The following is a 230686-nucleotide window of genomic DNA, read 5'->3' on the forward strand; positions in this document are numbered from 1 at the left end:
TCGTCATGTAAATTCATGCTATAGCATGTAGTATATGCAAATTCCAAATCGTTACTCAAAACTAGAAATTGCTGGCTAAAAAAGATACAATAGAGGTAATGAAGAGAATAGGAAGGTGAAACTTTTGCCTCAAGAATCAAAACCAGTAGCTTACGGCGGCCAAGCAGTCATAGAAGGCGTAATGTTTGGCGGAAAGCATGTAAATGTTACAGCAGTAAGACGAAAAAACCAGGAGATCGCTTTTTTAGAAGTCCCGAAACAAGATAAATCCTGGGTTAAAAAACTACGTAAAATCCCTTTTTTACGCGGGATTGTTAGTCTAATTGACTCGAGTGCCAAAGGAACCAAACATTTAAACTTTTCTGCTGATGCTTATGCAGACGATGAACTGACAGAAGAAGAACGACAAGAACAGAAGGATAGTGAAAATTCCGGTTGGAGCCTATCCATGGTAATCGGAGTAGCTGCTGTCGGTGTATTGTCCTTTGTATTTGGTAAGGTCGTTCTCACCGCTGTGCCCGTATTTATCGAAGATTTTTTATTTGGTAACACGGGGTTGAGTAAATTTAGTCACACCTTTATTGAAGGTATTATTAAAATAATGCTAGTATTTTTATACTTGTACGTCATATCGCTTACCCCGACGATTAAGAGACTGTTCCAATATCATGGAGCAGAGCATAAAGTAATCAGTGCTTATGAAGCAGGAGTAGAGCTTACACCAACAAATGTACAAAAGTTCAGCCGCCTCCACTATCGCTGCGGCAGCAGTTTTCTTGTTCTGAGTGTCATCGTTGGGGTGCTGGTCTATTCTTTATTCTCCATCCCTTTCCCATATGATAATGTGTGGGAACGTGTAGGTCAGCGTCTGATGCTCTTACCGGTCGTGTTAGGGCTATCTTTCGAAGTTTTGAAGTTTACGAATGCAGTGCGTGATGTTCCTGTCCTCCGTTATCTTGGATACCCTGGTCTGTGGCTTCAGCTGCTAACTACAAAAGAACCGACAGATGATCAGGTAGAAGTGTCTATCGCTTCCTTCAATCGGATGCGTGAACTCGATGCAGAACTTGAGAATGCTACGGTAAACGTATCTTATGCAAGCGGAAATCTGGATCCTGTGAAAGGATGAGATGGAAGATGTTGAAACATGGTGTTATTTTCTTTACGGTCATGGCTTTGGCAGTTTATCAGTTGATTATATATGCAATAAGCGGTGCTTGGAATCAACTCATACTTCCTATCATTCTAGTTGGGTTGATGTTGTGGTTTTATCTGAAGCCACCAGCCGGTTACGCTAACACCAAGAAGAAATACCCGAAAGTCAAACCGTCAGCTGCAACAATGGCAAAGCTTAGTCAATCCAAAAATGGAGCAAAATCAACAACAACCAAAAAAAGAAAAGAGTACCCATTCCACGTAATCGAAGGAAATAAGAGAGATAAAGATGATCCAGATGTTCCTAAATATCATTAAAGATCACAAAAGAACCCCGCAGACCTTAGGTCTGCGGGGTTCTTTTGTATATTGTTTAATTGATATCCTCAGTTATAAAGTCTGATCCCATTCGATTTTTTTATTTCGTATAGTATGAGGTTAGCGCTTGAATTAATCCAAGCGGGTTTTTAGTAAGATACTGACTGCTGAAGAATATGGAACCTGTGATATCATCATACTGCTCATTGTATTTCAGTTGATTGATGATCTCTTGTGATGTCTGCCAGCCAACTTCTGCAGTTCCCAGCTTATAAGGAGCATGACCGATAATAAGATCAACGTCTGTTCCCTTTACTTCGTTAGCCCACCAATCTACCAGCACATCGTATCTGGCAGCGGTAAACGACATACTCCAATAGATCTGCGGAGCCACATAATCGATCCATCCTTCTTTTATCCATGTTCTAACATCAGCATACATATCGTCATACGCCGCACTTGCTTTGGTATTTGACCCTGTAGGATCTTTCGTTATATTTCTCCATACACCGAAAGGACTGATACCGTACTCGACTGACGCTTTAGACTGCTTAATAGTTTGTCCCAGACTCTGAACAAAAAGATTAATATTGTCTCTTCTCCAGTCACCTATATTCTTGAACTTGCCCGCATTATATTGCTTATAAGCAGCGTTGTCATTAAACGTGGTGTTTGATGGATAGAAGTAATCGTCAAGATGAACCCCATCAATGTCGTAGTTATTCACTACTTCCATAATCGCATCAATAATATGTTGTCTTGCCTCAGGAATACCTGGGTTAATATACATTTGGTTTTTAGCCGTTACGATCCATTCTGGGTGCTGCTTTATGACATGGTTTGCTGCAAGCGTACTTGTATTCGTTGTGGTATTTGCACGAAACGGATTAAACCAAGCATGGAACTCCATTCCCCGTTTATGTACTTCCTCAACCATAAATGCAACGGGATCATATCCAGGATTCAGCCCCTGCGACCCGGTTAGGACTCTGTTCCATGGAACGAGAGTCGATGGATAGATAGCATCGGATGCACCGCGAAGCTGCACATATACGCTATTAATCCCCATAGACTCAAGAGCATCTAATTCTTTTATAAAATCTTGCTTTTGTTTGGCGATATTTTTAGTAGAACCTAATTTAGGCCAGTCTCCATTAATTGTAGAGATCCAGGCCCCTCTTATTTCCGAACTAGGTTCACCTGGCACACTTGGAATCTCAGGGTCTGCTGGCCATAAATTTGTTGTAGTCAGTTGAATCGTTTTAGCTGATTGATTCCATGTCACTTGTAAGCCTAGATGCTCACTTACAAACCGAAGAGGAACCATAACTCGGCCTCTAATAATTTCTACTGAAGTTGTTAAATTTACAGTTTTCCCGTCTACCATTCCGGTTGTCTTCCCATTCGTTAATGAAATTGAAGTGTACAGCCCTTGAATGTTTACAGTTTTCGTAGCCTGATTCCATTTAGTTGAAGCGCCGATTCCCTCACTAATTACCCGAAGTGGAACCATCGTTACATTATCTTTCGGTTTCAAATAAGGGGCTACATCGGTGTTAAGCTGACTTCCATCTAAATAAATCGTAATTTCACTCGAACTTGCTACCGAGATAGTCGGTGCTCCCTGCAGTACAAGTAATACAACCAATAACAAAGCAAGGCACTCTTTAACTTTCCTCATAAAACATTGTCCTCCAAGCATATAAATTTAGAAAAATAACCCATTTGTTATAGTTATAGACGTCTTTATATGCTGAAAGTTGCGACTGAATAGAAAAACACCATCCTATGGAACTAGGATGGTGTTTTGATAGTTTTTCAAGATTCGTTTGTTAGTTCCTTATGAACGTTTCGAAGATCCTGCAACCTTGCATCATCACGGCGGAAGTACTGCACGAGAGTCTCAATACAAGTAATGGAATCCCAACTGAGGTGATGCTCAATCCCTTCCACGTCTCTGTATATATTTTCGTCCTGTACTCCGATAATGGTCAAAAACTCTTCAAGCAGCTCATGGCGGTCCATCAGTCTTTTACCAATTTTTTTACCTTTTGGGGTAAGGATCAGGCCTCGATACTTCTCATAGATTAAATACTCGTCTTTATCCAGCTTCTGTATCATTTTCGTTACTGAGGATGGATGTACTTCGAGTCCTTCCGCAATATCGGATACACGCGCATACCCTTTTTCATCGATTAACTTATAAATTCGCTCCAAATAATCTTCCATACTGGGCGTTGGCATGTGCCTAACCTCATTTCATTAATGAACTAGCGTCCTTGCGGCCGAGTAAGTTTGCTCTTGTTATGATACATGTTATTCATTATGATTTGCAAGTCCCGAAGGGCACAGCACCCCGTTTTATACGTAATGTTTCCATGCTTAAGAAGACGGTTGTCAAGGCAAAATACTTAGTGAATTACAATGTGAGAGGAGCTTTTTCATGCCGACTCAAGTCTTAGAAAGACCTGAACGCAAAGTTAGGCCCACTAAAGCTTTTGTCCCTGATCTTGTTTATTTTGAACCCAGTTCGCTCGACTATCCAAAAGGACAACGTATTCTGGAATGGGTAAAAGAAAAAAACATCGAATATCATATGACTACTTCCCACAACCGAATCACGAATTTGCCTGGAGAAACGGATCTGGAGAAATACCGGATCGCTAAGCGAACACTCGTAGTCGGCATCCGCAGAACATTAAAATTTGATCAATCTAAGCCATCTGCAGAATACGCAATCCCCATCTCTACTGGCTGTATGGGCCATTGTCATTATTGTTACTTACAAACCACACTCGGGGCAAAACCCTATGTCCGTGTGTATGTGAATACCGGTGATATTCTCCAAGCAGCTAAGGACTATATTGAAGAACGCAAGCCAGAGATAACTCGGTTTGAAGCTGCCTGTACCTCAGACCCTGTAGGTCTAGAGCATATTACAGGGAACCTAGCCGACCTGATTACGTTTATGGCAGATGAAGAATTCGGCAGATTACGATTTGTAACCAAATACCATCATGTAGAACCTCTGCTTAACTTGAAGCACAATGGTAATACGCGCATTCGATTCAGCGTTAACGCAGACTATGTCATTAAAAACTTTGAGCCTGCGACCTCCCGTTTCGAGGAAAGAATCGAAGCAGCTGGAAAAATTGCACATGGGGGATATCCATTAGGGTTTATTATTGCCCCCATTATATGGCATGAGGGCTGGGAAGAAGGATACGGCGATCTTTTAAAACGATTAGCGAAGACTCTTCCTAAAGATGCTACCGAAGATTTAACTTTTGAAATGATTCAGCATCGTTTCACAAAAACAGCTAAAAATTTAATCGAACAACGTTATCCAAAATCCAAGCTGGAGATGGATATTGCCAAACGGGAAACCAAATGGGGAAAATACGGGCAATACAAATATGTGTATCCAAAAGATCAACAACAAGCGTTACGCGAATTTATTACGGAACGGATTTTCGAATATTTCCCGGAATCTAAAATCGAGTACTTCACGTAAAAACTGATTTCTTTTTTCACACAATAAAAGAGGCGCTTTCCTATACTCCGTCAATAGCTGACGGTTATAGAGAAGCACCTTTTTACATTCAAACGAAAACATTTTTAAATGATCATCCAATCGGGAGTAATCCGCTGCAGCCAAATCGTAATCTGGGTCATTCGATCGGTAAAGAGTAAAATCCCCATCAAGATCATGATACTGCCTCCGACTTTCATTAAAATACCAGAGTACTTCGTAATCCATCTTGTCGTACCTACAAAGAAAGCAAGAATGAAAAATGGAACTGCAAATCCTGCCGTATAACCTGTAATCAAACCGATCCAAGCTCCTGGCTCCGTTGCTGCCATAGCGATAATAGCGGTAAGTATAGGCCCGATACAAGGAGACCAACCGGCAGAGAACCCTATTCCAAAAATAAAAGATCCGAGATAACCCGCCGGTTTCCACTTCATCTCCATCTTCCGTTCCTTCATTAGAAACTGAGGCTGAAAAAGCCCAATTAACATGAGTCCCATGACGATAATGAGTACAGCTGATAACATTCGAATCAAATCTTTATACTCATGAAAGAACTCTCCAAACACTCCTGCCCCAAACCCCAAAGTATAGAACACAACGGAAAAACCAAGGATAAAAGCAAGCGTATGACTTAAGGTTCGTAAACGTATTTCTTTCTTATTTTGCTCATTCTTCAGTTGCTGTACAGACAAACCGGTTATGTAAGACAAATACGAAGGATACAGCGGCAAGCTGCAAGGGGACAGAAACGAAGCTATACCTGCCCCGAAAGCAAGCCACACGTTTACATCAGGCATTAAGGAACGCCTCCTCATGAGTTAGGGATTCGACTAGACAAATCTTAAGTTCGAATCCCTTTTTTCCCGAGCATAATGACCACCAGCAATCCAATCAGCAATAATACAATGGTTGCTCCTGGTGCCAGATTCCATATCCCTGCGATGACAAGCCCTGCAATGACGGCGATCTCCGAAATGATAACCGATAAAATGATCGAAGTCCGAAAACTCTTTGCTATGAGCAAACTAATCGCTACTGGAATCGTTAATAAAGCAGATACGAGTAGCGCCCCAACAATTTTAATGGCGGTACTGATGACTAGTGCCGTCATAATCGTAAGCAGCATATTTAGAATTTTCACAGGAAGGCCGGTAACGGCTGCTGCGTCCTCTTCAAAGCTGAGCAAGAAAAATTCTTTGTGAAATAAACTGACCACCAAAATGACAATCGCAGTAACCACACCCACAACCATAAGATCCGTGCGATCAAGAGTGTAAATACTGCCAAATAAATAACTCATCACATCCGCGTTATAACCCTTACCTAGGGTGAAGAACAAGGAAGCTAGTGCTACCCCGCCTGACATAATAATCGCAATAGATAATTCTGCATAACTCTTATAAGCTTTACGCAATTTTTCAATACCAAATGATGCAATTACTGCAAAAACAAGCCCTGCCGCAATCGGATAGACCCCAATCAGGAAACCAAAAGCCACACCTGCAATCGTTACGTGTGACAAAGTATCCCCTATCATAGAGAGTCTACGCAGTACTAAGAACAAACCAATCAGCGGTGCGGTGATACCAATAAATATCCCCCCGACTAATGCCCGCTGAAAAAAATCACTCGTTAAAATTTCCAATCTTCACGACTCCTTTGACCCTATAACACCGAATGTTGCAAATCTGTCTGAACACAGTTCTCCAGATCATGGGAATGACGAACATAGAAATTAATTTTACCGTTCACCTGCTGAGGTTCGTTTCCAAGATATCCTTTGATCATTTCAATATCATGCGATACCATCAGGAATGTCATATGATGATGTTTATGCATGTGAGTAATCATCTCAAAGAAACTTGCTTGTGTCTCAGCATCAATACCTACCGTAGGTTCATCTAAAATCAGCAGGTCAGGATGATTGATCAGCGCCCGGGCCAAGAATGCACGTTGCTGTTGACCTCCGGATAGCTGTCCTATTCTTTTATCCGCCAAATCTTGGATCCGCATTACTTCAAGAGCATCATCACATTGCTGCTTATGCTTTTTCGTCATTTTACGGAAAATATGCTTGTTATTATAAAGCCCGGAAAGAACAACTTCCCGAACGGTTGCTGGAAATAGCGGATTAAAAGCGTTCTTTTGCGGTACATATCCGATCCGTTCCCAGTCCTTAAATTTAGCGATGGGTTGACCGAACAAACGGATCTCTCCATCGCCTGGAGGTAACAATCCGACCAGCATGCGCATGAGCGTCGTTTTTCCCGCTCCGTTTGATCCAATGACGCCAACAAAATCTCTTTCCTTCACCGTAAGGTTCAGATTCTCGATGACCTGCTGCTCACCGTATGAAAAACAGAGATTCTTAATTTCAAGAACCGGATCATGACATAAATTAATAGCTTTTTGCATGGTCTTCCTTCCTTCTTCTTAAGCTAACCTTGATAAAGTATCAAGTATGATCACATTCTATTGTAAAGCTGTTACGAGATTTTGCAAATTTTTCTCCATCAGGGTGAAATAATTATCTCCATTCGCCAATTGTTCTTGTGTTAGTCCCTCTACCGGGTTAAGAACCATTGTTTCTACGCCCGCCTCAGATGCAAGGGTCTTGGCTAGTTTATCAGAGACTAACTCTTCAAAGAAAATGTAACGAATTCCTTCTTCTTTCACCAGATTAGCAAGTTTCACAATATCTTGTCCTGTTGGTTCTGCATCAGGGGAAAGTCCCATAATTGAATGTTGTGTGAGTCCATAGTCACGTGCTAAATATCCAAATGCCTGGTGAGAAACAACAATTTCTTTTTGAGATACGTTAGAAAGTTGTTCTGTAAACTTCGCATCGAGATCTACCAGTTGCTGTTTAAGTTCATCATAACGCTCTTCATAGCCCGTCTTATGGTCTGGGTCCGCTTCTACAAGACTGTTCTTGATATTCTCTGCCATGACAAGTGCCGACTTCGGACTTACCCAAGTATGAGGATCAATGGAACCATGATTATGTCCATCATCTTCTTGAACTTCACCTTCATGGGCATGATCGTGTTCTTCTCCTTCATGAGCATGATCATCGTGGGCTTCACCATCATGGGTATGGTCTTCCTCTTCCGAATCGATAAGATTAATGCCTGCACTTACTTCCACTGCTTTAACATTGGAATCTTTATCTAACCCTTTTAGGAAATTAGGAACCCATGCTTCAAGGCCCGCACCATTATATAAGAACAAACCAGCTTTGGATGTATTTACGATATCTTGACTTCGCGGTGTCCAGTCATGGGGTTCAACACCCGTTGGCAACAGATTAATAACATTAACATCATCTCCGCCAATTGCCTTCGTAAACTCATAAATCGGATAAAAACTAGTGACTACATTAAATTTATCCTCTGATATTTGCCCTTCTGAAGAATTGTTTCCACATGCGGATATAATCAGCATCATGATACTGCATAAGGCAACTGTCATAAAAACTCGAGACCTTCTTGCTGAATTCGTAAGTCTGTTTTTCATTTTATCCACTCCATATTTACATTGTTTTATTTCACATTTAATCGTAATCGTAACGATTACTGCTAAATAGTAGTATAGGTATCCGCCTTTTGGATGTCAATACTTTTTCAAATGGAAAAAAGCGCCCCCGAAAGGACGCCTCATCGGCATATCGTATTCTGAATTGACATAAGTCCTTCCTTCTACGAGTATGCACTTATTCATTTGTTTATAAGCCTATATAAAATCTTACTTCACAATAGCCCCGTTCGGCATATTTTCTGGAACGGTAGCAAGAGTCAGCTGATCCCCATGAGACGCAGCCAAAATCATCCCTTGGGATAATTCACCCCGAAGTTTAACTGGTTTCAGGTTCGTTACACATATGACTTTACGGCCTACCATTTCCTCAGGAGTATAGAATTTAGCAATACCAGATACAACTTGGCGCTGTTCGTAACCAAGGTCAAGCTGTAGTTTCAGCAGTTTATCTGCTTTTTTCACCGGCTCACAAGCAATAACCTGTGCTACGCGAAGTTCCACTTTAGCAAAATCCTCAATTCCAATCTCAGGTAAGCCTTCCGGTGCTGGAACTTCCTTGGCTTCGTTTTCTTTCACAGCTTCTGGTTTTGATCCACCTGACATTGCATTCGCGATATACGCTACTTCCTGCTCCACATCTAGTCTAGGGAAGATCGGCTCTCCTTTACGAAGCTCATTGCCTTCAGGGATAATTCCTGCTTGTTTTGTGCTATCCCAAGCAGTTAGCTCACCCTCCTGAATATTAAGTTGCTCCCAGATTTTACGCGGTGCTTGCGTTAAGAATGGTTGCAGTAAAATGGACGCTACACGAAGGGATTCCACAAGATGAGCCATAACGGAAGCCAGTTCCTCTTTTTTCGCTTCATCTTTCGCAAGAACCCAAGGCTGAGTCTCATCAATATATTTATTGCAACGGCTAATAAATTGTCCAATAGAAGTAAGCGCTACGGAGAATTCCAAATTTTCCATCGCTTCTTCTACTTTTTGTACCGTCGTAAGTGCCAATTCTTCCAATGTCGCATCAAATGGTGTCACTCCTGAGCGGTATGCCGGCGTTTTTCCATCGAAATATTTATGAACCATCGCTACAGTTCGATTCAATAGGTTACCTAGATCATTCGCCAAATCAGAATTCACACGTTCTACAAAACTTTCAGGCGTAAAGGTACCATCTGAACCAAATGGAACTTCGCGAAGCAGATAGTAACGCAAGGAATCCAGACCATAACGATCGATCAAAGTAACAGGATCCACTACATTTCCTTTGGATTTGGACATTTTACCATCTTTCATAAGCAGCCAGCCATGAGCAAAGACTTTTTTCGGCAGTGGAAGATCCAGAGCCATCAGCATAATTGGCCAATAAATCGTATGGAAACGGACAATTTCCTTACTCATAAGATGAACATCAGCCGGCCAGAATTTATTATAGAGTGTTGTATCATCTGTACCATAACCGAGTGCAGTAATATAGTTGAGCAGTGCATCAATCCACACATAAACAACGTGTTTCGGATCACTTTTCACTTTTACTCCCCAATCGTAACTTGTACGAGATACAGCCAAATCTTCAAGACCTGGTTTGATAAAGTTGTTTATCATCTCATTTTTACGAGACTTCGGCTGAATAAATTCCGGATTTTGTTCGTAAAACGCTAAAAGACGATCTGCATATTTGCTCATTTTGAAGAAATAACATTCTTCTTTTACAAGTTCTACAGGATGTCCACTATCTGGGCTTTTTCCCCCAATGATATTACCTTGGTCATCTTTCACTGCATCCACAAGTTGGGTTTCTGTATAGTACGTTTCATCAGGAATACTGTACCATCCTTCATATTCCCCTTTATAAATATCACCTTGTGCTACCAAACGTTCAAATACATCTTGAACAACCTTCGTATGTCTTTTTTCGCTTGTACGAATAAAGTCATCGTTAGAGATATCGAGTTTCTTCCATAGATCCTGGATACCTGCAACAATTTCGTCTACGAATTCAATCGGTGTTTTACCTGCTGCTTGCGCTTTTTGTTCGATTTTTTGTCCATGTTCGTCCGTACCTGTTAAATAACGAACGTCGTACCCTCTAAGTCTTTTGTACCTTGAAATCGCATCCCCTGCTACCGTTGTGTAAGCATGCCCAATATGAAGTTTGTCACTTGGATAGTAGATTGGTGTTGTAATGTAAAATGTTTTTTTCTCCGTCATTATTATACCTCCAGTAAAATAATTGTTGCCCTGTCATTCTGCGAAAATACCAGAAGACAATACAAAAAGACCCTCATCCCCTATGGGACGAGAGTCTGTTATTCTCACGTGGTACCACCCAAATTCCCTGTATCCTCACGGATCGCAGGCTCAACCGGTTATGTTGTGTTCATCAACCGGACCCATTAACGCTGGAACACGCCACTCCCTTACCTCTTCCTATGTATATAGAAGACAGCTCGAAAGTGGTTCCTCCAGGACCATTTTCCAGTGTTCCACAGACCGGTTTGCAGCTTCCCCGGCTCTCTGTACTGCAGATGTTAACTGTACTTATCCCTTCATAAGAAACATATGAATTTATCAAAATAATACTAAACGAGCGTAATCCATGTCAAGGTTATCACATGCCTTTACGCCTACGATGTAGAAGAATTTTGGCTACCTTTTTTAGGCGGAACCAAATCCACGCCCCCTGGATGTAATGGATGGCATTTCATAATTCGTTTAGCGGAGAGCAATGAACCTTTTACCGCACCATGAACTTCGATCGCTTCTAGTGCATAAGCCGAACAAGTCGGATAAAAACGACAGCTCGGAGGTTTCAGTGGTGATATAAATTTCCGATAAAACGTAACGGGTGCTTTTGCAATCGTACGAGTAACCTTCATCTTTACTGACCCTTTGAAGAAGCTTGTTTCTGATCTGCCTTAGGCGATAGTTTTCCAGATGCTTGACAGTCTTTACAATAACCAAAGATTTCAAACTTATGCTCCACCACTTGAAATTGATCTGGTGTATCCGTAAGCTGCATTGGACAAAACTCAATAGGAAGTGTCTTTTGACACTGAAGGCATATCAGATGGTGATGATGATGTCCCGAGCTGCAAGTAGCCTTGAATTTGACTCCATCCTCAAAGATGACCTGTTCAAGTACACCTAGTTCCTGCATGACTCTAAGATTTCGATAAACCGTATCAAAACTGAGCCCGCTGTACGTCCGGCCCATATATTCGTATACATCCTTTGGTGACAAATAACCTTCTGTTTCAGCAAAAAGTCTAGCAAGCGTCTTACGTTGATCCGTAATACGAAGTCCTTGGCTAGACATGGCTTCGATAATCTGATTCGTTGACAGCATGACTTTTACCCTCCCGTCATACCAAATCTGTCTATATATCTATAATGCCTGAAATGGAGTACCACGTCAACGAACATAGAACTACCTTTTATAGCTATGTAAAAAAGAACTCTTTATGAATTAAAGAGTCCTTTTCCACCTGCTATTCTATTCATCCCTAATTTTTGCTTGGTAAAGGTGCAATCAGCAAATTAACGGGAAGGCTGCTTGCTGGTGCTGCTGTCAATAAAATTACTACTTTACGTTCATATTCTCCCGTACGGTATAATACGGCCTGTTCATTAGGAGCTCTCACTGCGCCATCTGAATAAAGAGGAGTTATCTCTCCATTGACCATAGCGTACCCCGTATACGTGCCTCCTCTTGGATTAAAGGAGATGAGCGTATTAGGTGCAACGCGCTCTAGCGTTATTTTATAAAGCACTCCAAAGTTACCAGAGTTAGAAGCTTCCACACCGATCATCGGGTCCATTCCCGTTAGATTCGGGTCATCCTTATTATCCCCTATCACGAGTCGTTCTGGCTTTTCTCCAAGTCGGTCACTGTAAGTAATCTCCCGAGTGGCATTTGGGTAGGTACCCCGATTATGAACTCCATCCCGATCAAGAATAGGAAGTCTATAAAGTACCTTTAACGGACTTAGATTTTCGTCAATAATAATCACGTTATATTCAATCGGATAATCGCTATACACATCAGATAATAAAGAAACGATCTCATGTTGCTTCATGCTTGTTTTGCTCATATCCGTCAGGATCAGCTTGCTTTCCCCTGACTTTAATGAAGTAGATGTACGTTTTGAATCATCCTGAATCGTTGTAAAATAACGCTCGACCGCTTTTTTGCCTGCTGCCTGTGCAATGGTGGTAGGTCCAGCAAATCCCAAGTTCTCTGTACGAAGGGTTGCTGTTGCCGAGTTTTTATTTGTTGCTACAACGTACATTTTCACTCTTTTACCCGTATTATTCATATGGTGGATTAAGAAACGAGTGTTACCTACCGCGGTATCTTTGTATACGATACCTTCCTTATACACGGTTTCCGGGCTGTTACTGCGAAGTAACGTGCTTGGTTTATCCGTATAGGAATAATTCACTTTTGCCCACGTAGGCACAACAGATCCGTCGAAAGAAAATTTTTCTCCGATGGGCGTAAATAACTGATTAAACTCGGTTACTGAATAGAGTGTTTCATTCGTAATGATAATTGTTTTTTGATAAGTATTTGTTAAACCTTTATTATCCCTCACGGTCAGACTGATTGTTTTTGGACCTGGCGTAAAAAAGGCAAGTGCATTATTGTTCCATTCTGTTTTGGCAATGGCTTCATCATCCGAACTTTGGTCTGTGTACGTAATGAGTTCGCCCATTTTATATTCTTCTTTATCTGTCACAAACAAAGCTACCGGCGGCTGATTAGGACGCAGGACATGGACCGTAAGTGAATAAGGATCACTCCAAGAACCACTAGCGTCTTGTACATAGTATTTGATCGTATATTTACCCGGAGCATCAAATACGTCCTTTTTCCCTTCCCAACGTTCATTTATGATGGACAGACCCTTTGGAGAAAACCCATCTGCCTTGTATGTAACAGCTTGTCCCGCATAGACTTCCTTAGGTGATATGCTGAAGTTAGCAATTGGTTTGGTAGATAAATTCATAACAATGCTTTTATTAACTACGCTATACTTGATCCCAAGTGCTCCCGTGATCGCTGTTAGAGGCACCATAAAGGTATTCTGAGTCTGATAGGAGGTCCCCTTCATTGTTTTAGAAACTCCGTTAACCTTATATTTGTTACTGTTCGTTTTGAACTTCAGTTCATTATTACCTTGAATGATACTCGTTTCCTTTGTAGTGTTATTATATGAAACTCTGTAGCCGACTCGATCAACCAAGGCGCGAATGGGTACATAAGATACACCGCTTTTCACTTGCATCGGTTGTGGTGCATAATAAGTCACACCGTCTTGGACCATTTTTTTACTATTATAATAGAGGATCAGCTGACTGTTGCTGAGTGGCTGCTTCTCCGGAACTTCGGGAACTTCTGGGGTTTCTGGAACCACTGGATCTTCTTCTGTTAGAATGGCATCCTCTGGATTCGCTGTAACTTCTTCCGCAGTACCTGTAACCGTTCCATCTGTGTTAACAGTAGATTCTTCATTGGTGGATTGTGGAGTTCCATTATTGCTATCTTCTTTTTGTTCTGTTATACCGGACATATCCGTTTTCTCTTCTACTTTCACTTCTTGGTTAGCCGTTTCCTCAAGCTGTGAAACTTCCTGAACAATCGTACTTGAAACGGGGTCATTCTCTACCGGTTCTGCGCTTGCTGTGTATGCTGGTACCACTTGTGAGAATAGAGCTAATATGGTGAGCAGCGTTAATTTCTTAAAATTCATTTCCCGACTCCCTCTGTATCTATTTTGTATATATTCCTTATCATGTCATAGTATTAGACGCACCTAGTCCTGAAAAGTTGCTCTGGACCTTACGGGAAACAACAAAAAACAGCATACTTTGACAGTTAACCGGGCATCAAAGAAATGCTGTTTATATGCTTTTCAGAGAATATTTTTTTGTCAGTATGGAAACTAACTAGCAGAAATTCGGGGAAGTAGCAGGTAGTCTCACCCCTTTGTTATGGAAGAAATCTACTAAAGATGAGGATAGAAGTGGACGGATAAAATCTTCGAATAACAAAAAAAGAGATCTCCCTACGCTAATTCGTAGGGGAGATCTCTCTTATAACATATCTTACGATTCTTACGATTATTAGTAAGAAAATTGAAGGTTCTGTGATTCTGTACGGCCTTCTTCGATGAGGCGGTATGCACGATCCACTTCTTCCTGTGTAGGAGAAGGTACTCCTTCTAGCGGGTACTCCTTGCCTAGAAGTTTCCATTTATAAATACCCATTTGGTGATAAGGCAAAATCTCGAACTTCTCGACGCCTTTCAGTGTCCCGATAAATCGACCCAAGTTACGCAAATCTTCTTCATCATCATGAATACCCGGTACATATACATGTCTAATCCACATTTTCTTACCATGATCCGATAACCAGCGAGCTGTCTCCAGCATCCGTTCATTGGATTTTCCAGTTAATACTTTATGTTTTTCATCATTGATATGCTTTAAATCAAGAAGAACTAGATCCGTTGCCTCAATTAGTTCTTCTATACGGTTCATATCATTGAATCCATTGCTATCCAGTGTGGTATGAAGATCCCAACGTTTTTTCACTTCTTGAAAAAGTCTTGCTACAAACCCTGCTTGAAGCGTTGGTTCTCCACCAGAGACTGTCAAACCGCCACCAGAATTTTTGTAGTAATTCAAGTAAGGCTCAATTTCACTTAGAACTTCTTCCAGTGTCATTGTCTTCCCGCCGTCAAGTGCCCAAGTATCTGGGTTATGACAATACTGGCATTTGAGATGGCAGCCTTGCATAAAGAGCACAAAGCGGATGCCTGGCCCATCGACAGTGCCGAAAGTTTCCAATGAATGAATATGTCCGTTTATCATCATTTCATCATCCTTCCACGCACCCGCTTGTGCGTACTTTTTTTGGGGTTACTTACATGCTGCCGTGGAACGTACGGTTAATCACATCAAGTTGTTGTTCTTTCGTCAATTTGATGAAGTTAACCGCATAACCGGATACACGAACAGTAAGCTGCGGATAATCTTCTGGGTGTTCCATTGCGTCAATCAATTGTTCGCGATTAAATACGTTAACGTTCAAGTGATGCGCGCCACTTCCAAAATAACCGTCCATCATCGAAGTCAGGTTTGTTTTTTGGTTGTCTTCTTCTTTACCCAGCGCTTTTGGAACAATAGAGAACGTATTAGAGATTCCATCTAAGCTATGCTCATATGGCAGTTTTGCTACTGAGCTAAGACTTGCTAGTGCACCTTTTTTATCACGTCCATGCATCGGGTTCGCACCTGGTGCAAACGGTTCGCCTGCTTTACGTCCATCTGGCGTAGTTCCTGTTTTCTTACCATATACAACGTTAGAAGTAATAGTAAGAATGGATTGTGTAGGTACTGCATTGCGATAAGCTTTGTGTTTACGAATCATTGTCATGAAGGATTCAACAAGTTCAACAGCGATTTGGTCTACACGATCATCGTTGTTACCGTAGCAAGGGAAGTCGCCTTCAATTTCAAAATCAACAGCAATACCGCGCTCGTCACGGATTGGACGAACCTTAGCGTATTTAATTGCGCTCAGGGAGTCAGCGGCAACCGAAAGTCCAGCGATACCGCAAGCCATCGTGCGCAGAACGTCGCGATCATGCAGTGCCATTTCAATACGCTCATAGCTGTATTTATCATGCATATAGTGAATCACATTCAGTGTGTTCATATAGAGTTTAGCCAGCCATTCCATCATTGGTTTGAAGCGTTTCATAACTTCGTCATAGTTCAATACTTCAGATGTAATTGCAGGATACTCAGGGCCAATTTGCATACCCAGTTTTTCATCAACACCACCGTTGATTGCGTACAGAAGTGCTTTAGCTAAGTTTGCACGTGCGCCGAAGAATTGCATTTGTTTACCAATACGCATTGCGGATACGCAGCATGCAATACCATAGTCATCACCGTAGATCGGACGCATCAGATCGTCATTCTCATATTGAATGGAGCTAGTTTCAATGGAAACTTTCGCACAATATTTTTTGAACCCTTCTGGCAGTTGTTCAGACCAAAGTACGGTTAAGTTTGGCTCTGGAGCTGCACCAAGGTTATACAACGTATGAAGGAAGCGGAAGCTGTTTTTCGTTACACGAGTTCTTCCGTCCATGCCCATACCACCGATGGATTCAGTAACCCATGTTGGATCTCCACTAAACAGCTCGTTATAGTCTGGTGTGCGCAAGAATTTAACAATTCTCAGTTTCATTACAAAATGGTCTACAAGCTCTTGAGCTTCTTGCTCAGTCAGTGTTCCTTCTTCCAGATCACGTTCAATGTAGATATCAAGGAAGGAAGATACACGACCAAGAGACATTGCTGCACCGTTTTGTTCTTTAATTGCTGCAAGGTAAGCGAAGTATACCCATTGGAAAGCTTCTTTCGCATTACGTGCTGGGCCAGAGATATCGAAACCGTGCATTTCACCCAGTTGTTTCAGTTCTTGCAGAGCACGAATTTGTTCTGAAAGTTCTTCGCGAAGACGGATGATATCTTCATCAATCACATCAACTTCGAGTTCATCGAGTTCTCTCTTTTTATCTTTAATTAGGAAGTCTACACCGTAAAGTGCTGCTCTGCGATAATCACCAATAATACGACCGCGACCATAAGCATCTGGCAAACCTGTGATAATCCCTGCTTTACGAGCATTTCTCATATCTTGCGTATAAGCATCAAATACCCCTTGGTTATGCGTTTTACGGATGGTAGTAAACATATCAATAATTTCTTGCGGAAGTTCAAATCCGTATGCTTTACAAGCGTCTACCATCATGCGAATACCACCGAAAGGCTGGATAGAACGTTTGAATGGAGCATCTGTTTGTACCCCTACAATTTGCTCTTTCTCTTTATCAAGATAACCTGGTTTGTGAGAAACGATCGTAGAAGGTGTATTTACATCTACATCGAGAACTCCACCATTTTCTCTTTCTTTTTTGGTAAGATCCATTACGATCTCCCAAAGTGCTTTTGTATTTTCAGTTGCCCCTGCCAGGAAACTTTCATTTCCTTGATAAGGTTTCAAGTTTTTTTGTAGAAAGTCGTTTACATTTACTTCTTTTGTCCATTTGCCTTTTTGAAAGCTTCTCCAACCGGATTGTACACTTTGCACTTCTTTTTCGGTTACCGCCATGGTAATCCCTCCAATAATTTATGGTTTGATCTGGACTCATTGAGAGGACAAGGCGTGAAGGAAGGGCCTGGTCCGAACAAAATCCATGAAAAGCTGTACTCCTACTAACTGTAAAACTGTTACTACAGCTGCCACACTATGTGACTGTTTTCACTTCCAAGCTTGTTATAACCCCTTCTCTTCACTTTTCAAGGGAAGCGACTGTTTCATGGAACTGCTTTACAACTCAAATTATAGAACATATCTCACACCTACTCTGTGATATAAATCACAAAGTTTAAACTGTTATTCTATTTTTACTTTTCTGTTATAGTCGGTCGGTAGACCTGTATGTGACACCAACAATATCTTTTTCCTGATTCTTAAAAAAGAGCCGAGCTAACCGGGAATACCCCCTCTCAGCTCGGCTCTTTTTTTACCATTTCTTATTTATCAAAATTACCATAGAATGCATTACGGTACACATCCGCGAGTTCTGTTACCAAAGGTAACTTCGGATTAGCTGTTGTACACTGATCTTCGAATGCGCGATCCGCCAAATAATCTACACGCGATTCAAAATCTTTAGCTTCAAAACCAAGTGCTTGGAACGATTCAGGGATACCGAGTTTTCTATTCAGATCTCGAATAGCTTGGATCAAGCTGTTTACCCCTTCTTCTGTTGTGCTTGCTGGTAATCCCAGAATTCTTGCAATTTCAGCATAACGTTGATCAGCTATAAAGTGCGAATATTTAGGGAAAGATGCAAATTTCGTTGGTTTCTTCGCATTATAACGAATAACATGTGGTAACAAGATTGCATTCGTACGTCCATGAGCAGTGTGGTATTGTCCTCCCCATTTATGAGCAAGGGAATGGTTGATTCCAAGGAATGCATTCGCAAACGCCATACCTGCAATGGTCGATGCATTATGCATTTTTTCTCTAGCCAGTTTATCCCCAGTGAGTGCCGATGCTTCGAGATATTCAAATACAAGCTGAATTGCCTTAATGGCAAGCCCATCTGTATAGTCATTCGCCATTACTGATACATATGCTTCAATCGCATGAGTTAGTACATCCATTCCTGTATCAGCAACTGCTGTTCTAGGCAAACTATATACGAACTCCGGATCTACAATCGCTACATCAGGCGTCAGCTCATAATCAGCCAGCGGATATTTCGTGTTGCCATTGTTCTTATCTGTGATAACTGCAAACGAAGTTACTTCAGAACCCGTACCCGAAGTGGTTGGGATGGCAACAAATTGTGCTTTTTGTCCTAGACGCGGATATTTGTAAATCCGTTTACGAATATCCATGAATTTTTGTTTTAAGTTGTGGAAACTTGTATCCGGGTACTCGTAGAACAGCCACATTGCTTTAGCAGCATCCATTGGCGAACCTCCACCAAGAGCAATAATGCAGTCAGGCTGGAATTGCTTCATAAGTTCCGTACCGCGTTCTACCGTTGTTGTCGATGGATCTGGCTCTACATCAGAGAACACTTCAATGGCAACAGGCACACGACGCTGACGAAGGTAATGTTCCACTTTTTCCACATAGCCCAGTTTTACCATCATTGGATCAGTTACGATGAGAACACGGGAAATATCCGGCATTTTGGCAAGATACTGAGTAGCACCTTTTTCGAAGTATACTTTGTTCGGAACTTTAAACCATTGCATATTCACTGTTCTACGCGCCACCCTTTTAACGTTAATTAGATTGACTGCTGTCACATTAGAAGAAGTCGAGTTACGACCATACGATCCACAGCCAAGTGTAAGGGAAGGAATATTAGAATTATAAATATCACCGATTGCACCATGTGTTGAAGGCGAATTTACCAAAATGCGGCATGTTGGCAAACGGTCTGCAAAACGATTAATCACATCATCATTATTGGAATGAATAACCGAAGAGTGTCCCATTCCGCCAAAAGCAACAATCTCCGCTGCACGCTCAATCCCTTGATCAGCTGTTTTCACTTTGTAACAAGCAAGTACTGGGCTGAGTTTTTCTGCAGAAAGCGGGAATTTCGGTCCAACACCGTCAATCTCTGCGATTAGGATTTTTGTTCCTTCTGGAACATGAATTCCGCACATTTGAGCAATTTTCACTGCAGATTGACCTACTATTTTTGGATTAACAGCGCATTTCTCAGCGATAATTGTACCTGCTGTAAGTTTTGCTATTTCATCTTTCGTTACAAAGTAACATCCATTGTCTATTAGCATTTTTTTAACTTCATTGTAGATGGGTTCTTCGATAATAACGGCTTGCTCAGATGCACAGATCATTCCATGATCAAAAGATTTAGATAGGATTAGATCATTCACCGCTTGTTTCAAGTCAGCTGTTTTTTCGATGAAGCAAGGAACGTTACCAGGTCCTACGCCAAGAGCGGGTTTACCGCAGCTATACGCAGCTTTTACCATAGCCCCTCCACCAGTAGCAAGGATCAGCGCAATGTCAGGATGATTCATGAGTTCATTTGTTTTCTCCATGGAAGGTTCATCAATCCATTGGATACAATCTGCTGGTGCGCCTTCTTTAATAGCAGCATCTCTTAGAATACGTGCTGCCTCACGGCTCGAATTTTGTGCGGATGGATGGAAACCAAAAACGATGGGGTTACGAGTCTTAATAGCAATCAGTGCTTTAAACATGGTCGTTGAGGTTGGGTTCGTTACAGGTGTAATCCCCATTATCACGCCAACAGGTTCAGCTATTTTTTGGCAGTTTTCAAATTCGTTGTCCTCAATGACACCAACTGTCTTGTCATATTTGATTCCGTTATAGACATATTCTGTAGCGAAAATATTTTTAATGATTTTATCTTCATAAACACCGCGACCTGTTTCTTCTACAGCCATTTTAGCTAAAGGCATGTGTTGATCCAGCCCAGCAAGTGCCATAGCTTGAACAATTCGGTCAATTGCAGCTTGATCAAGTTTCATAAAAGATTCGAGAGCTTTTTTTCCTTTTAGTACGATTTCATTAATGTAATCCTTGGCAGTTGCTTCCTTTGTTACTTCTTCTTTATTAACAGCCATGTGATTCATCCTCCTACCAAAATGTCTATATATTTTGTTTCTCTCTTTTCTACGAGATCATCGTATCATAATAAAAATTTAAAGTTTGTGATTATTTTCACATAATATGTGAATGTGTTCACAAAGTTTCAAGGGTTCCTTTCCAAGTAGTGAAATGAATCACAAAGTTTAAAATATCGTCACAGTTTCCCTCTATTCAAAGCCCAAAAATCAAATTCATAAGTATATACTTGAGTTATTCAAAGACTTAAATCACATTAATAAACGACTTGTTTTCAGGTTAACGAACTTATTTACGATAAAAGCTAGGGGGAATTAACATGACTCATATTAATGTATTAGAAAAGACTGAAGGAAATACCAGCTGTTTTTCTAAGGAAAATTTGAACCGCCTTTTTGACTCCATGAAAGATCGAACTTTCCCCCAAGGGTCTCATCTTTTCTGGGAAGGAGATACAGCAGATAAACTCTTCTATATAAAGAAGGGTCGGATCAAAGTTACTAAATCAACAGATGAAGGAAAAGAACTCATCATGTACATCCATCAAGATGGAGATATGACAGGTCATGCAGACCCCTTCTTTTCAAGTCGACACAGCTTCTCTGCAGAAGTGCTTGAGGAAAGTGAAGTTGGTATTATAGAAACGGCTGATCTTGAACTATTAATTGGTTTATATGGTGACTTCGCAATTGACTTTATGAAATGGATGGGAATTTATCACCGTATAACACAGACTAAATTCCGTGATCTTATGATGTATGGTAAACAAGGAGCTCTATGTTCTACGCTGATTCGCCTGGGCAATACTTACGGTGAACAACAATCCGATGGAAGTATTCGCATTAATAGGAAATTGACACACACTGATCTCTCTAACATGATTGGAGCTACCAGAGAAAGCGTAAACCGAATGCTCGGGGAACTTCGAAAAAAAGGTTCTCTTGCTTATGAAGGTGGCTACATTATCATTAAAGAACTCAGTTCTCTCCGTGAAATTTGCAGATGTGAACAATGCCCCATCGAAATCTGCCGTATTTAGAATAGAAAAAAACCGATTTCCTTTGGGAGGAGATCGGTTTTTTTAATCTCTACATGATTCTGTGTTTTGCTAGATTTTCTCTACGATTTCCACTCGCACTTCATCGCCTGGATCTAAAACCATATCAAGTCCATGTTCAGCAAGTTCTTTGTTATTCACCTTCATCATCCATCTCTCTGAAATCCGTGGAGTATAACCATCTATAGATTGAAGATACTTTTTATTATCGGACAATTGCACATATGCTGTACTCATTAGTAGATCTCTAACCGTGAGCGTGGGATCATACAACCTAGCCATTGTTAATCGTAATTCTGGATTATTCGATCCCCCACTTAACTCGAGAGTAACACCCGAACCACCCGTTTGGCTCATATCAATAGGTGTAGCAGGTACTACAGACAGTTTCAATGAATCTTTGTCTTTTATGGATTGTCCCCACATATCAGCACTGATTTCTTTGTTGTTTTTCTCTACCTTCCACTGTAACGTATCATCAAGTACAGTAGATCCGACCGAAATAATCTGATTGGACTCCTTCGATAGACTCGCTACACGATCAAGCGCTTCGTAAACCGTCATACCTTCATCATAACGTAAATGCAAGGATTGATTCATAGACGGTATAAAAGATCCACCTTCCACAATCATATTCACCTCACCTGGTGTTCCTTCCTCGGCTCCACCTACGTCTTCATTCCATGTACTGCAACCCGAAATCAACATAACGAGCATGAGTAGAATGATAGATGGGATTGTAATTGGATTTCGCACTTTCATGCTAACACCACCTTACTTTTTTTGGCCTCAGTCTATGAGCAATTGTGTGGTTCATTTAATGATTGCTAAAATTTGACAATATCCGCCAATCACATAACTCTAGCATACTATTATCTATACCATGATATCAACTAATGACAAAAAAAGCCCTGTGAAGGGCTTCACATTTTAAACAAAACTATTCCACTGCGGCTTGCATAAAGATCCTCGTTCCAGACCTATTCTTTATGTAGGGTCCGAGCCCTTTAAACTGCCGATCCGATATATATACTCCTGTTGTTAAGCGCTCCTCTATCATTTCAGATTCACCAGAATAAACAAGCGAAGAAGTTCGTAAATTCTCCTGATAAATGGGAATGGACAGATTTCGTTTACGATACGGTTTACCACAAGTACGTAAAGGTCTCTCTGAAAAATAAGTAGGCACAAAATAGGCTGCTATAATATCAAGTTCCTCTTCTGAATAAAAGCTTTCTTCCCCGAGAAAAGGATGCAGCAGCCGAATTTCTTCATATTGTGACCAGATCAGTGCTTGTAAACATAGACTCATAAGCGGAGTAATGGTAGAGTCATTCTCTGTGCTTTCTGGCGTATACTCACTCCCAATAAACTTCCATCCCTTTATTGTGTATATCCATTTTTGAAAATAAGTACGTGACACCTGTTGTAAAGCGTTGGGGTAACTGAGGTCTAATGAGAGATAATAGTGTTTAGCCATCGTGGCTGCTCTGTCATAGATCGACTGAACTTGTAGGGATGCACGTTCAAGCACATCAACTTCGTATTTTGGGTAACCCACTTTGCGGGACACGAACATTTTATTCATGTGATCAGCCTCCCTACGCCATAATTGGCTTCTTCGGAATTATACTCAAAAATTCGCCTAGAGGTGCATGGACTACTTCTATTTGAAAAAAACTCCTTATTTTCGGTTTAGGAAAATAAAGAGTCTTTAAAAGCAAAACTAACCGTACTGTGCTTTGTTTTTACTTCAAATCATTTTTTGTACTAATCAATCCATTCTTCAGCCCAAGTTTGAATCTGGGACATAACTGGATTTAACGCCTTTCCCTTCTCTGTAAGTTCATATTCAATACGAACTGGAGTCTCAGGATAAACATGACGTGTTAGTATACCTTCCGCTTCTAAATCTTTCATTCGCTCAGATAGCATTTTGTCACTCATCTGTGGAATTAAATTAGAAATATCTTTAAACCGTTTAGGCCCGTCCAACAATGTTTTAATAATTAGTCCGTTCCATCTTTTACCTAAAAAAGAAAAAGCGGTTTCGAACCTTGGACACATCTTAAGATGTGGATTTTCCATTATTTTCACCTCTTCAGAAATTCCATGAAAAACAACTTACTATAAGTTAGTATATTTCATATTAACATATTTTAACCCGAAAGAAAACGAAATATTAAAAATAGGTAGAAAAGATCCTATTACAAATATTACCCAATATGGAACAGGATGACTCTATTCTGTGTATTCATTAAAAAGGACCGTCCTAAGACGGCCCTTTCCTTTACCCGTGGCGCTATAAAGCTTATGATCGTATCCCGCGCCTCCAAGTAGTTTCTATTAAACAAGAATATCTCCTAGCGGTCTGACGGGTTCACTGTAACCATACACTGGTTTGGTGTGCGGAGTAGGATAAGCCCATCTGATGGAGTTGCTGATAACCTTCATCACTTGTGGATTGTAATAGGTAGGATATGTCTCGTGCCCGGGACGGAAATAAAAGATTTTACCTTCGCCTCGTTTAAAAGTACATCCACTTCTAAATACTTCTCCACCAGCAAAGTTACTCAGGAAAATAAGTTCATCTGGCGTAGGAATATCAAAAAACTCACCATACATTTCTTCATGTTCCAGCACGATATGACTTTCGATTCCTTCCGCAATAGGGTGATTAGGATTCACACACCATATTATTTCTTGTTCTTTTGCTTCCCGCCACTTGAGATCGCAAGAAGTACCCATCAAGGCTTTAAAAGGCTTAGAGAAATGACCCGAATGAAGTACGATAAATCCCATGCCGTCTAATACCCGTTTCACTACCTTACTTACGATCTGATCATTTACTCGATCATGTGCCATGTGCCCCCACCAGATAAGTACATCTGTCGTATTTAGGACATCATCGGATAATCCATGATCAGGTTGATCAAGCGTAGCCGTGCGAATAGCGTAACCTTCCCCCGCTAGACCATCAGCAAGCACTTTATGAATTCCTTCCGGATAAACTTCTTTCGCCTCATCATGAATTTTCTCATGGACAAATTCATTCCAAATCGTGACGTTAACCATGTTATTTCCCCCTAAAAAATTTACACCCACCACATATCGCCAATAGGTTCTTCAATCAAAACCTGTTTGAGATTGTGGACGGCTTTTGAAAAACCTTCCTCGATCGACATTAAGCCATCTTCATGCTCAATGCTGACAACATAATCGTATCCTACAAGTCTTAGGGCACTTATGATATCTGCCCACGTTTTTATATCATGACCGTATCCAACCGTACGGAACTGCCAAGCACGAGTCTGCATATTCGTATAAGACTGCATATCAGTCAGACCATACATATTTACGTTAACCGGATCTATTGTTGTATCTTTCGCATGGAAATGGTGAATGGCGCCTTCGCGCCCAAGAATTTTAATAGCCTCTACAGGATCAATTCCTTGCCACCACATATGAGATGGATCAAGGTTGGCTCCGATAGCTTCTCCAGCAGCTTCACGCAAGCGCAGTAAAGTAGCTGGTGTGTGTACGGAAAAACCTCCATGAAGTTCTAAACCGACTTTAACATGATGATCGGATGCGAATTTTCCCCATTCCGTCCAGTAAGGTATCAGTTTGTTCTCCCACTGCCATTTCAATACTTCTTGAAAATCATTTGGCCAAGGAGCTACAGGCCAGTTCGGATATTTAGCATCTTCATGATCACCCGGTAATCCAGAGAAGGTGTTAACGACCGGTACTTCAAGTTTTTCAGCAAGTTTTACTGTATTCACATAATCATCATGGAATTTCTTGGCGATATTTTTTTGAGGATGAAGCGGATTTCCATGACAACTTAGTGCACTGATAATTAAACCGCGAGATTCAACTGCCTTTTTGAATTCTTTCAATTTCGTCTCGTTCTCTAGAAGTTCTGCTGGTTTACAATGTGCATCCCCTGGATTTCCACCTGTGCCGATTTCAATTGCACCGAGTCCCTGGGAAGCGATATAGTCGAGTGCTTCTTCCAATGTTCTGTCACCAAACAAAACAGCGAATACGCCTAATTTCATAATAAATTCCCTCCTAGTTCTATGTTAAGTAGGTTGTAAGCCGGGTAAAGAAAACCCGAAGTGAGCTTGTAACTAGATTCTTACCTGCTTACTTCGGGCTCTACTTCCTATTACCCAATAATTGATTGCTTCTATGATCATTTATATTAGTCGAAATACACTGCTTTACCTGTACGAGCAGATTCGTAAATAGCTTCAAGTATTTGAGTAACAACCAGTGCCTGCTCTGGTTTTACCAGCGGTTCTTTATCCTGAATAACCGATTCAATCCACATTCTTGCTTCCCGATCCGACTCTGTTTCACTTGAACCTTCGAAGAAAGCAACTCCACCTGCGTTAAGGTTAATATTTTGATCATATAATCTACTTAATTTCTCTCCATTCAAACGAAGGCCATCTTTCATATCCGCTCCGCCTTCTGTACCAGCTAGAAGGGTTTGAGCTTCACCTGTTTCTACGATATTTAGTGCCCAGCTTGCTTCCACCTGAATTGTTGCTCCGTTCTCCATAGTTACAAAGCCAAAGGCAGAATCTTCTACTTTAAACTCTTCTGGATCCCAAGGACCAAAATCATTCGCCGCATTTTCGCGGTCACTTAGTTTATGGAACACAGATCCCATTACACTTTTCGGCTTATAGTTATCCATCAACCACAAAGTTAAGTCGAGTGCATGTGTACCAATATCAATCAACGGCCCGCCACCTTGTTTCTCTTCATCCAAGAATACTCCCCAAGTAGGAACACCACGGCGGCGAAGAGCGATCGCTTTACCATAGTAAATATCCCCTAGATCTCCTTCTTCTATGAGTTGTTTCAGATACAAACTATCATTACGGAAACGGTTTTGATATGCGATAGACAGCTTTTTGCCGGTACGTTTTGCAGCATCAATCATTTCTTGTGCTTGTTCTGTCGTTTTTGCCATTGGCTTTTCACACATGACGTGTTTATCCGCTTCCAGTGCTGCAACGGTAATAACCGAGTGAGAATCGTTAGGTGTACAAACATGAACCACATCAATAGATTGATCTTTTAATAGCTCATTATAATCTGTGTAAACTTTTGCACCTTCTACACCAAACTTTTCAGCTGCTTCCTCTGCTCGAGACTTTTCAATGTCACAGAATGCAATCATTTCTGCATTTTTCTGTTTGAATAGAGCTGGCATGTGTTTACCGTTTGCAATACCTCCGCAACCGATAATGGCTACTTTTACTGTTTTAGACATTTACTTTTCCTCCGTTATTAACATATTGTTTGATCCAATTGATGCTAGTTTCAATGCTTTGTAAGGGGGGATTCGTACAAATGTCCTGTTCGACAACAATCCACTCTACCCCTGCTTTATCAGCTGCATCACCAACTGCTGCTACATCTACTTCACCTTGACCAAGCTCCACCGTCAGCGGACTACCATCTGGATTACGTTTTAGATCTTTCCAGTGAACAATCGGCAGTCTTCCTTCGTATGCAGCGATATATTCGACCGGATCATAACCAGCATAGTGGATCCAGCAGGTATCAAGCTCAGCTAACACCTCTTCAGGAAGTGTAGAAAATAACGTATCCAGCGCTGTTTTTTCATTGATTTTTTCCGTGAGTTCAAATTCATGATTGTGATACAAAAGTACCATATCGTGTTGTTTCAATTTATTACTAATCTCCTTGAGATTCGCGAAGATCAAGTTCCAGTCGCTGCGCTGTTCTTCCGATAAATGAGGTACAATAATGTTACGATTACCGATCGCTTTGTGATAAGAAACCACTTGATCAAAATCGTTTACCAAACTGTCGTACTGTACATGAGTACCAACAATTTCGAGACCAAGCTCATTAAGCAATGACTTAACTTTTTCCGCTGAGTATCCATAAAAATGATGGAACTCCACTCCTTGATATCCTAGTTCTGCAACCTTAGCCAAAGTACCTTTGAAATCTTGTTCCAATAAATCACGTAGTGTGTACAATTGAAGCCCGAGTTTTAACATTAGGAGCCACCTCTGCTGATTGGATTAGTTATTACGTAGACTAGGAAACGATCTCATTTACAAAACTTAATTCCATGATTTGTTGATCCACTTTAGATTCTGGCAAAGTACTTTCTAGTAGAACATGTCTTCCTTCTAAAGAAGAACGCTCAAAAGCATGCATTGCTTCAAGAACATGATAACCAAGTTGCCCGCTTGCTTCAGCAGGTGTCTGACTATGAATGGCTTCAACCATTTGATTCAGTCCTGCTCCGCGCTCATTCTGTTCACTCACAAACACAGGCTCGAGCGTCTCCCATTCCGCTGATCCATATTTTCTTAGCTTCACTTCTCCATTAAAAAAGTTGGGGTCTGGAACTTGCAGTGTGCCTTCCGTACCATGAATTTCAATCAACGGCACATTGGACCCTGCAGGAATATCGAAGCTCGCAATCATGGTTCCAATGACTCCATTCATGAAATCAAGGGTTCCTGCTAAATGCGTTGGCGTTTGTACCTGCAGCTTCTGCCCTTGTTTTGGCCCAGAACCAACAACACGATTTGGAATCTGGATTCCTGTTGAAGCACTTATTCTTCTAATTGGCCCAAGCAATTTGACAAGTGCCGTTAAATAATACGGTCCCATATCAAGCATCGGTCCTCCGCCGTAAGCGTAGAAAAATTCCGGATCCGGATGCCAAGATTCAGGTCCGCCTCCCATAAAAAATGCAGTAGCAGATACGGGGGTGCCAATCAGGCCGTTTTGAATAGCATGAATCGAAGTCTGAATACCTGAACCCATAAACGTATCCGGAGCACATCCTACATAGAGCCCCTTTTCTTCCGCAAGTTCTATTACCTTACGACCATCTTCAAGTGAAATCGCAAAAGGCTTTTCGCCATAAACATGCTTTCCTGCTTGCAGCGCCGCAATATTGGTTAAGGCATGACTGCCGGGTACCGTCAAATTTAAAATCAGTTCAATTTCGTTATTATTTAGCATTTCGTCCACCGTGTAAACGTTTTCTACACTGAATTCAGCTGCCCGCGCCTCGGCGCGTTCCAGGATCAGATCCGCTAACGCCACGACTTCAACGACAGGACTTTTCTTCAGGTTGGTAAGGTAGATACTGCTGATATTACCACACCCGATGATGCCTGCTTTCATTTTTTTTATTTCCACGAGTTGTGTCACTCCTCTGACGTAAATAGCCTTTGGAAAATATAACTCTTAAATCATGGTTCTATAGTATTCGATTTCGTTTTAAATTAAAATGAAGTATATGATAAAAACATGAACAATCTGGTCATAATTTTCATTCAAGGAGATCTCTTATATGTCAGTCGATCAAATCTGCCAGGTTCTTACAGCCGGCTTCTCTTTTCATCGTAAACCTTACTATGTATCACAGCCAGACGGAGTTAAGAATTACTTATTACGTTTGCAAACGGATGGTCGTTGCCGCGCCATCGTAAATGGTAAATTAACGTACATCGAATTAGGAGATCTTCTTTTATATCATCCTACCGAGCCGTACGAATTAAAAATCGACAATGAAGAGAATAAATTAGGAGAGGTCCTCGTAGAAAGTGGGGATTATCATATTTTTTTTAGCGGGCAGTGGGTTGATGAATGGTGGAATAAAAAAAGGCGTCCGACACTGATTAAGGTTGAATTAACGGAGAACTTACTTACTTTATTCCGTCAAATCGTACTTGAACAGCGGCGGATCGCCAATCCTTACCCGGAGATCCCAAGTTACTATATGCGAATCTTGTGTTTGGAAATTGATCGACTTCTCTCTGAACAGCCTACATCCACACAAAACGGCTATCTTGCCTTTCAGATAAAAAATTATATTGTGGAAAACGCCTCTACTCTCTTCAAACTAGAAGATGTAGCATCAAGTGTGGGGATTAGCGTGTCTAGAGCTGTTCACTTATTTAAAGAAGTTTTTGATACCAGCATTATGCAGTACACTATGGATGTTCGACTGAATATGGCCCGGGAACGCATTATTTTTAGTCCGATGCCGCTTGAACATATTGCTGAATCTTGCGGATTCAACAGCTATACTTATTTCCACCGAGTATTTCGCTCAAAATATGGCATGGCACCTAGAGAGTTCCGCACCATACACCGGGAACAACTGCTTTAATTGTTCTGTTTATTCACCTGGTTTGCAATAACCTCAGATACGACCATCGCAAGATCTTCATTGCCATATAAAGATAAGACACCGAGGAGTGTATCATTAGAAATTTCTCCTGCTTCTTCTTTAGGAACAACAAGACTCAGCACATGCTGGAGTCTCTCGTTATGTTTTTGATCAGGGTACGCTTGTTGATACAACTCCTCGGGATTTAATCCGTGGTTTACACACCACTGTGCAAATACCAGAATCATCATATCCTCATCTTGTCTGTAGCTTTCAATGATTTGTTCTTCTCTTGTTTTATGATCCATATAAAAATTCCTCCTGTATTTACTTCCATAATATAAAATTACGCTTTGCTTAGAATTTGTTCTGCCAGTTCATGACTTGCCAGTACATGTGCAGCATGCAGTTCGCACTGTTCTGGCTCTTTATCTATATGATCCAGAAAATGCTGTACTGCAAAAGTGAACCCTCTCCGATCAAGAATAGAATCCCAGCTTCCAAACGTACGAATGCTTTCACTGGAATTCGGTTCCCATCTTCTCGTAGCTTCCATCTGTTCGACCACGATCGAACGATTACGACCGTGTAGTTCCACTCTCTCAAGATCTGTTCCTGCCAAGCGGTGAGTAGATATCGATCCGAAATTATCTTTTTTCTCACCAAAACGGATATGACCATAACCTTGCAGCAGACGACCGCTTGAACTGATATGAAGACCATGCGATATCCATTCAACATCTTCACCACTAAGCCACAATAAAGTATCGATCATATGAATAAAATCATCATATACGGTTATCCGAGCAGAATCCGTACTTGGTTTACTACGGTGTTTGCTTAGAGACATATTTTCGATGCTTCCCTTTTCAGCGATCCAATCTCTCGCATCTCGATAGAGGGGCGCAAATCTACGGTTAAAACCAACAGCTAAGAGAACATTCATCGATTCCGCAAAAGCAACCATTTCTATTGACTCTTTCAAATGATAGGATAAAGGCTTGTCTACGTAAACAGCAATCCCTTGTTCAATGCAAGCCATAACAATCTCAAAATGCGATTCAGTAGAACTATGTATAAACACAGCATCCAGTTCCCAACTAAGCAGTTCTTTTATTGAAGACGTCCCTTTCGGAATCCGGTACAGATGCATTACTTCTTGAACTTTGGTAAAGGATCGATTCATCACACCTACCATTTCAACACTCGGATGAACTGATAATATAGGCAAATATACTTTCCTTGCAATATCACCTAGTCCAATGATGGCAACCTTGATTCGTTTCGAAGTACTCATCCCGTATCCCTCACTTCATCTTTATTCTTCAACTAGTGTATCAAGCAAGCAAAAAACAAGCAAAACGCATCGCAATTCAAATGAGATTATCCATTCACTCTTCGTTAGACTATAATGGAGATCATACTACCTGTAAGGAATGATTTGGTTTGAAAAAATGGCTTCTTTTTTGTTTATTGTATATTCCTTTACTCGGGGTATTGTTTATTTATCGAAATGAGATCATGGATTGGTCACAAAATAACGCTTCATATACAAATCTCACGATCCTTACCACCGTTTTTGCGATATTCCCCGTCCTGCCGTTTAAGCTCATTATCGCTTTATTAGGTTATGCATTCGGTCCTGTTATGGGAGGCATTGTAAGCTGGCTGGGTACCATGATTTCGTCCCTTATTACGTACGGCGTGTTCCGCTGGCTGCTCAGAAATACGGGCGACAGTTACTTAAAACAGATTCCGGGAGTAAAAGGACTGACGACCATGATGCAGCAACAAACCTTCAGCGCTGTGCTTCTGGCAAGAATGATTCCGATTATTCCCCAAATGGCAGTAAATGTTTATGCGGGTACGGCGGCTCTCCCTTTCTGGAGTTATATGATTGCTTCGGGACTCGGAAGATTGCCGAGCATTGCGCTATATGCATACGCGGGTAAAAATGCTGCAGAGCATCCGCTTGCTACGCTTACGATTTTTATCATTTATCTCCTGCTTCTGGTACTTGCGTTTGTATCGTACCGAATAAGGTTAAAGCAGATACAAGAGGACGCTTCATAACCAAAGATTGGTTTACAGCTCAGGTTTGGGATATAATACATCTACGCAAAACCTTTAAGTTCGATTATCTCATCAAGATTGGAGTGAATTATATTATGGAACCATTATATACAGAAAAAGCAACATTCGCTGGAGGATGTTTTTGGTGCATGGTGTCACCTTTTGAAGAACTTCCAGGCATCCTGCAAGTAAAATCAGGTTACACAGGCGGTCACACAGAAAACCCAACCTACGAGGAAGTGTGTTCGGATACAACGGGTCATGTAGAAGCTGTACAAATCACTTTTGATCCGAAAGTATTCCCTTACGAGAAATTACTGACCCTGTTCTGGCAACAAATTGATCCTACCGATGCAGGCGGTCAATTCCATGACCGCGGTACTTCTTATCAAACTGCTATTTTCTATCATACAGAAGAACAGAAAGTAAAAGCAGAAGCTTCGAAGCAAGCTCTTGAGGCTAGCGGACGTTTTGATAAACCAATCTTTACGCCCATTCTTCCGGCATCTACATTCTATGAAGCTGAAGAACATCATCAAGATTATCATAAAAAGAATCCTGCTCATTACAAGCGATATCGCAAAGGTTCAGGACGGGAAGACTTCATAGAGCAGCACTGGTCTTCCAAAAAGAAACAAGATAACCTGAGAGAACGCCTGACTCCTATTCAGTACGAAGTAACACAAAATAGTGCAACAGAACCTCCTTTCCAAAACGAGTATTGGGATCACGAGGGTGATGGCATCTACGTTGATATCGTGTCGGGTGAGCCGCTCTTCAGCTCAACAGATAAATATGATGCAGGATGCGGCTGGCCAAGCTTTACTCGTCCCTTACGCAGCTACAGCGTCAAAGAAAAAACGGATCTCAGCCATTTTATGATTCGTACAGAGGTAAGAAGCCGGGAATCAGATTCCCATCTTGGTCATGTATTTGATGATGGTCCTGGTGAGAATGGATTGCGGTACTGTATTAACTCTGCCGCGCTTCGTTTTGTACCTAAAGAAGATATGGAAAAAGAAGGATATGGCGAATATCTTTCTCTTTTTGAAAATTAATATTTAGATCTAAATAAAAGCGCACACTCCTTAAGTATGGAGTGTGCGCTTTTTGATTTATAGAAAACCGACAATCCAGCTGATCCAGAAAGCAAAAGGAATCAAGAGAAATTGGGCTACCATCGTTCCAGCAAGCCGCGAAACCAGCATGGAACCATAAATTTTATTCATATGGGCAACGGGAATTTCACCGCGTAACGTACGGTCACTTAAGAGAGCCAATTTCGGATCAATTAACATGGCAAGAAGGATGGTTGCAATCCCATTGATTAACCCAGTTGATTGCGAAGCCGTTACCGCTTGTTCGGGATTCATATAAGCAGCGTACAAAGTAGCTAGTACACCGCAAGTATAGATCGCAGTTACGATCATATTAAGCAGCATTAGTCTGCGGGGGATTCCTCCTGTCACCAGCTGTCCCAACATGGATAACCGAGGCAGACAAACATAAGACCACGCATTCTTCATTTTCGAAACATGAAATAATGACTTCATCATTGCCGGAATCGAGCCTGCCTTCTCTAAATGAACAACCATTCTAGCTGACCAGCGTACAGTCGTTGGAAAGAAAAAGATGGCGATCATCGTGCCCACCGCAGCAGCCAGAATAATGATATGTAATCCCAGTTGAATCGAACCCCCACCACTTTCTCTAGCGGAATCAATCATAGAACCGAGCAGCGGGCCTTGTGCCATATTAGACATGCGGGATAATAAGAGCAGCATACCAGATAAAGAAATCGCAATTGTTATTCTTCGCGTCCTCATTCCACCGAGCCGCAGTGCATAAGACATACTGTCTGCTGCATGAATAATCATCGTAAATAAAAAGGGTAATGCCAGTTGATAGATCATCTATGTCTACTCCTTTTCCTCACCCACTAGTTCAGAAGTCCAGTTCATTTCTCTTCTGTTTTGTTACCATTGAAAAGGGTAATTCATTACAACGCAATTTTAAGATCTTATTCTATATAAATTCTGATTAGAGGAGGAACCCATATGCCTTGGAATAAAAAAGATTACCCCCCATCCATGAAAAACCTAGAGCCCCGTGTACGCAATAAAGCCATTGAAATTGCCAATGCCCTGCTCGGCGAAGGATATGAAGAAGGACGTTCTATAGCTATTGCTACCGCACAAGCAGAAGAATGGAATGAGAATCACCCTGAGGGAGAAACGAAAAATCAAGACAAAAACGGTAAATCTGATCATTCTTCTCCAAAAAAATCAGACTCATCAGCTCACAGCGGTGAACACCGAAATATCCATGTTGTACCTCGCGAGGAAGGTTGGGCTGTGAAAAAAGAAGGGAAAGAGAAACCCGAACATATCTATGATGTGAAAGATGAGGCTGTAAAAGCGGCGAAGGAAATCGTTTCATCCAAAAACATTCGTCTCATCATCCATGACAAGCAGGGTAAGATTCAAACATCAAAAATTTACAACTAAGCCTCGCTTCTTACAATCGCAAGCTTTGCTGCACCCATGATTCCGGCTCTATTTCCAAGTGCTGCAGGAAGTATAGGCACATCCGGATGATTCGCAAAACCATCCATTGTATACTTTTGAACAAAGGTACGAATGGGTTCGAATAAAATGTCCCCCTGTTCTGTTACAGCACCGCCAATGATCACAGCAGGTGGATTAAAGTGATGGATCAGATTGGATAGGCCGACTGCAATATATTCCGTATATTGCAGTACAAGATCTTGTGCTTTTTTATTACCTGTTCTCGCTTCATCAAATATGAGTCTGGGTTGATCAGCCCAGGCTTTTTCTTGTGCTTCTGCTGTTTGTCTTTTCAAGGCAGTGACTGAAGCATATTGTTCCCAGCATCCTGCTGATCCGCATGTACATGGTATACCTTTCATTTGTATCACTTGGTGTCCATATGCTCCTGCAAATCCGCTCCTTCCTCGGTAAGGAAGTCCGTCCAAAATCAAACATCCCCCAATACCTGTCCCCAAACTTACACATAGAAAGTGATTCAGATCTTTCCCGGCACCTTGCCACAGTTCCCCTAATGCAAGCATATTGACATCATTATCCACAAAAACAGAGATCCCGACTCTCTTTTCTAATTCTGCTCGTAACGGAGTTCCTTTCCAGTCGGGCAAATTGGCTGTAGCACTTCCGATCTCTCCCTGCAAGTTAATAAACCCTGCGGTTCCTATTCCAAGAGCAAGGATATGCAGATTACTATATGACGCCTCTTGCAAACAATTTTTAGCTATCTCCTCTATTTTGTTTAATAAGGCTTCCTTGCCATTCTCCGAGTATGTAGGAATGGTGCGGTCAAGAATGAATTCACCCTTAAGTGTAACTACCCCCGCCTTTATGTTTGTTCCTCCAATATCTATACCGATGACTGCCTTTTGCATGCATGAAACCCTCCTCCAAATGTAGAAAGATCTTTTGCATTACAGTATACCTTTTTATGGCTTTTATGAGTATATTTAAAAGGAAAAGAAAAAAGCCGTTACATATCGCTATGTTACGACTTTTTCGTACTCTGATATGAGCTCATTGCATGATTCAATGTATCCAGCGCTTCTTGATACTGCAATTGATCCTTATCACTTCGCGCCAGTTTCTTGCGCATCGTTAATTCACCTTGGAACTGTGCAACAAGATCAGATATTTGAGCATTAGGCTGAGTTTTAGCAGAATTAGGTAAAGCTCTGCTCCCCGTTTGAACCGTCAATTCGCCTTTACTATCCACTTGCCCTATAAAAACATGCTTAAGGGGTAGATGTAAATCTCTTAGTTGCTTCTGAACGCAACTTTCACTAAGTCCTGTATCCTTCAGAGACTCAGGCAGAATACGTCCATCAATAATGATGGTTTTAGACTCTTTTTCTTTCATTAGTCGATAACCAAGTGCATCTGCGGTAAGGGGCTGAAATTCCTTTTTGAGCATTACATTAATTTCTCCGCTTTGCTCCATAACAGCAAATTCTACATCCGCTACTCGGAAAACATCCTTCTTACGCAGCTGTTCTAGAAATTCGTCGACTGTAAGTTTTTCTTTGCGTAAATTATCAGCAATTAGTGCACCGTTCTCTACAAGGATCGTTGATTTTCCATCAACGATATCTCGGAATTTTTTGCTTTTCATAGTGAAGTACTCGGCTCCGACGGATACCACAATCCATACTGCCAAAGCTACAAACCCCAAGTACCAAGTGCTGTCCAAGTCCAAAGAAATATATCCAACCAAGTTACCGAGTGTAATCCCTGTAATGTACTCAAAAAGAGAAAGTTGGGATATTTGGCGCTTACCCAATATTTTTGTGATTATAAAAAGCGCGGTGACCGCTAAAAGCGTTCGGAGTGCAACTTCAATCCAATTGGGCATATAACTATACCTCCTGTTTATTTCATTCCCTAACGCATCTTGATTTAAATTCCCAAGGCAGGTGAAATATTCTCACCTTAAACTTGTTTTTCAGTAAAAATAAGAAAGTAACGAAAGGTAATATTAGAAGCTACACAGCCTCTAAACCTTTCGTTACTGAGTCCTATTTATTTACCTTAGAATTCTACACTTGTACAATTTTAATTAGATTCGTTGTGCCTGAGATCCCGATAGGTACACCTGCAGAAAGAACCACGGTATCTCCAGATGAGATAAATCCTTTGGTAGCTGCATTCCGGGTAATCGATTCAAACATCTCATCCGTCGAGTTTACTTTTTCCCCAAGGTACGGGAAGACTCCAGAGAAGAGGCATATTTGAGATAGTACTTTTTCATTAGAAGTAATCGCTAAGATCGGAGCTTTGGGACGATATTTTGAAATGACTTTTGCCGTAAACCCACTTCCAGTGGAAGCAATGATCACTTTCGCATTCAATTCAAGGGAAGCACTTACGGCACTTTGACTGATCACTTCTGTAATATTGGTCGCATGTTGTTCCCGCTTTTTGAAGAAATTATCGCGGTAATCAATGAGGTACTCTGCTTTTTGGGCAACAGCTGCCATCGTCTTAACCGACTCCAGCGGGTATTTACCGGCTGCTGATTCACCTGATAACATCACAACGTCAGCACCTTGAAGCACCGCGTTTGATACATCACTTACTTCTGCCCGAGTTGGACGTGGATTTACCTGCATTGAATCCAGCATGTGAGTAGCTACAATCACCGGTTTACCTGCCAGATTACATTTCTTGATAATATCAATCTGCATCATAGGGACATCTTCAATCGGCACTTCCACACCAAGATCGCCCCGGGCAATCATCACTCCATCAGAGGCTTCAATGATTTCTTTAATATTGTCAACGCCTTCTTGGTTTTCAATCTTGGAATAAATCTGAACATGTTCCGCATGGTTCTTTTTCAGTATTGATCGAATTTCCTCCACATCGGCTGCTTTACGTACAAAAGAAGCTGCAATCATCTCAATTTTATTTTCGAGACCAAAAGCGATATGTTTTTTGTCACGCTCGGTAACCCCAGGGAGTGTCGTTTTGATGCCGGGCAGATTTACCCCTTTTCTCGGCTTCAGAACGCCCCCGTTTAGAATTTCGCAGTGTATTTCAGTACCTTCTACTTTTTTCACCTTTAAGGCTACGAGTCCATCATCAATAAGAATCGTATCTCCCGGGTTTACAACCTCGTTCATTTCAGGATAATTCACACCAATTCGGTGAACCTCTCCTAGAATTTCTTCCGTCGTCAAAATCAGTTCTTTTCCCGTTTCCAAAGTAACGAAAGCCTCTTTTAATTTACCAATCCGTATTTCCGGGCCCTTAATATCCAGCATAATGGGTACAAAAGTTCCAAGATCCTTCGCAGCTGTTCTAACCCGCTCCATACGATTCACATGCTCTTCCAGCTCTCCGTGAGCCATGTTTATCCGAGCAACGGTCATTCCTGACTGTATCATCTGTTTCAGTAAGTCGATGGAATCACAAGCGGGTCCCATTGTACATATGATTTTTGTTTTCAACATTTTACTTCTCCTCACAATGTTTTGATTATCATGCAAATTATGATCATAGGCATCCTATTCATACCAAGTATGTGTACTCCTCGAGTAAATCATGTACAATCAAACTTCCTTTTATTGTGTATGCACATAACAAAAAACCGGCAGAAAGGTAAGTAACCTTCCTGCCGGTGTATATTATTCACTACCATGTTTTCACAACAATTTTACGAATGCTTTCGCTTGAAAGATGATATTTCTGAACAAGTTCAGGTACGGTCCATCCCTTGGAATAATGAAGAGTGATTTCTGCGTTACGCTGAGCCAGCTCTTTGCGGGCTCCGCTTTTTTCACCCCATCTTGCTCGTTCTTCCGTAGCTTTAGGTATATAGATCAGATCACCTTGAATATATTTTTGAATCTCTTTTAACAGGCTAGGGGGAAGCGCTTCTCTTCCATTTTTGTACCTCACGATAAAGGTCCTCCTCGAATACGGATATTGTTGATCTCAAACTTTGTTTCCATGCGCCATATAAATTTTGCATGCTTACGCCTCCTTTCGATTAGTTGGTTTTAGAATACACTGCGAACTATGCCGCTTAAAACAAAAAAAACCTTGGATCTGTTCTGCTCCAAAGGTAGTTCATTTCGTATAAACATAGGTGTAGTGCCGCTTTGACTTGACTCAAAAGTTAAAATCCTTTGTTCAAATCGGAGTAACTCAGCTTCATTACAAATAATCATTATCTATGACACCTTGGTTTTTTCATATGAAGTTGTGGTATTTGAACGTACTGGTATGTCATCATGTCGCTTCCTCCTCTCCTTGTTTTTGATATGTAATCCAATCAATTTCCTAACTCATTAAAACGATTAATTGGTAACGAATATAGACAAACGAAACCGTTTCGATCTATATGTCGTCCTGATTAAAGCAACTAAAGGTATTATCAAATGGATTCAATCTACATTTATTATAAATATGGAGGTTCGGATATACAACCCATATTATTTTATAATTCCCTTTTTTTTCAAATCAGATGATTATAAAGAGAGGAGAGACCGTTGTCCTCCCCTCTTATCAATGCTTCTTTCGCCTAAGCGAAAGTCACCTCACGGTTTTTGATCAAATGGATCATCTCCTTTCAGAACGAATTGCGTCGGCCCGACAACCACATTATAACTCCCTTCTGCAGAGAAGAGACAGTGAAAGAAACGTTATAATTAATCTCTACCTAGATGATCTATATTGACTCAGGGTACTTAGGTTTAGCATAACTTCGTGATTTTGGTTATATGTAATTTTATAGGCAATCACACCAGGCAGTAACTTGCTCATTTCTTCTTCCGTCAGCTGACTCGTATCAAGTAGAAATTCTCCCTTTACTTGAAGATTCTCTTTTTTCTTTAAAACACGATCATATATAAGAATTTGTTTCTCTGGGTGGATTAACAGGTTAGATGCCTCGACTGACAAAATCGGTTCTACCGAATGAATCATTAGAGACTGATTGGCATGGTTCTCCACTGTCCCAGAATAAGACAAGGTCACTTCACGCTGGGGTAGACTCTGAATGGATTCTCCCACCCCTCCGACCAGGAGCATCTTATCATTCACATGATCAGCCCCTGTAACTTGTATTGTTTTAGTTAATAAGATCAGAACTCCAACGACGATTAATACTATTCCGCCTAATGTTCTCTTGTTAGATAGCATAGTACCCACAGTCCCCCACCCTTCACATTCCCAATTTCATATTATTGAAGTTACACTATCTTAATAAGCTTCCGCAACGAAAAAACGCCTGGATATCAAATCCAGACGCAATTTTCTTTTCTATTTACTTGTAGCCCTTTAACTAGGAACCTCCTGTACTTGATGGATGTACTTTTACTCCCGTTAAGCTCCGCTGGCTATTCGTAAGAATCGCCTTTGCAGGTTTGGGGGCAGACTGTACAACCTGTACGGTGGATGAAATTTTCACTTTATTTCGTATTGCTTGTTTATATGGTACGGTCGGCACTGCTTCTGTTTTGGGTTGAGACTGAATAGACCCTTGTGTAATCAAAGTAATCAATTTCCCTGATATCCATACAGCGAGTATGGTATATAAGGTCTCTTTCAGCGGCATAAAAGCAAGAGATACTACTAAAACCACTGCGTCCATCAAAAAGAATACAGTACCTATCTTAAACCGACTCCGCTGACTTATGATTACCGCTAGAATATCGTCTCCACCGGTCGCACTGCCGCTTCGAATAACGAGTCCTGCACCAATCCCCGTTAAAATACCGGAGAAAATAGCTGCAGCAAGCAAGCTTCCGTGCAGATCAATGACAAGCGGAGAATATCTCTCGCACCATTCATAAAACAAGGAGAACGATATGGCTCCTAATAATGCTTTGTACATATATTTACGTCCCATCAAATACCAAGCAATCAAAATAATCGGCAGATCGAGTAATAAAGAAGTGAGCGCAGCCGGCCATCCAGCCACATAACTTCCAAGCAAGGCAAGCCCTACGAATCCACCTTCTGATAAATGATTGACATAGTTAATATGATAAAACGCAAATGCCATCAGCATTGTTCCTAACATCATCATACCTGTGCTTTTCAAAAAAGCAGGCAGTGCAGGAACTTTATTACCATACCTCTCAGTTTCTTTCTTTGGTTGTTGCTTTATTGTCCTCATACAGATTCCCTCGCATTATTTGTAGTATGGTCGATAGACCGTACCTATGCGGGAGGTGCACTATTGAGGAATTCATCCTTCGAATTTTCATTAATAACCTCTCCTTACGCATAAGTACCGTCTTCATTCTTGGGTGACTTGTTCTACAATACGTAAGGGAAGCTAAGTATAGGAGGAATCGTTGCGTTTCCAAATCGTCCTTTGGGGCTCTGTCCTTCGGGGACTCATGGTATCCAGATCCTTTCTTGTGTAACCATATATTTTGCTCGCACGAGCAGTTCTTATACATATGATTACCCCTATTATAACATGCTTTAAACATAGAGAAAAAGTAAAAAAGTAGCTCTCCCTTATAATTTATGTGGCACATCTTGTGTTTAGGAACGGCATATTGTCAAAAATGAATGATTTTTCATTATTGTTAAACAAGTTGTCAAATTTCTCTTTCATAAGATCCAAGGTTTCACTCATATATTGATCTATGAAATTTGTAGCATATTCTCTTTATTTTAATGTTGCTTCAGACACAGGGAACTAGTACTAATGACTCGTTCTTTGCCATGTGATGTTTTTGGGTTCGTCAAAAAAGGGTAAATGGTATAATATAGAAAAAGATCTAAATTAAAACTGAATCCCGTTAAGCGAGGCGGAGCGGACTATGATGACTAAGAAGCCTAGAGCGTTCATTGGATGTTCTCTTGAAGCGAAGCCTATAGCCGCAGCGGTGCATGAAAACCTAAGATATGCGGCTGAAGTAACTCCTTGGTATACCGGTGTATTTAATCCGGGGAATTATACCATGGAGGATCTAGAGAAGGAAGTACAAAATAATGACTTCGCCATTTTTATTTTCCATCCAGATGACGTCGCGAAAATTCGTGGCAAAGTGGTAGCAACGGTACGGGACAACACATTATTCGAGATGGGTCTTTTTATGAGCAAGTTGGGTAGAAAACGCATATTCTTTATATTACCAGAGCATGTAAAGGAACTCGAAGATACAGCACAAGTGGAAGGAATGCGAATGCCCTCCGATCTACTTGGGCTCGGGTCATTACATTATGAAATTCGTTCAGATGGCAAATGGGCTCCCGCCGTGGCAGTAGCCTGTAATAAAATTACAGAAGTTATGGAAATGCTAGGCCCATGGACCGACCTTACGGTTCAAAAAGAAATTAACAAGGTCCGCCAAGAAGAAGACAATAAACGAATCCAACTGCTCAAGCTGCTTCGTTTCTTTCGCGAACTGCTGCGCTCCCGTAAGGCAGATGACCAGATGCTTCACCGAATGAGTGATACGCTGAGAACCACATTTGTCTCCCGTCCTCATTTTCTCGTCCGAGGAACTACGGTTCATCGCACGACAGAATCTGGATATCTTCAGCAAGTGGCAGGAAATGTGGGAGAGATTGGACGGAAATATTCACTGGATGTGAACGATGGGAAATCCCCGGATGATCCAAGCCGGATCCTTACCGTAGATGCTTTTAAGGAGAATAAAATCAAGGTCAACCTATATGACGATTATCTTGAGAAAGAGTATATGCTGTGCTATCCTGTAGCAAGTAATTATGTATTCACCGTGCATCTTGTGGGACATCTCGAGGCAGGTGACGAATTATTTCAGCAGATTGACCATGATAATCGCCAATTATTCAGTGCTATTCATGACCTGTTAGGAGGAGAAATGGGATGAAACCGATCAGACAAAGGCTCACAAAGAAAAGAGGAGCCCCCAAGGTGCGTCTGAGCGCTACCCCGGATTCCACCGGACCTGCACACGAAAGTGACAGCGACGACCGTTTCAAAAAACCAGAACAGCCTATAACTACGTTAGGTCCGTCACTGAAGGGCAAAGAGCGTCCGTACAAGGTCATTTTGGAAAAAGAAGCTCTCTACGACAAACCGCAATATATGGCTTAAGTATGAACCCTCTTCATACCATATCTAAACTAGGTTAGGACGGCTCACTCTTTCAATGGGGTGATGCCCGTCCTTTTTTCTTGTGTATCCAAATTAGAAACGTATATTTCAAGATGATGCAGCAATAAGCAATCACCCCCTCCCAAACAACTCCAGCAGTCTCCTAGATTATCCACTTGCCAAAAAGCATAATGAAATCTTATATTGGATAGTATAGAACAGGAACATATGTTCTGTAAATCACAAATAACCAATTATTCTACCCATAGCTAGGAAGTGAAAAGGATGACGGTGCCATCCACCCCTCCCGCTCCCTCTGAGGCGGACCATTTGCTGATCAAAAAGTATCTTATCTACACATTAATGCTAGATGTTCTGGAACAGGATATTGATACGATAAGCCAGGTTTCTCTGCACATGCCCGAGGTCTACATACTGCGTCTTTCCAAGCTTCAATCCGAAGTTACAGTGACCTTAACCAACCTTCGTTCAGACATGCGTACTCGCGGGATCCGAGTATATGAAGAGTCCAAACAAAAAGAGGGCATCGAAGCACTTTATTTATGCAGAGGATATCGGCGGCGCCTTTTTCTTCTATGGACCTTTGCTAAAACAGAGGTAAAAAAAGAAATCAGCTTTTTTCTCGGGGTAAACTTGACTGAAAATTGAAATAGGGAGCTGTTTACATATCATTACACTTTATAGAATTTCATGTCATAATAATAGGAACATGTATAGTAAAGGGGATTAAAGGCATGAATTCTAGGCAGACAACACCCTCGAAACATAGGAATCGGTTAGTTGTTCAACATGTTACAGATCTCATAGGAGATACGCCAGTTGTAAAGTTACAGCGTATTCCAAGTTCTGAACATGCTGAAGTTTATGTAAAGCTTGAGTATTTTAACCCCAGTGGAAGTGTGAAAGACCGCGCTGCCTTCAATCTGATTAGACAAGCAGAGCTTGACGGATTACTTCTGCCTGGTTCTACCATTATTGAACCGACGAGTGGAAATACGGGGATTGGTCTAGCCATGAATGCGGCGGCCAAAGGATATAAAGCCATCCTTGTCATGCCCGATAATATGAGTAAGGAACGCATTCAGATCCTAAAGGCATATGGAGCAGATGTCATACTCACTCCCGCTTCAGAACGGATGCCTGGCGCGATTCGTAAAGCAAATGAGCTAAAAGAAAGCATCCCTCATAGCTTTATCCCGCAACAATTTGAGAACAGTGCAAATCCAGATGCGCACCGGACTACGACTGCACTTGAAATCCTTTCCCAAATGGAAGGCAAACTAGATGCCTTTATTGCCACTTCTGGCACAGGAGGAACGATTACAGGAACAGGTGAGGTACTTCGTGAACACCTTCCGAGTATAAATATCTATGCGGTAGAACCTGCAGGTTCTCCGGTACTATCCGGCGGTAAGCCTGGTCCCCATCAGTTAGTTGGCACAAGTCCCGGTTTTATACCTCCGATTGTGAATACAGACGTTTGGAATGAAATCATCCAGGTGAAGGATGAGGAACCTCTTCATACGATGCGCCAACTCGCCTCACAAGAAGGGTTACTACTGGGGCCTTCTTCAGGAGCATCGGTGTGGGCTGCTTTACAAATTGCAAAACGTCTAGGTCCTGGACATAAAGTGCTTTGTATCGCTCCAGATACGGGCGAAAGATATTTAAGTATGGGCATGTTCTAATGTTTCGTCTGTAGAAGATCATGATGATCACAAAAATAAAAATATAAAAAGACCTGTTATGACCACTTCAAGTCTACTTTATGACTTGTACTGGGTACAAAACAGGTCTTTTCTTTTTTAATGTTTCTTTTACACTTAATTCGAATTACGAACTACAGTGCCTCTACTGAAAGTGTAGCTCCGGGTGGCAAGACGGCTTCCACTCGCTCTCTCACATTTGAATTAAGCAGAATTTCCGCATCTAGAATAGCAGCCATCCCTTGATCTGTTGAAGAACGAATGAGTCTTCCTAATCCTTGGCGCAGACGAAGCAGCATGTATGGAAGGTCTACTTCTTCATATGCTGAATCAGCAGCTTCCCGCTTAGCCATAAATACCGGATCCTCCGGCGGGTAAGGAAGTGACCAAATAATAACGTTGGACAACGAAGGTCCAGGTACATCCAGTCCTTCCCATAGACTAGCCGCACAAAGTACGCTTTCCTCGGTATTTTGGAATTCCGCAATCAGACTGCTGATCTCCCGATCTCCTTCATAAAGCATCTTATAGGATGCAAAGTAAGGATGATGGGAAGCTGCTTGCTTAAACTCACGAAGTTCATTCATGGTTTTAAACAATAATAAAGCTCGTCCTTCCGTACGCTTGATCAGTTTTGCTGCCATCGCCAGTTTCTTCGCTGCAGCAACTTCCATTCGCATATCACCTTCTCCAAGGAGTTCACTTGGAGCGATCAGTTTCATCTGCTTCTCGTAATCGTATGGAGAATTTACAGAGAAGGATAAGTAATCACTGATCCCCAGGCTGCTTGCTACATAATCAAAAGATCCATCGACTGAAAGGGTTGCTGAAGAAAATACGATCGGCATTTGCAGTCCGAATACTCGTTCCTCTAATACTTCTTTGACTGTTTGCGGCATGATAGCAAGCGTCGCTGAGCCATCCTCATTTTCTTCTGCCCAGCAAATATAAGTTTCTGAGTCACGGAACAGGTGAAGTGCCGTTTGAATCATCTCCAGATGTTCTTCAACAATACGCAGCTTATATTCATCTAGTGTATGAAGTCCACTTTCAAATACGAGTTCTTCATCAATCGCTTCAATGGTACTCTTCCAACGATTCAGTTCAGTCCGCAGTTTATCATCTACTCGGACACGTTTTCGGTCGGAACCCGGTATTGCTGTACTTTGCTCTGCAACCAGTGCAAACACAAGCTGGCTCTGATCAATAGAATCCTCAATTCGGAGCGCGAGTGTCTCCCGGATCTCTCCATCCAACAACCGAGTAACAATCTCTTCATAAGCACTATGTTTCAGCTTATAACTAAGGGCATGTTGTGCAGCAGATTCAAGTAGATGTCCTTCGTCGAATACAACCGAACTATGTTCAGGGAGCAAGGGAAGCTGACCCTCTCTTTTTCTTCCTTCATAAGTCCATACATGCTCCATGTAATAATCGTGGGAACAGATAATAATGTCTGTCGCCTTGCGGTAATAATCACGAGACAGTGTCATACCGCAGCGATGTCTTTTATCACATACAAAACAGTCTTGAAAAGAATCCCAGTTAATCTTATTCCACTGTTCATCATTTAGATTCGGGTATTCCTTACGATCTCCATAGGGGTAAAAAGATTGCATTGTGCCCGGTGAATGGACAAAATCAGGAAGCGTTTCATATACGTCTTCAATGACAGCTGCATCTTCATCCTGAAGACGAACACCGTCTATTTTTTTGAGACAGAGGTATTGATCCGGAGATTTTCCAAGCCGCGCATCAATCTGTAAGTCCAAATAACGGGCAAGTTTAGCAATATCTCCTTCTTGTTTAACAAGCTGCTCAATGAGCGACTCATCTGCACAAGCGATGACTGCGGGCTTCCGTGTATACCTTGCATAGTTAACTGCATACAGCAGGTACACAAGTGTTTTTCCTGTGCCTACTCCTGCTTCAGCAAAAATGGTTTTCTTATTGGCATAGGCTCTTTCCAATTGGTAAGCCATAAATATTTGTTCATCACGGATATCAAATCCATGTTCAGGTAACACATCATAAAAAACATCCGCTACCCAATCGCCGACCTGCTTGACGAATGGTTCTGACGGATCATAGGAGAAAGGATATCGCTCCATGGTTACGCCTCCAACACTTATCATATTCTTATTAGGCAAACTCCAATTATCTCATGAACAAAAAAAATTAGCAACTACCCTTTCTTTCATATTCTCCCCTTTTTTCTCCCTCTCTAATGCATAAAAAAACGAGGGTAACGCCATTCTAATTCTAGAAGACTAATAAGAATTCACCTTTAGTAAAAAGAGATGAGGTGTATATCATGACTTCCTGGATCATTCGCTCCGAACTTCCTTCTGATTTCCATGCGATTGCGGAACTGCATGCTCTAGCCTTTGCCTATAACTTTGGTATGGGAGAAACCGCTCTTGTCAGTGCCCTTCGTACACGAAAAGATTTTGATTCTGAACTCTCCCTAATCTGCATAAAGAACGATCAAGTCATCGGTCATATTCTGTTTACCCCACAAGAAGTACAAATAGAAGGAAACAAAGTGAAAAATCTAATCCTGGCTCCTTTATCCGTTCATCCCGATTATCAAAAGCTTGGTATTGGTTCTGCTTTAATTACAGAAGGAATACACCGTGCTCAGCAGAAGGGATTTGAATTATCTACTGTACTGGGCCATCCGCATTTTTATCGACGATTTGGCTTCAGAAGCAACGCATGGATGGACGAAAAAGTGAAAATCCCGCTCGAGACGATCTTTGTAACAGAAGCAGAACCCTTCATTCGAGAGCGGCGTGTAGAATCTAGTGATCTTCCTACCCTATATGACATGTGGGAAACCACGTATGGACCTTCTTCTTTTGCAATCCTTCCGGGACATTCGCTGCTCGACTGGATTAGCCCATCTAACACCATACGCGCATCCTCCATTCTGATCGGTGAAGAACTAGCAGGTTATATACGTTACAGCGAGACAGACCCCAGCCTCATTACCATGTTCATTGCACGTGACAGAGAAGCTTTTGTCTACATTACATCCTATTTAAAAGGGAAGCTAAGCCCGCTTCAGAACACCCACCTGCTTCTTCCTATTTCTTCTTTATCGCCGCTTCTTAGACAGCTAGATTGGGTTTATGATATTACACAAAAAACATATGCCGAATATATGGTCTTCGTACTGAATGGACCGTCACGTCCTCGTTTACTTTCCTATTTTAAAGACATTCATAAAGGGACTAAAACAAGAGGGTATCTGATCTGGCCGACTGAATTTGATCTTTGTTAGAGCAGCATATAGATGAAAGATAATTCTTTTTTGCAGACGAAAAAACCCGGTTATACAGCCAGGTTCTTTTAAAGCTTCTATATAGTACATTTACATTCTCAGCATGATCTTCCCCGTCTCCGAAAGATCATATCCAGAAATCATATTCAGCTCATGACGAAATGCATCCGAACGGAGGATATCAAGCACGGCTTCAATGAGTAAGGTATTCTCCGGTTGATCCAGCAAGACAAGGTCATAACGTTCTTTAATGAGCGGAATAAATTCGACACCAGCTACAACAGATGCTGCTTTCATCGCTCCTACCCCAACATCAACTTCACCGGAGGCAACTTTTGCTGCTACAGCGAAATGACTGGTTTCTTCACTCTCATATCCTTGGATCGACCATTTGTCCAAACCATGGATACGAAGTTGTTCGTCTACAAGAACTCTAGCCCCTGCCCCTTTTTCGCGGTTCACGAACCGAAGCCCCGGCTTCGTAAGATCAGACCATCCCTCTAACATGTGCGGATTGCCTGGTGCTACATATAATCCAGCCCATCGACTCATCAGGTTTACAACAATATAGGAAGAACCAACTAACAGCCTACGAATATAGGGAACATTGTATTCTCCTGTATCTCCATCAAGCAAATGAGTGCTGACAATATCCGACTTCCCTTGATACATGGAGATAAGGCTGTCTAAACTCCCCACATTGGAACGCAGCGGTCTTAGAAACGGTGATTGTTTCTCTAGATGACTCGCCAGAATATCCAGACTCAAGTCTTGCCCCGTAATAACCACCTGTCTTACTCCACTATTCTGGGAGGCAATATGTAATTCTCGTTTCTCCTTATCATGAGCTGGCTTTGCAACAAAATCTTTGGAAGACTGTTTGTAGGCCTCCAGATCCGCATGGTCTATCCGCATTTGTTTGCCGACTTTATAGGCGGGTAACTTTCCTTTTTTTATCAAATCATATACGGTCAGTTTGGATATTTTTAAAAGCTTTGCTATTTCCTCTGTTGTATAAGATATATTATCTTTCACTTGCGATACCCCCATGGCAAATCTATACCCGCATTGTATCATAATCTCTTTTTGCTATTTAGTATTGTCATCTTATCTATTCATAATATAATAATTAATTATATCTAAATATACTCAATTATAACGATAGGATGATATTATGATCAAAGTGAATAAGGTTAGTTATATTTGTTTATGTTTCCTCTTCATAATTTTTCTAGCTGCATGCAGCACTTCTACATCTAACAAACAAGATTCACAGCAATCTGGTTCAGAATCAACCTCTACCCCATCAGAGATCACAGAGCTTACCATTTCAGCAGCAGCCAGCTTAACAGATACTCTAGAAGAAATACGTCCGATCTTCGAAGAGAATCACCCGGAAATCCAGCTCACTTTTAATTTTGGCAGTTCGGGCGCGTTACAACAGCAAATTAATCAAGGCGCTCCCGTTGACCTTTTTCTATCAGCGGCAGACAAGAATATGCAGGTACTGATTGACAACAATCAGATCTTGGAAGGATACTCTGAAACATTACTGACGAATCAGCTGGTGCTTGTGTCCGCAAATGACAGCAAGATTGATATAACCTCTGAGGCCGATCTCACAAAACCCGAAGTAAAAGTAGTGGCCATCGGTATTCCAGAGAGCGTTCCTGCCGGTAGTTATGTCAAAGAAGCACTCGAAAACCTTGGATTATACGACATACTGCTTCCGAAGGTTATACAGGCCAAGGATGTCCGTCAAGTATTACAATACGTTGAAACGGGTAATGCTGATGCAGGTTTCGTATATAAAACAGATGCTCTTCTTTCTAAAGTTAATATTGTACATATGGTTGATCCAGAGCTTTATGCACCTATCCATTACCCAATGGGCATTACGAGGGCAAGTAAACACATAGAGGAGGCCAAAGTATTTTATGAATTCCTTAAATCTGATGAGGCCAAGACTATATTTCAGCAGTACGGGTTTAAAGGTCTTTAGACAGCGATGCCTATGATGGACTGGAATTTATTTTGGGCGCCCGTACGATTGTCAATGATTGTCGCGCTGCTCTCAAGCCTTGTAACGATCATTGTAGGGAGTTTACTCGCTAAATGGATGTCCAGGAAAACATTCCGCGGTAAACTTTTTCTCGAGACTGCTTTCATGCTTCCCATTGTGCTGCCCCCTACTGTCGTTGGATTTTTGTTACTCGTTCTTTTTGGCAGAAACAGCTTTGTTGGTTCACTAATAGAGCGTATTTTTGAAGCTCCACTTCTATTCACATGGTGGGCAGCCGTTATCGCTTCGATTGTTGTCTCATTCCCTCTGGTCTATCAGACGATGAAAGTTGGATTTTCGTCCGTGGACCAAGAGCTTGAAGCAGCTGGACGCTCCATCGGTGCAAATGAATGGCAAGTCTTTCGCTATATTACACTTCCTCTTGTATGGCCTTCTCTTATGACCGCTTATATACTTGGATTTGCCCGTTCGCTGGGAGAGTTTGGGGCTACACTTATGATTGCAGGTAATATACCAGGTAAAACGCAGACTGTACCCACTGCTATATATATCGCTGTAGACAGCGGTAATACAACCATGGCTTGGGTGTGGACGATCTCTATTATTGTCATTTCATTCCTCCTTTTACTAATAACAGGACGTAATAAATCGACATAATTTGATAACATCTTTGTAATGATCACCCCAACAACCCGTTATTTCTAAAATAACGGGTTGTTTTTTTGTTATATTTTTACCAAAGAACTAGAAAATTAAGGGTTTTATATGAAATAATAGATAAATATTTTGTAATAAAAACAGGAAAATTAATAATTTAGGTTACAATATTGTAACCTAAATAGGTGTTTCAACTCTTCGATTTGGTGATAAATTAACCCTTTTAAATGAATTTAACCTCTCTATATAAGTATATAATTAAGATCTTTGCCAAGTTTTAGTGTATGAAAAGCGAAACTATGGTTACAGTTTTGTAACATTCAATGCTTTTTTTATTATATATTAGTTACAGTTGATTAATATTAATAAAGCCGAATCTACTAGATAGTACGGGGGACGATTTACATACTTGGGGTGAATGGATGATGAAGATCCTAGAGTACCTTCTACTCAAACCCGTCAACTAACCTCGGAGGCTAACGGAGGAATAAATAATAATGATGAAATTTGGTAAATGTATGTTGTTAACTACTCTGCTTGGAGCAGGCTTAGTACTCGGAAATTCGCAAGTAGATGCTTCTTCTTCAGGTTCAAATAGTGTAAATGTACAGCTTAATGATAGTCTTGTTAATTTTGAGGATGCTTCTCCTTTTCTAGATAATAACGATAGAACGCAAGTTCCATTACGTAAACTTGCAGAAGAAATGAATTATACCGTAAGTTCTTCTAAATCAGGTTCAACTACAACGGTTACTATTAAAAAAAATGGAACTACAATTAAAATTAAAACAGGTTCCACAACAGCAACAGTCAACGGAAAAAGTGTAAGTCTTGATACACAAGTGTTTATTCGCTCTAGCCGTACATACGTTCCACTTCGTTTTATATCCGAAGCAATGGGTAATGACGTGGTTTGGAAAAAGAGCTATTCCCTTGCCATGGTAAATACAACAGGTAAAACGTATAGCCCGATTCTCGTAGGAAATGATCATGTAAAAGGAACAAGTATTGTCCAAGAAGCCACAAAATATATAGGTACACCTTATGTATATGGCGGTTCTACTCCAAGTGGATTTGACTGCTCTGGTTTTGTGAAATATGTTTTTGAGAAACACAATGTATCTCTTCCGCGTACAGCTGCTTCCATGTATAAAACAGGAACTTCTGTATCAAAAAGTAATTTGAAGCAAGGCGACCTTGTTTTCTTTAATACAACAGGTTCATCTGTCTCTCATGTCGGCATTTACGTTGGAAACAATAGTTTCATTTCTGCCACTACTTCCAGTGGTATTAAAATCGACAGCTTGAGTAACACTTACTGGGGTCCTAAATATGTAGGAGCAAAAAGTGTACTCTAATATTATAGATTAGTATTAAAAGAAGACATTCACTCCGCGTTTTGGAGATGAATGTCTTCTTTTGTCTTAGAAGTTTCTTACTTGACATCGAGTTGTACCGCGCTTTCGTTGCCAGCACATTGATGATGAAGTTATATTGTTCCTTCGGGTGTAAGTAATGTCCTACAGTGCCGCATAAGGGCTCAGAACCGGGGTTTGTTGTTATCTAATCATCCACGAACACTACATCTTATTATAATCCGCTATATACAGCCCAAAAAAAGGTACAGCCCCTCAACTGTTTTTGAGGAGCCGTACCTTTTCTTTATGAGGGGACTTATTCAGTGACCTCTTGTAAGAAATCATCTTATTGATTCTATAATTTAATTCCTAATTTGTGAAAACATGATTCCCTATTGTTTTTATAATAGGGCGTGCCTTACTCCAAGCAGATGTAGCAATCTTCGGATTATAATAATAGAGAGCTCCCTCTGTTGGATCCTCACCATTCAGCGCACGCTTTGCTGCTATATAAGCTGATGAATTAGGAGTAAGGTTATACTGACCGTCATCCACCGCAGTAAACTGTCTAGGATGAAGGATAACCTCTTTTATGGAACTTGGGAACTGATTAGACTGGACCCGGTTAAGGATGACAGCAGCTACCGCTACCTGACCTTCTAATGATTCGCCCCTCGCTTCACCGTTTATTGCTTTAGCTAAAGCGTTCAGTGTAGATCCTGCGGCAGGTGCCTTCGTCTTCAAAGCGGCTATCGTTCGTTTGCCTGCCTTTCCGTCTACGGCCAGTCCACTTCGCTTCTGGAAGGTTTGAACTGCCTTCTCTGTTTGTGATCCATAGTATCCGGTTACTCCAGCAGACAAGTACCCAAGCGTTCTGAGTCTCTCTTGGAGTTCTACAACTTCAGAATGTTGAGTCCCTTTTTGAAGAAGCATTGCACTGGCCGGAGAAGCCATCCCTACCGTACCTATTGCTATCGATCCGCTTAAAAGTAAACCTGCTGTGAATCTTTTCCACTTTTTGTTGTTATTTAATTTGTTCATATAATCTATGACAACCTCCAGATTCGTGATGTAAGTTTAATAGTGGGATCTGGCTTTGCCGATCCTGAAAAAAAAGCCGAGAGAAAGGGAACTGTTCCTGCTTTCTCCCGGCGAAGCGTTTTTCAAGTGCACTTCATTCTTACAAATTCAATATTTATTTTGTGAAAACATGATTACCAAGTCTTTGTGTAACTGGCCTAGAACTCATCCAAGAAGATGAAGTATACTTCGGATTATAGAAGTATAGAGCATTTTTAGAAGGATCATATCCTGTCAAAGCTCTGCGAGCTGCCTCATATGCACCCGCCGTTGGCACACTTAGTTTGCCATCCGCTGCAGGTGAGAATTGCCCTTTTTGAAAAATCACGTTCGTAATGGCGTTCGGAAATGCCCCGTTCTGAACACGATTTAGAATGACAGCTCCTACGGCAACTTGTCCAGTAAATGATTCTCCGCCAGCTTCATCTTGAATAATACCTGCCAGATGTTTTAACACTTTGTTATTAATCGGCGCTTTGGCTTTCAGTTTGGCTTCTGTCTTGGGACCAACCTTTCCATCGACAGCTAAGTTGTTCACCCTCTGGAATTTCTTCACAGCTGCAACCGTTTTGTCTCCATAGTAACCGCTGATGCCAGCCCAGAAATATTTTATTTTATTCAGTCTTTCTTGGACCTCAACTACTTCGGAACTTCTACTACCCTTCTGTAGTGTCGCAGCACTAGCTGTTGATGATGCACCCAATATGGAAAGAGCACAGGCACATGTTAAGATAAGTGTGGGTATTTTTTTCATTAGTCTTACATATCCTCCGTTTCATTCGTGATAAGACGTACTACATAAAAAAATCTCATCACTGAATTTGGCGGCGCTAAAAGTAACACCTAATGTGTACTATAACATAAGTTACAATTTTGTTACATCTGCCGATGGACCTAATCTACAAGTTCCGTCCCTTTTGTTTCCTTACCTAGCACGAGTACCGCTGCTGCACCAACTAATACCGTAACAAAGAACATGGTGAATATTGTACTAAAAGGCACCCCTTTTTGGACCAAAAGACCTACAAGTAGTGGTGCAATCACGCCTCCGATTCGGCCAACGGATGCAGATAATCCTACTCCAGTAGAGCGTGTTCTCAGTGGATACAGCTCCGGTGTATAAGCATACATGCCTCCCCATGCCCCTAGATTGAAGAAAGAAAGTGACATTCCTGCAATAATTAAGGATATCTCCGAGCTGGCATTTCCAAACCAGAGCGCACTGAATCCTGTCATCACTAAATATACGACAAGTACAAATTTTCTCCCGAATTTCTCAATAAAGTAAGCCGCAGTAAAATAACCAGGCAGCTGCGCGAGCGTCATAATAAGCACATACTGAAAACTTTTGACGAGCTCATATCCTTTTGACGTCATGACACTTGGCAGCCATAAAAACATACCATAGTAAGAAAATACAACCGTAAACCATAAGATCCATAACATCAGCGTGGTCTTCCGATGTTCTATGGACCAAACCGATTTGAATTTCTCTCCAAAGGTAACTTTTTTCAGTTCCTTTTTCTTGTTAAAATCAGGTGGATCTTGGATAGCTTTGCGTAAGTACAGCGCGTAAAATGCAGGCAATGCACCGATTAGAAAAGCTACACGCCATCCGTACTCGGGGATGATGAAATAAGAAATAAGAGCCGATATAATCCAGCCTGCAGCCCAAAAACTTTCAAGCAGAACAACGGCTCGTCCCCTTTCCTTAGCAGGTACCGATTCGGATACAAGCGTAGAAGCGACCGGAAGTTCTCCTCCAAGACCTATCCCTGCCACAAAACGAATGAGGCAAAGGAACACATACCCTGTAGCTAAAGCTGAAAATCCACTTGCTACCGAGAAAATAAGCAGTGTCCACATTAAAACAGCTTTTCTTCCATACTTATCAGCCAGCGTGCCTGCGAGAGCAGCTCCCACGACCATACCAATGGAAGTGGAACTTGTGATCAGCCCTACTTCGCCTGGACTGAGGAGCCATTCCTTCGCCAGAGCAGCTACGATAAAGGACATCATACCTACTTCCATGGCATCAAACATCCAGCTTAGTCCAGCACTAAATAGCAGCTTACGTTGTTTCGGATTCTGTAATACTTCGAGTTTACTCATCGTAATACTTTTGCTCCCTTATGTATTGTATTTGAAGTGGAACCCACCATCTTATTTATAATGATTTAAGACAGCCTGTCAACAACAAAAAAAGAGAACAGTCTGCCTATTAAAGTAAGCATACCGTTCTCTCTTTTTACTATCTCTTATTTCCGCAAACAAGATTTAGGATTGACTATTCATTTTCTTTACGGACGAGAGATACATCATCATTCATTTTCTCATACCACACTTCATAATGATGTACCGCAAGTCCGGCAAAGGAATGATGTTTTGTGCCAAGTTCAGCCGCTACTTCCATCTCTGATTCCATATTCGTAACTGCTTTCCGGTAAAAGGTTAGATGTTCGCCTTCCTCGGTATGACCAAGCTCGGCACCGATCCATACCTGCTTGTCCAGCTCATCTGCTTCAGCAAGTTCTTCCTTGGAGAGATCATACATCTGCTGACCGCTGTCTCGATAAGCCATGATGGCAATGGCATCAAATTGATCAATCATCCACCGGCTGAGTGTACCCTCACCATCCGGACTCTCTCGCTTGTCCAGCCAAAAAGGAACCGCTGCGCTCATATAGAGATTGCCTTCAGACCCTGCCTGAATCCATTCCTCTATATTTGCACTCCATTCTGCAATGACTGCTTGTTCCTCTTGTTCCCATCGCCGCAATTGATAAGGCTCGACATCGAACTGTACACCTGCAAACTGCTCCTCTGGTGCTGCTTCCTGGTTAAATTTCTTTACCCATTCAACCCATACCGTGCCTTCTTGTCGCTTTTCTGTATAGGCCCAGTCTGCGTGACCATTGAGTGCATGGACTGAAATGTCGTGAGCTTTTGCTTCCGCATTAAAATGTCGATATGCTTCATCAGACACGCTCTCTTTCGTTTGCAGAAAAACAGTATTCACCTTTTGTTCTGCTAAGAACATCACAATTTCATCCGTACGCTCTTCAATGATCGAAGCATCCCATAGCCATGTCGCTTTGTTTTCATTCACCCCAGGTGATTTCAGCATGAAATATAGGATAAGTAAAAGGACAAAGATAATTACCAAGCTGCCTCCTTTTACCCATGCCGGCCACGTATTCCATGCATATCCTCCTTTATTCGATGGCTTCTGCGCAGCGTTCACCGCATTTTTCTTAAGCAAATACCGCTTCTTCCTGCGATGCTACGGGATGCTGTACAGAATGGCCTATTTTATAGATGTGCGGTAATGGGTATTCCTTGAATGCATTACGAGTATCGAGTATAGGTACGGCCAGCGATGCGATCTCATCATACTCTAGATTCTTATGGTTCGTAATTAACACGATGCAGTCATAACCTTTGAAGTTAGCAGGGTTATACTCCACACTATGAACCGTTTCTCCATGTTTATCGCGGAAAGTATCTGCATACGGATCGAAGTACTCTACATTGGCACCCGCTTCTTTAAAGAGCTCGTAAACTTCAAGAGCTGGAGATTCACGAAGATCCGCAATGTTTGGTTTGTACGCCATACCGAGCAGCAATATGTTCGATTTACGAATTGATTTCGCATATTCATTCAGAATCGTTGCTGTTTTGTTCATTACGTAGTACGGCATATTGTCATTTGTGGATTGAGCAAGTTCAATAAATTGGCTGTAGAATCTAAATCCTTTCGCTTTCCAGGATAAGTACATCGGATCAAGCGGAATGCAGTGTCCACCGATGCCTGGGCCTGGATAGAACGGCATAAAGCCAAATGGTTTTGTCGCAGCTGCGTCAATTACTTCCCAAATATCAATCCCCATACGGTCACACATCATTGCCATTTCATTTACAAACGCAATATTTACACTGCGGAACGTATTTTCGAGTAACTTAGACATTTCCGCAATTTTTGGATTAGATACAGGAACTACCGTTTCTACATACTGGCTATACAGTGCTGCTCCGAGTTTCAAGCATTCTTCCGTAGTACCGCCAATTACTTTTGGTGTATTAAAAGTAGTATATCTGCCGTTTGACGGATCCACACGTTCTGGTGAGAAGCAGAGGAAATAATCTTCTCCTACTTTTTTACCAATAGCCTCAAGTTTTTGCTCAATCAATTCTTCCGTTGTACCAGGATAAGTTGTGCTCTCAAGCGTGATGAGCATACCTTCCTTCATGTGCAATTTGATTTGTTCTACCACTGTTTCAATGTATGATGTATCCGGATCCTGGTTTTCACTGAGTGGTGTTGGTACACAGATACTCAGTGCATCGATCACACGCAGCATGCTGTAATCTGTTGTCGGCTGAAAGCGACCGCTTTGCATTACCGTTTTCAGGTCTTCCGAAGAAATATCATGAATATAGGACTCGCCTTGATAAATACTCTCCACTTTGGACGGGTCTAAATCAATACCGATTACCGTAAATCCTTGCTTTACCATTTCTACTGCGAGCGGCAGGCCAACATATCCTAGTCCTACTACACCCAACACGGCTTTCTTGCTTTCAATTGCGTTCATTAAAGTATGGAATTGCTCTTTCACAGTACTTCACCCTCCAAATGGAATTTTAGGTAAGCAGGCTGTATCATTTAGTTACCATGATACACAGCTCACTTTTTGTTTTATGTGTTAAAACAGGACTACCTTATCAGTTTGAAATCTACTATTTTACAAGCTACGATTACTGTAAGATCTATGATTTCTATTGAAAACAACGACGAATGCGGGCATCGAGTTCCACAGGAGAAAAAGGTTTGGTTACATAATCTTCTACACCTTTTTCAAAACACTGTGTGATGGTCTGCTCTACTCGTTGGTCTGTCAAAACAATTACTTTTGGCTGCTGTTTTAGATCCAGATTCTGAATCTGATGGATAAAGGGAACTCCACTCATACCGTACAAATTAAGTTCGGTCAAAATAAGATCCGGCTCCACTTTTACAGCCATATCGAGGGCACTAAGTCCATCCACCGCTTCATAAATCTCATATCCTTGCAAAGCAAGGCGGATTTGAAGAAATTCTCTTGTTGATTGTTCTTGATCTACAATAAGAATCTTTCCTGGATGTACCGCTGTTTCATTTGGTGTATATAGTTTGATATCTGCATCCGTACTGAGTCTTGCAGATTCAGCCATACTTTTCAGCAAATGTTTGCTTGCTTTCCCCATTTCAGGGAAGCTTGCAATCGTTAGACGCGGATCGACACCGGGCAAGGTTTGCATCAGGCCCTGTTTGATTAACAGTGCCTGATAGTGTGTGCGGTTGAGTGACATAAAGGGAAGGAAGACTGCAATCGTATTTGTCTGCGTATCTTTCCAAACCTGATATTCCGTCTCGCAGGTCCTCGTAAGAATATCCTGCAACTCTGCATCCGGCTGTTGCTCTCGATCTATGCAGTGAACAAACACAACGCCGCTGTTCTCGTTAGCCATTCCTTTTAGTTGCTCATCAAGAATGTCATATACACTGTCCTTCATCTGACGCTCAAGAGTTACTGTATTTGCCATAAGACTCATCTCCACCTTTCAACATTTCACTTTTACCTTCTTAAGCTGCCTCTTCGGCTTTTGGCTCTTCCCAGCTCTGTCTTGTCATCGTTCCCCAAGAGTTATTTTTTTGCATAAACTGGATATGCCCTTGTACTCTCCAAAGGACGCCAAGCTGATGATACCCTACAAACTTAAGCGCAGAAAAAGCTAACATTTTCACAAGATCAGACGGTTTCGGATAACGGCGGAAAGCAATCTCTTCCAGAATCAGAGCTCCTACACTCAGCAGATAACCACTTAAGAAATTAAGGAGACCAAAAATCACTAGAACAGGCCAAGCCGTCATATCCAGCATAACGTAACCTACTAAAGCCAAAAGTCCAGTAATCCGGAAATAAGGATTCAATGCCTCAAAAAAGATGTTGTACGGCATTGTGAGCATTCCCATTGTTTTATACTTGGGTCTGAACATCATATTTCCGTTCTCCAGCATATTTTTCAGGTTTCCCCGACCCCAACGTTTACGTTGGTTCGAAATAATCTGGTACGTATCTGGTGCTTGAGTCCAGCAGACTGCCTCTGGGCAAAATGCAATACGATACTTTTTCTTGTTTTCTAGCATATAGCGATGAAGCTTGATAATGATGTTCATATCTTCTCCGGGATAGCCATCACGGTATCCACCTACTGCAATAACAGCCTCTTTTTTAAATACGCCGAAAGCACCTGAAACGATAATCAGTCCATTTAGTGAACTCCAACCAATTCGTCCACCAAGGAATGCTTTTAAATATTCAATGGATTGAAACATCGGCCAAATTTTACGTGGAAGTGATACATCTTTTACAGCACCATTTTCAATTTTGCAGCCATTTGCAATACGGACATCTCCGCCGATCGCAACGGTCTCTTCTGGGTTCTCCAGATACATACGAGCCATGCGAATAAGTGCATCCTTCTCAAGTAAAGAATCTGCATCAATCGATGAGATCAAAGGAAAATGTGAAAAGTTTATTCCGGCATTCAGTGAATCGGCTTTACCACCATTATTCTTGTCAATGAGGTAAAGAAAAGGATAATCCGGATTATGATATACACCGCGAACCTGCTCACACCGGATGGTTCCACGGAAAATCGGATTTTGAACGGGAACAAGTCCAAATTCTTTAATGAGTACTTGAATCGTCTTATCTGTAGAACCATCATTGACGACTATGACCTCATACGTCGGGTAGTTGAGTGTCATCAGACATTTTACATTTTCTATAATCGTCAATTCTTCGTTATACGCAGGTACCAAAAGCGATATAGGAGGAACGACATCCGATCCCGCTAAGCTTTTAAAACTGGAATACTCTGCTCGGCGGCGAATCGTAAAGATATCTTTGTAGGAAAAACATAAAATTCCGAAATATAAGACAGTAACGAAAATAACGTAATAAATAATAACCATTCCATATCCAAGCAATATATCCTTAAGCAGTGAAATCCCCTCCAATAACCTCTGACATACGGCGAGTTTGTTTTTCTTTCGGTGAAGCTCCAAAATAACGTTGATAGATTAGTTTCTTCTTGTTCAGCGTCATCATTTTTTCAACTTCTTCTTGACCGTCAGCCGTAGCCATTGCACGCTCTGTATACGCAAGAGCTGCTTCTCTAGCCGTACCGCTTGCCGTAGCCGCTGTTTCGCACAGCACTTCAAAACCGCGCACACCGAGTCCTGCAAGACTTTCTGCACTTTGATTACGCACAAGCATATCTACATCGCTCAGTCCTTTTTGTAACAGCTGGATACTGTCTTCTGTATGGATGGATCCAAGAGCGTTTGCCATCGCTGTTCTAACCTCAGGATTTGAATCTCGCATTAATTCTTTCATCGTTTGATCCTTGAGTAGAGGACCTCTGCTTAGATAAAGTTTAATCGCATCTGTACGTATCGTTTCATCCTTGGAACGGAACAACCGAATGACAGACGGCATCACTTCTGGAGATGTATAAGCATACGAAGCGACGAGTCCCACTTTTACATCATTGTAGTGATCGGACTCAAGCAGTTCTTGTAGCAGATTACTCGGTGTAAGACTCGTTTCCATTAAAATATCTGCCGCGAGTTCATAAACTGGTCTTCCTTTATCAAGGAGATATCTGAGCATCTCTTTCAGTTCAGCAGGTCGTTCTGCGCACTTTGCTACCGCTCTGGCGTATATGACTGCGTGAGCTACCTTTTTTTCTTCTTTTAGCACTTGCAATAAAGCTGTCGTCGCTTCGGCACCTCGTATTCCGCCGAGCCTGTAAGCAGCTTCAATTGTTCTGTTGCTGGAAATGCTGTCAAGCTGTTTCATTTGCTTCGCAATAAAACCAGATTCCCTTGCTATGTCGCGAAGTTTCGCAGCATGCTCTCCCTTAATCTGATCATGGATGACGATTAAGCGATCCATAATGACTTCCTCTTCAATTCTTGTTAATTTCCCTGGTGGAAGTTGAAGTTTTTCATTCCCCGTCAAGTTCGCTTGAACATAAACGAAGTAGTCCTTGTGTTTATTTGCATACTCTTCTTTTTTGCGTTCTTTTGCATTGTGGGTCGTTTTCATCGTTATGAGCAGACCAATCCCCACTACAATGAGTCCTGCGCACAAATATAGGAAAATGTACGCTAGGGCCAAATTAGAAAACATGGATAAGTATCCTCCTTTATTTTTCTCGCGATTGTAATTCTGAGTACGTTTCTTTCATGAGATCATAGCTCTTTTTGAAACGTTCACTATAATTCACTGTTTCCCATGGTTCCCATGAATAAGCCTGAACGTCTTGTATATCAAATGTATCCTCTGTGCCGCCAGGCCAAGATACGTCACCGCTGCTAAGATCAGTCAGCCAAGGGATCAGCCTTATGCCTTCTGTTGTTACCGTCTGAAATTCTTTATTTTCTGTTAACGGACTATAATCAATAACCTGCAGTGAACTCGGATCTCCAAAACCAAGCAGCATCCATGGAATACGAACTTCTATTTCCTTCCCTTCGTACTGCCAAAGGGTTAGTGAATCGAAATCAGCAGAATCCGGATTCGTTGTGCCCCGGTTTAATAGGCCTACAACTTCATCCATATAAGGATGGGCATATTTAGTATCAGGCGGGCTCATCATCAGACTGATGGCCAGCTTCCAAGGAACAAATGACGGTGTAGCCTTTGTCTGTTCCTCCAGCATCCAATAGCCTTCTGGCCCATATAACCGCTGGTTAAAGTCATAGCTTTTTGCGATTGCTACTTCCGATTCCTTATCCTTACCTATTGTAATCAGCGTTTCCAGATCCCCGCCTTCCAGTGTTTTACCTGGGAGAGATTCAAGCGGCTGATTGCCGCCAGGAAGCGTATCTGTTCCAAGATTCAATTTCGTCTTGGACGGATCGAAGGGTTCATCGAGCGTAATCCCCATATATAGGTAAGCTTCATCATGAGTTAATTGAATGCTTTCGATGCCTTCTGTATTGCCCTGCCAAAGCTGAATTTGTTCAGCAGGAAGCTTGGACCACTCGTCCAGTTTCCCATCGATAAACAGCTGGTTTTGTTTGCCTGCTTCCATGGCCAGAATTCCAAACATTTTCTCATTCGTGAGTACGTTCAGCCAGTAAGCTTTACGATCTGCAGGAATTTCAAGCGGCATTGTATTCCATGTTTTCTTAAACCACTCATCCTGCCACATGAAGAGGACTGCTCCGGCATATCCTTCATCATATATATCCCTCGTTAGCGACTGGTTAATTTCGCCTTGTTGCTGCTCATTATGACCACCTTGATCTTTTCCACCGAGACCATAATGAGATATACCAAGAGAAGCCGGAACTCCGTATTCTGTAATCATTATAGGTAGATCGGGAAACTCGGATTTAAGCTTACGTAAGTACGCTTTGTACGTGTTGTATTCCCCTTGCTCATCTTTTATCGTTTGCAGCGTTTTGTCTGTACGGAAGAAGTCTGGATAATAAGGATAGACGTGATAGGCTGCAAAATAACCGCCTTGCCAATTCACGGGTTCAATATGTCTTGCATCTACGCTTACCAAATCTTCTTCAAATAGAGGCTCGCCTGGATGTTCAAGCACATCAGTCGTGACCCAGTTGGTAAAAGTTAAAGGGTGTTCCCATCCGTATTTCTGTTCTTCTTTCGCTACTTCATCCAGCAGCTCAGCAAGCCAGTTCTCGAAGGGGCTCGCCTCTTTTGTACCAGAAATGTGTTCTCCCTCGTAACGAGGATGATCCGGATACTTGTTATTTGTGTCATCTACCATCTGCGGGTCCCACTCGGTCCCCAGATGCCATGCCAGCAAGTACTGGCCTACATTTACTTTGTACTTACCACTCGATTCTCCATTCACATGCGGGATATCCGCATCCCCATACACGGCTGATACTGCTTTTTTTATTTCCGCTTTAAATTTTTCTTCAATTCCTTCAGCAAAAGCGTCCCTTTGCTCAATTAACTGTTCTTCTGGTGACCAGATCCCTTGCATAAAGTACAGCGGATGTTCCTTGCCTTTGTTATACTCTGCGAGCGCTGAATAAAATACGGGCTGATGAACCGTGTAGATTCGGATTACATTTGCGCCCATATCTTCAATCTGTTGAAACCATCTAAGATAATCTTCTTTTACAAGCGGAAATTCACCTGGATAATGACCTGGTTTCGTTGAACCCAGGTTAACACCCTTCACAAACAGTTCCTGCCAATTTCCTTCCTGGCTGTATTGTAAGAACTGATTGCCTTCTGTTTTAAATTTCATTTTCGTTCCGTCTTCTGCTGTAAAAGTGTTTTGCGCTGGTTTCATGTACGAGTATAATGCCCATCCTCCGCCGCCAAAAATAAGAATGCCAATTAAGATCCCTACGGCAAATCGTTTTCTCTGTCGTCTGCTCATGGTTCCTGGTTCGCTCCACTTCTAAAAATCATTCTTAGTCATCGTAAGGCAAAAACGATAGTTGCAATGCCTCCCTTAATTTACAGGTCGCCTGCAATGCAGAATCGGATTCTGTCGTTTGGCGAATGTCTGTAACTTCTCTATTAACTATATCGCCAAGCTTTCCCTTTTGTAACTAGGCAAATGGAAGGAAAGATAGATTGGATAATATTGCCCAGTTTCAAAATCATTATCCTGGGTTTAGGGGCCGACCATCCTAAAAATCCACTTTTCTTTTCCTGCTCTGTCTACACCAAAGTAACACCTGAACTTCTTTTCAATAATCAAGGAAAAGCCTTACTCATCAGTAGTTACAGCCCTATTCTCCTTCCCTCCTGTCTATATAATGTAACGCAAGTAATAACCTAAAGTTGCTCTCTGTTTACAATTTTAACCATAGTTATTACAAAATTGATACTATAGTCCGATATCAAAAACGTGAAAAGCCTTGATACAACAGCATTCTTGAAATATTAAACATTTGAAAAGAAGCAGATGGTCCTGTATCTAGGACAAATCTATTTAATATTCCTTTACATTCTGCTTATAATTCCCTAATTCCTGACTCCCTGGTCTCAAATCACTCGCTCTTTGTGTTAAAAACCATGTCCTTTTTCCTAATTTCTAATACTTTCTGAGTATTTCAGAAATTCTCATCTCTTTTCAAAAAAATTCCGGTTGCTGTATGTATATTTCTCCGTTATTCTTATAAAATAAGAACATGTGTTCTAATACGGAACGATTGAAGAGGAGTATGGTCTTATGGAGCGGAAAAAACGTGTGATTATGCTGGCTGACTGTCAATCTTTTTATGCCAGTGTGGAGAAGTCAGCCCATCCAGAGTATACAAATCGCCCACTTGTCGTTGCTGGTGATCCAGCTCGCCGGTCTGGAATTATTCTTGCAGCCTGTCCACTGGCCAAGACCTATGGAATTACAACAGCCGAGCGCCTGTCAGATGCAATCGCTAAATGTCCGGATGTTGTTGTGGTGAAACCTCGAATGGCAGAATATATCCGAGTTTCTCTCCGTATTACAAGTATTTTGCAATCCTATACGGATCTTGTGGAGCCCTACAGCATTGATGAACAATTTCTCGATGTAACGGGCAGTCTAAGACTATTCGGTACACCAGAAGAAATCGCTCGCCAGATCCAGCAGCAAGTTTGGCTTGAAACCGGAGTACGGGTACGGATTGGAATCAGCGATGCCAAGGTCGTGAGCAAGATGGCTTGTGATTTGTTTGCTAAGAAAAATAAAACGGGGATCTATATTCTTCCGAAGGAAGATATAGCTGAGAAACTCTGGTCGATGCCCATTCGAGACATGTTTATGGTCGGCTCAAGAATGGCTCATCATTTCTATAAGATGGGTATTCATACAATTGGAGATTTAGCCCGCACTCCTCTCCCTCGTCTGCGTGACCGTTGGGGTGTCAATGGCGAAGTCTTATGGCGTATCGCGAACGGAATAGATGATTCGCCTGTAAGACCCAGCACTTTTATGCAGCAACAAAAAGGAATTGGTCATCAAATGACCCTTCCGAGAGACTACACTACATGGTCAGAGATTCGTGTGGTCCTATTGGAACTGGCTGAACTTGTCGCAAGAAGGGCCCGGGAGAAAGGACTTATGGGCCATGTTGTATCTGTAGGCTGCCGAGGAATTGATTTTGACAAACCCACCGGTTTTTCCAGACAAATGAAAATAAAGGAACCCACGCAAATTACCGCAGAAGTTTATAAAGCAGCCAGTGAGTTATTCCAGCGCTACTGGGATGGTCAGCCCGTAAGAAGAGTGGGTGTATCTCTTACAGAACTGATCCCCGATACGGAATATCAATTAACCTGGTTCGATAACCGAGAGCAACAACGGGAACTTGATAAAGTAACAGATGCGATCAAACGCAAGTTTGGAGATACTGCTATTATTCGTGCTTCCTCTCTTGAGCATGCAGGTCAGATACATGATCGTTCCCGCAAAATTGGAGGTCACTATCGATGAGTAAAAAATTACAACAAAACGGATTATTTGAATCCTCACGAATGATGCTTCCTGAACATCGCGAAGCTTATGTACAACATCAGCAAAAATTAGCTCCCAGGACCCGTCCGATTCTTGATTCACAAGCATTCGAAGAAATGTCACGTCTACTTGCTGAATCACTGATGTTAAAAGAGCCTGTGACGATCGTCTTGTTCGATGAGTGGGAAGATATCCATCTTACCGGAACCGTTGTCAAATTTGATCAGGCAGGAAGAACGATTCGTATACAGGACCTGGCCGGACTCCATGATGTTAAAATGAGACATATTATTGATGTTCATGCTAACTAACCTGCTGTATCTTCAAGGCAGGTTTTCTAAGGAGTAAGGCGTTATACTGATACAAAAACGGAAGGTGTGCTGGCTTTGTGCGGAAGATTCACCCTTGGGGTCACGATGGAAGAATTATTGCTTCGTTATATGCTTGATGATATTCCAGACGATATAGATTATCGTCCCCGCTATAATATTGCTCCAACCCAGCAGGTTGTTGCGATTATACATGATGGTACTAAACGAAGAGCGGGTACACTCCGTTGGGGACTGATCCCTCACTGGGCAAAAGATATCAGCATCGGCAGTAAATTAATTAATGCCCGCAGCGAGACTCTTCTAGACAAACCTGCCTTTCGCGAGTCCTTTCTTCGTAAACGTTGCCTTATACCAGCCGATGGTTTCTATGAATGGCAAAAGCAGAAGAATGGGAAAAAATCACCCTTTCGAATCACAATGCAAGACAAGGGTATTTTTAGTTTCGCGGGATTATACGACATATGGATAAGCCCGGAAGGGCAAAAAGTAAGCAGCTGTACCATCATTACTACAAGGCCGAATTCTCTTCTGTCTCCCATTCATGATCGTATGCCTGTTGTCATCCCTCCGGAACAGGAAGAACAGTGGCTGAATCGATCGGTTCAGCGCCCAGAAGAGGTATCTCCACTGCTTATCCCCTATCCTGCGAGTCAGATGCAGGCTTATCCGGTGTCCGCTGCCGTGGGTAAGGTAGCGAATGACAGTATCGAGCTGATCTCACCGGTATAACGAACGCAGCCTAGCTTACATTCAAACGATAACTACAAAAAAAGAGGTGCTGAATGAGATCAGCACCTCTTTTTTTGTAGGTTTTTCCGCATAAAATGCAAGACATCATTTCAGATCAATAGTAATCCAGAAAGATCACCTGTACCCTAATCAGCGAAACATTCCCCATAGTTTGATAAGATGCAAGGTATTGTTCGGATCTATCTTTTGGTCAACAACAAATTTAACAAAACGCTCCTCATCCGCCGGCGAAAATTTCTCATTCAATATAGCAGCAGACGATTTTACCAGTCGTCTTACTTTGGCACTATTCTGAAGATCTGTTTTTGTAACTCCATCAACCAGTAATTTGACTCGTTCCTTCGCTGCCGGGTTTTTCATTTTTGTCTTGATGCGCTCCACCAGCTGCGGACTAATGCCATATTTTTGATAGCTCAAAGAACGTTACACCTCCCGCGTATTGTAGTCCCTCACTACTATATGCGAGTGGTGCTCGTCCACTTGACCTCTATTTTATAAACATTCTTTAATCCATGATATCGCCTTGGAAAATTTGTTCCTTCTGCAAGAAACCTCGTAACGCCTCATATCCTGGAGAAGTCCAGAATGATTCACTAGATACGAGTGATGCTGCATCATCACGGGCTACCTCAAGCACTTCAAAATCGCTAACCATATCTGCAATTTTAAAATCAGGCATACCACTTTGCTTCGTTCCAAAGAAATCCCCTGGTCCCCGCAAATCCAAATCCCGCCGTGAAACTTCGAATCCATCTTCCGTTTCTGTCATCACCTTCATTCGCTCTTGGCCAATTTCTGACTTGGGATCTGCAATAAGTATGCAGTACGATGCATGGGAACCCCTTCCCACACGCCCGCGCAGCTGATGAAGCTGGGAGAGTCCGAATCGCTCTGCGTCCATAATAATCATGAGCGTTGCATTAGGTACATCGACCCCCACCTCGACTACGGTAGTGGATACGAGCATCTGAGTCTTATTCTCATAGAACAGCCGCATAGACTCTTCTTTCTCTGACGGCGTCATTCGCCCGTGCAAAAGGCCTACCTGATACTGAGGAAGAGCTTGCTGCATCGCTACATGCAGATCAATCGCATTCTGGACGTCTAGCTTCTCTGATTCCTCAATAAGAGGACAAATCAGGTACGCTTGGCGACCTTGACTCAGTTCTCGAGTAATAAAACCGATGACTCGGTCCATCATATCGTGCTTCACCCAGTACGTAGAGATTGGGATTCTTCCTTTAGGACGCTCAGAAATGGTTGACACATCAATATCTCCAAAGGCTGTAATGGCAAGTGTTCTTGGGATCGGTGTAGCTGTCATCGTAAGAACATCCGGATTGTATCCTTTACGGCGCAGTACACTGCGTTGATTGACCCCAAATCTATGCTGTTCATCTGTAACAACAAGACCAATATCTCGGAAAAACACATCATCTTGAATAAGAGCATGCGTACCTACAATCACGTCGATAAGCCCCATTTGCAGTCCCGCTAAAATCTCTTTTCGTTTACGGCCCGGTGTGCTCCCAGTGAGCAGAGCCACTTGAATATCAAAAGGAGTAAACAGCTTTTCAAGCGAACGCATATGCTGTTCTGCCAATATTTCAGTCGGCACCATTAATGCCCCCTGAAATCCAGAACGTACTGCAGCGAACAAAGCGATGGCAGCAATGACTGTTTTCCCTGAACCAACATCTCCTTGAAGCAACCTGTTCATGCAGTGCGGAGAGCGCATATCATGCAAAATTTCCAGCTCTACTCGTTTCTGAGCATCCGTAAGCTCAAAAGGTAAACTGCGAACAAACTCTCGAATGGTGCTATTGGAAACGGTATGTACGACTCCATCACTTTTCCCTCGATTTATAGCACGAAAAGCCTGCATTTTCAGTTGAAATAAAAAGAGTTCCTCGTATACCATACGTCTACGTGCCTCTTGACCTGACTGCGGATCACCAGGCTGATGAATCAGCGCGATAGCCCGTTTACGAGGCATGAGGTTATATTTATTAAGCAGTTCAGCAGGAAGCAGTTCCGGTACTAGGTCGCCAAATTGCTTAAGGGCTTGGTTAATGGTCTTCCGCAGCCAATTCTGTGTCATCTTCCCGCCTATCGAATAGACAGGCTGAACAGAGCCAGTACGCACTGCACCTTTGTCTGGAAATTCGGACTCCGAGACAGTAAGCTGCATTCGTTTCTGATCCCATTTTCCCGTGAGCGTAATCTCCCGATTAGGCGTTAGCTGATCTTTCAGAAAATGACGATTAAACCATGTTGCTGAAAACATAAAATCTTCTGCCATCATCCGGCAAGTCAGTCTCGACTTGCGACCATACCGCTGCAACACAGGTACACCCATGATTTTCGCCTGAACCGTCACCCGATCCCCATCTTTCACCTCTGTTAAAGAACGCAAACGGTAATCCTCATAACGGAAAGGATAGTACTCAAGCAAATCTTTCACGGTATAAATGCCAAAGGCGTGAAGCTCTTCTTCTTTAAGAGCACTCACGCCGCTAACTTGCTTCACCGATGTTTCTTCTAACAACATAAAGCATCCCTCATTTTATGCCGGCCATACAAAAATAGCGATCGTTCCAAAACCTACGTGGCTGCCAACAACAGCACCAATGTTCGGATAAACCACTTCACCGAGTTCAAACCGCGTTTGGATCAGTGAGATAAAGGCTTCAGCCGAGGCAGGATTGGCTGTATGACCGACAGCAATATTAATTCGTTTTCCCGCAAAATCTTGTTCAAACATTTGAATGATGCGTTCCATTGCTTTTTTTTGACCTCTAATCTTCTCGACAGCATAGATAATTCCTTCATTATCTATCGATAGAACAGGCTTAATATTAAGCAAGGTACCCAACACAGCAGAAGCTTTTCCGATTCGTCCGCCTTTTTGCAAATATTCTAAGGTATCTACTAAGAAATACAGCTTACGTTGCTGATGAAGCCTAAGTACGGCGGTTTCAATCTCTTTTGCATTCTTTCCCGCCTGTGCCAGCTGTGCAGCATGTACAACGAGCAGTCCATATCCATAGCTGGCAGATTTAGAATCCATAACCGTGATCTCTACCGTCTGCTCATCTTCAAGCATCGATTTACCAAGCAGTGCAGATTGATACGTTCCGCTCATACCTGAGGATAAATGGATAGAAACAATCTGACTGCCTGGATGCTCATTCAAAATTTGGCTATACACATTCATAAACTCGACTGGCGAAGGCTGAGAAGTGGAAGGCAGTACTTTAGCATCTCCAAGTTTCTCATAAAACGTAGCCGGGCTCAGTTCGATCCCATCAAGATAAGTTTCCTGATCAAATACGACTCGAAGTGGAACCACATGAATCTGATATTTCGCAACAAGTTCATCAGGAATATCTGCAGTACTATCCGTTACAATGAAAACTTGGCTCATGAAAAAGGACCCCCTTATTTATGATCAAGCTTCAACCGAGAAGAGATAGGCATAGATTGGCTGACCGCCTTCGTGTACTTCAATCTCTGCGTTTGGATATTCAGCAGCAAGCCATGATGCAAGGCGCTCTGTATCTGCCTTATCGGCTTCTTCACCTGACAGTATAGTTATTACTTCATCACCGCTCTCAATCATCTTGCTCAGCAGCTGCTCACAAGTAGGAATGAGACCTTCCTCGGTAGCCACAATTTTGGAATCATGGATACCAATAAAGTGTCCTGCTTTAATCTCAAGATCATCAAATACCGTGTCTCTTACCGCATAGGTGACTTGACCAGAGCGAACATGAGCAATAGCTTCCAGCATGTTCTCTTCATTGGACTCTGCACTTTCATCTTCCTGGAAAGCAAAAGCAGCGGAAATCCCTTGTGGAATCGTCTTGCTTGGAATGACGGTAACAAGACGCTCTCCTTCTAGCAAATCTCTTGCCTGTTTAGCAGCAAGAACAATGTTTGAGTTATTCGGCAGAATAAATACATGTTCTGCGTCAATGGAGTGAATGGCTTTCACAAAATCTTCTGTACTTGGATTCATGGTTTGTCCACCGGATAGAACAATATCTACCCCAAGACTTTTGAATACATCTTCGATCCCTTGACCAGAAGAAACAGCAATAAAGCCAAATGGAGCAAGTTCATCTGCCGGCGGTATTGACAGTTCCGGAGTAAGCTCTTGTTCTGGCGGAATATCCGCAAATAGCCCTGGCTCTGCAGCAGCATCCATACCAGCTGTCAGCAAATCACGGTGCTGTTCTCGCATGTTAAGGATATGAATTTGTGTAATTTCTCCGTATTGAAGCGCTAAGTTAAGTACATCACCTGGTGTTTTGGAGTGAACATGTACTTTAATGACTTCATCATCTGAGATAATGATGATGGAATCTCCATTCACTGATAACGCTTTCCTAAAATAATCCTCATCAAATGGCGTTCCCTGTGCATCACCTAACTGACGATTAATAAAGAATTCCATGTCGTAAAGGAACTCAATATCCTCCGTCTCCAGTCTAGCTTGCGCTGTGTTAGGAAGTTCACGAAGAGCCGAAGGTGCTGTTACCATCGTTTTTGCAGCAGGAGCCGGTGGAGTCATTTCCTTAGCTGGTTGAACTTTCGAATCTGTTTCGGCAGTTCCGCCTAGTAAGTACTCCATAAAACCTTCATAAATATATACAAGCCCTTTTCCGCCGGAATCAACAACGCCTACCTGTTTAAGTACAGGAAGCATTTCCGGTGTTAAGGCAAGAGTTTCATTTGCTTTTTTTAATACTTCACTCATAAGTTCAGTAACGTCATTGGTTCGACGAGCATAATAAGTCGCATGCTTTGCCGCTTCCTTAGCAACCGTGAGGATTGTACCTTCTACTGGTTTTACTACAGCCTTATATGCGGTATCCACACCGCTCTGGAGGGCAGCAGCAAATTGAATCGTATTCAGCTCCTCGTATGGGGCAGCGTAACGACTGAAGCCTCGGAACAACTGCGACAAAATCACACCCGAGTTCCCCCGTGCGCCCATTAGCAGGCCTTTCGATAAAATCCCTGCACAGCTTCCAATGGAACTAGAGCTGTTTCTTTTAAGTTCGGCCACACCAGCGCTCATTGTCAAATTCATATTTGTACCCGTATCTCCGTCTGGAACAGGAAATACATTGAGGGAATTGACGTGTTCAGCATGCTTATGCAATTGATCCGCTCCGGCTAAAACCATCGCGTTGAAATCTGTTCCATTTAAAGAACGTTTACTCAAGTGAGAATTCCCCTTCCTAGCTTGATGCGGGAGCTTGTTCTAAGAAGGCTGGTGCCTTCGAGAAAAGCTCTAACATCCGTTGTTCCGCTGAGTAGTGACTCAAGCGACAGCGGTCTTTCCGCAGTATTATGGACTATACCTCATTGTACTATAATCATGAAGAGAAATAAATAAAGTTTTTGTTTATGTTGACTAAGCTTTTTCTTATATGATATTATATTTAAGTATTGTTTTATGCAGGTGTATTGGATTAAGTATGGCCAAATTTGGTCTGAAGTACAACCATTGACCTTGCGGATAACGGTTACTTTCAGAATAGGAGGTGTAATCTATGTCTCGCAAATGTTATGTGACAGGTAAAAAACCGGGTAGCGGTAACCATGTTTCTCACGCTAACAACCGTAACCGCCGTTCCTGGGGCGTAAACGTTCAAAAAGTTCGCATTCTGGTGGACGGTAAGCCAAAACGCGTTTATGTTAGCACCCGTGCTCTGAAAGCCGGTAAAGTAACTCGCGTATAATCTTAGCACGTCTATAGAATACAAAGACAAAAAGCACCTCGCCTTCTGACTAGGTGCTTTTTTCATGTCTGGATTTCCGGCGACCCTTCCTATGCCAGCTCTTCTCAGCGTAAAATGGACACACTTCAAGCCGATTTTATTTCTGGAACGTGTTTAGGATCGCTTTCACAAAACCTCCTAAAAACTTTGGAAGCTTAAACGTGTAGAATTTCATACTTAACCCTCCCCATCATCCTCATGCGCTCCACCTTTTATCGTACCAGAAGCCTTCCTATTCGCTCAGAATCAAAACCAGGATTATACGAAAAAAGGCTACATGAGAATCGCGCTCATGTAACCATATTTATGCAGAATACTCTCTTGCTATGCCACAAGCTTTGCTTAAACCTGCGGCGGATTCATTTTTATAAAGGTATATGCCGACCATAATAAGATAAATAAAAGGTAATATACCGCGGTAAAAATAACAAAAGTAATGCGAATCCCTTTTCGCTCAAACTTACGAAAAAACCAAATCACAAGAATAACACCAAGAAGCGATACGACTGCATTAATAGGAGAAGGGAGTAATGCAAAGGAACCTAATAAGGTTCCCGTAACAAGACTAATAAGCGAAGTCCACATTGCTTCTTTAAAGGTCATTTTTATCCTCCGAGGCTTTGACGTATCTCAGTAATCGCTGCTGCACGATCTTCTCTTCCAAATACAGCACTGCCAGCAACGAGTACGTCTGCTCCTGCCTCCACTACAAGCGGTGCCGTCTCCTTCGTAATTCCTCCATCTACTTCAATGTGAACATCAGCACGTCCTCTTTCACGTAACGAGCTGCGAATTTCGCGGATTTTACGTATTGTGCCCGGAATAAATGCTTGTCCTCCAAAACCAGGATTCACAGTCATAACCAGCACCATATCTACGTCATCCAGTACTTCCTCTACATGAGCTGCAGGAGTGCCTGGATTGAGCGCTACGCCTGCCATAATGCCATGTTCCTTAATCATATGAATCACACGGTGCAGATGGACACAGGCCTCTGCATGCACCGTAATCATACCCGCTCCTGCTTTTACAAAATCAGCAATATAAAGTTCTGGATTTTCAATCATTAAATGTACATCCAGCAGGAGACTTGTATGTGGTTTGATCGCTTTTACAATCGGTGGTCCCAGCGTAATATTAGGAACAAAATGTCCATCCATAACATCAACATGGATCCAGTCCGCACCAGAAGCTTCCGCTTCTGCTACTTCCGCTCCAAGGCGTGCAAAATCTGAGGATAGGATAGATGGTGCGATTTTAATTGTCATAGTTAGTACCTCCGCTTCTTGTCCTTCATTTCTTCTAAAAATTGAACGTAATGATGATATCTGCTTTCTGCAATCAGACCATCTGTTTTGGCACGAAGCACTTCACAGCCTGGTTCATGCGTGTGTGTACATCCTCTGAATTTACATCCGCCTGAGTATTCACGGAATTCACGGAAACACTCTCCGAGCTCTTCAACACCGATCTCAAGGAAATCTAGTTGACTAAAGCCTGGAGTATCAGCAACGAAACCACCGTTATCGAGTGGGATCAGTTCTACATGACGCGTGGTATGTTTCCCCCGGCCAAGTTTCATACTGATTTCGTTTGTTTCTAGTGTAAGTCCTGGCATCATTGCATTCAGCAGCGATGATTTCCCTACACCCGATTGTCCTGAGAATACACTGATTTCACCAGCAAGATGCTCCTTCAGCTCGTTAAAACCTAAACCTTCCCTAGAGCTTGTACGAATAACTTCGTAGCCGATCGTCTTATAGAGCTCAATAAGATCTTTATATTTTTGTTCGCTTTTTGCATCCACCAAGTCACTTTTGGTTAGACAGATGATAGCATCCAGACCCGCCTGCTCAATATGTACCAAAAATTTATCAAGCAGCTGAACGTTCATTTCTGGTTCTTTTAATGAAAATACAAGTACGGCAAGACGAGCATTTGCCATTGGCGGCCGAATCAATTCTGTCTTTCTGGGCATAACTTCTGTAACCGTTCCTTCTCCATTTTCGGTAAGAACGTACTTTACTCGATCGCCAACCAGTGGAGAGATTCCTCTATTTTTAAAGACCCCACGCCCCCGGCATTGAACGGAGGATTCCGAATCGATCGGAGCTCCACCCTCCCCAAGTGGCTTAACATAATAATATCCGCTTAATGCTTTAATAATAACTCCATCGAGCATGAATCCACCGTCCTTTATACATTTAATATCGCTATGGAATATAAGAACAGGCGCCTAATCGGCGCCTGAAATGAAGAGTGTTTACTCATATTTCGTCTATCACTCATTACCATCCTCATTATCGGATGGATCTTCATCTCCCTGACCGTTATCTTGATCATCGTTCTTATCGTTTCCATTCTCTCCATTATTACCCTGATTGTCATTCTTCTCACTGCTGTTCTCGTTTCCGTTTCCATTACCGTTACCATTATTATCATTAGCTGTGGTATCTTTTTCTGGCTCTTCTGCAGGGGGCTCCGATCCTTCGTCTCCTCCTCCGCCTTCCTCTGGCTGAGAAATCGATTTGATCTCAGGGATCTCTACATTGCCGTTCTTAGCATCAAAGTATCCTACCCTGTAAGTATCCTCTAGTTCCCCATCACGATAAACCGTTACATATCCATCACGGTTAGGAGCAAGCACCAGCGGAACAGAGAATGTCTGTACTTTATTAATCGTTTTGGTGCCCCATTCTTGATTTTCCCCTCGAGCATCCGTGTAGACGATTCGTACTTTACTGTTTTTCCCATCCTCACTAGGTGCAATAAGGAATGCGAACGTGTATTCAATCGTCTCTGGCGAGTACCCGGTACTTACATAGATTGTAATCTCTGTACCTGGCGCAATAGAAGATCCTGCATCAACGGGCCACTGTTGTGTAACTTTGCCTTTTTCCACTTGAAAACTAGATTCCTCTTTGACTTCAGCTAGTTTCAAGTTATTATTCTTGATCAATTTTTCAGCTTCAGAACGAGACTTATTAATCAAATCAGGCATCAATACCAATTCCGGGCCTTTACTGACAGTAAGAATAATCTCAGCTGTATCTGGGTCAAATTCAGTTCCTGGCGCGATCGACTGACTAATGACCGTCCCTACAACCTGATCGCTGAAACTTTCTTCTTTTTTGATCTGATTATCATTTTTTATATTAAGAGCCAGCAGCTTTTGAACAGCGTCTTCGTAATTTTCTCCCGTTACATCCACCATTTGTTCCTGTGGTTTTTCAGCACCAACGGTTAGATCAATTAAGGAACCTTTTTTAACAAGACTGCCTTCGGGTTTACTCTGTTCAAATACAATTCCAGGATCGACTCCCTCTTTGTATTCTACAGAGACTTCATCGACTTCAAGTCCACTTTCCGTAAGAAGCTTTCTCGCCGCATCTTCATCCAAAGAAATAACACTTGGAACAGGTACGTTAGGCACAACCAGTACTTTCTCTACATAAAAGACGACTCCAGCAAGGGCTACAAGGACAATGAGAGTTAATGTTACCCAAAAAGTTGCCCTTTTCTTAGATTTCTTATTTGGCTTCGTTTTCTGATCTGCACGCGCTGGATCCATCCCAGCTGTATCTGTGTTAACAGCAGTATACTGTTCTGGTTTGATAGCAGGAATGACTCGCGTTTGATCGATATCAAACTCATCGTCAAACATCATCTTCGGTTCCTCGAGCCGATCAGGAAACAAACAAGTCTCAAGATCTGTCTGCATTTCAAGAGCCGATTGATATCGCTCATTTGGATCTTTACGCATCGATTTGAGAATAATATTTTCAACACTTTGCGGAATCAGCGGATTCAAAAGCCTCGGTTCCTCAAAATCTTCTTGAAGATGTTTGAGTGCAACGCTGATAGGACTCTCCCCTAAGAAAGGAAGCTGTCCTGTGAGCATTTGATATAGAACAATACCAAGAGAGTATAAATCTGATTTTTCACCAGTCACTACCCCTTTAGCATGTTCAGGTGAAAAATAATGTACCGAACCAACGACCGAACCGGTTTGTGTTATTGTCGTCGAAGTTACAGCCCGAGCGATCCCAAAGTCTGTTACTTTTACCCGGCCGTTTCTGCCAATCAAAATATTATGCGGCTTAATATCGCGATGAATAATCTGGTTATGATGTGCATGATCAAGTGCATCCGCAATCTGACAAGCAATTCTTACCGCTTCCTCAACCTGCAGTGGCGCACGTTCTTTGATAATTTCGTTTAAGTTTTGTCCTTCAATATACTCCATTACGATGTAATGAATTTCGTCTTCTTGACCCACATCGTAAATACTGACAACATTCGGATGGGACAAAGAAGCAGCCGATTGAGCTTCTCTACGAAAACGTCTAATAAATTCTTCATCATGTACAAACTGTTGGCGAAGAACTTTGATTGCGACATTGCGGTTCAGCAAAATATCCTGAGCCTTATATACCAAGGCCATGCCGCCCCCGCCAATGCGTTCTATTACTTCATAACGACCGCCAAGCTGGTGTCCAATCATATGTTACCCCCCTGTTCCTTGCCGGTAGCTACCGCTTCGGGCATCTCAAAAAGGGCAACCGTTATATTATCATCCCCGCCAGCAAGTAGTGCCAGTTGAAGCAGTCTTTCCGCCCGTTCTGACAGTAGGAGATCTGCTTGTCCGACAATCGTAAGGATCTGTTCACTGCTGACCATATTACTTAAGCCGTCACTGCAAAGCATCAGTACATCTCCTGGTTCCATTTGGACGGAGTAGAGATCTACATCTACTTCCTCATCTGTACCAAGTGCTCTCGTGACGACATTTTTAAGTGGATGAACTTGAACTTCTTCTTCACTGATCTGACCGTTTTTAAACAGCTCATTTACAAGGGTATGATCCTCCGTCAGCTGTACTATTTTACGATCTGATATAAGATAAGCTCTGCTATCTCCAATATGGCCTATAACCCCGGTTGAATCACTCATCAGAACAGCAACAACGGTGGTTCCCATATTATGAAACTTTTCATTTTCTGCAGCCTGACGAAAAATCACCTCATTCGCATGCAGAATTGCATCGCTGAGCGCAGCTGACAGTGTCGATAAAGGCAGTTCAGTCTCAAGCCCGGACAGGTCCTGTGAGACGGTTTCTACAGCGAGACGACTCGCTGTATCCCCGGCCAGATGACCTCCCATGCCATCCGCTACAATACCAAGAATATAACCTTGATCTAATTGGCGGACCCAGGCTGAATCTTCATTCACGGAACGAACCCGCCCTACGTGGCTGACATGTACTGTATTCATCACCTTCATCACTCACCTCATGCTTCCATGTGCTTAGCCCGCAGCTGTCCACATGCTGCCGCTATATCGTGTCCTTGCTCCCGACGAATTGTTACATTTATTCCTTGATCAGCAAGGATTTTTTGGAACTGGAATATGTCTTTACGAGCCGTTCTTACGTATTTTCTTTCTGGTACATGGTTAACTGGAATCAGGTTCACGTGACATATCATGTCTTTAATTACACTTGCGAGTTCCTCTGCATGTTCAGGCTGGTCATTAACCCCACCGATTAGTGCGTATTCAAAAGTAATTCGGCGTCCTGTTTTTGCCTGATAATAACGCAAAGATTCCATCACATCATCAAAAGGAAAACGGCGGTTAACCGGCATAAGTTTGGAGCGTAATTTATCATTTGGCGCATGAATGGAAATTGCGAGATTAATCTGCGTGTCTTCATCCGCGAATTGATAAATATTAGGAACAATCCCACTTGTAGAGACAGTAATATGACGCTGTCCGATATTAAGTCCTTTTTCATGGATCATCGTTCTAAGGAATTTCATCGTTTCATCATAGTTCTCAAACGGTTCTCCTGTACCCATAATAACGATGCTGCTTACACGTTCGCCGCGCTCATCTAAAATTTGCTGAGAACGAACTACCTGAGCAATAATTTCACCTGCGGTAAGGTTACGTTTCAGTCCCCCGAGTGTGGATGCACAGAAAGTACAACCTACACGGCATCCAACCTGCGTAGTTACACAAACACTATTTCCATAATTATGTTTCATGATTACTGTTTCAATTGCATGATCATCATGGAGTCCGAATAGGAATTTAACGGTTCCATCTTTGGACTCAAATTTAGTGATTTCACGCAGGGTAACAAACTGGAACTGATCATTAAGTTTTTCACGTAGTGCTTTCGAAAGATTCGTCATCTCAGAGAAGTCATTTACACGTTTAACATAGATCCAATCGTATATTTGCGCAGCACGGAATTTAGGTTCACCATTCTCTCGAGCCCACGTTTCTAGCTCTTCGAGCGTGTAATCATATATAAAAGGCTTAGTCATTAGTTTCAACACCTGTTCTTTCTTAAATAAAGTATCGTAAAGCATAAACATCGTCATCTTATCATTCTACCCATTTTAACATATAATCCCGCATTCATCCATGAAAGCTGATGTTACAGCCTATCATACGTGAATATGATTTGCCGCTTACCAAGCTTCTTAAAAGCAACAAGAAGCCGCCTAAACCTTACGGTTTACAGCGGCAATCATTTGTCTATGGTATTAAAATCTTATAAAGCTTAGCAGACATCAGGCAAGGATACAACATCCTTTTTTCTACACAAGTTATACAAGACGTTTTAATCTCGCAATATAAAAACCATCACTATTAAAGTTCTGAGGAAGAATCTGAATTCCATACCCCTCTTCGGTAACACAGGCTTTAACCTCTTCGTTCATGCTCTCTGCAGGTCCCACCGCTGCATAATCAGGGTGTGAAGAGAGAAATTCACGGACAACCTGGTCATTCTCTTTAGGCTCCGTAGTACAAGTGCTATAGACTAATATACCACCTGGCTTAAGAAGCTTGGACGCCCGGCTGAGAAGTTCACTTTGCAAACTGCTAATCGATTCAACATCCTCCGGTGTCTTCGCCCAGCGAAGATCCGGTTTACGCCGAATGACTCCGAATCCTGTACAAGGAGCATCCAGCAAAATCCGATCAAAAGAAGCCTCTGGATAATACGCATCCAGATCCAAAGCATCGTGACATACCGTTTCAATACTTCCGAGGCCAAGCCGATCTGCTTGGTCCTGTATTAATTTCACCTTATGTGGATGAATGTCGTTCGCAATAATAGAACCTTGGTCCTGCATCTTCTCACCTATATGTGATGTTTTGCCTCCCGGTGCAGCGCAGCAATCCAGCACAGTCATTCCCGACTTCGGTTCTACCGCCTCGGCAACAAGCATTGAACTTTCGTCCTGTACAGACAACATACCATCTTGATACCAAGAGGTAAGTGCCATGTTACCGCCGCTTGATACAATAATTCCGTCTTTGCTAATCATGGACGGCACTGCGATATGACCCGCTTGTTCCATCTCTTGCATTAATTTGTCGCGGGAAATCATGGTCGTATTAACACGAACACTGACTGGCGGCGCTTCATTATTGGCACGGCACATTGCTTCGGCTGTATGCTCTCCGTACTGGGCGACCCATCTTTTCACCAACCATTCTGGGTGAGAGTGCGTCAGGGCAATACGTTTAACTGCTGGTAAATCTTCTGGAACTTTTAACTGATCAAGATTCCGAAGCATGTTACGCAGTACCCCGTTCACCATACCTGAAATACCTTGATGACCTTTACGTTTCGCAATATTTACGGCTTCACTGACTGCTGCGTGATCAGGAATCCGGTCAAGGTATAGAATTTGATACAGACTAAGCCGGAGCAAATTCCGAACCCAAGGGGTTAGTTTTTTTAAACCTTTCGCAACATAGGACTCCAGGAAATAATCCAATGTGTTACGCCGAGCTATGGTTCCATATACGAGTTCAGTTGCTAGGCCTGCATCAGCAGGACTTAGATTTGCGCCTTTTAATACCTGATTCAAGAGCAGATTACTGTATGCTCCCTCTTCTTCCACTGCGGTCAAAATGTTCATAGCAGCTTCACGACTGGTTATGTTCCGTTTCTTAGGTGCAGGAGGAGCCGACTGTTTCTTAATAGCCTTATGCTGCTCAGATGACTTCACTTCAACACCGTCCCTGCTTTGAGAGATCCGCCGCGAGCGAAATCCGATGCTTGCATGACTTTTTTACCTGCAGGCTGTACTTCACGGAGCCATAACGAGCCATCTGAAGTTTTCACTTCGATACCAAGCTTAGATAAGGAAAGTACGGTTCCCGCTTCGGCTTCTTTTTGTCCGCTGGATGCCTGTTTATACTCATCCGGCAACGCCGAAGGATTTACCGCCGACCACACTTTAAATACCTGCTCGTCCCACAGTGTAAAAGCACCTGAATAAGGAACAAGACCGCGAATTTGATCGTAAATCTGTCTTGCAGAACGCGCCCAATCAATTTTCTCATCGTCTCTTGTCAAGTTCTTCGCGTAAGTCGCTTCCTCATCATTTTGCGGAATTGCCGTCACTTTACCGCTAATCAGATTAGGCATTTCGCGAAGAAGCAGATCCGACCCCGCTTCGCTCAGCTTGGCAAACATCGTACCTGACGTATCTTCATCCGTAATCGGAACTTCCACTTTGGAGATCATATCCCCCGTATCGAGACCTTCCGCCATATACATGAGCGTAACACCTGTAACCTTTTCCCCGTTAATAATCGAACGCTGGATTGGAGCTCCACCGCGGTATTTGGGCAATAGGGAACCATGAACATTAACACATCCGTACTTCGGCATGTTGAGAACAGCTTTAGGCAAAATCTGACCGAAAGCAGCCGTCACAATCAGATCCGGCTCCCATTTCGCAAGTTCTGCCACCGATTCTTCATCACGAAGACGGCGAGGCTGAAACACAGGGATTCCATGTTTCAGCGCAGCCTCTTTTACAGGAGTTGGGGTTAATATCTTTTTACGTCCTTGCGGTTTATCAGGCTGAGTTACTACGAGTTTTACGGAATACCCTTCTGCCAGCAGCTTTTCAAGTGCAGGCACTGCAAAATCAGGTGTCCCCATAAAAACAATATTCATATCCTTACCCCCTGTTGCTACGATTCGGCAAATCTGCTCCGATTTCATATATTTTTTCAGCAAGATCTGTGAACAGAACTCCGTTTAGATGATCAATTTCATGTTGGAAAGCACGTGCAAGCAGACCGCTTCCTGTAATCGTAATTTCTTTTCCTTCACGATCCAGTCCTTTTACAGTTACTGTCTCTGCACGGCGTACATCACCGTTATAACCAGGAATACTCAGACAACCTTCGGGACCAAATTGCTCCCCTTCCTTGGATACGATCTCCGGATTAATCATTTTGATCAGACCGTGATCATCCCCAGTGTCAATAACGATAAGGCGTTTCAAAATCCCTACTTGCGGAGCAGCAAGACCTACCCCTTCAGCGTCGTACATTGTATCAGCCATATCATCCAGTAGTTTCTGAACGTTAGGCGTGATTTTGGTAACTTCTTTCGCAACTTTACGTAATACATCATCAGGTTCTTTTACAATTAATCGAATCGACATCTTTATGGACACCATCCTATACGCTTATAAGTTATATTTTATTCTATGATCAAACCGCTTGGCTTACATCAGCATTTGCGGGTCAACATCTATACTAATCAGTAAATCTTTCCCTTGAAAATCTTGTTCCATATGACGAGCGATGTCACGAACAAGTCCGATCGCATCGATATCACCACGCCATTTTACCATACATTGAAATCTGTATCTATTTTTCAATCTCGCCATCGGAGAGGCTACCGGTCCAAGCACATCCAAAGCGTCTGCGCTGAATTTATCTAGACTCCCAAGCAGCCCACGCTTCTGAGCCTGCTCCTTGAGCATTCTAGTGTAGTTCTCGGCAGCTCGCACAAGCAGCGGAAGCTGTTCATGTGAGAAGGTGACGAGGATCAGACGGCAATAGGGAGGATATTGCAAAATCTTGCGATGCTTTAATTCTTCCCTAATAAAATGGTTGAAATCATGTTTGCTTGCATGAATGATAGAATAATGTTCTGGCGTGTAGGACTGAACAAATACTTCCCCAGGCAATTGATGCCTGCCTGCTCGGCCTGCGACTTGAGTCAGCAATTGGAATGTTTTCTCGGCAGCACGAAAATCAGGTAAGTTTAGCGCCGAATCGGCAGTAATAACACCGACGAGCGTTACATCTGGAAAATCAAGCCCCTTGGCTACCATCTGCGTTCCAAGCAAAATATCAGCTTTTTTCTCCCGAAAAGCTTTCAGCAGTTTTTCGTGAGATCCTTTTTCTGTTGTTGTATCTACATCCATACGGATCACTCGAACCCCAGGGAACAACTTCGCTAGTTCTTCTTCTACCCGCTGGGTACCGGTTCCGAAGTAACGAATATGTTCACTCCCGCAGTCTGGACATATCTCTGGGACCACTTCTGCATATCCGCAATAGTGACACCTCATATTATTTGACCGCTGATGATAAGTTAACGAAATATCACATTCAGGACAAGTAGCCACATAACCGCAGCTTCGACACATCACAAAGGTAGAATAACCTCTTCGATTCAATAACAATACCGTCTGTTCGCCCTTTTCAATACGCTCGGCAATCCCTTTGTGTAGAGCCCGGCTGAACATGGAGCGGTTGCCATCTTTGAGTTCTTCTCGCATATCTACAATGTGAACAAAAGGCAGCTCATTACCTAGCGCACGCGTAGGCATTTCGAGCAGAACAGGAGCAAATTCATCATTGCTTTGGGATTTTGCAGCGTAATAACTTTCCATTGAAGGAGTTGCTGATCCTAGAATAACGACAGCTCCATGCTGACGAGCACGTTCAACAGCCACATCTCTTGCGTGATACTTCGGCGTTTCTTCTTGTTTATAAGAAGTCTCGTGTTCTTCATCAATAATAATGAGACCGAGGTGTTCAAAAGGGGCAAATACTGCGGAGCGCGCCCCAACCGCTACTTTTGCCTTACCTTCACGAATTTTACGCCATTCATCGTATCTTTCTCCGCCAGAGAGTCTGCTGTGCATAACAGCGACCTGATCACCAAAACGCCCCTTAAATCGCTCTACCATCTGAGGGGTGAGTGATATTTCGGGGACGAGGACGATCGCCTGGCGATCTTGCTCAATCGCCCGCTGTATTGTCTGTAAATACACTTCTGTTTTTCCGCTTCCGGTTACTCCATGCAAAAGGAATACCCCTTGTTTACGCTCGTCCAATTTCTCCACAATCTTATGATATACGGCCTGTTGCTCCAAAGTTAGGGATAGCGGCTGGGTAGGTGTGAAGTGGCGACCCTTATAAGGATCACGAAACACTTCAACATCTTCAAGTACAACTAGCCCCTTATCCTCTAGACCCTTCACCGTCCCCGCAGATACCTGTAAGCCAGAGAGCACTTCCTTTAATGCCATGGGCAGAAAAGAGCTCATCTCCACCAAATAAGAAAGCACTTCTTTTTGCCTCTTTCCCTTTGCCGGAAAATCGGCAAGAGCAGCTTCTGCTTCCTCTAATGAAACAGCAAGATCAATGGATCGCAGCGTTTTTTTCTGCAGCTTATCCTTAATCGACTGGTTCTCTTGAAGCACACCCGTAAGAAGCAATTGCTTAATAAGGTCAGCGTCTTCAGGATAACGTTTACCTAAATGATCTAATGTTACTTGTTCCTTACTTCGAACATATCGAACGATTTCATTTTTCACTTTGAATTCTTCATCATCTTCGGGCAGATCAAATAATACGCTGTCCGTCTTGTCAATAAGCCTAGGTACAGATGAATCCTTATCCTTATTCGGATCTGCGGCGGATTGTTCCAGCGCCTCACTGTTGACAGAGATATAACGCTTGGCCTTTCCTTTTAGAGCCGTTGGGATCATTGCCTGCAGCGTAAGAATTCGATTGGAAGCATATCGCTTGCTCATCCATCCTGCGAGTTCAATGAGATCCGGTGAAAGCGGAGGCACAAGATCAAGTAATTCTCCAATTGGCTTCAACTTGAAAGTAGAGTTTGTATGATCCGCAATCGAGATTACAAACCCTTGAACCGTTCGATGACCAAAAGGGACTCCCACCCTGCTTCCTACTTCTACCCAGCCTAAGAGGGATTCCGGAATTAAATAATCGAATTCGCGGTCAGTATCCTTGGCTGGTACATCCACGATTACTTTCGCGATCTTCAAGGATTTACTCCCTCCCCTCCATTTGCGAAATTGCAATTTGAAATACTTGTCTTGCCACTTCGTCTTTTGAGATTACAGCTAATTCTTTGACTAAACCATGTTTGTCATAGATTTCAACCGCATTGGTATCCGTTCCAAATCCGGCTCCGGGTTTCGTTACATCATTAGCAACGATAAGATCTGCATTTTTTCGTTCTAGTTTGCCTTTTGCATGAAATTCAACATCATTCGTTTCCGCTGCAAATCCAATCAGGTATTGATGTGTTTTCTCTTTGCCGAGTGATTCTAAGATATCTATCGTTTTGACGAGAGACAACGTGAATGTATCGTCTTTTTTCTTAATTTTTTGTTTCGCAGCTTCCGCAGGTCTATAATCTGCCACGGCCGCAGCTTTGACCATAATATCCGTCTTTGGCCATAGTTTATGGACTGCCTCATACATCTCCTGAGCTGACTGCACTTTCACTACTTCGACATCTGCTGGATAGGGAACTTGCATATTAGCGGCAACAAGTGTAACCTCCGCCCCCATGTCTTTCGCAGCGGCTGCAAAGGCCACACCCATTTTCCCAGACGAGTCATTCGTTATATATCTAACAGGGTCAATCCGCTCGATGGTTCCACCTGCGGTAACGACCACTTTTTTCCCTGCTAAGCACCCTTTTTGAGAACGATGTTCAAAGAATGTTTCTAAAGCAGTTACGATGGTTTCCGGTTCTTCGAGCCTTCCTTTTCCTACATAGCCACAGGCAAGCTGACCTACACCAGGTTCAATAAAATGAACACCTCTGGAATGAAGGGTATTCATATTCGCAATAACCGCAGGATGTTCATACATATGGACATTCATAGCAGGAGCGATAATAACAGGAGCTGTAGTTGCAAGGAGTGTTGTCGTCAGCATATCATCGGCAAGGCCATGTGCCATTTTGGCAATCGTATTCGCTGTAGCCGGTGCAACAAGCACAAGATCCGCTGTATCTGCTAAATTGATATGAGAGACAACCGAAGCATCTCGTTCATCAAATGTATCGGTATAAACCGGATTCCGTGACAATGATTGCAGGGTAAGTTCCGTAATGAACTTTTTAGCAGATTCCGTCATAATTACATGTACCTCTGCACCTTTTTGCACGAGCTTGCTTGTCAGTGCCGCCGCTTTATATGCTGCAATGCCTCCTGTAACTCCAAGCACAATTTTTTTACCTCTCAACATATGCGCTCCCCCTGTTCTTATCATAGATTATGGCAATGACTACGCTTGTGCCTTTCGTTAATAGAGCAAAAAAAGAAGTAGAAAGAAAAAAATAACAACCTTCCGGTTGTCACTTTTATCAGGGTGTTACCTATTTAGTAATTCTGTAAATATAGATGGATAGAATTTGAATTATGCTTCGTTTTCTTCTTTTTCGTCAGTACCTGGCTCTACTTTAATGATGTCGTTATAAATCTCTTCGAGGGCAACGCCCACTTGTTTATGAGATTTAGGACTTCTAAGTTCGGATTTCTCACCTTCACGAAGCTGTCTAGCACGTCTGGATGCAGCAACTACAAGAGAATACTTACTGTCGACTTTGTTCATCATTTCATCAATAGATGGATATAACAATACGAACACCTCATTCGATTCTATTTTTTCGCTACTTTACAATGTTCGGCGATGATGATGGATTCTATTCGCTTGCACGCCAAATCAATTTCATCATTTACCACAGCATAATCATATTTTTCTAAAAGACTGATCTCTTCAGCAGCGACGGTCATCCGGTGATCAATCGTTGCCTGATTCTCCGTACCGCGACCTTGAATACGGTCTTTCAGTTCTTCGAGCGAAGGAGGCAGTAAAAATACAAAAATCCCTTCTGGGAACTTTTCTTTTACTTTAAGTGCTCCTTGAACCTCAATCTCCAGAATAATATCTTTGCCTGATTCAAGCGTCTGTTCTACAAAATCACGCGGTGTACCATAGTAATTACCCACATACTCCGCATGTTCTAGTAGTTCATCTTTTTCAATCATATCAAGAAATTGTTCACGGCTTTTGAAAAAATAATTCACTCCGTTTTCTTCGCCAAGTCTTGGCTGACGTGTCGTTGCCGACACGGAGTACGTCAAATTAGGAACTCGTTTACGCAAAGCAGTACACACGGTTCCTTTTCCTACACCCGATGGGCCAGATAATACAATAAGTAATCCCTTAGACATATTACACTCCATTTTATTCGTCGTTGTCATCGTCTTTAGAAGATAAACGATGGGCAACCGTCTCCGGCTGCACTGCGGACAAGATCACATGATCACTGTCAGTAATAATTACAGCACGTGTTCTGCGTCCATATGTAGCATCAATGAGCATATGGCGATCTCGTGCTTCCTGGATAATTCTTTTGATAGGCGCTGATTCAGGGCTAACAATAGATATGATACGATTCGCTGAAACGATATTACCAAATCCTATGTTAATGAGTTTAATCGCCATATTCAGGTTCGTCCCCCTATAACTTTTGATCCTTCTCGCAAAGCATTGTTGTTATTTGGCAGCAAGCTTACCTTCACCCTAGACTACTCTAGATTTGCAGCCTGTTCCCTAATTTTCTCAAGCTCGGCCTTCATGTCCATCACGAGATTAACCAAGGTCAGATGATGAGCTTTCGTACCGATGGTGTTCACTTCACGATTCATTTCCTGAATCAAGAAATCAAGCTTGCGACCTACAGGGTCAGGACTGGTCAGTAATTGCCTGCACTGCGTAAGATGACTAGAGAGACGAGTCAGTTCCTCATCTATGTTGGATCGGTCCGCAAAAATCGCAATCTCCATACCAAATTTATGTTCATCAAAAGGTCCATCTGAAATTTCAGCCAATCGCTGCCTCAGTTTATTTCGATATTCGATTACTACATGAGGTGCAAGTTGAACCATCTTTTCATGACAGGCTTGTAAACTTGAAATCCGGGTCTCTACATCTTTCGCAAGGTGACTTCCTTCACGAGCTCGCATTTCCACCAGCTCCTCAAGGGCATGAGTTATCCCCTCTTGCAGCGCAGTGTCCCAAGCTTCATCTTCTGTTGCCACTCGGAGAATCGCTTCCTCCGGTTTCAGAAGCACACCAGGAAGCGAAAGTACATCTGATATTTCCATATTCCCTCTCATTCCATAACGAAGCTGGAGTTCTTTTGCTGCTTCTAGGTAAGAAGCCACTACCTGTTCGTTAAGGACTGGGTTCAGATGACTCTCGACTGAAAGTTCCTTCGTTATAAATACGTCAATCCGTCCACGCCTAAGCTCGCGCTGTATGATTTTACGAAGTCCATCTTCGTAGCGTGTCCACTCTCGTGGCATTCGGAATACCACTTCGCAATATCTGTGGTTCACAGACTTCATTTCAAACAATACATTATAGCCGCCATAGCTGAGCGAATATTGACCGTATCCGGTCATGCTGAATGACATCGGCATCACATCCATTACACTATTGTATCGGATTATAGTGGTTGAAACAAGTATGAACATTGTGCTTTATCTCCGTTTAATTCCTACCATCATTGCCTAAAAAAGGGCTTCCTAGTAGAATAAAATAAAACTTCTTCATAATAATGATGCTGAACATTAATAAGGAGACCATCTCATGAAAACAGAACTTCAACTTATTGTTCGTCCAACCGAAATTGATGTGAATGGCCATGTCAATAATGCAAAGTATTTAGAGTATCTCGAATGGGGAAGAGAGGAATGGTACGAAGCCGCAGACCTCCCCTATAATAAACTGCTTCAAGAAGGATTCCAAACCGTTACTGTTAATATTAATATTAACTATCGTAAAGAATGTGTTCAGAGTGAACGGCTCACTGTCATTACCGAACCAGAGAAAGCCGGAAATTCAAGTTATGTACTAAAACAAACCATTATCAATGAGACGGATGATATCTGTGCAGACGCGGCAGTTTCTAGCGTAACGATCGATCCATCTACCCGAAAAAGCAAACCTCTGCCCGTAATGCTGCGAAAACTCTTTCGGGCATTGTAAAAAAGGTGCCTTCGCTGCAGAATCATCTTCGCAGCAAGGCACCTTTTAGGTAAATCCATAATAAAATTTAATTTATAATTGCTGGTGATCCTTTTTTCTCCATGATGTGACTCGACTTTTCCCATACAAACTTCGTCAACTCTTCGCTCATACCATAGAACATAAACGGCGTCATAATATAGATTCCATTGAAATGCTCCATGGCAACTTCTATCAATTCCTTGGCGATCGCAGTTCCTGTCGCTCTGCCTTCTTCCCCTTCAAGCCCTGCCATCCGCTCTCTTACCGCATCCGATAACAGAATGCCTGGAACCTCGTTATGCAGATATTCGGCATTCCGGCCGCTCGCAAGTGGCATGATCCCAATGAAGATCGGAATTTCAAGATGCTTGGTCGCTTCCTTAAGCGCAACAATCAAATCTTTATCGTACACAGGCTGGGTCATAATGTAATCCGCACCTGCCGCTATCTTTTTCTCCAAACGCTGAACAGCCTTTTCTAAATATTTTACATTCGGATTAAAAGCAGCACCCACTACAAAATCCGCTTTTTGTTTCAGCGGCTTACCTGAGAAAGCAATCCCGTCATTCAGCTGTTTGATCATTCGAATAATTTCAAAAGAAGTCATATCATATACCGAGCTTGCGCCGGGTAAATCTCCAAACCTTGCCGGATCGCCGGTTACTGCAAGCACGTGATCAATGCCTAATGCATCAAACCCCATCAGATGGGACTGGGTGCCGATTAAGTTTCGATCTCTGCAAGCAATATGAATTAGCGGCCTCATCCCCGTCTGTTCCTTCACAAGGTATCCTAGTGCCATATTACTCATACGGGTAACAGCCAGTGAATTATCGGCTAGTGTCAGTGCATCAACCCCTGCTGCTTTAAGACATTTAGCACCTTTCAGGAACTTTTCAATATCTAGATCCCTAGGCGGGTCAAGTTCCACAATAACGGTATGGCGTTCTTTTACCAGATCCACGATGGTAGGTTCTGTCCGTATTTTTTCATATTGATCCGTGGATGCAAATGAACCCCTAATTTCATCACGTGTAAATAATGCCTCTTCATCGAGAGGCGGGAGAAGAGCTGGCTTATACGATGCAAGTGCTTCGGCAATCGCCTTAATATGCTCAGGTGTTGTACCGCAGCAGCCGCCAATAATTCGAGCGTTCAGATCAGCAAAACGAACAGCTGTCTGTCCAAAGTATTCAGCAGAAGCACCAAAACGAACTTCACCATCAATATAGTCAGCAATCCCTGCGTTAGGAAATACGGACATAGGAATACCGATATCAGATACCGTTTCCATAGCACGCATGATGGCATTTGGACCTGAGCGGCAGTTGAATCCAATCACATCTGCTCCTTCTCCGTGTAAGATCGAGAAGGCTTGCGGCATGGTATAACCATCGAGTGTTCTTCCAATATCATCAATTGCAAACTGGCAAATGACAGGAAGTTCAGACTGTTTTCTTATACTGCGAAGTGCGATCAAAAGTTCTTCCACATCATAAAAGGTTTCGAGCATGATCCCATCAACGCCCTCATCTATAAGAGCGGTAACTTGCTCTTCAAAATAATACCCGAGCTTATTTTTCGAAATATCAGAACGTTTACCTGCTCTAATCGAACCCGCAGCTCCCACTACATATCCTTTTCCATTCAAAGCTTCCTTGGCGATGCGAACCCCCGCCCGGTTAATGTCCACCACTTTGTCTTCTAGACCGAATTTGGAGAGTTTATCGTAATTAGCCGAATACGTATTGGTCTCGATCAGTTGTGTGCCCGCATCAATATACTGCATATGTACATCATGAATGACATCAGGTGATTCTAGATTCAGTTCCTCATAGGAGATTCCGACAGGAATACCCTTTTGATATAAATAAGTACCTATCGCCCCATCGCCAATCAGGATTTCCTTTTGTAACGCTCCACGTAGATCCACCCTCATTCTCCTCCCGCCACATTTCCTATATTTCACACTAATGTAACATAAAAACATAAAAAGAGGGAACAAGTATGTTCCCTCTTTTTGTCAAAGCTCATTTTCAATTATCTTTCCGGTGAATACGAATGCTGCTGGTCCTGTCATATAAACATGATTATCTTCTTCATTCCATTCTATGAACAGATCCCCGCCCTTCAGACGAACCCAAGCCGACCTTTCAGTAAGCCCGTTCAGTACAGAAGATACAAGCGTTGCACAAGCTCCTGTCCCGCATGCCAGTGTAGGACCCGCCCCACGTTCCCATACTCTCATGTCAATATGCTCTCTGTCTTTTACCGTAGCAAATTCAACATTTACTTTCTTAGGGAAGAAAGGATGTACTTCAAGTTTCGGACCCCAGGTGGTCAGGTCAAAATTCACTGCATCCTCCACATAAATAACGCAGTGCGGATTCCCCATGGATACGGCCGTAAACCGGAAACTGCGATCTCCTGCTTCAATCGGCTGATTCACTACAGGACTCTCATCTATTGTAGTAGGTATCTTGAGACCACCCAGTACAGGCGCGCCCATATCTACCCTAACTTTACTTACCTTCCCATCCTCTACCGTCAGCTTCACAGGTTGTACGCCGGCTCCCATCGTCTGAATCGTAATATTCTCACGATCGATATGACCATGGTCATATACATATTTGGCTACACAGCGGATCGCATTTCCACATTGTTCCGCTTCGGTACCGTCTGAGTTAATAATTCTCATCTGAAAATCAGCTTTCTCTGAAGGTAAAATATATACCAAGCCATCGGCACCGATTCCAAAAAAACGATTGCACCATTTGATTGCTAGTTCTGCGGCTTGAGAAGGCAGCTCTTTCTCACCATATATCACAATAAAATCGTTCCCAAGTCCGTGCATTTTCGTAAATTCCATAATAAGATTCCACTCCTTTGGGCTCTAAATGGCTCCGATGTAATCATCGTCTACAACCTAGTAATCAATACCTGATTGAGCGACTTTTCAGGTTAGCATAGCTTAAGGAGTGGAGGAATTGTATTGATTTTATGCTGAAAATTTTGTACTTTTCGGTGTGTACCCGCTCGTAGCCAGTCTGCGCCGATTTTTTCGGCCTCCCCATACGCTTCCCGCACCAAGCAAGAACGTAGGTATTCCTGCAGCAACGATAACAAGTGCCCATTCTCTCAAATCAAGCGGCGTCGTCTTGAAAATCGGCTGGAGCTGAGGTGTATACATCACGCCTAATAGCAGTACTACAGAGGAAATAACGGCAAGCACCAAGTATTTGTTCTGCAGTGGGTTTCGGTGAAAGATCGATCTTGAACTTCGGCAGTCAAAAACATGAATGAGCTGCGCCATAACCAGTGTTGCAAAAGCCACGGACTGTGCCTTCACCAGATGAGCAGGATTATGCGGATCTATACGAAGCGTAATCCAGAATGCAGCAAGTGTACATAATCCAATCAGTACACCGCGGCTGATGATTTTCCACCCAAGTCTACGGGCAAAAATATTTTCCTTCGCCGAACGCGGCTTATGTTCCATCAAATCCTTCTCCGCCTGATCGACACCGAGCGCCATGGCAGGGAGCCCATCGGTAACCAAGTTCACCCAAAGAATCTGTATTGGAAGAAGCGGAAGCGGAAGACCTGCCATCATCGCAAAAAACATCGTTAAAATCTCACCTACATTTGATGCGAGCAGATAACGTATGAACTTCCGGATATTCTCGTAGATGTTCCGGCCTTCTTCAATCGCTGCAACGATCGTAGAAAAGTTATCATCACTCAAAATGAGTGCCGAAGCTTCCTTCGTAACATCCGTTCCGGTAATCCCCATCGCAATCCCAATATCCGCAGCCTTGATTGCTGGCGCATCATTCACACCATCACCCGTCATCGCGACAACATGCCCTTTTCGCTGCAGTGACTTAACGATACGAAGCTTATGTTCTGGTGATACTCTCGCATATACATAGATTTGATCCACTTCTTTATCGAGGTCTTCATCACTGAGTTGTGATAACTGTTGCCCAGTCCTTACTTTTCCGCCGCGAGGCAGGATACCGAGCTGATGTGCAATCGCTTCTGCGGTAAGAGAATGATCACCTGTAATCATGACCGTCTTGATTCCCGCTTTTCTACAAGTCGCTATTGCATCTCTTGCTTCTTTACGCGGTGGATCGATCATGCCCGCAAGTCCGACAAATACTAGCTGGCTTTCTGCCTTACACTCATCGTCTACCTGCTCTTCTGGTCTTACTTCACGATATGCCATTCCCAGCACTCGAAGTGCAGAACTCGCCATCCGCTCGTTAGCCTGAACGACCTGCTGCCGTATCGCAGAGGTAAACGGAATTACTTTGTCATCCCATAAAATATAAGCACATTCCTTAATGAGTACATCCGGTGCACCCTTTGTAAAAATAAGTCTGCCTCCCTGATGCTTCATCAGTACGGACATCAGTTTACGTTCGGAATCAAATGGAAACTCCATAACTCGTTCATACAGTCCAGATAAGCTTTGAGACGACATACCAAGCTTAGAGGCCAAGGTAACCAGTGCACCCTCCGTGGGATCACCCTTTAATATCCATTCTGTTTCCTCTTTGCTTTTTTTATTACGAGTCTCCTGAACGGTAACTTCTTCAATAAGTGCGTTATTACATAAACTGCTGACTTGAAGGAGCCTGCGTAAGGATTGATCATTCTTCAGATCGATTACATGATCTTGAAGCGTAATATGCCCTACTGGTTTATAGCCTTCTCCTGTTACTTTTAATTGCCTTCCTCCCTGCCACACATCCGTTACTGTCATTTTGTTCTGAGTTAAGGTTCCTGTCTTGTCTGAACATATGACAGAAGCAGATCCAAGCGTTTCTACCGAGGGAAGCTTACGAACAATTGCTTTTCGTTTAATCATCCGCTGTACACCAAGCGCAAGTGCGATGGTAACAATAGCAGGTAATCCCTCTGGTATCGCGGCAACCGCAAGACTGACACCCGCAAGGAACATACCGACCGCAGGCTGTCCATGTAAAATCCCAGCTACGACAACAAGTACCGTAAGCACCAAGGATACGATGATGAGGATCTTTCCGAGTTGTTCGAGACGATGCTGAAGCGGGGTTTCTTGTGCTTCAGTATTTTGTATGAGATCTGCGATTTTCCCCATTTCGGTATCCATCCCTGTACGAATGACGACCCCTTTTGCGGTTCCCCTTGTAACCATGGTTCCCATGAAGCCAACATTCTTGAGGTCTCCGAGTGGAAGATCTTCCTGCTCAATGATTTTGCTGTGTTTATTTACAGGCACAGATTCGCCGGTCAAAGCAGATTCTTCCACATCACAGTTACTTGTCATGATAAACCGGATATCCGCAGGTACACGGTCTCCGCTTTCCAGGAGAATAATATCACCGGGAACAAGGTCTTTAGCCGGGATCTGATCTACTTTTCCATCCCTTAGCACTTTGGAGGTAGGAGCTGATAATTTTTTTAGTGCGCTGAGTGACCGTTCTGCTCTAAATTCCTGAACAAATCCTAGAATCCCATTCAATAAAATGATTGCAATGATCGTTATCGCATCCAGGTATTCACCCAGTAATCCGGATACCAGCGTAGCTCCTACCAAGACAAGCACCATAAAATCTTTGAATTGATTTAGAAAAAGGGTGATTGGAGAAATCCCTTTTCCTTCTGACAGCTCATTTGGACCTGTCTTTTTCTGTCTGTCTGCTGCCTCATCCTTGGTTAGACCTAGCTGCGGCTCCACATTTAATTCTGACTTCAGTTCGTCTGCACCCATCTGATGCCACTTCTTCTGTTCCATATTCCAAGGTTCCCCTCCCGCTCTTTAGTCCTGTGCCTGTCCAGCTTTTCTCACACTTGCGTGCATTGCATCCGTCAAAATGCCAAGTTGTCTAATGCCGGACAAACTTCTAAAACTACTGTATTCGGACAAGGACGGAAATATCACACAAAGAGGGCTCTTAAGTTTTTGTTCAAACTATGGCATGATAGATGGAGAACAAATTTACACAATGCAAAATGAAAATAAACCAACCTGATACAAGATAGGAGAACATAGATTATGGCATTAGACGGAATTGTCGTTCGTTCGATCGTACATGAGCTTCAAGTGCTCATTGGCGGACGAATGAGTAAAATACATCAACCTAACAGTCGCGATATTGTGATTAGTCTACGAGCAGGGCGTGAAAATGCCAAGTTGCTCATCTCAGCCAGTCCTACTTATCCGCGTGTTCAATTCACAAAGCAAACGTTTGTAAATCCAACAGAAGCACCTATGTTCTGTATGTTACTTCGCAAACACTGCGAAGGCGCAATTATCGAGAAAATCAGCCAAGTCGGCATGGAGAGAATCATTCATATTGATGTTCGGCAGCGGGACGAGATCGGTGATGTTTCAACGAAGAAAATTATTATTGAACTGATGGGCAGGCACAGTAATGTGATTTTGGTCGACCCTTCCACAGGAAATATCCTAGATGGAATTCATCATGTGACACCTGCGATCAGCAGTTACCGTGTCATTATGCCTGGATTCTCGTACATGGAACCTCCGCAGCAGAATAAGGAGAATCCGCTCACCGCAAGTGTTTCTTCCTTCGCATCATATGAAAGCTATGAAGGAAGTGCATCGAAATGGCTGGTAGAAACTTTTAGCGGACTCAGCCCTCTGTCTGCGGAAGAGATTGCATTCCGCGGTAACCAAAGCGATCCAGAAGCGATCCGGGACAAAGAACAACTATGGAACGGTTTTTCCGAGGTGATGAACCTAGTATCTAGTAATGAGTTCACCCCCGTCATTGCCACAAATGCAAAAGAAAAGATGGTCTTCTCTGCGATTCCTCTCACTCATCTGAATGAGAACCAAACATATGATTCAATTAGTGAATGCATGGAAGCATACTATGGGGAAAAGGCGGAACGTGACGTTGTCAAACAGAAAGTCAGTGACCTCCTTCGTTTCCTGCAAAATGAACGCAATAAAAACATTAAGAAACTAGATCATCTGAATGCGGACCTTGCGGAAGCTGATGATGCCGATCAGTACCGAATATATGGTGAACTGCTGTTTTCTTCTCTACATGCCATTCAAAAAGGAGATAAAGAAGCCGTTCTTACGAACTTCTATGATGAGAACCAAGCTGAAATACGTATCCCGCTTGATCCGCTTCTGACTCCATCAGATAACGCTCAGCGTTATTTTAAGAAATACAATAAATACAAAAACAGCCTGCAGATCATTGAGGAACAACTGATCAAAACACGCGAAGAAATAATGTACATGGACAACTTATTACAGCAGCTGGCTTCTGCATCGATAAACGATGTCGAAGAGATACGGGAAGAGCTGGTCTCTGAAGGGTATCTTCGGGACCGAAATAAAAAAGGAAATAAGAAAAAGAAAAAGAAGAATCAACTTCCTTCTCTGCAAGTGTTCACGTCATCCGATGGAACCGAAATTTATGTAGGTAAAAACAACTTGCAAAATGAATACTTGACGAATCGCCTGGCAAGTTCTAATGATACCTGGCTTCATACAAAAGACATCCCGGGCTCACACGTTGTAATTCGCTCTACCTCCTTCTCTGAGCAGACCTTGGAAGAAGCAGCAATAATCGCGGCTTATTACAGCCAGGCCAAAGAGTCAAGCAGTGTGCCTGTGGATTATACAACCATTCGTCATGTAAAAAAACCTAGCGGTGCAAAACCCGGCTTTGTGATTTACGATAATCAAAAAACGTTGTTCGTTACACCGAGCGAAGATCTGATTAAAAGGTTACCAAGTCACATTAAGAACTGATCTTACACTAAAAAAGGTATTCAAAAAGCAGCGTTCTCTATTCCATAGAGAACGCTGCTTTTTAAGGCGGCAGAGACAAATTAGCTCGTCTAGTTTGTCTCTGCCTTTTTTTATTTCTCAGCTCTTGCCCCCTGTAGTTGATTCAAAACAGAAGCATCTACGGTCACGCTGCCGAGATCGCCGTGGAACACAACGCCTTGCCTTGCCCCATGAAAATCAGAACCCCCTGTTACAATCAGGTTGTACTGCTTAGCCATAGCGAGATACCGCTTTTCCTCTTCCGGACCGTGGTCTGAATGGTAAACTTCGATCCCCGCCGGATGACCATGCTCAATGATTTTTCGAACCAATTCATCGTCACCATATAGTCCCGGGTGGGCAAGGACCGGCGATCCGCCTGCAGCTCTAATCCAGGCAAATGCATCTTCTGGTGTCACCCGAGGAACGCTGACAAATCCAGGTTTACCTTCAGCTAAATAAAGATCAAAAGCCTCTCGCATATGACTCACATATCCTTTGGCAACGAGTGCGTCTGCAATATGCGGACGTCCAACTGTCTCATCCTTCTCCAGCGGTCGTCCCATCCCCCGAATCACGTCTTCCATGGAAATTACGAGTCCAAGTTCGTTTAACTTTTCGAGGATCAGAATGTTCCGCTCTTCCCGTGTTCGGCGTAGAGTCTCAAGTCTATTAAGAAATTCAGGATCCTTTATATCCACGTAGTACCCAAGCACATGAATTTCTTTTCCCTCAACTCTAGTACTGATCTCTACACCGGGTACAACCACGATTCCGTATTCTTCACCCGCTGCGAGCGCTTCTTCTACTCCTGCAACCGTATCGTGATCTGTAATCGCAACAGCTGTAAGACCTTTGTTATAAGCAATACGAACATTCTCTGAAGACGGCTGCATTCCGTCCGATGCTTGACTATGCGTATGTAGATCACATTTTCCATTCAAAAGTTCTACATGAGTTGCTTCTTTTTCTGATATATTCATACGAATTCCTCCTTGCCATTCCTTTGCACATGCTTTATACAATATACACAGATTCTAGAAAACAAATCCTAAGATGTACTTTGTCCTACCCTGCGGATCACGTCTAAGTCCTGGGCGTACTTTTTTAGATAATTTAAAAAGGTTACAGCCGAGATGGGTAACATAGAAGACTTCGAATATATCTCATAAAATTCCCGAGAGAATGTAATATCTTTTATATCAAGCACTTTTACAAGACCCAGCGCTACTTCATGCTTCACAGAATAAGGGGAAATAATTGTAATCCCAACGCCCGCTTCCACCGCAGATTTAATAGCCCCCGTACTGCCTAGTTCCATGACGGTATTTAGACTCGATGGTTCGATTCCTTTTTCCTTCATCGCATCCTCCATCACTTGTCTCGTTCCTGATCCTTTTTCTCTTACGATAAATGGATACTCCAGGATATCTTCAAGCTTAACTTCTTGCTGAAGAACGAGTGGATGCTCGGCAGGAACAATCAGCTTCAATTCATCATGCATGCCTGGCTCTACAATAAGGTCTGGATGAGATAAAGGTGCCTCAATCATGCCAAAGTTCAGCTGATTTTTCATGATTCCTTCCACAATCTGCGTTGTATTCATTACATTCATTACGATCGAGATATCGGGATACTTTTTGCCAAAAGGGCCCAACAGTCTCGGCAGTACGTACTCACCGATCGTCAGACTTGCTCCAATTAATAGACGACCCTGCAGCCTGTCTGTGTAGGCGGCTACCGCTTCATCCGTTTCACGAAATAACTCCATGCTTCTCAGTGCGTAAGGAAGCAGGGCTTGTCCTGCTTCAGAAAGCTCTGTTTTTTTAGTAGAGCGATGAATTAATTTGGTTCCAAAGTAATCTTCAAGTGACTGAATTTGCATGGTCACCGCAGGCTGTGTCATATGTAAAGCTTGAGCAGCTGCCGAAAAACTCCCCTTTTCCGCAACCGTATAAAATATATGTAATTGGTGAAAATTCATCGATATTTATCCCCCCCTGGCCTTCATCCTATTGTAACCGATTTATACGAAAAAAAGTGTGCAGCTTCTGCACACCTTATCTTCACTACATTTACAAAAAGTCTTGCTTATCTACGTTTACGGCTGTTCTTGACCAGTGTCATACGCCTAGAATGACGTAACCAGGAATAATAAGTTTTGAGATCTCGAAGTTCCATCGTCTCCGACATTCTTCCGAGAAACGTTACAATAATCATTTTGTGAAGGGGATTACCCGTAATATCATATTCACCAGGTAGCTCCGCGAATTCCGCAACCACGACAAGATCGCCATCAATTAAATATACATCTTGTTCATTTCGATAGTAAGGTGAGATCCTGTTCTGTTTGAGGCATTCCCACAACCATGCTGCAATGTTCTCAAAATCATTATTATCTTGTCTGACTCGGTCAACATATCGAAGTTTCGCATGGTTCGTTATGACAATGTCAGCCACTTTTTTATCACCCAGAGCCACAAAAAAAGGTTCATAGGTGCTCCAACGCTGCATTAACTTGTCACGCATGGGATATCACTCTCCACAAGATAGGTCTTTCTATCTACATATTTATCCAATATATTACATCATAAGTCCTGGAATCTCAAGTTGAAAATTAAGATCCTGTCTCAAAAATCCTAAATCCTGTAATTTCGAATCGTTCGGCTAAGTCACTAGCACTATTTATTCAGGCACATATAAAATAACAGGAGCGACCAAAGGTGGGCCGCTCCAATCTATAACCTATTCAAAAAGTCAGCATATACCTTGTATCCGTTAACCGATACCGCCATAAAAGCTGGTCTTATCCGGAATATCTTTGCTATATTCCGTCTTAATTTCATTGCGATAAGATCGTTCTATTTTACGTACATAAGAGAGTTTACGCACGTTCTTCATTGTATCTTCCGCACGTTCAGCGTTCACATACATTACAACATAATGCATTTTCTTAGAAATATAATGTACGGTTCCATACTTATCTAGATTGCGCGCAGCCTTTACATCACTTACCCATATGATATATCCTGTTCGTTCCGCAAACATGCGAATTTCACCTCTTTTGTAGGATTTGCATCTCTTTCTATCTATTGCAAAATCCTCTTACCAGAATTCAATTCTGGCAAGCGATTCTATACATATTAACCTCCGCAGCCGCAGCTTCCACCGCCGCCACATCCACCTTTTGGTGATGGGTTATTACTTGGTACTTTAATTGTGCTTGATACGGAGAACGCAATCGTTTCAGACATTTGATGGAATAGGCTATCGAGCTGTTGCTCCGCTTCTTTGAAACGAATCACTTCTTCGAAAGTCTCCAGCTTGTCTTCTACTGCCTTCACTTCATCTTTGGCACTATGAAAGTTTGGATGGAAATGACCAAAACGTTGTGTTTCAGCAAACAATTCCTTCTTATCTTCGAGTCTACGTACCCACTCTTGTATTTCTGGATTCGAACGAACCCGCTCTTTCCAATATAAATAATCTGAAACCAACGTGGATTCGTTGATCATATCGCCCAGTTCATAGGCGTAAGTCAACACTTGGGCCATATCGACCGTGTTAAGTTCAGATACGCTCATGAAATTCATCCCGATCTATAATAAAGTTCCACTTCCCTGAAAAATATGAAAAGCGGACTATAACCTATCATAACATACCCGATTGTTCATAAGAAGAGTTTTGTTCCTAAACCCTCTCAGGATTTTACTTAATTTGGTAAAATGAGGGTGAGTTTTGTCCATTCAGCAGGTACAAGTGTGCGCTGCTCAGCTACTACTCTGTTTGGACCAGGGAGCAGCCAACCATTTACAGCCCATGGCTCGCCTTTTCCAATCGATTCAGGAATAAACTCCTGCTTGTCTCCCTTCATCTCCACTCCCATTCGTATACGCCAGTTGATGGCCTGCTGTACCAGCTGTTTGGCTGTAGATGGATGGTACTCTCTCCATTCACTTACCCACATCTTCGGTACCTCTGTTATATCTGGCATAATCAACGCTTGTTCCCGGTCCTTGTTTACCACTTCATAGTAATGAAGATTTCGGCCTGTGTATACAAATCCCTGCCTTCCTTCTTCATTGAAATGGATAAATGGATTCTCCTCTACAGATGACATCAAGACCTCGTCTCCTAAGGAAACAGCCGGATATTTCCTTTCTTCTGTATCGATTCCTTTAACTGCCTTTACTGGGGTGAGTCCCATCATCGTTAGTTGCTTTCGTACTTCTGTCACTTTGTCACGCTCAAGTATGAAATGCAGCGGTCCAATTCTTTGTAAAGACGTATTCCAGGATGGATATGACTCAATTTTATCTGCATCCTGCATATTTTCTGTGCTTAGCAGCATGACTTGTGAAAAAGAAGTTCTTCCGAGTTCACTCCCCCACTGTTTCAGTGCCAAGAGAACATTCTCAGGAATCGATCCTTGTGCATACCGAGTGAGCCATTCCAGCACCAAAGATGGAGTAATCCCCACTTCAGCACCTTCACTTAGTCGTTCTCGCGTTAGTTTATAGATGGTCATATGATCTCGTACCGCAAGTTCAGCACAGCCTTCTAGCAGCCACCTTATCGAATAAGGCGCATCAGGAGGCACAATCACTTCAAAATCAGGCTGTACAAAGATAGCCGGCTGTGTAGAATGCTCTGTATTTTCCAAGTCATAATCGATAGGATTCGTCCACCGAAAGTATAATGCTTCGCCCGAAGCAGCCGACATTCCTGTATCTCCATAACCGAATGCAGCGAGCAGCGTGACCCATCCTTTTGCATAACTTTGGAATTCAGCAAGATCCTTTTCGTTAATTATACTGACCTGAACAAATCGCTGACAGATCTGATCAACGCTCAGCCACTTACGAGCATCTTTACGGCTAAATAAGGTCAATAGATAGCGGAAATGCTGCAATCCAGCCTCTCCTGAACTATAGCGTTCCATCATTGCGTTATAGATATTTCTCTCCATTTGTTGTCTATTTAACTGCACCCAACGGGTTACATAAAATTCATCCAGTCCAATTTCGGCCTCGTATTTCTTGGCAAGTCCGAGAGTAAATGCCACATCAAGCAGTACGGCTACCTGTACAGGATAAAGCTCTGGATGGGCATAGGATAATTTCAACGCTTGGAAGTCCGTACTTCTTAGTACCGTCAAATTTTCAATTTTAGTGATCGCCTTTTTATGTATCGTCCCTTTTGCTGTCAGCGGAACACTGTGGATCGCAATGTAAGAAAGCAGGTGAAGTATTTCTCCCGCAATATTAGGCTTAGCTTCCATGGCAACTTGTATGTTTCCTGATGAACTGTGGGATATTTCATCATGAAATAAGGGTATTACATACTCCTCCGTCAAAAAGAGATGATGCCGGGATGGGATAAAATAGATGTGTTCTCCCCATGTTTTTTTTGCAGCATCAATCCAGCCTTTTTTGCACAAACCAAATAACGCTATATCCAGTTCAAGTCCGCTCATTTTCCCAGCAAATAATCCGGAAAGTCTCTCCATTTGAAACGGATTTCCGCCAAACTCTAAAAAGGTTGAATGTAGAAATTGAGCTTCATTCGCTGACAAATCTATATCTTCTAATGGTGTTGTAGTTTCTCCATTCTTCAACCCGAGGCTACCTCCTTCTCGCCTGTTACGTGATATTCATATCCCTGTTCAATTAAAAAAAGTTGTCTTTTTAGAGCAAAATCCTGTTCTTTTGAATTTTCCGAAACCAGCGTATAAAAATAAGCACGGTTATCTCCCTCTTTGGGCCGCAAGATGCGCCCTAGCCGCTGAGCTTCTTCCTGACGTGAACCAAAACTGCCCGAAATTTCAATCGCTAGCGCAGCATCCGGCAGATCAACAGCAAAATTGGCTACTTTTGAAACAACTAACACCGTAATTTCTCTTTCTCGAAAAGCAGTATACAGTCTGGAACGCTCCTGTTCACTTGTTGCTCCTGTAATGAGTGGAACACCGAGTTCTTTGGCCATTGTCTTCAATTGTCCAACATATTGTCCGATAATGAGAGCAGGAACATTTGGATGTAAATCAAGCAGTCTTTTTACCACCTTAATCTTGGCTGGATTCTCCGCTGCTAATCGGAACTTTTGTCTACTCTCCGCGTACATGTAGGCTTCCTTAAGTTCATCGGACATGGGAACTCGCACTTCATTGCAATTCACCTCCGCAATCCAGCCCTCCTGCTCCAGCTCTTTCCAGGGCAATTCATAACGTTTAGGTCCAATGAGTGAAAATACATCTTCTTCCCGTCCGTCTTCTCTAACGAGCGTTGCTGTAAGCCCGAGTCTTCTGGTCGCTTGGATGTCCGCGGTTGCTCTGAACACTGGAGCAGGTAAAAGATGAACCTCATCATAAATAATCAGCCCCCAGCTACGTTCTCCAAACAACTTCATATGCGTAAACTCGCTTTCCTTCGATTTGCGATGGGTCATAATTTGATAGGTTGCCACCGTCACTGGCTTGACTTCCTTACTATGACCAGAGTATTCACCAATTGATGCGGCTGGAATCGTCGTCTTCTGTTCAATCTCACGAATCCATTGTCTTACCGAAGTCGTATTCGATGTCAGAATAAGCACTTCTGTCTGTAGTCGTTCCATAACCGCCATTCCAATGATCGTCTTCCCCGCTCCACAAGGCAGCACAAGGATCCCGCTTCCACCAAACCCGTCTTTCCCTTCAAAGGCAGTAGCCGCTTCGATCTGGTAGTCTCGAAGTTCAAAAGGTTTGTTATTTAACGAACTATCTGGGTTCCTCCACTGAAAAGAAAGCGGGCTTCCGTGTTTATATCCTGCCAGGTCCATTACCGGGTAACCGAGCCTGGTAAGATCTTGCTTCAACAGCCCTCGGTACTTGCCAAGCACCTTCAGTTCGGTATCCGATAATCTGCTGAGCTCATAAACAGTTAGTGATGTATGTGCTAGAATTTCTCCCAGCAGATCGGTATCTTCACTAACCAGCCGAAAATCTCCTGACCGCTCATCCGCTTGCAGGGTCAACTTACCGTATTTCTCAATGAGCTCCCTGATTTCTTGCGTAAGCGATGCGGGTACATTCCAGCGGGACACTGATTCTAATCTGCTAAGGATATCATCAGCGGAATAACCTAAGGCAGCAGCGCCCCACAGTGTGAGCGGCGTTATTTTGTATGTATGAAAAGCAGGAGGGCTCTTGATTAGCTCAGCAAAAGGAAGAATGAGTTCTCTCGCTTTTTCTGACTCCGGATGGGCCGTCTCCAGCAAAATGGTAAAGTCACGCTGTACAATGCATGCATGATGTGAGTTCATAGATGGTTACCTCCTTTATATCCAGTATTTCCTTTCAGGCGTACGTTTATATCAATCATAGATCTCTCATCTAATCTAAAATACAAAGAAAAAAGTTCATCTATCACCCTTCCGGCGAAAATGAACTTTTTCTTGTTTATCATAGTATACAGGACCTTCGGCTAGTTCCCAAATTAATGAGAGGGTTCAGAGATGTCGGTAAGAGCACTGCCGGCATTATTCTGAAACGAAGACTCCGTTGCGATATCGCCCAGGGACAAGATACCTACGAGTTCTCCATTATCAACGACAGGGAGCCTACGAACTTGATGCGCAGCCATCATTTTTGCCGCCTCATCTATAGAAGCTGTTGAATTCACTGTATGCACATCCGCAGTCATTACTTCACTTACTTTCGTAGAGCCCGGATTTTTTGATGCAATCCCGCGCAGAACAAGATCTCGGTCCGTTACCACACCTACTAGTTTCCGATGATCTTCTTTTTCCACAATCGGAATAAACCCTGTATCATGTTCTTTCATATTCAGTGCAACATCATATACATGCTTGTCCAGCGACACCGGAACGACATTCGTGGACATCACATCAGAAACATTTTTACTCATAAGACGCCTACTCCTCATCTATAAGATCTAACTATATTCGTGCTCTTTCGTTAGAGTACCCAAATAAACAAGTCGCATTCGTTTTCTGTCATAAACTGATAATATTACACTCTATCGTATTCTTTTACGTAGTCTTTCGTCATCTGAATAAATAGTTTCATGGCATCCAGCATCGCACTTTCATCAAAATCAAATCTCGGGTGATGATGTGGATAAACTGCATTTAATTGCTCATTCCCCGCACCAACAAACATGAAACAACCTGGTTTCTCATTCAAGTAGTAGGCAAAATCTTCAGCAGGCATCATCTTCGGCGCTACGATCGCACGCTCTGCACCGAACTCTTCAGAAACCACTCTAAAAAATCGTTCTGCCTCCTTCTCATCATTAATGACGGGCGGATAACCCATGATGTATTTGATCTCCGCCTCCGCACCATACGCGGCAGCGATCTGATTCGTTAGTGTATGTATACGTTCTTTTATAATATATCTCGTTTCTTCATCAAAGGTACGGACCGTTCCACTCATTTTATATGTTTCGGCAATTACATTCTGAGCAGCCCCTGCCTGAATAGTTCCAATCGTCAGCACAGCGGGCTGAAGCGGATCGACCGAACGACTCACTATACTTTGCATCTGCAGCACAAGGGCAGATCCGGCAACAATGCTGTCAATACTCGCCTGAGGTACGCCACCATGCCCTCCTTTACCTGTCAGCTGGATATAGAAGTCATCAGCACCAGCCATCATTGCCCCCGAAGTACTCGCATACGTACGGACAGGCATGGGAGACCATAAATGAATGCCATAAATCACATCTACCTCTTCCAAAGCTCCGCTAGCAATCACCTTAACTGCCCCTCCCGGAAGAAGTTCTTCTGCGGGTTGAAACAAAAACCTGATCTCTCCAATAAAATCATCTACATGTTCACTCATATAACCGGCCGTTGCCAGCAGCGTTGATGTATGTCCATCGTGTCCGCAGGCATGCATTACACCATCGACTTGCGATTTATAGGGAACTGACTTTTCATCTTGAATAGGGAGTGCATCCATATCTGCTCTTAGCATCACTACAGGCCCAGTCCGCCCTGAACGCAAGATTCCAATAACCCCGTGTCCTCCTACATTTGTAATGACTTCAAGGCCAAATGAACCTAGATGTTCAGCGATAAACTTTGATGTTTCAGATTCCTGAAAAGAAAGTTCCGGGTGCTGGTGAAGATGACGTCTCCACTCTATCATCTTGCCGAGCCATTCTTCATAGGTATGCTCTATTCTCACGCTCTCCACCCCTTCAAATGATTTGTTAATTAATTGTAGCAGAATTTATACGTAAACGATATGAAATGGAAGGTTGTGGAAAGCTTGCACATGCTGAGGAAACATACTAATATGAAACTAGAAATGTAAGGGAGATTTTTTATATAAGGAGGTATGGTCGTCAATGATATTTGAAAACACAGGCCTGGACGGTTTGAAAAGTGATCTGGCGTACATGGACGAAAGTGCCGAGAAAGTCGGATTTATTCGTTGGCAGTGGGAATATTACCGCGCTACATACGACTACAAAATTGAGGACAACAAGACAAAAAGCGAATATTTCTTACGCATTAATACACGGGCAATCGAGGGCAAACTAGAAAAACCAGACACCATTCTTTCGGTAGAAGCTGTTTATATCGGAAGAGCAACATTCCCCCATGGACTAGAGTATGAGAGCGAAATTCCTTCTCCAGTTCTGAATGTGGCTAATGAGAAAATAAAAGAACTAAAGGAACTGCTTGAAGCTTAGGCACTATGAAATCTATGAAAAAAAATACAGCTAGGCCTCAGAGAAAAGGTTTGCCTGATTATCAGCTACTGATCCTCACCTTGCTGCTTACCGGTTTCGGACTGGTTATGGTTTACAGCTCGAGTTCCAGCATTGCCCTCATGTCTGAAAAACTCAACTTTGACGCACTTCACTACACGAAAAGACAAGCGGCATATGCCATACTCGGCGTTATAGGCATGTTCGTTGCTATGAATATTCCTTTTGCAAAATACAAGCAATTATATAAACCCTTATTTTTTATTACCATTCTGATGCTCGTTGCCGTTCTATTCATCGGAGTAGAAATCAATAATGCCAGAAGTTGGTTTAGCCTTGGAATTGGAACTTTACAGCCTTCTGAGGTTGCCAAAATATCGATCATTCTGTATCTAGCTGCGCTTATTACTAAAAAAGGCGAGCGTTTCCGAGATCTCAAAACAGGATATATCCCGGTGATGATTATTGTCGGCTTCGTGGCTGGACTCATCATGCTGCAACCTGACTTTGGTTCTACCTTTATTCTCGTTGCAACCTGCGGTCTCATTATTTATGCAGGCGGAGCAAGTATGAAGCACATCATGGGATCGATCGGACTGCTTATTCTTGGTGCTGCCATTGTCATGGGTGCTGGTTATCTTGTGGATTTGATGTCCGGGAATGTATCGGGAAGTTCAAACAGCTATAAGATTGCACGCTTTCAGTCTTTTCTCGATCCATTTCATGATGAGACCGGCGCTTCTTGGAATCTGGTTAACTCACTTACAGCCATCGGGACAGGCGGCTTTACGGGTACAGGGATTGGCCAAGGGGTCATTAAGCTCCACTATTTACCTAATGCATTTAATGATTTTATCTTTGCGGTTATTGGTGAAGAACTCGGATTCATCGGTACTTCTATTTTCCTCATTATTTATGTTTATTTTATCTGGCGAGGGTTTACGATTGCACTTCGCTGCAAGGACATCTTCGGGACACTCGTTGGCGTCGGTATTATGGGGCTTATTGCGATTCAGGCCTTCATTAACATCGGTGGCGTTACTCAAACGATCCCCGTTACAGGGGTAACCCTTCCTTTTATCAGTTTTGGGGGGACTTCTTTAATCGTAACCATGGCAAGTATCGGGATCATGCTGAGTATTTCCCGGGAAAATAATCTGGAAATATCTCAGGAAACGGTTAAATCCGTTCGAACGGTAACGGAAGAACGACCATCCCCTGCTCTTGTCACGCGGAATTCGCAAAAACGACGTAGCTCACGATCAAAATAATAAAAGAAGGACAGTATCGGTAATACCGAGACTGTCCTTCTTTATGCGGCTTTTATGCCATCCATTATGATAGGTAAGATCTAAAAATTGTAAGATAAGATAATCATCTTATTGTTCGTCGCCCCGGAAGGATACACCTTCTACCTTCACATTCACTTCAACAACTCGAAGACCGGTCATACTCTCTACTGCCTCACGTACATTCTGCTGAAGCATCCGGGATACTTCGTGAATAGGTGTCTCGTAAAGAACAATAATGCGGAGATCAATGGCTGTTTCCGTTGTTCCTACTTCTACAGTGACACCCTTTTGCACATTTTTTCCGCTGAGGCGTTTGGCCCAACCTTCAGACAAACCTCCGGACATTGCTGCAATCCCCGGAGTTTCTAATGCTGCAAGCCCAGCAATTTTTGCTACAACATCATTGGATATCCGGATGTCGCCTGTTTCGATTTTTAGCTGTTCTGACATGCCATATCCTCCTTTGCTTCTTTATAAGATATTTTAATGCCTTTGCCCCCCAAATTGCAAATAAAAGTGCCATCTGCATACGTAGGCAATGAAATCAATTTCATAATTCAGTGATATAACAAATGTTTTATAATAAATGTTTCATATTACGCATGAAAGGGGGAATATAGTTATGAATTATTATCCAGCTTTGTTCTTACAGGTTAAACATTAGAAAAGGAGACTACATATGAGTAAAGTTAGAACCTCGTTACTGATCATCACATTTATACTAAGTGCTGTTTCCCATTACCTTCATTTTGATCCGCTTATTCAGTTTGTCCTATCTGCCATCGCGGTAGTCTTTGTAGCTGGATTTCTAGGAAAAGCCACAGAAAATGTAGCTCACTATGCAGGGGAACGACTAGGAGGATTTCTCAATGCCACTTTTGGAAATGCAGCCGAACTTATTATTGCTATCTTTCTCGTAAAAGAAGGTCTATATGACATGGTAAAAGCAAGTTTGACCGGTTCTATTATCGGTAATTTACTGCTTGTGCTTGGGCTTAGTATTTTTCTCGGAGGCACCAAATTTAAGGTTCAGAATTTCAACCAATCCCTTGCGGGAATGAACGGCTCTCTTATGATTGTTGCCGTCATCGCCCTGTTTGTTCCAGCTGTATTTTTTAATACCCATACAATTACTGTCCCTCAAACCGAAACCTTGAGCCTCATTGTAGCCGGTATTCTCATTGTTGCCTATATCGCTTGGATCATTTTCTCGATGATTACACATAAAGACATCCTTGCAGAGAACGTTGCTGAAGGAGAAGCTCATGAGGAGCCAGCCTGGTCTAAGAAAAAATCGATTACTTATCTTGTACTCGCTACAGTGATGGTTGCTTTTGTCAGTGAATGGCTTGTTGGAACGCTGGAAACCCTGACTGTTCGATTCGGCCTAAGTGAAGTCTTTGTAGGCGCATTCCTTGTAGCCATTGTAGGTAACGCAGCTGAACACAGTGCAGCAGTCCTTCTCGCTATGAAAAACAAAATGGGAGCAGCTGTTGAGATTGCAGTAGGCAGCAGTTTGCAAATTGCGTTGTTTGTTGCACCCGTACTCGTCTTTACTAGTTTCTTTTTTGGAAACACCATGGATATCGTATTTACAACAATTGAACTGGTAGCCATTGGGGTTGCCGTCTTTATCTCCAAATCGATTATTCAAGATGGATCCACCAACTGGTACGAAGGGCTTCTTCTTATGGCTGTCTATGCTATTCTTGGAGTATCGTTCTTCCTAATTTAAGCTTATATACAAAAAAAGCATGCATCTCTAATCTGCATGCTTCTATGAAAAGATGCCAGGAGCCTACTCCTGGTTTCCTTTTTTATTAAGTGCTTCGTACAGGACAGCAAGATTACGTTCGAGTTTGTTTACCAGCTGTTTACCTGTATCGACCGGAAGAAGACCTGCACGAACTGCAAAATCAACCTCTTTTGAAAATCCGAACACTTGCGTATCCAGTACTTCCTCATAGAGAGGGCAATAACGGGTTGCCAGGTTCTCCATCTGAACTTGAATCAGTTTTTCTATTTTATATGCATCTTCTTCAAGAAGACGAATTGCTTTGGAATTAAGTTGTTCTTGCAGATCTGATGAAGTCATGCACTCTTCCCCCCTACGTCCAGAATCTTGTACGACAATCTAATCTTAATATTAGACGAAAACCGTTCTCAATACAAGAAGCATCTAAAAAAAGCATCTTTGCCAAATAGGGCAAAGATGCTTTTACTTCTGTATCGCTATTATTCTTTTGCTAGCGAAACAGTAAGTCCATGTTTTTCGAATACTTCAGATAACTCTTTCTTTGCTTCATCCGCATCTGGTCCATGAACATGCAGTTCATAGTTTTTGCCGCCAACAAGCGTGGTAAACAGTCCCAGAATGCTCTTCACATCAATGTACTTTGTGTCAGAGTGGAGTACAATGGAAGAAGCGAATTTGCTGGCTGTTTGCGCGATCTCCACTACTGCCGCATTATTATTCGACATAGGAATCCCTCCGTCTAGTGTAAGAATATTCTATTCTATATAACCACTAACAATATACATTGAATCCGCTTTCTTAGCAACTATATTTTCCATCTACTTGCTAACGCAATTTGTTTTAAACCAAGTTTTCCGGATTCAGTCCTTGTAGTTCCGGGATGACGAAAATGCCATCTTTGCGAATAAGAACATCATCAAAATAAATCTCCCCGCCACCGTACTCTGGACGCTGAATAAGTACCAGATCCCAGTGAATGGATGAAGTGTTTCCGTTATCTGTTACATCATATGCCTGCCCTGGCGTAAAATGAAGACTTCCTGCAATCTTTTCATCAAACAGGATATCTTTCATCGGATGCAGAATGTGCGGATTAAATCCAATAGCAAATTCACCGATGTAACGTGCACCCTCATCTGCGTCCAGAATTTCATTCAATCGTTTTGTATCATTACTTGTAGCTTCTACAATCTTACCGTTCTCAAAACGGAATTTAATATTCTCAAATGTAATCCCATTGTATAACGTAGGCGTGTTATAGCTGATTGTCCCATTTACAGAATCACGAACGGGCGCGCTATATACTTCCCCATCCGGAATATTTTTCTCTCCAGCACATTTCTCTGCTCCAATGGATTTAATGGAGAAATGAAGATCGGTTCCCGGGCTAACAATGCGGACTTTATCGGTTTTGCGCATCAGCTCAGCCAGTGGGTCTTGTGCTTTGTCCATTTTAGCATAATCTAAATTACATACCTTGAAATAGAAGTCTTCGAATGCTTCTGTACTTGTGTTCGCAAGCTGCGCCATACTTGCATTCGGATAACGAAGTACTACCCACTTCGTACGCTTCACGCGTTCTTCGCTATGTACTGGGTGAGAATAAAGTGCATTGTACATTTTCATTTTTTCTTCAGGCACATCAGCTAGGTCGTTTGCATTTTCACCAGCGCGGATTCCGATGTATCCATCCATAAGTTCCATACGCTTTAGGTCAATCTCTGCCCATGTTCTCAGTTGTGCTTCAGTTGCACCAATCAGCATCGAACGGAGTACCGTTTTATCTGTCAGCTGAACAAACGCATTACCGCCTGCTTTACCGATTTCTTCAATTATTGCATTCAGCAGGTCGCGTTCTGAACCGATCATCTCCACGAGAACATTTTCCCCTGGTTGTACATTCACAGAGTAACCAACCAAATTTTGAGCGAGTTTTTGAATTCTTGGATCTTTCATTTAATATATTACCTCCTTCATGTAGTAAAGCTTCTATCGTTGTCTAACATTTCCATTGTATCACGCAGTTTATCTGATGGGATACTTCATGTCAGCACGAGATTACTTGTAGTGATCAAAATATACATCCGTCACAAGAAGTTCCTTAGCGGCTCCTTCTGCTTTTTGGTAACGAATCTCGCTTTCAGAAGACAATCTCAGAGGAAGATTTGTTTTTTTATCAATCAACAGGTGATATACGAGTGTAGCTTGTGCCTTTGTCAGATAATCATCCAGCTTACTTTTCTGCTGTTGATACAGGGTATTCAGCTCCTTCAAGCACTCACTGCGTTTATCATCAGGAACAGAACTTGTGAGGACAGGAAGTTCACTACGAAGTTCCTGCATTTCCTCTTCAAGCTGATTACTCAGGTACATTACTGCTTCTTCACCTTCAAGTTCGATTCTGATCATCTGTTTCCCTCTCGGGACACCAGGCTCCGCACGTAACGTTTTGTTATTTATTTGTTCAATAGCTTCTAATTGGGCTAACGGATTCCAGCGTACTACCGCTGGTTTTGTTCCGTCTAAAGTCTCCACTTTCCATTCTTTGTTTGCCCTTTTCAAAGTAAGTGATCTTGTTTTCGTATCTGGACTGCTCGGAGATAACTGACTCTCAACCACCATCTTATTATGATTAGTGAGCGTTCCGGAATATTGATATTCGGTATCAAATAATCCATGATCATCCGTTCGAATGGCCGCTTTTCCGCGAAACCTCATCTCTTCTTTACCAGCTAACCCTGTTAATGCACGTTGAAAGATTTCTTTTGGGTCCTCTTGATACCTATAAGCACACCCAGTTCCTCCGAACAAAACAGCGGTGCATAGGATTACTATCAAGAAACGATATAATGATCTACACATATCAACCCAACCTTTCCCCTCATTTTTCGTTAGGTTTGCCTCAGTGTCCAACTTGTATCCATAAAAAAGAGCGTCCTCCTTTTTAAAAGGAAGCGCTCTTTATCTATACCTATTTTTATTTTCAATACAAACTCGATTTTTACCGCTGTTCTTCGCTTCATATAGAGCCATATCTGCACGGTAGAACAGTGATTCAACACTCACTTGATCATCAAGCCAGCACCATTCTCCAATTCCGCAAGATACCGTAATCGAAGGAGAAGTCTGTTCTGTGATTTGTACCCTGATGTTTTCTGCAATAATCCAAGCTTGCTGCGCACTGACCTGAGGTAAATAAATGGCCATCTCTTCCCCGCCCCATCTTGCACACAGATCATCTGGACCTCCATTAGAGCGAATGACATCACTTACCTGGGTGAGCACATTATCGCCAATCTGATGACCATAAGAATCATTTACTTGTTTGAAATGATCAAGATCGATGACAATCAGCGAACCACAGAAGTCACTGTTCTGTCTTTCTTCTATCATTCGGTCCATATAATGTCTTACGTATAAACCGGTTAATGCGTCTACTGTTGCCAGTCTCTTTACTTCTGCATGAAGAGTGGCATTCGTAACAGCAAGTCCAATATGAACACCCAGCATATCCATGAAACGAAAATTATCGTAGGAGAAAAACTGTTTATTCTGATGTGTTACTAAAATGGCGCCCTCCACCTGTCCGTTTATGCGTAGGGGTACGGCCATCATAGATCTGGAGCTTGTTATATCCATTAAAATAGAGCTTGGACCACTATGTTTTTCATAGTCGAAAATGATAATAGGTTCTCCTGTACGGTACACCTCACCGCTGATCCCGTAGAGTGAGTACTTCTCTTGTCCTAACGAAGGCAGCGTTGAATTCAGAACACGGAACTGTTGATCTTCCGGATCAAGCTTAAGGATACAGCAAGCTTTCGCCTTAAAAATACGCATTAGCTGCTGCACAGCATATTCATAAATGTCTGCTAGCTGCAAGCTCTGATTTATTCTTTTGGTTAACTCATCTATCATTCGAAGTTCTTGAATGAGTGTATTCGATTGCTGATGCATCTTAGCATTCTCGTAAGCTGTTCCAGCCGTATCAGCCATCATCACAATAAGCTGGATATCCACATCCTCTATCAGTTCTCTGGGAGCTTCAATATGGAACACACCGTATGTCCCCTGCTTCCCTCTAAAAGGAATTCCAAATTCATATTCTTCCAGCCCAAGCGGCTGAGAAATCATTCTTTCTTCGGTATAAGCTGTAGCACATACTGGATTGTATTGCCCTTGTAAATACAGCGGTTTGATCCGCGGGTCTTCTGTAATTCCATCTTGTGACATATATAGTGTCAGACGAGCTCCTGGGAACAGAAAAGCTACGCTGTCAAACACCTCTTCCAAAACGGTTTGAACATCCATTCGATCATGCATACGCTGTACGATTTGAAAGAGAATGGAACGTCGTCTATTTTCTTTTTCTGTTGTTTTATGAATATCCAGCAAATCGGACAGAAAGCGGCGCTCAAAATGACGATAAAAGCTAGATTGATAAAAAAGTTTCGCAGCTTCCAGTACTTCGAGGATACCTTCTCTAACTCCTGGCACAGCTACGCACAAAACACCAAGCTGTTTTCCTTCAGCACGCGTCTGTAGCGGGATCGTATATACATAGTAATGCTCGTATTCTGAACGTGTGGATTGTTTTGGATAAAGTCTAATATTTGTCTCTTCTTGCTCAAGTACTTGGAATACAGCTTCTTTTATAGGAGAAAAGAGTTCTCCGCTTTTAGCCACACATAATTTACTGCTGTTCCACAATGAAAACACCGAATGCTTTAAAGAAGGGATACGCTTAATTTCATGATTCCATTCTTTAAAAGCCTCACGGAGCAAACGATCATTATATGCAGAATCAAAAGCGCTAACATCAAGATGATCCAACCATTCATCTTTTTCATTCCAATAACCTTGTTCTTCATGTAAAAGAGGAGGCGTAAAAGTTTGAATGCCTCGATCGGAATTCTTTGAGTTACGTGCATTATAGAAAGTGGTATGTAATTGTTCTGTCATATAGGCGCTCCTTTGCACCTTTGGTGACCCAGCAAAGTTACGGGTCACAAGCAAAAGGCATGGTCGATTCATATCACATGGATCTGTTGAGATAATTATATGTTCTTACTTTTTAATATTAAAGTATTTGATGGTTTAAATTTAAGATACAATCTATATTACTCTCTTTACTGGCACTTTGCATCTTTTTTAAAGAAATCCGCACTATGTTTTTAGGTCTAATTACCTATCGACAAAAATAGACGAAATTCTACTTTTGTCATTCTCTTGACTTCGTGCTCTAATTTAATATAATATATATTGTTGAACAAGACTGTTATGGTCTTAAATTTGGGCGTAACGTTGTGTCACCCTCACAGCTCTTTGTTGCTGATTGAACAGCGGCTGAACTTTTCAATCGGTTGTATGCCTCTACTTACAGGTAATACGAAACAAAAAGCGGCGCAAATAGAGCCCCATCTGATAATTTATAATAAAAGGAGTTACTCTAAACATGGCACGTTACACTGGTCCTAAATTTAAAATAAGTCGCCGTCTCGGCATCTCTCTCAGCGGTACAGGTAAAGAATTGGCAAAACGCCCTTTCCCTCCTGGTCAACATGGTCCTAACCAACGGAGAAAAATCAGCAACTACGGTATGCAACTTCAAGAAAAGCAAAAATTGCGCCACATGTACGGTTTGGGTGAAAAGCAGTTCCGTACTTTGTTTGCTAAAGCACAAAAAATGCAAGGTATCGCTGGTGAGAACTTCATGTTCCTACTAGAATGCCGTCTTGACAACTTGGTTTACCGTCTTGGTTTTGCTAACTCCCGTGCAGGAGCACGTCAATTGGTATCTCACGGACACATTACTGTTAACGGTAAAAAAGTAGATATCGCGTCTTACGCTGTAAACATCGGTGATGTAATTGGACTTCGTGAAAAATCTCGCAATCTTTCTTCTGTAAAAGAAGCGATTGCTAACCGTTCACATCTTCCTGCTTACGTTGAGTATGACGAAGCAGCTCTTGAAGGCAGATTTATCCGTCTTCCAGAACGCGCTGAGCTTTCTCAAGATATCGACGAGAAACAAATCGTCGAGTTCTACAACCGTTAAGATCTGAGTCAAGTTTTAAATCCCCTGTGCTTTATGCCAGGGGATTTACTATATGAGAAAAAGCTACAGATGAGAACAAAAAAACACCCGAATCCGTTTGAATGGTTCGGGTGTTTTTTCCTTTTTTATAAAGAGTATACATTTGATAGCATCCGGCAAAAGCAAGACTTCTTCTGTGTTAGGCTCGCTCATTTATGTTAATGCTATACCATAAATCAACAGATTTACCCTCAAATAGTGTATTACAAGTACATATTCTGAGCAAGGATGTCAATTTCCGATCCTTACCACCATTTGCGGGGATTCAAATGGCTTAATTTATGCTATAATAATGCCTGTTAAAAGGAGGAAAGCATTTGATGGTTGATGATCAGAATAAAAAACCTGAAGAGAAGCCTTCCCGCAATCGTTTTTTCCGCAGGCTGGGTAGCTTTGTGAAGTGGGCTTTCATATTAGGCCTCATGGGTGTTCTATTTGCAGGTGGTGCACTAACAGGTTACATAGCTTCTATTGTAAAAGACGAACCCGTTCGATCAAGAGCTGAAATTGAGCAAGCGATAGGGGAAAATGCACTGACGGGTTTTGCTTATTTTGCTGACGGGTCTCCTATTGGTCAACTTCGGACCGAGGAGGATCGGCGAATCGTAGAATTTGAGGACATTCCTCAAAAGGTATTAGATGCAGTCGTATCGATTGAAGACGATTCATTCTATGAGCATAAAGGTGTCGACATAACAGGAACACTTCGTGCAGTAAAGGAACGTTTACTAAACGAACCCGTACAAACGGGAGGAAGTACCCTCACTCAGCAATTAGCTAGAAGAGTATTCCTTAATCTGGACAAAACAGAGGACCGAAAAGTAAAAGAGATCTTATTGTCCCTTCGATTGGAAAGATTTCTAACGAAAGATGAAATTATAACAGCCTATCTAAATAAGGTTCCTTTCGGAAATGGATCAAGCGGATATAATGTCTATGGTATTAAAGCCGCTGCCAAGGGGATTTTCAATATTAACGATCTCAATGATTTAAACATTGCGCAAGCTGCTTATTTAGCAGGCCTTCCGCAGCTCCCTTCTTCTTATTCTGCTTTTAACGGAAAAGGGGATTTCAATGAGAAAAATTTCAATAATGCTCTAGAGCGACAAGAACGTGTCCTTGGACGAATGCTTGCTCTTGGTAAGATTACTCAAAGTGAATACGATGAGGCAATGGCTTTTGATATCAAGTCTTCGCTTGCACCAAAAGTAGCCAAAGCGTATAACACCTACCCTTATCTGATGCTTGAAACGGAACGTCAAGCTGCGAAGGTGTTGATGGAAGTACTTTATCCAGAAGCTTCGCAAAACGGTGGAACAACCGCTGAACAATTGGAAGAGGCTCAGATTCAGCTGCGTACCGGAGGTTACCGGATATATACGACAATTAACAAAACCGTATACAAAACAATGCGCTCGATCGCTGAAGATGACAGTAATTTCTCTGCCTATGATGAAAACAAAGGTCTTGAGCAAACGGCATCTATGATGATTGATCATAAAACCGGGAAAATCCTCGGTATGATTGAAGGCCGTGATTTTAACGTAGAGAATATGAACTATGCTACTCAGATGGTGAGACAACCTGGTTCTGCAATGAAGCCGATTGCTGCGTACCTTCCTGCCTTAGAAGAAGGTCTGATTCAGCCGGCATCTATTATCGATGACTCACCGATCATTCTGAAAGACGGCGGCAAAGGATTCCACATTCCTAAGAACAGTAATGGAAGATACAGTGGGCTTGTTACCGCAAGATATGCACTTAATCAGTCTCTAAACGTTCCTGCTCTGAAATTATTTAATGAAGAAGTCGGAATGAAGAAAGCTTGGGATTTCGCTAAAAATCTTGGAATCACTACACTTACTGAAAATGACTATGCGAACGCAACAACAGGTGTGCTCGGAGGTCTGAGTCATGGTGTAACCGTAGAAGAATTAACGAATGCTTATGGCGCAATTGCTAACAATGGTGTATTCCATGATGCCTACATGATTGAAAAAATTGTGGACTATAAAGGTAATATTGTATACAGCCACGAAGCAGAGCCTAAGCAAGTTTTCTCGGAACAAACGGCTTATCTTATGACAGATATGCTCCGTACTGCAATCTCAGACGGAACAGGGAAAGTCGTAAGAGATAACTTTAATAAATATGGCGATATTGCTATAGCAGGTAAAACAGGAACAACTCAAAATTACGGCGATGTGTGGTTCGAAGGGTATACACCTGATGTTACACTCGGCGTATGGGTTGGTTACAAGACACAAGCGAACACGCTGGAGACGAAAGCTCAGAGAGAACGTGCTCGTAAGCTGTGGGCTAAGATTATGAATGAAGTTTCCGAACAAGAACCTGATTTGTTTACAACCAAATCATTTACGAAACCGGATGGTATTACAACGAAGACCGTGTCAGCTTATAGCGGTAAACTTCCTACTTCGGCTACGGACAAATTTGTGACCGACCTATTCAATACCAAATATATACCAACCGAATATGATGATGCTGTAGGTAAAGCGAAGTACATCACTTATAACGGAGTAAACTATATTCCAAGAGATGAAACTCCTTCGGATATGCTTAAAGAACAAACCGTGGTCAAAAGAAAACGTGCGATCTCCGATCTCATTAAGGATTTGCAAGCTGCATTCAAGAAAATGAGTTCACATGAGCCGCTTTCCTATTATTTGCCTACGGACGCGGATGACGACATGCCTACAGAAGTCGATCCGCGCCGGGACGATGGCAACGCTCCTGATGCCCCAGGGAACGTCAGAATAAGCGTTAGCAATGATAATGCGGTAATCACCTTTAACAGAAGTTCAGCAAGTGACGTCGTTGGTTACAGGCTGTACCGAAGCACGAACGGTGGTCCATTCCAGAATCAAGGCAAAGTTGTACTTGCAGGTAACTCAACAACCTTTACTTCCTATGCAGGCGGTGGTGCCCAGTTTTACATCGTAGCTGTGGATGTAGCAGGAAGAGAGTCAGCGCCGAGTGCTGTAGTCGGCAGTACGGCCCCTACTCCACCGCAGGAAGAAACACCCGATGAAGGCGTGATTGAAGTTCCTGGTGAAGTAGTAGAACCGGATGAACATTCTGGGGAAGATAATAATATAGATCAGCCATCAACTGCTGCTGTTCCTTCTGCTCCTAGCGGAGTGACTGCTGCAGCTACCGATCAAGGTATTACGATCTCCTGGGCTGCACAAGAAGGAGTATCTAGCTTCCATGTATACTACAGTGAAACGGGCCAGGAACCGTTTCATGAAGTAGGTACAGCAAGCTTTACTTCCTTTAAATATAACAATGCGGCAGCTACTGGAGCCTTTCGGGTAACGGCAGTCAATGAAGCGGGCGAATCCGCCCCTTCTGCTGCGGTTAGTGTAAGTCCATAGGATCATCGATAATAAAACAAAAAGCCGAGCATACAGGGATCCCCCCTCGTGCTCGGCTTTTGTTATAGATCTATAAAAAAGTCATGCTCCATAAAAAGAGCCATCTGCGATAAGGCAGATGGCTCTTTTGTCCGTGTTAGTGAACTACTCCTTTAGTCTTCTATCGTTGAAAGATCCCCTGTGGGTAAATCCAGTTCCCATGCTTTCAGTACCCTGCGCATAATTTTACCGGATCTTGTCTTAGGCAATTTCTCTTTAAATTCAATTTCACGAGGTGCAGCGTGCGCAGATAAACCCTCTTTTACAAATCGGTAGATCTCATCCTTTAGCTCTTGTGAAGGCTCATATCCTTCTCTCAGCGCTACAAACGCTTTAATGATTTCCCCTCTTACAAGATCCGGCTTACCGATTACACCCGCTTCTGCAACCGCGTGATGCTCCAAGAGCTTGCTCTCTACTTCAAATGGACCGATACGCTCACCCGAAGAGTTGATCACATCGTCTATTCGTCCTTGGAACCAGAAGTAACCTTCATCATCCATATAAGCAGAATCCCCTGAAATATACCAGCCCGTTATTCGGAAATACTCCTCATACTTGGCATCATTATTCCAAATCTTTCTCATCATGGATGGCCAAGGTGTCTTAATGGCTAGATTGCCCATAGAGTATGGAGGCAGTTCTTCCCCTTGGTCATTAATAATAGCAGCTTCGATTCCCGGTACGGGTTTACCCATTGAACCTGGTTTGATGTCCATTCCCGGATAGTTACAGATGAGCTGCCCGCCTGTTTCTGTCATCCACCAAGTATCATGAATCCGCTGTTTATAAGCTTTGGTTCCCCAGCGGACCACTTCTGGATTGAGCGGCTCTCCTACCGATAACACATGACGGAGTGTCGATAGATCAAATTGTTCAATGACATCCTCTCCTGCTCCCATGAGCATCCGGAAAGCAGTAGGCGCACTATACCATACGGTTACTTTATTCTTAACAATCGTTTGGTACCAGTCCTGTGGACTAAAACGTCCCCCGCGGATTACATTCGTAACTCCGTTCAACCAAGGAGCAAAAATTCCATAAGAAGTTCCTGTTACCCAGCCTGGATCTGCTGTACACCAATAAATATCGTCTTCTCTTAAATCAAGAACTACCTTACCTGTATAGTAATGCTGAAGCATGGCATTGTGTACATGATATACCCCTTTAGGTCTACCTGTAGAACCAGAGGTGTAATGAATGAGCATTCCATCTTCCAGCGTCAACCATTCCGGTTCAAGTGAGTCTGAAGCCGCAGCCATCTCTGCATCATAGTCAATGAGCCCTTCTTCTTGCTGCGTGCCTCCGCCTATTACAAAGATATGTTTTAAAAGCGGTAATTCATCACGTTTAATTCGCGGCAGCAGTTCTGGGGTTGTAACTAATGCGATAGCCCCGCTGTCTTCCAAACGGTCTTTTACCGCTGTTTCCATAAATGCTTCAAAAAGTGGGCCTACAATTCCTCCCACCTTGAGTATACCGAGTAGACTAAGGTAAAGTTCAGGACTTCTCGGCATAAAAATAAAGACACGATCGCCTTTTGAGATGCCGTATTTGCGCAGCACATTCCCAAATCGATTAGAACCTTCGCTCAGATCTAAAAAGCTGTACTTCTCATCTCTATGAGCATCACTGTACAAGAGTGCGGTTTTCGCACCTCGTCCTTCTTCGACGTGACGATCAATTGCTTCATAAGCCATATTAACCTTGCCTGTCTCATTCCACGTAAAATGCTTTTTTACCTCTTCCCAACTAAACTGAGCGCAAGCCTGATCGTAATCTCCGAGATTACTTCGTTCTGCGACAGTCGCGATGACTTCGTTCTGCATTTGACCCATTGTCTACTCGGCCTCCCCTAAGCTACATCTTCACAATGTACAAGTTCGTTAGCGCTTACAAAACATCAAATTCAATACCATCTACATTTATACCTTGGGAATAGTGATCCAATTGTGAATAAATTATGTCTGGATTATTATAGCATAAATTCCATTTTTCACACTATTCCTTTTCATTTTTTTGTATCTTTGCTATAAGTAGGGTATGACAAGTCAAAGGAGCACGAAAAACTGATGGAACATATCAAACAGCACAATGTCCACTCCTTTCAAAGGAACGGCAGGGAGATTGTTGTTGAAGGCCCAGTCCCTTCTTCCCTTTTACAGAGTTATCATATGCATCCGGATCTTGACGCTTTTCGAAGACCGAATGAGCAGCATGAAGCCCTTGTTGAAATTTCAGCGCTGGCTGAAGGGAGAATTATTCTTGCCCGTGAAGGCCAAACGATCATTGGATATGTCACTTTTCATTATCCCGATGAAATGGAACGTTGGTCTGAAGGAAGTATGAAAGATTTAATTGAACTTGGTGCCATTGAAGTTGCAGATGAATTTCGTTCTTACGGTATTGGAAAAATGTTAATTAGCACTGCTTTTGTACAAGAACAGATGGAGAATTATATTGTATTCACTACGGAATATTATTGGCATTGGGATCTAAAGGGAAGCGGTCTTTCGGTTTGGGATTACCGAAAAATGATGGAGAAACTGATGAAAACCGTTGATATGGAGTGGTATGCGACAGATGACCCTGAAATCTGTGCACACCCTGCTAACTGTCTTATGGTTCGTATCGGGAAAAATGTGCCTCTCTCTTCAAAAGAGCAATTCGACAAAGTACGATTCAGGCATCGTTATATGTATTAGATTAAAGAAAAAGACAGGAACCCCGAAGTTAATCCGAAATGTTCCTGTCTTTTCATTATTATAGAGGATTACGTACTTAACCGAGGTGAAGCAACATCGATTCCACAATTTTGTGAGATTGATGGGAGGCCTTCACTGTAAATTCAGCAAAATTGACATGTGCGGACCCGTCTGCTTTGTCCGACATACCACGTAGAATAACAAAAGGTACATCATTCATGTAACATACCTGTGCCACTGCTGCACCTTCCATTTCCACACATGCTCCGTCCATTTCTTCATAGAGCCATTTTACGGATTCTTTACTTGCGATAAACTGGTCGCCAGAAAGTACAATTCCTTTACGCATTGGTATTACGAGCTGTTCACATGCTTTCTCTGCGAGACTTATCAGTTCAGCATCAGCCGGAAATGCAGATACTTCCTGATAAGGAATTTCCCCGCGCTTAAATCCAAGAGGAGTTACATCCATATCATGCTGAATGCATGTCGTAGATACGACAATATCACCGATCTCAAGTTCAGGATGAACTGCCCCAGCCACCCCAGTAAAAATAATCTTAGAGATTCCAAACTTCTCAATCAGCATTTGTGTTGTGATTGCTGCATTTACTTTACCTACTCCAGACTGACAAACCACAACATGTTGTCCGTAAATATCCCCTTCCGCGTAATGAATGCCTGCATATGTATGCTGGTTTACATTCTCCATGCCTGCAAGAAGAAGTTCAATCTCTTCTTTCATAGCTCCTATGAGCCCTATTGTAGCTGTCATAGATGTTATCCCCTTTACTTGATTAATCGGCAAAAAAAGCCCCGATTATCGGAGCTTTTTCTATTCCATATTTTACACGTGACTAACAGACAAACGCAAGATCGTTTCGTGCGGTAAAATAACACGTGGATTTTCTACGTTTTCTTTTTTCATCAGTTTCGTAAGCAGTCGCATGGCTACTGCACCTAGATCGTACATTGGCTGCGCTACTGTAGTGAGCTGCGGACGAACCATAGAAGCCATACGAATGTTATCTACACTAATAATAGAGAAATCATCCGGCACTTTAAGTCCTTCGTCCTGAATACTATGAATAGCACCAATTGCCATTTCATCCGTTGCACAGAAAATAGCAGTTGGTTTTTTCTTAAGACCTAAGAAATATTTCATAGCTTCAACACCAGACTCATAACGGTAGTTCCCGATGCGTACTAAATCTTCTTGATATTCAATACCCGCAGTTTCCAGCGCACGCTTGTACCCTTGGAACCTAGCATAACCATTCGCAGGGTCTTGAAGCGTTCCGCTAATCATAGCAATCTCACGATGTCCATGACGAACGAGTGTACTTACCGCATCAAAAGCTGCCGTTTCATGATCAATATCAACCGAAGGATAGGTTCCTTTTTCGTCACTCGTTGCACAAAGGACGATGGGGACCGCCGAAGTTTGGAAGGCTTGAATATGTTCATCCGTCACCGTACCGCCCATGAAAAGAAGCCCGTCTACTTGTTTTTCAAGCAGTGTGTTAATAACACGAATTTCTTTTTCCTTTTTCTTGTCGGCATTACACAAAATAATATTGTAATGATACATATTAGCGATATCTTCAATTCCCCGAGCAATCTCGGCAAAAATCGAGTTCGAAATATCGGGAATTACGACTCCGACTGTCGTTGTTTTTTTACTAGCAAGCCCTCTTGCTACTGCGTTCGGGCGATAGCCGAGTTGCTCAATAGCTTCATATACCTTTTTTCGTGTCTGAGGTTTAACGTTTGGATTGTTGTTGACTACCCGAGAAACCGTTGCCATTGAAACACCGGCTTCGCGCGCTACGTCATAGATCGTTACCGTCACATTCCTTCTCTCCATTTGCAATAAATTTTCAGTTCATTTTCAATTAAAATTATGATACGACATAAGATTGCAACATGCAATGAATGGGCTTTAAGACTCGCTTAAAACCGCACTTAAGCCACTTGAAGTGATTTGGGAATGGGAAGTATGCCATACGGGTGTGCCGTTTTTCACAAGGATAACCTGTGGAGACTCATGTTTGACACCCAGACGATCTGCAGCTTCTAGTGAAATACTGCGATCTTCGACGACATAAATGATACTATAGTTTACTTTATCTGCGGGACTATCTTGCAAATATGCTGATACTTCTTTATACGCATGCGCGCTAATAGGACAGCGGGTGCTATGTTTAAATAACAGAAGCGGTGCTTCCGAAGATAATGCGATACCGTCATTTAATTGCTCTATAGAATTCATTCTTGTCAACGTTTTCATAGCATATACATCCCCTTTCATAAGTTCAGCAGCCAGTGGATCGTACAAAGAAAATGATGATGATGAGAATGGTAAGGGATTCCATGCGAATACATGAAAAATCGCTTCGTGTCTTGTTTTCATTCTTTTCTGAAAATCTTACACTAACAATATAGTAACAAAAATCAACGAGAAATGCTAATTTTCAATCCAATCCAAGGTTCTTTTTTTATCCTGCTTCCGAAAAATGTTCTTCAAAGTGGAATTGTGACAGTTGCTCTAGTCTCCGCTGTGTATCCCTCATCCAACCTTCATCGTCCATCTGAAGTGCACACTGATACACATCAAGAAGTAAATTAATACGCTCCTCTTTGAAAACTTCAACCACATCCCCAAGCTTTTCTAAGTCCGTCTCAACACTCCTCAAATATAGGTCACTGAATAAACTAGCTATTTCATCTATATCCGAAAAAATCACAACTTGATATGGATCATTTAAAGACATCTCTATCGTTTGAAGATACTCGGTTAAATGAGCTTTTACGGGTTTAAGTACTTCATAAGTGGAACAGGACATACACGAAAAAATGGGTACATTTCTAACTTCAATTTTTTTAGCAAAAATTACGGTACGCAGCTCAAGATTCATCGGTTGATTGCAATCGCACCATTTGGGCATAGGATCACCGCCTGTAACATTGTCTACATGCAAGTTTCGTGTTTCTTCTACAATAAATCTTCGACTCCATTATCATAAATCCTGCTGTTACAGGCACCAGAACTATTTACCAATCTTCTCTCATATGTCTATGCTAAGAGTCACAATGGAGTTATATTTCTGTTCAAAAGTTAGCACATTTGGTAATCTGAGCTGCTCTCCGTTACACTAGGAGAAGAAATACAAAAGGAGTGAATGAATGACATGAGACTAACTGGAAAAAAAGTAATTGCGCTCGTTGATGAAGAATTTGAAGATTTGGAGTTATGGTATCCCGTACATCGTGTACGTGAAGAAGGAGCCGAGGTTCATCTTGCTGGTGAAGTAAAGGATAAAGTGTATGTAGGTAAATACGGTGTTCCTGCTACAGCGGAATTTAGCTTTGAGGAACTAAACAGTACAGATTATGATGGTATTCTTGTTCCAGGGGGATGGGCACCGGACAAGCTGCGTAGATATCCCAAAGTGATTTCACTGATTCAAGAAATGAATGCAGAAAAGAAAGTGATCGGACAAATATGTCATGCGGGATGGGTACTCATATCCGCCAAAATTCTACAAGGGGTTACGGTTACTTCGACACCAGGTATTCGCGATGATATGGAAAATGCGGGTGCGATCTGGAAAGATGAAGCGGTCGTTACCGACGGACATATTGTATCTGCACGCCGTCCTCCCGATCTTCCGCCTTATGGAAAAGCCTTCTGTGATCTTCTTGCAGAAAGATCATAAAATATTTTCTTAGAACGAGTGAGCAGATTTCCACTCACTTCGTTTTTCTTTACAACACATAAAAAATAAAAAGGACGGATTCCGCCGTAATCTGCTTACGGCGATATCCATCCTTTTTATACATAAATATAAAGATCAGTTTAATCTCTCTGTATTTTCTTCAATGAACTCTTCTAACTTCGCTTCAATCTCTTGACTTCTTGACATCGAAATACAAGATTTAGCCACTGCCTTTGCTTCCTCCGCATACGTATTCAGCAGTCTATGTTTTACCCGAAGTAACGATTGCGGAGACATACTAAGATTATGAATTCCAAGCTCAATCCAGATCGGCACTGCTCTCTCGTCCCCAGCCAGTTCTCCGCATACACTGATATCGATTCCGGCCGTATGAGCAGCATCAGCGGTCATCTTCAGCATGCGCAAGATCGATGGATGAAACGGATGATATAAATGAGCAATCTGTTCATTCATCCGGTCGACAGCAAGGACATATTGTACAAGATCGTTCGTCCCGATACTGAAGAAGTCCACTTCTGCTGCGAGAAGATCCGCGATAACAACAGCAGCAGGCACTTCAATCATAATACCAATCTGAACATTCTTATCATAAGCGATACCCTGCCGATCAAGATCGTCCATGGCTTCACGCAATACCTGATTCGCTTCCCGAATTTCGTCGATTGAGGAGATCATAGGATACATAATTTTCACTTTCCCATGAACACTAGCTCTCAGAATAGCCGTCAACTGGGCTTTAAATAAATCTTTCAGATCTAAACTAATTCGAATCGCACGATACCCAAGAAAGGGATTATCCTCCTCTGCCAGCGGAAAATAGTCGAGCTGTTTATCTCCGCCGATATCAAGTGTTCGAATGACAACCGACTGCCCCCCTGCTCTCTCGACAACATGACGATATACCTCATATTGTTCTTCCATTGTAGGAAAGGTCGGTCGATCCATGTATAGGAATTCCGTGCGGAATAATCCGACCCCTTTTGCGCCGTGGCGAAGGGCCATCTCGAGCTCCTTTGTTGAACTGATATTAGCAGCGAGATTCATTAAGGTGCCATCTATAGTAACCGCATCAACTTCAGCAAGTACCTGGAGTTGTTCTTTTTTACGAAGCTGCTGGTTACGAATTCGTGTGTATTTCTCCATCATCTTCTCGCTCGGATTCACATAGACGGTGCCTTCATCTCCATTGATAATGAGTGTATCCCCGGTTTGTACGGGAAGATTCACGCTATTCTCAAGCCCCGATACCATAGGGATGCCAAGTGCTCTTGCCATAATGGCAGAATGAGACGTCTTGCCTCCGATTAAAGTCACGATCCCAAGTACATAATTAGGATTTAGATGAGCAAGTTGTGAAGGAGATAGTTCTTTGGCAACGAGAATATAAGGCTGCGTATCTGAAGGGAGCGTGATTTCGGGAGCACCCAGCAAATGTTTTAACAAGCGATTCCCTACATCTTTTATATCTAAAGCACGCTCTTTCATATATTCATCATCCAGCAAATCAAACATCGTCACAAAATGATCAATAGCTTCTTTTACCGCAACTTCAGCTGCCTTATACTGGCGTTCAATAATGCCTTGGATTTCACTCATAAATACGGGGTCTTCCAGTATAGCCAAATGAGCATCGAAGATACTGGATTCCTCCGGTCCGACCACTTCATTAAACTCCTGCTTTATTATCTCAATCTCATTGCGAGATGTTCTGATACCTTCATAGAGCCGTTCAAATTCTTTGGCCAGGTCAACGACGTCCATTTTTTGGTCTGGTAAATCCCATTCCCAGCTGGGAAGGACAAATGCCTTGCCTATTGCGACGCCTGCCGCTCCTGAGATGCCTTGTATCATGCTTCTACCCCTCCAACATTCCTATCTTCATGTAGTACAACAGACATTACCGATGCCTGGCCTTTTCTAACATGTTTAAATGGAGCATAGCTCCATGATTTCACTCGGTCGGGATTGGTGATCACCATCGGTGTAACTAATGAAGGAGCATCCTTCCTAAGTCCATCCAGATCAAATTTGATCAATAGTTGACCAGCCTCCACGACATCTCCTTCTTTTACTGCGGCTTCAAAGCATCCTTTGAGTTGTGAAGTGTCAATCCCAATATGAAGTAATACTTCTAGTCCTTCCGGTGTTTGGATCCCAATGGCGTGCATCGTTGGATACAGGTGCATAATGGTGCCGTATACAGGAGAAAGAAGTTCACCATTCTCCGGTAGAAAAGCAACCCCGTCACCTACAAGCTTACCGGCAAATATTTTATCCGGTACATCCTCGATTGGCAACATTTTTCCTTGAACCGGCGCACTGAATAATACTTGCGGCAAATCACGCTCAAGCAATTTGGCTATCTCTTCCCGTATAAGCTCAGAATAAGTACCGAATACAACCTGTACATTTCCTCCTCCAAGCTTGATGAGACCAGCAGAACCAAGTGCCTTCATCGCACTTACATCGATTAGACGATCATTATGAACGGTAATTCTGAGCCTAGTAATACATGCTTCTACCTGAACGATATTACGTTTGCCACCCAGTGCCTCAAGTATAAGTGGAGCTTGATAAGGGATACTGCCCACCCAATCTTCGAGGACTGAACCTTCTTCACGCCCTGGTGTAGGAATACGGAACGTACGGATCGCCCAGCGAAATAAATAATAATAGATTAAGCCGTATACGATCCCTATCGGAATGAGAAGCAACCCATTTTCGGACAAATGGAAATTCAGTATGTAATCAATCGCACCCGCAGAATATGAGAATCCATGGCGTATTTCTAATAAGTAGCTGATCCATAGAGCAAGCCCTGACATAACCGCATGAACGATGAACAGGTAAGGCGCAGCAAACAAAAAGGCGAATTCAATCTGTTCTGATACCCCTGTCAAAAAACACACAAGAGCTGACGTAATGAACGTCTTGTAGACTTTCGGCTTCAAATCTTCTCTAGCTTCCTGGATAATCGCAAGTGCGATCGCTGGAATAGCGAACATCATAATAGGAAACAAACCTGACATGAAATATCCTGCTGTTGGATCTCCAGCGAAAAAGCGAGGTAAGTCTCCCGTAACAACCTCACCGCCTGTCGTCTCATAGGAACCAAGCTGGAACCAGAACACATTATTCAGCAAATGATGAAGTCCGAAAGCAACCAGCACCCGGTACAAAATGCCATACAAAAAGAGTCCGAATCCTCCCAGTTGATATTCCATAGAAGCAATCATGTCCAGTAGAGATTGGATGATGGGAGCAATACCTAGCATCAAGCAGGAGAATAATGCCGCGATGAGTCCTACAATCAGTAAAACAAACCGAGATCCTCCAAAGAATTGTAAAATTTCAGGTAGTCGTATACTTTTAAATCGATTATGAGTAATCCCGGCGATGGCGCCAAGAATAATACCGATGAGTGAAGCAGGCTGAACACTTCCATCTCCAAAATGACTTACTACCTGATCGTATATAATCATCCCCGACAGGGCAGCAAGACCGGCTTGACCCGCCTGATTCGATAAACCAAGCGCCACACCCACCGCAAATAAATACGGCAAAAAATAAAACAGGCTTTGACCTGCTACTGTAGCGATTCCGCTTACACTTTCAAATCCCCAAGAATCCCATGGCAAACTGCCTACACTCAGCAATATCGCTGCTGCAGGTAAGACCATCGTTGGGAGCATCACAGCTCTGCCGAGCTGCTGTAAGGAACCGAGCCAATTCATGGCACCCTCTCCTTTCTAATCTAGATGGTAAGCGTTCCATGTCTTTTTGTCAAAATGAATCCTGTACATCTTTTGCGAAAGTAAAAAGGCCCCTCACAAAGGGACCTTTCTTTCATCATTTACCTTTGCTCTTTGCCAAGTAAAATAGAATCCTCGACTTTAATGCATCGATCCATGATGACCGTCATGCCATGCTCTTCACCAATCTGAGCTGCTTCATCACTGACAACACCGAGCTGCAGCCATAGTACATTAGCTTTGATCTCGGCTGCCTCTTTTGCCACATCGGCGCAGTATTCACTGCGGCGGAATACATTTACGATATCAACAGGCTCAGGAATGTCTGCAAGTTTCGCATAACATTTCTCTCCTAGAATTTCATCTGCTCTAGGATTCACTGGAATAATTCGATACCCCCTGCTTTGCATCGCTTGTGAGACCATGTAGGAAGTTCGATCCGGTTTATCTGATAAACCGACAACCGCAATATTTCCAGCGGAACGAAGAAGTTCTTTGATCTCATCCCGTGATGGATTTTCAAATGCCATATTCATCAGCACCTTTCTAACTTTACTATACCCATTCTACGTTGGCGCCAAGCGCCTGTAAATGATCGAAATATCCAGGATAGGATTTCGCAACGTGATGAGCATCCTTAATACGCAGCGGCTCTTTGGAACGGAGGCCCACAATCGTGAGTGCCATAATGACACGATGATCATAATGAGCGTTAATTTCAACGCCGCCTTCTACCCCTTCTGGCCGTCCGTGGACAATAATCTCCGCTTGTTTTTCTTCGACTCTTGCGCCAGCCTTGGAGAGTTCATGCAAATAATCGGTAATTCGATCACATTCTTTATACCTTAGATTCTCCACATTATAAAACCGCGAAGTACCTTCCGCAAAAACAGCTGCTGCAACCATAGCAAGTACCGCATCCGTAGCTGCGTCTCCATCAAATTCAATCGCCGTAAGTTTCCCGTTTCCTTGGACATGAACGATATTATCTTCATGGGTCAGCGGAACGTTCATCATTTTGAGCACGTCAATAATAGCACGTTCACCTTGTTTACTTTTCTCCATCAACCTTGTAACCGTTACATCTGATTTTGTCACCGCAGCCGCTGCTAAGATCGCTGCTGATCCGGGATAATCTCCTTGGACTGTATAATTCGCCGGTTTATATTTTTGGGAACCAGGAACCTGAAAGGACATATAGTCATCACTTGCATGAATGACGATACCGGCTTGTTCTAACACTTCGAGTGTTTGCCCGATAACGACTTTCGATTTCAGATCATGAAGGACTTCAATGGTACTATCCTGCGGGAGAAGCGGTGTCAAAAAGAGCAGTGCACTCAGATACTGAGAACTCACAGAACCCGATACTCGAATCACTCCGCCTTGCGGCTTACCGCCACGAATTGTGATCGGCAGTCTTCCCTCCTGATGATCTACTTCGGCTCCAAGCTGCTCTAGTGCATCAATTAAATCTTGATGCGGCCGTTTACCAAGAGATTCGGGATATGTATTAACGAATGTAATGTCCTCTCCAAGCGCGGCAATTCCCATCAGAAACCGTAGAACCGCTCCTGCATTCCCTACATTCAGTTCGCCTGTGGGACGAGGTGCAGAGCCAAACCCAGTAATGGTTATTTTCTCATCGTCCTCTACAAGAACAGCACCTAAATCCTGAATACAGCGGCGCATCGCATCGCTATCCTCACTGTGAGCAGGATAATAGATGGTACTCGTTCCTTCTGCTAGTGCAGCAACAAGCAAATAACGTGTTGTGTAATTTTTGGAAGATAAAGCGTCAATCCTTCCCGTTAAGGAAGGGGTGTTATTTACGATAACGTCCATGGTTATAACTCCTTTTTATATATAATCAGCTGCGGCTTACACTCGGGAACAACCTACGTAATGAAATTGACAGTCCCCTCTTCCCTTCGGTATCATGGTATTGTTATCCATAAGAACATGTCCATTCGGATTACACCAATATATAGTAACCATAGAAAAGAGGATGACTCATGAATCAAATACTCGAGATTACACCTGCTGAACTTAAGGCTCGTCTACAGTCAGGAGAAGCTATTCAAATGATTGATGTTCGTGAAGATGAGGAAGTTGCTGCTGGAATGATTCCAGGAGCAAAACATATTCCACTTGGGCAAATTCCTGATCGTCTTGATGAGATCGAGAAAACGCAGGAAACGATTTTGATCTGCCGCAGCGGTTATCGCAGCGAGAGAGCTTGCGAATATCTAACAGAGCTTGGGTATCCAAGCTGCGTGAACCTGGTTGGCGGCATGCTTGCCTGGACCTAATGAAGAGAAAGACGGAACGGGTAGGCAGTGCCTGCCCTCTTTCTTTTTATGATCATACTACAATGTATCTGAAAAGCACAACAGCTTAGACGCGGTAAAGCGTTAAAATATGATGAACAACCTCTTCCGGACTAAGTTCCGAAGTATCAATCGTAACATCTGCAAAAGAATATGCATCTTTACGTTCTTCCATTATATTCTTTATACGTTCCTCTACATTGCCTTCAAGCAGCGGTCTATCTCCACTAGACGACACGCGTGAAATAATCGATTCAGGACTCGCTGTCAAAGCGATAATCCAACCTGCATCCTTCATTAACTCCTGATTCTCTGCTCGAAGTACACATCCTCCACCCGTAGAAACGACTTGAGAAGAGTCTTTGAGAATTCTACACAAGGTATCACTCTCCACTTGGCGAAAGTAGCTTTCTCCCTTTTCTTGAAATAAGACAGGGATCGGACTGCCTTCTTGTGCTTCTATTTCCGTATCAATATCGACGAGCGTGTATCCAAGTTCTTGTGCCAGTATGCTGGATACTGTGGTCTTACCTGTGCCCATCATTCCAATAAGAATGATATTATCAACTTCCTTGCTCACTGCCTTGCCACCCCTTCATTATGAGACCCAGTTAGTTCCACTTTTTTATTCTACTAAACATAACATAGAAAAAAAGATCCGCCAAGAAGCATATCTGGACATCCTTTTACGTATGGATGATAGAGGATAAAAGTAGAGATATCGGTAAGGAGTGTGAAGATAATGGATGATTTAGTTTATCTGCCCGTACTGAAACCGCCTGTGGTTCCTAGCAGAATCACACGTATCTTTGAACCAGGTTATGTGATTTGTAGAGATGATGTACTGCTCGTACTGCATTATGTACAACAAAAAGTGGCTTTGGAAGACCCACTTCTCATGGATCTACCAAAACCACGTCTTATTACTAATTTTCAATATTTTAGTGAAGCTGCCATGCTGCTGCTAGGTAAACACACTTCCCACTCAACACAAGAAAGACTCCGGACCTGCCTGCACGAGGCACTCTATGGTCTTCGCGGAGAAATGCAGCAAAGCAGCATTAATTATAGTGTATCTTAAAAGCCGTTCTTATTTTCCCATCCAGTTGTGGTGGAAAGTTCCTTCTTTGTCCACACGTTTAAACGTATGTGCACCAAAGTAGTCGCGCTGTGCTTGAAGCAGATTCGCTGGAAGGCGTTCTGTACGGTAGCTGTCATAGTAAGAAAGAGCACTGGAGAATCCAGGTACCGGAACTCCTTTTTCTACAGCAATGGAAATCACTTTACGCCATGCATCTTGGTAAGATTCTACAACATTTTTGAAGTATGGATCCAGAAGCAAGTTTTTCAGTTCTGCATCTTTATCATAAGCTTCTTTGATGTTTTGCAAGAATTGGGAACGAATAATACATCCTCCGCGGAAGATCATTGCAATGTTTCCATATTTCAAATTCCAGCCATATTCGTCGGAAGCTGCACGCATTTGAGCAAAACCTTGTGCATAAGATACGATTTTACTTGCGAACAATGCTTTACGAACATTCTCGATAAATTCTTGCTTGTCACCAGAGAATGGTTCTGTTTTTGGACCGCTGAGCACTTTGCTAGCTGCAATACGCTCTTCTTTCATCGCAGATAAGAAACGGGAGAATACGGATTCGGTAATCATAGATAATGGTACGCCGAGATCCAATGCACTTTGGCTAGTCCATTTTCCAGTACCTTTTTGTCCAGCAGCATCCAAAATTACATCTACCATTGGTTTGCCTGTTTCTTCATCATATTTGGAGAAGATATCAGCAGTAATTTCGATCAGGTAGCTGTCAAGCTCACCTTTGTTCCATTCGGAGAAGAGTTCGTGGAATTCTTCTGCCGTAAGACCAAGTACATCTTTCATCAAGTGGTATGCTTCGCCAATCAGTTGCATATCACCGTATTCGATACCGTTGTGTACCATTTTGACATAATGTCCAGCACCATCAGGACCGATATATGTTGTGCAAGGCTCTCCATCTACTTGAGCCGCGATCGAAGTTAAGATTGGTTTTACAAGTTCATAAGCGCTTTCCTGACCTCCAGGCATAATTGCAGGGCCTTTCAGTGCGCCTTCTTCACCACCGGATACACCAGCACCAATGAAGCGGAAACCTTGCTCTTCTAGTTCTTTGCTGCGGCGAACTGTATCAGGGAAGTAAGCATTACCACCATCGATAATAATGTCGCCTTTATCCAAATGAGGAATGAGCTGTTGAATCGTTGCATCTGTAGCTGGTCCTGCTTGTACCATAATCAGAATCTTACGTGGAGATTCAAGGGATTGTACAAACTCTTCAATAGAGAAGAAACCTTGCAAATTTTTGCCTTCTGCTTCTTTCAGAAGATCATGTGTTTTTTCCGGAGAACGGTTGAATACAGATACCGTAAACCCCTTACTTTCAATATTCAGGGCTAAATTCTTGCCCATTACGGCTAGACCGATCACGCCAATTTGTTGTTTAGTCAATATATTCTCCATCCTTTGCTACGTTATTTTGATGTATCTTATGTTACTAGAGCCGTCCAATTAAGAAACTTGTCCATAAGCAGACAATCATCGTTCCTTAAAAATTATGTAAGCAAAAGAAGGACGCCCTAACAATAATCCTATTCTAACGCTTTTGCAAAAGGAAGTGAACCCCCCGCTAAAGTGTAAACAAGGATAAAACACCTCTTTTCATGAGGTGTTCATCAAATACTCATATAAATAATAGTATGGTTCATGCGGCAGTTTACCATTCAAGCATGAACATTCGATTCTGCATTTGCTTTAAATAGTTACGGCAAGTCTCCGCCTTAGCCTCATCTCCGGTATGGATTGCAGCATGAAGCCGTTCGAGTTCATCATCCACTTCCATCTTTAACAGCAGCAATCTCATTTCTCCTTCTTGCGAAGTGAACATTTCCTCCATCTCTTCCATTGTAGGGGTCGGTCCTTTCTGATAGATCACCCTTTGTTTAAAACCCGACACTTCCACCAGACGTATAACCTCGCCGAACAAAATATTCTCTATAACGATGATGTGATCTTTAAACCTGCGGACAACCGCATGGCCTCGAGTATCTCCAATGAGTTTCTCTATGAACTCGGCAAGTTTCGCATCCTTAATAATATAATCACCAATCAACTTGTAATCGCCCGTACGCATGAGTTGAAATTTCAGTTTAACCAATTTACGACCCGTTCTCACGGAAAGAATGAACAAGCTTTCATCTTCACTCCAATACAGCGAATATCCTTCCTGAATTAAGTCTTTGATGAGCTGTTGGATATGCCGACGGTTAAACCGGAGCTCTAGATTGCAGTATTCCACTTCATAGCTCTTGTTCACGGCACTTCCTCCTCCATGCCGGATGATTGATCCGGAGTCTTATTATGTGACTTTCCGCCATGGCCCCTATGATCTACGTTCCACCATAAGTCGGCTTACCCTATTTTATACGACACGTCAGGTAAGGGTACGTAGTTATAAGTCCATTTTTCTTAAGACACGAAATCTTCATTAACAATACAGATAAAGGACAGGCTTTAGAGAAGTGCGAATCGAGGTACCTGTGTTATAATGAGTCCCATATTGTTTTGTATCCTATTATATTGGCAAGTGATAAGGTTCATGCTTATATAAATAAAACTTGTCCATCACACATAAGGAGGAAGTTCACCTGATGACTACACTAAAATATCCTTCATTTACATCCGAAGATTTTGATGTCTTTGATATACCCGGGCTCGAACCCCGGATGGAATTATTGATTGAGAGAATTCGTCCAAAACTAAGCGAGATTGGTGCAGAATCCGCCCCATTTTTAAGCGATTTAGTCGGAGAAGAAATGTTTGTTCATGTGGCCAAGCATGCTAGACGTACCGTGAATCCGCCAAATGATACTTGGGTAGCGATTGCTAATAACAAACGTGGTTACAAAGCATATCCTCATTTTCAAGTAGGGATGTTTGGTACTCATGTATTTGTTATTTTTGCCGTTATTTACGAAAGCAATAATAAGGAAATCTTTGCTGAAGCATTAGAAAGACAGCTTGACGATGTTATGGAGCGTATTCCAGGACACTTCTACTGGTCTACAGATCATATGAATCCCGAAGGAACCCTTCATAAAGATATCTCGAAAGCAGATTTCGAGAAAATGGCTGAACGATTAAAAACGGTGAAGAAATCAGAAATTTTATGCGGCCTGCGTATTGAGCAGGATGATCCGATTCTTCTTGATGGAGAAGCCTTTGGTAAGAAAGCTCAAGAAGTATTTACCCAGCTTGCACCGCTTTATAAAATGGCTTTTTAATGAAGTGAGATTCATCACAAAAAATTCGTTACAATCTTTATCCATTTTGCTATACTCATTTAGGTTTATTATTTCTAATACAGAAAGGTTGTGACAGAATCCATGGATCACCGTCGTACGCCGCTTTTTACAGCACTTAGAACACACGCGGCTAACAATCCGGTACAGTTTCACATCCCTGGTCACAAAAAAGGACTTGGAACAGACTCTGAATTCCGCGAATTTATAGGGGATAATGCCCTTTCCATAGATTTAATTAACATCGCGCCGCTTGATGATTTGCATCAACCGACGGGTGTCATTGAAGAAGCTCAAATACTTGCAGCTGATGCTTTTGGTGCGGACTATACGTACTTTAGTGTGCAAGGGACAAGCAGTGCCATTATGACCATGATTCTGTCTGTGTGCGGACCTGGTGAAAAAATCATCGTACCGCGTAACGTACACAAGTCTATTATGTCTGCCATTATTTTCTCAGGAGCTAAGCCTGTATTCGTCTCTCCCGTGAGTGATGATAATTTAGGTATTGATCACGGTATTACCGTGGGTTCGGTTCAGCGTGCTTTAGAGCGTCACCCCGATGCCAAAGCCGTGCTTGTTATTAATCCGACGTACTTCGGTGTATGTGCGAATCTCAAAGAAATTGTAGATCTTGCGCATAGTTACCAAGTACCTGTACTTGTTGATGAAGCGCACGGAGTCCTTATCCATTTTCACGAGGATCTTCCGATGTCAGCGATGGAAGCAGGAGCCGATATGGCAGCAACCAGTGTTCATAAGCTCGGCGGTTCGATGACACAAAGTTCAGTACTCAACCTAAACACCAAAAATGGATTTGTAAATCCACAGCGAGTTCAGACGATCATCAGTATGCTGACGACAACTTCAACTTCTTATATACTGCTCTCTTCGCTGGATACATCCAGACGTAATCTCGCCCTAAATGGACATTCCATGGCCCAAAAAGCCATTGATCTTGCGGAGTATGCAAGACGTTCGATTAACGATATCGAAGGATTGTATTGTTTTGGTGAAGAAATACTCGGAGGAGAAGCAACCTATAGCTATGATCCAACCAAAGTAACGGTACATGTACGTCATCTTGGTTTGACGGGATATGATACAGAAAACTGGCTGCGTGAACACTATAATATTGAAGTCGAGATGAGCGATATGTATAACATCCTCTGTCTCATTACACCAGGAGACAATGATGAAACGGTAAATACGCTGCTTGACGCACTTCGTGAATTGTCGAAGACTTATTATAATGTCAACACCGCTAACGACTTAATTGTCAAAATCCCAGAAATACCTCAACTCATGCTTACACCGCGTGAGGCATTTTATGGTGATACAGAAGTCATTCCCTTTAAAGAATCCGCTGGTCGGATTATTGCTGAATTTATCTATGTATATCCCCCTGGTATTCCGATCCTGCTTCCGGGAGAAGTTATCTCTCAGGAAAACATTAATTATATTACGGAACATGTCGAGGTTGGATTACCGGTAAAAGGTCCTGAAGACCGCTATATTACCAATGTAAAAGTAATCGTAGAAGCGGATCCAATCTTCTAACTTACTTTTATACACGATTCATAAATGGGAAGGACCTGCTTAGCTGACAAGCTGAGCAGGTCCTTTTTCAGGCATTCCTTTGTGCATGATGAGTAATAAAAAAGGGAAGCCTCTGTTACCAGAGACTTCCCTCACTTTATATCGATCTTATTGCTGCTCTTCCACCATTTTGTTAAATGCAGCTTCTACACGATTCCACTCATCTTCATCTTCAATTTGATAAAGACTTACTTCATCGCCCTCTTCTTCAAAACGAAGAATAAGGCCATCTTCTTCCGGATTATTGCGCTCAACAAATACCGCATATTCCTTATTGTCTACATCAAAAGTTTGTACTAGAATCATTTCAATCTCTTTGCCGTTCTCATCTTCAAAGATAAGCACCTGAGGTTCGTGGTCGTGGTCGTGGTTGCAGTTCTCATCATGTACATGGTTATGATCGCTCATTCATCTATACCTCATTTCATTTATACTTGTATTGTATTCACACTCATTAAAGTAATCATACCGAAATATCGTAACACTATTAAAGCATAAAATCAATTCAGCCAATTTACGAATCTAGTGCTGTAATCCCTTTTTCGGATACGAGAATGAATGAATTCCCTCCTGCCGGCTTCATGTAGAACCCTACTTTATATTTCCCTTTTTTCTTAAAATCATAAGTGAAATCATTTGTTTTGAACCAAAAATTATCGTTTGATCCGCTTCCCATCTTCTCCGTTTGAATATTTTTTGTATTCCCGGAAGGATCCGTTATGGCAACTTTGACTTCTGAAATGTTTCCATTCAGACTATCGACTTGACTGAGTACATGAAATTTCAGCTTTCCTACATTAACATTCCCAAAAACAGTATCACCCTTAAACAGTGTTATATGTACATTAGGCTTCATAACTGTTACCTTCTTGCTAGTTGCATCCCAGGATGCAAGACCACTAAGTTCACGCACAGGGGCATAGGTTGTCCCATTAATATAATAACCGCCACCACTGACATCATTGCCATTGACTACGACACGAATTTTTTCTGTAATTGAATCTGCAAATAACATAGATCCACTGCCTACAAGAGAAAAGACAAGTACCAAGGCAAGTGTTCTTCTCCATTTCATCAGTCTATATTACCTCCCCCATAAAGTTGTATATATATTTATACTTCATGTAGTAAGACAAGTTGCGGCAATAAGTCTTTTTTTTCTTATTTTCTAAAATAGCTAACAACCGCATTATCTCTCAGTCCCATGAGAAAGAATGCGGTTGTAGCTTAACCTTTGGGTTTCGTTAAGATGCAAGGTACACCCTTACCCACAGCGCCTGGCTCTCGCATACGAGCAGCATAGGCCATTCCTATGTCGCATGGCGTTTTACACACCTCACAGACTTCAGAGGTAACTATTCTCATCCCACCGCGAACTTTCTCCTTTTTTGCCGCCACTTTTTTTCCTTTGCCTTTTACCATGGCCCTATTCCCCGCTTCCCTTGTCATGCGAGAAGTTTGGTCTGCTCCCCCAAACTCTCGCCTAGGTAATGCATTGTATGGGGATTGGGGGAAGAAGGTGCGAGTGGAGAGAAAATTTGTTGCAGGTCTTATCTACGCAAAAAAAAGAGCCACAAAAGGGCTCCTTTTTCATATTGTACCGGTACTCCGGTTATTCGATAGTTTCTACTCAAAAATCGGCAATTGATCTAGGTTGTTGCTCGGATCTCCGTCAGCATCACCGCGAATTCGGAGTGATCCTCCTTTTGCCTTAAATACGTTGGCTCCTGCAATCATTCCAGACTCCACTTCGTTTAATGCCTGGTTGTAATCCAGAACACGACCTGCCGAAGTTTTAAAAGCGGTTAAATCGCCATCTCCATTTTTCTGTACAGCGACAAAGTGCTCGCGCGTGTTATTTACCATTAGAACAACACTCCTTTTTGCACTATATTTGGTGTTTACCTGTACCGAGTAGGAATTGAAATAGATATGGTTCTGCCTCGGTAAGCATAGTGTGTTCCAAAAAAGAATGTTCTATGTAAAACGAAATGAAGTTATAACGTTTTTTGCATCCGTACATGTAATATACCGGCATCATAAAACGGTTCGTCCGATATCACTTCATAGCCCAGCTTAGCGTAAAAACCTTCAGCTTGACACTGTGCATCAAGAATGGAGTACGCAAGACCAAGCTCTCTTGCACGCTCTTCTAAAGCCATAATTAATACACGACCGTAACCGTGAACACGGTAGTCTTTTAGAACAGCTACACGTTGGAGTTTCGCTGTATCCTTCTTATAATAAATGAGACGCCCAGTCGCCACCATCTGCTGTCCATCCTGAATGAGAATATGGTGCACATCGGGAGAAATGACGTCATATTGGTCAATTTCTTCTTCTAAGGGAACATTTTGTTCCTTAACAAACACCTCTTTACGAATGTGCAGCCCCTGTTCTAATTGTTCCTCTGTGGTTACATTAATAATTTCAGCTGGCATTGATATCCCCCTCTGCTTTAGCTCTTCGATGCTCTAAACCCATAAAACTTACGTTATTATACAACAATACAGCAAAAATAAGCCAGTCCTAAGAAACGGACTGGCTTATTGTATCTTGGGCGACGTCAGCCTTCATTAAGGCGTTAGTATTTCCTCATCGGAAGAAGAATAAACATCATCCCTTATCGAAGGAGAGTACACATCATCAATGATAGGCAGCTCCGATTCAGGATCAAGCATCTCTTGTAACCTAAGTGTTTCTTCTGATGGCTCTAATGTACATCCTGATATGTTTAGTAGCAATATTGTAATAAAGCAGGTTGTCACGATCGTATTGCACAACTTTTTCATAGGATGGCGATCCTCCAGATGATCATTCTTCCTATTAGGATGTGTTAATTGAGTAGAATTTAAACATACTAACTTCTGATTGACAGTGCAAAACAAGCCTGATAATATAAGATTATTCTTTAAATAAACTCGATCTGTTAGCTCAGCTGGGAGAGCACTATCTTGACAGGGTAGGGGTCAGTGGTTCGAGCCCACTACAGATCATCCTTTATTACTTTTACAAAAAAAACCATGAAGCAGCAATTGCTTCATGGTTTTTTTGTATGGAAAGTATCTGTTCTTGCTCCCCTGCTTGTTGAAGCTCATTCGCAATAGAATTCTCTTCATCTCCTCGTAAAACATAGGATGCCTTCCGCCTTCCCATCTGAAAAATCAACTTTTATGTATGGACTTCCTTCTGCAAAACTTTCAAGCATTATCAAAAAACTTCCATAACATTGCAACCCTATTTATTCATATTAAGCTCCTTATAACGGCATACTGTTTCTGTAGGAAAATGAAATATATATAGAGGAGTGAACAATTCAATGGGTATTCTTAGTGGGAATCCTAAAGAAGAACCAATGCATTTTGGTGAAATTTTTAGTGTTTGGCAATGTGCTATGACGGCTAGAGGAGCTGTATCTTGTTATCAAGCTTTTCTTAATCATGCGGGAGATAAAGAACTGAAAAAGGTATTAGAAGATCTAATTGACCAAGCAAGATTAGAAATGAAGGAATGTGACCATCTGTTAGTAAAAAATGGGATTCCTACCGCTCCTATTTTACCGGAAAGACCACAAGTGAAACTCGAAGACATACCTCCGGGTGCACGCTTTACCGATCCAGAGATTGCCGCCAAAATCACTGCGGATAATTCCATTGGACTCGTTGCATGCAGCCAAGCAATTGGACAATCGATTAGAGAAGATATTGGTGCTCTATTCGCGAAGTATCATGCAACAAAAACAGCTTTCGCTGTGCGTATACTTGAATTAACCAAGAAAAAAGGCTGGCTGATTCCTCCGCCGCTTCAATATAAACGTCCTGATGATGCTGTTGTAGAATAATCCTCTGTAAGAGTCTTACCTTCATGATGAATGATGTAACTAAGACTGTAGATAACTAGCCAAGACTAGTGCCTACAGTCTTTTTTATATTTTCAATCTATGGGTAGAGTATATATAACCGCCCGAACTGTCTAGTCTTCTTCCTCCTTCAATGCTGCATTCGCTCGTTCAATTTGCTGGAGCACCGCATTTTGAAATTTCAGCTCTTTTATGATGACTTCATATTCTTCATTCAGCGATTTTACGGTTTCGTTAGATTCATTCATGTAATTGTGTTTGATAAAATTGACTTGTTCTTCATCATCAGCAAACTTATTCATAGCGTTACTCATAATATTGTCCTTGAATTCTGCTTTTCTAATTCGCTGTTCCAGTTTATCGGCTTCTTGTTCCAGATATTCAACGCGGCTGCTAATTTCTCTTTCCCATACCTCTAAGTCTTCTTGTTCCACTATGATTCATCCTTCCCTTTCATTCATCCATCTTGCTATGTATATATAAACCAAAACGTACGGTTAAATCACGATTTTCACAAAAAAGAAGAGCACCAGTTTTTAGCCGGTGCCCTCTTTCTGTTGCTTAGTAAAGAATTGTTTTAGAAATGATAACCAACAGGATGAAAAGAACAAGGATTGCTCCAATTGATGTCCATCCACCGCCGTATCCTCCACCGTAACCATATCCGTATCCAGATACTTCACTCATTGTCGTCTCCTCCTTATCACTAAGGTATGAGATAATATATGATCAAAGCCGGAATGTGGCAGGGCAGAAGTCTATTTTGGTTCTAAAACTTTCTCTAAAGCGTGTTCGCCGTTATTTCGCGTGTTGTGGTTTTCCTTCTTGTTTCTCACCGCGGCGCATACCAGCTAAACCGATCAGACCTAGCAAGCCAAGCCATCCCCAGTTGCCACTATCACCGTCATCTGCAGAATTTGCATTTACGTTATTTGTACCATACGTTCCTGTACCTGTACCACCCGTACCGCCAGTACCAAATCCATTGTAGCCGTTTGTGTTATTCATGTTGTCATTCATGCGGGTACGAGACATGTTGGAATATCCACCCGGAAGAGAATCATTGTAGCTTTTTGAATCATAATGGCCCTTCGTCTCATTACCTTGATTCGTTGTAGAATTGGCTTTCATGTGACTGCTTTCAGCCATCGCTGGGACTGCAATAACCATAGAGATACTTGCTGCTGCGAGCATGGTTGCCATTTGTTTTTTCATAACAGTCATACACCTCCATATAAGTTTTGGTTGCGATTATAGATTCCCCTTCAGCAAAAAAACTTATTCTACAAAGCAACTGGAGGATAAAGGTGCGCACAAAAAAACTCACCGTTTGCAGCCGGTGAGTTTTTCATATATACCGTATCTAAAGGGGGGATACTGTTATTATCATAAAACCCCATCCTTAAAATAAAATGATAACAACCTAAAAATAACATTAAAATTGCTAAGTTTATCGATGGCCACGACGGGATCGTACTACAAAGGTATATAGATCTTTTTCAAATTTCTGTCCATCTTCCAGCTCTACATAAGCTTGATCATGGGATATAATGACAGCCCGGTAAGCAATCAGTTTGGGCCCTTTCCAAATGGTAACTGCGGATCTGAAATAAATGGCATTATCAAACTGGAGCGGCTGTCTCATAATATAACCTACCGAATGTAATGAAGAACGTGCTTTCCTTTTCCCACGTCCATGTGCGTCCTCTGGAAGAGCGTGAATTCTTGCAATCTGAGCAAAAGGAATCTTGATCCGCTTGGCACCCACAACCACTAATTTGGCTTCGTCATCCCATTTGAGCAGTATTCCTTGTACAGGGTCTTTACGACCATCCATTCGGTCTACGATAACCCTGCGACCAATCCAGTGTTGCATCATTCACCCTCCTTTCTAATCTTCTGGAATTACCCAATCAACGGGCATTATTCCTCTTGATTCCAGAAACTGATTTGCTTTTGAAAAAGGTCTGCTTCCTATAAAACCATGCCGAGCAGCAAGTGGGCTAGGATGCGAAGATTCAATAACCAAATGACGAGATCGATCAATAAAGGCTCCTTTTTTCTGAGCATGATTTCCCCAGAGCATAAACACAGCCGGTTGGTTGCGCTCATTTATTTTTCCAATGACAGCATCTGTGAAATGTTCCCATCCAAGACCCTTATGTGAATTAGGCTGACCTTCTCGTACAGTGAGTACATTATTTAATAATAATACCCCTTCTTTTGCCCAATGTTTCAGTGAACCATGGGAAGGAATAGAAATTCCGAGATCCGCATGTAATTCTTTATATATATTTCGTAAGGAAGGAGGAATTCTCACCCCTTTTTTCACAGAAAAACTTAGTCCTTCTGCCTGGCCTTGTCCATGATAAGGATCTTGTCCAAGAATAACCACTCGGGTATTCGAATAAGGAGTTAACTTTAACGCATTGAAAATTTCTTCTTTCGGAGGAAATACATGCTCTGTTTTATATTCTACAGCAAGTACGGTACGAAGCTCTTCTATATATTCCTTGTTCATCTCATCTTGTAAAATAGAATCCCAGTCATTATTGAACATGGAGTATCTTCCTTTCGCAGTATGAATAAATGGATACTTGTAAAAAAATAAGCTGGTCTCCACTAAGGAGCCAGCTCATTCATATAAGATGCCGAGGACCGGGATCGAACCGGTACGGTAGTCACCTACCGCAGGATTTTAAGTCCTGTGCGTCTGCCAATTCCGCCACCCCGGCATATATTACGCTTATCTTGCGCATATACACCGATTTTTTGAGTTATCGAAGTGCTAATCAACTTCAAAAAATCCTGCGAAATTTATTATAACATGCTTATAAATAATATACAACACTTTTCTAAAAAATATTTATCATACTAATAGTTACGAATTTGCAGATCTAAAATGATTAAATCAAACGAAAAAAACTTCCAACCGTCAATAGAATCAGAAACGCAAAAGCGACTAGAGGCTGAGCCGCCATAAATAAGTATGTTACTTTTTGCTTATCTTTTGTCCGATATATAAAGACATTAATAAGAAAGAAAACAAAGATTACAATAGGCAGCATGACAAGGAATATCGCCAACAAACCGGCTCCAGGACTCTGCAGTACGGTATCTAGCTCGCTTATCATGGTAATAACGGGATCTAACAAAATAATTGCCATGATATAAAAAAGTAAGGTACCAGAAATAAATCGGATTTTAGATACTTGTTCATGCGTTCTTTTCAATATAACGTGAAGGAGCAACATAGTGACAACGGCGTAGTATATGAAAATGAGGCCGAATGTCTTCATATCATCACTATTGCCGTTGCCAGAAAAATATAAATCAATCAAAAATTTTATACCATTCTCTCCCTTTAACCAATATTCTATTTATCTCTTGCGGATAGATCACCCAAACCGCTCTGTTTTATACCATTTCGATTTTCGTTTAAACACTTTATCCAGCAGAATGGATATGAATGCTTTAAGAGAAATAATAAGAAATAATTGTGCATACGTAAAGTAAGAAATGCAAGCAAGCACAAAATTCCGTGTGTTACTTTGTCCATAGTCTGTAGCGAGCGCCAGGTTAATTTGAAGGACATACAGATAATACATCAGTGCCCATGCGATCATTAAATAGACATACACATCAGAGGAGAACTGAAAAGGCATGACGACGTCCATCCCAAACAAAAATAAGACCTGATACACCACATTAATAACAAAAAGAATATCGGATACAAGGATCGCAAGTAAAAACCAAAAATAACTGGTTCCATAATAAAGGATCTGAACTTTAACCCGCCAGCTGGATGACGGTTTAAAAAGCTCAAGAATATGGTCCATCACAACACTATAATTCCCTTTAGCCCATCGTTCACGCTGTTTCATGTAAACTCGTAAATCTTCAGGCTCTTGTTGATATGCTTCTGCCTGAGGTGCCAGCGCTATAAGCTGACCTCGTGACAAAATGTCAAAAGATATCGCTGTATCTTCGGTAATGGCTTCCTCATCCCAGCCGCCGATTTCGCGAATCAAATCTGTTTTTATAATAAAATTGGTTCCTGGGATGGTACCGAGCTTAAATAACTCCCACATTCCCGTGTGATAAATTCGCTGAGCAGTAACAAGTTCGAGATTTATACATCTAGACAAGAAATTTTGAGCTCTGTTGCGAGCCTTGTTACGACCGAATACTGCTCCATAGGTTTCCGGGTCTTCTAACGCTTTATCAACCAAAAACAGGAGTGCATTACGCTCTGGAGCCGCATCTGCATCATAGATACAAATCCACTCCCCTGTGGCATGCGAAAGTGCATCATTTAAAGCTCCAGATTTCCCTCCCGTCCCCTTTCTCTCCATAATCATAAAATCCCTCGACTGATACTCAGGATTATTTTTAAGATCATAGAGCTTCTTAGCCGTGTAATCTGTACAATTGTCCGCAATTACAATGACTTGTAGTTTATCATGCGGATAGTTCATCCTCAGAATATGTTCAACCGTCATTTGAATAACTAGCTCTTCATTATGGGCGGGAACCATGACTGTAACTTTTGGAGCCTGTTCTGAAATGAAAGGGATGACGAGTTCTTTTTTACTTTGTCGTATTATGAAACGCTGTGCGCCAATCATCATAAGAATAGATATAAAGACCGAAATCCAGATACTAATAATCGCTGGAATGAGCAAAAAATCACCCACTGATTTTCCTCCGGTTATATTTATTCATCGTTTTTTTGCGCAAGATCAGCGTATTAATCGTAATAAAGAAAATAGCAACTCCGAAAACGATACTTATAAGGATGCACAATGGGACAAACCAACTGTTATAAGACATCTTCATCACCATTCTTTCTTTAGAATTAACAAATTAGATATACTCACCTATCAAATCAGTTTCCGCATTCCGTTCTAAAGCAGAGATCACTTCTTCGAAATCTCCATAATCGTTAAATTGATCTTTTGAGAAAACAAGTGCTCCGGAGCGAATAATGAGATTAAGATCCTTATCTTTTCGACTGAGAAGTTTAACGTCCATGAGAGCATTTTTAATTCGCTCGGTTAGCAATCTTAGGTGTTCTTTTTGGGTTAGAGGGAAGATAACAATAAATCGTCCTTTATCCACATAGAACTTATAATCCTCATATCTTATATGGGTTTGTATTGTATCTGATAGTTCTAAGAGCAGTTCTGCATATCCCCCTGAACCAAGGGTTTCACGAACTAAAGGCAGGAATTCAATCTTAAAAATCGCAATACAAAAATGATATTGATCTGAATATCGATTAGCTAGATTTGTCTGTTTTATCAGCGTATCCTTGAATGCATCCGTGTTTCCGAGCGATGTATTAACATCTACCTCTGGATTTCGCAAGCGTAGGTCTTCCATTCGCTGGGCCAGGCGTTTCTGCTGTATTAAACCTTCTCGAATTACGGATGCAACAACCATACTTCCTGGAATCCATAGAAAAGACTGTAAGGTGATCCAATTCGTATCTGCTAGCGTCACCAGCCAAACAAAATAAGCTACCATAAAGACGAAGACACATACCGCCGTAACACCTCCAGGAACCAAAAAACCAAGTAACAATGAAACCAGTGACAGGCAACTGATAAGAAGTTCGGTTGTTGTAAAGCCTTGTTCCTCAGAAACATGCATAAAAATTCCGACTTGCTGTAATATCATAAGAATGGTTAGCAATGAATAACCAAATGCTGCTTTGTAACGTACGAATAGATTCATCATTTTCCTCAACACCATTTAATATATTTTCATATTAACGCAAAAGTTGCAGACCCAAATTTAAAAAACAACAAATTTCTACAAGATTATATCATTCCATTTCGAATTTATACAATAAAATATATGTGGAAGTAAACATTAAAAAACGCCCACTACAATAGTGGACGTTAAAAAATTATTCGGTTATTCACTTTTATTATTAGATTACGTTAATTACCAATCCGAACTGCCTTATAGACTAATCCGTTATTTTCCACAAGAACCACTTCACTCGCGTCTGCCTTTTTAAGTTGATAAATAGCAGCACCTTTTTTCAAATAATTACTTTCTCCATCCGCACGATCTAGCTTTTCATACGTTTGTCCTTGTTCTAAATTTCCTACTTCTTCATCTGTAAGTGTGGTAGACACTTCACCGAGTTTTTTTCCTTTTAACTTATCAGGAAGATTTTCTTCCGTAATAATCTTGAATGTACCTCCGTTAGCCCATACAAGAAAAGGATATGCAGAAATCTGCTCATTCGCTTCATTCTCGGAATCCGCACTAGCTAAATCTTCTTTTACAACTTCCTCTTGTACAACTTCTTCTTCTCCAACCTCATCATTTACTTCCTCTTCTTCCACAGCCTCATCGCTAGTTTCTTCTATAGCCTTATCGTTCGTTTCTTCTATTTGATTTTCCTGAGGATTTGTCTGATTAGAACTTGAAGTATCCTGTACCTCATTTGTTCCGCAAGCAGCAATCATCAGCATAAAACTCAAAACAGCAGTCATTTTAAATAATTTAAAAGTATTCATTATATCTTCCCTTCATGTTGTTCGTTAGTTAGTATTGATCGTAAGTAAGGGTTCACACCATTCACAAATATGTAGTTTGGACCCTTGTACTTAAAAAAGATTGCATTTTGGCTATTATTCCTCTTTGTAACTCCTCTTTTTACTTATTAAATGAATCCACCAAGCCATCCCGCCAACACCAAGAGCTATTATAACGCCCAAGAAAATAATATACCACCCGTGTATATTCATCAATCCTTACCTCCTCTTTGTTTCTTATAACCATCTATATCCTATTCTTAAACTTCCTTCTCTTTTGAAAACTATACGTAAAATATTTGTTCTCCAACTTTGTTTAGAAATAATGAAAGCGGTTTAATTTAAATTAAAGATTCTTTTTTGGATATTTGTAGAAATATGGAACTAGTTCTGTTAGACTACTTGTAGAGACGAAAAGTAAACTGCATGTGTACAAAGTATCTTTTTTTAGATGCACGAAGACCTGTATTATGTACTTATTACGATCTGCATAGGAGAATAGGCTTATGAACAAAGAAGCGGCGATTGCCATCAAACGAAATCAAGAAATTATAGTGAAAAGTAAGAATGGGGAAACAATCTCGGGCTTTCCGGTGGAAACCGACCACCCTTCTCGTCTTATCCTTCGTACGACATTCGGACCTGTGTGGATCCCGTATGAGGAAGTAGAACAGGTCACGAGAATTCTAAGCATTAAAAGATCCAAAAAAACTTTTCAAACTTGTACTCGCTAATCTAAATGCAATTATTTGAACGAAATCATAGGATAAAGTCGGGAGGTTACTCTTCCGGCTTTATCTATTTGTATATATTTATTAAGATTACTAGGAAACCTCTGTATATCTTATAGATACTGATGGTTATGTTAAGCAGATGACACGAATTAATTAAATAAGGAAAAAATAAGGGAGGTACGCTCGTAATGAATCAGATCCCGAAACTGCTTATCTTAGCAGGCATCGCACTCATTGCAGTAGGCGTGATTTGGATGTTTGTAGGTAGATTTATTTCGATTGGACGACTACCAGGTGATATTCATGTGGAGAAAGGGAATTTCACATTCTATTTTCCAGTGGTTACATGTATCGTAATCAGCGTACTTCTTAGTGTTATATCCTGGATTGTTCGTTATTTTATGAAATGACATGTAGATTAACTCTAGTATAGAGTCCAGTAGTCGAGCCCATTTCCACGCGTAATCGGCCGAATACTCGGAGCAAGATGGCTGCTTTCCTCCATAGGTTCCCAACCCTCCAAAATAAGAATTCCACGAGTACCCGACTTCTCTTTCCATACAATAAACTGATTTCTTTCCAGTTCCGCAAGCGCCCCACGAATTTGAGACCATGACTTTCCCGTCTTCATTTCTAATTCAGAGATCGTAGGCATTCGGCCACGCTGCCCACTGAAATTAACTAAAATCCGTAATAGTTTACGCTCAAAATCAGGTAACATCCTCTTCAACTCCTTAGGCTGTTCTTATTGCCGTTCTCACAGGCCGATAGGCCAGCACGTTCTCTTCATGAAATGTACGAGGCCCACCCGTAAGAAGACATGTCGAATAAATATTCCCGTTACGAATTTGATGAATCTCAATATTCCGCTGGCTAACCTGCCCATGGCGATCTAAATACACGATTTCCACTTGCTTACCAATATATTTACGCGGCATTTCTTCCACCTCATAAGAACATTTGTTTGCATTTATTATATAGGAACAAATGTTCTTTTACAATCTCCTTATTTTTACATGAAAACGCCCGCCATTCTTCTACTACTGAAGATTAGGCGGGCGTTATTCATTCCTTTTACTTCGGGACGGATTCGTAATAGCTAGTAAACACTAAAGTAGCAGTCAAAATAGGATCTGCCATACTGCCCGACTCGCTTCGGTGCTGTAAAGCAAATGAATCTACCTTCATGAGTCTCGGAAGGGATTCCAATTCTTTCATCCAGCTTTCAATTTGTAATAAGGTGCCCTCCAGATCTGCATTCATCTTTATTTCGTGAATATGAGGATACACCGTCTCTTCTTCATTAAGCATAAGGTGGAGTTCATTAGATTGGGTAAGATTAAAATCAATCGCTTTGAGCGTAGCTTCCGATCGTGCGGTAACAGCACGGATATCTAATATTAACTGATCTGCCATGTCATTTTGCGGCAGCACGTCCCATTCTGGATCTATGGAGTCCTGTCCCTCCACATTTCCTTTCATCTCGTCCAGCTTGTTTTGCAGCAGCTGTTTCTCTCCTTCGATCTGAACTAGCTCCTGACTCTGTTCATCCAACTTGTCGATGGAGGGTGAGAGACCTAACCAATAAAAAGCAAACACGAGAACAAAACCAAGAAGCAAAGTAAGTACGATGACAGATCTATACTTATTTATCCGTTCCATCATCGATCATCTCCTCCTGATTTTCCGACATGGAACCACTTGCTACGGGTTCTTCAGATGACTGCACTTCTCTATTTAAAGAAATCTGATATACAGCCGTGTACTGTCCATTCTCTTGAACTGCACCTGAACGATTCGTTTCACGTCTAGCCAGATTAGCAATCATTGCTTCCTTAACGAAAGACATCTCTCTTAGTGAAGTCAGATATTCAGAAGCTTGTTCCATCTGCGGTGTATGTAATGTTATTTCCATAACTGAACCATATGTATATCCAACATTTCTGAGTGACGCACGCTCCGGCAGATGATGCTCCAGTTCTTTTAGCATAGAAACCGGACTATCTCGATACTCCCTTATCTGATGTATTGCTTCTTTACGCTCTGATGGACTAAGACCGGATACGCTTACTAACCGAAGTTCATCCTCTATACTTTGTCTCTGTTCTTGAAGTGCGGTGAGGCGCTGTTCCTGATTACTTATTTTCCCTTGATTCACAATATAAAAACTCCCTGTAGCTGCTACTCCTATAATCAAGATCCCAACTAAAATCATAGCAACGTAAGGAAAGTAGAGTGCTTCTTTATCTTCCCGTGGAAAAAGATCAATGTTATAACCTCCGATAGGTTTGAGGGCAGCACCCGCCGCTAATCGGTAATTGTTATAATCTACATCCGCAGGTACTTGTGTGTCCGTCCGAAGGAACGCTTCTTCTGTAACAAGAATCTCTGGAAGGGAAATATTAAGCTCAAGAACTAATTTTCGTCTGTATTGATCCTGCCCTGTTACGATAATTTCCTCTATACGTGCTTCGCCATCATGAAGACTATATTGATAAAAGTTAAGCATACGAGCAATTTCAGCAGAAATTTCATCTAGTTTTAAGGAAGAGATCTCCCCTCCGTCACCAGTGAGATCATATAAACTCAAAGTACGCATGAATACCAAGTGACCTTCACGAAACATATATACATCTATATAAGAAGCCTCGAGCTGAATAAGCATTGTCTCTCCAAGCTCTCTAACCGTGCCTAAGGTAATCAGCCGGGAGAGTGCGGTTCCCGAAATTTCAACGCCAGCTACTTTTAATCCCGCTTCTTCCACCACATCTACATACATTTGAATCACTTCACGCGGCGTTGCGAAAACAAGTATTTCCGTCTCTTCATCTCCGGTACTTGTCACCATAGAATCATAGACTGGATGTTCAAAAGGCAGATGTAGTCCGGTTTCTACTTCTAATTGAATGAGTTGTTGTAACTGTTTCCCATTTGTGGTTGGCACAGAGAGTTTACGTATCACCATCTGTGAAGGCGGAACAGACAAGAAAACTTCCGTCCCTTTTAACCTCTCATCTGTGACTGCTGTTTTTAGTTGTGTACATAGGGATTCTCGGTCACGAATTTGATTCTCTTCCATCACACCCGGTTCAAAAGGAAGAAAAAATTGTTTCTCTATGTCTTTTGTTTTGTTCGCAAGACGGACATAGCGAATACCGGATTGTTCAATGGAAAGACCGGTTAATTTCTGCGTTCTGCCCAGCATAGTTATATCCTCCTAAAAAATAAGTGAAAGGTATCCCTGAATAATTCGGGAGCCATAGCCATAAGAGATTAATGTTCCGATCATCAGCCATGGACCAAAAGGTATGGGCTGATTGCGTGATACTCGTCCGATCAGCATCAACCCTCCTCCAATGACCGTTCCTAGTAAACAGGCAATCAGAAAAGCTAGGATCAACTCGGGAACACCGAGAACGAATCCGCATAAAGCAAACAATTTCACGTCCCCCATCCCCATTCCGCCTCGTAAAGCAAATAGCAGGATGATGCCCCCTCCAAGCAGGCCGCCAAGTACATGCTCCCACCAAGGATGGCTAGGAAAGAGTGAAACTCCCAGTAATAGTACTGGCGCAAAGAAAAGCAAAACTTTGTTTGGAATTTTCATATATTTGAGATCAGATAGACTAACAATAACAGTCAGACTAACAAGCAGAAGGCCAATCATCCCCTCAGACGTAAGACCAAAGCGCAAGATAATCCATAAATAGAGTAAGCCCGTAAGTGCTTCACCCGCTGGATATAGGACGGATAAGGAATCACCGCAATATCTGCATTTTCCACGGGAAATGAGATAACTGACAACAGGTATCAGATCGACTGCCTGCAGCCTTGTTCCGCAATGACCACAGCAAGAAGGCGGGTTAATAATTGATTTTCCGACAGGTACTCGTAATGCAACTACATTAAAGAAGGAGCCTAATACGAGACCAAGAACTGATACGTATATCGCAATAAAAAGGGTCATAGGAATTGGTTCACTTTCCACATTAAATTTGAAACAGGAACCAGGGATGTTGCCCGTGGTTCCTGTAGGGGGGGGCGAGACTGAACTCGATATTAAATATCGTCACTTTCATATAGTAAAAATTCACAGCACTTATTCCTCTGGTTTTTCACCAAGAACTACAGAAGCTTTGTAGGTAATGGGAGATGCACCCGAAGTACCGAGAATTACATTCTCTAAACTGCTATCAGCACCGAAACTAACTTCTGTGCTTTCTTTATCCAGCTTTACTTTTGAGCTAGGCAATACAATGTTTTCTTCAATATATTTACCTGTCTGTAGCTCACCTAGTTTGACTGTCTTACCCTTAAATTCTCCATTCTTCTCTCCAATAATATACAATCTTGCTGCATCATGAATTTGACGCGCAGTAGCGAGGTCCCCATCTTCCTTCGAATTATCAATGATATTACCAATCAGCGGAATAGCAATAACCGCGATAATAGCCAAAATAACGATAACAGCGAGCAACTCAATCAACGTGAAACCTTTCTCATCGGCGAGTCTTGCTTTTCTTGCTTTCAGTGCTTGTTCTAACATGGTAAATCCCCTTCCACACTCTCATTATTTTTTATAAAAAATCTACATATTGCCGTAGATGCTGAACATCGGCAGCATAATTGACGCTACAATAATTCCTACAACACCCGCTAAAAAAGCGATAAGCAGGGGTTCCAACAAAGACTTCATGCGATCTACTGTGTTTTCTACATCCATCTCGTAAAAATCAGCTACCTTTTCCAGCATTTGATCCAGTGACCCTGTCTCTTCTCCAATCGCAATCATCTGTGTAACGAGTGGCGGAAATACCCAAGCTTTCTTTAACGGTTCGGATAAAGGTTTTCCCTGACGTAGTGAATCCGCTGCGCTTCGAATGTATTTTCCAATGACTTTATTCCCTGAGATATCTTCGACAATAGTCAAAGCCTGCAATACTGGCACGGAACTTGCATATAAGGAAGCTAATGTCCTTGTGAACTGAGCAATGGAACCTTTTTGATTTAACTTGCCGAATACAGGCACCTTCAGTTTAAGGTAATCCAGCAGATAAGCCCCTCGCTCGGTACGCTTACATACCTGGTAAAGTATAATCATCAGTAGAACGCCCAGTAACCAGAAGTACCACTGACGCTGTATGCTGTTACTGAGCATAAGAACCATCTGTGTTATTATCGGAAGCTCCACATCCATAGACTCGAACATCGTGACAAACTGAGGAACAATCGCCCACAGTAAATATACAACGGCTGCAATCGCCATAATCCCAACCGTAAGTGGATAAGTGAGTGCAGATTTGATCTTCTCGGTTGTACTGTGCTGTTTCTCGTAATAGAGTGCAAGCCGGTCAAGTGTCCCTTCCAAATCACCCGCTTCTTCACCCGCCCGAATCATACTGACAAATAAAGGTGGAAATATCCGCTTATGATTCTGCACGGCTTGAGAGAACGATACCCCTCTTAGCAGACTCGAATTTACATCAAACAATGCTTTTTTCAGCGGTTTGCTCTCCGTCTGTTCCGTAAGAATCTGATTGGCATCGACAATAGACACACCCGCCCGAATCAAAGTGGCAAACTGTCTGCAATAGATAATAAAATGGATCGGCTTTACCGGATTACCGATGTAGATATCCATTTGTAAAATAGTCTGCTTCGTTTCCTCTAGCGAAAATACCGTCACATCTCGTTTACGAAGTTCTTCCATTGCCGTCTTTTTATCTGTAGCACCAAGTTTGCCGCGGAGTTGTTTCCCACGGTTTGTCTTAACTACATATTCAAATTGTTTCATCCAGAACTCACCTCTGCCATATATGACCTCGCACTCGAATCAAGTACTTTTCCTTCTTTGACAAGATCACGTACAGCCATTTCCATGGTCTGCATGCCAAATGCTTTTGACGTTTGCATCACACTTTTGATCTGATGAGTTTTATCACTGCGAACGAGATTGGCTACGGCGGGCGTATTAATCATCACTTCAGCAGCGCATACCCGGCCTTTTCCCTCGGCCTTTGGAAATAGACGCTGTGATATGACAGCAACAAGAACAGCGGATAACTGTGCGCGAATCTGAGCTTGCTGGTGTCCTGGAAATGCATCTATGATCCGATCAATCGTCTGCGACGCATCCGTAGTATGAAGTGTAGATAGAACTAAATGTCCTGTTTCTGCTGCAGTTACCGCTGCCGTTATTGTCTCTAAGTCTCTCATTTCTCCTACTAAAATAACGTCTGGATCTTGACGGAGCGCTGCTCGTAGACCACTCGCAAAGCTCATCGTATCTGTTCCTACTTCTCTCTGTTCAACAAGACTCGACCCTTTCGTATGTATGTACTCAATCGGATCTTCTAGCGTAATAACATGCTTCCGTTCATTGCGATTAATATGATCGATAATGGAAGCGAGCGTAGAAGATTTACCACTTCCCGCTCTCCCTGTTACTAGAATGAGACCCTGTGATTTCTCAGCCATAGCGCGCACTACCGAGGGTAAACCAAGTTCGTCAAGCTCTTTTACTTGTGAAGAGATGAGACGCGCCGCAATACTAACTTCACCACGCTGTTTGTAAACATTGATGCGAAATCGTTGTCCATCCTCGAGTGCATAAGCAAAATCCAGTTCTCCCCGTTCTTGAAATTCTTCATATCCTTTACCGCCAAGAAGGGTTTCTGCCATTTCCCATGCCTCTTCTGTTGAAACAACCTCACCCTCCACGGGTTTCAGTAATCCATCTATACGCAGGACAGGAGGAGAATCAAGCGATATATGAAGATCAGAGGCACCCGATTCATAAGCTATACTGAGCAGTTGATTGATACTACGATTGTGCATTTCCTCTTGTTCCTCCTAGCTATGTGAAACAGACTCTCTCATGATCTCTTGAATCGTCGTAATTCCGCTTCCTACTTTCATAAGGCCGTCCGTCATTAAGTGAACAAGCCCTTTCTGCTGAGCCATGTAACGTACTTCTTCTACGGATGCGGAGGAAGCAATTAGGGAAGCAAGCGCATCATCAATCTTCAGAACTTCATGAATCGCTACGCGCCCACGGTAACCGGTGTTATTACAGTATCCACAGCCTTTACCGGCATATAATTTGTCCGCCTTAATCCCATGGTTTTGCAAAATAATCGATTCTTGTACAGAAGGAACATACGCTTCTCTGCACTCTGTACAGATCTTTCGAACAAGACGCTGAGCGACGACTCCTAGCAAGGAAGAAGCAATCAGATAAGGTTCAGTGCCCATATCTCGTAACCGCATGATGGTACTTATCGCATCGTTTGTATGAAGCGTTGATAATACAAGATGTCCGGTTAACGAGGCCCTAACTGCGATTTCTGCCGTCTCTGTGTCCCGAATTTCACCGACCATAACCACATTAGGATCTTGCCTCAAGATAGAACGAAGACCCGCAGCAAAAGTAAGTCCTACCCCTGAGTTCACATTCACCTGATTAATACCTTCAAGCTGATATTCCACTGGATCCTCAATAGTAATAATGTTGACGTCTTCTTTGTTCAGATGATTCAAAGCTGAATAAAGAGTCGTCGTCTTACCGCTGCCTGTCGGTCCCGTAATAAGCAGGATTCCGTATGGACGTTCAATCATCTGCCTGAATAACTCACTATTCATTTCACTAAAACCCAGTTGATCAAGTGATTCTACACCTGATGATTGGTCTAAAAGACGAAGCACGATCTTCTCCCCATGCATAGTCGGAAGTGTGGATACCCGAATATCGATCATTCGATAATCCAGCTGTATTTTCATCCGTCCGTCTTGAGGTAATCTTCGCTCCGCTATATTAAGCTCTGCCATGATTTTGATTCTTGCCGTAATATATCCTTGCATCTGTTTGGGAACCTGACGTTCTGTTCGCAGTGTCCCGTCAATACGGTATCTGATTGCTAAGTAATCTTCACTCGGGTCCATATGAATATCCGAGGCTCTTAACTGCACAGCTTGCTGGATCATTTGATTGACGAGTCTGACAATGGGAGAAGCTTCGTCCGTTATCTCTGTTTCTTGAAACTCTTCCTGCGTGGGAAGTTCCACCATCATTTGACTCATGGAGTCCCGAAGTCCATAGTGCCTCGCAATCGCTCGTTGCAATTCATCCCGTGTCGAGATAGCGGGTTCAATTCGAAACCCCGTCGTCATCCGCAAATCTTCAATCGCGAAATAATCAAGTGGATCGACCATAGCCACCATGAGCTTCCCGCCTTCTTTCATAAAAGGCAGTACTTGATGACGTTTGGCCATACTTTCGGGAATAATCTGGGTGATTGCAGGATCAATATGATATTTGAATAGACTGACATGAGGGATACCTAGTTGGAATTCCAATACTTCGATCAGCTGCTGTTCTGTAATGTAACCATGGGAGATAAGTAAATCCCCAAGCTTCATTTTTAAATCCCGCTGCTTTACAAGTGCTTCTTGTAATTGTTGCTGTGAGATAATTCCGTTCTCGACCAGCAAATCCCCCAGCCTTTTTTTAATAACAGACATAACAGATCACCTCGAGTACTCTAGCTTTTATACTGAATAACAATGAAAATCATCACTTTACTGTGGAAACAAGTCTAATTACTCACTCGATCCCAAATACATTTCTCTATTACACCATATTATTACTACTTTAAACCTACTAACATATTGATAAGATATGTAATTTGTCCTAGAATGATATATATCATAGTTTGGAAATATTTACAATGTCGAAATTCCTGAAACAATGTATTCAGAAACATGATATTTGAGTTTACAACGATTGAATAATAGACATGGGGATGAGGAAATAAGGGGTTATTTCTATGATGCATCAGTCTTTTTCCAATGAATGAAGGGGAGTTTATGATTATGAAGGAATATATTCAGAAGAATAGAATGTTCGGTTTATTTCTATTCCTATTATGTATCGCTTGTTTTTCTACAATGCAAATCAGGGACTTTCTTACTACAGCAGAAGCGAATTCATCTGCCTACAAAATTCGACTGCTCGAAATAACCGATTCCGGGACAACCGACCTATCTTCTCTTAATAAAGAAAAAATAGGGATGACCATTGAAACAATGAGCATGAAAAAATTCGTATCATTACGAAATGAGCTTGATGGTTTATACGATGCAATCTATATCGGCTCCGGGGTGTATAGCACCAAACCTGTTCAAGGGAATGACCATGATACAAAAACAGTGATGAACGATATAACCAAATTGAAGGCAAAGGAAATAATAGATAACTATATTAATAGAGGATTATATGTTTTTTTACATACGCAGCCCTTTAATGAGCAGCAAGGGGGAAAACCAGGAAATCTGTATAACTATTTTAATACATACCGATCTACGGCCGCTCAGCCGAATGTTATATTTGTAGACAATGACTCCTCTGCACAGTTTCTAACAGCACTTAATGAAGGTAGCTCACCTTATTTATCAAAGCTCAAACAAAGACCTAGACTACAAATAACGAATAAAGACTCTATTATTGATTACCAAGTGAACCCGAGTCACATTTATAACATTGGAGATGTATTGAATTTCGAGTTTGAAGTGTCCAATCGGCAAGATTTTGCAAAGCAGCCCATAACTGCGAATCTATATTTAACGGTTGATAAATCTTCAAAGCTCAGCAAAGAACAGATCGTAGCAACCACCACATTAGAAGCAGGTCCAACCGGGAAAATCACTTACAAACTTCCTAAGACTTATTCTGGTTTGCTCTACTGGAAGCTCGAAATTATTGATCAGCTGAATCCCAATCAGCTCAAAGATTATGATACAGGTACCATTCGGTTTCGCGGTAAAAAGACCCAGGTCTCTGTTCTACAGGTCCTTCCTACCAAAGAATCTGTCCGGACGAGCAGTCTGTTATATACAGAAAATATGAATCAAAGCTTTTTGAAAAACGAAGATTATGAACTCGATATTCAAACGAAAACAATGCCCGAGTTCAACGATTATATACAAACAAATTATAATTCCAAACAAGGGTATGGATTAAACGGAACATATGACATGCTGATCTTTGGATTTGCTGACATCTATAATACGAAAGCAGATATCAGTTCATTAGCAGCGGATGGTGTTGTAGAATTTGGCGAAAAAACAAAACAAAGCATTATGTTTACACATGACACGATCTATGCAAGTACAGCGGAGTGGGTAAACAAATTTCAGAAGATGACGGGACAAATAAAACCAGAGACAAATTTAGGTCTGAATGGTCCAAATAAGTCTATTACTGTTGCTGCGGTAAACAGCGGGTTGCTTACGGATTATCCATTCCAACTGGATAAGACAGATGATTCGGTAAATAAGCCGTTATACCGCGTAGCTACTACACATAACCAGTATTTTACACTTGATCTTGAAGATGACTCTGTTGTGCCTTGGTACAATATTTCAGGAGGCAGCCGAGATACAAGTGACAGTTGGAATCATTACTATACCTATTCCAAAGGAAATATCACCTATTCAGGTACAGGGCATATTTTCCAGAGTAACCTCTCTGCTCAGTTTCCCGTCTGGGAACAAAAATTGTTTGTAAATACCATGTACCGTGCTTTTGCAGGGGCAAACCATGCTCCTGAAATCACAATTTTATCACCAGAAAATAATAGCAGCAGACCATCGTACCAAAAGGATTTTTCAGTTAGTTATACGGTGGACGACTGGGACTTTAAAGATCGAAATATTTTGACCAGTATCCAGTTTAAAACGGATGGCGTTGCCTTACCTGATATGTCAGTAAGTAATAAACCCGTTACCACCGGACAGACGATTACACAGACGTTCAAGAACCCGCTCCCCGAGGGAGGAATACTGGAGATCGAAATTACAGCTGAGGATAAACAAGGAGCAAAAGCTGTTCAATCCCTTGTATTACACTTTGAAAAAAAATCAGTGATGCTCGAAACGACACGCCATCTTTCCGATCATATCATTAACAATGAACTTAAGAAAAATGAACCCGTGAGCATCACCTATCAAATTACACCCAAATCCATTCCATACAGTGAGGTGGATAAAGGCATACAAGGCATAGAGAAGTTGGTTTTATCCAATCTGGAGTATTCAGAAACGTTTCCTGCTCAGCTGGACATCGATAATACACCTGATGGTGCAATAACGGTTGGGGACACATCTTCGGGTTATCAGCTTCGTTTACCACTTGGAGATGTTTTCTATGAACTCAAAGATCAGAACGGAGTTAAGATGTATGTTCCAAAGACTCAGGAACCCGTAACTTATACCATAACAGTCAGACCTCTAAGCAAAGGGGTGTATTTACTGGATCAGTCCCAGCTAGAATATGATGATCTTCGTGCAGCAGTACAGTTAGAAGAGGAAAATGGGCAACAAAAAAACAGGGATATATCTGGGCTTTTCCCAGACATGGGTCCTTTATCACCGCTTGGACTCCCGGCTGATCTCTCCTTGTATGCATTGAATGATGTTCAGAATTCTGAGTTCTCTTTTCATGGAAGGGTTATTGCGGGAGGTAATATTACTTTAGGTAGTTTTAGCATCGGCGAAAAATTAGAAGAGGTCGCCAATTCAACCTATTCTATCATTGCTCTAAAGTCACTAAATCTTGGAAATGGTTCTGTAAAGTATGGTAAAGTAGCATACGGTACAACACTAAATACTCCACAATACCATAATTACCAGACTGTAAAAGAAGTTAATTTATCCGCTGATAATCTAAATCGGCGCCTTCTCTCCTTATCAGAGCAGTTGTCGAAACTTCCAGCTACAGCTGAACCCAAGGTATATAGTGAAGATTTTTCCAATGTTCCTGGTGAAGATTTTTCCAAGTGTCAGCTCATATTATATGGAAAAGATGAGACAGTAAATATTTTTCATGTAACAAAGAAATTGTTAGCTACATCCAGTTCCACTTGTATTTCTGCTCCTGCCGGCTCTACTGTGATTATGAATGTAGACGGTTCATCAGCAACTATGAGCGGCGGACTTAAACTCATGAATGTCGAATCAAATCATGTATTGTATAACTTTTACAACGCTTCTTCGGTTTCAACAACATCAATTGATGTGTTTGGTTCTATTCTAGCTCCAAAAGCCAATTATGAACTTAAGGGTAATGTCTTTGGTACCGTTATCGTACGTAATATGGCACACGACAGTGGTTATTCGATCCAGACAAGCCCGTTTCAAGGCAACATTGATTTGCCATCAACCGAACCAGAAATACCAGCACTACCAGAACCGTCAGATCCATCGGAGTCATTAGAACCCACTACACGGGTCACTTCTTTGTTCCCGACCTTGTTACTCAAAGCTGTGGTCAAAGTAGAGAAAATTGAGGCCGAAGGTATAACGATTCTAGTCGATACGGAGCATAAGATCACGCCAACTGTACTTCCAGAAGATGCAGATAATAAATTGCTGCAGTGGAGAAGTCTGAATCCTGATATAGCTACAGTTTCTAATGAGGGAGTCGTTCGTGGTCTGAAGGGCGGGATCGCAAAACTAGAAGTTTCTGCTATAGACGGAAGCGGTGTGACTGCAATTGTAACTATCAAGGTTATCAACCGAAGTTTAACTATTCTTGGACCTACTACAGCAAAAACAAAAGAAATATTCTCTCTTGAAGCGATCTATATCACAGCTAGCGAAAATGTAACCGGTTATCGGTGGGAGGTAAAAACCGCTAACGGACAGAGTAATTCCGATAAGGTTGCCTTACATCCGAATCTAAATGACCAAAGTAAAATCGATATCTCAGCGATAAATAAGGGAACTGTCACCATCATGGTCACTGCCTTGACAGATCAGTTTCCAAATGGTTTTCTATCAAGCGAACACACGATCACAATTAGCGAGCGTATCAATGAGATTTTCATTGATGGACCAAGCCAAGTAATGGTTGGAGATCCAATAACTCTCCATGCTGGTACTAATCCCCATAACCCAGATGTAAAGCATTTTATATGGTCCTTAACGGGGGATGACAAAACATACGCTACGCTAACCCCTTCAGATGATGGAAGAAGCGCGATCCTAAGGGGAGTCAAATCAAAAGATAAGGTTGAAGTAAAACTCTCACTAAGTGATGACGAAGGATCTCCTCCATTAACTGCTGTTAAATGGGTGAGCATTAATCCGAGACTCGAAGGTCTGCATTTATCAGATACCACACTTGATATTGGGGGTTCTGAAAATTTGTTGCTGAATAAACTAACAGCTTTCCCAATTGATTTTGATCCCTATCTACTAAAAGACAGACTGACTTGGTCCAGCAGTGCTCCTTCTGTTGTTTCGATAAATGAAATGGGTATTGTCACTGGAATAAAAAAAGGCTTCGCGACGATTACCGTTACTTACGACAGTCCCCAAGCTGGACAGAATACAGTTACAGCCAAAGGCACCGTAAAAGTTAATGCAAAGGTCAGCGATGATCGATACTAAACTAAAACAAAATAACCCGTGCAGGGAGAGAACCTTATTCACTCCCTGCACGGGTTATTTTTTCGCTTATTTACAAATATGTTATTCTAATTTAATTTGATTGCCCCCACTTGGACACTCATCTGATTCACCCTAGGAAGACCCTGTTGCTGCTGCCGGTAGACTTCCTCATTATATTTGGCCGAGAACCGAATCAGATCGGTCCCGGGCGTTATTTGAATAACTCCATTCCCTGCAGACGTCTCTCCACGCACTGCATTGACCGTAAGATCTCCTTTGGCAAAGAAGCCGCCGCTTAAAGAAAGGATCGAACCTACCCCATAGAGCTCTGCTGTTGAATCAGTATAGAAGAAAGCCTGTATTACTTCCGTATTACTCTGAAAAGCATCCAGCCGGTTAATAAGTACCGCACCTTCCGACATCACTACCCCAGAACCGCTGATCGTTGCATCCTCCACCAGAGTTGCGTATTCCTTTCCTCCTGATGGTCCTAGGACGAATATGGTTGAATCAAGCTGAACATTACCTCTAATCTGCAATTTTCCTGTAACAAGCATATTCGCCTGAATCAATATAGGCGTGTCCTTATAATTATTAATCGTTAAATCTCCGTCTACAACAAACCACTTATTACTTTTGGACCCGTATTGAATTCCTATTAGTTCTACGCCATCATAGGTTAGATCGCCGCGGTAGATAAAAGACTTCTCCGGTTTTGTAAAACGTTCGATTTGGCTTTTGTAATAAGCCCAGGCATTCTGATCTTCTGGTTTATCTGATTGTTCAGGAACACCCGGTTTTATCGGGATTTCATCTGGCGCATCATAAGCCATAGGATAGTTCCGCAGAAACTCACCTAACGTATGATTATTCATGTGATTTCGAATAAGTGGTCTGTCAATTGCTGAGTCTTTTAAAGACTCTATAACTTTATCTACAAAGGACTCTCTTACGTTCAGCTGTACGAATTTGCGATGATTTTTAACACGTAGTTGTTTCTCCGGGATAATGAATTCACTACTCGATTTTTCGCCAAGCCATTCTTCGGCACTTTTCGTAGAGTCGTTCAAAGTGTATAAGACCTGTCTAAGTGATTGGATATGCGCTTCTCCATCCAGCTGAAAAGGAGCTGAATACAACGTATGTATATTCTCAGACTGATAATAGTACTCCGCCTTATCCCCAATCCTTAGTTCATTCCCTGCATAAATATTTCCTTGAATATAAGGAGAACCATTAATAGTCAAATTGCTTTCTGAACCTAATGTATATTTCAGAAAATCAGGATAAGTATCATACGTAATATCTTGCGTGAGTTCACGCTGAACTCCATTTACCTCTGCCTCTACGGTCAACGTCACATTATAGGCTGTTGCCTGATGTTGATAACTTATTTTCTCATAATCCAGTTGAAGCAGCTTACCTGTTGCATTTGTCAGCTCTGTACTGGTCATAAGGTCTTTATAAGATCCATTCTTTAAACCAGATAAATAGAGATCTATTTTTTGTTCTAGTTCTCCTTGAGTGCTGTTTATACTATCCGTGACAATCAACTGCAAGTTAGAAGTCATACCCGCGATAACTTCTTCTAGTGTTTTCTCAGCCAGATGTAAACTTTGTACATCATTTTCCCGAGTTTCTGCCCGCTGAGCACCTCCGACTGCGGCACTTAATACAGCAGCCCCGAGGATAGTAAGCAGCAAGGCAATAAACATAACGAGCACAAGCGCAGAACCATGTTCAGCAGAAGAAGCTTTCACTACAATTTTCTTTACTCGTAATGAAAAGAAACGAGCTTTTTTATTAAAATCAGACATGTGCTTGTTCTCCTAAAATCCAAATTTACTCTCTAGTTCAAGCGAATAATCACGATCATTCTCCTGTCTTTGCAGTACCAGTTTGATATAGATAAGCCCACTCTCACAGTAAGCATCATTCTGACAAAGCCTTTCATCTGCCGTTTTTGCCACAATGATGGATTGATCAAGTGCGGCTTGTATTGAAGTAGTAGCTGTGCTAGATATGTATTCTTCCTCTTCAGCCAAAGCGGTTGTAGATGTATATTCTCCTATCACTAGACTTCCTTCTCGTATAGCAATTTCTCGATGTTCCTGGTTACCTGCTTGTTCTCTGCTAAGAATGATACCTTCCTTACTATTTTCGATAGATTCCGGAGCAAAGGTATATAATTCCGTCATAATGGACGACATGATGAGATCCCCCTCATCCCGCAGCGCATTATCGGTAGTAATGCGGTTATACTCACGGAATCCAGAGAACGTAATAACCGAGATCAGTCCAACTAGGATCGTAAAAATCGTAATAGACGCGATTAATTCAACAAGGGTAAAACCCGCATCCTGATGCAGGTTATCTTCTGATTTTTTCATCTGTAATATAACCCTCCACTACGGCTTCGCTTCTATGTCCTCTTGGTCCCCCAGGTCCAGTAACGGTAACTTTCACTGGCAGTAAATAACTCGCTGACGTTTCACGGCCTTGCGCAGAATCTATACCAATGTGGACATCCAAACTCTTAAGTGTAGTACCATCCTTTAATTGCTGATGAAGCTTCGACTGATACGAAATAACAAGCTCATATTGCACATTATTCACCTTCGGATTCAGTACCTCTGGAAGAGAGTGAGCATTCACGAATAAAGAATTATACTCACACTTCGCCACCTGGATGCAGGAACTCCCTTTTATAATCGGCGATACTTCTTTATCTGCTGTGAAGTACTCCTTCATCTTCGTAAAATCCTGCTTTTCCAAATAAACCAAGGCGTTCCGCGCTAAATTCACCATGACTGTCTTGTTCTGATTCGATTTGGCATAGGAATGTGCGTTCATAAAATAGGAAACAACAACTAGAGAAACAATAGACAAAATAATGGTAGCTGCAAGTACTTCCACCAATGTGAACCCCTGCTCTTTCTGAATTTGTGCTTTCAAGGCATATATCCCTCACGATCTTTAGCTATCTGTTTTCGCCTTACAGGGAGATTATGTAATGAATTATTCACACTGCTTCATTCTTCTTTATGTATCGACATTTCGGAAAACTGCTACACCCATAAAAAGGACCTCTTGAACTGCTTCGTAGTACTAGGAGATTCCCACACTTGGGGCACGTGAATTGTTTTGTTTGAGCATCAATAATCACTTCACTAGGCTCGGGTATCGGCTTACCCTTGTTCTTCATTACTAGGATCATCTCTATTAAAGTATCTCGGTTAATGAATTTTACTCGATTCGAACTTGCAAGGTTACGTGCAGCCTCGGTATAATCACTGCTCGTTACTACCCAAGCCTCTGTAGCCCCGTAATGAGCAATAGCAGCCTGAGCTTCTTGTACCGCTTTGATATTACTGTAACGCTTGGCTTGTACAACAATTTTACTTCCTGCCTTCTCCAAGATCAGATCAGCCCCATAATCTCCGGCTGCTTTCGTAACTTGAGTCTTGTAACCATGTGCGGTAAACAAATGACTTAGATATTTCTCAAATTGAATCCCATCCAACTGATCAATATCCTCTATTCCTGAGTGTTTGAGCCGTTTGGTTCTTTGATTCTTGTTACTAATTAAAACAGCAATAACAACTCCTACAGAAATTAGGCATACCATGATAGATAAATTAACTGATTTTGTCAGCGCTAACGTACCAAACCCGGTTACTAATAATACAAAAAGAAAGGTCGATTGGATAAGTTCCTCCCGTTGTTTTGCTTTGCTTTTACGCCTGGCCATTTTGAAATCCTCCATCTTTCTTAAATCTAGATATATATTCGATATATAGGACTAAATTCCTGCTACTTAAGACATGTTTAATTAAAATCATTTGCACCGTATTGAAATAAAAAAAGGAAAAACCCTCTTGCATGTCTGCAAGAGGGTTTTTCCTTCATAATGGGCCCTGAGGGACTCGAACCCCCGACCAATCGGTTATGAGCCGACCGCTCTAACCAACTGAGCTAAGGGCCCTGATCATTTCAATTACACATCGAGTAATTGTTGATGAAGCGCTGTAGGTACTTCAATTGCGGGGGCAGGATTTGAACCTGCGACCTTCGGGTTATGAGCCCGACGAGCTACCGAGCTGCTCCACCCCGCGTCATTAATTAATCAAAACAGCGACTTCTAATAATATACACGATGTGCAATAGAAATGTCAAGGCCTTTTTACGGAATAAATCGAACTCCATATCTGCCTTTACGAGATTGATAAACTTCAACCTGTTTAGGATCGTCATGACCGTAAATCCATCCGTCTTGCTCCATCCGTTTAGCCAGGCATCCTGCCTGGAACTTTGAGACATATAGTCTAGCATAATAGATCCAGTTCAACCGAGTCATCTTCCTTTAACTCTACTCTATTTTAAAGCTACTTTAGCAGGATACCCCTCTTTTGTATAAAGTAACCCTTTCTCTCCATAAAAAACTCTGAGCAGAAGCTAAATCGCTGCTACTCAGAGTTACGGATCAAGCATTTATACATACCCACCAATAATATGCTTCTGCCCGTCTATGAAGGTCCTTTAAATTCTGCAATTGCTAACAATACGATCACCATCAATGAAACGAGATAATAAAGGAATAATACGATCAGTGCAGTCCATAATAGCCAAATCAGCAACTTTCGGACCCATTTCATAATACGTACTCTCTCCTAGATGCCCCCTACTGCAATTTATCTTCAAAAGATGCTTTTGGATCTTTTTGCAGTTTAAGCAACATTTCGTTCCCTTCTTTTTGCCATTCTGCCAATGCTTCTTTTGGTGTCTTTTTGTTATCCAGTACTTGTTTGAAATATTTCTGTCCTACTTGATCGACTTGCCATAGATTTGGCATTTTTTGATACAGCTGATTCTGATTTAAATTAACCGGTGGAATTGGTTTTAGTGCATAGAAAGCCCCGATGTTATAATCCAACCCTTCTTTTGGCTTAATGTAACTCTTACGAGACACAAGTTCGTAACTGCTTCTGGCTCTTATCTTTGCCCATTCTTCACCGTTTAAGAATTTAATGAATTCCCATGCATCATCTGGATTCTGAGCACTGCTGTTAATGGCCATTAAATTGCTGAGATAGATATTGCCGCCAACGCCAGGTTTCTCTTGATGAACGGGCGGAGTCACGACATCCCATTCAATAGGGTCAAACTTCTCGTTCTTCTCTGCATACTTATTGTCACTAATTAAACGGGTAACATAACCATAATCAGCTATCACCATCGCCGCACGGCCTTCCATAAACAAGTTACCTTGGAATGGATTAAATTCCTCAGGTGATGACGAACTATTATTCATTGCCTCTTGCCCTGCAAGAACTTTGTCACGAGCAAGCTTGGAAATAGTGGTCCACACCTTTTCCCATGAATCATTATCCACTGTCATTTTTTCCGCCTTTTCATCATAAGTACGCAATTGAAGAGGGGCTGCATAGGTCTGCGCATCATAGAAAGCGTCACTTGCCCATTGATTTAAGGATACGCCAAAAATTTGGTCTTTCCCCTCTCCACTCGTAACACGGCGCGCTTTGTCAAAAATGTCATCCCACGTGGATCCATCAACCGGCGGTTCTACGCCTGCTTTTTGAAAGATTGCCTTGTTATAAAATAAAGCAGAAGAAGAGAATGTCGGAGTTAACGCATAAATACTGTTATCACCTATATCTTTAATTCCGTCCAGTACGGTTGGTACAATATCACTTGTATCAAATTTATCTTCGGCAATGAGAGGATCTAGCTGCTTCAACATATTTTCTTGGATCAAAGACCTCATTGTACTTACATCGCCTATAATAACGTCTACTGGATTATCCCCGGTCAACATCTTCTTCACTGATTCAAGTTGATCCGGCTGTTCCGGTTGTTCCTTTTGGGTGTAATCATAGTACTGATACTCGCTCTGATCAATGGCTGGTACAATCTCAATCGTTATATTGTCGTTTAGCACTTCAAACACATCCGTATACTGCTGACGGAAATAGGAATCATCACTACTTCCATATAGCGTCCCTACTCGTAATACTCGCTCCTGCTCCTGTGATGGTTCGGATGCTGTACAGCCCGCAATCGCCGGTGCAACCAGTGTCATACAAGTAAGCAATGTCACAACAGGACGAGCTAACAAAGACCTCTTTTTCATTAGAAAATCTCCCTCTCTATGGTTACTTCGGTTGCGTAATGACGATGCGCTCCCCATCAAATTCGAGCGTAGCCCGCTCACTGATGGATAGTGCTTCTAAGTACTCTCTTGGTACCTGAAGCCTTCCAGCACGATCAATGATAACAAACGCCTCATGCACCTCTTTACTGCCTGGAACGCGCTCCGTATCGAGACTATCATTTCGTTTCACAAACTCGGTACTCGTCAGTCCATCTCGAATAGCAACAATCCGGTCCACTTTATTCGCAAGCTCTAGATCATGTGTAACAATGACAATACTAATCCCTAGTTCCCGGTTCATTTTACGGAATATATCCATAATACGGTCACTAGTCTCGCTGTCTACCGAACCGGTAGGTTCATCCGCAAGCAGCAGCTTTGGCTTATTAGATAAGGAGATCGCGATCGCCACCCTCTGCTGTTCCCCGCCAGATAGTTGATAAAGTCTTGAATGCATACGATCTTTAAGACCTACCCACTCTAGCAGCTGTTTAGCATATCCACGATCATATTTACCGCCAAGCATCATCGGTGTCTCCACATTCTCAAGCGCCGTCATATAAGGAAGTAAGTTGCGACCGTTGTTCTGCCATATAAATCCGACCGTATGACGTTTATATTCGACGAGCTGAGGTTCTGTCATCTTAAGCAGATCCCAATCACCAACGACAGCAGTTCCTGCAGAAGGGCGATCTAGCCCGCCTAAAATATTTAAAAGCGTAGATTTCCCACTTCCGCTGTTCCCAATGATCGCCATCATTTCTCCGTCCTCAACCGTGAGGTTGAGTCCTTGCAGGGCAACGACTTCCACTTCACTTGATTTATAAATTTTGACCAGACCTTCACAGTGGATCATCTTACCGCTCCTCTCCCATTTTGACGGCTTGATGCACCTTCAGTCTCCGGATTTGCCATAGCAGCATTCCTGCACCAATTAGCAGCATGACAAGCGTCACCGCATACAACTGAAGGGTATCACTTTGTTCAAATACAATCCGAAACGGAGGTACTTGCTGCTTCACATTATCTGTCGTTTGGAGGAAGGGTAAAAATAATCTGCTTGCGAGTTCACCGATCCCAATTCCGAGTACAATCGATAATCCTGCGGTAAAAATCTGTTCTAGTAACAACATCCCGCTGAGCTGTGCCCGAGGCAGACCCATTGCCCGAAGTACCCCAAACTGAACAACACGGCCAGATAAGTTAAAGAACCAATACAGCACATATCCAATAAGTGAGATCAAGATGGATACCAGGAAGCCGAGACTGAGGATACCAAACACACCTCCTCTTGAAGGATGTTTGCCTTCAGCGACGAGTTCAGTCCGTACATCTTTTACAGAAGACAGCTCGATGCCATCTCGCCCAAGTCGCTCAATGAGCGGTGCAACCAGCGCGTCAGGTTCCATTTTGAGCCATACTTCGTATGGAATCATAGGAACTTGATCGTAAATATAATCCAGATTAGTTATAAAAAAGGGCGTCTCATCCGGATACTGAGCAGGCCAGTATGGCAGTATGCCAAACACAACAAAATCCATCATCTGTTCCTGCAAAGCAATAGATAGTACATCTCCACTTTCCAGCTGATACTTCTCTGCAAACCCGGACGGAATGATGACTGCTCCCTCATAATGACCCAGCAGGTCTAGATATTTATTCGGATGCGCGGGAAACAAATCATTACGGAACCAAGCAACCTCTGCAAAATCAACGTTATCAATGCCCACTACCATACCTTGGCCTGCCGATTTACCTGATATGACTACATTCCCCTTGGTCTGCAGTACTCGCGCAGCATGTTCCACACCAGGGAGCTGGCGAAATACTTCGAAAGGAGGTTCGGAATATATTATTTTACTTGGAGCAAGTGAACCCGAACCGCCGCCTCCAGCTCCACCGCCAGGGTTCTCACCGCCTCCAGCACCTGGGTTACCTCCTCCACCTGTACCTGGTGATCCAGATCCTCCTCCATTACCTGCATTTCCGCCCGTGCTCGGTAACATCTCTGCGGTTCCTTCCCATACCGTCTGCATCACCACATCCGTTCCATAACGGTACAAAGTGCGTTCGGTAGAATTCAGATCAATTGTCCTCGCGGCAGATGCATTATATACACCAAGACCCAAAGTAAGTACGAGCAAGATCATGAGCGGGTAATAAGAAGAAGAGGAGCGAGAAAGCTGTGTTAGCGTAAGGTAGATAGGTACCGGAAAAATTTTACGCCCCATCCAGCTAAGGAACCTGAGAATCCATGGGAAGATACGTAAGAAGAATAATCCTGCTGCAAAAATGAATAGTGCAGGAACAAAGAATAAAAATGGCTGTACTTGAAGCTGATCTGTGGTCATCCCGGTTTGAAATGTCAGCATCTGTCTTTCATAGAACAGGTAGTAACCGTAACCAGCAAGACCTAACAATAAAATATCCATATACCAACGCTGCCAAAAAGGTTTTCTATCACTTCTTGCTTGCCTGCGTTTGGCATCAACAATCGTCGATCTGGCATACCCCATTGCGGGAATAACAGAAGCGATAATCGAAGCAAGTACCGCAACGACACCGAGTAGAATTGCATCTTGTGTGATTCCGATTGGAATCGATTTACGATCTACAAAGGACAGAAACCCACTTGCTGAGCCAATGCTTTTCGCCATAAACCAGCCGAGAAAAGGTCCTGCAACCATTGCTATTGCTCCTAGGACAATGCCCTCTAGTAAATATAGAATGACGATCTGTCTAGCAGAAGCCCCGCGGCTGCGAAGAACGGCGATATCACTTTCCTGCTTTTGTAGAGATTGTCTAGCATTCATCACAATAAAATAAAACACCATCGCAATCATCGGCACCGCTAGTGTAAACAGCATCGTTTGGAGCTGTAAGCTTTGTTTTCGAAAATTAGCAAGTAAATCTCCAAAAGAAATATCCACCTTTGTGTCTTTTAGCTTCTGATAAAGTTCGATATCAAGACGCTCGAGTGTACTGCTTAAGGAAGGAAGCTGACTCGTTTTAATCTGACTAAGATCAAAAACGTAATACCACTTTGATGTTTGTATAGGTACGCTTTGATCTGCAAGGAGATACGTATCAAATAAGCCAGGATCTACATAAAATCCATTCATCATTCCTTCAAAACCCTGAACCCAGTATGGATCAGCTGTATCATCCGGTGTAAATGCACCGACAATTTTGACTCGAAGAGTAAGATCTAATCCGCTGTATACGGGATACTCCATGATATCCCCCACATGCAGATCATTTCGGTACATTCCTTCCTCCAGCATGACGGCTTCAATTAGGTCACCCTGTGCCTGATTTCCGGGAAGTACGCCTTGATTCATCGTGACATGATTTTTGAGATCATTCATTGACCCCAATGTCATGGTACGAATCCGGCTGGCATCTACTTTTTCAGGATCTTCGGGGCTGACTTCGGTACTTCGAATGGATCTGATATTAACATACGTATTGTAATCAAATCCGATCTTTGCAGGAATATCCTGCTGAATGAATCGATCTACATCCTCAAGAGACCTTAGATCCGTTTTACTCCCGCCGGGAGCTTGATAGCTCATAAGCAATGAACCAGCTGGCATACCGCTGCTTTCATCCTCAAGCGACTCAGCAACAACCCGCTTCAGTGCGCCATCGGCATACATAGGAATGCTCACCGTGAAGCCAACGGCGACAATAAGACCAATCAAGGTACTTAATGTCAGCCAGCGTGTATTCCACATTTTGCGAGACAATAGTCGTAACAGGGGGATACCTTTCATTACCTTCCAACCACCTTCTGCCCTGGTGTAAGCCCTTTGAGAATTTCCACATCGGTGGATGTCTGCTGACCTGCTTCTACATCCACTTCTCGTTTACTCCCATCCGCTTCTACCACTTGGACATACGTTCTTGAACCAATAGAGCGAAGAGCAGAAATCGGAATCAGTACGGCATCCTCTTTGCGCTTCGTTACGACACTCACCGTTAGTGGTGTCCCTCTGTTTAGTCCCTTAGGCCATTTATTCATCTCAACAATAACGTATGTATCTAGCGACTCTTGCGCAGGAGGTGTACCCTCTCCTCCATTATTTCCTCCATTTGAATCAGATCCCAGATTCACCGGCATCACTTTAATCGTACCCTGATGCACACCAGCTCCGTTAATATCCACCTCAGCCTTCATACCTGCAGCAATAACCTCCAGATCTTGCTTCGCAAAGGTAGCTGCAACGACCAGATTAGTTGTATCCGCAATGGTAGCAATCGGATCATATGCTTTTACGGCTGTTCCCTTTTCAACTTCAACGCTAAGTACTGTACCGCTAAAAGGTGATCCAAGTGTAGACTTACCGACTTGTTCCTCAAGGTCCGAAAGTTCCTGTCTCTGTTCTTCAAAAGTAATGACCGCTTCTTCGTACTCCACAGGATCCATTTCCTCTTTTTTACGAAGGGTCTCTTTCATCTGCACTTCGGATTTGCGAATTTGCAGTTTCTTTTGACGAATTTGTTTAGTTAGTTCCTCTACATCCAAAACCGCAATTTGCTGTCCTGCCTTTACCTTATCCCCGGGCTTCACATATAGTTCCTTCACATGCATGCCATCGAGTGTAAAATACGCCTTCTCCTCCCGCTGACTCATGAGTTTTCCAGAACCCGACACTTTCGTCTCAATGGTTTCGGTTCTCACTTCATATTCAGGTTTCTTGGAGATCGTCGGCGGTGTAATCGGCGGAAGCACTTCCTCTTCCGGCTCAGCTGGAAGTAAGGAGCAACCGGCCAAAGACAGGCTTAGTGTTCCGATTAAAAAAAACTTGGTCCATCGTTTACCCGCCCTAGGCAGGTGGTTATTATGTAATAAATTTTCCGTCCACCATCTCGTAAACATGGTCTGCAACCTCCAAAATCGTAGGATCATGTGTCGTCATACAGACACTGACTTCTTCTGTGGCAATAATGTTTCGGAATACTGCCATAATCTGAGCTCCCATTTTGGAGTCCAGTTCAGCAGTCGGTTCATCAGCCAACAGCAGCTTAGGTCTGTGAGCAATCGCTTTGGCAATGGCAACACGTTGCTGTTCCCCGCCTGACAATTCAAATGGCCTGTGTTTCGCTCGTTTCGTAAGACCTACCATTTCAAGACAGTAAGCAACACGCTGGTTCCATTCCCCCTTAGGAACACCTGCCATACGAAGTGACAGCTCTACATTCTCCCAAGCAGACAACAGCGGCATGAGAGCGTATGCCTGAAAAATAAAGCCAATCTCCTGCCTCCTCATCCGGGTGCGAGCTGCATCGCCTGCTTCATGAAAAGCTCTCCCGTCAAAATAAATCTCCCCGCTTGTCGGCTGGTCCAGTCCTCCCAGCATATTAAGAAGGGTTGTCTTTCCTGAACCTGAGCGACCTTTTAACATAACGAGCTGCTGGGGCTGCACCTCCATATTAATTCCTCTCAGTACATGAATTGCTCTTCCGCCCGCTTCAAAACTGCGGTGTACTTCATGTACCTGAAGTACAGGACCACTAGGGATCTCTTCCTGATCTGCTTTTTGTTCCAATACTGCGGGCTCATCTTTTATATCAACCTGCTCCTCTAGAGCAATCCTCTCTGTCTCATCCACTGTTGATTTACGTTCTTCTTTGGCTTTTCGAAAGGGTATTCGAATCGTAACTCCCCCCTGCATAATAAGGAAATTAATATACTGTAATGACAAATATTTCTATCTCGCATTATAAACGACATAAATGAGGAAGAAGTTACAACCTTTTAAAGATATTTTTATATTCAGGTTCATAAAACAAGGATAATCAGAACCTATTGCTTGTTAAAAATCAGATTTCTGCTTGAGTATAGTTATCTTCACAACACAAAAAGAGAGTGTCCCTTTTTAAGAGGAACACTCTCTTTTCTCATACTATAAATATATTGTATTCAGAATTTGTCACTTTATTTAGATGTACGAAACCGTTCAATCCAAAACTCATGATTAAAGTAAACTAGAGATATTATGAAATTAATTTACCTAAACACCAAACGCCGCAGGGTTCTCTCTCCAAGAACGAAGAAGAGCGATATCTTGCTCGGCAATCGCTCCTTCACGCAGCGCTACATCAAGAAGTGCAGAATAGTTAGACAAGGTTTGAAGGGCAATTCCTGCTTCCTCAAAGCCATTCACTGCACGATCCAGCTGGTAGCTGAAGATCGCAAGTACAGCCAGAACCTTAGCGCCGGATTGCTCAACTGCTTGTGCAGCTTTGATGGAACTTCCACCTGTTGAGATGAGATCCTCAATGACAATCACTTTTTGTCCTTCTTTAACAAGTCCTTCGATCTGATTCTCTTTACCATGTCCTTTCGCTTTATCACGAATATAGATCATAGGCAGATCCAATTTCTGAGCTACAAAAGCTGCATGAGGAATACCTGCTGTTGCCGTTCCTGCAATGACTTCTGTGTCCGGATACTGCTCACGGATGAGAGTGGCGAAGGATTCTGCAATCAGATCACGGATTTCTGGATAAGACATCGTCAGACGATTGTCGCAATAGATGGGAGATTTAATACCGGAAGTCCAAGTAAAAGGATCATTCGGGCGTAAAGCCACAGCTTCAATACTTAGAAGGGCGGATGCTATTTTTTCTGCGATGGTTGTCGTTGTCATGCGTTCATCATCTCCTCAATAATTTGTTCTGCTGCTGCTCTTGGATCAGTTGCTGCCGTAATCGGTCTTCCGACAACAATAAATTGAGTTCCGCCTGCAATGGCTTCTTGCGGTGTAGTTACTCTGGACTGATCACCTGCTGCACTGCCTCGTGGTCTAATTCCCGGAGTTACCGTAATAAAATCTGTTCCACACGCTTCGTGAATACTGCCCGCTTCTAGGGGAGATGCCACAACTCCGTGCAGTCCTGCTTCCTTAGCAAGCTGTGCATATCTTACAACCGTATCCTGAACTTGTCCTGGGATACCGATCTCCTCATTCATCGTCTGCTGATCTGTGCTCGTCAGCTGAGTCACAGCAATAATGGTAGGAAGCAGCATACCTTCCTCATCTGCTGCCTGCTTTGCTCCTTCTAGTGCAGCACGCATCATCGCAGCGCCGCCTCCGGCATGCACGTTAAACATATCTACGCCGAGCCTAGTTACACTGTGGGAACCTCCGCGAACCGTGTTAGGAATATCATGCATTTTCACGTCCAAGAATACCGAGTATCCTTTTTCTTTGAGTTCACTAACAAATTCTGGTCCCGCTGTGTAAAACAGCTGCATCCCTACTTTCATATAGCAAGGAATCCCGTGCAGTTTCTCTACCAGCTCTCTTGCTTCGTTTGCGTTAGGATAATCCAGAGCAACCATCAAGCGTTCAGCCATTTGTTTATATTCAGGTGTCATGTGTCATGCTCCTTCGCTAACGTAATTTTGTTCCTATCCGTGATAAAGGACATCAAGTCCAGCCCAAAGTATTATGGGCTGACCGATGTCCTACTGTACAATTCACTAGAATCTATGCGTAATTAGCGGCTAAACGTCGGCATGGATTCCGAGGAGAAGTTAATCGTCTCCAGCATTTGCAGAAGTGCACGAACGGTATCCAAGGAAGTCATACATACCACACCATTCTCTACCGCTTCACGGCGGATCCGGAATCCATCACGTTGTGGCGTTTTACCTTTAGTCAGTGTATTAAAGACAAAGTTTGCTTCGCCCGTACGGATCATATCGAGAATATTCGGCGTACCTTCGCTAAGCTTATTCACGGTTTGGACAGGGATACCTGCTTCCTCAAGGGCTGCTGCTGTACCGCCTGTAGCGATAATTTTGTAACCCAGTTTAAAGAATCCGCTAAGCAGTGAAACTGCCTCGTCTTTATCCTTGTCAGCTATCGTTGCAATGATTGCGCCAGAAGAAGGAATCTTCATTCCTGCACCGATCAATCCTTTATAAAGTGCTTTCGCATACTGAACATCACGGCCCATTACTTCACCGGTTGATTTCATTTCAGGTCCAAGCGTAGGTTCTACTCGGCGTAGTTTTGCAAAAGAGAACACCGGCACTTTAACCGATACATGCTCGCTTTCTGGCCACAGGCCATCTACATAATCTTGATCCGCCAGTTTTTCACCTAGGATCGCTTGTGTTGCAAGGTTCGCCATAGGAATACCTGTTACTTTGCTCAGGAATGGTACCGTTCTAGAAGATCTAGGATTCACTTCAATTACGTACACATCATCTTTGTAGATGACGAACTGGATATTTACAAGTCCAATGGTTTTAAGTTCTTTGGCAATATTGATCGTGATGTTAACCACTTTTTCTTTCAAATGTGCTTCCAGATGCTGTGGTGGGTATACCGCAATCGAGTCACCGGAGTGAACTCCTGCGCGTTCGATGTGTTCCATGATCCCTGGAATCAGTACCGTTTCTCCATCACAGATTGCATCCACTTCTACCTCTTTACCAAGCATATAACGGTCAATCAGTACCGGATGATCAGGATTGATTTTCACCGCTTGTTCCATATAACTCAGCAGTTCAGTGTCGGAGTAGACGATTTCCATTGCACGTCCCCCAAGGACATAAGAAGGACGAACCAGTACAGGGTAGCCTATACTTTGTGCAGTGACTACGGCATCATCTACCGTCGTTACGGTTTTACCAAGAGGCTGTGCAATATCTAGTCTAGTGAGTAGAGCTTCAAATTTCTTACGATCTTCTGCTTCATCAATGCTGGCAAGATCTGTTCCCAGGATTTTAACCCCTGCCGCTGCAAGCGGTGCAGCCAGGTTAATTGCGGTCTGACCACCGAACTGTACAATCACACCTATTGGTTTTTCTTGTTCAATCACGTTCATTACATCTTCAAAGAACAATGGCTCAAAGTAGAGACGATCTGATGTATTGAAGTCCGTAGATACGGTCTCTGGGTTATTATTAATAATAACAGCTTCGTACCCAGCATTTTGAATCGCCCATACCGCATGTACGGTAGAGTAGTCGAACTCAATTCCCTGTCCGATACGGATTGGACCAGAACCTAGTACTACGATTTTCTCTTTTGCAGATGGAATGACTTCATTCTCTGTTTCATAACTAGAGTAGTAGTAAGGTGTGACCGCTTCAAATTCAGCCGCACATGTATCTACCATTTTGTATACAGGACGCAGCTGCATTCTTTCACGCATCTCGCGAACTTCCTTCTCTGTTGTGAATGCTTCACCCGGCTGTCCCTCAGCGCGAATCTCCGCAATCGAACGATCTGTGAGTCCTATACGTTTTGCCTGGTAGAGCATTTCTTTGCTCAGTTCTTTTTCGGAACGAATCTGATCTTCGAATTTGATAATTCCTTCGATTTTATCAAGGAACCACCAATCAATTTTGGTAAGATCCTGAATCTCTTGCAGGGTATAACCGCGGCGGAATGCTTCCGCTACGAGGAACATACGCTCATCGTCTGGCTTGTTAAGACGCGTTCTCAGTACTTCGTCTTCAAGCTGAGCTGCATCTTTCAAATGAATACGGTGTGCTCCAATTTCAAGCGAGCGAACTGCTTTGTGAATCGATTCTTCAAAGGTACGGCCAATGGCCATTACTTCGCCCGTTGCTTTCATCTGCGTGCCTAGTTTACGGTTTGCAGATACAAATTTATCAAATGGCCAGCGTGGAATTTTGCTTACGATATAATCCAATGTTGGCTCGAAGAATGCATAAGTTTGGCCCGTTACCGGGTTAATAATTTCGTCAAGGGTGTAGCCCATTGCTATTTTAGCTGCCATCTTCGCAATTGGATAACCTGTTGCTTTGGATGCAAGAGCTGAAGAGCGGCTTACACGTGGATTTACTTCAATTACATAGTACTGGAAGCTTTGTGGATCCAGGGCAAACTGAACGTTACAACCGCCTTCGATATTGAGGGCGCGAATGATTTTAATTGATGCTGTACGCAGCATCTGGTACTCACGATCAGACAGCGTCTGGCTCGGTGCCACAACGATACTGTCTCCCGTATGAACACCCACGGGGTCAAAGTTCTCCATGTTACATACAACGATACAGTTGTCATTCGCATCACGCATAACTTCATACTCTACTTCTTTCATACCGGCGATACTTTTCTCAACCAAACATTGTCCAATAGGGCTATAACGAAGTCCAGAAGCAACAATCTCACGAAGTTCTTCTTCTGTTGCACAAATTCCGCCGCCTGTTCCGCCGAGGGTATATGCAGGACGGACAATAATTGGATAACCAATGTCATTCGCAAAATCGATAGCTTCATTAAGCGTCGTTACAATTACACTCTCAGGAACCGGCTGTTCTAGTTCACGCATTAGATCACGGAACAAGTCACGGTCTTCTGCTTTTTCGATGGAAGTGAGCTGTGTACCCAGAAGTTTTACATTTTCGCTCTCCAGCACTCCAGCGCGAGCTAATTCAACCGCCATATTAAGACCTGTTTGACCGCCAAGCGTTGGAAGCAGTCCATCTGGACGCTCCTGACGAATGATTTGTGTTACAAAATCAAGCGTAATCGGCTCGATATATACTTTATCTGCCATATTGCTGTCTGTCATGATCGTTGCAGGGTTACTATTGATGAGAACAACTTCCACGCCTTCTTCTTTAAGTGCTTGACATGCTTGCGTTCCTGCATAATCAAACTCTGCTGCCTGACCGATTACGATCGGACCGGAGCCAATAACAAGAATTTTCTTGAGGTCTGTATTTTTCGGCATGTTAACGTGCTCCCTTCACTGCTGCGGCAAGTACGGCTTGGCGCGCTTTTTTCGGATGATTAAGTTTGTGCTCACGAATCATTTCAATAAAGCGGTCGAACAAGTAGGAATTATCTTCCGGTCCTGGTGCTGCTTCTGGATGATATTGAACAGTAAATACCGGATATTTCTTATGTTTTAATCCTTCAATGGATTTATCATTGTTATTGATATGTGTAACAACCAAGTCCGTTCCTTTAATTGACTCCTCGTTTACGGTATATCCATGGTTCTGAGATGTGATATAGCAGCGACCTGTTTCTAGATCTTTGACCGGATGGTTACCTCCGCGGTGACCAAATTTTAGTCTCTCTGTATCCGCACCGGCTGCCAGTGCAAACAGTTGGTGTCCAAGACAGATACCGAAGATTGGATATTCACCCATCAATTCGGAAATCATATCTACTGCATAAGGAACATCTTTCGGGTCCCCAGGACCGTTGGACAGCTGAATGCCGTCTGGATTCAGTTTCCGAATTTCATCCGCTGTTGTGTCATGTGGCACGACCACAATGTCACAGCCACGTTTATTCAGTTCGCGCAGGATCCCTGTTTTTGCACCATAGTCTACTACTACGATCCGCTCTCCCGTACCTGGGCTGCTGTATACGTGTTTGGTTGAAGTCAGAGGAACCTGATTGCGCAGTTCATCGATCGTCGTGTCTTTCATCATTTCCAGAAGTTCTTCAACCGGCTTCGAACCTGTTGTCAAAATCCCTTTCATTGTTCCATGATGACGAATACGGCGCGTCAACATCCGTGTATCGATATCGCTGATTCCTACAATGCCATACTCCTTCAAAAGATCATCAACACTGCATTCTGCACGCCAGTTACTTGGTACTGGTTCGTGGCGGCGAGTGACAAAGCCATGTACATAAGGACGAATGGATTCAAAATCATCACGTGTGATCCCGTAGTTTCCGATCAGCGGATAAGTCATCGTTACGATTTGTCCGCAGTAAGAAGGATCAGACAGCACCTCTTGGTAGCCTGTGATACCTGTATTAAAAACGACTTCACCCGTTGTTTCTCCTTCTGCCCCGAAAGCTCTTCCGGTGAACAAAGTGCCGTCTTCTAGTAACAATCTTGCTTGTGCCTGCATCCAATTTCACTCCTTAATGTTGTCTTGCCTCAATTTTGGTTTTATCAATAAGACTCTATATAAAAGTTCAATAACCCATTGTTAGTTGTAATCTCTATTTGCTTAGCTTAATGTTGGATCAGAATATACCTTTTTTCCGTCTACAAAAGTCATTACAGGCCAGCCAGTAAGTTCCCATCCCGTAAACGGTGTATTACGTCCTTTTGTAGCAAACTCGGCCGGGTCAACAGCGCGCTTAGTATCCAGGTCAATTACCGTGATATCCGCTGGTGCTCCTTCTTCCAGACGTCCCGTATCCAGGCGGAACACCCGAGCCGGTTCAGTCGTCATTTTTTCTATCAGGAAGGAAAGACTCCATTTTCCTGTTGCCACAAACTTTGTATAGAGCAGTGGAAATGCGGTTTCAAATCCAACGATACCGAATGGTGCAAGCTCCATTCCTTTTGCTTTTTCTTCTTCGCTATGCGGTGCGTGATCTGTAACAATGATATCGATTGTTCCGTCCTCAAGCCCTTCGATACATGCTTCTACATCACGGCGTGAACGAAGCGGAGGATTCATTTTCCAGTTCGCATCCAGACCCGGAATGTCTTCATCTGCGAGAATCAGATGGTGAGGACAAACCTCAGCTGTTACTTTGATTCCAATCTTTTTAGCCTCACGGATGAGTCGAACCGATTGTTCTGTACTCACATGGCAGACATGATAATGTACGCCCGTTGCTTCAGCCAGTAAGATATCACGTCCAACGTGGATGGCTTCTGACTCATTTGGGATCCCTTTCAGATCATGTTTCTCTGCAAAAGCGCCTTCTGCTACGCAAGCGCCTTCCACCAAGGAATTGTCTTCACAGTGAGCAATCACAGGCATATCCATCGCTGCCGCTTTCTTCATTGCATCTTTCATCATTTGTGCGCTTTGTACACCAACACCGTCGTCGGTAAATCCAATCGCACCCGCTGCTTTAAGTGCATCAAAATCCGTCAGCTCACGACCAAGTTCATTTATCGTAATCGCTGCATAAGGAAGTACTTTGGCAAGACCTGCTTCTTTCGCTTTATTAAGTACAAGCTCTACTGTCTCCGGATCGTCCGTTACCGGTCTTGTATTTGGCATACAAGCAATCGTTGTAAATCCACCTTTTGCAGCAGAACGGCTGCCGGACTCAATGGTTTCTTTATGTTCAAATCCTGGTTCTCTCAAATGTACGTGCATATCAATCAGACCTGGGACCACTAATTTACCTTTTACATCAATCTCTTCTATGTTCACATCGCTAGGGTTCGTTCCTTCTTCTACAAATACTGAGAAACCCGCGTTCACATCGTGTATACTTAGAATTTCACCTTCGGAAATGAGAATGTTCTTTTGTTCGAGTGCCCCTGCTTTATTCAATACACTTGCATTTTTAATCATTTGTAACATCTATATATCCTCCGCTCCGGTACCGTTTTATCGTAATAACGGTCATTATGTTTAAATTGTATGTTTTGACTGCTGCAAGGGTTATCAAATGCCTATATTTTTTTATCTTTTTTTACTATAGAATCAAAGCTCTTTCCATAACTGCCATGCGGATTGGAACCCCATTCGACATTTGAGGGAAAATTCGGGATGCTGGACTTTCTACAACCGCATCATCAATCTCTACATTCCGGTTAACCGGAGCAGGATGCATGATGATCGTTTTTGGACTCAGTTTAGCAGCTCGCTCTTCCGTGAGTCCGTATTTCTCGCGGTATTCATCCGCTTTCATATCAATTCCTTTGTCATGACGCTCTAACTGGACACGCAGCATCATCACAACGTCAGCCTTTAAGGCTTCATCAAGAGTGATATAAGGAGCAAGCGCCGCAAGCTCAGGAGCTTGCATACTATCTGGTGCGCAGAAACTCACTTTTGCTCCGAATTTTTGCAGTGCGTATAGATTCGAACGCGCCACTCTGCTATGTTTGATGTCCCCAATAATAGATACGTTCAAGCCGCGAAGCTCGCCGAAGGTTTGTCGCATCGTGTAGAGATCAAGAAGTGCTTGTGTTGGATGTTCATTATTTCCGTCCCCTGCATTAATAAGAGGTACTTTCACCTTCTCAGCAAGCACTTGGAGCATACCATGCGGTTTTAAGCGAATCACACCCGCATCGATTCCCATAGATTCGAGTGTACGTACCGTATCGTAGATCGATTCACCTTTTTCGACGCTTGACGCTGCAGCCGCAAAGTTCAGCACTTCAGCTCCCAGTCTTTTCTCAGCCATTTCGAATGAAAAACGAGTTCGTGTGCTGTTCTCAAAAAACATGTTAGCTACGAATTTAGAAGCTAGAATGGGATTCAGCTTCTCAGCCTGTGCATCGAAGTAGGCCGCCCGGTTCAGAATGGATTCGATTTCACTTGCACTTAGATCTTTTAGACCGAGCAAACTACGTTCTTTCATACTTTTCGCTGTTACCGTCATCCTTCTTCCCTCCGGTTCTGAATGGTGACTTGATCTACGCCGTCAACTTCTTTCAGAGCTACATCGATGAGTTCCGAACGAGAGGAAGGTATGTTTTTACCGATAAAATCGGGCCTTACAGGAAGCTCCCGGTGACCTCGATCTGCCAGTACAGCAAGCTGTATCATTTGCGGACGTCCACTATCCATTAGTGCGTCCATTGCCGCTCTTATAGTTCGGCCTGTGTATAATACATCATCAAACAAAATTACTTTTTTATTGTGAGTTACTTCTTTTAACTGCTTTTGAATTGCTTCGTTTTTCTTGCTACCCTCTGTATTCCGATCATCCCGATAAGGAGTAACATCCAGATCGATACAAGGAACTTTCTTTCCTTCAATCTCTTCGATCTTCGCTGCAATTCGTTCAGCGAGGTAAACTCCTCTGGTCCGAATTCCAACAAGAATGCAATCATCAATTCCTTTGTTCTTTTCTAAAATTTCATGTGCAATCCGTGTTAGTGCTCTGCGGATTCCAATCTCATCCATAATGACATGTGCTTCATTACTCATGTGCTTTACGAACCTCCTCTGGATTTCCCTTTTTACCAGTGGTCCCGTGAAGAGATAAAAAAAAGACTCCCTGCCGTAAAATCATGGCAAGGAGTCTTATAACCGCGGCAGGCGTACGCCGGGTTATTAAGCTCTACATGGACATCCGACACAAAAGCCGCAGCTTCGCACGGGTCCAATCACGTTACCTTGCCAGTCTCACGGGACTGATTTAAAGGTGCTATTCATGTATTTGTCTGAATGTTAATCTCTCAGGATTAATCTAATTTCAAACAAATCTTCATTGACATGAATTATGACAGATAGCTTATCCTCTGTCAACACCTGGATAAATAAAGGGTTTTTCAGCACAATCATTTATACACTATACACCTGTCATTATGCATCTGAACTGCTCTTATTTTTATAATTATACGATATTTATGTATAAATATCCACATTTTTTATCCATTTCAATAAAAAAGAACCTGACAACTTCAGGTCCTGATCTCCGTATTTATATTCTGTTCATATATTGTAGGTTCCTAATTTAATTAGTGATCGTCCTTCGCCAATCTTTTAAAGAGAATTGTAATTCCAGTAAACCCCAAGACCATAATCAACGCAACCAGTGCAATAAACGCCATTAGTAACGTCCTCCTCTTTATTTTATAGCCTTATTGTAGCTTGAATTTTTTCCTTTTACCGTCCTAACCTTGACAATATTGTGAAATGTATCACATGAACTTGTTTACCATTAACCCACTTTCTATAACCTGTTAAAAAAGAAAAAGGACATAACCTAATAGGTTACATCCTTTTCGCTAACCGAATCCATAAAATGAATATTAAAACTCAAACTCTACGTCGCTTAAGCGGCGTTTGATTTCTTCAATCACACGTCTTTCCTCAGCTTCGCCTTTGGCTTCAAAGGTAACGGAGAAACGAACAAAATTACCTGCATCATCCCAAGGTACAGTGGAGATTAACTTCTCGCGGATTAGGAATTGAGAGAAGTCTTCCCCTGATTCGAAACGACGTCCGCCCTTGATCCCTTTTGGAGCTTCCACATATAAGAAGAAAGAACCTTTAGGCTTCTCTGCTCTAAATCCAAGTTCGTTAAGAGCTTCAACCAGCATGTCGTGACGACGAGAATATTTCTCTGCAATCTTTTCTGTGATTTCTGGATGGGACAATCCATACGCTGCTGCTTTTTGAATCGCAATAAACTGACCTGAATCATTGTTATCCTTTACATCGCTGAATGCTTTTACAATAAGAGGGTTACCGGCAACAAAGCCAATACGCCATCCTGTCATGTTGTAGGATTTGGACAGGGAGTGAAGCTCAACACCCACATCCTTCGCACCGGGTACGGATAAGAAACTCAGCGGCTTCAGACCATCATACGTAAGCGCAGCATAAGGAGCATCATGGACAACGATAACGTTATACTTCTTAGCCCATTCTACAACCTCAGTAAAAAACTCCGTAGTTGCACTTGCCCCTGTTGGGTTATTCGGATAATTCAAGTACAGCAACTTCGCTCGGTGCGCAATTTCCTCTGGAATGGATGATAAATCCGGCAAGAAGTTATTTTCTTTCGTGAGCTGTACGTTGTACACTTCTCCACCTAGATATTTGGTGTGTGTTCCGAGAACAGGATACCCAGGTACAGTAAGGATCGCAACATCCCCTGGATTAATGAATACAGATGGTATCATAGCTAGCGCTGGTTTGGAGCCGATGGAATGTACCACTTCGGATACAGGATCAATCCCTTCTACCCCAAACACTTGCTCTAAGTATTTAGCAGCCGCTTCCTTAAATTCAGGAATTCCATTATCCGCGTAACCACGGTTTTCCACCTTTGCAGCTTCTTCCGCAAGCCTCGCAACAATCCCTGCGTCTGCCATCTCATCTGGTTCACCTACTCCAAGGTCAATGAGTTCGATATTTGGGAAGTCCTTTTTTGCTGCTTGTTTTGCCCGTTTTATTTTTTCGAATTTATAAATGTTAGTGTCTTTACCATAGTTTGCACCGCCGATTCGATCAGCAAAACTTGTTTGAATGAAAGTTTCTTGATATTTATTAGTACTCATATCGCGTATCTTCATCTCCTTGTGTAACGAATATCTCCATGTATAAATATGAAGGATCTTGTTCGTTAAAACCATGGACTATACATCCGATCATTTGCACTACATCTTATGTCTAACATACGCTCATAACACTATATACCCAATGTTACACGTTTTAAGCTTTTCATCTAGTTTGCACGAAAGCACCATTATTTATGAATGAAGCACAAAAAAAGAGGGTCACTTAAAGCGACCCTCTTTTTGAGCTGACTTAACCTTCAATGTAAAAATCAACTATCTGCTTCGCAAAGAAGCAAGCACATCTTCCATATCTTGCGGCAATGGAGCTGTAAATTCCATCTGTTCCCCTGTATCCGGGTGTACAAACCCAAGCGTTTGCGCATGAAGTGCTTGTCCATTCATTTTTATCCCTTTATTCCGACCATACATCGGATCACCAACCAGAGGATGACCTATAAACTTCATGTGTACTCTGATCTGATGTGTACGGCCTGTCTCCAGCTTCAATTCAAGCAGTGTATAGTCGCCAAGACGTTCTAATACCGTAAAATGTGTTATTGCTTCTTTGCTATTGCGATCTGTTACAGTAAACATTTTACGGTCACTTGTGTCTCGACCAATCGGAGCATCCACGGTTCCCTGATCATGCTGCACATGACCGTGTACCAGCGCGATATAACGGCGATTCACACTATGCTCTTTCAGCTGAGCAGCAAGTGAGGCATGCGCCTTATCATTCTTAGCAGCCATGAGGAGACCGGATGTATCTTTATCAATGCGGTGAACAATTCCGGGGCGAAGTTCGCCGTTAATACCGGACAAATCTTTACAATGATACATAAGTGCATTCACCAAAGTTCCAGAAGTATGGCCAGGCGCCGGGTGTACGACCAGTCCTCTTTGTTTGTTTACTACAATAACGCTCGCATCTTCATATACCACATGTAGCGGAATATTTTCAGGAATGATTTCTACTGCCATCGGCTCTGGAACGATAACCGTAATACGGTCTCCTTCACCGAGCTTATAGTTCGATTTTACTTTTGCGCCATTTACGGTAACATGACCGTCTGCAATCCACAATTGAACCTGAGAACGGGAAATGTCATCCATGCTTTCCGTAATATATTTATCAATTCGTTCCTTTGCATAATCAGCAGTGACGGTCCACTCCTGGATGTCTTGAGCCGATTCTTGTTCGGACCGATCTATCATCTTTATTCAATCCCTTCTTGTTGACCTTCACGTTGCTTCTCTCTTCTCGTTTCAAGTAGTGTGTCCAAGATGATAAGGGCCACACCTACTACAATTGCAGAATCCGCAACGTTAAAGATCGGAAACGTATAGCTTCCAAAATTAAATTTAAAGAAATCAACGACTTCACCCATTAGCAGGCGATCCAAAAAGTTACCAATAGCTCCAGCAAGAACTAGTGATAAAGCCAGTGGGAGCAATTTATCAGGCTGTGATTTAATTTTTTGGATATACCAAACGAGTGCGATTACCACAATAATGGTTACTACAATAAAAAACCAGCGCTGATCTTGGAGAATACCGAATGCCGCTCCCCGGTTACGGTGAGAAGTAATATAGAAAAAGTCTCCGATCACCGAAATTTCTTGGCCCAAATCCATATTGGTTTTGACGAGCCATTTAGTTCCTTGATCCACCAGAAAAATAATCAATGCAATAACGTAATAGATCACCGTGTTTTTGTCACTCCGTTCTTGTCTTTTACCATTCGATGGGTAATGCCTTATTTATTGTAGCACACCCGCTGGAACAGCGTCTATTTGAAGTAATAGAGAGAGTTCACTCCCGATTATGCAAAATACACCTTCTCTAAAACCTTTGCTTTTTGAGCACTCTATACAGACACCAAGACAGTGCAATTGGATTACTACACAAGTCAGTAACATGTAAAGGAGCATTCATGCCCATGACGCATCTTAGCAAGCAAGAAATGGAAGGTTTGCACAAGCAGCTTCTTGAGCGAAAACAAGATATTGAACACCGGGACAAAACCAATGATCACTATGGTCTTAGTGGTTCTATGCGTTATGAAGTAGGAGAACTTTCGACGATTGATAATCATCCAGGCGATGTAGGTACTGAAATGTTCGAACGAGCAAAAGACATTTCCTTAAACGAACATGATGAATTCATGCTTGAACGCATTGATTCTGCCTTAGCCCTTATGGAGAAAGGAGATTATGGTGTATGCGCCGTCTGTAATCAACCGATTCCTTATGAACGGCTAGAAGCTGTACCCTATACCACCTATTGTAGAGAACATGCCCCAGAAACCGTGGTTTCTAATGATCGCCCGGTGGAAGAAGAGTTCCTTACCCCACCATTTGGCAGAACAAGTCTAGATGAAAAGGATACCCAGAATGGTTTTGACGGCGAAGATGCCTGGCAAATTGTTGAGAGCTGGGGAAACTCCAATACGCCCGCTCTTGCTGAAAGCAATAACGTTGATGATTACAATGCGATGTATATTGAAGCATCCGAAGAAATTGATGGATGCGTAGAAGCTTACGAAAGCTTTCTCGCAACCGATATCTACGGTGAAAATGTTTATGTTTTACGAAACAACCAGTATCGCAAATACCTCGAAGATGATGAGGGGATGAACATCCTTGCACCTGATGTCCTTCCAGATGATGAATAAGTAAGCTTTTACCGATTATATTACAACGTATCAAGTTCTAATTGTCTTTGAACAATACGTACGATATCTGCAATGTAGTCTCCAATAATGGGTAGATTTAACGCTCCTAGCATCTGAAGGAGATATATGATCGTTGCTGCAAAAAAGGTAAAGCCAATCGCTATTCCGACTCCTCTTGCTGTACCTGAAAGAATATTAAGCCAAATCAGTCGCGCCGGCCGATACAAAAGCTGTGTATAATCAGCAATCCGTGACTTCTCAAGGCTCAAAGCTAATTTACGTAACAACCCGTGCATTTCATCAATTTGCTCTTCAAGTTCTTTTATGTCATCTGTAGCTTTCTGATTTGTGGTCATCGCTAATGGTCTTATCCTTTCCTTTATAGGATTAAAAAAGCGGAAACGAGCCAGGGGAAAATATATTTTCCCTCAGGCTCGTTTTTACATATTGTTCTTTATGCTATTATATCCGCTTTAAAACCGAATTAGCCTCTACCTTGTAATTATGTTACGAGATTTTAACACCAATCGTTTTAGAACCTGCTTCTACTTTTTCCATATCCTCTGCAGTACCAAAGGAAATATCCGTGACGAGTACATTTTCACGAAGTACATCTTCAAATGCTTCAATCGCCGCTTTCAACTCATCATCAACGTCAAGCATCAGATTTACTCGTTTTTCAATCGGAAGATCCAGTTTCTTTCTTGTATCCTGAACGGCACGAACAACTTCGCGAACCAAACCTTCTTGCTCAAGTTCTGGTGTGATTTCCGTGTTCAGTGCAACCGTCAGACCGTAACCAGATGCTGCCGCAAATCCTTCTTTTGCTTTTTTCTCAATGAGAAGCTCCTCACTAGTAACATGAAGTTCCGTTCCTTCTGGTGAGACAATGTTGAATTCTCCAGATTCTACAACCGAACGAGTTTCATCAGCCGTCATGCCTTTGAAATGGTTTTGCAGGAAGCCTACATTTTTACCGTATTTTTTACCTGCTACTTTCAGATTCAGTTTCAATGAGAAATCAACAAAACCGCTGTCGCTTGTTTCTACTTCAATTGTTTTTACATTGATCTCTTCTTTAATGATCTCTTCATATCCTGGCAGATCGAAATCTTGGTGTAGAGATACAATCAGAGCTGACAATGGCTGGCGTGTTTTGATTCCAGTCTCATTACGAACGTTTCGCGCAAGCTCAACAATATTACGTGCTGTCTCCATATCTTGCTCAAGCTTTTCGTCAATGAGAGATTCATTGGCAACCGGATAATCAGCCAAATGAACGCTGCCTTCACCGCCAAGGTTACCGTATACATCTTCAGCCAACATTGGTGTAAATGGAGCCATTACTTTGGACAAAGTGAGCAGCACTTCTGTCAGCGTACCATAAGCAGCGAGTTTATCTTCGCTTAGACCACTTCCCCAGAAACGATCACGAGAACGGCGGATATACCAGTTACTCAGCTCATCAACGAATACTTCGATCGATTTTGCCGCATTCAGGAAATCATTCACTTCAAGTCCTTTACGAACTTTAGCGATGAGAGAGTTCAGACGTGATAGCACCCAACGATCCAGCTTGTTCTCAGAACTATTAAACGGATGCTCTTTTGGATCATAACCATCAATATCTGCATACAGCGCAAGGAACGCATGTGTATTTACGATCGTATCGATCACTTTCGATTTTGCTTCGCCTACGATTCCTTTAGAGAAACGTTTACTGTTCCATGGCGCACTGTCTGCAAGGAGAGCCCAGCGGAATGCATCTGTACCATATTCATTGATGATCTCCCATGGATCAATTACATTCCCTTTGGATTTGGACATTTTTTGTCCGTTCTCATCTAGGATATGACCTGTTGCCATGACGGCTTTGTAAGGCGCTTTGCCTGTAAATAAAGTAGATACCGCCAGCAAGCTGTAGAACCAGCCTCGTGTCTGGTCAATCCCTTCACAGATCATGTCCGCAGGATATTGCTGTTCAAAAGTTTCTTTATTCTCAAAAGGATAGTGATGCTGTGCAAATGGCATGGAACCACTGTCAAACCATACATCAATCACTTCAGAAGTTCTTTCCATTACCCCGTTCTCACAGTGTGTACAGTGGACTTTCACTTCATCTACATACGGCTTATGAAGTTCCAGATCCTCACTTACTTCACCTACCGCATGTTTACGAAGTTCTTCATGGCTATGCGGTGAAAATTGTCCGCCGCAGTCCTGACACACCCATACGTTCAGCGGAGTACCCCAGTAGCGGTTACGGCTGATATTCCAGTCAACAAGATCTTCAAGAAACTTACCAAAACGTCCTTCACGAACATGACCTGGATACCATTCAACGGTATTATTATTAGCAATCAGCTGATCTTTCACAGCCGTAGTTTCGATGAACCAACTGTCCATTGCATAATAGAGAAGCGGAGATTTACAACGCCAGCAGAACGGATAGCTATGCTCGATTTTTTCTTTGCTGTAAAGCGTACCTTGTTCGGACAAGTACTTCACGATATCAAGGTCACAATCTTTTACAAAACGTCCTGCAAAATCAGTAACTTCCTCTGTATACTTCCCTTCGGAATTTACTACACTTACAAAGCTGATTCCATTCTCACGGCAGGTTTTGTAGTCATCTTCCCCGTGAGCAGGAGCCATATGAACGATACCTGTACCGCTTGCATCCGTTACAAAGCTTGCTCCAACCACAATGTTTGCTTTTTCTGCTTTGATATAAGTAAACGGCGGTGTATAAGTAAGACCCACCAGCTCCGAACCTTTCAACGTTGAAAGAACTTCATAATCACCTTTCATCACTTTTTCCACCAAGTTTTTCGCCACGATGTATGTGCCGTCTTCTTGTTTCACTCGTGCATATTCCATGTCTGGGTTTACAGCAAGTGCCACGTGAGAAGGAAGCGTCCAAGGTGTTGTCGTCCAAGCCAAGATATATTCATCACGATCATTAAGTTTGAATTTAGCTGTTGCACTAAGATCCTTAACGTCCTCATACCCTTGTGCTACTTCATGAGAACTAAGTGTTGTCTGACAGCAAGGGCAGTATGGACTAACGCGATGTCCGCGATAAAGCAGTCCTTTATCATGGATCGTTGCAAGAATATTCCACACACTTTCGATGTATTTGTTATCAAGTGTAACGTATGGATGATCCAAATCCGTCCAATAACCGATCGCTTCCGTTAGTTCTCGCCATTTGTGCTCGTACTCAAACACACTGTCTTTACACTTCTTGATAAAAGCTTCTACGCCGTAATTCTCGATTTCATGTTTACCGTTGATGCCGAGCTGTTTCTCTACACCAAGCTCTACCGGTAGGCCGTGGGTATCCCATCCTGCTTTACGAACAACACGGTAGCCGTTCATCGTTTGATAGCGTCCTACAAAATCTTTAATAACGCGGCCTAGTACGTGCCCGATATGCGGAGCACCGTTCGCTGTAGGAGGTCCTTCATATAGAACGTAGTTAGGCTTACCTTCACGATTCTCAATTGATTTTTTAAAGGTATCTTCTGCATTCCATTTACTGAGGATTCGCTGCTCGCGAGCGCGAGCTTTTTCTTTGACATCGACTCGTTTCATCTTCAAACTCCCTTTCTTGTATGGCGCATTACTATATTTAGAAAATAAAAAAAGCCTCATCCCCAAAAGGGACGAGACTGTTCTCGCGTTACCACCCTAGTTCCATCTCTAGACTGCCCGCTCTAATCATTCGATGATTATCACGGTCAACACATAGAGACAGCGCTCTAATCCTTATGAAGCTTCCATAAGGAGCCGATATAACGTTCGGCTTACGGTATCAGCTTATTCGCATCAGCAATACAACAGTTGTATGCAGATCCTTTCGGCTTCACTTCTCCGGGAGGATATTCGGTCATGACCTGTTCATTGGCTTGCACCGACCGCCAACTCTCTGAGAACAATCTTCATAACGTACTGATTCCCATCATCAAAATCGAATATGAAATTCATATAAGAATATTTATAGCCTCTTTTATAAAAAAAGTCAACAAGATCAATAGCCTGCTAAAGGTTCATGATCCGCTCATCTCTATATCATATCCAAATAAATAAATATTAATAAATTTCTTTCATTTCACGTTCACGCTCACGAACCTCAAATTCTCGGTTCTCCAGCGCTTCCCATCCATCCTGTGTCAACAATTCAAGCTGTGCTTCCACAAGTGTACGGAAACGTGCTCGATAGATCGAAGCCTGTTTCTTCAGCTCTTCTACTTCCATCGAAATCTTGCGAGACTTCGACAGAGCTTCGTTTATGATGCGGTCTGCATTCTTCTCCGCTTCTTTCACGATCAGCTGCGCTTCTTTCTTCGAATTATTCTTCACTTCATCTGCAGCTTCTTGAGCGACGATAATGGTCTTACTTAGCGTCTCCTCAATGTTTGAAAAATGATCCAGCCTCTCCTGCACGGACAGCAGCTGGTTATTAAGTTCCTTATTCTCGCGGATAACAGCCTCATAATCTTTGATGACTTGATCCAGGAATTCGTTAACCTCATCCTCATCATACCCACGAATTCTGCGAGAGAACTCTTTATTATGTATGTCCAGCGGTGTAAGCGGCATACTGTCCACCTCCTATAATATTAACCTCCGAAGAAGGAGATTTATGAAACAAAAAAAATAATGGTGAACCTTCTGCAGTCTTAAAAGAGCAGAAGACTTACGAAATAATGTAATATTCACCACCTGTATATCAACATGTAGTTTATATCGGCAAATTCATACGTTGTCGTAATGCCTAGACCTATACCTTTTCGACAAGAAGAGCAGAATTCCTGCAACATACTTAGACAAATTTGCCGACTTTAACTCGAAAACGGCCTTTTTTAGTAACCCCATCTATTTCTAGTAATTTAAATCGTCCTAGTCCTTGAACAGAGACTACGTCTCCTGCCCGAAGAGCTTTAGACGGATCTTCTACTACTCGGAAGTTCACTTTACAGCGACCCGCCTTGATGGGTGTAAGAATTTTGCTGCGACTGAGCCTGTACACATCACTAGCAATCCCGTCCAGACGCAAAGAAGCTACCGTCAGATCCATCATCTGAAGTGATACATCACTCGTCCGAAGCTGATCTATCGGCAGAATATCTGTAAATACATTCATACGATGAACCTGATGCAGATGTATCGATAAATAATCCGCAACTTCTTTGGCTACTACCGTATGACAACCATCATCAAGTACATGAATGTCTCCAATCTTACCCCTTTTCAGGCCAAGACTCAAGAGTGCACCCATATAATCCCCGTGATCGAGCTGTAGTAATTTTTGGTCAGCTGAGGTAATGGACAGCACAGCTAGCTCCATGCTCTCGTCTTCTAAATAAGCATAATCCGGTGCTACCAGTGCACGTTTACGCTCAGCAGATTCTGAACCCCCATCCAGATGGATCTGCACATCATTCCGGCGATTCATAATGGATTCCAAAATATAAGCCTGGCGAGGATCGAGAAAGTCCGTCAGCTTCATCTCATGAAACTGTCCCGCACGTTCGACCCACTCCCAGGCTTTGTCTACAAAATCCCGTTCATCGGGGTGAAAATGATCGTAAACTTCTGTTTTCATTTCAAGATCACCCTGCTTTGCATATTCATACTTACTGCTTACCCTAATGACATTAGTATAATCTACGTAAATAGGTTAGTAAGAATCGCGACGAGTCCAGTTGCTGCATAACGTAGAGCAATAATCGCAATGATTGGAGAAATATCAATCATACCGAAGATCGGCGGGATAAAACGCCGGAAAGGAGCAAGATATGGCTCTACAACTTTGCCAATAATTTCTCCGAATTTACTCTCACGCGCATTAGGCAACCAAGACATTAAGATATAAATAATAATCAGCCAGTAGTAAATTTCTACTAAAGCTCCGATTGCTTGAACTACAATCTCCAAAAACAATTCACCTCATTCTGCCGTAATCTGCTTCGCTCTCACTTTCAGCCAAAATCTCCGCAATCGTTCCTTGAATTTCCACCGTATCTGGTGTGCATAAGAAAATATTACCGCCTATTTTGGAAATGCCTCCACCCAGTGCATATACCGTTCCGCTTAAGAAATCGATAATCCGCAGTGCTTGATCCTTACGGACACGCTGAAGATTGATCACAACGGTGCGATGAGCACGAATATGATCCGCAATTTCTTGAGCTTCATCATAACTGCGTGGTTCATAGAGAACGACTTTTACATTTTTTTGGGAATGGATACTCACCACATTATTTCCCTTCTGATTTCTACGTTTATCGAAGTTCGGGGTTTCAACTTCTTGTTCCTGGTCATCATTACGTGTATTATTTACTTGTTCGCGCTCAATAATCTCTTCTTCTTCTTGCAAACCAAAAAAATTCATGAATTTATTCATTACACTCATCTCCTTAGTCCTCCTCTTTTCCTACAAGAACACTTCCCAGTCTTACCCAGGTAGCCCCTTCTTCAACAGCAACTTCATAATCATTAGACATTCCCATCGACAAATGGGTCAGCGGCTGATTCGTTAAAGCTTGTCTGTTCAAATCATCCCTGAGTTCACGAAGTCCGCGAAATACAGGGCGAGTACGTTCTGCATCTTCCTCAAAAGGAGCCATTGTCATTAGTCCGGTAATATGAACATGAGGAAATTCACGAATTTGCTTGAGTAAAGGTACGACTTCTTCCGGCTGAAGACCATATTTTGATTCTTCTCCAGATATATTCACCTGAAGCATGCACTCCACTTGGATTTCGCTTTGTCCTGCCTTTTTCTCAATCTCTTTTGCAAGAGATAGACGGTCAAGTGAATGAATGTATGCGAATTTGCCAATGACATCTTTAACCTTATTGGTCTGCAAATGACCTATGAAATGCCATATTCCTCGATCGTGCAGTGCATTCCATTTGTCTTCCGCGTTTTGCCAGCGATTCTCACCAATATGTATAAGTCCGTGATCCAGCACTTTACTTGTCATCGCAGTCGATACATATTTAGTGACGGCAATTACACCGACCTCATCTCTATTTCGTCCGCTTCGTTTGCATGCGGCCGTTATACGCTCATCAACATGCTGAATTCTCTCCTCTAATTGCAAGGAGGTCACCTCTCTTCCAGTCCGATCCAGCTTGCCATACGACCCGTAATCCCGTTTTCCTTACGATAACTGAAGAACAATTCAGGATGGCAGCTTGTACACCATGAAGTAATTTCGATATGTTCCGGCAATATTCCTGCTTTTATCATAATGTGTCGATTCACTTCTTTCAAGTCAAGCATACTTTTCCCACCTGAAACCGGTTTATGGCAAGCTTCATAAGATAAGCCTTTATGTTTGTCATTACCCTCTGAAACCTCATACCAAACCTTCACTTGGTTCATCACATAGTCGTCTACCTCATAGCAGCAGCTCCCTATAGACGGGCCAATTGCTGTCCTAATATCTTGACGTTCACACCCATAATACTCTTCCATTCGTGTAATCATTCGCTCTGCAATCCCGGCAACGGTGCCTTTCCAACCCGCATGAGCAAGTCCAACGACTTCTTTCACCGGATCGAAGAAATACAAAGGTACACAATCTGCATAAAAGGAAGTTAACAGAATACCTCTTACATTGGTAAGTAGTCCGTCCGTTTCCTGAAAAGCAGATTCGCGATCTAGGAAACCTCTGCCCTTATCTCGCTCGGTAACAATGGCAACCTCATTCTTATGCACTTGTTCTCCGCAAGTCCATGATTCTGGCTTCATACCGATTTCCTTAGCGATCCGCGTTCGGTTCTCGATAACATCTTGCGGATGATCTCCCACATGAAAAGCACAATTCAAACTGCTGTAAGGTGCTTTCCCTACTCCACCCAAACGGCTTGTATAACCAACTTTGAGTCCTGGATCTGCCTCATAGCTTTTCCAAGGTTCTATTTCAAACAACCTCGGGTTCCCAGCTGCGGAGTGGTTCAAGCTGGGAGAACCTGAGGATGCTGTTTTTTTGAATACAAACGGCTCCATGAAAGTAAAATTCACCTCATCTTTTTTTACAGTGTAACAAAAATACGGCTAAATTGCTCATCCACCTTTGCTTAGAAGAAAGACTACCCTTTTTTTCGCTCCTATTTTCATATACCGCGCCGCTGCTCTTCCCGACTTCGTTCCCACCGTTCTGAACTTGGCTGCTCTCCATCACCCGAATGCTCCTTGATCTCATCCATCTTAACAAGAACCACATCTGAACCGATTTTGACAATATTACGCCATGGAATGATGAGGTCTGCTCCACCGCCGAATAAACCCATAAAGCGGCTGTAACTTGGAACAACGATTGCATCAATTCGCCCATTCCTAAGGTCAAGTTCTAGATCACTAATCTGACCAAGCCTTTTTCCATCGATAATGTTAATAACGTCTTTGGTTTGAAAGTCTGAAATTTTCATCGCTCTTACCGTTAAATCTCCTGAACTCATTCTTATCACATCCCGCTATTTGTGCTTATAAATTACTATATGATTCATTCGCCTCATATGTACTTATTTTTGGGTTTGTTGCTATAAGCTTTGAGAACTTATGTACAATAAGATAAAACCTTTATTTCTGCCTAAGGCAAAAATAAAGGTTTTGGAATTTAGTTCAGTATGCAATTTACCAAATACATTGCATTTTCCTTGTACTGCTTCAACCACTAGGTCTTCACATGTTTTTGCATTTGCTGAATCGCTGACTTCTCAAGACGAGACACTTGAGCCTGAGAAATACCGATCTCATCTGCTACTTCCATTTGCGTTTTTCCTTCAAAAAAGCGCATAGACAATATCATTTTTTCTCTCTGACCCAGCCTGTGCATCGCTTCTCTAAGTGCAATTTCTTCAATCCAGGTAACATCCTTATTCCTGTCGTCACTGATTTGATCCATTACGTAGATCGGGTCACCACCGTCATGATAGATCGGTTCAAACAAAGATACCGGATCTTGAATCGCATCTAGTGCAAACACGACATCTTCTTTAGGAACGCCCAATACCTCAGATATCTCGAAAACAGTAGGTTCTCTCGAATGGAGAGTGGTTAGTGCATCCCTGACTTGCAGTGCTTTGTATGCGATGTCTCTCAGAGATCTAGATACACGAATCGGATTGTTATCCCGAAGGTATCTGCGAATCTCACCGATAATCATCGGTACCGCATACGTGGAGAATTTTACATTTTGAGACAAATCAAAGTTATCGATGGCTTTCATCAAACCAATACAACCGACTTGAAACAAATCGTCAACGAATTCTCCCCGGTTATTGAAACGTTGAATGACACTGAGTACTAATCGCAGATTGCCATTCACCAATTTCTCTCTAGCTGAGCGCTCATTATTTTGCTGTAGATTTGTAAATAACTCACGCATCTCTACGTTGGTTAGGACCGGCAGTTTCGCGGTATCCACGCCACAAATCTCGACTTTATTACGAGTCATCGTGATTACCTCCCAAGGAGAAACATTAATGTACATTATCTCCCTGAGCGGTGTTTTTATTCCAAAAATAAAACCTTACCAGTTATAACCAAGACTTGATTTTACACCATTTTATTGAATTCCTTACGCAGTCGCTTAATGATCCTTTTTTCGAGCCGGGAAATATATGATTGGGAAATGCCCAGCATGTCCGCAACATCTTTTTGCGTTTTTTCTTCCCCGTCTTGAAGTCCAAATCTTAGCTCCATGATCATGCGCTCCCGATCTGTCAGCTTGTCTAATGCTTTATGCAATAGTTTTCGATCCACTTGCTCTTCAATATTTCGATAGATCGTATCATTCTCGGTACCCAGAACATCGGAAAGCAGCAACTCATTTCCATCCCAATCGATATTCAGCGGCTCATCAAAGGACACTTCAGACCGGATCTTACTGTTACGCCGCAAGTACATCAATATTTCATTCTCGATGCACCGGGAAGCATAGGTCGCTAGCTTAATTTTTTTCTCTGGATCAAACGTGTTTACTGCCTTGATTAGACCAATTGCACCAATGGAGATTAAATCTTCAATGTTAATGCCGGTATTCTCAAATTTACGAGCAATGTAAACGACAAGCCGGATGTTTCGTTCAATCAGCATAGCCCGGATCGCAGGATCACCTGTCTGCAATTTTTGCAATAAAAATTCTTCCTCTTCCCTTGTCAGCGGCGGGGGCAGTGCTTCACTTCCCCCAATATAATAAATTTCTTCACTTTTTAGCCCAAATAAAAATAGGAATCTGTAATATTGCAGCTGTACGGCAAGTTTCCATTTGACGAGCATGTACACTTCCTCCTATACCACGTTCAGCGGCTTTTCTGTTTGACCGGTCGTTGTTTTGACTACAGCAGGTTCTTGCACATATTCCGGGTGAATGATGGCCTGATACTTCCCTTCCGAAGATAGCTTTCCTCCATCGAGTCCAATCAGGGTACGTTTTGGTGTATAGCAAGTCCCGTTCATCATTACTTTTACCGAGTCTGGTTTAAGTGCAAGCATAAACGATGTTCCTTTGTTGATTCCTCGGTAAGGTATCAGCCTAAGACGATCCTGCCAGATGAACTCCTCATCCAGCTCCATAATTAACGTGTCTGCCGAAACTTGTGAGATTCTCCCCTTCCAAGAAGGAGGGAGATAGGATTCCCACAAGGAAGCTTCCATCACGGTTACCGGTGTCCGTGTGAGTGGATCCGTAAGCTGATTTCCCGTATCTACGAGCCCCGTACAAGTTACTTCCACTCCCCCTATCTCGACGATAATGTCTCCAAAATAAACGGACATTTGCTCCGTTTTTCTTCTGCTTGACTGTATTCCTTTAAAAATAAGCAGAACTACAAAAAAAGTAATAAACATAAACCAAAAGCCAACCTGAAGTTCAAAAGAGACTCCACCTGTCGTCGTAAATAAAATACCATTAAATAAATCAGTTGAACTCTGCAGCAGATAATGAACGCCAAGTATCCCGCCTGCTGCCACAAAGTTAACAACATAAAACGTCCCTATTGTTTTGGAAAATGCTTGTAAACTATGGAATCCAAATGCGGTCCAGATCATAAACAGGGATAAGGTGAATTTAATTAAGAAGGTATACATAAAAGTAAGTTCCGGAACAAACATCATTACTACATACATAGCTCCGATGATTGAAGAAATAATCATTCTCCACCATTTCGGCTTTTTCTTCTGCATCCAAGCGGTAAGGAACAGCAGCACCCAGTCAATAAGCAGGTTCGTTAGAAAAATCAAGTCGATATATACAACCAGGTCCTCTCACCTGCCTTACGTAAATCATGAATACATTCAGTATAAGGAGAAGATACCTCAAAGTCTGTCTAAACGTGGGAAGTAATTGATACTTTTTTTGTCGTAAAAAGAAAATAAAAAAGACTGTATACAAACTAGTCTTAGGCTAGTTTATATACAGTCTGACAGCAGTCCCTAGGACTGCTGTACGTTATTTCGTAGAAAGTCGATTATTCGTTATGATTGCCGCCATTATTTCTTGAGCGATTACGTAAGAAAGTGGGAATATCAAGTTGATCCGAACCCGGTCCATTACTGAACGGTTTCAAGTTCGACGGACGACTCTCTTGCGGTTCAGTAGATTGAACCGGTTTACGAGTAGGCTGCGGGCTAGGAGCCGGCTTATTCTCGAATCCTGTCGCGATAACCGTAACTTTGATTTCCTCTTTCAGGTTTTCGTCAATGATCGCACCAAAGATCATATTCACTTCCGGATCGGAAGCAGAAGTCACAATCTCAGCTGCTTCATTCACTTCATACAAGGACAGGTTAGAACCGCCTGTAATGTTCATGATAACACCGCGTGCTCCTTCAATCGAAGTCTCCAGAAGCGGACTCATAATTGCTTTGCGTGCAGCTTCTGCAGCGCGATTCTCTCCCGTAGCCATACCGATACCCATGAGTGCAGAACCGCGTTCTGTCATAATGGTTTTAACATCGGCAAAGTCAAGGTTGATTAGACCCGGAACTGCGATCAAGTCAGAGATACCTTGTACTGCTTGGCGAAGAACATTATCTGCTTCGCGGAAAGCTTCAAGCATCGGAGTCTTTTTGTCTACAATCTCAAGCAAACGATCATTAGGAATCACAATCAGTGTATCTACTTTTTCTTTGAGAGCTTCAATACCGTGCTCTGCTTGATTGGAACGTTTACGTCCTTCGAATGTAAATGGACGTGTAACCACACCAACCGTTAACGCACCGCACTCTTTAGCGATTTCAGCGATAACAGGAGCAGCACCTGTTCCTGTACCTCCGCCCATACCAGCAGTAACGAACACCATGTCCGCACCTTTTAAGGTATTCGCAATCAGATCACGAGACTCCTCTGCAGCTTTTTTACCTACTTCTGGATTGGCACCAGCGCCAAGTCCTCTTGTAAGTTTGTCACCGATTTGAAGCTTGTGTTCTGAGCGGGCTAAATGAAGTGCTTGAGCATCCGTATTCACCGTAATGAATTCGACTCCTTGCACACCATTCTCAATCATTCGATTGACAGCATTACTTCCGCCGCCACCGACACCTATTACTTTTATCTGAGCCAAGCTCTCCATATCGAAATCAAATTCCAACATACTTTTCCATCTCCCCCTCATGTGTGCATGGATGGCTCGTCCACGTTCCGAAAATGAATCCAGACCATTTCATATATCGACGAACAATACCATTTCGTAAAGATCACTCGAAAACGAATCGTTCAAGGATCTATGAAATGGATTCAGACATGCTATATCAATTCACTGAACATATTTTTTAAGCGTTCGAAAAACCCCGGTTTTTGTTCTTCTTCCGGAGCCGGATTCGGCTTAACTCGATTGGTTGGTTTCTTGTTATTGCTTCCGCCACCGGGATTATTATTCGTTGGTCTTATTTTGATACCGCGAATGACGTTATGCAAAATCCCCACACCGCTCGTATAGCCTGGATCCCTTACACCGATATAATCCGGCACTGCGATTCTAACTGAAGCGGCAAGTTCATGTCTAGCAACCTGTAACACACCTGGCATCGCTACAGTACCGCCTGTTAGTATATAACCTCCAGGTAGTTCTGTATAACCCAGTCGCTTCACTTCTTGATGAATTAGTTGGAAGATTTCCTGCACACGAGGTTCTATGATCGCTGCCAAATCTTCCTGAGTAAATTCTTTATCCACGTTACTGCCAATACGTGTTACTTTGAATACTACATCACTAGCTGCATCATCCAGCCAAGCACAACCATACTTAAGCTTGACCTTCTCAGCTTGCTCTGTCAAGGTTCTCAGTCCGTAAGCAATATCGTTAGTAACAAACTCACCACCGATTGGAAGTGACGAAGTCGCAACCATGGATCCTTCTTCAAACACAGCAATCGTGGTCATTCCTGCTCCGATATCAACCAGTACAGAACCCATTCCTTTTTCATCTTTGGATAAGGACAATAGCCCCGCTCCAAGAGACATGAGCACCAGATCTTTCACTTTCAGTCCTGATTTCTCAACGCAGCGCAACAAGTTATGTATGGCAGTCTTCGCCCCTGTAATGATCGTCGCTTCTACTTCAAGCCGAACACCGATCATACCGCGAGGATCCTGAATTCCTTCAAGACCGTCTACTACATACTGCCTTGCCACAACATCTATGATCTCACGTTCCGGCGGGATCGCGATGACTTCTGCTGCTTTCAACACCCGTTCCATGTCTTCTTCACCGATCTCGCGGTCCTCATTTGATACTGCCACAACACCGTGACTTGTCATAAGCCCGATATGATTTCCAGAGATCCCGACATAAACTTCGGATATTTGAATACCGACCATACGTTCCGCGTGATCTACTGCATTGCGGATAGATTGTACAGTCTGGTCAATGTCTACAATTGCACCTTTACGAATTCCTTCTGAGTCGGCAGATCCAACTCCAATAATATTAAAGGTTCCATTATTAATTTCCCCAATAATAGCCCGAACTTTGGATGTACCGATGTCCAAACTAACAATGATGTCATTGTTGCTCAAGTCTGTGGCACCTCCTGACTCCGATTAATATACGTTCTTTTAAACAAACACTCTCTACATATTCAACACGTTTAAGGCTTTCCCTCTTTTTTCAACAAATTTTTTGGGTGCCTTCATATGGAGATAAGAAGCTCATACCAACTGCCTTTACTCAGGTTGGAATGAGGTATGTCTCCTAAATGTCTCTAAGTTTGTTCACGAGTTTAACCGTCACAAACGATTCTAGTTAAATTTCAAAGAAAAAAGAAGGAAATGATAGCAAGATGCATATAGTGTAAAGTGTAACATTTTTTTATACGATCAGAAAGTGCTATCTTCCTATGTCCATTGTTTTCCATTATAATTGCATAAATTTAGGTTATTCGCCTGTCTCTAATTCCTCATCTTCTGCTGTGTCTGGAATAAAAGGTTCATAGGCATCTGCTTCGAGCATGGTGATGATCCCTGGTTTTTCCGTTTCAATCACTTGATTCAAGTAACTTACCTTCTCTTCTAGCAAGGTAACCGTAGTAATGACTTCAAACTGTGATTTCGTGTAAAGTTTAATCCGATCAGGAAACGATGGGGTAGGTGATGGCATAATCTCAGAAATATCTGTAGTGAGTTCATTAGGTATGTTTTTAAGTACCTCAGATAACTCCGTTTTTAGCGGATCGCCGTCCTTCCAATGTGTCAAAATCGGTTTCTCTACTGCCATCCCGCTATCAGGAAGCGTAACACTTACTCCACTCGATAAAATAGCATGAAGCTGTCCGTCGGCAGCCAGTTCGTAAGCTACTGGATCGTATTCTTTAATGTGAATTACTATTGTACCTGGGAACTGCTTGTCCACTGTTGCCTCAGATACAGAAGCAATATCTTCCAAATTCTTCTCTATATCACTGCCATTATCACTAAAAAACGGATTACCCACTTGAAGGCCGCTCTTTGCTAAAATCTCATCTTTAGTAGTAAACACATTCCCATCAATCTGAATCTGAGAAATTTTGCTAACTGGTGATCTGAAAAATATGGCTGCAAGTATAGCAATGAATAAAAAGATTAGGATCGTGATCAATTTACGGCTTGTTTTACGTTTTGGCATGCTCTCTTTTTTGAGAGCGGGCAATTGATTTTTTGGCATAAATCTCCGCTCCATAAAAGCCCTATTGCCCCCTCAAAAAGAGGGGACTTTCAAGGCAAGTTTGTGCTTAAAATGAAACTGATTGGAATATATATAAGCATAGTTATTCTCTCTAAGCCGGATGACAACAATTACGGTGCAACAAAACTCACCGGCTGACGTTCCACAGAAGCACCAAGTGATTGAAACAACTGCTCAATCCGATCATAACCCCGATCAATATGATGCAATTGTTCAACGACGGTTCTCCCTTGTGCGGCAAGTCCTGCAATAACAAGTGCAGCACCGGCGCGTAAATCTGTTGCTTCTACTGTGGCTCCGTACAGCCTTGGAACACCACGTATAAAAGCTGCATTCATATCGACAGAAATATCAGCACCCATTACATTCAGTTCATCAACATGCTTAAATCTTGCTTCGAAGACGGTCTCTTTCATCACACTAAATCCATCTGCCAAACTGAGCAACACCATAACCTGTGATTGAAGATCTGTAGGAAATGAAGGGTATGGTGAAGTAACAATACGATCAACCGCTTTAGGTCGCCCCAAACAGCTTACGTTTATTATATCATTGCATACACTTGTTTGAACACCGGCGCGCTTCAGTACATGGATAAGAGAATTTAAGTGCGCAGGATTGCAGTGAGTAAGAGTGACATTTCCCCTTGTTGCAGCAGCGGCAATCAGAACCGTTCCTGCCACAATCCGGTCCGGTATAATCTCATAGGTACAAGAGGTTAAATGTTCGACTCCATGAATCGTAATCGTACTTGTGCCCGCCCCGATAATGTTTGCACCCATCGCATTCAGGAAGTTTTGAAGATCCTGAATTTCAGGTTCTCTTGCTGCATTCGTGATCGTTGTCGTCCCTTTGGCTGTCGCAGCAGCCATCATAATGTTTTCCGTAGCTCCAACACTTGGAAAATCAAGTTGTACATCTGCACCAATAAGTTTCTTAGCACGGCAGGTAATCTGAGAATCTTTCTCCTCAATAACCGCACCCAGCGCCTCGAGTCCCCTCAAATGCAGATCTATCTTTCTTTCTCCAATCGCACATCCCCCAGGCTGATAGATGGACACTTCTCCAAATCTTGCAAGCAAAGGACCCATTAAAAAAATAGAGGAGCGCATCTTGCTCATTAAGTCTTCCGGTACTCTAGCTGAACTGACTAAGGAAGTGTCGATCGTTACTTTTCCTAAGTCATGCTTTGCACCACATCCGAGCCGTTCTAAAATGTGCAACATCACCTCAATGTCGAGCAAATGAGGTACATTATGGAGCTGCGTGTTTCCTTCTGCAAGTAAACTTGCTGCCATGATAGGCAAAGCAGCATTTTTAGCTCCATGGATACGTATGGATCCTGATAGGGGTTTCCCGCCTTCAATCACCAATTTGTCCAAGTGTATCACCTCCGAGTTTACCCGTTCACCCTAGTTCTTGATCGCTCCGACTCGGCTTATACCGTCCATTTCATCGCCTGATCGATAAGCGTCCACAAGGTAGAACGTCCTCTGCTGTTCCTTTCCAGAATGCGCATCACCGCGATATAAGTGCTATTTTGCGATTCCTTTCAAGTCAGTTCAGCGGATTATAGTATTGTTTGTGACACACCCGGACATTTACTTCGTCCAAAAGGTGAATGTCACAATTGATAAGGTATCTTATGTAAAGAGTACCTTGTGTGTGACAATCGCCTAGGACAGTTTTGCGCTACCTGGAGACTTTTATAATTCATTATTTTTTTGTCGCAATACGTTTCATTTCAGCTACTAATACGGATGCAGAATCCGGTTTCCCCAGACGTTTTGAAGCTTCCATCATGGAACGCTGAACCTTTTCATCTTTCATTACCTCTTCAATATTTTGGAATAAGGTAATGCCCGTAAGGTCCTTCTCAAGCAGCATCCGAGCTGCCCCCGCGTTTTCAAGCGTTCTTGCATTCGCTTCTTGATGGTTATTGGTTACATTCGGAGAAGGAATGAGAATAGCAGGAATTCCAAGCGACGTAATCTCAGCAAGAAAAGAAGCGCCGGCCCGGTTCACGATTAACGAGGTAGCTGCCAGCACCTCAGGCATGTTATGCACGTATGGAAGAACGTGCAGATGACTTGGAAGATGTCCCAAACGTTCTTTTATTGCCTGAAGCGTTGATTCATAATAGCCGTCTCCTGTTACGTATACCACATGAACTTCGCCTAAGTTCTTCAGTTGATCGGCCATTTGGATCATTGCATCATTGATTGCTTTGGCTCCTCTGCTGCCGCCTACAACTAGCACCACTTTGCTTCCTTTCGGAATACCAAGCGAAGCAAATCCACGCTCTGGGTTCGCATGTTGTACCGTAGTAGCCCGCGGATTGCCAGTATATATGGTGTTCTTAGCTGAAGAGAAGGCTTTCTCAGCCCCTTCAAAGCTAACAGCCACCGTATCGACGTAACGACTCAAAAACTTGTTGGTGAGCCCAGGAATCGCATTTTGTTCATGTATAATGCTTGGGATACCTAGTTTTGCTGCAGCATACACAACAGGACCACATACATAACCGCCAGTACCCACGACTACATCCGGTTTAAATTCCTTCAGCATTTTTCTGGATTCCTTTACCGCTTCAAGAAAACGAAGGATCGTTTTCACATTATCAAACGATAGTTTTCTTTTAAAACCAGATATTTCAATCGATTTAAAAGGGATGTTCTCTTGCGGAACAAGTTTGCTTTCCAGCCCCTTTTTACCTCCGATATATAAAAATTCCGTCGTTTTATCTTCTGATTCTAATTGTCTTGCGACAGCAACAGCCGGATAAATATGTCCGCCTGTTCCGCCGCCGGTAAGTACAACGCGCATGAATACCGTCACCTCGCATAACGTGATAAATTAAGTAAAATTCCTAGTGCTGTAAGCATCAGCGTTAGAGATGAACCTCCATAACTGATCAATGGGAGCGTGATCCCAGTAACTGGCATCAGCCCAATAACGACTCCAATATTAATGATTACCTGAACAGCAACCATCCCCACAATACCTACCCCAAGCAGACTTCCAAATGCATCCGGAATCGTCATCGCAACTCGCATCCCTCTCCATACCAGCATCAAAAAGAGCACAAGTACGATGAGACCACCTATAAAGCCGAGCTCCTCAGCTAAAATAGAAAAAATAAAGTCCGTTTGCGGTTCCGGAACATAACTATATTTCTGTCGACTCATTCCAAGACCCAGCCCTCCCAGTCCCCCCGGACCGATTGCATATAGGGATTGGAGAATTTGATAACCAGAACCTAATGGATCTGACCAGGGATCAAGAAAAGCAGTGATCCGTTGCAGACGATAAGGTGCTGCCGCGATAAGGCCAGCAAAACCCACTAAACCACCCAAGCCAAGAAACAGCAAATGTTTCATTCTTGCCCCTGCCGTAAAAATAATCAGCATAGAAGCTCCCATCATCACCGTGCCGGTTCCAAGGTCTGGCTGAAGCATAATAAGACCAAATGCAGTTCCCATTAAAGCAAGCGGCGGCAATAAACCCGATGTGAAATTTTTAATTGCTGCCGGGTCTTTACTGAGCCATTTGGCCAGAAATAAGATCATCCCGAGCTTCATAAACTCGGAGGGCTGAATACCGAACGAACTGATTCCAAGCCAACTTCTCGCTCCGCCGCGAACAACGCCGACTCCGGGAATCAATACGATAATAAGCATGATAAAACAAAAAATAAGGATATACTTTGCATAATTGCGCCAAATCCGATAATCCACATTTGCAGTAAAAAACATGGCAGCTAGCCCCAGCCCCGCAAATAACAACTGCCTCTTTACAAAATAGAAAGAGTCGCCGTATTGACGGAAAGCCAGGACGGAACCCGCACTGTATACCATTACAAGACCGATGGCAAGTAAAGATACAATGCAGATGATCAGCCAAAAATCGGGCGCCGGACGGGTCTGTTTCATTGGAGGCCACCTCTTACATATGTAGTAGGGGCTTATCCAACCCCCCTACTTACAGGTTATGCACCGCCTCTTTAAAAATGCGTCCACGCTCTTCATAGGAAGAATACATATCCCAACTTGCGCATCCAGGGGATAGTAGAACCACATCTCCAGGTACAGCTATCGAAGCGGCTATCGAAACCGCCTTTCTTAGTGTATCAGCGGCATCTACCTCATTATCGACAACCTGGATTTCCTTTAATCCGGCAAGTTTCGCAACTTCCGCCAATTTGTCTTTGGTTTGACCCAGCAAAACGACAGCTTTTACTTTTTCACTGAACACAGAAAGTAAATCCATATAATCCGACCCTCGGTCAAGTCCCCCTGCAATAAGGACAATAGGTTCCTTAAACGAAGTAAGTGCCATCGTCGTCGCTTTGGCATTTGTTGCCTTGGAATTGTTATAGTATGCCGTTTCATTATGGGTAAGAACGTACTCGAGTCGATGTTCTACACCTCTAAAAGCAGAAAGCGGTCCGTCAAGTACATCAGGTGATGCTCCAGCTGCAATCGCTATGGCGCAAGATGCAAGTGCATTATCTACATTGAATCGTCCTGGAATTGCAATCTGATCCACAGATATAATCGGATGAACCTTACCTTCCTTATCCCGATAAACAACGGTTCTATTGATATCATCCTCTTCGTTTGCTACATAAGGAGGATCCGCATAAACACCTGTTTGTAGAGTCTCTGTCATCGAAAAAGGAATCAATTCCCCTTTAATGTAAGGTACGAGCTGTCTGCATACCGGGTCATCCCAGTTCAGAACAGCCTTGTCTTCTTCCGTCTGATTCAGAAAGAGTTTTGCTTTTGAAGCTAAGTAATCTTCCATTCCTCCATGGTAATCGAGGTGAGTCTCCGATACATTGAGCAGACAGCTGATAGCTGGTTTGAAGTCTGTCGTCCCTTTTAGCTGAAAACTGCTCAGTTCAACAACCATAATATCCTTCTCTGTAGCTGCGGTAGCCGCCTCTGAAAGAGGTGTTCCAATATTACCGGCAACAATCGGCGATAAGCCGGCAGCATCAAGCATCATTCCCACCCAAGTGGTCGTAGTTGTCTTTCCATTTGAGCCGGTAATACCGATAATCGGTGCCTTGCACAAGTGATAAGCTACTTCTACCTCAGTGACTACTTCAATGCCAAGTTCGAGTGCCTTCTGAATCGGTGCCACTTTGTAAGGGATGCCTGGATTCTTAACGAGCAGAGCAACCTCTTCGTGAATGAGGTCATCTGGGTGACCTCCGCATAGAACAGAAATTCCCAAAGCCTCCAGTTCGGATGCTTCGGGACACTGTTCTCTCTCTTTTTGGTCATTTACCGTCACATGTGCTCCCGCTTGATGGAGCACTTTAGCAACTTGAACGCCGCTCTTGGCTAGGCCAAGGACCACGACGTTCTTTCCTTTGTAATTCTCCGGATGATTCATAATTACAACCCCTTGTAGATGAAGAGTCCGAGTCCTGCAAGCAGCAGTCCTACGGCCCAGAACGTAATAACAACACGCCATTCCGACCACCCAGACAATTCGAAATGATGGTGGATCGGGCTCATTTTAAATACCCGTTTACCTCTTGTTTTAAAAGAAATAACTTGGATTACTACGGACAACATTTCCACAACGAAAACGCCGCCGATAACTAAAAACAGTAGTTCTGTCTTCGTGACGATTGCAATGGCTCCAATTGCACCACCAATGGCCAGTGAACCTGTATCTCCCATGAATACTTTGGCAGGATGCGCATTGTACACTAGAAAACCAAGAACTGCACCAATCATTGCAGCTGCACATACCGCAGCAGGAAGTGATGTTGCCTGCATTGCCACAATCGCAAATGCACCAAAGGCGATAGCACTTACTCCAGAGAGAAGTCCATCAAGTCCATCTGTAAAGTTAACTGCATTACTAATAGCAAGCATCATGATGACAATAAACGGATAGTAGAACCAGCCGCCAAAATCAAATCCAAAGTCCGTACCTGGCACGGAAATCTCTGTACTATGTCCATTTTGAATGAGCAAGAAAGACATAATTCCAGCAAAAACCAATTGACCAATAAGTTTTTGCCTTGCTGTCAAACCAAGCGATCTTTTCGCGACAATTTTGATATAATCATCAAGAAATCCAATCAGGCCAAACCCTAAAGTAGCCACGAGCAGAACATAAAAATCTGTATTTTTAACAGGAGCAAATTTTAGAAATGCAAGTGTAAAAGCCAAAACGATGACGACGCCGCCCATCGTAGGCGTACCTGATTTTTTAAGATGGCTCTTAGGACCATCCTCTCTGACCTGCTGTCCGAACTTCATTCTTCTTAAAAGTGGAATAAGTAAAGGGGCTGCAATCACTGCAAGAATAAAAGATACCCCGATTGTTAAGAGCATTAATTGAAAATCCATGAAAACACCTCTCTAGTTAACTTCAGATCTGTAATGGGTCCGTAATTAAGGCATTCGCCACATCTTCCAGCTTCATTCCCCGGGATGCTTTTACAAGCACTACATCCTTAGAACTCATTCTGTCCTTAAGGTGGGAAATTAAAGCATCCTTATCTTCAAAAGCGAACACTGCTTCAGCAGGCATGTGCTGCCGTGCGCCTTTGGCAATGTAAGAAGACAAGGGACCATATGTGAAAACCAGATCAAGCTTATCAGGTGTCAAATATTGTCCAATCTCTTCATGAAGTTCTTCCTGTCTCGGTCCAAGCTCAAGCATATCGCCGAGTACTGCCACTTTGCGAGAATATCCAGAAAGACCAGCAAGGGCATCAATCGCAGCTTTCATCGCGGTAGGACTTGCATTATAAGCATCATTAAGTACCGTAATCCCACTCGTACCTTTTAGGACCTCAATTCGCATTCCCGTTAGTTTTATTTCAGATAGACCTTTTTTCATATTTTCGTAGGACACGCCATAATGTCTTGCAACTGCAAGTGCAGCAAGTGCATTCACAACGTTATGTGCGCCAATCAGCGGAATAGATAGTGCTTCTTCCCCCGATCGAACCGAAGTAAATACCATTCCTTCTGGGTGATTCATCATTCCCGTAGGAAAATCATCATTTGTATGATTCATACCAAAAGTAAACCGTTTAAATTCCATCGGTTTTTTGGTCGCAGGTTCTGCAAGAACACGATCTGCTAAAGGATCATCACCGTTATATATTAGAAGTCCGCCATTTTTGAGTCCTGCCATAATTTCCAGCTTAGCCCGAGCAATTTCTTCTCTTGAACCCAGCTGCAGCAGATGCGCTTCTCCAATATTCGTAATAACGGCAACATCTGGACAAGCAATTTGCGTTAGACGTTCTATTTCCTGACGCCCGCTCATCCCCATTTCCAAAATCGCAATCTCCGCATCTTCAGGCATACTTAGAATAGTTAAAGGCAGACCAATATGGTTGTTAAAGTTCCCTTGCGTCTTATGTACCTTAAAGGTAGTAGATAAAAGGGAGTACACCATATCTTTTGTTGTTGTTTTACCGTTACTGCCCGTAATCGCAACTACAGAAGCACCGCTCTCTTTGAGATAGGCAGCCCCGATCTCCTGAAGCGCCGCTAAAGTGTCATCAACGAGGATGACGGCACCTTTCGGTGCATCTCCATGGTCTTTTTGCCACAGTGTCCCTGCAGCTCCCGAAGCCAGGCAGGCAGACGCATATTCATGCCCATCAAAATGCTCCCCTGTCAGCGGAACAAATAATTGTCCCGCTGATGGTTTGCGTGAGTCTGTGTATACTCCTTCGATGAGCGTTTCACGGTCACTTTCTCTTACAAGGGTGCCGCTGCACATATGTGCTATTTGACCTAACGTTCTTTTTATCACTTTGTTATTCCCCTTATCGCTTCTTTCGCTACGAGACGATCATCAAAATCTGTTTTCACCGTTCCAATAATCTGGTAAGTCTCGTGACCTTTGCCCGCTATCAATACTACATCGCCTGGGCTTGCCAGTTCAATAGCACGTTTAATGGCTGACTTACGATCAACAATCAACTCGTATTTTTCGGATGGAACATGGTCTGATATCAACCCCTGCTTGATATCTTCAAGAATTGCATCCGGGTTTTCTGTCCGAGGATTATCAGAAGTAACAAACACTCTGTCACTGTATTTAGCTGCGATTTGACCCATGATTGGACGTTTTGTGCGATCACGATCTCCACCGCATCCGAAGACACAGAACACTTCTTTTTCAGCAAATTCGTTGACTGTACGCAGTACGTTCTCTAGACCATCCGGTGTATGGGCGTAGTCTACAATCACTGCAAACGGCTGTCCTTCGTTCACCGCTTCTACCCTGCCATCAACACCTGGGATGGCTTCTAGGCTACGTTTGATCGAATCAAGCTCAATCCCTTCAAGCAGAGCTGATGTTATCGCTGCGAGCGCGTTATACACATTAAACTTACCCACCATACGAAGCTCTACATCCACACTTCCTTTAAAGGAATCGACGTGGAAGGAAGTACCTCGTGCTGTAATTTTAATATTAGAAGCCCGTACGTCAGCATTAGCATCGATTCCGTATGTAATCACTTCAGCTGAAGTAGAATCCGCAAAATAAGCCGATGCTGCATCATCTGCATTAAGAACCGCATACTTGCGTTTATGAAGGTCCCCATCAAATTCGTTGCCTAATCTAGCAAAAAGCAGGGATTTCGCACCTCGGTACTCCTCCATCGTGTGATGATAGTCCAGGTGATCCTGAGTCAGGTTTGTAAACACTGCAGTCCGGAATTCGGTTCCTTTTACGCGCCCTTGCTGCAGTGCATGCGAAGAAACTTCCATGACGCAGTTTTTCACACCTGCCTCAACCATATGATAAAAACTACGCTGCAACTCAAGAGCTTCTGGTGTTGTTCCTGACATCGGGAACGTTTGACCGGCATAACGCATTTGAATCGTTCCAATAAGGCCAGTCTCTGATTCAGCATCATTCAATATTTGTTCAATCAGATAAGTTGTCGTTGTTTTTCCGTTTGTACCTGTAACGCCGATCACGTTCAGCTTTTGACTCGGGTGACCAAAAAAATAATCCGAGAATACAGCCATTGCAAATCGACAGCTACTTACGATCAGTTGAGGTACATCGATTTCAAGTTTACGCTCCACGACAAGTGCAACTGCACCGAGGGTCACTGCTTTGTCAGCATACTCATGACCATCTACGGTGTGACCAGGTAGACATATAAACATATCCCCTTCTTGAACTTGTCTTGAATCGGTTTGAATTCCTTTGATTTCTGTGTTTCCATTGCCGGAGAGTTCACATACTGCCAGCAGGGAAGCAAATTGTTTTAACTGCACATGTATTCCTTCTTTCCATAAAATAAGACGTCATCCTTACCTATTGTATCCGTTACTTGCCAGTATGGTCCATAGATAGATGAGTAAAAACGTTAAGGCTCTTCTTTTTCATTTTCCGCCTTAGTCTTCTCTTCGCCCTGATGAGCATCTTCCGGTTCACTGCCCATGTAGATTCGAATGGTCGAACCGCGTTCCACCCGTGCACCTGGTTTTGGAGCTTGACTCACTACTGTTTTTCCAGACCCGGATTTCGACAGCATGAAGTTCATATTAAGATCTTCATAGAGGTCCTGTACTGTCGCCCCTGTAAGATCAGGAACAGTAACGATCGGTGTTTCACCATATTTGTATTCCTTAGCAATCTGATCACTCCGAGACGGTATCTGCAAATAGTGAAGCGAATCTTCCAGAATGTTCTGTACGATCGGCGCGGCAACAACGCCTCCAAATTGAATTCCTTTCGGATTATCAACCGCCGTATATACTACAATCTGCGGATCATCCGCAGGAGCAAACCCGATAAAGGAAACAATATGTTCCGTCGACGAGTATCTTCCATTGATTACCTTTTGTGCCGTACCTGTCTTCCCGCCTACTCGGTATCCATCAATAAATGCCGGGCGGCCTGTTCCTTTAGCGACCACACTTTCCAGAGCTTCTCGAACCTGCTTCGATGTTTCTTCAGATATGACTTGCCTTACAACTTCAGGCTTGGTCTCTTCTACTATTTTACCTGTCACCGGATCAACCCAGGACTTGGCTACAAATGGTTTGTACAATTTCCCGCCGTTAATGGCGGCAGAGACGGCCGTAATCTGTTGGATAGGAGTAACTGATACCCCTTGACCAAAAGCAGTCGTAGCGAGCTCTACAGGTCCTACCTGTGAAAGTTTAAATAGGATCCCAGAGGCTTCTCCACTAAGGTCAATGCCTGTTTTGGAGCCGAAACCGAAGTTTTTAATATACTTGAAAAGCGACTCTTTGCCAAGTTTTTGACCAAGAGCAACAAACCCTGGATTACAGGAGTTTTCCACAACTTGTAAAAAGGTCTGACTGCCATGGCCGCCTTTCTTCCAGCAACGAAGTCTAGCTCCGCCGACTTCAACGAATCCTGGATCGAAAAACCGATCATTCTTGAGATTAACTTTCTTTTCTTCTAGAGCAGCAGCCAGCGTAATAATCTTGAAGGTGGAACCCGGCTCATACGTCATCCATACCGGTAAATTCCGATTATATATATCAGCGTCATATTCCTGATAACTACCCGGTTCATAACCTGGGCGGCTCGCCATTCCTAGTACTTCCCCTGTTTTCGGGTTCATCGCAATAGCAAGAGCCGAATTCGCTTGAAATTTGACCATTGCTTGATCAAGTTCACGTTCAATAATAGATTGGATTGGCTGGTCAATCGTAAGTTTAAGATTCAGTCCATCTTGAGGAGCTTGATAAGTCTCGCTTGATCCCGGCATTAATCTGCCTGCGGCATCAGAGAGATAGGCAATACCTCCACCAATTCCGTTCAGATTATCATCATACGTTCTTTCAACACCGGTCAATCCCTGATTATCAATTCCGGTAAACCCAAGAATATGACCTGCAAGATCCCCAAAAGGATAATAACGTTTATTATCTTCAGCTACAACAATGCCCGGAAGCTCTAAATCACGAATCTGCTGTGCTTTCTCCATCGTAATTTTGCGGCCCCCGGGCTTTATCTGAACTATTCTTTCTTTCTTCGAGATGATACCCAATACTTTTTCCTGAGTCATACCTAGTAAGGGCGCTAAAGCCGCAGCAGTCTGCTCCTTGTCCTTAATCTGTACAGGAATAGCCATCACGGATGGCGTTGTAATGTTGTAAGCGAGAGAAATCCCGTTCCGATCAAGGATTTGTCCTCTTTTTGCTGAGTACGGAATTTCTCTTCGCCACAAATTCTCCGCTTCTTCCGATAATTCTGGCCCTTTGACAAATTGTACATAAGCTAAACGTACGACTAGTGCTGTAAATAAAATAAGAAGTATCAGCATGCACCATAGCAAACGGCGACGAAGCATCACACTGGACACTTTGGCCATATTCATCTCCCCCCGACTTGTCTCCTTCATTCACAATAGCATTCATCATTATGAATATTCAGGACAATCAGAGAATAGAACAAGCCTTTAGTTATCACCGCGTTCTTCGGCTGTAGTACCATCTAGTTCATTAATATCAGCAGGATCGGTCACCGTTGTTTCCGCAGATTTTTGATCTTCGGTATTGGCTTCGTTATCGTTTACATCCTCTGCCTCTTCAGAAGATAGTACATCTTCCCCTGTTTCCCCAGTAACGGTTTCTTTGGCTGATTTCAGTGTAAGAACAACCGTCCGTTGTTCTCCGGACACTTCTACCTTTTGTTCCGATACGAAACCTTCACCTTCGACTTTAACTCCTACTTTGAGCAGAGTCAGTACTTCGAGGGCATCCCGCAGGGATTCACCGGTCAGATCTGGCACTTCCATCGTATCGCTCTCTTCCGTTAACAAATACACTCGTTGTCCAGGCTGTAATGCAGTACCCGACTCTGGATATTGCTTAACGACTTCGCTTCCCTTCCCAAGGGTTTCATAAGCAATCCCTTGCTCAAGAAGCATTGCTCTTGCTTCTTTACCCGATTTGCCAGTCAGATCCGGTGCTTTTTTACTTACCACTTCTGTTTCGTCGGTATCATCCTCAGATACTGTTTCTTTTGGTATACCCAGATACGTAAGGGATTTTGACATAATCTCCTTAAATACAGGAGCTGCTGCTGTTCCTCCCCCTACCGTAGGGTCATTCGGCTGGTCAATCACGACGATCATTGCAATCTTAGGATTATCCGCAGGTGCATAACCGATAAAAGATACAACTGCCTTCGAATGATCATAGTCACCATTCACATACTTTATCGCCGTCCCTGTCTTACCTGCGACACGATAACCATCAATATACGCATTTTTTCCAGAACCTTTATCCCGATCAGCAACCACTTGTTCGAGATAACTGCTTACTGTTTTGGAAGTGGATGCCGATATTGCTTGTCTTACTACCTCAGGCTCTACCTTTTCAACTTCACCCGTATTTGGATCTGTTATCTCTTTGACCAGATGCGGAACCATTAATTTACCGCCATTAGCAATAGCAGAAACGGCAGCAACCTGCTGAAGCGGGGTAACTTGCACGAGACCATGCCCGTATGAAGCTGCAGCTATATCCGCAGCATAATGCAGTTCACGAATCGGCGAAGCAGATTCACTAGGTAAGTCAATACCTGTTTTTACACCAAACCCAAACTTATCAATATAACTACGCAGCTTTTCTCCGCCAAGCATTTTATATCCAAGATTTACGAATGCAACGTTACTGGAACGTTTGACACCATCGAGATATGTTATTGTCCCCCAATTGCGGCTTACGTCACTAATTGTGCGACCTCCCACCGTAATACTTCCAGATTCATAGGTAGCATTCGGATTAAACAGTTTTTCTTCTACCGCTCCTGCAAGGGTAACAATCTTAAAGGTAGATCCCGGCTCGTATATGGACTGTATGGCATGATTATAAAAGTCCTTCGTTTCCGATTCCCAGTACGTGTTCGGATTATAATTCGGCATATTTGCCATTCCTAAGATTTCCATCGTATTCGGATCTGCAGCGATCACGGTCATACTAATCGGATCATACTGATCCACCGCTTTTTTCATCGCTTCTTCAATATAGAACTGGATCGTATCATCAAGGGTTAGAGTCAAGTTCTTACCATTAACGGCAGGGGTATAGTCCACCGTTGAATTATTAATCTCTACGCCTTTCCTGTCAGCCTGATACACCATTTTGCCATCTTGTCCTTTTAACTTCTCATCATAATAGAGCTCGAGGCCATAGACAGGATCATCTTCTTTATTCAGGTAGCCTAGGACATGGGATGCTAAATTATTTTCAGGATAAAATCGCTTGGATTCTTCCGTCAGAATAATGGCATCTTTGGCTCCATACTCTTCGTCCAATTTGTTTCTAAATTCTTCGACTTGGTCTTTGAGTTCTTGGCTAATCTTATACCCTTCACTTCGAACTTCCCGATGAACACGTAACTCACCTTTATCGGTAGTTGAAGTTATATCCTTTCGAAGACCTGCCTCATCTTTGCCGAGTAAATTATGGAGTCCCTTCACAACCTCATCTTCAATCTCTTTCTCAGCGATGAGTTTGGGATTAACCGCCACCGTATAAGCAGGGGCATCCGTAGCCAGAATATCTCCATTACGATCAGTGATCGTTCCCCGTTTAGCAGAGATCGTCTTCGTACGATCGATAAGTTCCAAAGCATGCTCTTTCCATGTATTCGCATCAACCACTTGAATCCAAAATACTTTACCGATAAGTACAAGAAAAAAGAGGGTGATGATCCCTCCAATAAGTAACGTGCGAAGTTTTATTCTTTTTCCTGTGTTCCCCATAATCAAACCTCACATTCACTCGTCAGCATTGTCCCTCCTTACGGAGTACCGGTCGTTCCTGACGTTCTTTGAACTCGAATTGCCTCTTGATCGGCAGATGGCTCAATGTAACCCAGCTCCCGTGCTTTCGCAACAATATCGCTTTCCAGTTTTTCTTTCTGAACTTCAATTACAGCCATTTCTTTGTTAGACTGTTCAATACTTTGGTTTGCCGTGTGCATCTGCTTGTTCAGATCGTAAATATTTGCATATCTGCCCACCAAAACACTCGCGATCGCTATACATACGATGACAGTCATTAGATACAAGAATTTCTCTCTTGCAGGCAGACCTGTTCTTCGAGTAACGACTTTCGTCGTCTCCTTATAGCGATTAGGTTTCAGCTGTTCAGCATTTGCTCTCTCTTTCATTGCCAGATTGCCACGTGTATAGGCCATAGTCGACTCTCCTTACGTTTCAATAGGTTACAGTTTCTCCGCTACACGCAGCTTTGCTGAACGCGCTCTGGGGTTTTGCGACAGTTCTGCTTCTGTGGGTACCATTGGCTTACGATTCACGAGTCGCAGCGTCCCTTTACCTCCACAGACACATAACGGGAAGTCAGTTGGGCATGTGCATTTCTCTAAATAACTGCTAAAAATCTGTTTGCATATCCTGTCTTCCAAGGAATGAAACGTAATAACAGATACTCTGCCTCCAGGCTTAAGACAACGCACAGCCTGATGTAAAGCTTCCTCAAATGCACCGAGCTCATCATTCACGGCAATTCGAAGTGCTTGAAAGCTTCGTTTGGCAGGATGACCGCCCGTTCTCCGGGCAGCCGCCGGAATACCTTCTTTTATGATATCGACCAATTCGCCTGTAGTTTCAATAGGTGCAGACTTTCTTTTTTCAACTATTACCCGCGCAATGCGTCTTGAAAACTTTTCTTCGCCATAAACATACAAAATTCGGGCAATTTCTTCTGCGCTCCACTCATTAATGATGTCTTTTGCCGTCAAAAGAGCAGATTGATCCATCCGCATATCCAGTGGTGCGTCATGGTTATAACTGAATCCGCGTTCTCCTTCGTCGAACTGGGGTGATGACACACCTAGATCGTACAGAATACCGTCCACTTGTGGTATCCCGTCTTGCATAGGCACATCCTGCGCAGTTAGCACTTCGGTCAAATCCCGAAAGTTAGTCTTTACGAGTGTAATGTTAGTATCAAACCCTGCTAGTTTACTCTTGGCATGATCAAGAGCCCAGTCGTCCTGGTCAAGGGCAATCAATCTTCCCTGTGGGCCCAGTTTTGAAGCTATGACTGAGCTATGACCGGCACCGCCTAACGTGCAGTCCACGTAAATCCCGTCCTGTTTGATGTTTAGTCCTTCGGTTGCTTCTTCTTTAAGTACGGTAATGTGGTGAAACACTTGCTTGTCCTCCAGACATTGTTTTGATTTACAGATTGTCTACTTCATATCTGCACAATTATGTGATTTCTTGTTGATTTCCTTACTGCCTTTGTTAAAATTCAAAATTGAAATCGACCAGCTTTTCGGCAATATCATTAAACGTTTCTTCAGATTGGCTGTAATATTGTTCCCAAATGCCTTTGCTCCAGATCTCCACCCGATTCGAAACACCAAGAACCACGCATTCCTTGTCCATCTTGGCGTACTCTCGTAACATGGGCGGTAAATTTACCCTGCCCTGTTTGTCAAGTTCGCATTCCGTAGCTCCTGAGAAAAAAAAGCGTGTAAATGCACGTGCATCGGATTTCATCAGCGGAAGAGCTTTAAGTTTCTGTTCCATGATCACCCATTCTTCCATCGGGTACACAAACAGACACTGGTCTAAGCCTCGAGTGATCACAAAGCTAGGTCCAAGAGGTTCGCGGAATTTAGCCGGAATAATGATTCGGCCTTTATCGTCAATGCTATGTTGGAACTCCCCCATAAACATTGTCCACCACTCCTCACCCTAGACTCTCCACTTCGCTCCACTTTCCACCACTTAAGCATAATAGATTCGCCTGTAAAAATCAAAACCCTTCTAGCTTGCTATGAAACTTTTTGGAAAAGCTGTAAAGAGACTACCTTGACGCACAAAAAAAGTGATGTGTTCCACCTTATTCAGGCTTCCACATCACTTTTCTTTACTCAAAAATAAACTTTATGCATTCCAGCTATCGAGATATTTTTTTTGTTTCTCTGTCAGTGTATCAAGGGCAATACCTAGACTATCTAGTTTATACCTAGCCACTTTTTCGTCGATCTCATAAGGAACTTTAATGACAGAACGATCAAGCGTTTCATGATTTTCTCTTACATAACGAAGTCCGAGCGCTTGTAGTGCAAATGTAGTATCCATAATTTCTGCCGGATGCCCATCTGCTGCTGCCAGGTTAACCAAACGTCCTTCAGCAAGAAGATACATTTTTCTGCCATCTGCAAAACGGTATTCTTCAATGTTTTTACGCACCGTACGGATGGAAACAGCACGTTTAGCAAGTTCAGGTTTGTTCACTTCAACATCAAAATGACCCGCATTAGCCAAAACTGCCCCATCTTTCATCACATCATAATGTTCACCTGTGATGACATCCTTGTTACCCGTAACGGTAATGAAGAAGTTTCCGAGTTTTGCTGCTTCGACCATCGGCATCACTTGGAATCCATCCATGTGAGCCTCAACTGCCTTAATCGGGTCTACTTCGGTTACAATCACATTCGCGCCGAGCCCTTTTGCACGCATAGCCACACCTTTACCGCACCAGCCATAACCCACGACCACTACTGTACTGCCTGCTATAACAAGATTCGTTGTCCGAATAATGCCATCAAATGCAGATTGTCCTGTGCCATAACGGTTGTCGAAAAGATATTTACAGTATGCGTCATTAACCGCGACCATCGGAATTTTCAGGACTCCCTCTTTTTCGAGGGCTTTTAACTTAATAATCCCGGTTGTCGTTTCTTCTGCTCCGCCCCGAATTGTTTCAAGCAGTTCAGGTCTCTCGGAATGAAGGATCGTAACCAGATCCCCGCCATCATCAATGATGAAATCAGGTTTTGTTTCAAGCGCATTAATAATCAACTGCTTATATTCAGCAGGGTCTGGATTATATTTAGCAAATACCGTGATCCCATCCTCAACGAGGGCTGCACACACATCATCTTGTGTGGATAAGGGGTTACTACCTGTAATGGTTACATTCGCCCCACCCGCTTGAATGACTTTCGCAAGATAAGCTGTTTTTGCTTCAAGATGAAGACAAATCGTAATATTTAGGCCTCTAAAAGGCAAGTCTGCCTCAAACTCTTTGCGCACCCGGTTAAGAACCGGCATGTGAGCTTCTACCCAATCAATCTTGAGATGTCCTTCTGGAGCGAGCCCCATATCTGCAACAATACTATTTCTTAATGCTTCCGTAGTCATCCTGGTTCCTCCAATTATATATACAGAATATGATGATGGCCGCTAAGATCAGCTGGGATATTCATGAGATCCGTAAGCCAGCGTGTACCATAGCGATTTAAGTAGCCGTATACGTTATAGACTCTCTCTTGCGGACGTTTCATTGGGAATAATGTCAGGTCTAGTGTATCCCATTGTTTCACTGAAGCATCATGTCGCTGTGCAATGGCCTGTTTCGTTCTCAGCTGCATATAAGAAATCTGTTCTTCAATCTTACTGCTGTTGGTAACACCAATCCGACCAAGTCCGGGCTCAATCTGATTTAGTTGTTCCAGTACAGGAGCGTACAGTTTATGGAATGAAGTCTTCAGCAATTCAAATTGTTCATTCATGTTAAATTCATCTAGAGTGCTGAGCCAAGTGTCCTTTTTGTCATCAAAAGCATACTGAATATCATGAAAACTTAAATCATATTTATCCATTAGTTTTTGAATATGTTGATCTAAAATCGTAAAAGACATCCTCGGCTGCAAAATCGGCATTCTTAATCCAAAACGATGAAACGCTTCTTTTGCCAAAGCCCAGTAAGCAATCTCTGCATGACCAAGAACGGTGGACAACACAGGGAACAAAGAATCCTGCATCAGCGGCCGTGTCAGAACATTGTTGCTAAACCGCTCCGGGTGTTGCCGTAATATATCAATGAGCTCTGTTTTAGTAAAAGATACATATCCTCTGCGATCAATAAACTTCCCGTTTTCTTTATGTAGCAGCAACCTGGAGCCTTCATGGATATAAAATAAATTAGCACAGTCTGCAGTTACCTCAGCCTGCATACCAAATCCGCTGGTTACTACATGCCCTGCAGACTCATGATAACATCGTTCCAACGAATCGTTATCTTCAATCATTCGTTCAAAAACAGGAATTTCAAGTTTGCGCAGCTCCGGATCTGCCGAATCCAGCATAACAAGACCGTATGAACCGAACAATTGACCCATCATTTTAGCAAATACATCACTTAGACTAAGGTTATCATCCTGGATCGCTGCCTTGATATCAGAAATGAGTCCCGGCTTATACTCCGTATCAGGAAGCAGTTCTTCCAGCTTATGTATTGCCTGGAGCCAGTTCTCCCGATCTACGCTGACTTCACTGACAGATGCTCTTCCATCATAGCGACCCGGCATTCTTACTTTAGCGATACTCAGATCAGCAGTCATCATGTAAGTATGATCGACTTCATCCCAGTCATGATCTTCACCAGCGATCCAGAAAACAGGAATGACAGGACGATTTAACTTCTTCTCTGCTTCCTCCGCAGCCTTAATGATCGTTGCCGCCTTATAAATAACAAGTAATGATCCAGTGAAGAGTCCGCTTTGTTGCCCACCGGAAATAACAAGCGCATTTGGCTGTGCCAAACGCTCGATAGATTCCATTACTGCGGGATGTGAATTTAGTCTTCTATTATATGAACGCAAAAAGCGTACGATATCTTGGCGATCCACCCGTGTATCTTCGGTTCGATCCAGCCATTCAGCACGCGCTGCGTAGCTTCCCGCATCACGAAAATCATATTCGTACAAATGATGTATGGCCTCATCGTAACGTAAATAATGTTCCGCGAGTGGTGATCCACTACGAAGCGCCTCAGGAATTACATTCATGAGGTCAACCTCCTATTCATTTAAAGCCTTACTCGATTGTACCGAATGCTTAAGTTTCCGTCAAAGTAATAATCAGAAGTATACTTCAACTATACATGGAGTATTCCTTGGTAAAGGGCTGAACATTCAGCTTTTCCACTCCAAACGAAAGAAGCCGCCGATGATTTCATCGATGGCTTCTTCTGAACATAAATTAAGCGTATGGTTCAGCTACAAAATGACCTTTTGATACTTCAATAAGTTTAGCGTTATCGAGGTTGTAAGCACTTTTTGCACCTTCGCCCTCTTTACCGTTACTAATTGGACCCGCATCATCTTCAGGCATGATAATACGCTTTTTGTTCGCTTCAATATCTGGGTCCGGAATCGGAATTGCAGATAACAACATTTTGGTATAGGGATGAATTGGATTTGCATAAAGCTCATCGCTCTCCGCCAGTTCTACCATTTTCCCCATATACATAACAGCAACCCGGTCACTGATATGTTTAACCATAGAAAGGTCATGGGCAATGAAGAGATAAGTCAGACCAAGACGATCCTGAAGTTCTTTTAGTAAGTTAACCACCTGGGCCTGAATGGATACATCCAGTGCAGAGATGGGCTCATCACAAATAATGAACTTTGGATTTACAGCCAGTGCACGAGCGATACCGATCCGCTGACGCTGACCACCCGAGAATTCATGAGGATAACGGTTGGCATGATCTGCGTTCAGACCAACCAGATCCAGCAATTCCTCAATCCGTTTCTTACGTTCCTTGCGGCTGCCTGCCATATTGTGAATATCAAGCGCTTCTCCAACAATGTCAGCAACGGTAAAGCGCGGATTGAGTGATGCATAGGGATCTTGGAAAATCATCTGCATATCTCGGCGCATTGCTTTCATTTTATTTGGAGGTAATTTATAAATATCCGTTCCGTTAAATTTTACGCTTCCTGCCGTTGGCTCATACAAACGAAGAATGGTACGACCAGCTGTTGATTTACCACAGCCAGACTCTCCTACCATGCCCAGAGTCTCCCCTTCACGAATGTAAAAGTTCAGGTTATCTACCGCTTTAAGCGTGCGATTATTTCCTACATTAAAATACTTCTTCAGACCTTCTACTTCAATCAAGTTGTTACTCATGAGGAATGTACCTCCTTCGCCATAGGATGATGTTCCCAGCAACGAGCCGAGTGCGTATCACTGAATACAGTAGCCGCTGGGTCCACTTTTTGACAGATGCTCATTGCACTATCACAGCGAGCTGCAAACGGGCAGCCAACCGGCGGTTTGATCAAATCCGGCGGAGTACCCACGATCGGAATGAGCGGCTCATCCTTTTTCTGATCCAAACGAGGCATGGAGCGCATGAGTCCTCTTGTATATGGATGTTGCGGATTTTTAAAGATTTCATATTTGGTTCCCGTTTCTACCACTTCACCTGCATACATAACGATAACGCGGTCCGCAATTCCGGCTACAACGCCAAGGTCATGCGTAATCAAAATGATAGATGTGCCCAGCTTATCCTGCATATCTTTCATTACATCCATAATTTGGGCTTGAATCGTTACATCAAGAGCTGTGGTCGGTTCATCCGCAATAAGAAGAGCAGGTTTACATGCAAGGGCGATGGCAATCATCGCACGTTGACGCATACCGCCAGAGAATTCATGCGGATACTGATTAAATCTAGCTGCCGCATTCTTGATTCCCACCATCTTTAGCATCGCGATGGCTTCTTTTTTCGCTTTGTCTTTAGTCATTTTTTGGTGCTTAATTAGAACTTCAGTAATCTGATGTCCAATTTTAATCGTTGGATTCAGAGAAGTCATTGGATCTTGGAAGATCATTCCGATATCTTTACCGCGGATTGCTTCCATTTGTCTATTTGTCTTCTTGAGCAAGTTTTGCCCTTGAAAGATAATTTCACCTTTATTAATGATAGACGGTGGAGACGGAATCAAACGCATAATGGTTTGAGCTGTTACACTTTTACCACTACCTGATTCACCTACGATCGCAACTGTCTCCCCTTTGCCGATCTCGAAGTTCATACCGCGAACGGCTTTCACCTCTCCGTCTCTCACTTTAAAAGAAACGTTAAGATCTTTAACCTGTAACAACGAATCCATTACATCCACCTCCTATTTTTTCAGTTTTGGATCAAGTGCATCACGAAGACCATCACCAAACAAGTTGAACGCAAGCATAATTAAGCTGATAAGACCTGCTGGGAACAACATCCGCCAAGGATAGTACATCCATCCTGTCAGTGCATTCTCAATCATAGAACCAAGAGAAGCCCGGGGAGCTTGAACACCAAGACCCAAGAAGCTTAGGAACGCTTCACTAAAAATTGCACTTGGTACAGACAAGGTTAACGTGACAATAATAGGGCCTACTGCGTTTGGCAATAAGTGTTTAAAAATAAGTCTAGATGAATTCGCACCCATCGATTTTGAAGCCAGAACGAACTCCCGATTCTTCAGCTGCATAATCTCACCGCGTACAATCCAGGACATATTAATCCAACCGGTGATACATAGAGCTAATATAATCGTACCTATACTTGGTTCAAATACAACAAGCAGGAGAATGGTTACTAGCAAGTAAGGAATCGAATATAAGATCTCAGAGAATTTGTTCATAAGTTCGCCGACACGTCCGCCATAGAATCCCATGATGCCGCCGTAGATTACACCGATCACAAGGTCAATAAAAGCGGCTGCAAAACCGATAAGCAGCGAAATTCTCGCACCAGACCACGTCCGAACCCACATATCACGTCCGAGATCATCCGTACCAAACCAAAATTCAGAAGATGGTGGTTGGTTGGTTTTCATAAGATCTTGTGTATCGTATTCATACCCCGATAACATCGGAGCTAAGATAGCCATAATAATAATGGTAATAAGGACGACTAGGCTGCCCATGGCAAGCTTGTTCTTCAGAAGGCGTTCCCAAGCATCTCGCATGGCAGAAACACTTTGTCTTTGGATGACTTCTGCCTGCTTCTCGTCTACCCCGATTTTTCTAAAATCTTCGGGTGTAAGCTGCAAGTTGTTTGGATCGATATGAGATTGATTTGCAGACATTACCTAGCCCTCCTTCCCGTTGGATAATTTGATACGCGGATCAATGATGACATAAGCGATGTCTGTAATAAAGCGAGCCACCATCAAGATGAGTCCGTAGAAAATAGTAATTCCCATAATCATCGTATAGTCACGAGTTGTGATACTTTCAACGAATACCTTACCGATACCGCCGATACCAAATACACGTTCAATGACAACGGATCCTGTAATAATGTTTGCCGTCATCGGACCAACATAAGTCACGACCGGAAGGATCGCGTTACGAATAATATGTCTAAACATAATCGTAATACTGTTAAGACCTTTTGCTTTCGCCGTTTTCACATAATCCGCATGAAGCACTTCCAGCATGCTCGACCGCGTCAACCTTGCGATAAAAGCAATCGGCTGAGCAGACAGTGCAGCTACCGGAAGAACGTAGTCAAGTGGACCATTAAGCCCCATTACTCTGAATAAGCCTAATTCTTGAGCCAGATAAAATTGCAGGAGGGATGCAAGTACGAAACTCGGTACCGCTATACCCAGAACAGCTAATACCATCGCTACATTATCAATAATTTTACGATGATTCATAGCTGCAATCATTCCTAGCAAAACACCAACAATGACAGCCACTACGATCGCAACGGCTCCGAGTTTAAGAGAAACACCGAATGTCTGGCCGATAATCTCGCCTACATCCTGATTAAGTCTTTTCATTGAAATACCAAAGTCACCTGTGACAATATCACCAAGATACTTTGTATATTGTTGAAAAATCGGCTTATCAAGCCCATATTGCTCCATCAGTCTAGCTTGAATCTCAGGTGATACACTTTTTTCCCCCATGAATGGGTTACCCGGAATCGCCTTCATTAAGAAAAACGTTGCGGAGATGAGGATAAATAATGATATCAGCATAAAGACAAGCCTATTGATCACGTATCTTACCATGACCTTGAACACCTCCCGCATAGAATAACTGCTGTAATTTTCTAGTATATTAGGACAAGAATAGTGATTCTATTCTAGTTACTTGCGAATGTTACTTGATATTGGAAATTGTTTGAGCAAATAAAAAATCGGGATATATAAGGGTCACCCACCTATATATCCCGAAATAACTATACTGTTACATGATTACTTATTCTCAAGATAAGCTCTGGAGAAATCAATCGCTCCGCTAAAGTCAAGGCTCACACCTTTAAGATTAGGTTTAGTCAATGACACATTCGTATAATAGTACAACGGTGCAATAACCATATCATCTTGAATCAAGATTTTCTCAGCTTGTGCGAAGTACTCATTACGTTTAGCTAGATCTTTTTCCTCTGCCGCTTTCTGAATCAAAGCATCATATTCAGGATTCGCATAACCAGAATCATTATTACCGTTGCCTGTTGTCCAAATATCCATGAAAGTCATTGGATCATTATAGTCAGCAGACCAACCAGCACGCGAGATTTGATAGTTAAGGTTGTTACGAGTCTCAAGGAATACGCCCCACTCTTGGTTTTGTGTAGCTACTTCAACACCAAGAACTGTTTTCCACATATTCGCTGCAGCTACAGCCAATTTTTGGTGAGCTTCACTTGAGTTATAGATCAAAGTAACTTTAGGAAGAGTAGTATATCCCTCTTCTTTCATACCTTCTTCTAGCAATTTCTTCGCTTCATCTGCATTCTCTTGGAAGTATCCTGCATCTTTTACTTCCTCACGGAATTGTGCTGATTCACCTTTGATACCTGGTGGTACAAAACCGTAAGCAGGAATTTGTCCGCCAAGTGTTACATTATCAACAATGGATTGGCGAGTAAGCGCCATGGCAAATGCTTTACGGATTTTTGCATTTTGGAACGGCTCAGCCGTTGTATTAAACATATAATAGTAAGTACTTGCAATACCAGTAGAATGGAATTCTTCCGGTAATTCTTTACTTACGCCTGGGATTTGGTCAGTAGGGATTTCGCCGTTAGGAAGTCCAGCATAGTCAAGTTCTCCGCTTCTATAAGAGGAAAGTTCAGTTGCACCGCTAGGCGTCAAAGACATATCGATTTTTGAAAGTTTGATATTATCTTTATCCCAATATTGTTCATTCTTCGTTACCTCAATTTTTTGTCCTGTTATCCACTGGGTAAGCGTGAATGCACCGTTCGTAATCATCGAATCTTTGTTAGTTGCCCACTTCTCATTATCTTCTACCGATTGGTGAACCGGATAGTAAGTATAGAATGAAGTCAGACCCAGGAAATAAGGAGTCGGATTTTTAAGAGTAACTTTCAAAGTATGCTCGTCCACAGCTTTAACACCGACTTGGGAGAAATCTTTGATTTCGCCAGCATTGTATTCCTCTGCACCGCTAATGTAGTAAAGTTGATAGGAATAAGGAGGTGCTGGTGCTGTTGAAGGATCAAGTACGCGTTTCCAAGCAAACACAAAATCATTTGCTGTTACCGCGTCGCCATTGCTCCATTTAGCATCTTCACGAAGTTTGAACTCATAAATCAGTCCATCTTCAGAAATTTCCCAACTTTCAGCTACACCTGGAATTTCTTTGCCTTCAGAATCCATACGAACAAGGCCTTCATACAACGTTTTCAAAACGGTGTTCGTCTGGCTGTCTTGCGCTTGAGCAGGGTCAAAAGTTGGTGGTTCAGCGCTCAAGTTAATTCTCAAAACCTGTTCTGTTGGTGTGGAAGAACCATCACCTTGACTGCTATCATTGCTATTGTCTGAACCGCACGCTGCAAGTACGGTACCAAATGCAAGAACAAGCGTCAAAAGGACTAGCATACTTTTCCTCTTCATCTAGCATTTCCCCCTAAAAATATGGTATATGTTTATAGATTATACAACCAGCGGTCAAAAAAATCTATATAACTTTTTCTTCTTCTACATATTTTTTCAAATTTCGACGTTTTCGACACAGAACGCACACAATTCGCGTCATATTACCTTACATCAAAGCTATTATGTAACTGAATAATCCAAAGGCCATAAGTACTATGTAACTGAACCCCATCAAGACAAAAGCCATGCGCCAAACGACCCTAAACATACGCTTATAATCGATCTTTCCTTTTAATCTAGTTTGGGCACTTCCGATCAGACCCAAAGCAATAAGTAACAAGATTACAATCAAATAGAATCCAAATCCTGTGTCAAATGCATTATTAAATAGAGCAGCAACCGCAGCAATAAGAAAGACCGTAGTTACGTCCATTGCGGTAAGAAGAGCCACTTTCTTTTGCTTCTTGTAATAAAGAACGAGGAAATACACGATGAGAAACGGAAAAAAAGGGAGCATGCTTAGCACGCTCAGGAAAGATTCGATTGTATTCAAATTTTACACTTCCTCCTCTATTAACATTCCTTGAACTATTTTATATACAAGCTCATGTCCAGGAGTAGCTACTCCTGCCTCCTTCGCCATATCGATAATACTACCGTTAATTGCATCGATCTCTGTTACTTTACCATTCACAACATCCGTACACATCGAAGACCGATTACTTGCAGTTGAACGGCACACTTGAATCACTTGTTCCCATAAGTCCGCTTCATAAGGAATAGACAGCGCATCATACACAAGTGTTGCTTCTATATATAACTGTTTCATCGCCTGCATTCGATAGGAACTATGTAATAACTCACCATTGGTAATTCTCCAAATCGAAGTAAGCGGATTGATAATCGCGTTGATCATCAGTTTTCGGTAAACTAGCTTATCGATTTCATTCGACGATTTCGTAGTAAATCCTGCTTTCGACAACGCTTCAATAAAATACATCATTACATTAACTGCTTTCGTTTGATATTCTTCGCAAGACTCCAGGAGTGTTTCCCCATAACCAGCTCGAATCACTTCATACTTGCTTGTTCTTTTCGCCCCTTCTGTAGTTACCGCTGCAAATACATAGGCTTTAGGCAAGGCAGAAGCAATTTTGCGAGTATGCCCCGTCCCATTTTGAAAACAGTAAATGGGTATATCAACATCAACGCTCGTCAGCATCTCAATCACATCATTGATCGCTCCTTGCTTTGTCATGATCATCATTAGATTTCCCGGCTGCCCCTCCCATATCTCTTTAAATCGGTTGATAACATAGATCTGTAGATTAGAGACTTGCACTTTAGATGCATGCCCCTCCGGGTCCGTCATGTGTATTCCATTCATCCCTAGTTCATTCGCTTGTTCCTCTGTTCGCACCCATAAACGTATCAACTCACCCGAAGCTGCAAGCCGGCCTCCATATAACAATCCAAGTGCCCCAGCACCAATGACATCAATGATCAAAACAAATCCCACTCCCATTACAAATAATTTATCTAATATGATAACAGAAAGGATAAGATGACAAAAACCCGTCTACCGCATAATAGCGATAATACGGGTCTTAGATAGAGGTTTAATCCGAGTATTAATCAATACGTTCGAGATTGCCGTTCGCATCCATTTTGAACCGAGATTTCACTTCTTCCTCTTCTTCCGAGAGAAATGCGAGTCTTCTTGCCCGATCCATAATCTGAATGAGCGCCTTGTAATCATCGTTCACTACACGGTAGTCGGTCTGTACCTCATTTACTTGTTTAAACAATCGTTCATTCTCAAACTTCAAATCATTTAACTCTTCTTCTTTTTCACGAAGTTCTTTCTCCAAGAGTTTCATATGTCTAGCATTTTCGTGAACCATACCTTTCCATTGCCTCAGGAATCGGATTACGGCATCAATAGATAACGTTTCTTCTGAAAATGCTTCTGAACGGTATACCATTTCTTCCGTATCTGTTACAGAAAGGGCTGCAACCTGCGGTTGTACTGAAGATTGTCTTTTTGAATAACTTCTTTTTTGACGCTGAGCCTTTGCGATTCCGATAGCTTCATCATATTTTTTACGTACGAAACTATTCCAGCGAAAACCACAAGCAGCAGAAGTCCTTCCAATCTTATCCCCTACTTCTTCAAAAGCAGCCAGCTGAGTACTCCCTTCACGAATATGGCGAAGCGTCACATCAGCTAGAATCAAATCATCCTCAGCGCTCCAAGCATCTTGTCTCACAGCAGTCATGCTATAAACCTCCTAACTTGCATCCATTATCACAACCTCACCCAGCAAAAGAACTGCGGTGTAAGCCGGTTATAAAAGCAGCTTTACTCATTCTTATGCCCTTCATAGAGTTCATAGAATCTATTTCATATTAAAATGTATTTCCAATTTAGAGCATTGTCATACACAAAAAGATTTCGCTTTCAAATCCAATTTTTATTTACAGGTTTTTCCTTAAAGGCTATAATGTTACTTAGTATACATTTGATCGTATTATTCGAAAGGGGTTGCTATCGTGGCGCGCATGTTTCGTGTGCTTGGTTTTTTCACTCTAACGATTGGACTTATGGCTTTTGCCGCAAATATGCTAGAAATGGCCTTTCTTTTCTTCTTTCAAACCGTATTTTTTGTTGTACTTGGCTATTTGAAATTCACCGAGAGAACGTACATCCTGTTATTCTGGGCTTACATGATTATTAGTTTTTCCGGTTTCAGCTATTGGACTGTATTTGAAATGGGCAATCCGCTATAGAGATCATAAATAAAGAACGGTTTGGCTGTTACAGCCAAACCGTTCTTTATTTATGATCTTTTTCATATTATGTCTTAACAAGGTACAAGCTTTCGTTAGGAGGAGAATAGATTGCGACACCGGTTACACGCTAAAATCATTTTGTTTACCACTTGCTTTCTTCTTATGGCGAACTCTGCCTCTTATGTCCACGCAGAACTTTCTATAGAAAAAGATAACCTAAATATACTCCAGAACAGTCTCTCGATCGTCGAGATTGATCATGAAATTAAACGCACCGAAGATAAGCAAGAAGAACTCAAGCAAAAACAGCGAACGTTAAAAAAAGAACTCAAACAACATAAAGAAGAAATGGTCGGTCACGAAGAACGAGCAGGTTCTATTGTTAGATCCTATTATATGGGTGAGCGTGATCAGTTCCTCCGTATTCTCTTGAATTCGGATTCCTTCCGTTCACTTCAGATCGTAGCCGGTTATTACGAAATGATTATATTGGGTGATCAAGAAACACTACGTGCTTATCATCAAAGATACAATGAATTAATAGCTACCGCAGCCGAACTGGATCAAAGTGCCTCTGAACTTGAGCAGTT

213 protein-coding genes, 4 tRNA genes, 1 riboswitch and 1 other annotated feature (1 of these 219 only partly in view) are annotated in these 230686 nt (G+C 42.5%); of the genes, 41 read left to right on the forward strand and 176 right to left on the reverse strand.

All coding sequences use genetic code 11. The annotated features are described in order from the left end of the window. The first annotated feature begins 124 nt into the window (after nt 1–124). Both ACWPWY_RS12110 and ACWPWY_RS12115 read left to right on the forward strand, forming a co-directional pair. On the forward strand, nt 125–1129 hold the full coding sequence (locus tag ACWPWY_RS12110) for a DUF1385 domain-containing protein (RefSeq protein ID WP_454192873.1): 1005 nt from the start codon (nt 125–127) through the stop codon (nt 1127–1129). 8 nt (nt 1130–1137) lie between these two features. Next, a complete protein-coding gene (locus ACWPWY_RS12115) occupies nt 1138–1473 on the forward strand; it encodes a hypothetical protein (RefSeq protein ID WP_454191918.1) in 336 nt (111 codons plus the stop codon). A 100-nt stretch (nt 1474–1573) separates the two neighbouring features. On the opposite strand, the gene ACWPWY_RS12120 is transcribed toward ACWPWY_RS12115, so the two are convergent. Both ACWPWY_RS12120 and mntR read right to left on the reverse strand, forming a co-directional pair. Continuing rightward, nucleotides 1574–3154: a family 10 glycosylhydrolase gene (locus ACWPWY_RS12120; RefSeq protein ID WP_454191919.1), complete on the reverse strand. Its 1581-nt coding sequence runs from the start codon at nt 3152–3154 to the stop codon at nt 1574–1576. A 137-nt stretch (nt 3155–3291) separates the two neighbouring features. Next, nucleotides 3292–3717: a transcriptional regulator MntR gene (gene mntR / locus ACWPWY_RS12125; RefSeq protein WP_454191920.1), complete on the reverse strand. Its 426-nt coding sequence runs from the start codon at nt 3715–3717 to the stop codon at nt 3292–3294. Nucleotides 3718–3916: 199 nt separating this feature from the next. Between mntR and splB the strand changes: the two genes are divergently transcribed. Further along, the gene (splB, locus tag ACWPWY_RS12130; RefSeq protein ID WP_454191921.1) at nt 3917–4987 is read left to right on the forward strand and encodes a spore photoproduct lyase; all 1071 of its coding nucleotides are present in this window, start codon (nt 3917–3919) and stop codon (nt 4985–4987) included. 104 nt (nt 4988–5091) lie between these two features. On the opposite strand, the gene ACWPWY_RS12135 is transcribed toward splB, so the two are convergent. From ACWPWY_RS12135 to adhE, 11 genes are all read right to left on the reverse strand, one after another. Beyond that, nucleotides 5092–5805, reverse strand: coding sequence for a cytochrome c biogenesis CcdA family protein (locus ACWPWY_RS12135; protein WP_454191922.1), 714 nt, complete (start codon nt 5803–5805; stop codon nt 5092–5094). A 44-nt stretch (nt 5806–5849) separates the two neighbouring features. Next, on the reverse strand, nt 5850–6653 hold the full coding sequence (locus ACWPWY_RS12140) for a metal ABC transporter permease (RefSeq protein WP_454191923.1): 804 nt from the start codon (nt 6651–6653) through the stop codon (nt 5850–5852). Nucleotides 6654–6673: 20 nt separating this feature from the next. Next, the gene (locus ACWPWY_RS12145; RefSeq protein WP_454191924.1) at nt 6674–7423 is read right to left on the reverse strand and encodes a metal ABC transporter ATP-binding protein; all 750 of its coding nucleotides are present in this window, start codon (nt 7421–7423) and stop codon (nt 6674–6676) included. A 57-nt stretch (nt 7424–7480) separates the two neighbouring features. Beyond that, on the reverse strand, nt 7481–8524 hold the full coding sequence (locus ACWPWY_RS12150; RefSeq protein ID WP_454191925.1) for a metal ABC transporter substrate-binding protein: 1044 nt from the start codon (nt 8522–8524) through the stop codon (nt 7481–7483). A 228-nt stretch (nt 8525–8752) separates the two neighbouring features. Next, on the reverse strand, nt 8753–10753 hold the full coding sequence (gene metG / locus ACWPWY_RS12155) for a methionine--tRNA ligase (protein ID WP_454191926.1): 2001 nt from the start codon (nt 10751–10753) through the stop codon (nt 8753–8755). A gap of 416 nt (nt 10754–11169) precedes the next feature. Beyond that, nucleotides 11170–11421: a membrane protein insertion efficiency factor YidD gene (gene yidD / locus ACWPWY_RS12160; protein WP_454191927.1), complete on the reverse strand. Its 252-nt coding sequence runs from the start codon at nt 11419–11421 to the stop codon at nt 11170–11172. 2 nt (nt 11422–11423) lie between these two features. Then, entirely contained in the window at nt 11424–11891 is a 468-nt protein-coding gene (locus ACWPWY_RS12165; RefSeq protein WP_454191928.1) for a Fur family transcriptional regulator, read from the reverse strand. Between the two features lie 157 nt (nt 11892–12048). Next, nucleotides 12049–14298, reverse strand: a complete 2250-nt coding sequence (locus ACWPWY_RS12170; RefSeq protein WP_454191929.1) for a copper amine oxidase N-terminal domain-containing protein — start codon at nt 14296–14298, stop codon at nt 12049–12051. 373 nt (nt 14299–14671) lie between these two features. Continuing rightward, nucleotides 14672–15421: a pyruvate formate-lyase-activating protein gene (pflA, locus tag ACWPWY_RS12175; RefSeq protein WP_454192874.1), complete on the reverse strand. Its 750-nt coding sequence runs from the start codon at nt 15419–15421 to the stop codon at nt 14672–14674. A 52-nt stretch (nt 15422–15473) separates the two neighbouring features. Next, nucleotides 15474–17735 (reverse strand): formate C-acetyltransferase, encoded by a 2262-nt coding sequence (pflB, locus tag ACWPWY_RS12180; RefSeq protein WP_454191930.1) that lies wholly within the window; start codon nt 17733–17735, stop codon nt 15474–15476. Nucleotides 17736–18160: 425 nt separating this feature from the next. Then, the gene (adhE, locus tag ACWPWY_RS12185) at nt 18161–20773 is read right to left on the reverse strand and encodes a bifunctional acetaldehyde-CoA/alcohol dehydrogenase (protein WP_454191931.1); all 2613 of its coding nucleotides are present in this window, start codon (nt 20771–20773) and stop codon (nt 18161–18163) included. Between the two features lie 320 nt (nt 20774–21093). Here adhE and ACWPWY_RS12190 point away from each other — a divergent pair, with 320 nt between their 5' ends. After that, on the forward strand, nt 21094–21813 hold the full coding sequence (locus tag ACWPWY_RS12190) for a Crp/Fnr family transcriptional regulator (protein ID WP_454191932.1): 720 nt from the start codon (nt 21094–21096) through the stop codon (nt 21811–21813). Between the two features lie 69 nt (nt 21814–21882). Here the strand turns inward: ACWPWY_RS12190 and ACWPWY_RS12195 are convergent, their stop codons facing one another. The 8 genes from ACWPWY_RS12195 to ACWPWY_RS12230 all read right to left on the reverse strand — a co-directional run bounded on the left by ACWPWY_RS12195 (nt 21883) and on the right by ACWPWY_RS12230 (nt 29040). Then, nucleotides 21883–22593 (reverse strand): hypothetical protein, encoded by a 711-nt coding sequence (locus ACWPWY_RS12195; protein WP_454191933.1) that lies wholly within the window; start codon nt 22591–22593, stop codon nt 21883–21885. Between the two features lie 178 nt (nt 22594–22771). After that, nucleotides 22772–23419 carry a hypothetical protein gene (locus ACWPWY_RS12200; RefSeq protein ID WP_454191934.1) on the reverse strand — a complete coding sequence of 216 codons (648 nt, stop codon included), beginning with the start codon at nt 23417–23419 and terminating at the stop codon, nt 22772–22774. Between the two features lie 182 nt (nt 23420–23601). After that, on the reverse strand, nt 23602–23919 hold the full coding sequence (locus tag ACWPWY_RS12205) for a winged helix-turn-helix transcriptional regulator (RefSeq protein WP_454191935.1): 318 nt from the start codon (nt 23917–23919) through the stop codon (nt 23602–23604). A gap of 258 nt (nt 23920–24177) precedes the next feature. Next, nucleotides 24178–24906 (reverse strand): ThuA domain-containing protein, encoded by a 729-nt coding sequence (locus tag ACWPWY_RS12210; RefSeq protein ID WP_454191936.1) that lies wholly within the window; start codon nt 24904–24906, stop codon nt 24178–24180. A gap of 20 nt (nt 24907–24926) precedes the next feature. After that, entirely contained in the window at nt 24927–25895 is a 969-nt protein-coding gene (locus tag ACWPWY_RS12215) for a sugar phosphate isomerase/epimerase family protein (protein ID WP_454191937.1), read from the reverse strand. A 146-nt stretch (nt 25896–26041) separates the two neighbouring features. Beyond that, nucleotides 26042–27124 (reverse strand): Gfo/Idh/MocA family protein, encoded by a 1083-nt coding sequence (locus ACWPWY_RS12220; RefSeq protein ID WP_454191938.1) that lies wholly within the window; start codon nt 27122–27124, stop codon nt 26042–26044. Beyond that, entirely contained in the window at nt 27117–27884 is a 768-nt protein-coding gene (locus ACWPWY_RS12225) for a sugar phosphate isomerase/epimerase family protein (protein WP_454191939.1), read from the reverse strand. Before ACWPWY_RS12225 ends, ACWPWY_RS12220 begins: the two co-directional genes overlap by 8 nt. Nucleotides 27885–27924: 40 nt before the next feature. Further along, complete coding sequence (locus ACWPWY_RS12230) at nt 27925–29040, reverse strand: Gfo/Idh/MocA family protein (protein ID WP_454192875.1); 1116 nt, start codon at nt 29038–29040, stop codon at nt 27925–27927. A gap of 160 nt (nt 29041–29200) precedes the next feature. On the opposite strand from ACWPWY_RS12230, the gene ACWPWY_RS12235 reads away from it, so the two are divergent. Further along, nucleotides 29201–30022 (forward strand): helix-turn-helix transcriptional regulator, encoded by an 822-nt coding sequence (locus tag ACWPWY_RS12235; protein WP_454191940.1) that lies wholly within the window; start codon nt 29201–29203, stop codon nt 30020–30022. Here the strand turns inward: ACWPWY_RS12235 and ACWPWY_RS12240 are convergent. From ACWPWY_RS12240 to ACWPWY_RS12250, 3 genes are all read right to left on the reverse strand, one after another. Further along, nucleotides 30019–30330 (reverse strand): hypothetical protein, encoded by a 312-nt coding sequence (locus ACWPWY_RS12240; protein WP_454191941.1) that lies wholly within the window; start codon nt 30328–30330, stop codon nt 30019–30021. The genes ACWPWY_RS12235 and ACWPWY_RS12240 overlap by 4 nt on opposite strands. 38 nt (nt 30331–30368) lie before the next feature. Next, nucleotides 30369–31319, reverse strand: coding sequence for a Gfo/Idh/MocA family protein (locus ACWPWY_RS12245; RefSeq protein ID WP_454191942.1), 951 nt, complete (start codon nt 31317–31319; stop codon nt 30369–30371). A gap of 126 nt (nt 31320–31445) precedes the next feature. Further along, on the reverse strand, nt 31446–31520 hold the full coding sequence (locus ACWPWY_RS12250; protein ID WP_374705773.1) for a tyrosine-type recombinase/integrase: 75 nt from the start codon (nt 31518–31520) through the stop codon (nt 31446–31448). 23 nt (nt 31521–31543) lie between these two features. Between ACWPWY_RS12250 and ACWPWY_RS12255 the strand changes: the two genes are divergently transcribed. Next, nucleotides 31544–32095 carry a TVP38/TMEM64 family protein gene (locus ACWPWY_RS12255; RefSeq protein ID WP_454192876.1) on the forward strand — a complete coding sequence of 184 codons (552 nt, stop codon included), beginning with the start codon at nt 31544–31546 and terminating at the stop codon, nt 32093–32095. Between the two features lie 95 nt (nt 32096–32190). Further along, the gene (msrA, locus tag ACWPWY_RS12260) at nt 32191–33153 is read left to right on the forward strand and encodes a peptide-methionine (S)-S-oxide reductase MsrA (RefSeq protein WP_454191943.1); all 963 of its coding nucleotides are present in this window, start codon (nt 32191–32193) and stop codon (nt 33151–33153) included. 57 nt (nt 33154–33210) lie between these two features. Here msrA and ACWPWY_RS12265 read toward each other — a convergent pair whose 3' ends face one another. Further along, complete coding sequence (locus ACWPWY_RS12265; protein ID WP_454191944.1) at nt 33211–34008, reverse strand: lipid II flippase family protein; 798 nt, start codon at nt 34006–34008, stop codon at nt 33211–33213. A 144-nt stretch (nt 34009–34152) separates the two neighbouring features. Between ACWPWY_RS12265 and ACWPWY_RS12270 the strand changes: the two genes are divergently transcribed. Further along, on the forward strand, nt 34153–34602 hold the full coding sequence (locus tag ACWPWY_RS12270; RefSeq protein WP_454191945.1) for a DUF2188 domain-containing protein: 450 nt from the start codon (nt 34153–34155) through the stop codon (nt 34600–34602). Here the strand turns inward: ACWPWY_RS12270 and ACWPWY_RS12275 are convergent. The 6 genes from ACWPWY_RS12275 to ACWPWY_RS12300 all read right to left on the reverse strand — a co-directional run bounded on the left by ACWPWY_RS12275 (nt 34599) and on the right by ACWPWY_RS12300 (nt 40783). Beyond that, nucleotides 34599–35534, reverse strand: coding sequence for an ROK family protein (locus tag ACWPWY_RS12275; protein ID WP_454191946.1), 936 nt, complete (start codon nt 35532–35534; stop codon nt 34599–34601). The genes ACWPWY_RS12270 and ACWPWY_RS12275 overlap by 4 nt on opposite strands. Before the next feature lie 113 nt (nt 35535–35647). Further along, on the reverse strand, nt 35648–36511 hold the full coding sequence (locus tag ACWPWY_RS12280; protein ID WP_454191947.1) for a DUF421 domain-containing protein: 864 nt from the start codon (nt 36509–36511) through the stop codon (nt 35648–35650). Between the two features lie 184 nt (nt 36512–36695). Continuing rightward, a complete protein-coding gene (pyk, locus tag ACWPWY_RS12285; protein WP_454191948.1) occupies nt 36696–38111 on the reverse strand; it encodes a pyruvate kinase in 1416 nt (471 codons plus the stop codon). Between the two features lie 181 nt (nt 38112–38292). Further along, on the reverse strand, nt 38293–38559 hold the full coding sequence (locus tag ACWPWY_RS12290) for a CD3324 family protein (protein WP_160033536.1): 267 nt from the start codon (nt 38557–38559) through the stop codon (nt 38293–38295). Between the two features lie 759 nt (nt 38560–39318). Next, a complete protein-coding gene (locus ACWPWY_RS12295; RefSeq protein WP_454191949.1) occupies nt 39319–39804 on the reverse strand; it encodes a hypothetical protein in 486 nt (161 codons plus the stop codon). A gap of 142 nt (nt 39805–39946) precedes the next feature. Next, a complete protein-coding gene (locus tag ACWPWY_RS12300; RefSeq protein ID WP_454191950.1) occupies nt 39947–40783 on the reverse strand; it encodes a YitT family protein in 837 nt (278 codons plus the stop codon). Nucleotides 40784–41441: 658 nt separating this feature from the next. On the opposite strand from ACWPWY_RS12300, the gene ACWPWY_RS12305 reads away from it, so the two are divergent. From ACWPWY_RS12305 to cysK, 4 genes are all read left to right on the forward strand, one after another. After that, nucleotides 41442–42479: a nucleotide-binding protein gene (locus tag ACWPWY_RS12305; RefSeq protein WP_454191951.1), complete on the forward strand. Its 1038-nt coding sequence runs from the start codon at nt 41442–41444 to the stop codon at nt 42477–42479. After that, nucleotides 42476–42706, forward strand: coding sequence for a hypothetical protein (locus tag ACWPWY_RS12310; protein ID WP_454191952.1), 231 nt, complete (start codon nt 42476–42478; stop codon nt 42704–42706). Before ACWPWY_RS12305 ends, ACWPWY_RS12310 begins: the two co-directional genes overlap by 4 nt. A gap of 285 nt (nt 42707–42991) precedes the next feature. Beyond that, the gene (locus ACWPWY_RS12315; RefSeq protein ID WP_454191953.1) at nt 42992–43375 is read left to right on the forward strand and encodes a hypothetical protein; all 384 of its coding nucleotides are present in this window, start codon (nt 42992–42994) and stop codon (nt 43373–43375) included. Nucleotides 43376–43461: 86 nt separating this feature from the next. Next, on the forward strand, nt 43462–44415 hold the full coding sequence (gene cysK, locus ACWPWY_RS12320; protein WP_454191954.1) for a cysteine synthase A: 954 nt from the start codon (nt 43462–43464) through the stop codon (nt 44413–44415). A gap of 152 nt (nt 44416–44567) precedes the next feature. On the opposite strand, the gene ACWPWY_RS12325 is transcribed toward cysK, so the two are convergent. Next, nucleotides 44568–46544, reverse strand: coding sequence for an ATP-dependent DNA helicase (locus tag ACWPWY_RS12325; RefSeq protein WP_454191955.1), 1977 nt, complete (start codon nt 46542–46544; stop codon nt 44568–44570). Nucleotides 46545–46747: 203 nt separating this feature from the next. Between ACWPWY_RS12325 and ACWPWY_RS12330 the strand changes: the two genes are divergently transcribed. Next, nucleotides 46748–47719: a GNAT family N-acetyltransferase gene (locus ACWPWY_RS12330; protein WP_454191956.1), complete on the forward strand. Its 972-nt coding sequence runs from the start codon at nt 46748–46750 to the stop codon at nt 47717–47719. Between the two features lie 90 nt (nt 47720–47809). On the opposite strand, the gene ACWPWY_RS12335 is transcribed toward ACWPWY_RS12330, so the two are convergent. Then, entirely contained in the window at nt 47810–48754 is a 945-nt protein-coding gene (locus ACWPWY_RS12335) for a substrate-binding domain-containing protein (RefSeq protein ID WP_454191957.1), read from the reverse strand. A gap of 139 nt (nt 48755–48893) precedes the next feature. Here ACWPWY_RS12335 and modA point away from each other — a divergent pair, with 139 nt between their 5' ends. The 3 genes from modA (at nt 48894) to ACWPWY_RS12350 (ending at nt 51757) form a co-directional block, all read left to right on the forward strand. Beyond that, complete coding sequence (gene modA, locus ACWPWY_RS12340) at nt 48894–49721, forward strand: molybdate ABC transporter substrate-binding protein (protein WP_454191958.1); 828 nt, start codon at nt 48894–48896, stop codon at nt 49719–49721. Nucleotides 49722–49736: 15 nt separating this feature from the next. Continuing rightward, nucleotides 49737–50399, forward strand: coding sequence for a molybdate ABC transporter permease subunit (gene modB / locus ACWPWY_RS12345; RefSeq protein WP_454192877.1), 663 nt, complete (start codon nt 49737–49739; stop codon nt 50397–50399). 359 nt (nt 50400–50758) lie between these two features. Beyond that, nucleotides 50759–50892, forward strand: a riboswitch (cyclic di-AMP (ydaO/yuaA leader). 4 nt (nt 50893–50896) lie between these two features. Next, the gene (locus tag ACWPWY_RS12350; RefSeq protein WP_454191959.1) at nt 50897–51757 is read left to right on the forward strand and encodes a C40 family peptidase; all 861 of its coding nucleotides are present in this window, start codon (nt 50897–50899) and stop codon (nt 51755–51757) included. A gap of 369 nt (nt 51758–52126) precedes the next feature. Here the strand turns inward: ACWPWY_RS12350 and ACWPWY_RS12355 are convergent, their stop codons facing one another. The 9 genes from ACWPWY_RS12355 to ACWPWY_RS12395 all read right to left on the reverse strand — a co-directional run bounded on the left by ACWPWY_RS12355 (nt 52127) and on the right by ACWPWY_RS12395 (nt 63319). Beyond that, on the reverse strand, nt 52127–52798 hold the full coding sequence (locus ACWPWY_RS12355) for a cell wall hydrolase (RefSeq protein WP_454191960.1): 672 nt from the start codon (nt 52796–52798) through the stop codon (nt 52127–52129). Between the two features lie 154 nt (nt 52799–52952). Further along, complete coding sequence (locus tag ACWPWY_RS12360) at nt 52953–53591, reverse strand: cell wall hydrolase (protein WP_454191961.1); 639 nt, start codon at nt 53589–53591, stop codon at nt 52953–52955. A 140-nt stretch (nt 53592–53731) separates the two neighbouring features. Then, nucleotides 53732–54949, reverse strand: coding sequence for an MFS transporter (locus tag ACWPWY_RS12365; RefSeq protein ID WP_454191962.1), 1218 nt, complete (start codon nt 54947–54949; stop codon nt 53732–53734). Nucleotides 54950–55124: 175 nt separating this feature from the next. Beyond that, nucleotides 55125–56099 carry a hypothetical protein gene (locus tag ACWPWY_RS12370; RefSeq protein ID WP_454191963.1) on the reverse strand — a complete coding sequence of 325 codons (975 nt, stop codon included), beginning with the start codon at nt 56097–56099 and terminating at the stop codon, nt 55125–55127. Beyond that, entirely contained in the window at nt 56092–57456 is a 1365-nt protein-coding gene (locus ACWPWY_RS12375) for a nucleotide sugar dehydrogenase (protein WP_454191964.1), read from the reverse strand. Before ACWPWY_RS12375 ends, ACWPWY_RS12370 begins: the two co-directional genes overlap by 8 nt. 160 nt (nt 57457–57616) lie before the next feature. Further along, nucleotides 57617–58423 carry a response regulator gene (locus tag ACWPWY_RS12380; protein ID WP_454191965.1) on the reverse strand — a complete coding sequence of 269 codons (807 nt, stop codon included), beginning with the start codon at nt 58421–58423 and terminating at the stop codon, nt 57617–57619. 40 nt (nt 58424–58463) lie between these two features. Beyond that, nucleotides 58464–59858 carry a glycosyltransferase family 2 protein gene (locus ACWPWY_RS12385; RefSeq protein WP_454192878.1) on the reverse strand — a complete coding sequence of 465 codons (1395 nt, stop codon included), beginning with the start codon at nt 59856–59858 and terminating at the stop codon, nt 58464–58466. Nucleotides 59859–59880: 22 nt separating this feature from the next. Then, nucleotides 59881–61080 carry a HEAT repeat domain-containing protein gene (locus ACWPWY_RS12390; RefSeq protein WP_454191966.1) on the reverse strand — a complete coding sequence of 400 codons (1200 nt, stop codon included), beginning with the start codon at nt 61078–61080 and terminating at the stop codon, nt 59881–59883. Between the two features lie 16 nt (nt 61081–61096). Beyond that, complete coding sequence (locus ACWPWY_RS12395; protein WP_454191967.1) at nt 61097–63319, reverse strand: hypothetical protein; 2223 nt, start codon at nt 63317–63319, stop codon at nt 61097–61099. Nucleotides 63320–64120: 801 nt separating this feature from the next. Here ACWPWY_RS12395 and ACWPWY_RS12400 point away from each other — a divergent pair. The 3 genes from ACWPWY_RS12400 to ACWPWY_RS12410 all read left to right on the forward strand — a co-directional run bounded on the left by ACWPWY_RS12400 (nt 64121) and on the right by ACWPWY_RS12410 (nt 66444). Next, nucleotides 64121–65362, forward strand: a complete 1242-nt coding sequence (locus ACWPWY_RS12400) for a DNA polymerase IV (RefSeq protein ID WP_454191968.1) — start codon at nt 64121–64123, stop codon at nt 65360–65362. Then, nucleotides 65359–65694: a YolD-like family protein gene (locus tag ACWPWY_RS12405; RefSeq protein ID WP_454191969.1), complete on the forward strand. Its 336-nt coding sequence runs from the start codon at nt 65359–65361 to the stop codon at nt 65692–65694. Before ACWPWY_RS12400 ends, ACWPWY_RS12405 begins: the two co-directional genes overlap by 4 nt. Before the next feature lie 75 nt (nt 65695–65769). Beyond that, nucleotides 65770–66444: an SOS response-associated peptidase gene (locus tag ACWPWY_RS12410; RefSeq protein ID WP_454191970.1), complete on the forward strand. Its 675-nt coding sequence runs from the start codon at nt 65770–65772 to the stop codon at nt 66442–66444. Between the two features lie 150 nt (nt 66445–66594). On the opposite strand, the gene ACWPWY_RS12415 is transcribed toward ACWPWY_RS12410, so the two are convergent. The 4 genes from ACWPWY_RS12415 to ACWPWY_RS12430 form a co-directional block, all read right to left on the reverse strand. After that, a complete protein-coding gene (locus tag ACWPWY_RS12415) occupies nt 66595–66882 on the reverse strand; it encodes a stage VI sporulation protein F (protein ID WP_454191971.1) in 288 nt (95 codons plus the stop codon). A gap of 88 nt (nt 66883–66970) precedes the next feature. Beyond that, entirely contained in the window at nt 66971–69016 is a 2046-nt protein-coding gene (gene recG / locus ACWPWY_RS12420) for an ATP-dependent DNA helicase RecG (protein ID WP_454191972.1), read from the reverse strand. 15 nt (nt 69017–69031) lie between these two features. Next, a complete protein-coding gene (locus tag ACWPWY_RS12425; RefSeq protein ID WP_454191973.1) occupies nt 69032–69892 on the reverse strand; it encodes a DegV family protein in 861 nt (286 codons plus the stop codon). 24 nt (nt 69893–69916) lie between these two features. Beyond that, nucleotides 69917–71698 carry a DAK2 domain-containing protein gene (locus tag ACWPWY_RS12430; protein WP_454191974.1) on the reverse strand — a complete coding sequence of 594 codons (1782 nt, stop codon included), beginning with the start codon at nt 71696–71698 and terminating at the stop codon, nt 69917–69919. 331 nt (nt 71699–72029) lie between these two features. Here ACWPWY_RS12430 and rpmB point away from each other — a divergent pair, with 331 nt between their 5' ends. After that, the gene (rpmB, locus tag ACWPWY_RS12435) at nt 72030–72218 is read left to right on the forward strand and encodes a 50S ribosomal protein L28 (RefSeq protein ID WP_047910965.1); all 189 of its coding nucleotides are present in this window, start codon (nt 72030–72032) and stop codon (nt 72216–72218) included. 136 nt (nt 72219–72354) lie between these two features. Here rpmB and spoVM read toward each other — a convergent pair whose 3' ends face one another. The 16 genes from spoVM to ACWPWY_RS12515 form a co-directional block, all read right to left on the reverse strand. Then, the gene (gene spoVM / locus ACWPWY_RS12440; RefSeq protein WP_091159225.1) at nt 72355–72432 is read right to left on the reverse strand and encodes a stage V sporulation protein SpoVM; all 78 of its coding nucleotides are present in this window, start codon (nt 72430–72432) and stop codon (nt 72355–72357) included. Between the two features lie 167 nt (nt 72433–72599). Then, nucleotides 72600–72860: a hypothetical protein gene (locus ACWPWY_RS12445; protein ID WP_160033586.1), complete on the reverse strand. Its 261-nt coding sequence runs from the start codon at nt 72858–72860 to the stop codon at nt 72600–72602. Between the two features lie 2 nt (nt 72861–72862). Next, nucleotides 72863–73525 (reverse strand): ribulose-phosphate 3-epimerase, encoded by a 663-nt coding sequence (gene rpe / locus ACWPWY_RS12450; RefSeq protein ID WP_454191975.1) that lies wholly within the window; start codon nt 73523–73525, stop codon nt 72863–72865. A gap of 2 nt (nt 73526–73527) precedes the next feature. Beyond that, complete coding sequence (rsgA, locus tag ACWPWY_RS12455; protein WP_454191976.1) at nt 73528–74439, reverse strand: ribosome small subunit-dependent GTPase A; 912 nt, start codon at nt 74437–74439, stop codon at nt 73528–73530. A gap of 99 nt (nt 74440–74538) precedes the next feature. After that, nucleotides 74539–76761 carry a Stk1 family PASTA domain-containing Ser/Thr kinase gene (gene pknB, locus ACWPWY_RS12460; protein WP_454191977.1) on the reverse strand — a complete coding sequence of 741 codons (2223 nt, stop codon included), beginning with the start codon at nt 76759–76761 and terminating at the stop codon, nt 74539–74541. Beyond that, the gene (locus ACWPWY_RS12465) at nt 76758–77534 is read right to left on the reverse strand and encodes a Stp1/IreP family PP2C-type Ser/Thr phosphatase (protein ID WP_454191978.1); all 777 of its coding nucleotides are present in this window, start codon (nt 77532–77534) and stop codon (nt 76758–76760) included. Before ACWPWY_RS12465 ends, pknB begins: the two co-directional genes overlap by 4 nt. A 14-nt stretch (nt 77535–77548) precedes the next feature. Next, nucleotides 77549–78589 (reverse strand): 23S rRNA (adenine(2503)-C(2))-methyltransferase RlmN, encoded by a 1041-nt coding sequence (gene rlmN / locus ACWPWY_RS12470; RefSeq protein WP_454191979.1) that lies wholly within the window; start codon nt 78587–78589, stop codon nt 77549–77551. A 285-nt stretch (nt 78590–78874) separates the two neighbouring features. After that, a complete protein-coding gene (rsmB, locus tag ACWPWY_RS12475; RefSeq protein WP_454191980.1) occupies nt 78875–80290 on the reverse strand; it encodes a 16S rRNA (cytosine(967)-C(5))-methyltransferase RsmB in 1416 nt (471 codons plus the stop codon). Continuing rightward, the gene (gene fmt, locus ACWPWY_RS12480; protein WP_454191981.1) at nt 80287–81249 is read right to left on the reverse strand and encodes a methionyl-tRNA formyltransferase; all 963 of its coding nucleotides are present in this window, start codon (nt 81247–81249) and stop codon (nt 80287–80289) included. The genes rsmB and fmt overlap by 4 nt, the downstream gene beginning before the upstream one ends. A 4-nt stretch (nt 81250–81253) precedes the next feature. Then, a complete protein-coding gene (gene def, locus ACWPWY_RS12485; RefSeq protein WP_160033598.1) occupies nt 81254–81745 on the reverse strand; it encodes a peptide deformylase in 492 nt (163 codons plus the stop codon). 63 nt (nt 81746–81808) lie between these two features. Further along, on the reverse strand, nt 81809–84394 hold the full coding sequence (priA, locus tag ACWPWY_RS12490) for a primosomal protein N' (protein ID WP_454191982.1): 2586 nt from the start codon (nt 84392–84394) through the stop codon (nt 81809–81811). Between the two features lie 4 nt (nt 84395–84398). Further along, nucleotides 84399–85610: a bifunctional phosphopantothenoylcysteine decarboxylase/phosphopantothenate--cysteine ligase CoaBC gene (gene coaBC, locus ACWPWY_RS12495; protein WP_454191983.1), complete on the reverse strand. Its 1212-nt coding sequence runs from the start codon at nt 85608–85610 to the stop codon at nt 84399–84401. 171 nt (nt 85611–85781) lie between these two features. Then, entirely contained in the window at nt 85782–86003 is a 222-nt protein-coding gene (gene rpoZ, locus ACWPWY_RS12500; RefSeq protein WP_454191984.1) for a DNA-directed RNA polymerase subunit omega, read from the reverse strand. Between the two features lie 20 nt (nt 86004–86023). After that, nucleotides 86024–86599 carry a guanylate kinase gene (gene gmk / locus ACWPWY_RS12505; protein ID WP_454191985.1) on the reverse strand — a complete coding sequence of 192 codons (576 nt, stop codon included), beginning with the start codon at nt 86597–86599 and terminating at the stop codon, nt 86024–86026. Between the two features lie 13 nt (nt 86600–86612). Next, nucleotides 86613–86873 (reverse strand): extracellular matrix/biofilm regulator RemA, encoded by a 261-nt coding sequence (remA, locus tag ACWPWY_RS12510; RefSeq protein WP_006209218.1) that lies wholly within the window; start codon nt 86871–86873, stop codon nt 86613–86615. A gap of 83 nt (nt 86874–86956) precedes the next feature. Further along, a complete protein-coding gene (locus ACWPWY_RS12515; RefSeq protein WP_454191986.1) occupies nt 86957–87847 on the reverse strand; it encodes a YicC/YloC family endoribonuclease in 891 nt (296 codons plus the stop codon). 175 nt (nt 87848–88022) lie between these two features. On the opposite strand from ACWPWY_RS12515, the gene ACWPWY_RS12520 reads away from it, so the two are divergent. Further along, nucleotides 88023–88421, forward strand: coding sequence for an acyl-CoA thioesterase (locus ACWPWY_RS12520; RefSeq protein WP_454191987.1), 399 nt, complete (start codon nt 88023–88025; stop codon nt 88419–88421). A gap of 67 nt (nt 88422–88488) precedes the next feature. Here the strand turns inward: ACWPWY_RS12520 and ACWPWY_RS12525 are convergent, their stop codons facing one another. The 3 genes from ACWPWY_RS12525 to ACWPWY_RS12535 all read right to left on the reverse strand — a co-directional run bounded on the left by ACWPWY_RS12525 (nt 88489) and on the right by ACWPWY_RS12535 (nt 94227). Then, nucleotides 88489–90381, reverse strand: a complete 1893-nt coding sequence (locus ACWPWY_RS12525; RefSeq protein WP_454191988.1) for a bifunctional homocysteine S-methyltransferase/methylenetetrahydrofolate reductase — start codon at nt 90379–90381, stop codon at nt 88489–88491. An 84-nt stretch (nt 90382–90465) separates the two neighbouring features. Then, on the reverse strand, nt 90466–91311 hold the full coding sequence (dapF, locus tag ACWPWY_RS12530; protein ID WP_454191989.1) for a diaminopimelate epimerase: 846 nt from the start codon (nt 91309–91311) through the stop codon (nt 90466–90468). Between the two features lie 129 nt (nt 91312–91440). Next, on the reverse strand, nt 91441–94227 hold the full coding sequence (locus ACWPWY_RS12535) for a calcium-translocating P-type ATPase, SERCA-type (protein WP_454191990.1): 2787 nt from the start codon (nt 94225–94227) through the stop codon (nt 91441–91443). Between the two features lie 261 nt (nt 94228–94488). Between ACWPWY_RS12535 and ACWPWY_RS12540 the strand changes: the two genes are divergently transcribed. Then, on the forward strand, nt 94489–96228 hold the full coding sequence (locus ACWPWY_RS12540) for an Rqc2 family fibronectin-binding protein (protein WP_454191991.1): 1740 nt from the start codon (nt 94489–94491) through the stop codon (nt 96226–96228). Between the two features lie 110 nt (nt 96229–96338). On the opposite strand, the gene ACWPWY_RS12545 is transcribed toward ACWPWY_RS12540, so the two are convergent. The 9 genes from ACWPWY_RS12545 to ACWPWY_RS12585 all read right to left on the reverse strand — a co-directional run bounded on the left by ACWPWY_RS12545 (nt 96339) and on the right by ACWPWY_RS12585 (nt 105400). Continuing rightward, entirely contained in the window at nt 96339–97229 is an 891-nt protein-coding gene (locus tag ACWPWY_RS12545) for a PHP domain-containing protein (protein ID WP_454191992.1), read from the reverse strand. A 68-nt stretch (nt 97230–97297) separates the two neighbouring features. Beyond that, a complete protein-coding gene (locus ACWPWY_RS12550; RefSeq protein ID WP_454191993.1) occupies nt 97298–98230 on the reverse strand; it encodes a selenium metabolism-associated LysR family transcriptional regulator in 933 nt (310 codons plus the stop codon). A gap of 107 nt (nt 98231–98337) precedes the next feature. After that, a complete protein-coding gene (locus ACWPWY_RS12555; RefSeq protein WP_191799070.1) occupies nt 98338–98775 on the reverse strand; it encodes a hypothetical protein in 438 nt (145 codons plus the stop codon). 249 nt (nt 98776–99024) lie between these two features. Next, a complete protein-coding gene (locus tag ACWPWY_RS12560; protein WP_213529876.1) occupies nt 99025–99294 on the reverse strand; it encodes a YlbG family protein in 270 nt (89 codons plus the stop codon). Nucleotides 99295–99389: 95 nt separating this feature from the next. Then, nucleotides 99390–99830, reverse strand: a complete 441-nt coding sequence (locus ACWPWY_RS12565; RefSeq protein WP_454191994.1) for a YlbF family regulator — start codon at nt 99828–99830, stop codon at nt 99390–99392. Nucleotides 99831–99958: 128 nt separating this feature from the next. After that, a complete protein-coding gene (locus ACWPWY_RS12570; RefSeq protein ID WP_454191995.1) occupies nt 99959–101863 on the reverse strand; it encodes a helicase-associated domain-containing protein in 1905 nt (634 codons plus the stop codon). Beyond that, on the reverse strand, nt 101860–103548 hold the full coding sequence (locus ACWPWY_RS12575) for a DNA repair helicase XPB (RefSeq protein WP_454191996.1): 1689 nt from the start codon (nt 103546–103548) through the stop codon (nt 101860–101862). Before ACWPWY_RS12575 ends, ACWPWY_RS12570 begins: the two co-directional genes overlap by 4 nt. Before the next feature lie 173 nt (nt 103549–103721). Next, complete coding sequence (locus ACWPWY_RS12580) at nt 103722–104153, reverse strand: CBS domain-containing protein (RefSeq protein ID WP_454191997.1); 432 nt, start codon at nt 104151–104153, stop codon at nt 103722–103724. A 104-nt stretch (nt 104154–104257) separates the two neighbouring features. Beyond that, complete coding sequence (locus ACWPWY_RS12585) at nt 104258–105400, reverse strand: M20 metallopeptidase family protein (RefSeq protein ID WP_454192879.1); 1143 nt, start codon at nt 105398–105400, stop codon at nt 104258–104260. 202 nt (nt 105401–105602) lie between these two features. On the opposite strand from ACWPWY_RS12585, the gene ACWPWY_RS12590 reads away from it, so the two are divergent. Both ACWPWY_RS12590 and ftsW read left to right on the forward strand, forming a co-directional pair. Beyond that, the gene (locus ACWPWY_RS12590; protein ID WP_191799064.1) at nt 105603–105950 is read left to right on the forward strand and encodes a YugN family protein; all 348 of its coding nucleotides are present in this window, start codon (nt 105603–105605) and stop codon (nt 105948–105950) included. 14 nt (nt 105951–105964) lie between these two features. Continuing rightward, nucleotides 105965–107239 (forward strand): putative lipid II flippase FtsW, encoded by a 1275-nt coding sequence (gene ftsW / locus ACWPWY_RS12595; protein WP_454192880.1) that lies wholly within the window; start codon nt 105965–105967, stop codon nt 107237–107239. A 108-nt stretch (nt 107240–107347) separates the two neighbouring features. Here the strand turns inward: ftsW and ACWPWY_RS12600 are convergent, their stop codons facing one another. Beyond that, a complete protein-coding gene (locus ACWPWY_RS12600) occupies nt 107348–107710 on the reverse strand; it encodes an Asp23/Gls24 family envelope stress response protein (protein WP_191799062.1) in 363 nt (120 codons plus the stop codon). 229 nt (nt 107711–107939) lie between these two features. On the opposite strand from ACWPWY_RS12600, the gene cax reads away from it, so the two are divergent. Further along, entirely contained in the window at nt 107940–108995 is a 1056-nt protein-coding gene (gene cax / locus ACWPWY_RS12605) for a calcium/proton exchanger (RefSeq protein ID WP_454191998.1), read from the forward strand. Between the two features lie 63 nt (nt 108996–109058). Here cax and ACWPWY_RS12610 read toward each other — a convergent pair whose 3' ends face one another. The 5 genes from ACWPWY_RS12610 to ACWPWY_RS12630 all read right to left on the reverse strand — a co-directional run bounded on the left by ACWPWY_RS12610 (nt 109059) and on the right by ACWPWY_RS12630 (nt 113978). Next, on the reverse strand, nt 109059–109355 hold the full coding sequence (locus ACWPWY_RS12610; RefSeq protein WP_454191999.1) for a YlaN family protein: 297 nt from the start codon (nt 109353–109355) through the stop codon (nt 109059–109061). A 140-nt stretch (nt 109356–109495) separates the two neighbouring features. After that, the gene (locus tag ACWPWY_RS12615; RefSeq protein WP_191799060.1) at nt 109496–109741 is read right to left on the reverse strand and encodes an HPr family phosphocarrier protein; all 246 of its coding nucleotides are present in this window, start codon (nt 109739–109741) and stop codon (nt 109496–109498) included. Between the two features lie 115 nt (nt 109742–109856). Further along, on the reverse strand, nt 109857–110972 hold the full coding sequence (locus ACWPWY_RS12620) for an aminopeptidase (RefSeq protein ID WP_454192000.1): 1116 nt from the start codon (nt 110970–110972) through the stop codon (nt 109857–109859). 102 nt (nt 110973–111074) lie between these two features. After that, entirely contained in the window at nt 111075–111878 is an 804-nt protein-coding gene (locus tag ACWPWY_RS12625; protein ID WP_454192001.1) for a hypothetical protein, read from the reverse strand. A 99-nt stretch (nt 111879–111977) separates the two neighbouring features. Then, nucleotides 111978–113978 (reverse strand): diguanylate cyclase, encoded by a 2001-nt coding sequence (locus tag ACWPWY_RS12630; RefSeq protein ID WP_454192002.1) that lies wholly within the window; start codon nt 113976–113978, stop codon nt 111978–111980. A gap of 493 nt (nt 113979–114471) precedes the next feature. On the opposite strand from ACWPWY_RS12630, the gene rpsD reads away from it, so the two are divergent. Together rpsD and ACWPWY_RS12640 are read left to right on the forward strand one after the other, a co-directional pair. Continuing rightward, the gene (rpsD, locus tag ACWPWY_RS12635; protein ID WP_454192003.1) at nt 114472–115074 is read left to right on the forward strand and encodes a 30S ribosomal protein S4; all 603 of its coding nucleotides are present in this window, start codon (nt 114472–114474) and stop codon (nt 115072–115074) included. Nucleotides 115075–115433: 359 nt separating this feature from the next. Then, nucleotides 115434–118511, forward strand: a complete 3078-nt coding sequence (locus ACWPWY_RS12640; protein ID WP_454192004.1) for a transglycosylase domain-containing protein — start codon at nt 115434–115436, stop codon at nt 118509–118511. Nucleotides 118512–118663: 152 nt separating this feature from the next. Here the strand turns inward: ACWPWY_RS12640 and acsA are convergent, their stop codons facing one another. Further along, on the reverse strand, nt 118664–120388 hold the full coding sequence (acsA, locus tag ACWPWY_RS12645; RefSeq protein WP_454192005.1) for an acetate--CoA ligase: 1725 nt from the start codon (nt 120386–120388) through the stop codon (nt 118664–118666). Between the two features lie 234 nt (nt 120389–120622). Between acsA and ACWPWY_RS12650 the strand changes: the two genes are divergently transcribed. Continuing rightward, nucleotides 120623–121255, forward strand: a complete 633-nt coding sequence (locus ACWPWY_RS12650) for a GNAT family N-acetyltransferase (RefSeq protein WP_454192006.1) — start codon at nt 120623–120625, stop codon at nt 121253–121255. 76 nt (nt 121256–121331) lie between these two features. Here the strand turns inward: ACWPWY_RS12650 and ACWPWY_RS12655 are convergent, their stop codons facing one another. The 4 genes from ACWPWY_RS12655 to ACWPWY_RS12670 all read right to left on the reverse strand — a co-directional run bounded on the left by ACWPWY_RS12655 (nt 121332) and on the right by ACWPWY_RS12670 (nt 124203). Beyond that, the gene (locus ACWPWY_RS12655; RefSeq protein WP_454192007.1) at nt 121332–122030 is read right to left on the reverse strand and encodes a 5'-methylthioadenosine/adenosylhomocysteine nucleosidase; all 699 of its coding nucleotides are present in this window, start codon (nt 122028–122030) and stop codon (nt 121332–121334) included. Between the two features lie 72 nt (nt 122031–122102). Beyond that, complete coding sequence (ccpA, locus tag ACWPWY_RS12660; RefSeq protein WP_191799051.1) at nt 122103–123107, reverse strand: catabolite control protein A; 1005 nt, start codon at nt 123105–123107, stop codon at nt 122103–122105. 90 nt (nt 123108–123197) lie between these two features. Next, on the reverse strand, nt 123198–123545 hold the full coding sequence (gene ytxJ, locus ACWPWY_RS12665) for a bacillithiol system redox-active protein YtxJ (protein ID WP_454192008.1): 348 nt from the start codon (nt 123543–123545) through the stop codon (nt 123198–123200). Between the two features lie 208 nt (nt 123546–123753). Beyond that, a complete protein-coding gene (locus tag ACWPWY_RS12670) occupies nt 123754–124203 on the reverse strand; it encodes a hypothetical protein (protein ID WP_454192009.1) in 450 nt (149 codons plus the stop codon). Between the two features lie 243 nt (nt 124204–124446). On the opposite strand from ACWPWY_RS12670, the gene ACWPWY_RS12675 reads away from it, so the two are divergent. Then, nucleotides 124447–124974, forward strand: coding sequence for a type 1 glutamine amidotransferase domain-containing protein (locus tag ACWPWY_RS12675; RefSeq protein ID WP_454192010.1), 528 nt, complete (start codon nt 124447–124449; stop codon nt 124972–124974). Between the two features lie 135 nt (nt 124975–125109). Here ACWPWY_RS12675 and ptsP read toward each other — a convergent pair whose 3' ends face one another. The 4 genes from ptsP to aroA form a co-directional block, all read right to left on the reverse strand. Continuing rightward, nucleotides 125110–126846 carry a phosphoenolpyruvate--protein phosphotransferase gene (ptsP, locus tag ACWPWY_RS12680; RefSeq protein WP_454192011.1) on the reverse strand — a complete coding sequence of 579 codons (1737 nt, stop codon included), beginning with the start codon at nt 126844–126846 and terminating at the stop codon, nt 125110–125112. Continuing rightward, on the reverse strand, nt 126843–128729 hold the full coding sequence (locus tag ACWPWY_RS12685; RefSeq protein ID WP_454192012.1) for a glucose PTS transporter subunit IIA: 1887 nt from the start codon (nt 128727–128729) through the stop codon (nt 126843–126845). The genes ptsP and ACWPWY_RS12685 overlap by 4 nt, the downstream gene beginning before the upstream one ends. Before the next feature lie 119 nt (nt 128730–128848). Beyond that, nucleotides 128849–129277 carry a CoA-binding protein gene (locus ACWPWY_RS12690; protein ID WP_454192013.1) on the reverse strand — a complete coding sequence of 143 codons (429 nt, stop codon included), beginning with the start codon at nt 129275–129277 and terminating at the stop codon, nt 128849–128851. 25 nt (nt 129278–129302) lie between these two features. Then, nucleotides 129303–130592 carry a 3-phosphoshikimate 1-carboxyvinyltransferase gene (gene aroA, locus ACWPWY_RS12695; RefSeq protein WP_454192014.1) on the reverse strand — a complete coding sequence of 430 codons (1290 nt, stop codon included), beginning with the start codon at nt 130590–130592 and terminating at the stop codon, nt 129303–129305. A 170-nt stretch (nt 130593–130762) separates the two neighbouring features. Between aroA and ACWPWY_RS12700 the strand changes: the two genes are divergently transcribed. Further along, nucleotides 130763–131059, forward strand: a complete 297-nt coding sequence (locus ACWPWY_RS12700; protein WP_191799043.1) for a rhodanese-like domain-containing protein — start codon at nt 130763–130765, stop codon at nt 131057–131059. 85 nt (nt 131060–131144) lie between these two features. Here ACWPWY_RS12700 and ACWPWY_RS12705 read toward each other — a convergent pair whose 3' ends face one another. Then, complete coding sequence (locus tag ACWPWY_RS12705) at nt 131145–131657, reverse strand: shikimate kinase (protein ID WP_454192015.1); 513 nt, start codon at nt 131655–131657, stop codon at nt 131145–131147. Nucleotides 131658–131819: 162 nt separating this feature from the next. On the opposite strand from ACWPWY_RS12705, the gene ACWPWY_RS12710 reads away from it, so the two are divergent. Continuing rightward, nucleotides 131820–132158, forward strand: coding sequence for a hypothetical protein (locus tag ACWPWY_RS12710; protein ID WP_454192016.1), 339 nt, complete (start codon nt 131820–131822; stop codon nt 132156–132158). Between the two features lie 9 nt (nt 132159–132167). Here ACWPWY_RS12710 and gndA read toward each other — a convergent pair whose 3' ends face one another. Beyond that, nucleotides 132168–133580, reverse strand: coding sequence for an NADP-dependent phosphogluconate dehydrogenase (gene gndA, locus ACWPWY_RS12715; RefSeq protein ID WP_454192017.1), 1413 nt, complete (start codon nt 133578–133580; stop codon nt 132168–132170). Nucleotides 133581–133845: 265 nt separating this feature from the next. Then, nucleotides 133846–134445 carry a hypothetical protein gene (locus ACWPWY_RS12720; protein ID WP_454192018.1) on the reverse strand — a complete coding sequence of 200 codons (600 nt, stop codon included), beginning with the start codon at nt 134443–134445 and terminating at the stop codon, nt 133846–133848. 334 nt (nt 134446–134779) lie between these two features. On the opposite strand from ACWPWY_RS12720, the gene ACWPWY_RS12725 reads away from it, so the two are divergent. Beyond that, nucleotides 134780–135412: a YktB family protein gene (locus ACWPWY_RS12725; RefSeq protein WP_454192019.1), complete on the forward strand. Its 633-nt coding sequence runs from the start codon at nt 134780–134782 to the stop codon at nt 135410–135412. Nucleotides 135413–135514: 102 nt separating this feature from the next. Continuing rightward, a complete protein-coding gene (locus ACWPWY_RS12730) occupies nt 135515–136990 on the forward strand; it encodes an aminotransferase class I/II-fold pyridoxal phosphate-dependent enzyme (protein ID WP_454192020.1) in 1476 nt (491 codons plus the stop codon). A gap of 147 nt (nt 136991–137137) precedes the next feature. On the opposite strand, the gene ACWPWY_RS12735 is transcribed toward ACWPWY_RS12730, so the two are convergent. The 5 genes from ACWPWY_RS12735 to ACWPWY_RS12755 all read right to left on the reverse strand — a co-directional run bounded on the left by ACWPWY_RS12735 (nt 137138) and on the right by ACWPWY_RS12755 (nt 139821). Beyond that, a complete protein-coding gene (locus ACWPWY_RS12735) occupies nt 137138–137437 on the reverse strand; it encodes a DUF1292 domain-containing protein (RefSeq protein WP_160036999.1) in 300 nt (99 codons plus the stop codon). 106 nt (nt 137438–137543) lie between these two features. Then, nucleotides 137544–138104 carry a copper amine oxidase gene (locus ACWPWY_RS12740; RefSeq protein ID WP_454192021.1) on the reverse strand — a complete coding sequence of 187 codons (561 nt, stop codon included), beginning with the start codon at nt 138102–138104 and terminating at the stop codon, nt 137544–137546. Nucleotides 138105–138655: 551 nt separating this feature from the next. Further along, nucleotides 138656–138895, reverse strand: a complete 240-nt coding sequence (locus ACWPWY_RS12745; RefSeq protein WP_454192022.1) for a DUF3892 domain-containing protein — start codon at nt 138893–138895, stop codon at nt 138656–138658. A gap of 131 nt (nt 138896–139026) precedes the next feature. Then, nucleotides 139027–139470: a GNAT family N-acetyltransferase gene (locus tag ACWPWY_RS12750; RefSeq protein ID WP_454192023.1), complete on the reverse strand. Its 444-nt coding sequence runs from the start codon at nt 139468–139470 to the stop codon at nt 139027–139029. 135 nt (nt 139471–139605) lie between these two features. Continuing rightward, nucleotides 139606–139821, reverse strand: coding sequence for a hypothetical protein (locus tag ACWPWY_RS12755; RefSeq protein WP_454192024.1), 216 nt, complete (start codon nt 139819–139821; stop codon nt 139606–139608). Nucleotides 139822–139952: 131 nt separating this feature from the next. Between ACWPWY_RS12755 and ACWPWY_RS12760 the strand changes: the two genes are divergently transcribed. Together ACWPWY_RS12760 and ACWPWY_RS12765 are read left to right on the forward strand one after the other, a co-directional pair. Then, nucleotides 139953–140025 (forward strand) — tRNA-Val (locus tag ACWPWY_RS12760). A gap of 323 nt (nt 140026–140348) precedes the next feature. After that, entirely contained in the window at nt 140349–140870 is a 522-nt protein-coding gene (locus ACWPWY_RS12765; protein ID WP_454192025.1) for a DUF3231 family protein, read from the forward strand. 131 nt (nt 140871–141001) lie between these two features. Here the strand turns inward: ACWPWY_RS12765 and ACWPWY_RS12770 are convergent, their stop codons facing one another. The 10 genes from ACWPWY_RS12770 to ACWPWY_RS12815 form a co-directional block, all read right to left on the reverse strand. After that, entirely contained in the window at nt 141002–141322 is a 321-nt protein-coding gene (locus ACWPWY_RS12770) for a hypothetical protein (protein ID WP_454192026.1), read from the reverse strand. Between the two features lie 127 nt (nt 141323–141449). After that, entirely contained in the window at nt 141450–141575 is a 126-nt protein-coding gene (locus ACWPWY_RS12775; RefSeq protein ID WP_225229116.1) for a YjcZ family sporulation protein, read from the reverse strand. Nucleotides 141576–141686: 111 nt separating this feature from the next. Continuing rightward, nucleotides 141687–142103, reverse strand: coding sequence for a WGxxGxxG family protein (locus ACWPWY_RS12780; protein ID WP_454192027.1), 417 nt, complete (start codon nt 142101–142103; stop codon nt 141687–141689). Between the two features lie 235 nt (nt 142104–142338). Next, the gene (locus tag ACWPWY_RS12785) at nt 142339–142767 is read right to left on the reverse strand and encodes a hypothetical protein (protein ID WP_454192028.1); all 429 of its coding nucleotides are present in this window, start codon (nt 142765–142767) and stop codon (nt 142339–142341) included. Nucleotides 142768–142779: 12 nt separating this feature from the next. Beyond that, the gene (locus tag ACWPWY_RS12790) at nt 142780–143448 is read right to left on the reverse strand and encodes a uracil-DNA glycosylase (protein ID WP_454192029.1); all 669 of its coding nucleotides are present in this window, start codon (nt 143446–143448) and stop codon (nt 142780–142782) included. A gap of 89 nt (nt 143449–143537) precedes the next feature. Further along, a tRNA-Leu gene (locus tag ACWPWY_RS12795) sits at nt 143538–143623 on the reverse strand. Nucleotides 143624–143794: 171 nt separating this feature from the next. Further along, the gene (locus ACWPWY_RS12800; protein WP_454192030.1) at nt 143795–144229 is read right to left on the reverse strand and encodes a hypothetical protein; all 435 of its coding nucleotides are present in this window, start codon (nt 144227–144229) and stop codon (nt 143795–143797) included. Nucleotides 144230–144286: 57 nt separating this feature from the next. Then, nucleotides 144287–145585, reverse strand: a complete 1299-nt coding sequence (locus tag ACWPWY_RS12805; RefSeq protein ID WP_454192031.1) for a glycosyltransferase family 2 protein — start codon at nt 145583–145585, stop codon at nt 144287–144289. Nucleotides 145586–145754: 169 nt separating this feature from the next. After that, nucleotides 145755–146630 (reverse strand): diguanylate cyclase domain-containing protein, encoded by an 876-nt coding sequence (locus ACWPWY_RS12810; RefSeq protein ID WP_454192032.1) that lies wholly within the window; start codon nt 146628–146630, stop codon nt 145755–145757. Between the two features lie 206 nt (nt 146631–146836). Continuing rightward, a complete protein-coding gene (locus tag ACWPWY_RS12815; RefSeq protein WP_454192033.1) occupies nt 146837–147424 on the reverse strand; it encodes a hypothetical protein in 588 nt (195 codons plus the stop codon). Between the two features lie 524 nt (nt 147425–147948). Here ACWPWY_RS12815 and ACWPWY_RS12820 point away from each other — a divergent pair. Both ACWPWY_RS12820 and ACWPWY_RS12825 read left to right on the forward strand, forming a co-directional pair. After that, nucleotides 147949–148176, forward strand: coding sequence for a hypothetical protein (locus ACWPWY_RS12820; RefSeq protein WP_191798942.1), 228 nt, complete (start codon nt 147949–147951; stop codon nt 148174–148176). Nucleotides 148177–148364: 188 nt separating this feature from the next. Continuing rightward, the gene (locus ACWPWY_RS12825) at nt 148365–148586 is read left to right on the forward strand and encodes a DUF2905 domain-containing protein (protein WP_454192034.1); all 222 of its coding nucleotides are present in this window, start codon (nt 148365–148367) and stop codon (nt 148584–148586) included. A 14-nt stretch (nt 148587–148600) separates the two neighbouring features. Here the strand turns inward: ACWPWY_RS12825 and ACWPWY_RS12830 are convergent, their stop codons facing one another. From ACWPWY_RS12830 to ACWPWY_RS12870, 9 genes are all read right to left on the reverse strand, one after another. Then, nucleotides 148601–148897: a hypothetical protein gene (locus ACWPWY_RS12830; protein ID WP_454192035.1), complete on the reverse strand. Its 297-nt coding sequence runs from the start codon at nt 148895–148897 to the stop codon at nt 148601–148603. A 13-nt stretch (nt 148898–148910) separates the two neighbouring features. After that, nucleotides 148911–149114 (reverse strand): hypothetical protein, encoded by a 204-nt coding sequence (locus ACWPWY_RS12835; RefSeq protein ID WP_454192036.1) that lies wholly within the window; start codon nt 149112–149114, stop codon nt 148911–148913. 136 nt (nt 149115–149250) lie between these two features. Beyond that, nucleotides 149251–149841 carry a hypothetical protein gene (locus tag ACWPWY_RS12840; protein ID WP_454192037.1) on the reverse strand — a complete coding sequence of 197 codons (591 nt, stop codon included), beginning with the start codon at nt 149839–149841 and terminating at the stop codon, nt 149251–149253. Further along, nucleotides 149822–151381: a pilus assembly protein PilM gene (pilM, locus tag ACWPWY_RS12845; protein ID WP_454192038.1), complete on the reverse strand. Its 1560-nt coding sequence runs from the start codon at nt 151379–151381 to the stop codon at nt 149822–149824. The genes ACWPWY_RS12840 and pilM overlap by 20 nt, the downstream gene beginning before the upstream one ends. Nucleotides 151382–151393: 12 nt before the next feature. Beyond that, nucleotides 151394–152143, reverse strand: a complete 750-nt coding sequence (locus tag ACWPWY_RS12850; protein ID WP_454192039.1) for a prepilin peptidase — start codon at nt 152141–152143, stop codon at nt 151394–151396. 132 nt (nt 152144–152275) lie between these two features. Beyond that, entirely contained in the window at nt 152276–152722 is a 447-nt protein-coding gene (locus ACWPWY_RS12855; RefSeq protein ID WP_454192040.1) for a prepilin-type N-terminal cleavage/methylation domain-containing protein, read from the reverse strand. 42 nt (nt 152723–152764) lie between these two features. Then, nucleotides 152765–153970, reverse strand: a complete 1206-nt coding sequence (locus tag ACWPWY_RS12860; protein ID WP_454192041.1) for a type II secretion system F family protein — start codon at nt 153968–153970, stop codon at nt 152765–152767. Next, the gene (locus ACWPWY_RS12865) at nt 153967–155013 is read right to left on the reverse strand and encodes a type IV pilus twitching motility protein PilT (RefSeq protein ID WP_454192042.1); all 1047 of its coding nucleotides are present in this window, start codon (nt 155011–155013) and stop codon (nt 153967–153969) included. Before ACWPWY_RS12865 ends, ACWPWY_RS12860 begins: the two co-directional genes overlap by 4 nt. Nucleotides 155014–155028: 15 nt before the next feature. Beyond that, on the reverse strand, nt 155029–156696 hold the full coding sequence (locus tag ACWPWY_RS12870) for a GspE/PulE family protein (RefSeq protein WP_454192043.1): 1668 nt from the start codon (nt 156694–156696) through the stop codon (nt 155029–155031). Between the two features lie 351 nt (nt 156697–157047). Here ACWPWY_RS12870 and ACWPWY_RS12875 point away from each other — a divergent pair, with 351 nt between their 5' ends. Then, the gene (locus tag ACWPWY_RS12875) at nt 157048–161625 is read left to right on the forward strand and encodes a DUF5057 domain-containing protein (protein ID WP_454192044.1); all 4578 of its coding nucleotides are present in this window, start codon (nt 157048–157050) and stop codon (nt 161623–161625) included. An 86-nt stretch (nt 161626–161711) separates the two neighbouring features. On the opposite strand, the gene ACWPWY_RS12880 is transcribed toward ACWPWY_RS12875, so the two are convergent. The 23 genes from ACWPWY_RS12880 to lspA form a co-directional block, all read right to left on the reverse strand. Next, nucleotides 161712–163442 (reverse strand): hypothetical protein, encoded by a 1731-nt coding sequence (locus tag ACWPWY_RS12880; protein WP_454192045.1) that lies wholly within the window; start codon nt 163440–163442, stop codon nt 161712–161714. Nucleotides 163443–163454: 12 nt separating this feature from the next. After that, nucleotides 163455–164015, reverse strand: coding sequence for a pilus assembly FimT family protein (locus tag ACWPWY_RS12885; RefSeq protein WP_454192046.1), 561 nt, complete (start codon nt 164013–164015; stop codon nt 163455–163457). After that, on the reverse strand, nt 163996–164580 hold the full coding sequence (locus tag ACWPWY_RS12890) for a PulJ/GspJ family protein (RefSeq protein ID WP_454192047.1): 585 nt from the start codon (nt 164578–164580) through the stop codon (nt 163996–163998). Before ACWPWY_RS12890 ends, ACWPWY_RS12885 begins: the two co-directional genes overlap by 20 nt. A 67-nt stretch (nt 164581–164647) precedes the next feature. After that, nucleotides 164648–165376, reverse strand: a complete 729-nt coding sequence (locus tag ACWPWY_RS12895) for a restriction endonuclease (RefSeq protein ID WP_454192048.1) — start codon at nt 165374–165376, stop codon at nt 164648–164650. Nucleotides 165377–165536: 160 nt separating this feature from the next. Further along, nucleotides 165537–165610 (reverse strand) — tRNA-Ile (locus tag ACWPWY_RS12900). Nucleotides 165611–165666: 56 nt separating this feature from the next. Further along, nucleotides 165667–165740 (reverse strand) — tRNA-Met (locus ACWPWY_RS12905). A 68-nt stretch (nt 165741–165808) separates the two neighbouring features. Then, a complete protein-coding gene (locus ACWPWY_RS12910) occupies nt 165809–165973 on the reverse strand; it encodes a hypothetical protein (protein ID WP_454192049.1) in 165 nt (54 codons plus the stop codon). A gap of 178 nt (nt 165974–166151) precedes the next feature. Next, the gene (locus ACWPWY_RS12915; RefSeq protein ID WP_454192050.1) at nt 166152–166280 is read right to left on the reverse strand and encodes a hypothetical protein; all 129 of its coding nucleotides are present in this window, start codon (nt 166278–166280) and stop codon (nt 166152–166154) included. A 26-nt stretch (nt 166281–166306) separates the two neighbouring features. Continuing rightward, nucleotides 166307–167776 (reverse strand): ABC transporter substrate-binding protein, encoded by a 1470-nt coding sequence (locus tag ACWPWY_RS12920; protein ID WP_454192051.1) that lies wholly within the window; start codon nt 167774–167776, stop codon nt 166307–166309. A gap of 22 nt (nt 167777–167798) precedes the next feature. Then, a complete protein-coding gene (locus ACWPWY_RS12925; RefSeq protein ID WP_454192052.1) occupies nt 167799–168653 on the reverse strand; it encodes an ABC transporter ATP-binding protein in 855 nt (284 codons plus the stop codon). Between the two features lies 1 nt (nt 168654). After that, nucleotides 168655–171573, reverse strand: a complete 2919-nt coding sequence (locus ACWPWY_RS12930; RefSeq protein ID WP_454192053.1) for an ABC transporter permease — start codon at nt 171571–171573, stop codon at nt 168655–168657. Further along, the gene (locus ACWPWY_RS12935) at nt 171573–172679 is read right to left on the reverse strand and encodes an efflux RND transporter periplasmic adaptor subunit (protein ID WP_454192054.1); all 1107 of its coding nucleotides are present in this window, start codon (nt 172677–172679) and stop codon (nt 171573–171575) included. Before ACWPWY_RS12935 ends, ACWPWY_RS12930 begins: the two co-directional genes overlap by 1 nt. Further along, nucleotides 172642–173505 carry an ABC transporter ATP-binding protein gene (locus tag ACWPWY_RS12940; RefSeq protein ID WP_454192055.1) on the reverse strand — a complete coding sequence of 288 codons (864 nt, stop codon included), beginning with the start codon at nt 173503–173505 and terminating at the stop codon, nt 172642–172644. Before ACWPWY_RS12940 ends, ACWPWY_RS12935 begins: the two co-directional genes overlap by 38 nt. A 309-nt stretch (nt 173506–173814) precedes the next feature. Then, a complete protein-coding gene (gene pyrE, locus ACWPWY_RS12945) occupies nt 173815–174453 on the reverse strand; it encodes an orotate phosphoribosyltransferase (protein WP_454192056.1) in 639 nt (212 codons plus the stop codon). Further along, a complete protein-coding gene (pyrF, locus tag ACWPWY_RS12950) occupies nt 174450–175184 on the reverse strand; it encodes an orotidine-5'-phosphate decarboxylase (protein ID WP_454192057.1) in 735 nt (244 codons plus the stop codon). Before pyrF ends, pyrE begins: the two co-directional genes overlap by 4 nt. 122 nt (nt 175185–175306) lie before the next feature. Beyond that, nucleotides 175307–178525, reverse strand: a complete 3219-nt coding sequence (gene carB / locus ACWPWY_RS12955) for a carbamoyl-phosphate synthase large subunit (RefSeq protein WP_454192058.1) — start codon at nt 178523–178525, stop codon at nt 175307–175309. Nucleotide 178526: 1 nt separating this feature from the next. Continuing rightward, the gene (carA, locus tag ACWPWY_RS12960) at nt 178527–179669 is read right to left on the reverse strand and encodes a glutamine-hydrolyzing carbamoyl-phosphate synthase small subunit (protein WP_454192059.1); all 1143 of its coding nucleotides are present in this window, start codon (nt 179667–179669) and stop codon (nt 178527–178529) included. Nucleotides 179670–179771: 102 nt separating this feature from the next. Then, nucleotides 179772–181094: a dihydroorotase gene (locus tag ACWPWY_RS12965; protein ID WP_454192060.1), complete on the reverse strand. Its 1323-nt coding sequence runs from the start codon at nt 181092–181094 to the stop codon at nt 179772–179774. Nucleotides 181095–181209: 115 nt separating this feature from the next. Beyond that, nucleotides 181210–182124, reverse strand: coding sequence for an aspartate carbamoyltransferase catalytic subunit (locus tag ACWPWY_RS12970; protein ID WP_454192061.1), 915 nt, complete (start codon nt 182122–182124; stop codon nt 181210–181212). Beyond that, a complete protein-coding gene (gene pyrR / locus ACWPWY_RS12975; RefSeq protein WP_454192062.1) occupies nt 182121–182675 on the reverse strand; it encodes a bifunctional pyr operon transcriptional regulator/uracil phosphoribosyltransferase PyrR in 555 nt (184 codons plus the stop codon). Before pyrR ends, ACWPWY_RS12970 begins: the two co-directional genes overlap by 4 nt. Before the next feature lie 827 nt (nt 182676–183502). Next, on the reverse strand, nt 183503–184756 hold the full coding sequence (locus ACWPWY_RS12980; RefSeq protein WP_454192063.1) for an LL-diaminopimelate aminotransferase: 1254 nt from the start codon (nt 184754–184756) through the stop codon (nt 183503–183505). A gap of 273 nt (nt 184757–185029) precedes the next feature. After that, nucleotides 185030–185971 (reverse strand): RluA family pseudouridine synthase, encoded by a 942-nt coding sequence (locus ACWPWY_RS12985; protein WP_454192064.1) that lies wholly within the window; start codon nt 185969–185971, stop codon nt 185030–185032. 2 nt (nt 185972–185973) lie between these two features. Next, nucleotides 185974–186462: a signal peptidase II gene (lspA, locus tag ACWPWY_RS12990; protein WP_454192065.1), complete on the reverse strand. Its 489-nt coding sequence runs from the start codon at nt 186460–186462 to the stop codon at nt 185974–185976. Nucleotides 186463–186695: 233 nt separating this feature from the next. Here lspA and ACWPWY_RS12995 point away from each other — a divergent pair, with 233 nt between their 5' ends. Then, nucleotides 186696–187430, forward strand: a complete 735-nt coding sequence (locus ACWPWY_RS12995; protein ID WP_454192066.1) for a TraR/DksA C4-type zinc finger protein — start codon at nt 186696–186698, stop codon at nt 187428–187430. Between the two features lie 20 nt (nt 187431–187450). Here the strand turns inward: ACWPWY_RS12995 and ACWPWY_RS13000 are convergent, their stop codons facing one another. The 37 genes from ACWPWY_RS13000 to ACWPWY_RS13180 all read right to left on the reverse strand — a co-directional run bounded on the left by ACWPWY_RS13000 (nt 187451) and on the right by ACWPWY_RS13180 (nt 229582). Next, nucleotides 187451–187726: a DUF5665 domain-containing protein gene (locus ACWPWY_RS13000; protein WP_454192881.1), complete on the reverse strand. Its 276-nt coding sequence runs from the start codon at nt 187724–187726 to the stop codon at nt 187451–187453. Between the two features lie 211 nt (nt 187727–187937). Then, a complete protein-coding gene (gene ileS / locus ACWPWY_RS13005; protein WP_454192067.1) occupies nt 187938–191027 on the reverse strand; it encodes an isoleucine--tRNA ligase in 3090 nt (1029 codons plus the stop codon). A gap of 64 nt (nt 191028–191091) precedes the next feature. Next, nucleotides 191092–191407 (reverse strand) — a binding site (T-box leader). 118 nt (nt 191408–191525) lie between these two features. Further along, nucleotides 191526–192035: a DivIVA domain-containing protein gene (locus ACWPWY_RS13010; RefSeq protein WP_454192068.1), complete on the reverse strand. Its 510-nt coding sequence runs from the start codon at nt 192033–192035 to the stop codon at nt 191526–191528. 223 nt (nt 192036–192258) lie between these two features. Then, nucleotides 192259–193041, reverse strand: a complete 783-nt coding sequence (locus ACWPWY_RS13015) for a YlmH family RNA-binding protein (protein ID WP_454192069.1) — start codon at nt 193039–193041, stop codon at nt 192259–192261. Nucleotides 193042–193103: 62 nt separating this feature from the next. Then, on the reverse strand, nt 193104–193373 hold the full coding sequence (locus ACWPWY_RS13020; RefSeq protein ID WP_454192070.1) for a YggT family protein: 270 nt from the start codon (nt 193371–193373) through the stop codon (nt 193104–193106). Nucleotides 193374–193380: 7 nt separating this feature from the next. Beyond that, complete coding sequence (locus ACWPWY_RS13025) at nt 193381–193851, reverse strand: cell division protein SepF (protein ID WP_454192071.1); 471 nt, start codon at nt 193849–193851, stop codon at nt 193381–193383. Between the two features lie 4 nt (nt 193852–193855). Then, nucleotides 193856–194545, reverse strand: a complete 690-nt coding sequence (locus ACWPWY_RS13030; protein WP_454192072.1) for a YggS family pyridoxal phosphate-dependent enzyme — start codon at nt 194543–194545, stop codon at nt 193856–193858. 5 nt (nt 194546–194550) lie between these two features. Then, nucleotides 194551–195456, reverse strand: a complete 906-nt coding sequence (gene pgeF / locus ACWPWY_RS13035) for a peptidoglycan editing factor PgeF (RefSeq protein WP_454192073.1) — start codon at nt 195454–195456, stop codon at nt 194551–194553. A gap of 107 nt (nt 195457–195563) precedes the next feature. After that, nucleotides 195564–195908: a YlmC/YmxH family sporulation protein gene (locus ACWPWY_RS13040; protein ID WP_454192074.1), complete on the reverse strand. Its 345-nt coding sequence runs from the start codon at nt 195906–195908 to the stop codon at nt 195564–195566. A 215-nt stretch (nt 195909–196123) separates the two neighbouring features. Beyond that, complete coding sequence (sigG, locus tag ACWPWY_RS13045; RefSeq protein ID WP_454192075.1) at nt 196124–196906, reverse strand: RNA polymerase sporulation sigma factor SigG; 783 nt, start codon at nt 196904–196906, stop codon at nt 196124–196126. A gap of 101 nt (nt 196907–197007) precedes the next feature. Beyond that, nucleotides 197008–197730: an RNA polymerase sporulation sigma factor SigE gene (sigE, locus tag ACWPWY_RS13050; protein WP_160034229.1), complete on the reverse strand. Its 723-nt coding sequence runs from the start codon at nt 197728–197730 to the stop codon at nt 197008–197010. Nucleotides 197731–197742: 12 nt separating this feature from the next. Beyond that, the gene (gene spoIIGA, locus ACWPWY_RS13055) at nt 197743–198711 is read right to left on the reverse strand and encodes a sigma-E processing peptidase SpoIIGA (RefSeq protein ID WP_454192882.1); all 969 of its coding nucleotides are present in this window, start codon (nt 198709–198711) and stop codon (nt 197743–197745) included. A 209-nt stretch (nt 198712–198920) separates the two neighbouring features. Then, entirely contained in the window at nt 198921–200045 is a 1125-nt protein-coding gene (gene ftsZ / locus ACWPWY_RS13060) for a cell division protein FtsZ (protein ID WP_454192076.1), read from the reverse strand. 152 nt (nt 200046–200197) lie between these two features. Beyond that, a complete protein-coding gene (gene ftsA / locus ACWPWY_RS13065) occupies nt 200198–201469 on the reverse strand; it encodes a cell division protein FtsA (protein WP_454192077.1) in 1272 nt (423 codons plus the stop codon). Between the two features lie 358 nt (nt 201470–201827). Further along, complete coding sequence (locus ACWPWY_RS13070) at nt 201828–202592, reverse strand: cell division protein FtsQ/DivIB (RefSeq protein ID WP_454192078.1); 765 nt, start codon at nt 202590–202592, stop codon at nt 201828–201830. 131 nt (nt 202593–202723) lie between these two features. Next, nucleotides 202724–203995 carry a UDP-N-acetylglucosamine 1-carboxyvinyltransferase gene (gene murA / locus ACWPWY_RS13075; RefSeq protein ID WP_454192079.1) on the reverse strand — a complete coding sequence of 424 codons (1272 nt, stop codon included), beginning with the start codon at nt 203993–203995 and terminating at the stop codon, nt 202724–202726. Between the two features lie 334 nt (nt 203996–204329). After that, nucleotides 204330–205439: an undecaprenyldiphospho-muramoylpentapeptide beta-N-acetylglucosaminyltransferase gene (murG, locus tag ACWPWY_RS13080; protein WP_454192080.1), complete on the reverse strand. Its 1110-nt coding sequence runs from the start codon at nt 205437–205439 to the stop codon at nt 204330–204332. An 8-nt stretch (nt 205440–205447) separates the two neighbouring features. Continuing rightward, nucleotides 205448–206545: a stage V sporulation protein E gene (spoVE, locus tag ACWPWY_RS13085; protein ID WP_191798893.1), complete on the reverse strand. Its 1098-nt coding sequence runs from the start codon at nt 206543–206545 to the stop codon at nt 205448–205450. A 49-nt stretch (nt 206546–206594) separates the two neighbouring features. Further along, nucleotides 206595–208016, reverse strand: a complete 1422-nt coding sequence (gene murD / locus ACWPWY_RS13090) for a UDP-N-acetylmuramoyl-L-alanine--D-glutamate ligase (protein ID WP_454192081.1) — start codon at nt 208014–208016, stop codon at nt 206595–206597. A 2-nt stretch (nt 208017–208018) separates the two neighbouring features. After that, nucleotides 208019–208987: a phospho-N-acetylmuramoyl-pentapeptide-transferase gene (gene mraY / locus ACWPWY_RS13095; RefSeq protein WP_454192082.1), complete on the reverse strand. Its 969-nt coding sequence runs from the start codon at nt 208985–208987 to the stop codon at nt 208019–208021. Between the two features lie 22 nt (nt 208988–209009). After that, entirely contained in the window at nt 209010–210410 is a 1401-nt protein-coding gene (locus ACWPWY_RS13100; protein ID WP_454192883.1) for a UDP-N-acetylmuramoyl-tripeptide--D-alanyl-D-alanine ligase, read from the reverse strand. Continuing rightward, entirely contained in the window at nt 210410–211897 is a 1488-nt protein-coding gene (locus ACWPWY_RS13105) for a UDP-N-acetylmuramoyl-L-alanyl-D-glutamate--2,6-diaminopimelate ligase (protein WP_454192083.1), read from the reverse strand. The genes ACWPWY_RS13100 and ACWPWY_RS13105 overlap by 1 nt, the downstream gene beginning before the upstream one ends. 92 nt (nt 211898–211989) lie before the next feature. Beyond that, nucleotides 211990–213972 carry a stage V sporulation protein D gene (locus tag ACWPWY_RS13110; protein ID WP_454192084.1) on the reverse strand — a complete coding sequence of 661 codons (1983 nt, stop codon included), beginning with the start codon at nt 213970–213972 and terminating at the stop codon, nt 211990–211992. A gap of 87 nt (nt 213973–214059) precedes the next feature. Further along, the gene (locus ACWPWY_RS13115) at nt 214060–216372 is read right to left on the reverse strand and encodes a penicillin-binding transpeptidase domain-containing protein (protein ID WP_454192085.1); all 2313 of its coding nucleotides are present in this window, start codon (nt 216370–216372) and stop codon (nt 214060–214062) included. Between the two features lie 38 nt (nt 216373–216410). Continuing rightward, the gene (locus ACWPWY_RS13120; RefSeq protein ID WP_454192086.1) at nt 216411–216809 is read right to left on the reverse strand and encodes a hypothetical protein; all 399 of its coding nucleotides are present in this window, start codon (nt 216807–216809) and stop codon (nt 216411–216413) included. Nucleotides 216810–216836: 27 nt separating this feature from the next. Further along, nucleotides 216837–217787 carry a 16S rRNA (cytosine(1402)-N(4))-methyltransferase RsmH gene (rsmH, locus tag ACWPWY_RS13125; RefSeq protein WP_454192087.1) on the reverse strand — a complete coding sequence of 317 codons (951 nt, stop codon included), beginning with the start codon at nt 217785–217787 and terminating at the stop codon, nt 216837–216839. 94 nt (nt 217788–217881) lie between these two features. Then, nucleotides 217882–218319: a division/cell wall cluster transcriptional repressor MraZ gene (mraZ, locus tag ACWPWY_RS13130; RefSeq protein ID WP_454192088.1), complete on the reverse strand. Its 438-nt coding sequence runs from the start codon at nt 218317–218319 to the stop codon at nt 217882–217884. Nucleotides 218320–218529: 210 nt separating this feature from the next. Beyond that, a complete protein-coding gene (locus tag ACWPWY_RS13135; protein ID WP_454192089.1) occupies nt 218530–219795 on the reverse strand; it encodes an adenosylhomocysteinase in 1266 nt (421 codons plus the stop codon). A gap of 14 nt (nt 219796–219809) precedes the next feature. Continuing rightward, nucleotides 219810–221444, reverse strand: a complete 1635-nt coding sequence (gene bshC / locus ACWPWY_RS13140; protein WP_454192090.1) for a bacillithiol biosynthesis cysteine-adding enzyme BshC — start codon at nt 221442–221444, stop codon at nt 219810–219812. A gap of 193 nt (nt 221445–221637) precedes the next feature. After that, a complete protein-coding gene (locus ACWPWY_RS13145) occupies nt 221638–222576 on the reverse strand; it encodes an ABC transporter ATP-binding protein (RefSeq protein ID WP_454192091.1) in 939 nt (312 codons plus the stop codon). Then, nucleotides 222573–223568 (reverse strand): ABC transporter ATP-binding protein, encoded by a 996-nt coding sequence (locus ACWPWY_RS13150; RefSeq protein ID WP_454192092.1) that lies wholly within the window; start codon nt 223566–223568, stop codon nt 222573–222575. The genes ACWPWY_RS13145 and ACWPWY_RS13150 overlap by 4 nt, the downstream gene beginning before the upstream one ends. A gap of 12 nt (nt 223569–223580) precedes the next feature. Next, entirely contained in the window at nt 223581–224531 is a 951-nt protein-coding gene (locus ACWPWY_RS13155) for an ABC transporter permease (protein ID WP_454192093.1), read from the reverse strand. A gap of 3 nt (nt 224532–224534) precedes the next feature. Continuing rightward, on the reverse strand, nt 224535–225467 hold the full coding sequence (locus ACWPWY_RS13160) for an ABC transporter permease (RefSeq protein ID WP_454192094.1): 933 nt from the start codon (nt 225465–225467) through the stop codon (nt 224535–224537). A 186-nt stretch (nt 225468–225653) separates the two neighbouring features. Further along, nucleotides 225654–227321, reverse strand: coding sequence for a peptide ABC transporter substrate-binding protein (locus ACWPWY_RS13165; RefSeq protein ID WP_454192095.1), 1668 nt, complete (start codon nt 227319–227321; stop codon nt 225654–225656). A gap of 148 nt (nt 227322–227469) precedes the next feature. Further along, complete coding sequence (locus ACWPWY_RS13170; protein ID WP_454192096.1) at nt 227470–227856, reverse strand: DUF3397 domain-containing protein; 387 nt, start codon at nt 227854–227856, stop codon at nt 227470–227472. A 3-nt stretch (nt 227857–227859) separates the two neighbouring features. Next, nucleotides 227860–228810, reverse strand: a complete 951-nt coding sequence (locus tag ACWPWY_RS13175) for a ketopantoate reductase family protein (RefSeq protein WP_454192097.1) — start codon at nt 228808–228810, stop codon at nt 227860–227862. A 124-nt stretch (nt 228811–228934) separates the two neighbouring features. Beyond that, the gene (locus ACWPWY_RS13180; RefSeq protein ID WP_454192098.1) at nt 228935–229582 is read right to left on the reverse strand and encodes an RsfA family transcriptional regulator; all 648 of its coding nucleotides are present in this window, start codon (nt 229580–229582) and stop codon (nt 228935–228937) included. 274 nt (nt 229583–229856) lie between these two features. Here ACWPWY_RS13180 and ACWPWY_RS13185 point away from each other — a divergent pair, with 274 nt between their 5' ends. Both ACWPWY_RS13185 and ACWPWY_RS13190 read left to right on the forward strand, forming a co-directional pair. Beyond that, entirely contained in the window at nt 229857–230093 is a 237-nt protein-coding gene (locus tag ACWPWY_RS13185) for a DUF2626 family protein (RefSeq protein ID WP_454192099.1), read from the forward strand. Nucleotides 230094–230204: 111 nt separating this feature from the next. Further along, nucleotides 230205–230686, forward strand: the start of a protein-coding gene (locus tag ACWPWY_RS13190; protein WP_454192100.1) for a hypothetical protein. Its footprint extends 607 nt past the window's final position; only the first 482 of its 1089 coding nucleotides appear in the window; the start codon lies at nt 230205–230207; its stop codon lies beyond the right edge, outside the window.

Source organism: Paenibacillus sp. Marseille-Q7038, assembly GCF_965111595.1.

What these genes read in the sequence shown, in the direction of transcription:
- ACWPWY_RS12115 (WP_454191918.1), top strand. Translation starts at nt 1,138, where the DNA reads ATGTTGAAACATGGTGTTATTTTCTTTACGGTCATGGCTTTGGCAGTT.
- ACWPWY_RS12120 (WP_454191919.1), bottom strand. Translation starts at nt 3,154, where the DNA reads ATGAGGAAAGTTAAAGAGTGCCTTGCTTTGTTATTGGTTGTATTACTT.
- mntR (WP_454191920.1), bottom strand. Translation starts at nt 3,717, where the DNA reads ATGCCAACGCCCAGTATGGAAGATTATTTGGAGCGAATTTATAAGTTA.
- splB (WP_454191921.1), top strand. Translation starts at nt 3,917, where the DNA reads ATGCCGACTCAAGTCTTAGAAAGACCTGAACGCAAAGTTAGGCCCACT.
- ACWPWY_RS12135 (WP_454191922.1), bottom strand. Translation starts at nt 5,805, where the DNA reads ATGCCTGATGTAAACGTGTGGCTTGCTTTCGGGGCAGGTATAGCTTCG.
- ACWPWY_RS12145 (WP_454191924.1), bottom strand. Translation starts at nt 7,423, where the DNA reads ATGCAAAAAGCTATTAATTTATGTCATGATCCGGTTCTTGAAATTAAG.
- ACWPWY_RS12150 (WP_454191925.1), bottom strand. Translation starts at nt 8,524, where the DNA reads ATGAAAAACAGACTTACGAATTCAGCAAGAAGGTCTCGAGTTTTTATG.
- metG (WP_454191926.1), bottom strand. Translation starts at nt 10,753, where the DNA reads ATGACGGAGAAAAAAACATTTTACATTACAACACCAATCTACTATCCA.
- yidD (WP_454191927.1), bottom strand. Translation starts at nt 11,421, where the DNA reads ATGAAGGTTACTCGTACGATTGCAAAAGCACCCGTTACGTTTTATCGG.
- ACWPWY_RS12165 (WP_454191928.1), bottom strand. Translation starts at nt 11,891, where the DNA reads ATGCTGTCAACGAATCAGATTATCGAAGCCATGTCTAGCCAAGGACTT.
- ACWPWY_RS12170 (WP_454191929.1), bottom strand. Translation starts at nt 14,298, where the DNA reads ATGAATTTTAAGAAATTAACGCTGCTCACCATATTAGCTCTATTCTCA.
- pflA (WP_454192874.1), bottom strand. Translation starts at nt 15,421, where the DNA reads ATGATAAACGGACATATTCATTCATTGGAAACTTTCGGCACTGTCGAT.
- pflB (WP_454191930.1), bottom strand. Translation starts at nt 17,735, where the DNA reads ATGGCGGTAACCGAAAAAGAAGTGCAAAGTGTACAATCCGGTTGGAGA.
- adhE (WP_454191931.1), bottom strand. Translation starts at nt 20,773, where the DNA reads ATGGCTGTTAATAAAGAAGAAGTAACAAAGGAAGCAACTGCCAAGGAT.
- ACWPWY_RS12190 (WP_454191932.1), top strand. Translation starts at nt 21,094, where the DNA reads ATGACTCATATTAATGTATTAGAAAAGACTGAAGGAAATACCAGCTGT.
- ACWPWY_RS12195 (WP_454191933.1), bottom strand. Translation starts at nt 22,593, where the DNA reads ATGAAAGTGCGAAATCCAATTACAATCCCATCTATCATTCTACTCATG.
- ACWPWY_RS12200 (WP_454191934.1), bottom strand. Translation starts at nt 23,419, where the DNA reads ATGAATAAAATGTTCGTGTCCCGCAAAGTGGGTTACCCAAAATACGAA.
- ACWPWY_RS12205 (WP_454191935.1), bottom strand. Translation starts at nt 23,919, where the DNA reads ATGGAAAATCCACATCTTAAGATGTGTCCAAGGTTCGAAACCGCTTTT.
- ACWPWY_RS12210 (WP_454191936.1), bottom strand. Translation starts at nt 24,906, where the DNA reads ATGGTTAACGTCACGATTTGGAATGAATTTGTCCATGAGAAAATTCAT.
- ACWPWY_RS12215 (WP_454191937.1), bottom strand. Translation starts at nt 25,895, where the DNA reads ATGAAATTAGGCGTATTCGCTGTTTTGTTTGGTGACAGAACATTGGAA.
- ACWPWY_RS12220 (WP_454191938.1), bottom strand. Translation starts at nt 27,124, where the DNA reads ATGTCTAAAACAGTAAAAGTAGCCATTATCGGTTGCGGAGGTATTGCA.
- ACWPWY_RS12225 (WP_454191939.1), bottom strand. Translation starts at nt 27,884, where the DNA reads ATGTTAAAACTCGGGCTTCAATTGTACACACTACGTGATTTATTGGAA.
- ACWPWY_RS12235 (WP_454191940.1), top strand. Translation starts at nt 29,201, where the DNA reads ATGTCAGTCGATCAAATCTGCCAGGTTCTTACAGCCGGCTTCTCTTTT.
- ACWPWY_RS12240 (WP_454191941.1), bottom strand. Translation starts at nt 30,330, where the DNA reads ATGGATCATAAAACAAGAGAAGAACAAATCATTGAAAGCTACAGACAA.
- ACWPWY_RS12245 (WP_454191942.1), bottom strand. Translation starts at nt 31,319, where the DNA reads ATGAGTACTTCGAAACGAATCAAGGTTGCCATCATTGGACTAGGTGAT.
- ACWPWY_RS12255 (WP_454192876.1), top strand. Translation starts at nt 31,544, where the DNA reads ATGGATTGGTCACAAAATAACGCTTCATATACAAATCTCACGATCCTT.
- msrA (WP_454191943.1), top strand. Translation starts at nt 32,191, where the DNA reads ATGGAACCATTATATACAGAAAAAGCAACATTCGCTGGAGGATGTTTT.
- ACWPWY_RS12265 (WP_454191944.1), bottom strand. Translation starts at nt 34,008, where the DNA reads ATGATCTATCAACTGGCATTACCCTTTTTATTTACGATGATTATTCAT.
- ACWPWY_RS12270 (WP_454191945.1), top strand. Translation starts at nt 34,153, where the DNA reads ATGCCTTGGAATAAAAAAGATTACCCCCCATCCATGAAAAACCTAGAG.
- ACWPWY_RS12275 (WP_454191946.1), bottom strand. Translation starts at nt 35,534, where the DNA reads ATGCAAAAGGCAGTCATCGGTATAGATATTGGAGGAACAAACATAAAG.
- ACWPWY_RS12280 (WP_454191947.1), bottom strand. Translation starts at nt 36,511, where the DNA reads ATGCCCAATTGGATTGAAGTTGCACTCCGAACGCTTTTAGCGGTCACC.
- pyk (WP_454191948.1), bottom strand. Translation starts at nt 38,111, where the DNA reads ATGTTGAAAACAAAAATCATATGTACAATGGGACCCGCTTGTGATTCC.
- ACWPWY_RS12295 (WP_454191949.1), bottom strand. Translation starts at nt 39,804, where the DNA reads ATGCTATCTAACAAGAGAACATTAGGCGGAATAGTATTAATCGTCGTT.
- ACWPWY_RS12300 (WP_454191950.1), bottom strand. Translation starts at nt 40,783, where the DNA reads ATGAGGACAATAAAGCAACAACCAAAGAAAGAAACTGAGAGGTATGGT.
- ACWPWY_RS12305 (WP_454191951.1), top strand. Translation starts at nt 41,442, where the DNA reads ATGATGACTAAGAAGCCTAGAGCGTTCATTGGATGTTCTCTTGAAGCG.
- ACWPWY_RS12310 (WP_454191952.1), top strand. Translation starts at nt 42,476, where the DNA reads ATGAAACCGATCAGACAAAGGCTCACAAAGAAAAGAGGAGCCCCCAAG.
- ACWPWY_RS12315 (WP_454191953.1), top strand. Translation starts at nt 42,992, where the DNA reads ATGACGGTGCCATCCACCCCTCCCGCTCCCTCTGAGGCGGACCATTTG.
- cysK (WP_454191954.1), top strand. Translation starts at nt 43,462, where the DNA reads ATGAATTCTAGGCAGACAACACCCTCGAAACATAGGAATCGGTTAGTT.
- ACWPWY_RS12325 (WP_454191955.1), bottom strand. Translation starts at nt 46,544, where the DNA reads ATGGAGCGATATCCTTTCTCCTATGATCCGTCAGAACCATTCGTCAAG.
- ACWPWY_RS12330 (WP_454191956.1), top strand. Translation starts at nt 46,748, where the DNA reads ATGACTTCCTGGATCATTCGCTCCGAACTTCCTTCTGATTTCCATGCG.
- modA (WP_454191958.1), top strand. Translation starts at nt 48,894, where the DNA reads ATGATCAAAGTGAATAAGGTTAGTTATATTTGTTTATGTTTCCTCTTC.
- modB (WP_454192877.1), top strand. Translation starts at nt 49,737, where the DNA reads ATGGACTGGAATTTATTTTGGGCGCCCGTACGATTGTCAATGATTGTC.
- ACWPWY_RS12350 (WP_454191959.1), top strand. Translation starts at nt 50,897, where the DNA reads ATGATGAAATTTGGTAAATGTATGTTGTTAACTACTCTGCTTGGAGCA.
- ACWPWY_RS12355 (WP_454191960.1), bottom strand. Translation starts at nt 52,798, where the DNA reads ATGAACAAATTAAATAACAACAAAAAGTGGAAAAGATTCACAGCAGGT.
- ACWPWY_RS12360 (WP_454191961.1), bottom strand. Translation starts at nt 53,591, where the DNA reads ATGAAAAAAATACCCACACTTATCTTAACATGTGCCTGTGCTCTTTCC.
- ACWPWY_RS12365 (WP_454191962.1), bottom strand. Translation starts at nt 54,949, where the DNA reads ATGAGTAAACTCGAAGTATTACAGAATCCGAAACAACGTAAGCTGCTA.
- ACWPWY_RS12380 (WP_454191965.1), bottom strand. Translation starts at nt 58,423, where the DNA reads ATGGCAAATACAGTAACTCTTGAGCGTCAGATGAAGGACAGTGTATAT.
- ACWPWY_RS12385 (WP_454192878.1), bottom strand. Translation starts at nt 59,858, where the DNA reads ATGGTTATTATTTATTACGTTATTTTCGTTACTGTCTTATATTTCGGA.
- ACWPWY_RS12390 (WP_454191966.1), bottom strand. Translation starts at nt 61,080, where the DNA reads ATGTTTTCTAATTTGGCCCTAGCGTACATTTTCCTATATTTGTGCGCA.
- ACWPWY_RS12395 (WP_454191967.1), bottom strand. Translation starts at nt 63,319, where the DNA reads ATGAGCAGACGACAGAGAAAACGATTTGCCGTAGGGATCTTAATTGGC.
- ACWPWY_RS12400 (WP_454191968.1), top strand. Translation starts at nt 64,121, where the DNA reads ATGGAGCGGAAAAAACGTGTGATTATGCTGGCTGACTGTCAATCTTTT.
- ACWPWY_RS12405 (WP_454191969.1), top strand. Translation starts at nt 65,359, where the DNA reads ATGAGTAAAAAATTACAACAAAACGGATTATTTGAATCCTCACGAATG.
- recG (WP_454191972.1), bottom strand. Translation starts at nt 69,016, where the DNA reads ATGTTGTTAGAAGAAACATCGGTGAAGCAAGTTAGCGGCGTGAGTGCT.
- ACWPWY_RS12425 (WP_454191973.1), bottom strand. Translation starts at nt 69,892, where the DNA reads ATGAGCCAAGTTTTCATTGTAACGGATAGTACTGCAGATATTCCTGAT.
- rpmB (WP_047910965.1), top strand. Translation starts at nt 72,030, where the DNA reads ATGTCTCGCAAATGTTATGTGACAGGTAAAAAACCGGGTAGCGGTAAC.
- spoVM (WP_091159225.1), bottom strand. Translation starts at nt 72,432, where the DNA reads ATGAAATTCTACACGTTTAAGCTTCCAAAGTTTTTAGGAGGTTTTGTG.
- ACWPWY_RS12445 (WP_160033586.1), bottom strand. Translation starts at nt 72,860, where the DNA reads ATGACCTTTAAAGAAGCAATGTGGACTTCGCTTATTAGTCTTGTTACG.
- rpe (WP_454191975.1), bottom strand. Translation starts at nt 73,525, where the DNA reads ATGACAATTAAAATCGCACCATCTATCCTATCCTCAGATTTTGCACGC.
- rsgA (WP_454191976.1), bottom strand. Translation starts at nt 74,439, where the DNA reads ATGCTCGATGGAGTTATTATTAAAGCATTAAGCGGATATTATTATGTT.
- pknB (WP_454191977.1), bottom strand. Translation starts at nt 76,761, where the DNA reads ATGATTGGACACCAGCTTGGCGGTCGTTATGAAGTAATAGAACGCATT.
- rlmN (WP_454191979.1), bottom strand. Translation starts at nt 78,589, where the DNA reads ATGACTAAGCCTTTTATATATGATTACACGCTCGAAGAGCTAGAAACG.
- fmt (WP_454191981.1), bottom strand. Translation starts at nt 81,249, where the DNA reads ATGAATATTGTTTTTATGGGGACACCTGATTTTGCAGTGCCTGCACTT.
- def (WP_160033598.1), bottom strand. Translation starts at nt 81,745, where the DNA reads ATGTCGATTCGATTAATTGTAAAAGAACCTGATGATGTATTACGTAAA.
- coaBC (WP_454191983.1), bottom strand. Translation starts at nt 85,610, where the DNA reads ATGTTGAGAGGTAAAAAAATTGTGCTTGGAGTTACAGGAGGCATTGCA.
- gmk (WP_454191985.1), bottom strand. Translation starts at nt 86,599, where the DNA reads ATGTCTAAGGGATTACTTATTGTATTATCTGGCCCATCGGGTGTAGGA.
- remA (WP_006209218.1), bottom strand. Translation starts at nt 86,873, where the DNA reads ATGGCGATTAAACTCATTAACATAGGATTTGGTAATATCGTTTCAGCG.
- ACWPWY_RS12515 (WP_454191986.1), bottom strand. Translation starts at nt 87,847, where the DNA reads ATGTCATTCAGCATGACCGGATACGGTCAATATTCGCTCAGCTATGGC.
- ACWPWY_RS12520 (WP_454191987.1), top strand. Translation starts at nt 88,023, where the DNA reads ATGAAAACAGAACTTCAACTTATTGTTCGTCCAACCGAAATTGATGTG.
- ACWPWY_RS12525 (WP_454191988.1), bottom strand. Translation starts at nt 90,381, where the DNA reads ATGAGGGTGGATCTACGTGGAGCGTTACAAAAGGAAATCCTGATTGGC.
- dapF (WP_454191989.1), bottom strand. Translation starts at nt 91,311, where the DNA reads ATGGAATTTACGAAAATGCACGGACTTGGGAACGATTTTATTGTGATA.
- ACWPWY_RS12535 (WP_454191990.1), bottom strand. Translation starts at nt 94,227, where the DNA reads ATGGAACAGAAGAAGTGGCATCAGATGGGTGCAGACGAACTGAAGTCA.
- ACWPWY_RS12540 (WP_454191991.1), top strand. Translation starts at nt 94,489, where the DNA reads ATGGCATTAGACGGAATTGTCGTTCGTTCGATCGTACATGAGCTTCAA.
- ACWPWY_RS12545 (WP_454191992.1), bottom strand. Translation starts at nt 97,229, where the DNA reads ATGAATATATCAGAAAAAGAAGCAACTCATGTAGAACTTTTGAATGGA.
- ACWPWY_RS12550 (WP_454191993.1), bottom strand. Translation starts at nt 98,230, where the DNA reads ATGAATTTTCACCAATTACATATATTTTATACGGTTGCGGAAAAGGGG.
- ACWPWY_RS12555 (WP_191799070.1), bottom strand. Translation starts at nt 98,775, where the DNA reads ATGCGTGACAAGTTAATGCAGCGTTGGAGCACCTATGAACCTTTTTTT.
- ACWPWY_RS12560 (WP_213529876.1), bottom strand. Translation starts at nt 99,294, where the DNA reads ATGTTTGCGGAACGAACAGGATATATCATATGGGTAAGTGATGTAAAG.
- ACWPWY_RS12565 (WP_454191994.1), bottom strand. Translation starts at nt 99,830, where the DNA reads ATGAGCGTATCTGAACTTAACACGGTCGATATGGCCCAAGTGTTGACT.
- ACWPWY_RS12575 (WP_454191996.1), bottom strand. Translation starts at nt 103,548, where the DNA reads ATGAACTCACATCATGCATGCATTGTACAGCGTGACTTTACCATTTTG.
- ACWPWY_RS12580 (WP_454191997.1), bottom strand. Translation starts at nt 104,153, where the DNA reads ATGAGTAAAAATGTTTCTGATGTGATGTCCACGAATGTCGTTCCGGTG.
- ACWPWY_RS12585 (WP_454192879.1), bottom strand. Translation starts at nt 105,400, where the DNA reads ATGATAGAGTGGAGACGTCATCTTCACCAGCACCCGGAACTTTCTTTT.
- ACWPWY_RS12590 (WP_191799064.1), top strand. Translation starts at nt 105,603, where the DNA reads ATGATATTTGAAAACACAGGCCTGGACGGTTTGAAAAGTGATCTGGCG.
- ftsW (WP_454192880.1), top strand. Translation starts at nt 105,965, where the DNA reads ATGAAAAAAAATACAGCTAGGCCTCAGAGAAAAGGTTTGCCTGATTAT.
- ACWPWY_RS12600 (WP_191799062.1), bottom strand. Translation starts at nt 107,710, where the DNA reads ATGTCAGAACAGCTAAAAATCGAAACAGGCGACATCCGGATATCCAAT.
- cax (WP_454191998.1), top strand. Translation starts at nt 107,940, where the DNA reads ATGAGTAAAGTTAGAACCTCGTTACTGATCATCACATTTATACTAAGT.
- ACWPWY_RS12610 (WP_454191999.1), bottom strand. Translation starts at nt 109,355, where the DNA reads ATGACTTCATCAGATCTGCAAGAACAACTTAATTCCAAAGCAATTCGT.
- ACWPWY_RS12615 (WP_191799060.1), bottom strand. Translation starts at nt 109,741, where the DNA reads ATGTCGAATAATAATGCGGCAGTAGTGGAGATCGCGCAAACAGCCAGC.
- ACWPWY_RS12620 (WP_454192000.1), bottom strand. Translation starts at nt 110,972, where the DNA reads ATGAAAGATCCAAGAATTCAAAAACTCGCTCAAAATTTGGTTGGTTAC.
- ACWPWY_RS12625 (WP_454192001.1), bottom strand. Translation starts at nt 111,878, where the DNA reads ATGTGTAGATCATTATATCGTTTCTTGATAGTAATCCTATGCACCGCT.
- ACWPWY_RS12630 (WP_454192002.1), bottom strand. Translation starts at nt 113,978, where the DNA reads ATGACAGAACAATTACATACCACTTTCTATAATGCACGTAACTCAAAG.
- rpsD (WP_454192003.1), top strand. Translation starts at nt 114,472, where the DNA reads ATGGCACGTTACACTGGTCCTAAATTTAAAATAAGTCGCCGTCTCGGC.
- ACWPWY_RS12640 (WP_454192004.1), top strand. Translation starts at nt 115,434, where the DNA reads ATGGTTGATGATCAGAATAAAAAACCTGAAGAGAAGCCTTCCCGCAAT.
- acsA (WP_454192005.1), bottom strand. Translation starts at nt 120,388, where the DNA reads ATGGGTCAAATGCAGAACGAAGTCATCGCGACTGTCGCAGAACGAAGT.
- ACWPWY_RS12650 (WP_454192006.1), top strand. Translation starts at nt 120,623, where the DNA reads ATGGAACATATCAAACAGCACAATGTCCACTCCTTTCAAAGGAACGGC.
- ACWPWY_RS12655 (WP_454192007.1), bottom strand. Translation starts at nt 122,030, where the DNA reads ATGACAGCTACAATAGGGCTCATAGGAGCTATGAAAGAAGAGATTGAA.
- ytxJ (WP_454192008.1), bottom strand. Translation starts at nt 123,545, where the DNA reads ATGAAAACGTTGACAAGAATGAATTCTATAGAGCAATTAAATGACGGT.
- ACWPWY_RS12670 (WP_454192009.1), bottom strand. Translation starts at nt 124,203, where the DNA reads ATGCCCAAATGGTGCGATTGCAATCAACCGATGAATCTTGAGCTGCGT.
- ACWPWY_RS12675 (WP_454192010.1), top strand. Translation starts at nt 124,447, where the DNA reads ATGAGACTAACTGGAAAAAAAGTAATTGCGCTCGTTGATGAAGAATTT.
- ptsP (WP_454192011.1), bottom strand. Translation starts at nt 126,846, where the DNA reads ATGATACAAGGCATCTCAGGAGCGGCAGGCGTCGCAATAGGCAAGGCA.
- ACWPWY_RS12685 (WP_454192012.1), bottom strand. Translation starts at nt 128,729, where the DNA reads ATGAATTGGCTCGGTTCCTTACAGCAGCTCGGCAGAGCTGTGATGCTC.
- ACWPWY_RS12690 (WP_454192013.1), bottom strand. Translation starts at nt 129,277, where the DNA reads ATGGCATTTGAAAATCCATCACGGGATGAGATCAAAGAACTTCTTCGT.
- aroA (WP_454192014.1), bottom strand. Translation starts at nt 130,592, where the DNA reads ATGGACGTTATCGTAAATAACACCCCTTCCTTAACGGGAAGGATTGAC.
- ACWPWY_RS12700 (WP_191799043.1), top strand. Translation starts at nt 130,763, where the DNA reads ATGAATCAAATACTCGAGATTACACCTGCTGAACTTAAGGCTCGTCTA.
- ACWPWY_RS12710 (WP_454192016.1), top strand. Translation starts at nt 131,820, where the DNA reads ATGGATGATTTAGTTTATCTGCCCGTACTGAAACCGCCTGTGGTTCCT.
- ACWPWY_RS12725 (WP_454192019.1), top strand. Translation starts at nt 134,780, where the DNA reads ATGACTACACTAAAATATCCTTCATTTACATCCGAAGATTTTGATGTC.
- ACWPWY_RS12730 (WP_454192020.1), top strand. Translation starts at nt 135,515, where the DNA reads ATGGATCACCGTCGTACGCCGCTTTTTACAGCACTTAGAACACACGCG.
- ACWPWY_RS12735 (WP_160036999.1), bottom strand. Translation starts at nt 137,437, where the DNA reads ATGAGCGATCATAACCATGTACATGATGAGAACTGCAACCACGACCAC.
- ACWPWY_RS12740 (WP_454192021.1), bottom strand. Translation starts at nt 138,104, where the DNA reads ATGAAATGGAGAAGAACACTTGCCTTGGTACTTGTCTTTTCTCTTGTA.
- ACWPWY_RS12745 (WP_454192022.1), bottom strand. Translation starts at nt 138,895, where the DNA reads ATGGTAAATAACACGCGCGAGCACTTTGTCGCTGTACAGAAAAATGGA.
- ACWPWY_RS12750 (WP_454192023.1), bottom strand. Translation starts at nt 139,470, where the DNA reads ATGCCAGCTGAAATTATTAATGTAACCACAGAGGAACAATTAGAACAG.
- ACWPWY_RS12755 (WP_454192024.1), bottom strand. Translation starts at nt 139,821, where the DNA reads ATGAAAAAGTTGTGCAATACGATCGTGACAACCTGCTTTATTACAATA.
- ACWPWY_RS12765 (WP_454192025.1), top strand. Translation starts at nt 140,349, where the DNA reads ATGGGTATTCTTAGTGGGAATCCTAAAGAAGAACCAATGCATTTTGGT.
- ACWPWY_RS12775 (WP_225229116.1), bottom strand. Translation starts at nt 141,575, where the DNA reads ATGAGTGAAGTATCTGGATACGGATATGGTTACGGTGGAGGATACGGC.
- ACWPWY_RS12780 (WP_454192027.1), bottom strand. Translation starts at nt 142,103, where the DNA reads ATGAAAAAACAAATGGCAACCATGCTCGCAGCAGCAAGTATCTCTATG.
- ACWPWY_RS12785 (WP_454192028.1), bottom strand. Translation starts at nt 142,767, where the DNA reads ATGATGCAACACTGGATTGGTCGCAGGGTTATCGTAGACCGAATGGAT.
- ACWPWY_RS12790 (WP_454192029.1), bottom strand. Translation starts at nt 143,448, where the DNA reads ATGTTCAATAATGACTGGGATTCTATTTTACAAGATGAGATGAACAAG.
- ACWPWY_RS12810 (WP_454192032.1), bottom strand. Translation starts at nt 146,630, where the DNA reads ATGATGAATCTATTCGTACGTTACAAAGCAGCATTTGGTTATTCATTG.
- ACWPWY_RS12815 (WP_454192033.1), bottom strand. Translation starts at nt 147,424, where the DNA reads ATGAATACTTTTAAATTATTTAAAATGACTGCTGTTTTGAGTTTTATG.
- ACWPWY_RS12820 (WP_191798942.1), top strand. Translation starts at nt 147,949, where the DNA reads ATGAACAAAGAAGCGGCGATTGCCATCAAACGAAATCAAGAAATTATA.
- ACWPWY_RS12825 (WP_454192034.1), top strand. Translation starts at nt 148,365, where the DNA reads ATGAATCAGATCCCGAAACTGCTTATCTTAGCAGGCATCGCACTCATT.
- ACWPWY_RS12830 (WP_454192035.1), bottom strand. Translation starts at nt 148,897, where the DNA reads ATGTTACCTGATTTTGAGCGTAAACTATTACGGATTTTAGTTAATTTC.
- ACWPWY_RS12835 (WP_454192036.1), bottom strand. Translation starts at nt 149,114, where the DNA reads ATGCCGCGTAAATATATTGGTAAGCAAGTGGAAATCGTGTATTTAGAT.
- ACWPWY_RS12840 (WP_454192037.1), bottom strand. Translation starts at nt 149,841, where the DNA reads ATGATGGAACGGATAAATAAGTATAGATCTGTCATCGTACTTACTTTG.
- pilM (WP_454192038.1), bottom strand. Translation starts at nt 151,381, where the DNA reads ATGCTGGGCAGAACGCAGAAATTAACCGGTCTTTCCATTGAACAATCC.
- ACWPWY_RS12850 (WP_454192039.1), bottom strand. Translation starts at nt 152,143, where the DNA reads ATGACCCTTTTTATTGCGATATACGTATCAGTTCTTGGTCTCGTATTA.
- ACWPWY_RS12855 (WP_454192040.1), bottom strand. Translation starts at nt 152,722, where the DNA reads ATGTTAGAACAAGCACTGAAAGCAAGAAAAGCAAGACTCGCCGATGAG.
- ACWPWY_RS12860 (WP_454192041.1), bottom strand. Translation starts at nt 153,970, where the DNA reads ATGAAACAATTTGAATATGTAGTTAAGACAAACCGTGGGAAACAACTC.
- ACWPWY_RS12865 (WP_454192042.1), bottom strand. Translation starts at nt 155,013, where the DNA reads ATGCACAATCGTAGTATCAATCAACTGCTCAGTATAGCTTATGAATCG.
- ACWPWY_RS12870 (WP_454192043.1), bottom strand. Translation starts at nt 156,696, where the DNA reads ATGTCTGTTATTAAAAAAAGGCTGGGGGATTTGCTGGTCGAGAACGGA.
- ACWPWY_RS12875 (WP_454192044.1), top strand. Translation starts at nt 157,048, where the DNA reads ATGAAGGAATATATTCAGAAGAATAGAATGTTCGGTTTATTTCTATTC.
- ACWPWY_RS12880 (WP_454192045.1), bottom strand. Translation starts at nt 163,442, where the DNA reads ATGTCTGATTTTAATAAAAAAGCTCGTTTCTTTTCATTACGAGTAAAG.
- ACWPWY_RS12885 (WP_454192046.1), bottom strand. Translation starts at nt 164,015, where the DNA reads ATGAAAAAATCAGAAGATAACCTGCATCAGGATGCGGGTTTTACCCTT.
- ACWPWY_RS12895 (WP_454192048.1), bottom strand. Translation starts at nt 165,376, where the DNA reads ATGGCCAGGCGTAAAAGCAAAGCAAAACAACGGGAGGAACTTATCCAA.
- ACWPWY_RS12915 (WP_454192050.1), bottom strand. Translation starts at nt 166,280, where the DNA reads ATGAAATGGGTCCGAAAGTTGCTGATTTGGCTATTATGGACTGCACTG.
- ACWPWY_RS12920 (WP_454192051.1), bottom strand. Translation starts at nt 167,776, where the DNA reads ATGAAAAAGAGGTCTTTGTTAGCTCGTCCTGTTGTGACATTGCTTACT.
- ACWPWY_RS12925 (WP_454192052.1), bottom strand. Translation starts at nt 168,653, where the DNA reads ATGATCCACTGTGAAGGTCTGGTCAAAATTTATAAATCAAGTGAAGTG.
- ACWPWY_RS12930 (WP_454192053.1), bottom strand. Translation starts at nt 171,573, where the DNA reads ATGAAAGGTATCCCCCTGTTACGACTATTGTCTCGCAAAATGTGGAAT.
- ACWPWY_RS12935 (WP_454192054.1), bottom strand. Translation starts at nt 172,679, where the DNA reads ATGTTTACGAGATGGTGGACGGAAAATTTATTACATAATAACCACCTG.
- pyrE (WP_454192056.1), bottom strand. Translation starts at nt 174,453, where the DNA reads ATGACAACGACAACCATCGCAGAAAAAATAGCATCCGCCCTTCTAAGT.
- pyrF (WP_454192057.1), bottom strand. Translation starts at nt 175,184, where the DNA reads ATGACACCTGAATATAAACAAATGGCTGAACGCTTGATGGTTGCTCTG.
- carB (WP_454192058.1), bottom strand. Translation starts at nt 178,525, where the DNA reads ATGCCGAAAAATACAGACCTCAAGAAAATTCTTGTTATTGGCTCCGGT.
- carA (WP_454192059.1), bottom strand. Translation starts at nt 179,669, where the DNA reads ATGCAGGCACAAGCAAGATTGTTACTAGAAGACGGCACTTTGTTCACC.
- ACWPWY_RS12965 (WP_454192060.1), bottom strand. Translation starts at nt 181,094, where the DNA reads ATGTTACAAATGATTAAAAATGCAAGTGTATTGAATAAAGCAGGGGCA.
- ACWPWY_RS12970 (WP_454192061.1), bottom strand. Translation starts at nt 182,124, where the DNA reads ATGACGGTAACAGCGAAAAGTATGAAAGAACGTAGTTTGCTCGGTCTA.
- pyrR (WP_454192062.1), bottom strand. Translation starts at nt 182,675, where the DNA reads ATGAGTAATGAAGCACATGTCATTATGGATGAGATTGGAATCCGCAGA.
- ACWPWY_RS12980 (WP_454192063.1), bottom strand. Translation starts at nt 184,756, where the DNA reads ATGAGTACTAATAAATATCAAGAAACTTTCATTCAAACAAGTTTTGCT.
- ACWPWY_RS12985 (WP_454192064.1), bottom strand. Translation starts at nt 185,971, where the DNA reads ATGATAGATCGGTCCGAACAAGAATCGGCTCAAGACATCCAGGAGTGG.
- ACWPWY_RS12995 (WP_454192066.1), top strand. Translation starts at nt 186,696, where the DNA reads ATGACGCATCTTAGCAAGCAAGAAATGGAAGGTTTGCACAAGCAGCTT.
- ACWPWY_RS13000 (WP_454192881.1), bottom strand. Translation starts at nt 187,726, where the DNA reads ATGCACGGGTTGTTACGTAAATTAGCTTTGAGCCTTGAGAAGTCACGG.
- ileS (WP_454192067.1), bottom strand. Translation starts at nt 191,027, where the DNA reads ATGAAACGAGTCGATGTCAAAGAAAAAGCTCGCGCTCGCGAGCAGCGA.
- ACWPWY_RS13010 (WP_454192068.1), bottom strand. Translation starts at nt 192,035, where the DNA reads ATGCCGCTTACACCGCTGGACATACATAATAAAGAGTTCTCTCGCAGA.
- ACWPWY_RS13015 (WP_454192069.1), bottom strand. Translation starts at nt 193,041, where the DNA reads ATGAAAACAGAAGTTTACGATCATTTTCACCCCGATGAACGGGATTTT.
- ACWPWY_RS13025 (WP_454192071.1), bottom strand. Translation starts at nt 193,851, where the DNA reads ATGAGTGTAATGAATAAATTCATGAATTTTTTTGGTTTGCAAGAAGAA.
- pgeF (WP_454192073.1), bottom strand. Translation starts at nt 195,456, where the DNA reads ATGGAGCCGTTTGTATTCAAAAAAACAGCATCCTCAGGTTCTCCCAGC.
- ACWPWY_RS13040 (WP_454192074.1), bottom strand. Translation starts at nt 195,908, where the DNA reads ATGAGTTCAGGAGATTTAACGGTAAGAGCGATGAAAATTTCAGACTTT.
- sigG (WP_454192075.1), bottom strand. Translation starts at nt 196,906, where the DNA reads ATGACTCGTAATAAAGTCGAGATTTGTGGCGTGGATACCGCGAAACTG.
- sigE (WP_160034229.1), bottom strand. Translation starts at nt 197,730, where the DNA reads ATGCTCGTCAAATGGAAACTTGCCGTACAGCTGCAATATTACAGATTC.
- ftsZ (WP_454192076.1), bottom strand. Translation starts at nt 200,045, where the DNA reads ATGTTGGAATTTGATTTCGATATGGAGAGCTTGGCTCAGATAAAAGTA.
- ACWPWY_RS13070 (WP_454192078.1), bottom strand. Translation starts at nt 202,592, where the DNA reads ATGCCAAAAAATCAATTGCCCGCTCTCAAAAAAGAGAGCATGCCAAAA.
- murG (WP_454192080.1), bottom strand. Translation starts at nt 205,439, where the DNA reads ATGCGCGTTGTACTTACCGGCGGCGGAACAGGCGGACATATTTATCCG.
- spoVE (WP_191798893.1), bottom strand. Translation starts at nt 206,545, where the DNA reads ATGAAACAGACCCGTCCGGCGCCCGATTTTTGGCTGATCATCTGCATT.
- murD (WP_454192081.1), bottom strand. Translation starts at nt 208,016, where the DNA reads ATGAATCATCCGGAGAATTACAAAGGAAAGAACGTCGTGGTCCTTGGC.
- mraY (WP_454192082.1), bottom strand. Translation starts at nt 208,987, where the DNA reads ATGGATTTTCAATTAATGCTCTTAACAATCGGGGTATCTTTTATTCTT.
- ACWPWY_RS13110 (WP_454192084.1), bottom strand. Translation starts at nt 213,972, where the DNA reads ATGGCCAAAGTGTCCAGTGTGATGCTTCGTCGCCGTTTGCTATGGTGC.
- ACWPWY_RS13115 (WP_454192085.1), bottom strand. Translation starts at nt 216,372, where the DNA reads ATGGGGAACACAGGAAAAAGAATAAAACTTCGCACGTTACTTATTGGA.
- ACWPWY_RS13120 (WP_454192086.1), bottom strand. Translation starts at nt 216,809, where the DNA reads ATGGCCTATACACGTGGCAATCTGGCAATGAAAGAGAGAGCAAATGCT.
- mraZ (WP_454192088.1), bottom strand. Translation starts at nt 218,319, where the DNA reads ATGTTTATGGGGGAGTTCCAACATAGCATTGACGATAAAGGCCGAATC.
- ACWPWY_RS13135 (WP_454192089.1), bottom strand. Translation starts at nt 219,795, where the DNA reads ATGACTACGGAAGCATTAAGAAATAGTATTGTTGCAGATATGGGGCTC.
- bshC (WP_454192090.1), bottom strand. Translation starts at nt 221,444, where the DNA reads ATGAATGTAATTCCTGAGGCGCTTCGTAGTGGATCACCACTCGCGGAA.
- ACWPWY_RS13145 (WP_454192091.1), bottom strand. Translation starts at nt 222,576, where the DNA reads ATGAGTAACAACTTGATTGAAGTAGAAGGTCTGAAGAAGTATTTTAAT.
- ACWPWY_RS13150 (WP_454192092.1), bottom strand. Translation starts at nt 223,568, where the DNA reads ATGGATTCGTTGTTACAGGTTAAAGATCTTAACGTTTCTTTTAAAGTG.
- ACWPWY_RS13155 (WP_454192093.1), bottom strand. Translation starts at nt 224,531, where the DNA reads ATGTCTGCAAATCAATCTCATATCGATCCAAACAACTTGCAGCTTACA.
- ACWPWY_RS13160 (WP_454192094.1), bottom strand. Translation starts at nt 225,467, where the DNA reads ATGGTAAGATACGTGATCAATAGGCTTGTCTTTATGCTGATATCATTA.
- ACWPWY_RS13165 (WP_454192095.1), bottom strand. Translation starts at nt 227,321, where the DNA reads ATGAAGAGGAAAAGTATGCTAGTCCTTTTGACGCTTGTTCTTGCATTT.
- ACWPWY_RS13180 (WP_454192098.1), bottom strand. Translation starts at nt 229,582, where the DNA reads ATGACTGCTGTGAGACAAGATGCTTGGAGCGCTGAGGATGATTTGATT.